The following is a 167,761-nucleotide window of genomic DNA, read 5'->3' on the forward strand; positions in this document are numbered from 1 at the left end:
CACCCTGGTCGGTGCGCTGGCTGACGCCGGGCCAGGCGGTGGATTCCTCGGCAATCACCAGGGCGCCCGGCGCTTCCAGGGCCACCACGTCATTGAGGTGGCGCAAGAAGTCGATGGCTTCGAGGTTTTCCCGGCCACCGTGGCGGTTCGGCACCCACTCTCCGGCCTTGCGCGAATAGTCGCGGTAGAGCATCGAGGCCACGGCATCCACCCGCAGGCCGTCGACATGGAAATGCTTGAGCCAGTGCAGCGCCGACGCCAGCATGAAACCGTGCACCTCGGTGCGTCCGAGGTTGTAGATCAGCGTGTCCCAGTCCTGGTGGAAGCCTTCCAGCGGGTTGCCGTATTCATACAGCGCGGTGCCGTCGAACTGTGCCAGGCCGTGGCTGTCGGTGGGAAAGTGCGCCGGCACCCAGTCGAGGATCACCCCGAGGTCCGCCTGGTGGCAGGCGTTGACGAAGGCCGCGAACTCCTGCGGGCTGCCGTAGCGGGCGCTGGGGGCGAACTGCGACAGTGGCTGGTAGCCCCAGGAGCCGCCAAACGGGTGCTCCATGATCGGCATCAACTCGATATGGGTGAAGCCCAGGTCCTTGACGTAGGGAATCAGCCGCTCGGCCAGTTCGGCCCAGCAGTACTGGCGGGCCACCTCTCCCAGGTCATCCACTTCACACTGCCAGGAACCGGCGTGCAGCTCATAGATCGACAGCGGCGCACTCACCTGCTGGCGCTCGCCCCGGGCCAGCATCCACGCCTGGTCCTGCCAGTCGATGCATAGCGGCGCGGCCACCTTGGACGCGGTATCCGGCGGCAACTGGGTGGCCAGGGCCATGGGGTCGGCCTTGAGCGGCAGGGTCCCTTCGGGCCCGAGGATCTCGTACTTGTAGGCTTCGCCGGCCTGCAGGCGCGGAATGAACAGTTCCCAGACCCCGGACGGATGGCGCAGGCGCATCGGATGCCGGCGCCCGTCCCAGATATTGAAGTCGCCCACCACCGAGACCCGCCGGGCATTGGGCGCCCAGACCGCAAAGCGCACGCCGTCGATGCCGTCCACCGTGCTCAGCTGTGCCCCCAGGCAGGCGCTGAGATCGCGATGGTTACCCTCGGCAAACAGGTACAGGTCCAGCTCCCCGAGCAATGGACCGAAGCTGTAGGGGTCTTCGCTGACCTGCTCGCCGCCGGCCCATTGAATGCGCAACAGATAGGGCCGGGCCTCGGCAAAGTGCCCGGCAAACAACCCCGGCACCGCGCTGGCCTGCAGGCTGCCGAGCACCTGCTGCGAGCCGCGCTCCAGCACCTGCACGCTCAGGGCCCCGGGCAGGAAGGCACGGATGAACTGGCCGCCGGCGCCATCGCCGTGGGGGCCAAGCACCGCGAACGGATCCGGGTGTTCGGCCCTGACCAGGGCTTCGCTGGCGGTTGCCGAAGGGAGCAATGCCGGTGGGTTCTTTCCCTGTTCCTTGTTCGAGAAACTCATGACTGCTCTCCACCACTCTCAATGTCGGAAAAGGGTTTCAATTCACGTAACAGCCCCGCCAGACCGTGCAGCGGCACATGCAACCAGGCGGGGCGATTCTCCACTTCATAGGCCAGCTCGTAGGCAGCCTTCTCCAGGCTGAACAGCGCCAGGGCAGCCTCCGCTGCCGCCGGATCCTGCCAGCCATGGGCAAGATTAGCCGTCGCCAGCCGATACGCCTCGACAAACGCCTGCCGGGCCTCGGCCAGATAGCGCGCGACCACTTTGCGACGCCCCGCCGCTGCCGCCGCCCCATCCACCGCAGGCGCCTCCAGGGCCATGGCCGCCGCGTAATCGAAAGAGCGCATCACCCCGCTGACATCCTTGTAGGGGCTGTGCTTGCCTCGCCGTTCGGCCAGCGGCCGGGCCGGCTCGCCCTCGAAGTCGATCAGGTAGGCGTCGCCCTTGATCACCAGCACCTGCCCCAGGTGCAGGTCGCCGTGAACGCGGATGCGCACGCCCCCCAGCAACTGCCTGGCCAACTGCTGGATGTGACCGAGGATCAGCGCTTTGTGCTGCAACAATTTGCCCAGCAATTTCTGCTCGCCAGCCGCCAGCTCGGCCTGATGCTGCTGCAACCGTTGCAACCCCCGTTCCAGCTGGCCGGCCACCTGGCGATTCCAGGCCTCGGTGTCCTCGACGGTGGCGCGCTCGGGGGCGAAATCCGGGTTGTCGCTGGGGGCCGCCAGCAGCAGGTGCATTTGCCCCAGGCGCTGGCCCAGCAGGCCAGCAAAGTCATGCAATTCGCCCAGGGCGTTGTAGTGCTGTTCCTGCTCGGACATGGCCTCGGCCAGCTCGTCGCGGATCGCCCGTTCGAGGTTGTTCCGGGTCCACTCCCAGGCGTCGCCCTGATTGCTCAGGTAGCCCTGCGCGATCATCAGCAGGTGATCTTGCCCTGCGGCATCGCGGCGGACCACCGAGCCCAGCAGCGGCGAGATATGGGCAAAGCCTGCGGCGGTGAGGAAGGCGCCCATTTCCAGCTCCGGATGAATGCCCCCCGCGACCTTGCGGATCAGCTTGAGCACCAGGCTGCCGCCCACCACCACCGAGCTGTTGGATTGCTCCGCCGACAGGTAGCGCACCTCGGCGTCGGCGCCCAGGTCGAGCGCCGCCAGCTGGCGGCTGGCGCTAAACAGGATCTGCCCCTGCGCGCAGTCCAGGCGGGCCGCTCCCTGCAATGCCAGCAGCACGCTGCGCACGAAGCTGTCAAGGGCAAAGGCATCGGTGATCAGCCCGACCTGGCGCCCGCGGCGCACCCGGGCCATGGCCAGTTGCTGGGGCAAGGCACTGTTGATCTGCTCTTCGGCCAGCAGGCCGAACGGCAACTGGTAGCGCTCGCTGCGCCCGCCACTGGTGACTTCGACCTCGCTGAGCAGCACCGGTTGCTGCGGGTCGCCAAAGCGCACGCCGTAGGCGATTCGCACTTGCTCGATGGCGCAGCCCTTGGCGGCGAACCAGCGCCGCTTGGGCAACCAGCTGGGCAGCACTTCGTGCTCCAGGGTGGTGCGCGACGGGGCTTCGAGCAACTCTTCGAGGCGCTTTTTCAGCACCAGGGTGGTGAAGTCCGGCAGGCTCTGGGCCGGCGCCACGTGCCAGCTGGGCATCTGGTTTTCCGCCGCCAGGACGAACCAGTAGAAACCGTAGGGCGCCAGGGTCAGGAGGAAATTCAACTGGCCAATGGGCGGGAAGGCATTACCGCCGAGCATCTCCACCGGCACCATTCCGGCGAACGCCGACAGGTCCAGCTCCGCCGCCTGGGCGCTGCGTGAAACGTTGGCCACGCAGAGAATGATCTCGTGCTTGCCGTCGGGCCCGGTGTACTCGCGGGTGTAGGCCAGGATCCGCCGGTTGCTCGGCGACAGCATCTTCAGCGTGCCGCGCCCGAAGGCCTTGGACTGCTGGCGGGTGGCGAGCATGCGCCGGGTCCAGTTAAGCAGCGAATGCGGGTCGCCGGCCTGGGTCTCGACGTTGACCGAGGGGTAGCCGTAGAGCGGGTCCATGATCGGCGGCAGCACCAGGCTGGCCGGGTCGGCCCGGGAAAAACCGCCGTTGCGGTCGATGGACCACTGCATCGGCGTGCGCACGCCGTCGCGGTCCCCCAGGTAGATGTTGTCGCCCATGCCGATTTCGTCGCCGTAATACAGGGTCGGGGTGCCGGGCATCGACAGCAGCAGGCTGTTGAGCAGCTCGATGCGTCGCCGGTCGCGCTCCATCAGCGGCGCCAGGCGCCGGCGGATGCCCAGGTTGATCCGCGCCCGACGGTCGGCGGCGTAGTAGTTCCACAGGTAGTCGCGCTCCTTGTCGGTGACCATCTCCAGGGTCAGCTCATCGTGGTTGCGCAGGAAGATCGCCCACTGGCAGTTGGCGGGGATTTCCGGGGTCTGGCGCAGGATGTCGGTGATCGGAAAACGGTCTTCCTGGGCCAGGGCCATGTACATGCGCGGCATCAGCGGGAAGTGAAAGGCCATGTGGCACTCGTCGCCGTTGTCGCCCTTCTGGTCGCCGAAATACAGCTGGGTGTCTTCCGGCCACTGGTTGGCTTCGGCCAGGAGCATGCGGTCCGGGTAATGGGCGTCGATCTCGGCACGGATCCGCTTGAGCACATCGTGGGTTTGCGGGAGGTTCTCGTTGTGGGTGCCGTCGCGCTCGATCAGGTAGGGAATGGCGTCCAGGCGCAGGCCGTCGATGCCCATGTCCAGCCAGTAGCGCATCACCGAGAGCACGGCCTTCATGACCTGGGGGTTGTCGAAGTTGAGGTCCGGCTGGTGCGAATAGAAGCGGTGCCAGAAGTATTGGCCGGCGACTGGGTCCCAGGTCCAGTTGGACTTCTCGGTGTCGAGGAAGATGATCCGCGTGCCGGCGTATTTCTGGTCGTCATCGGACCACACGTAGAAGTCCCGCGCCGCCGAGCCGGGCTTGGCCTTGCGCGCCCGCTGGAACCAGGGGTGCTGGTCGGAAGTGTGGTTGATCACCAGCTCGGTGATGACCCGCAAGCCACGCTTGTGGGCCTCGGCGATAAAGCGCCGGGCATCGGCCAGGGTCCCGTAGTCGCTGTGCACGCCACGGTATTCGGCAATGTCATAGCCGTCGTCGCGGCGTGGCGAGGGGTAGAACGGCAGCAGCCAGAGGGTGTTGACCCCCAGGTCCTTGATGTAGTCGAGCTTGGCGATCAGCCCGGGAAAGTCGCCGATTCCGTCGTTGTTGGAGTCGAAAAACGACTTCACATGCACCTGATAGATCACCGCGTCCTTGTACCAGAGCGGGTCCTTGATGAAGGTCGCCGAGCGAGGTTTCTTGGCCATGTCTGACTCCTGAAAAAGTGGATTCGCCGCTGCCGCAACGCGCGCTCCCCGGTCGTCGCCGGCCTACCAGCGAAGGCGTCGGTCGCACTTGCGCAAGGCTCGGGGCCCATTCGCCGCGGCGGCCGGCTCCTACGGGGCGCTGATGCGCCAGATGCCAAAGGGCTGCGCCGGTTCGATACGCATGAACTGGGTCTTGCCGTGCCAGGTCCAGCGGTGGCCGTTCATCAGGTCTTCACCCAGGGTCTGGGCGTCATCGCCCAGGCCCATTTCCCACAGCGGCAATTCGAAATGCGCTTCCTGGGCATTGACCGGATCAAGGCTGACCGCCACCAGCACGAAGTTGTCGCCGCGGCGCTTGCCGAAATACAGGATCTGATCGTTCCAGGCGTTGTACAGCTTGAGCCCCAGGTGGCTGTGCAGCGCCGGGTTCTGCCGGCGGATGCGGTTGAGCTGGGCGATCTCGGCAATGATGTTGCCCGGCGCCGTAAAGTCCCGCGGGCGGATCTGGTATTTCTCCGAATCGAGGTATTCCTCCTTGCCCGGCACCGGCGCCGACTCGCACAGTTCGAACCCGCTATACATGCCCCACAGCCCCGAGCCCATGGTCGCCAGCACGGCGCGGATGAGGAACCCGGGGCGCCCCGAGTCATGCAGGAACTGCGGGTTGATGTCCGGGGTGTTGACGAAGAAGTTGGGCCGGAAGCATTCGCGCCACGGCGACTGGTTGAGCTCGCTGAAATAGCTGGCCAGCTCGCTCTTGGTGTTGCGCCAGGTGAAGTAGGTGTAGCTCTGGGTGTAACCGACCTTGCCCAGGCGCGCCATCATCGCCGGGGTGGTGAAAGCTTCGGCGAGGAAGATCACCTCCGGGTACTGGCCGCGCACATCGCCGATCAGCCATTGCCAGAACGGCAGCGGCTTGGTGTGCGGGTTGTCCACGCGAAAGGTCTTGACCCCCTCCTCGACCCAGCCGATGACGATGTCCCGCAGCTCCAGCCACAGGCTGGGAATGGCTTCGGCGGCATAGAAGTCGACATTGACGATGTCCTGGTACTTCTTCGGCGGGTTCTCGGCGTATTTGATGGTGCCGTCCGGGCGCCAGTTGAACCAGCCCGGGTGCTGCTTGAGCCAGGGGTGGTCCTGGGAGCACTGGATGGCGAAATCCAGGGCAATCTCCAGGCCGTGGTCGGCGGCGGCCGCGACCAGTCGGCGAAAATCCTCCAGGCTGCCCAGCTGCGGGTGAATGGCCTCGTGGCCACCCTCCTCGCTGCCGATTGCATAGGGGCTGCCGGGGTCGTCCGGGCCCGCCGTCAAGGCGTTGTTGCGGCCCTTGCGGTGGCGGCGGCCGATGGGATGGATCGGCGGGAAATACAGCACGTCAAAGCCCATGTCATGGATCATCGACAGTCGCGAGTGGACGTCGTTGAAGGTGCCGTGGCGGGCCGGATCTTCGGTGATCGAGCGCGGAAACAGCTCGTACCAGCTGGCGAACTGCGCCTGGACCCGCTCCACATCCAGCGGGTATTCGGGGCTCAGGCTCAAATAGGGCCGATGATCGGCCTCGGCCATCAACTGCGTGCTGGCCTGGCTGAGAAACAGCGCCACCTGCTCGGCCTCCAGCAACCCGCACAGCTGGCCGTGCAAGGCCAGCAGTTGCTCGCGCAGCGGCCCTTCGCCGCGCTCGGCGGCCTGCTGTACATGGTTGCGCCCCTCCTGCAGCTCCAGGCTGACCGGCACCCCGGCCAGGTGCTTTTTCTCCAGTTCGTGGCAGAAGCTGGCGAATTGATCGATCCAGGCTTCGATGCAGAAACGGTAATGGCCGACCTCGGGCACCGTGAAATGCCCCTGCCAGCTGTCGTTGCCCTGGTCTTCCAGGGCCTGGCTGGCCCACGTGTCCTGCTGCTCGTTGCGCCAACGCACGCGCACCGCCAGCTTGTCGTGGCCGTCGGCAAACACCTTGCACGCCACTGCCACCTCCTGGCCGGCCACCGCCTTGACCGCGAACTGCCCGCCGTCGAGCACCGGGCGGATGTTCTCGATGGCAATGCGCGGCAGCAGCAGCGCCTGGGACAACGGCAGGTGCGCCTGGTATTGCTGTTCGGTCGGTTTTTCTACAGTCATCGAGCCTCACCCCTTGCACACGTCTTCGACGCTCTGGTGGCAGGGCCGCGGCCCCGGTGAATCAATGCACTTAGGTTCCGAGCCACAGCCTGCGGCGAAAGTTCACCGCGATTGGTCGGCCAATCGATAGGAATCAAAGCCGCGTGGTGGCGGTCCACCGAAGGAGCCCTTGCATCTGCAAGCACAAAGGAGGCCAGCACCATGAATATCCCGATCCCGGCAGCCCCCCCCGACCCCAACATCGACCAACCGACCCTGCCGCCCAGCGAACCGCCGCCCGTTCCGGAGCAGGAGCCGCCGGAAAGTACCCCGCCGCCCAAGGGCGACCCGCCCAGCACCCAGCCTCCCGTGGTGGTCAAGCATAGATAACCTGCTCCGCTGACACCCGCCGGCGAAAGCGCCCGACAGATCGCCCCTCATGCCGGCGTGTTCGCTGGCAGGCCTGCAACGACTGCCGTTGATCGCCGCCGCCGAACCCTGGCCGGCCCCTGCCCCCTAACCTGTATGCCCATTGCCAAGAGGTACGCACCATGAGCCTGCGCATCGACAACCGGATCTGTTATTTCGACACCCAGACCCTGCACCAACGCCTGCCCGCCAACGCCCTGACCATCGTTACCGACAGCGCCAAGTCGATGTCGGCGGTGGATCTGGACGGTCAGCGGGTGTACATCACCGAAGCAGAAGCCGACGCATTGACCGTAGCAGGCGCCACCGACGGCCGGCGCCATCTGAAGGCCAGCGAAGGTGATTCGGTCATTTGACTGATCTGGATCAGGGCCCGCCCTACGGCCCTGTGCCAGCACGGCTTGCAGCCCTCCCTGGTGGCGCCGGAGGGGGTACGGCAAGTTGTCGCAGGGCAGCCGTAAAGAGCCATCTGATCCGGTTTTTTATCAAATACCTGAGTCTGTTATGCAAACAGATCCGTGGTCATAGTTGCCCGGCCTGATGGAGGCTGATGAGCGAACGACCATGAGCGAAAGAATCCCCGTCCGATTAGTAGAAACCTTCGAACCTTCACGCCCTACACAGATGAAGACGAAGAGCACCGACAAACACGTCTACACCCGCAGTTTCACCGGCCTGTTCCGCACCCTGCGCATGAGCGGCGCAGGTTTCCTGTTCCTGCTGTTCTTCGGCACCGTATGGCTCAACTGGGGGGGCCGCCAGGCCGTGCTCTGGGACCTGGCCGAGAGCAAGTTCCACATCTTCGGCGCGACCTTCTGGCCCCAGGACTTCATCCTCCTGTCGGCCCTGCTGATCATCTGCGCCTTCGGCCTGTTTGCCATCACCGTGTTCGCCGGCCGGGTCTGGTGCGGCTACACCTGCCCGCAAAGCTCGTGGACCTGGTTGTTCATGTGGTGCGAAAAAGTCACCGAGGGCGAGCGCAACCAGCGGATCAAGCTGCAAGCCGCGCCCTGGGGCCTGAACAAGCTGGCGCGCCGGGCGATGAAGCACACCCTGTGGCTGGGCATCAGCCTGCTCACCGGCCTGACCTTCGTCGGCTACTTCACCCCGATCCGCCCCCTGGCCCACGAACTGCTGACCCTGCAGATCGGCGGCCTGAGCCTGTTCTGGGTGCTGTTCTTCGCCGCGGCCACCTACATCAACGCCGGCTGGCTGCGCGAAGCGGTGTGCATGCACATGTGCCCGTATGCACGCTTCCAGAGCGTGATGTTCGACAAGGACACCCTGACCATTTCCTACAACCCGGTGCGTGGCGAAAGCCGTGGCCCGCGCAAGCGCGATGTGAAGCCCGCCGATGTCGGCCTGGGCGATTGCATCGACTGCCAGGTGTGCGTGCAGGTCTGCCCGACCGGCATCGACATCCGCGATGGCCTGCAGATGGAATGCATCGGCTGCGCCGCCTGCATCGACGCCTGCGACTCGATCATGGACAAGATGGGCTACCCTCGCGGCCTGATCGCCTACACCTCCGAACATGAGCTGCAAGGCGGCAAGACCCACCTGCTGCGGCCACGCCTGGTGGGCTACAGCCTGGTGCTGCTGGTGATGATCGGCGCCCTGGCGCTGGCCCTGGTGCAACGGCCGATGGTGTCGCTGGACGTGAGCAAGGACCGTGGCCTGTTCCGCGAAAACGCCCTGGGCCAGATCGAAAACATCTACAGCCTGAAAATCATCAACAAGACCCAGGAACGTCAGCAGTACCAGTTGGCGCTGGTGGATGGCGATGGCTTCGAGCTGCAAGGCAAGACCGAACTGAGCCTGGCTCCGGGTGAAATCACCGACCTGCCCGTGTCGGTGGCAATGACCCAGGATCGTGCGCAAAGCAGCTCCCAGGCCATCAGTTTCAAGGTCAGCGACAGCGATGACCCGAGCGTCTACGCCGTGGCCAAGAGTCGTTTTGTCGCGCCGATGAACCGCTGAGCCTCTAGAATGCCGTGGCGAGGGGGCCGACTGCCGCTCCCAGTGCCACCCACACCGGGCAACCGTGACCGCCATGGCCAGCGCCATGGCGGTCGCCGCCACTCCCTCGCCACCGCAGATATGTCGACCCGATGACCAGACTGGATCCTCAACCGCAGATGAAACGCTACGAAAAATTCGCCGACGACATCGCCGAACTGATCCGTTCCGGGGTCCTGGGCCCGGGCCAGCGTGTGCCTTCGGTGCGCTACGCCAGCCAGACCTACGGGGTCAGCCCGTCGACGGTGTTCCAGGCCTATTACCTGCTGGAGCGCCGCGGCCTGATCCGCGCCCGCCCGCGTTCCGGCTACTTCGTCAATGCCCACGCGCCGAGCCCGTTCTCTGAGCCGGTGATCAGCAGCGAAGTCAATGAATCCACCGAAGTCGATGTCAGTGAGCTGGTGTTCTCGGTGCTCGACTCGATCAAGGACCCGAGCACCGTGCCCTTCGGCTCGGCGTTCCCCAGCCCGACCCTGTTCCCCCTGCAACGCCTGTCGCGCTCGCTGGCCAGCGCCAGCCGGGAAATGGACCCGCGCGTGGTGGTCACCGACATGTCGCCGGGCAACCCGCAACTGCGCCGGCAGATCGCCCTGCGCTACATGGTGGCCGGGCTGATGCTGCCGATGGAGGAGCTGCTGATCACCAACGGCGCCCTGGAGGCGCTGAACCTGTGCCTGCAAGCGGTGACCGAACCCGGCGACCTGGTGGCCATCGAGGCCCCGGCCTTCTACGCCAGCCTGCAGGTGCTGGAGCGGCTCAAGCTCAAGGCGGTGGAAATCCCCGTGCACCCGCGTGACGGCATCGACCTCGGGGTGCTGGCGCAGACCCTGGAGCGCCACCCGATCAAGGCCTGCTGGTGCATGACCAACTTCCAGAACCCGATGGGCGCGAGCATGCCCGAGGCGAAGAAACAGGAGCTGGTGGAGCTGCTGCGCCAGCACCAGGTGCCGCTGATCGAAGACGACGTCTACGCCGAGCTGTACTACGGCCAGCAAGCGCCGAAACCGGCCAAGGCCTTCGACACCGAAGGCCTGGTGATGCACTGCGGCTCCTTCGCCAAGAGCCTGGCTCCGGGCTACCGCATCGGCTGGGTGGCGGCCGGGCGTTATGCGCAGAAGATCGAACGGCTGAAACTGATGACCTCGCTGTGCGCCTCGATGCCGGCCCAGGCGGCGATTGCCGACTACCTGCAGCACGGCGGCTACGACCGCCACCTGCGCAAACTGCGCTACGCCCTGGAAGAACAGCAGAGCGCCATGCTGGCGGCGATCGCCCGCTACTTCCCGGCGCAGACCCGGGTCAGCCAGCCGGCGGGCGGCTACTTCCTGTGGCTGGAACTGCCACCGCAGATGGACTCGCTGAAACTGTTCCAGATGGCCCTGGCCCAGGGCATCAGCATCGCCCCGGGGCCGATCTTTTCCCCGACCCAGCGCTTTCGCAACTGCATCCGCCTGAACTACGGCAGCCCGTGGAACGAAGCCGCGGAACAGGCCATGGAAACCCTGGGGCGGATCATTCGCTCCTTCTGAACACAACCGCCCCCGCATTTGTAGGAGCTTGCCGGCGAAAAGGCCCGTAAGACACGCGAACGCTTACGCTGGCAAGCCAGCTCCTGCGGTGCGGTGCGGTGCGGTCCATCCCGCACCAGCTCCAGGCCGGCCGACAGGCCGCCGTCAGATGTTGATCTTGCTCTGGCTTTTGATCTTCCTGCCCCCTTAGACACGATGGCCGAACGCAGGCATTGAGCCGTGGGTAACCCGGCATGGATGCCGGGTTAGCCGCCATCCGGCCAGGGACGGCCGGTGGCGGCGGCCCACGGATCAATGCCGGAGAGAGGGCATGCCGAACCTAGGCGAGGCACCGAGTGAAGGGGCAGGAGCCCTTTGCTTACTTTGGGCTGGGCCGGCATTCCGGCTTTTCCAAAGTGAGTCGCCGTAAGGGCGAAACCGTAAGTGGCCGTTACCGCAACAACGGATATGTACCCCGTCCCACTCACCCCCCTGAAAGAACCAAAACTCCCTTGCCCCACCCCCTCATTTCCTTCAGCATCCGCACTCCAATTTTCCAGGGAAAGGAACACGTCATGGTCGAAGACCTGTATTACGACGACTACCCAGAGGCCAAGGCCGAACTGCTCAAGGCCATCGAACGCCACCGCCTGCCCCTGCTGACCCAGGAACTCAACGCCTACGACTGCATCCAGGCGATCTTCGAACTGGACGCGATCAACAACCCCAAGGACGAGGAAGACGCCTTCTTCGACCTGGCCCTGGCCCTGATCGGCTGGATCCCCGGCCCGGGACAAGGCCTGAAGACCCTTCTGCGCCTGATCAACCGCGCCCCCCAGCGCCACGCCGAAAAGCTCTTCGACATGATCCGCTACGCCCTGATGGCCTGCCGCCTGAAAACCAGCCCCGAACAGCTGCTGGAAAAGTGCCTGGACCCCGTGCGCCTGGCCGCAGAACTGCCCGAGATCATCCGCGGCGTGAGTGCCTCCAGCACCTTCAACGGCCTGACGCCCCAGCAGCAGCGCCTGGTGCTGCACAACCTCAACGAAGCCTGCGAACACACCGAATTCCTCATGGCCTCGGTGCAAGAGCGCATCGCCCCGTGGATCGCCGAGCAGCGCAACAACTCGGCCGCCGCCCACAGCCGCGGCCCGGCCCTGGTGCCCAAGCCGCAGTCTTCCCTGGAGCCGCGCGCAACCACCCTCACCCCCGCGCCGCAGCCGGCAAGCCAGGACGCCGCGAGCCTTGCCCAGGACATCAACCAGGGCCTGGAACACCTCACCGGCGAAGGTCACTGGCTGGAGCTGAACCTGCACTACCCCAACCTGGAACCAGTGTCCGGCGCCGCCTACCGAGCGGTGTTCAGTGACGGCTCGCAAGCCGAGGGCAGCCTCGACAAAGAGGGTTTTGCCCGCCTGGAAGGCATCCCCGAGGGCCCGGTGAAGATCTACTACGGCGAAGACCCGCGGCCCTACCTGCGCCTGCCGATCGTTGCCCTGCCCGCCGATGCGCAGCAACTGGAAGACGAGCTGGAGCAGCTTGACCTGGAGCCCGCCGAAGTGGACCTGGCGACCCTGCTGCTGGAAGCCTCGCAGCGCAAGGCGCCCTTCACCCTGATTCCCGTGTACTGAGACAAGGCACCGACATGAACCGCAGACAAGTGTTTCTCAGCCACAAGCAGTACCACAGCTACCTGGAAAGCCTGGCCGGCGAAGAGACCCACTGGCAGACCCACTCGATGATGGCCGACAGCCCCGAGCAGGAAGCCTCCCTCAAGGCCTCCACGGTGCGAAGCGCGCGCCTGCACCATTTGATCCTGGGCTACACCGGCGGTGCTCCCATGGAGCAACTGGCCCGGGAACTGGACGGGGTGATCGAAGGCTACGAAGACTACCAGCGCAAGATGGGGGTTTATGAGGAACGGCCGGATATCGCGCCGCTGAACATCGAAGACTACCCCGACGAGTACGAGGAATATGTCCAGGTCATCAGCCTGTGCATCCTGCTGCAGCGCAGCGACCTGCTGCCCCGCATGGCACTGCTGCAGGATCGCGCCGGCTTTAACGGCCAGGACACCCTGATCGAGGATCTGCTCAAGGCCTACCTGCCGAACCGTGAAAACGTTGATGAGTGGTTCCACCCCGTCTACACGCCCCTGATCTGGGCGATCTACAGCGAAGACCCGGACGAGCCTCGGGAGCTGCTGGTGGAGTACTGCAACCAGTGGTACGAAGCGTTCGAACAGGCCCCCTGGCACGACTCCCACCAGAACGGTGACGAAGGTTCCTACTTCGGCTACTGGGCCTTTGAAGCCGCGGCGGCGGCCTACCTGTATGGCCTGGACGACAGCGCGGTCAAGCACATGATCTTCCCCCGGGACCTGCTCGACTACGCCCGGCGCTTCACCCCGCCGCCGATACCCGAGCTGGCCGCGCAGGACTGATGCGCACGCTTTGCCTCCCCCTCACTCGAACGATGAAGTCGCCATGAAATCCTGGATCAAGACTCTACTGGTCACGCTGCTCGCGACCGCCTTGTGCCTGCTGTTTGCCCGCGTTGTCCTGCCCCCGTTGCTGATGTACCTGATACCGCCCAGCTGGGAAAGCGGCCCCTGGTACTGGGTCAATCTGCTGCTGGCCGGCTTCCTCGCCGGGCTGCTGGTGGCGCCCCTGCTGCGCACCCGGCGTTACTACCCGGTGCCTCTACTGCTGTTGTTGACCACCCTGGTGGTGGTCGGCAGTTGGGCGCAGAACCGCTGCAACGACGCCCAGCTGCAGGCCATCGAACAGCTGGAAAGGCGCAGCGCGAGCCATTCGAACCTGGGGTTCTCCGATGAGCAACCCGCGCCTTCGGCGCCAGTGGACCTGAGCGCCACACCAGGCGTCTGGGCGCATGAACAAGGCTACGGATATGGCTACAGCTGCACCCGCCCGGGGGAAACCCTGGGGTACCTGGTGCCGTTGTTGATGAGCTTTTGGGTGAGCGTGCTGGGGCTGTTGCTGGCGTTGCTGATCGGCCCCGGCCGCCGCGCCAGCTGAAGGAAACCGCAGGAGCGGGCGTGCCAGCGACGGCCTCTGCAAGGTCGGCACAAGGCTCAAGGGCCTCTTCGCCGGCCAGCTGGCTCCTGCGGGGAAGCGCGCTCGGGGCTCAGCGGCCGCCGCCCAGGTCGACGAAGGTGCCGGTGGCGTAGGAAGCCTTGTCCGAGAGCAGCCAGACTATCGCTTCGGCCACTTCGTCGGGGCGTCCACCTCGGCCCATGGGGATCGCCGATTCCAGTTTGCTGACGCGATCAGCATCGCCGCTCAGGGCGTGGAAGTCGGTGTAGATGTAGCCCGGACGCACCGCGTTGACGCGGATGCCCTCGCCCGCCACTTCCTTGGACAGGCCGATGGTGAAGGTGTCCAGGGCGCCCTTGGAGGCGGCGTAGTCGACGTATTCGCCCGGAGAACCCAGGCGCGCGGCCACCGACGAGACGTTGACGATGCTGCCGCCCTGCCCGCCATGGCGCGGCGACATGCGCAGCACCGCGTGCTTGGCGCAGAGGATCGGCCCCATGACATTGGTCTTCATGATTTTCTGGATACGGAATTCGGACATTTCATCGAGCCGCGACTTGTGCCCCACGGTCCCGGCGTTGTTGACCAGGGCCGTGACCCGCCCCAGCTCGTTGTCGACCCGGTGGAACAGGCCGATGACTTCATCTTCGATGCTGACGTCGGCGCGCACCGCAATGGCCTGCACGCCGAAGGCGCGGACCTGCTCCAGCACCTGCAGGGCGGACTGTTCGTCGGCCTGGTAGTTGATGCACACCTTGAACCCCTGCTGCGCGGCCAACAACGCCGTGGCTGCGCCAATACCTCGCCCGCCACCGGTGATGACGATGACTTTATCCATGCTGCCGACTCCCTCACTGAACATTTCAACGCGAGCCATTAAACACCGCGCGGGCAGCGATGAAAACCGCAGCCATGCCTGTCGTGAGGCGCCTTCGGTGGCGAGTGCGGCGCGGCAACGGCCGGCAGCGCGATGCTGGCGACAACATCGCCGCGAACTGCCGCCAGATCGCGACAGTCGCGCTCAGGGCGGCAGGCTCAGGTGTTTTCTTCGGCCCGCAGGATGTCCTGCATGAAGCGCTCGGGAGGCAGTGGCTGGCCGAGGAAATAGCCCTGCAACGAATCACAGCCCAGCTGGGTCAGGAAGCTCTGTTGCACCCCGGTTTCCACGCCCTCGGCGACGATCCGCAAGCCCAGGGCCTGGCCCAGGGCGACGATCGCGGAAACGATGGCCGCATCGTCGCTGTCGTGTTCCAGGTCACGGACGAAACCACGGTCGATCTTCAGTTCGTTGGCCGGCAGGCGCTTGAGGTACATCAGGCTGGAATAGCCGGTGCCGAAATCGTCGATGGACAGGTCCACCCCCATGTCCGCCAGCTGCTGCAGGACGATCATGCTGACATCGGCATCGCTCATCGCCGTGGTCTCGGTGATCTCCAGGGTCAGGTTGTTGGCCGGCAACTGGTAGCGCTCCAGCGCGTTGGCCACGCTCTTGACCAGCCCGACATGGCAGAACTGCAGGGCCGAGAGGTTCACCGCGATACGCCAGCCGGTGTAGCCCTGGACGTACCACTCGCGCATCTGCCGGCAGGCTTCGTGCAGCACCCAGTCGCCGATGGCGATGATCAGCCCGCTCTTCTCCGCCAGCTCGATGAACTTGTCCGGCAGCAGCAGGCCGTGCTGCGGGTGTTCCCAGCGCAACAGCGCCTCGGCGCCCACCGGGCGGCCATTGCTGGCGTCGAACTTGGGCTGGTAGTGCAGGCGGAATTGATGATGCTCCAGGGCATTGCGCAGGTCCTGAAGCAACTGCAACTGGCGCCGCGCGTTGCTGTTCATCGAGGCGTCGAAAAAGCTGTAGCCGTTCTTGCCGGTGGCCTTGGCGTGGTACATCGCCGCGTCGGCGTTCATCAGCAGTTCCTGGGCGGTCAGGCCATTGCCGGGGTACACCGCGATGCCGATGCTGGCGGAAATCTGCAGGTCATGTTCGGCCACCCGGAACGAACGGGACACCAGGCCCACCTGGCGTGCGGCCAGGCGCAGGGCATCGTCCGGCTCGCCGAGCTGCACCAGCAGCACGAACTCGTCGCCACCGATCCGCGCCAGGGTGTCCTCGCTGCGCAAGTCCTCGCGCAGGCGCTGGGCCACTTCGCGCAGCAACTGGTCGCCCATGTGGTGGCCAAACGCATCGTTGACCGGCTTGAAGCCATCCAGGTCGATGAACATCAAGGCAAAACAGCCCCCGTGCGCAGTCACCCGGTGCATCGCCTGATCGATGCGATCGGCCAGCAGAATGCGGTTCGGCAGCCCGGTCAGGGTGTCGTGCAGGGCCAGCTGGGTCAGCTCCCGGTTGGCCTCGGTCAAGGATTGCGCGAGCACCGCGGTACGGGCTTCCAGCCGTGCGTCCAGCACCGAGGTGAGCAAGGCGATGATCAGCACCGCCAGGGTGGTGATCAGCACCAGGTTGTCCAGGCCCTTGCCGCTCAGGCCGTTGCCCAGGGCGCCACAGAAACTGCCATCGGCGAAACGCGCGGCGGCCATGCCGGTGTAGTGCATGCCGACGATGGCAAAGCCCATGACAATCGCCGCGCCGGTACGCGCCAGGCGCACGTAGGGGGTGTTCTGGCGCAGGCGGAAAGCGATCCACAGCGCCGCCAGGGACGCGCCGAAGGCAATCAGCAGCGAGGCGCCGAACAGGCTCGGGTCGTAGTTGATGCCCGGCTGCATGCGCATCGCGGCCATGCCGGTGTAGTGCATGCCGCTGATGCCCGAGCCCATGATCAGGGCGCCGAACAGCAGCTGCCACCAAGGCAGGCGTGGCTGGCTCACCAGCCACAGGGCGAAGCCGCAGGACAGGATCGAGATCAGCAGCGACAAGGCGGTGAGCGGTATGTCGTAGCCCAGGTCGATGGGCAAGCTGAAGGCCAGCATGCCGATAAAGTGCATGGACCAGACACCGACGCCCATGGCCAGGGCTCCGCCGATCATCCACAGGTACGCCGCACGGCCCTGGGTGGTGGCAATGCGCCCGGTCAGATCAAGGGCGGTATAGGAAGCGAGGATCGCCACGAAAATGGAGATCAGGACCAATGCGGAGGAATAACTACCGATGAGCATGAGGCGTCTCTTGGCCGTTGCGCCGACCGACCTGCGCGGCGAGCGAAAGCGCAGATTGTACTGATTGCGTGAAAGAACGCATCTACAAAGTGAGCAAAAAGCCATTAGCCAGACAGAACGTCCTATGCGGCTGTCCCATGCCCCTACAAGCCTTGTGGGCATGGGCTTTGCGGGCCTTGCGGGGCACCCGCCAAAGGCCCCCGATGGGCGCCGATTCCCCCCTTTTGAGACGCCCTTGCCGCCACGCGACAGCCGGGCGCCCAGGGGCCTATTTTGGCTCGCTGGCCTGCAGCTGGCCGTCCCAGCCACCGCCCATGGCGGCGATCAGTTGCACGCTGGCGATCAACCGGCTCTGCAGCAGGCTGAGCACACTGCGTTCGTTGCTCAGGGCCGTGGTCTGGCTGGTGACCACATCCAGGTAGCCGATCAGCCCGGCCTTGTACTGGTTCTCGGTCAGGCGCAGGGCTTCACGGGCCGAGTCCAGGGCTTGCTGACGAACCCCCGCCTCGTCCTCCAGGACCTTGAGCTGGACCATGTAGTTTTCCACTTCGCGAAAACCGTCGAGCACGGTCTGCCGGTACTTGGCCACGGTCTGGTCATACACCGCCTCGGTGCGATCCACTTCCGCCGAACGCTGGCCGCCGTCGAACAGGGTCATGGCCAGCTTGGGCCCCACCGACCAGAAGCGGTTCGGCAGGCTGATCCAGTCGGCGTAGGTGCTGCTGCTGTAGCCGCCGGCCAGGCTCAGGGTCAGGTCCGGGTAGTAGGCCGCCTTGGCCACGCCGATCTTGGCGTTGGCGGCCATGACCGAGCGCTCCGCCGAGGCGATGTCCGGGCGCCGCTCCAGCAGCTGCGACGGCACGCCCAGGGGCACGGGGGGCAGCACCGGGATGCTCTCGCTTTGGGCCAGGTTGAACTCTGCCGGTGGCACGCCGATCAGCACCGCGATGGCGTTTTCGAACTGCGCCCGCTGCCAGATCAGGTCGATCAGGTCGGCCTGGGTGCTTTTCAGCTGGGTCTGCGCCTGGGCCACCGCGTCCTTGCCGGACACCCCGGCCTGATACTGGTTCTGGGTCATGGTCAGCGAGCGCTGGTAGGCCGCCACCGTGGCTTCCAGCAGGCGCTTCTGCTCGTCGATCACCCGCAGTTGCAGGTAGTTCTGCACCAGCTCCGACTGCTGGCTCAGGCGCATGGCCGCCAGGTCGGCGAAGCTCGCCTCGGCGCTGGCGGTATTGGCCTCCAGGTCACGCCGCAGCTTGCCCCACACGTCCGCTTCCCAGCTCACCCCCAACTGCGTGTTGTAGGTGTCGCGAATGCCACTGCTGGAGCTGCTCAGCCCCGAACTGCTGCTGCCGGTGCCCTGGCTGGCGCGGGTCTTGCCGGCGCTGAGGTCGACGCTGGGAAAGAACGAACCGCGGGAGCTGCGCACCAGGGCCCGGGCCTGACGGAACTGTGCCTCGGCCTGGGCCACGCTCTGGTTGGAACTGTTGAGTTTCTCGATCAGGCCGTTGAGCTGGGCATCGCCATACAGCTCCCACCAGGCGCCACGGGCGAGAGCGTCGCTGGGGTTGGCCTGGCGCCAGCCTTCGGCCTCCTTGTACTGCACCGGCTCGGCCACCGGCGGGCGCTGGTAGTCGGGACCGATGGCGCAGGCACTGAGCAGCGCCACGCACAGGCCCAGGCTCAAGGCCCGCGAGCCCCGGGCCATGGCCAGGCGCTGGGCGGACAGCAGAGTAACGGGACGGGACGATTGGTCGGTCATAGCGGCGTTTCCAGAGCAGCATCGGTACGGACCCCACGCCAGTGGTTGAACGTGTGGCGCAGGCGATCGAGATAGAGGTAGACCACCGGGGTGGTGTAAAGGGTCAGCACCTGGCTGAAAACCAGGCCGCCAATGATGGTCAGGCCCAGCGGCTGGCGCATTTCCGAACCTTCGGCGCCCCCCAGCAGCAACGGCACGGCGCCGAGGATCGCCGCCAGGGTGGTCATGAGGATTGGCCGCAGGCGCTGCAGGCAGGCACTGCGGATCGACTGCAACGGGTCCAGGCCCTGCTGGCGCTCCAGTTGCAGCGCCAGGTCGATCATCAGGATCGCGTTCTTCTTCACCACGCCGATCAGCAGGAACAGCCCCAGCAGCGAGATCAGGCTGAACTCGCCGCCCAGCGCATAGATCGAGAGCAAGGCGCCGACCCCGGCCGAGGGCAGGGTCGAGAGAATGGTCAGCGGGTGAATGTAGCTTTCATAAAGCACCCCGAGCACCAGGTACACCGCCAGCAGCGCGCCGAGAATCATGAACGGCTGGCTCTTCTGGGTGGCGGCGAAGGCGTCGGCGGTGCCGGCCATCTTGACGATCACGTCCTCGGGCATGCCCAGCTTGGCAATCGCCCGCTCGATGGCGGCGGTGCCCTGCTCCACGGTCACGCCTTCGGCCATGTCGAAGGAAATGCTTTCCGAGGCGAACTGCCCCTCGTGGCTGACCCGGTCGTCTTCCAGGCTATTTTCATAATGGGCGATGGTCGACAGCGGAATCCGCGCCCCGGTGCTGGTGATCACCTGCACCTGATTCAGGGTGATCGGGTCCTGGGCGTATTTCGGGTTGACCTCCATCACCACCTGGTACTGGTTGAGGCTGTCGTAGATGGTGGAGATCTGCCGCTGGCTGTAGGCGTTGTTGAGCACCGCGGTGACCATGTCCATGTCCACCCCCAGGCGCTTGGCCTGGTCGCGGTCGACCACCAGGGTCACCTGCTGGGCGCCGCGGCCTTCGCGGGCGTCGATGGCGGTCAGCTCGGGCAAGGCGCGCAGCGCGGTGACCACTTTCGGGTACCACTGGCGCAACTCGCCCAGATCGCCGCTTTGCAGGATGTAGGAATACTGCGAAGTGGTCTGCTCGCGGCCGCCGCCGAACTGCAGGTCCTGGTCGGCCATCAGCATCAGTTGCGCACCGGGCACCTTGGGCATTTCCTTGCGCAGGCGCTCGATCACTTTCTGCGCCGATATATCGCGTTCCTTGATCGGTTTGAGGCGCACCAGCATGAAGGCGTTGTTGGTGCCGTTGTTGCCACCGATGAAGCCGGCCACGCTTTCCACCGCGGCGTCCTTGAGCACGGCGCGGCGGAAGATCTCCATCTTCGGCTGCATCACGCTGAAGGACAGGCCGTCGTCGCCCCGGACAAAACCGATCAGTTGGCCGGTGTCCTGCTGCGGCAGGAAGGTCTTGGGCACCACCACGTACAAGGCCACGTTGACACCGATGGTCAGCAGCAGGCTGAACAGGGTCAGGCGCTTGTGCCGCAGCACCCAGTCCAGGCTGGTGGCGTACTTGCCCATCATCCAGTCGTTGCTGCGCTGGCTGAAACGTTGCAGGGCATTTTCCCGGCCCGGGACGTGCGGCTTGAGCCAGCGCGCGCAGAGCATCGGGGTCAGGGTCAGGGACACCACCAGGGACACCACGATGGCCACCGCCAGGGTGATGGAAAATTCGCGGAACAGGCTTTCGATGATCCCGCCCATGAACAGGATCGACAGAAACACCGCCACCAGCGAGACGTTCATCGACAGCAGGGTGAAGCCCACTTCCTTGGCCCCCAGGTACGCCGCTTTCATTGGCGCGATGCCTTCGTCGATGTGCCGGGAAATGTTTTCCAGGACCACGATGGCGTCGTCCACCACCAGCCCAGTGGCGAGGATCAGCGCCATCAGCGACAGGTTGTTCAGGGAGAAGCCATAGAGGTACATGATGGCGAAGGTGCCCACCAGCGACACCGGCACCGCCAGGGTCGGGATCAGCGAGGCGCGGAAGTTGCCGAGGAACAGGTACACCACCAGGATCACCAGGGCCACGGCGATCAGCAGGGTCATCTCGGCCTCGTGCAGGGTGGCCTTGATCACCGGCGAGCGGTCCATGGCCAGGTTGAGCTTGACGCTGGCCGGCAGCACCGCCTGCAACGCCGGCAACTGGGCCTTGATCTCGTTCACCGTCTCGATGATGTTGGCCCCGGCCTGGCGGTTGATCACCAGCAGCACCGCCGCATCGTCGTTGAAGAAGCCGCTGTTGTAGCGGTCCTCGACGCCATCGCTGACCTTGGCCACGTCTTTCAGGCGCAAGGCTGCGCCGTCCTTGTAGTGAATGATCAACGGCTCGTAATCACGGGCCTTCTCCAGCTGGTCGTTGGCCTGGATCTGCCACAGCCGCTGGTCATCCTCCACCGAGCCCTTGGGCCGGCGCTGGTTGGCATTGGCAATGGCGTTGCGCACGTCATCCAGGGCCACGCCGTACTGGTTGAGCAACTGCGGCTCCAGCTCGATGCGCACCGCCGGCAAGGAGCTGCCGCCGACCTGCACCTCGCCCACGCCCTGCACCTGGGACAGGCTCTGGGACAGGATGGTCGAGGCCAGGTCGTACAACTGGCCCTTTTCCAGCACATCGGAGGTCAGCGACAGCACCATGATCGGCGCCTGGGACGGGTTGACCTTCTTGTAGGTGGGCATGCTGCGCATGCCGCTGGGCAGCAGGTTGCGCGAGGCGTTGATGGCCGCCTGCACCTCCCGGGCCGCGCCGTTGATGTCGCGGTCCAAGTCGAACTGCAGGATCACCCGGGTCGAGCCCTGGCTGGAGCGGCTGCTCATGGTGTTGACCCCGGCGATCGCGCCGAAGGAGCGCTCCAGCGGCGTGGCCACGGTGGACGCCATGACCTCGGGGCTGGCCCCGGGCAGGCTGGCCTGGACCACGATCACCGGGAAATCCATCTGCGGCAGCGGCGCCACCGGCAGCAGGCCGAAGCTCACGCCGCCCAGCAGCATGATCGCCAACGACAGCAGCATGGTCGCCACCGGGCGTTTGATGAAAGGACCGGACAGGTTCATGGGCGACCGCTCCAAGCTGCAAGCGGCAAGCGGCAAGAGAAAAGCGGGATCGGTGCACGCTCTTGCTTCTGCTTTTGATCGAGCTTGCAGCTTGCGGCTTGCAGCTTGCCGCTGACGCCCCTCACACCACTTCTCCTACGGCGGGCTTGGCAAACCGGCGGCCCAAGCGGTCGAAGTACAAGTAGATAACGGGCGTCGTGAACAGGGTGAGGACCTGGCTCACCAGCAGGCCGCCGACCATCACCAGGCCCAGGGGCTGGCGCAACTCGGCGCCGGAGCCGGTGGCGAGCATCAGCGGCACGGCGCCGAACAGCGCCGCCAGGGTGGTCATCAGGATCGGCCGGAAACGCAACAGCGCCGCCTGGTAGATCGCCTGCTCCGGGGCCATGCCCTGGTGGCGTTCGGCGTCGAGGGCGAAGTCGATCATCATGATCGCGTTCTTCTTGACGATGCCGATCAGCAGGATGATGCCGATGATCGCGATCATGCCCAGGTCGTTGCCGCTGAGGATCAGCGCCAGCAAGGCGCCGACCGCCGCCGAAGGCAAGGTGGAAAGGATGGTGATCGGGTGGATGTAGCTCTCGTAGAGCACGCCGAGCACGATGTACATGGTCACCACCGCCGCCAGGATCAGCAGCAAGGTACTCGACAGCGAGGCCTGGAAGGCTTCGGCCGCGCCCTGGAAGCGGGTCTGCACCCCCACCGGCATGCCGATCTCCTGCTGCACCTGCTCGATCACCTGCACCGCTTCGCCCAGGGCCACGCCGGGCGCCAGGTTGAAGGACATCATCACCGCCGGGAACTGGCCGATATGGGCGATGGCCAACTGCGCCTGACGCTCCTCGACATGGGCCAGGCTCGACAGCCGCACCTGCCCGCCGTCGGTGGTCTTGACGTGGATCTGCTCCAGCGCCTGAGGCCCGATGCGCTCACCGGCCTGGGCCTGGAGCACCACCCGGTACTGGCTGGCCTGGGTATAGATGGTGGAAATCTGCCGCTGGCCGAAGGCGTCGTACAGGGCGTCGGTGATGTTCGACACCGAAACCCCGACCCGGGACGCGGCGTCGCGGTCGATCACCAGGTACACCTGCAAGCCCTTGTCCTGCAGGTCGCTGGCCACGTCGGTGAGCTGCGGGCGCTGGGCCAGGGCTTCCACCAGGCGGTTGCTCCACAGGCTCAGCAGCTCGGCATTCGGCGACGACAGGCTGAACTGGTACTGGGTACGGCTGACCCGGTCTTCGATGGTCAGGTCCTGCACCGGCTGCATGAACAGGCGGATGCCCAGCAGCTTGTCGACCTCGGGCTGGATCCGCGCGATCACCTGGGCCGCGCTCAGGTCACGCTCGCCGTGGGGCTTGAGGTTGATCAGCAGGCGGCCGCTGTTGAGGGTGGCGTTGTCGCCGTCGACACCGATGTAGGACGACAGGCTTTGCACCGCCGGGTCCTGCAGGATGATCTTCGCCAGGTCCTGCTGGCGCTGGCTCATGGCGGCGAAGGACACCGACTGCGGCGCCTCGGAAATGCCCTGGATGACCCCAGTGTCCTGCACCGGGAAGAAGCCCTTGGGCACCACCATGTAGAGGAACACGGTCAGGCCCAGGGTGCCGACGGCCACCATCAGGGTCAGGAACTGGTGCTTGAGCACCCACTGCAACTTGCGCCCGTAGCTTTCGATCAGCCAGTCGATCCAGGCCCCGCTGGCACGATAGAAGCGCCCCTGCTGTTCCGGCTTGGGCTCGGGCTTGAGCAGCCGGGCACACATCATCGGGGTCAGGGTCAGGGACACCACCAGGGAAATCAGTATCGCCACCGCCAGGGTGATGGCGAACTCGCGAAACAGCCGCCCGACCACATCGGCCATGAACAGCAGCGGGATCAGCACCGCGATCAGCGACAGGGTCAGGGAAATCAGGGTGAAGCCGATCTGCTTGGCGCCCTTGAGCGCCGCCTGCAGCGGGCTGTCGCCCTCCTCGATGAAGCGCGAGATGTTCTCCAGCATGACGATGGCGTCGTCCACCACGAAACCGGTGGCGATGGTCAGGGCCATCAGGGTCAGGTTGTTCACCGAAAAACCGGCCAGGTACATCACGCCGAAGGTGCCGATCAGCGACAGAGGCACGGCAATCGACGGAATGATGGTGGCACTGGCGCGGCGCAGAAAGAGAAAGGTCACCATCACCACCAGGGCAATGGCGATCAACAGTTCGTGCTGCACATCCTTGACCGAAGCGCGGATGGTCTGGGTGCGGTCGGTGAGCACCGTGACGTCGAGGCCGGCCGGCAGGTTGTCGGTGATGCTCGGCAGCAGCGCCTTGATCCGGTCCACCACCTCGATCACGTTGGCCCCGGGCTGGCGCTGGATATTCAGCAGCACCGCCTGGTTCTCGTTGGCCCAGGCCGCCAGGCGCTCGTTCTCGGCGCCGTCGACGATCTCGGCGACATCCTTCAGGCGCAGGGGCGCGCCATTCTTATAGGCCAGGATCAGCTCGGCGTAGTCCTTGGGCGAGGTCAGCTGGTCGTTGGCATCGAGCATCGAGACCCGGGTCGGGCCGTCGAAGTTGCCCTTGGGCTGGTTGACGTTGGACGCGCCGATCAGGGCGCGCACGTCCGCCAGGTTCAGGCCGTTGGCCGCCAGGGCCTCGGGGTTGACCTTGATCCGCACCGCCTGGCGCTGGCCGCCGGCAATGCTGACCATGCCGACGCCGCTGATCTGGGCGATCTTCTGCGCCATGCGCGTGTCCACCAGGTCATTGAGCTTGGGCAGCAACATGGTCTTGGAGGTGATGGCCAGGGTCAGCACCGGGGTGTCCGCCGGGTTGACCTTGTTGTACACCGGCGGCGCCGGCAGGTCCTTGGGTAACAGGTTGGTGGCGGCGTTGATCGCCGCCTGCACCTGCTGCTCGGCCACGTCCATATTGATGTCGAGGCTGAAGCGCAGGGTCAGCACCGAGGCGCCGCCGGAGCTGGTGGACGCCATCTGGGTCAGGCCCGGCATCTGCCCGAACTGGCGCTCCAGGGGCGCGGTGACCGCGCTGGTCATCACGTCCGGGCTGGCCCCGGGGTACAGGGTCATGACCCGGATGGTCGGGTAGTCCACCTGGGGCAAGGCCGACACCGGCAACAGGCGATAGGCAATCAGGCCGGCCAGGACAATGGCCAGCATGCTCAGGGTGGTGGCTACCGGACGGAGGATGAACAGCCGCGAGAAATTCATGCGCCGACCTTTTGCGCCTTGCCATCAGCCGGCTTGCCATCCGCGGCCGGCGCACCGGCGGGCTTGCCCTGCAAGTGTTCGGTCGGGGTGACGGGCACGGCCGAGCTGTCGTTGACCACTTCCACCTCGCTGCCGTCCTTGAGGCGGTCGGTGCCCTCCATCACGACGCGGTCGCCGGCCTGCAGGCCGTCCTGGATCACCGTCGACTCGCCGTTGCTGTCGCCCACCTTGAGCGAACGGATCTTCACCTTGTTGTCGCCATCCAGGGCGTAGACGAAGGTGCCGTTGGTGCCGAACTGGATCGCCGCCGAAGGCGCCAGCACCACGTTCTTCAGGGTGTCGGCCAGCAGCCGCACATTGACGAACTGGTTGGGGAACAGGCCCTGGTCGAGGTTATCGAAGCGCGCCTTGAATTTCAGGGTGCCGGTGGTGGTGTCGATCTGGTTGTCCAGGCTTTGCAGCACGCCGCTGGCCTGCAGCTTGACGTCGCCGCGGTCCCAGGCTTCCACCGGCAGCTTGGCGCCGCTGTGGTAACGCTTGAGCACGGTGTCCAGGCTGTTTTCCGGCAGGGTGAAGGCCACGCTGATCGGCTGGGTCTGGGTGATGATCACCAGCGCCGTGGTGTCATTGGCCGACACCAGGTTGCCCACATCCAGCTGGCGCAGGCCCACGCGCCCGGCGATCGGTGCGCGGATATTGGTGAATTCGAGGTTGAGCTTGGCGTCGTTGACCGCCGCCTGATTGGTCTTGACCGTGCCCTGGTACTGGCCCACCAGCGCCGCGGCGGTGTCCAGGGTCTGCTTGGCGATGCTGTCCTGGGCATACAGGCCGCGGTAGCGCTCAAGGTCGACCTGGGCGTTCTTCAGTTGGGCCTGGTTCTGCAGCAAGGTGCCTTCGGCCTGGAGCAAGGCGTTCTGGTAGGGACGCGGATCGATCTGCGCCAGCAGGTCGCCGGCCTTGACCCGCTGCCCTTCCTCGAAGTTGATCTTGACCAGCTCCCCCGCCACCCGGCTGCGCACATTGATGGTGTTCAGCGCGGTGACCGTGCCCAGGGCCTTGAAGTACACCGCGAAATCGCCCTGGGTCACCGGCGCCACGCGCACCGGGATCGGCCCGCTGGCACCGCCGAAACCGGGGCGCATGCTGCCGCTGCGCCCGGTATGCCCGGCCGCGGCCTTCGCCTGGGCGCCCTCCTTGGGGGCGTTGCCGGCGGGCCAGAACTTCCAGCACAGGCCGGCGACCAGCAGCAGGACAAACAGGCCGAACGGCCAGCGACGAGAGTGGCGGGGAGCAGAGGATTGCATGGAGTGATCAACCATTGGGCGCGTGGGAGTCTTCTTTGAGGAAGGCTGAAAGATAAGCACTAGAGCGGTTTTAGCAAAGCGCCTTTACCGGCAATTTACCTTTGACTGACGTTTTAAGGTGCGGCGCTAAGCCACTGAAGCACAAATAAAAACGGCCTGGACAGAGCCAGGCCGTGAATAATTGTAAAACCTGTTACTTGAGCACAGCCAGGGCCGCGTCGTAGTTCGGCTCCTCGGCGATTTCCTTGACCAGCTCGCTGTGCAGCACGGTGTCGTTTTCATCCAGCACCACCACGGCGCGGGCGGTCAGGCCGGCCAGCGGGCCGTCGGCGATGGCCACGCCGTAGTTCTCGATGAACTCGCGGCCGCGCAAGGTCGACAGGTTCTGCACGTTTTCCAGGCCTTCAGCACCGCAGAAGCGCGCCTGGGCGAACGGCAGGTCGGCGGAGATGCACAGCACCACGGTGTTGGCCAGCTCGTTGGCCTGGGCGTTGAACTTGCGCACCGACGTGGCGCAGGTCGGGGTGTCGACGCTTGGGAAGATGTTCAGCACCTTGCGCTTGCCGGCGAGGCTGCTCAGGGAAACGTCGGCCAGGCCGGCGCCCACCAGGGTGAACGCAGGGGCTTTGGAACCGACTTGCGGCAGTTGGCCATTAACTTGGACCGGGTTGCCTTTGAGAGTGACTTGAGCCATGAACGGAGTCCTTATTGAACAGTGATGATGAAACAGCAATGTGAAATTCTTGAGAGGCCGAAGTTAAGCATGAAACGGCGCGAGCACCTATTGCCCCACGGATAAATTGTCCAACAACCACGGCCCATGGCAGGAGCGGGCTGGCCAGCGAAGGCGGTTTCGAAGCGTGCATCCGGCTCGCGGGTCTCTTCGCCGGCAAGATCACCCCAGCAAGCGCAACATGTTGCGATGCCGGGCATCGAAAATCCGCGCCATGTAGGCGTTGACCATCAACCACTCCAAAGGTGCGCCGCCAATGGCCCGATACGTCACACGGTCGGTGTACAGGGTGCCCCCTTCGGCGGCCTCGACCCGGTGTTCATGACGAAAGGCACGCAGTGGCCCCTTGAGCATCTCGTCGACAAAATGCCGATCGCTGACCTCACGTATAACCACCGTCCATTTCGCCGGTATGACACCGAACATCCAGTGCAAGAAGCTGAACTGGCGCCCGACGCTGATGCGCAGGTCATTGATGTCGAGGCCTCCCAGGGGTGTCACGCGTTCGGGAAATATCTTCGGAAAGTTGGCCCCTTCGAGACAGAAATCCAGCACCTGGGCCGGGCTGCGGCCCGGCAGAAAAGTCGTGCGCTCAACGACAGGCATACCTGAAAGCTCCATTTTTAATCAGTCATATCTTTATGATTAACATCACATACCGATCACAAGATATTGTTTTTATTGAGTTTTTATCAATCAATAAACAACATTAACTAATCCATTCAATTTACAAGGAAATAATCACAAATCACTTTAAGCAAAGGTCTCGCCCCACAGCCATTTTCGCCGCCTCCATTGCCACCGTCCCCAGCCGCCACGCCGCTGCCGACTATAGCGCTGTCACCCCGCCAGGCGTTCTTGCCCTGGCACTTTTCAATAGACGGATTCAAGCCGGGGACTTTTATTCGCGAAACCGGTAGGGTGCGCAATTTCATCCGGCCTTGCCTGGAGTTCTACCCCCTAATGAGTTGCTGGACCCTGCTCGGCCTGCCGGCCACCGCTGACACCCGAACCATCAAGCGCCACTACGCCAGGCTGCTGAAGCAGACTCGCCCGGATGAAGATCCGCAGGGTTTCCAGCGTTTGCGCGAGGCCTATGAAGTGGCCTTGGCCCATAAGGAGTGGGAGCAACAGCACGAGCCTGCGCAACCCGTCGCCAGCCAGGCCCCGAGCGACAGCGAGCCGCAGGCGCTGTCGGCGCTGCAGCGGGTCGCCGTCCTGCTCAAGGAACTGCACGTCGACCAGCTCGACCTGCGCTATCAGCAAGCCCAGGAGCAGGCGTGCGCCTACGAGTTCGAGCTGGCCCTGCTGCGCTATTGCGTCGAGCGCCCGGCGCAGGCTGGCGCAGTGCTGCACTGGGGATTCGAGCATCTGCACTGGATGAGCGCCTGGCAGCGCCTGGACCTGCCGGAATACCTGGTGCTGGAACTGCAGCAGCAGCTGTATCAACAGGTTCAGGCACCGCTGGTCGCGGCACTGCAGGCCCGGGATGAAACAGCGTTCCTGCAGGCCTACGCCCAGCGCTCGGCGCACCCCTGGCTGCTGCACCTGCAACATCGCCAATGGTTCAACCATTGGCTGGCGCAATTGCTGGCGGACAGCCCCTATTGGTCGGTGGCGATCTTCCAGGCGCTGTGCGCCGGCCAGGGCTGGCGATCCGCCGCCGACAACAACTGCCCGGAGGTGTTTTGGCCGCGCCTGCTCAAACGCCATCAGGCCCCGCTGTTCCTCGCCCGCCAGCGACAGTTGGCGAGCGAGCCACCCAGCACCCCGGAACACCGCGCCGCGCGCTTGTTGCTGGCGCCCCTGAGCTTCGGCCAGCGCCGTGCCTGGGCCCGGCACCTGGGCAGCCCGGACTGGCAGGCGTGCCACAAGCTGGCGGCGAGCCTGGCCGCGGACTACCCGGGCGTCGCCGCCGAGATGCCGGCCAGCAACCCGTATTTCTGGCGTGACTGGGAGCACGCCATCAACAGTTGGCCGATGCTTCTGGGCGTGCTCCTGGCGTGCCTGGTCGGCGCCGCGGGCCAGTACGGCGGGCCAGACAACAGCCCCTGGGAGGTTGTCGGGGTGGCACTGGTCTGGTCCTTGTGCTTCTGCGCCGCGGGTGAAGGGCTGCAACGGCTCTGGCGGCCCCTGAGCCAGCGCCTGTGGCAATGGGACGAACGCCTCAGCCGGCGCCTGCCGTGGCGCCAGGCGCCCTATCACTCCATGCAGCTGATCCGCGACCTGTTGCCCGCGGCGCTGCTCGGCGGCCTGCTGGGCGGGGTGATCCACCCGCTGGCCACGGTCACTTATCTGGCAACCCTGCTGCTGGTCGCCCTGGGCCGCCAACGCCGGATCGACCCGCTGAGCGCCTGGCAGCGCATCAACCCCTGGCCTCGCCGCCTGCTGCTGGGCACGGCGCTGATACTGCTGGTGGGCGCACTCGCCACCTTCAAATGGTTCGACGAGCGCCACACAGCCGGGCGCTACCAGGGCCTGCAGCCCTGGACCGAGCGCCTGTGCGCGCGCATGCCGGCCGATGTCGCCGAGTGCGCGGCCCCCGCCACCGAGGAACAGTGGTACCCCAAGGAGCCCCGACCATGAGCCAGCGTCCCTTGCTGATTTTTGGTTGCGCGCTGATTTTCGGCCTGTTTGCACTGCTCGGCGCCGGCGCCCCGATTGCCCGCTTCGAACTCTGGCTGGCGGGCCTGGACAGCCGCGCCAGTGCCGAGGCCTCGGCCCGCGCGCCGCTGATCGACTGCGTCAACCAGTACGATGTGCCGTGGCGCCTGGGCTACTACACCTACGGCACTCAATCGGCCTGGCGCCTGGCGTTCGCCGACCTGCTGAACAACGCCAGGGATTTTGCCGACAGCGCGAAAACCGACATGGACACCCTGCCCAGCCGAGAATGCGAACCGCGCATGCTCTATCGCCTGCGCCATCTGCAACCCGATGCCCCGCTGATCGGCCTCGCCGAACGCTACATCGACGCCCTGCATCAGGCCAACCTTGCCCGCCACGCCCACTCCAGCGCGGTGCCCGGCGCCTACATGCCGGCCGAGGAAGACCCGGCCACCGTGGCCTTGCTCAAGCCCAGGTTCGACCGCTACCTGCAAGCCTCCGCCGACCTGCGCAGTGCCCTGGCCAGCGCGGACATCGACGCCCGACGCGAGCAACAGCGGCTGCTTGAGCAGCGCCTGGGCCAGGACAGCCACTGGCATTTGCTGGGCTACATGATCCAGGCACGGCTCACGGTCGAGCAGCTCAGCCAGGGCGTACGCGAAAAAACCCTGACCCCGGAGCAACTGGCCCAGGCCAGCCACGAGCTGCAGCAGGCCTGGGATGCCGGGCAACCCTGGCGCAACCGGCCACAGAACGGTCGCAGCCAGCCGGCCTATTACCTGTGGGGGCAGATCGCGCGGCCGGCGCAGCGCTACCAGCAGGCCCTGCAGGGCTTGCATCAGGACTGGCAGGAACGAGCCGCGCCGGAGCGCCTGAGCGAGGATTATCACGCCGTGGTGCGGGCCTACGACTCGCTGCTCAGCTACTACAACAAGCAGGCCCAAGTGGATTACTGAAAGCGGCGGCAACCCCATGGAGCGCCGCCGGATCAACAGCAGCTAGCGCGCCTTGAGCTTGGCGAACGACTGATGAAAGTCCGCGGCCCAGCCGTCGATGACGTTTTTCACGTCCTCGGCCTTCATCACCTGGCTGTCATTCTCCAGGGGCTTGCCGGTGCCCTTGCGCACCACCTGGGCAATCACCTTGCCGTTGCTGCCATCGAGAAACACCGCCTCGGTGCCGAGGGTGGTCTGCTGATCCCGGATCCCGGTGGCGGTGCTCACCGCCGCCGCCACCAGGGCCACGGGAATCACTTCATAAGGTTTCAGGCCTTCTGTCTTGCTGCTGACCGCGGTGATGGCCGCGCGTACGACCACCACGCCTGGGCCGGGGCCCTGAGCCAGAGGCAGGCTGCGGGCCGCCTCGCGCCTGAGGGCCTGGTCGTAGTACTGGTTGATCGCGTTGAGGGTGCTCTGGGGAATCTTCGCCGTGGCTTGGGGCTGAGGGTAGAACTGGGTGGGTTCGATATAGATCGCCCGGTACCGGCTGACCTCCAGCTTGGGATCGACCCAGCGCATCACCTCCACCCCGGAGGGCGACTTGGCCTCCTTGAGGCGGCTGTAGTCCTGGAGAAACCCGGAATACTCGTCGGGCTGAGTCAGGTTGCTGGAGCAGCCGACCAGTGCCAGGGAGGCCAGGCACGCCGTGCCAATCATCAGTGCAAGCTTCATGGGTAACTCCTGTAGGTGAAGCAGCCAGGAACTGGCCAGGGGGAGTTAATGGTATAGCCAAAGGAAGATCGCCGGGTGGGTGTTTTTTCAGGGCCGCAACGCCCGTGAGACCTGTCGCATCGTCGATCTTTCGCCGCCGTCGCCAACGCCCCCCCCAAAAAAACTGCCCCAGGATTACTGCAGGAGCTGGCTTGCCAGCGAAGGCGATCCTCAGGCCGGTGCAAGGTTCGAGGCCCCCTTCGCCGGCAAAGCCGGCTCCTGCCACGGGGCGGTCAGCGGCGGCGGAACAATGGGCGCGGTTCGATCACCGAGCGGCCATAGAGCACGCTCATGCCCGCCAGGCCCTTGAGGGCATCCAGCGCGCATTTGTCTTCGCGCACGGCAAAGCTGTCGAAGCCACATTGGCGCATGTGGCTGAGCTGGTCGCGCAGCACATCGCCGATGGCGCGCAACTCACCCATCCAGCCCAGCCGAGTGCGCAGCAGGTACGCCTGGCTGTAACCCCGGCCATCACGAAAGCTCGGGAAGTCCACGGCGATCAGCGGGATCAGCTTGAGCCAGGGCTTGAGGCTTTCCACTTCGTCGTCCGGGCCGATCCACACGCCATCCCGGGCCGGGTGATGCTCGATGCGGCGAATCAGCCACAGGGCCAGCGGCAGGATCAGCGGCCCCTCGGGCAGCGCCGCGTCGACTTCGCGCACCAGGCTCCAGGCATCGTCCTCCACCAACCGGGCTTCACCTTCATGCAAACGCAGCAGGTTGTTCATGTCAGCGCCTCCACAGCCTTGGGATAGACCCGCTCCTTGAACGGCTCCAGGCCGATGCGCTGCAAGGTCTCGACAAAGGCTTCGTCGCTTTCGCGGTAGCGCACGAAGGTGGCGATGATGCGCTCGATCACCTCGGGAATTTCCTCGGCGCTGAAGGACGGGCCAATCACCTTGCCCAGCGCGCTGTCACGGCCCTTGGCGCCGCCCAGGGTGACCTGGAACCACTCGCTGCCGTTCTTGTCGACGCCGAGGATGCCGATGTTGCCGATGTGGTGGTGACCGCAGGCATTCATGCAGCCGGAGATGTTCAGGCTGATGTCCCCCAGGTCGTGGAGGTAGTCCAGGTCGTCGAAACGCTGCTGGATGGCCAGGGTAATCGGCAGCGAGCGGGCGTTGGCCAGGGCGCAGAAATCGCCGCCCGGGCAGGCGATGATATCGGTCAACAGGCCGACGTTGGCGGTGCCCAGGCCGTGCTCGCAGGCCCGCTGCCAGAGTTCGAACAGCTGCGACTTGGGCACGTCCGGCAGGACGATGTTCTGCTCATGGGCAATGCGGATCTCACCGAAGCCGTAGTCCTCGGACCAATCGGCCACCGCCTCCATCTGCTGGCCGGTGACGTCACCGGGGGGCGATGCCGGGCCCGGCTTGGTCGACAGCACCACGCAGGTGTAGCCCGGCACCTTGTGCGGATGCACGTTGCGCGCCACCCAGCGGGCGAAAGCCGGAGACTCGGCCAGGCGGCTGCCGTACTCCAGGTCGGTGTCCGCCAGGCGCTCGTAGATCGGCGGCACAAAGGCGCTGGCCACCCGTTGGTATTCGTCGTCGGTGAGCTGCGCCGGGCCGTCCTTGAGGTGCTGCCACTCCTCCTCCACTTCCTGGGCGAAGGCCTCGATGCCCAGGGCCTTGACCAGGATCTTGATCCGCGCCTTGTACTTGTTGTCGCGCCGGCCGTAGCGGTTGTAGACCCGCAGCACCGCCTCGACATAGGACAGCAGGTGCTGCCAGGGCAAGCCATCGCGGATCTGCAGGCCAAGGATCGGCGTACGCCCCAGGCCGCCACCGACGATCACCCGCAGCAGCATCTCGCCACTGCGGGCGCGGTACAGGTACAGACCGATGTCGTGCATCATGATCGCCGCGCGGTCCTGCTTGGCCGAGCAGATGGCGATCTTGAACTTGCGCGGCAGGAACAGGAATTCCGGGTTGATGGTGGACCACTGCCGGAGGATCTCCGCCAGCGGGCGCGGGTCCAGGTATTCATCGGCGGCGACCCCGGCGAAGGCCTCGGTGGTGATGTTGCGCACACAGTTGCCGGAGGTCTGGATGGCGTGCATCTCGACCTCGGCCAGGCGCTGCAGGATGTCCGGCACCTGGGCCAGTTCGATCCAGTTGAACTGCAGGTTCTGCCGGGTGGTGAAGTGGCCGTAGCCGCGATCGAAGTCCCGGGCAATGCTGGCCAGGGTGCGCATCTGCCGCGCACTCAGGGTGCCGTAGGGAATCGCCACCCGCAGCATGTAGGCGTGCTTCTGCATATACAGGCCGTTCTGCAGGCGCAGGGGCAGGAATTCTTCTTCGCTCAGTTGGCCGCCCATGAAGCGCTCGACCTGATCGCGAAACTGCGCTACCCGCTCAAAGACCAGGGCCCGGTCATAGTCGTCGTACTGATACATATCCCTACCTCATCGAAGCTGATCGTGCTCTAACGGCGCGTGTGGTGAGGGGGCGACTATGCGCGTACGGCGCAGAACGTTACAGATTCAGGTAAAAACTAAAAAACCATATCAGCCAACGCTTTGGCGCCGTGGACATGAGGAAAATCTGATCCGTATTAATGCAGTTTTTCTGAGCCTGTTTTGTTTCCCCGCTGATTCCTACAGTGCACCCCGTGCCAGACCGGGTGGCCTGGCAAGACTTTGCAACCGTGGAAGCATTGACCATGAACTCAGCAACAATCGGACAGGCTTACAACTACAAGGTGGTTCGCCAATTCGTCGTCGCAACCGTGGTATGGGGCGTGATCGGCATGGCCATGGGGGTGTGGATCGCCTCGCAACTGGTGTGGCCTGAGATGAACCTCGACCTGCCCTGGAGCACCTTCGGCCGCCTGCGGCCGCTGCACACCAGCCTGGTGATCTTCGGTTTCGCCGGCAGCGCCCAGTTCGCCGCCAGCTACTACGCGGTACAGCGCACCTGCCAGGTACGGCTGTACTCCGACACCCTGGCCGCCTTCACCTTCTGGGGTTGGCAATCGGTGATCGTGATCATGCTGATCACCCTGCCCCTGGGCTACACCACCACCAAGGAATACGCCGAGATCGAATTCGCCGGCGCGGTGTGGATGGCGGTGGTCTGGGTGGCCTACGCGATTGTCTTCTTCACCACCGTGGTGCGGCGCAAGAGCCAACACATCTATGTCGGCAACTGGTTCTTCGGCGCCTTCATCCTGGTGATCGCCATGCTCCACGTGGTCAATCACCTGTCGATCCCGGTGGACTGGTTCAAGTCGTACCCGGTGTATTCCGGGGCCACCGACGCCATGGTCCAGTGGTGGTACGGCCACAACGCCGTAGGCTTTTTCCTCACCACCGGCTTTCTCGGGATGATGTACTACTTCGTGCCCAAGCAAGTCGGACGCCCGGTGTACTCCTATCGCCTGTCCATCGTGCACTTCTGGGCGCTGATCACCCTGTACATCTGGGCCGGCCCGCACCACTTGCACTACACCGCCCTGCCGGACTGGGCGCAGTCGCTGGGCATGGCCATGTCGCTGATCCTCCTGGCCCCGAGCTGGGGCGGCATGATCAACGGCATGATGACCCTCTCGGGCGCCTGGCATAAGTTGCGCACCGACCCGATCCTGCGGTTCCTGGTGCTGTCCCTGGCGTTCTACGGCATGTCGACCTTCGAAGGCCCGATGATGGCGATCAAGACCGTCAACGCCCTGTCCCACTACACCGACTGGACCATCGGCCACGTGCACGCCGGGGCCCTGGGCTGGGTGGCAATGATCACCTTCGGCGCGATCTACCACATGGTGCCCAAGGTCTTTGGCCGCGAGCAGATGTACAGCGTGCCGCTGATCAACCTGCACTTCTGGCTCGCCACCATCGGCACCGTGCTGTACATCGCCTCGATGTGGGTCAACGGCATCACCCAGGGCCTGATGTGGCGCGCGGTGAACGAAGACGGCACCCTCACCTACTCCTTCGTCGAGGCCCTGGTGGCCAGCCATCCGGGGTTCGTGGTGCGTTTCGCCGGCGGCGTGTTCTTCCTCAGCGGCATGCTGCTGATGGCCTACAACACCTGGCGCACCGTGCGCGTGGCCGATGAAAAACTGGCCCTGAACGACGCGCAGATCGCCTGACCCGAGCCTTGCCCGCCGGTCCCAGTGACCGGCGTTTTTTTTCAGGGAGCCGATGGCCGATGGATATTCTGTTCAACCTGCTGGGGGTGGCGTTTCTCTACCTCTGCATCGAGTACTGCCTGCGCCACCAGAGCGCCAAGAGCCTGGACGACGCCAGCCTGATCCCCTTCGCCGACGACCCCGACGTCGCGCGCCGGGTGGAACTGGCCACGGGCAAGAAGGTCAACGCCGTGGCGCCGGAGGAAACCAAGCCGGGCTGGATCAACCTGGACATGTAACCCGTCCCACACCCAGCCCCTCCCGCAGGGGCCGGCTTGCCGGCGAAGCGGCACGTAAGACTTGCGCCATTGCCAAGCGCCAGAAGCCTCGCCTACCAGGGATACGCTGCCCAGCGGCGCTGATCGTACGGGCGCCAGGCTCCGGCGGCGGGTGGGCAGGCGCTGGCTACAGGGCGGAATCCGCGGCGCGCCTGGCAAAGCGCAGCCGGTACTGACGCGGGGTCAGGCCCGTGGCCTTGCGCAAGGCGCTGCCCAAGTGCGACTGGTGGGCAAAACCACAGTCCTGGGCAATCGCCGCCAAGGGCAGGTCCGTGCGCTCCAGCTGGCGCCGGGCGGCTTGCACCCGCACCTCGGTGAGCCAGGCATGGGGCGTGATCCCCACCGCACGGCGAAAATCCCGCAACAGGCGCAGTTCGTTGTGCCCGTAGGTCAGCGCCAGTTGCGCCAGGGACAGCGGCAGCGCGTACTCATCGGCCATCCGTTGCAACACCGGCCCCAGGTCTGCCGTAGAGCACGGTGTGGCGCGCTCGCCTTGAACCAGGCCGAGAAACCCCAGCGCGCAGTGCTCCAGGGCCAGTTCGTCGCAGTCTTGCGCCAGCAGCAGGCGCCGGGCCTCGCGCCCCAGGGCCAGGGCGCCGGCATGCCCCGGGCGTTGCCGGCGCTGCTGGCCGGCAATCAGCGGCGCCGCGCCCTGCCAGCGCAACAACAGGTACTCGCCGCCCAGGGCGGATTCGGAAAACACTTCGATGCCGGCGGGTGTCAGGGCCAGGGTCCCGGGCCAAGTATCGAAATCCTCGCGCCGGTCGGAATCGATGGCATGCACCCCGCGCTGGCGCTCCAGGGTCACCCCCAGGGTCTGCCACTGCACCGGATCACGGGCGCTGTAGGCGGCGGCCGGCAACAGTTGCAGCTGCAGTCGCCCCTCCAGCAGACGATGTTCGAGAACCTCGGGCATGTGAAATTTCCTGATAGATCGCAAGCTTTAGCGAGACCACACTGCGGCTCACTCACCCACACCACAGAGGAGTTGCCCATGCGCACCATCGGCCTGATTGGCGGCATGAGCTGGGAGTCCAGCGCCGAATACTATCGCCTGATCAATCAGCAGGTTCGTGACCGGCTGGGGCCGCTGCGTTCCGCGCGGCTGCTAATGTACAGCGTCGACTTCGGGCCTGTCGAACAGGCCCAGCATGCCGGACGCTGGGACCAGGCGGCCGCCATCCTGGTGGACGCGGCCCTGCGCCTGCAGGACGGCGGCGCCGAGTGCGTGGTGCTCTGTACCAACACCATGCACAAGGTGGCGCAGCAGATTCAGGCGGCCATCAGCGTGCCCTTTCTGCACATCGCCGACCCCACCGCGCAAGCGGCAGTGGACGCCGGCACCCTGCACGTCGGCCTCTTGGGCACCGGCTTCACCATGGAAGAAACCTTCCTGAAGGAGCGCCTGGCACAACGCGGGCTCAGCGTGCTGGTGCCTGATGAACAGCAGCGCCAGGCAGTGCACCGGATCATCTACCAGGAGCTGTGCGTGGGCGTCATCAGCGAGGCTTCGCGTCGGGTGTACCAGCAAGTGATCGACACGCTCCAGGCCCGGGGCGCCCAGGCGATCATCCTCGGCTGCACGGAAATCGGCCTGCTGCTCAAACCCGAGCACAGCCCCCTGCCCCTGCTCGACACCACCGAGCTGCATGCCCGGGCGGCGGTGGCCTTTGCCCTCGCGGACGACAGCCCCCACTCCGGATCGGCACCGGCCCTGTAGCCGCTGTCGAGCCAAGGCGAGGCTGCGGCTACAAGGAAGCGCGGGTTCAGGCGCAGCGGCGCAGCCGTGCCATGCTCAGCACGTCAACGAATTGCCCGCCACGGATGGCGTAGTCGCGCAGTCGGCCTTCGGTTTCGAAGCCGAATTTCTGGTACAGCGCAATCGCGGCCTGGTTGTCGACATACACCGTCAGTTCGACCCGGCGCAGGTTCATCCAGTTGTCGGCAACCTCCAGCACCGCCGCCAGCAGACGGCTGCCGATGCCTTGGCCCTGCCAGCTCGGGGACACGCCCATGGCCACATCCGCACAATGGGCGCGGCGTACCCGTGCCACCTGGTTCAGGCTGCAATTGCCGATCACCAAACCCTGATGCAGAGCAACCAGAGCCACCCGCCCTTCGTTGTCCTGCCCCAGCACTACCCGCTTGCGCCACAGCTCGGGGGACTGGTAAGGCAGTTGCAGGGTCTGGGCAGCCACGCTGGGTTCGCTGTACAGCGCGGTAAGGCCATCGATATGGGCTTCGGTGCAGCGCTCGATGACGATGGAGGGTTGGGCGTTGGGCATGGCGACGTCGTCCTTGAAGTTGAAGTGACCAGGGAGTGTAAGGGCATGAATACGACGCTGGCGAGACACTCAAGCACAGGGCCAGAACAGCGCTCAAACACCGTCGCCCAGCGACCTGTGCGATGGAGCGTGCTGTCGACGCAGATCCTCGGCATAGCGTGCAGGTGACAGCCATTGCAAAACCAGGCGTTGCAAGGCATCTGGCAATGCCAGGTAGCGAAACAACCCCGGGTTCAAGGTTTCTAGCGGGGCCAGATGCAATGCCGACAGATAGAAGCGCACATCACGCAGGCACTCGTAAGGACGCAGGCCGCCAATGCGCATGACCGACTTATCCTTGCCCGTTCCGAACGCTGCATTGATGCAACGCTTGAGGGTCGCTGCCTCGATCTCCCCCTCCGCACTGGCAGCGCTCAAGGCAGCTTGCAGAATCTCGCTCAAGCGTTGCAACGGATTGCACAGGTACTCAAGGGGGTGTTCACAGTGAGCGAGGATGTAGCGGTTGTATTGGTGGATCATGATGAGCGCCGCATCCGTGCCCATCGGGCTCAGGGTACGCGTACAGCGGCCGAATGGGGTTTCATAGGCAATCCGGTGACGGATGTCCCGCTGATTGACACAGTCATCGAGAATCGCCTCCAGCTTGTCCGTGGCATGGGGCTGGAACCCTGGGTCGTACTTGTATTTAAAGGCATAGACGAAGGCAAGGAGCTCCATCGCCAGCCACCCCAGGTGATGCTGGGCGTGATAGGTATCCAACAGCATCTTGAGCGCCTTGATCTGCTGTTGAGCCGCCACTGCAAGCAGTTGCTCACGCTGCTGCCCTTCGGTTTGTGCAGCCTCGACCAGGGGCCTGAGGGCCAACGCGGCCTTTGCGAGCGCCTCCTCACCGAGAAGCCGCTGAATCAGGGTCAAGGAAGAAGAAAAGATCGCGTTGAGCAGGAACAGCGACAACGGCATGTCCTGGAACAGTGCCAGCCAGTGCTCCCGGTCTGCCCCGTATCTCCTAACCAACACCTGGACACTGTTTTCGACCCGTTGCAGCCGGCGCCCGACATCAAGGTCACTCTTGATCTGCTCCAGCAAGACATAGGCATGGAACTGCCCGGCATTGTGCTCGATCAGGCTGCGAGTCGCCTCTGAGCGCCCTACTTGCCTGGCGTGTTGCGACAGAAAGTCACCGGGCTCCACATGCCTGATCCGGGCTTTGAAAAGGCTCACCAGGGTGCCGAACTGCAAGCTCGGCGAGCCTCCGCCAACCCTGGCATCACACCTGGCCTGCCGATAAAGGTTGCGGTGTACTTCATGCAACTCATCCGGCAGCACCGGTCTGGGCTCCGGCAACGACCAGCGACCCGCGGCATGCAGCACCTTGGCACCTTCGAGCAACTGCTCCAGGTGCTGGATGACGGCCTGGGCTTTCTTCAGCGGTCGACCCAATGCCAGCTCCAACGCCTTCAAGGGCGCATCGACCGAGGTTCTAGCGGGAAACGAATCATGACGAATCAGGCGCCCCAAGCATCGCAGGAACTGCAAGACAGCCGCCTGCGCCCTTTGCTGGGGAATTTTCAAGCCCTGCGTGACCTGTAGCAGGGACGCCTCCAGGCTCGCCAGAATGGCCTCCCGGGTCGCCACCGGGTCACCGAACAGCCGGTCCCCATAGCACTCGTGGCAACGTGCCAGATAGCGCAATGGGATCGAACCCTGCTCGTTCTCCAGCGCGTCCTCGAACATCTGCTCAAGCTGTGGCCACACGATCAGCCAGAAATACAAGTGCGCAGCACCTACGTCCTTGTCGGGAAACAGGGCCACAAACCCCAGGTGCTTGTGAATCTCCCGCACATTACCCAGCACCGGGGTCAGCAGCGGATCATCGGCCCCGCCCGTCATTCGCCGTGTCACTACGTCAAGCATTGCCGCCTCACGCTTCTGGCGCTGCTCCAGGCTCTGGCCCTGCCGTGGCAAGGGCTCCTTCGACCTTTTGAACACTGCACGTTCGTAAAACAGCTCGATGACTTCGTGAAACTTGGGAATCCTGTTAATCAAACCGCACCCACCCTCCGTTGTTCTGCGCCCATCCTGAGAGGTTCGTCGTGGCGCTACAAGATTTTCCCGTCATCCCCTCGTTGAATTGCGCAAACCGGGGCGTGGTCACCGATTAACGTGTCGGGCCTCCGAGGTCAGTCACAAACCGCCTCGGTGGACCCCATCCACTGAACAAGCCATGCACAAGGAACCACCCGATGTCCTACAAAGATGACAACGACGCATTTGAGCTGAAACAACGGCAAATCGACGCCATGGAACAAGCATTGCTTGTGGCCCGTGGCATGTCCCGGGCTGAAGCAGCCGAGATCGTGGCAGAGCGCAAGCGCCTGCAAGACGCCTACGCCGGGGACCCAGGCGTTAACCCGGCGCCAGGCGTATGGATCAACCCAGAGGGCGAGGACCTTGAGGGTGACGTGCCGGCAGACCGGCAGGAGGCCATCAAGGCCAACGCCATCGCCAAAGACCTGCTCGGCGACGAGTTCAGCACCGACACCCAGTGGAACATCGCCCACTTCCCCGACAGCAAGAGCAGCACCGCCGAAATACACGACTCCTGGGAGGATTTCATGATCCCTGACACCAAGGCATGAACCTGAGTGCCCGGTCCGGACAGCGCCAGGCGTTCGGACCGGGACACTCCCACGAAGCGGCTCGCCTCAAACAAACCAGTCCTGGCGCTCGCTGAAGGTGTTGAGAATCAGCTCCACCAGTTGCTGCACCTGTTCCTCCTGCTCCACCCGGGCATTCACCGCCAGCCAGGCGCGGCGCTGCATGCTGTCCTTGAACAGCCCCGGCAAGGCGGTCAGGCCGCGGTCGAAGTGGCTCATGTACTGCGGCAGCAGGCCAATGCAGGCGCTGCAGCGGATCATTTCCAGCATCAGTTCATAGGAATGCACCTGCACCACGCCGGCCAGGCGCTGTTCCACCAGGCTGTTCCAGGGCTGGAACGGCTCCACCTGACGGTCGTGCTGCCACTGCACCAGCATGTAGTCCGCCAGGTCAGCCAGGCTGTCGGGCCGTGCGGCGACCCGCGAGTAACGCTTGGCGATGTGCGGCAGGTAATCGATGCGCGCCAGGGGCATAGGTTCGCGAGTGGCGAAGCTGGGGCCCGGCAGCGGTGAGTCCTCGGCCGCCAGCCACAGCACCAGGTCGGCGCTCAGGGCCTGCAGGGACAGGTCGCTGTCGATGGAGATGATCTCCAGGCGCGCGCTGGCGTTGCGCCGCAGCAAGGCGATCAGGTCGCGCCCGAGGATGTCGTGGAGGATGGTTTGCGCCACGGCCAGGCGAATCAGCGGCTGTTCCACCACCGGCAGCCGGCGCTGGTGCGCCAGGGCCAGCAGCTGGCCCTGCAGTTGCAGGCCTTCGCGGCTCAGGCTCAGGACATTGCCCTGATAGCAGAACAACGAACGCCGCAGGTGCTCTTCCAGCAGCGCCAGTTGCTTGCGCAACAGGGTGGCCTTGATGTTCAGGCTGCGCGCCGCCTGCATGAAGCAGCCGCAACGGGCACTGACCAGAAAGTACTGGGCGACCTCCGGATCGATCCCGGCGGCCAGGGCCAGCCAGGCCTCGCGGGGTTCCTGAGGCGCGATGTACGGCGCAAAGCCCTGGAGTGGAGCAGGTTCGAGAAATGACATCGGTGACTCCCTGTCTTGTTGATTGTTGCTTCCTTGACTGGCCAGCCCGCGCCTACAGGGGCGACCCTGCCTAGAGCTTTTCCTCCAGGACCTGATTCAGCACCGCGCCATCGATGCTCAGGGTCGCGGTGTTGAGCATGCCTTCCAGGTAGGCCTTGGCGATCTGTTCCTGGCGCTGGGCACGCAGGGCCTGGGTCAGGCGCTCGCGCAACTCGTCCAGGGTCGCGGTGCGCGCCGGTTGCTGTTCGGTGAGCTTGAGCACATGGAAACCCGCCACGCTCTGCACCACCTCCGAAACGCCACCGACCTTGAGCCGGGCCACCGCGCTGCGCACTTCCGGCAGCAGTTGCTGCAAGGGTTGCAGCCCCGAATCACCACCGCGCTGGGCGCTGTCCCGGTCCTGGGAGTACTGCGCCGCCAGCGCGGCGAACTCTGCCGGCACGGCCTGGGCCTTGCGGCTCAGTTCCTGCGCCTGGCGCCGCACCGGCTCGACGGCCTGCGGGTCGGTGACGCTAAGGAAGATCTGGCTGACCCGGTACAGCGGCGGGGTCATCCAGGCCGCCTTGCCGCTGTCATAGGCCTGCTGCAATTCCGTCGCGCTGGGGTAGTCCGCCGGCACTTGGCTGACTGACTGCAAATAGTCGCGAAAGACGATCTGTTCGGTGGCCGCGCGGGTCTGCTGCTCCACCTCCGGGCGCTGGCGCCAGCCCTGGGCGTCGGCCTGTTCCAGAACGGCCTTTTCCGCCAGCCGCGAGCGAATCCAGGCTTCCAGCGCCGGGCGATTGCCCCGCAATTGCGCGCGGGCGTCCTCGGGCAGGCTGGCGAACAGCGTCTTCAGCTCCTCGGCCGCCACCTGCTGGTTGCCCAGGCGCGCCACCGCAGGGGTGTTCGCCGATTGCTGCAACACGGCCGGCGCCGGCTGCTGCGCCGCCACCGGGTCGTTGCCCGGGCGCAGGGCCAGCCCCAGCGCCAGGCCGAGCAAGGTCAGTGCCCCGGCACCGACCACCAGGGTCGGCTTCTTCACAGGCTGGCCGCCTCTTCCAGGGGCGGCTCCTCAGACAGCGGCTGTTCACCCCGGGCCTGCAACTGCGCCGCCTGCTGGCTGTATTCGCGCAGGTAGACGATGAACTCCTGCAGCAACCGGTCCCACAGCTCCAGCTGGCTGCGCAGGTGGTTCTCGCCGACCCCGGCCACCACCACGTCCATCTCCATCACCAGGAACTCGCCCTGCAGCGACAGCCGGGCAAAGCGCCGCGAGGCGTTCCACAGTTCCGCCAGCCCGGCCGGCAGCTCACCCTGCACCCGCAGGGCGCAGCTGTAGGTGAAGTCCACATAGTGCCCGGCCTCGCTGCCCGGGTTGCCGAAACGCACGGCATAGCCGATGCCCTGGCTGGCGCTGAGCAGTTGCACGATGCCGTTCTGCTCGGTCTGGTTGACCCGGTAGCCGGCGCCTTGCAGCAGGTCGGTGAGGCTTTCGGTGGTGACGCTGGTAATCAAAGTCATGGTCATCTCTTCCCTGGTGATCAGTGGGTGCTCGCCGCCCGTGGGGCGTCGAACTGGGTCTGGTAAAGCGCGTCGCCAAAACCCTGGGCCAGTTCTTCGAACTTGACCCGGGCCTTGCCGGCGAAGGGCTGGCGGATGTTCACCACCTCGGCCACGTCGATCTTTTCGTAAGCCGTCAGAATCTGTTTGGCGATGCCGTACATCTGCTGATTCTTGACCGCGCATTGCTGCACTTGTGTGTCACGCTCGCTCAATTGCGCCTGCAATTTCGCCCGCTCGGCCTCCTTGCCCCGGGCCAGCACCAGCAAGTCTTCGTAGGCTTTCTTGAACTTGCCCAACTGCTCGCTGCTGGCCGCCGCCTGGGCTTGCGCCTGGCTGTGCAGGTTCTGCTGCTGGCCGGCCAGTTGCTCGGCCACGCCGCGGGTCTTGGCCAGCTCGGCGCTCAGTTGCTTGACCTGTGCCTGGGCTTCCTTGGCCGCGTTCTCGGCGGCGATCCGCGCGGCCGCGGCCTGGGCCTGCTCGCTTTGCAGGGCCTGCAACTGCTGGGTGGTGCTGCGCAACTGGGTGCGCAGGCGTTCCTCCATGCCTTCGGCGCTGGCGCCGGCACTGGCCAGCACGCCCCAGGCCAGCAACAGGCTGACCGCCCCTGCCCTCACTCGGCTGTTCATAACCTTCCTCCCGATGCTTAGAAGCGCGTGTTGAGTTCAAGCTGCATGACGTCGACTTCGTAACGCGGCCCGTAGACTTCCGAGGCGCTCATGTAGCGGGCCGTGGCGTAGATGTTCTTGTCGATGCCGTAGTTGCCGCCGACGAAATAGCCCTTGGCGTTGGTGCCCCCCAGGTGGAACGAGGAATCGTTGAAGCCGTCGGGCAAGGCATCGGGCTGGATGTACTTGTAGCCAGCCAGCAGGTTCCAGTCGCCGGACTTCTTCATCTCCAGGGCGTTGCCCAGGGTGAACTGCACCAGCAGCGCGTTGCCGCCGCTTTCGAACTGGCCGTTGCGGTTGATGTTGTTGACGATCTCGCCTTCGCTGCGTTTGAGCATCTCGCCCTTGTCGTAGGCCAGGTTGCGGATGTAGTTGGTCTGGCTGCGCAGGCGCAGGTCGTCCGGCAGCTCGGTGTCCCAGGCTAGGTTCAGGTCGAGCACGTCGAACTTCGAGGCTAGGCCGACGAACTGCGGCTGCGGGGTCAGGCCCGGGGTGGCCGGGTTGGGGGTGATGTCGCGCAGCAGGAACACGCTGTTGCCCTTCTGCATGAAGGCCACGCGCGAGCCGTCGGTGTCGCAGCCCGGGGCCCCGGCCCAGGGCGCGCAGGGGCTGGAGCGCTGGCCTTCGATGTCGTCGAAGCGATAGTAGGCCAAGGCGCCCTTGAGGCTGTTGCTGCGGTTGATCTTCCAGTTGGCGCCGATCTGCCCGCCGAACAGCCACTTGGTGTCGCTCTCGTTCTTGTCGAAGCCGTTGCTGGTGGCGGTGTCGTTGGTGTACTCCACCGGGAACACGCCGAGGGTGCCGAACAGGCCCCAGTCGCTGCTGAGCTTGCGGTTGAACAGCGCCGCCACGCCGTCGAAGTTCAGGTCGTGGGAATACAGCATGTCGGTGGAATAGAACGGGTTGGCGAAACGCCCGCCGGTCAGGGTCAGGTCCTGGCTGGCCTTCCAGGTCAGGTAGCCCTGGTCGAGCCAGATGTCCTTCTTGCCGAAGCCGCCGCCCAGGGTCTGGGTGGTGGACACCGGGTTGTTGTCCGAGCCGGTGCCGATGCGGATGCCGGCGGTCCATTCCGGCGAGATCACCGCCTTCATCCCCAGGCGCGCGCGCAGGCGGAACAGGTTGTCGCGGTCTTCGCGGCTGTTGAGCAGCGGCGGCAGCTTGCTGTTGGTGTCCTTGTTGACGTCGTAGGGGCCGTTGTCGTTGAGCTTGGCGTAGTCGACGATCTCGTTGCTGTTGTTGTCGGCAAAGAACCGCGACTCCTCGCGCAGGCGGATGTCGCCGTCAAAGCTGATGCGCGACACCCAGTCCGGAAAGGTGTTGGGCTGGGCCCAGTTTTCCTGCTTGGCGGTGGCCATGACTTCGGCCTTGACCTGATCGCGGATCTGCTCGCGGACGATCGCCGGCACGTATTGCACCCGCACATCCCCCGGCGCCGCCGCGGGGCCGGGGGCCGCCACGGCGGTGGCGGCGCTGGCCTGACGGGCCTGCTGGGCCTCTTTTTCGGCCTGGGCAATCAGCGCCTCGGCCTTGGCCTGCGGCAGTACCCCCTGCTGCACCAACAGACGGATCAGGTTGATCGTGGCGTTCTCCGAAGGCGCGGCCGCGGCGGCCGAGGCCTGTCCGGCCAGGGTCAGGGCGACCATGCCGAGCGCCAGGGTCAATCGATTCACGGTGGAAATCATCTGCACACAACTCCTGTAGAAACTGCAAATAGGGGTTCGCTCATTCCGGTCGCCGGCCCTTGAGGGACAAGCGCACCGGCAAGGTCAGGGACGCCGGCATACGTTCTTTCAGGCGCGGCGTGGCCCGCAGCGCCGCCAGCACCTGCTGGTCGGTCTCGGGGTTGCCGCTGGAGCCGGCCAGTTCGGCGCGGGTCACTTGGCCGTCGGCGCCGAGCCACAGGTCCACCTGCAGCGCATAGGCCTTCTTGCGCAGCTCCGGGTCCTCGCGCAGCACCCGTTGAAAGGTCGCCGCCAGGTACTGCTTGTAGGTGCCGGTGCCCAGCCCGCCGCCACCGGCGCCGGCCATGCCGCCGCCCTTGCCGGCACCGACGTTGAAGCCGTCGTTGCCAGCCTGGGCGTCGCCATCGATCTGCATCGGGTTGGCCAGGTCGTCCGCCGGCGAGGGCGGTGCCTCTTCCTCCGGCTTGACCTCATCGGGGGTCGGCGTGGGCTCGGGCTCCGGCACCTTCTCTTGCACCGGCTCCGGCTCCTTGGGCTTCTCCGGCGGTGGAGGCGTTTCCGGAGGCGGCGGCAGCGGGATGATGGTCGGCACCTTCGGCGCTTCCCGGCGCACCCCGGCCATGTCATTGGCCCACTGCCACAGCAGCCAGGCGGCCACGGCCCCCAGCAGCAGCCCGGCGCCCCACTTCAGCAGGCGCATGGCGCGCGGCTTGTGCTGCACCGGCGGCAGCTCGATCGGTTGTTGTGCGGTCATGGCTCAGCCCTGGCTCGGTTTGCCGGTGACCAGGCCGACCTGGGACAACTCCAGGCGGCGCAGCAGGTCGAGGACTTCGATGACCTTCTGGTACTGCACCGTGGCATCGCCACGGACGATGATCGGGAAGTCCGGGTTCTGCGCCTTCTCGATACGCAGGCGCTCTTCCAGCTCGCCCAGGGTCACCGGGTAGGCGTCGAGGAACACCTGACCGCCGTCGTTCACCGAGATGGCCTTGGTCTTGGCCTCGGACAGCGACACCGAGGCGCTGGCCTTGGGCAGGTGGATCTGGATGCCCGATACCTGGGCGGTGGCGGTGAGGATGAACATCACCAGCACCACCATCAGCACGTCCACCAGGGGCGTGATGTTGATGCTGTCGACAGCGGCGTCGTCTTCGTCGTCATGGGAGGCGTTCACGGAAGCCATGGCAGTTCTCCTCAGGCCGGAACCGACGCGTTGCTGTGACTGACCCGCCAGTGGGCGTTCTCGCTGTGCTGGCTCTCGCCATGCAGCTCCGCCAGCCGGGTGATGAACTCGTCGACGAACACCCGCATGTCGGCGCCGACTTCCTTGTTGCGGGTGATCAAGCGGTTGTAGCCAAACAGCGCCGGGATCGCGACGAACAGGCCCATGGCGGTGGCCAGCAAGGCCGCGGCCATGCCCGGGGCGATGGCATTGATGTTCACGTCACCGGCCATGGCGGTGCCGAGGAACACCACCATGATCCCCAGCACCGTGCCCAACAGGCCGATGTAGGGGCCGCCGGCAATGGCGTTGGACAGGGTCGAGAGCTTGGCGCTGAGCTGCTGGTTTTCCCGGGTGCGCACCCCGTCCATCGAGCAGCGGATGGCTTCGATGGTGGCCGCCGACACCGAGGAGGTATCGGCGCCCTGCTCGCGGCGGGTGCGGATCTCTTTCACCGCCACCAGGTACAGGCGCCACAGCGAGGAATGCTCCAGGCGGCTGGCCAGGACCTGATCGTCGGCGAACATCTCCAGGCGGGTGCCGACCTTGGTGAACTGCTCGCGAAACAGCGCATTGGCGGCGCTGACCCGGCCGACCATGCGGTTCTTGCGCAGCATGATCACCCAGGACTGGATCATCATCCCCACCAGCACCAGGATGATCACCCAGGCATCCACCGGCACCGCCTTGAGCAGGAAGCCCAGGCTGCCGAAACCAAAACCCGACTGTTCTTCATCAACGCCGTAGGCCACCAGCTTCGACTCCGCGCCCTGGGCGCTGGCATCGGCCAGGATCAACGCCGCCGGACGCGCCACCTTGGACAGGCGCAGCTCGTCCAGGGCCCCGGTGAACGGCAGGAAATGGCTGGCTTCGGCGCCGGCGGCGGGCGGCAGGTCGGCACCGATCGCCAGCACCGAATTGAAGGTCGGAATGGCCTGGGCCAGGCTCGCGGTTTCGCGGCCATTGACGTACAGCGCCAAGCGGCTGCCCTCGCCGCTCAGGGCCAGGTGCTGCCACTGCCCCGGGTTCAGCGGCTGGGTGGAGGCGGCGCGCTGGCCGTCCACTTCAACGAAGGGCATGCCCTGGTTGATGCCGACCAGCAGGCTGCCGGCGCCTTCGCGACGGGCCAGCAGCAGTTGCTCACCGCTGGCCTGATCCAGGCGCACCCAGGCGCTGAAGGTGAAGGCGCCGCCGGCGTTGTGCTGCAGCGACGGGCTGGCCGGCAGCAGCAGCGGCTGGCCGCTGAACTGCAAGGCGCGGCCGATGACCCCGTCAATGCTGGCGCCGGTGGCGTTCTGCGCGGTGTTGCCATAGGCGGTGGTGTCTTTGGTCGGGGTACCGTTGCTGCCGTCGAAGTGGTAGATGGCGGTGTAGCTGGGGTCGAAGGTCAACTGGCCGTTGGCGGTGCTCGGCGCCTTCTGGTTGCCGTAGTACATCCAGATGTCCTGGCGCTGGCCGCCTTCGACCTTGGGCACATCGACCCAGATCAGCGCCATGCCCATCAGCGGGTCGAAGCTTTCGATCTGGTGGTTGAGCACGGTCTTGTCATCGGCGGTGACAAAGCGCAGGTCGGCGCCGTCTTCCTTGACCCCGTCGAAGGTGAAGTTGCCGGTGTGCAGGCGCACCAGCAGCGCGGTGCGGCCCAGGGCCTCGTTGATGGCCGCGCCCTGCGGGGTGGTGTCCACCGAAATCTGCTTGCGGTAATGCCAGTCGTCCTGCCACCAGGCATGGGCCGTGGCCGGGAGCACGAAGCCCAGGCAGATCAACAGGCTCAGGAATAAGCGTTGCATGGGAAGGGTCTCCGTAAAAAGTCAGAACGTCGCTTGCACGCTGAAGTGCAGGCGTGGGTCGTATTTCTGGGTGTTGGGGCCGTCCTTGAGCGGGTAGCCCCAATCGAGGCTGCCGGACAGCCACTTGCTCAAACTGGCGCGGGTGCCGAGGCCAACACTGGCCAGGCTGTATTGGTCTTCCTGCTCCACCATGGGCTCGTGCAGGCGCAAGTGCGCGCCCTCGGCAAAGGCGTAGAAACGCCACTCCTGCACATAGCTGCCGAGGAACTTGGCCAGGGACGGCGTGCGCAGCTCCTGGGAAAGCAGATAGCCCTCGTCCCCGGTACGCTCGGCGGCCAGGTAGCCGCGCACCGAGGTGGCGCCGCCGGCGGAATACTGCTCGTTGGACACCAGGGGCCCGGAGGCCAGCTGGAAGGCGGTCTTGGACGCCGACTGCCAGTCGTTAGCAAAGGTGTAGGTGAAATTCAGGTCGCCCTTGAGCACCGAGAAACTGGCACTGGCCTCGTCGCGCTTGTAGTGGAACTCCTCGGCGTCGCTGCCGTAGCCGAAGAAGCGCCGGGTGCCGACGATCAGGTTCAGGCCCAGACCCAGCTGGGATTTTTCGCTGTAGCGGTAGCCGTTGTAGCCGAAGGTCACGGGGGCGTACTTCAGCGGAATCTGGTCGCTGCTGCGGCCAAAGCGCATCTCTTCGTCGAAGTCCTTGAAATCCACACCCACCGACAGCGAGTTGGCCCAGTTGCCGGCCGCAGGCAAGGTGTAGATCGCCGACACCCCGTAGGAATGGCCCTTGCCCAGCACGTTGCTGCCGCCGATGGTGGCGATGTTGCTGTCGGACTGGTAGCCGGAGAACTGCAGGGCCCAGCGCTCGCTCAGCGGCGCGGTGTAGGAACCGGACCAGACCTTGGCGTTGTCGGTGTCTTGGGGCGCGGTGAAATAAGTCAGGGAAATGCTGTGGCCCAACTGCCAGAGGTTGTCGTAGCCGACGTTGACCACCGTGCGCAGCTTCTCGGTGTCGGCGCTGTAGTCGTTGTTCAGGCCGACGCTGGCGTGCCAGGGGTTCTGGTCTTCCACTTGCAGGTCCACGTCCATGGTCCCCGGGCGCTGGCCCTCGCGCACCAGCGGCATGACCTGGCGCCCGGCGCCGCGGTTGAGCCCGGCCAGCTGGCTTTGCACCGTGGCAAAGTCCGGCACCTGGCCTTCCTTGAGCGCCGGCACCTGGTCGCGGATCTCCACCGGCGAGTAATGCTTGGCGCCCACCACCCGCACCCGGCCGACCTTGGTTTCACTGACCTGCAGGTAGACGATGCCGTCCTCGACCTTCTGCTCCGGCAGCTCGACGAACACCGACTGGTAGCCGCGCTCCTGATAGACCTTCTGCAGCGCATCGCGGGCGCCTTCGATGTCGGTCAGGGCTTTCTGCGGCCCGAGGAACGGGTACACCGCCTCCTCGATGGCCCGCGCATCGAGCACGGTATTGCCGCGCACGAAGTACTCATTGACGTCCACCAACCGCGCCGCGGCCGTGGCTTCGACCGGTGCCGGCTCGCCCTCCTCGGCCTGCACCCCCGGCGCCAGCGCCAGCACCGCCAACCAACCGCACAACGGCCACCAGCGCCCGCCACTGCCGGGTCGCCCTGATTTGCCCAGATGCTCCACACCGCCCCCTAGAAATCTGAAAATTGGCGCGCGCACGCGCATTGCCGTCGCCGTCTGCACAGCGTTTGGCCGCTTCAATTGCTGCTGATCGAGGTGTTTTCGTGGCGAGCCAGCCAGGTGTGCAGCAGCGCGAAGTTCAGCGAGAACTCGGGCATTTGCAGCAAGGCACCGCAGAACACTTCACCGATGATTTTCTGGATCAGGCGCACCGCCCGCGGATCGTTCAACAGCGTGCCGATGTCGCGACTGAGAACCCCGAAGTTCCAGACCTTCTGGTTCAGGTCGAGGCCGACGAACCAGCGGAACAGCAGGTTGTAGCTGAGCTGCTCATAGAGCTGCTGCTCGCTGGGCACCGAATACAGCAACTGCAACAGCAGGATGTGCATCACCGTGCGCGGCGCGATCAGCATCCCCGGCTCGGCGTTGAGGCCCTGGAGCAGGTCGCGGTGCTGATCGAGCAACTCATCGATCTGCGGACGCAGCAGCACCAGCGAATGGCCGGGCGGGATATAGCTCGACACCTCCTTCAAGGCACCCTGCCAGTCATCCTGGGACACGATCCAGACCCACGGCGCCCCGTAGCGATAGACCGACACCGGCTTCTTGCGCGCGGCCTCGACAATCTTCGACAGCCGTTGATCCAGCTCCTGCATGCCCACTTTCGAGTAGCGTTCCATAGTCCCCATAGCCTCACTCCCGGCGTCCCGCCTCGGCTTAAAAAAGTGGCCTGGCGGCCCCCTCAAGCGCGTTACATACCCAAGACGCGCGTGGCCATGTGCTACCGAACTTTTGTCATAAAAGCTTCATTCACAAAGGCCAGTGGACGGTGAAACAACGACCTCAGAGAGGAGAGCGTGCGCACAGCCCATTACCGGATGGGCAGGCCTGGGCTGCTTCGCGAAATATTTGGTAGTGAATTAATTCTCGCCAGCCCCAGCCTGCGTTACAGCCCGGTGCGCAAGCCCTTGCGCAGTGCATTCAGGCTATAAGGCCGGCACTTTTCAGCGTGGCGGACGGCCACGCCAAAACACTGTTACGACAGGAGGAACCATGGATGTTCAACGCCTCGCGCAGGGCAAGGCACAACGCAGGATTGGCCTGCTGGCCCGGGTACTGGTCAGCGCCCTCGCCCTGCAAGGCTGCGCAGGACAAACAGCCGACATAATTGGATTGCCCATCGAGGGTTTCAGCCACACCTCGGCAGCCATCAACCGCTTTTCGGTCAATGGCAATGGCGGCCCGAATATCAGTCCCTATGGGGGTGGGGGAAGTCAAATGTGCTGTGCCGCACTTCCGGTGAAGTGGTATCCAGGCTTGACCGTAGTCGTTGAGTGGGAAAAAGACTCTGACCCTCATGCCTCTGCAAATTGGCCACCACTAGGGACTGATGGCTATAGGGCTGCCTACAAGATTCACGCAGCCAAGTACACCCGTCATCGCGCGGTGGTGGCTGTTGCACCGTATGACCGACCGGGCGCGGTCAACGTACATTTCTTACCTTGCAATCAAGTCAAGGTTTCAGCGGGGCTTATGTTGCCTGGCACTCCCACCTATCCCTATCGCTTTCCTCAAAAAATGCAGGAGCCCAAGACATGTCCGCCGCCCTGATTGTGCTTACCACCCGATCGGCCGCTAGCGAAAAAGTAGCTGACGACGACAGGTAAGGATTCAACCTCCGCTTCCCCGGAAGCTCGTTCACGATAAGGCTGCCCATGACTCGTTTTTTGCTCTTTGTGTTGATCAGTTGCATCACTCTGCCAGGCTGCGCAGGACAAACATCCGACATGATTGGCTTGCCCATCGAGGGCTTCAGCCACACCTCGGCGGCCATCAACCGCTTTTCGGTCAATGGCAATGGAGGCCCGAATATCAGCCCTTATGGGGGTGGAGGGAAACAGAATTGTTGCGCCCCACTTCCAGTCAAGTGGTATCCGGGGTTGACCGTGGTCGTTGAGTGGGAAAAAGACTCTGACCCTCATGCCTCTGCAAATTGGCCACCACTAGGGACTGATGGCTACAGGGCGGCCTACAAGATTCATGGAGCCAAGTACACCCGTCATCACGCGGTGGTTGCTGTTGCGCCGTATGAACGACCCGGAGCTATCGACGTTCATTTTCTGCCCTGCAATCAAGTCGCGGTATCCGCCGTGGCGGAGTTGCCGGGCCAACCTGGATATCCCTTCAACTTCCCTCAAAAAATGGAGGAACCCAAGACATGTCCGAAGCCCTAACTCCACCTCACTCCCGGCCAGCACCACAATGGCTCACCCCTACACCCGAATTCAGAGACGGTGGACTGCTACCTGAGACACCCAAGCAAGTGGCACACAACTACCGAGAACAACGCAGTGCTTTTGCCCCCTTTGAGCTCGCGGCGCAACGCACGGCCAAAGCCTTAGGGAATGTTTACAGTGGCCCGCCCTGCATGAAAATTCTAACCATCACTCTATGTTTCGACGGCACCAATAACCATGAGCCCAGCGATAGCATCGCCCGACCTTCTACCACCACCAATGTAGCCCGCCTATACCATGCCAGCCTGGGAGGAAGCGGTACCGAAAGAGAACAGAGCGAAGGCTTTTATCGTTACTACATGCAAGGTGTCGGCACCGAGTTCAAGGAAATAGGTGAGTTCAAGCCCGATGCTGACGGTCTGAAAATGTCGGTGGGCGGTGAAAAGCGGATTAACTGGGGCCTGACACGCCTGATCGATGCACTCAGAAGGGCGTGTGGCAACGAGTACCTTGACCCCAAAGACGCCTACAAACTCGTCGAAAAAATGGGCACCAGCCTCACCGAAGATCTACTCGGCGCATCCCTGTTCAAAGACAGCCACACCCGCCGTCAGGAAGCGCTAAAAGAGCCACTGGCAACCCTGAAAAGCGAAATCGATGCCGCCCACGCCGCCAAGTCCATTGCCAGGATCAAGGCGGTGCGCCTGTTCATATACGGTTTCTCCCGCGGCGCCGCCGAAGCCCGGGCCTTCGCCACCTGGCTCGAAGCCTTGACCAGGGTCGAGGTGAACGGTGAAATCTGCTACCTTTTCGCTGGGCTGCCCATCAAGATCGTGTTCATGGGCCTGTTCGATACCGTGGCCTCGGTGGGCATTCCCTACCTAGTGCCCTTCGCTGCCGGGCACATGGGCTGGGCCGATGGCTCGCTGCGCCTGCCGGACTCCGAAGCCTTTCTCGAACACTGTGTGCACCTGGTCGCCGCCCACGAACAACGGGGCTGCTTCCCCCTGGATTCGATCCGGCGCAAAGCCAACCCGGACGACCCCGACTGCCCTTCCACCTATCGCAATGGCACCGCTGAATACCTCTACCCCGGCATGCACTCCGATGTCGGCGGTGGTTACCCGCCAGGCGACCAAGGCAAAGCAGCGTCCGGAAGCCATGAGGTGCTATCGCAGATTGCCTTGCACCATATGTACGCCGAAGCATTCAAGGTTGGTGCGCCGTTGCAGGTACCGTCCCGGGCACTCGGTGTCTGGAAGAAGGAGTGGCCCTGGTTGGAAATGGATGTTGAAACAGAAAACGAATTCGACATCGGCCCCACCCTGATCAAGCGCTTCAACACCTGGCTCAAATCCGTCGAAAATGGCCCCCTGGAAGACGTCATGGAACGCCAGGCCGGCCTGATCACCGGCTGGCGCATCAACCGCTATGCCAACTACCGCCTCAGACACACTCCCTCCTATGGCGAAGTGATGAAGAGCGGCCACCCCCGCGGTAGCGACATGACCGCCAGGGAAATCGAATCCTTCGAGGCCCTGCACCGGATGCAGCTCGAAGAAGACGCCGCCTCCCGGGCCAACCAACCGCTGCCCGAATGGTCGGAGCGCCAGCAGCAAACCCGGCAAGAACATGAACGGGTGAAACAGGCGTACGAATGCCGCACCGGAGCCGCCGCACCGGTCGAGCTCAACACCAGCAAAGTGTTCGAACCGAGCCTGGACCATCGGCAATTGGAAAACGCCATGACCGACTTTCGCCGCGACTACATCCCCGAATGGGGCTTGAGCGAAGGCGATGGCTTCAGCCTCGGCAGCCTGCCCAATATTCTCCTGGGCGGCATCGTCTACATGACCAACGACCAGGACGAAGCCGAGGACTACGCCAAGCTGCGCCGCGCCGGCAACCATTACTACGCAATATTGTTCGACTCAAATGACCAGCCTCAGGACGAACAGGCCAAGGCCATCATCTGCCTGTTCGACGAGCACGTGCACGACTCCCGTGCCTGGTTCATGAACTCCAACCTCAACGAACGCGAACTCTTCAGCGACTACTTCCGTTACCGCTGCGTCTTTTTCGACAACGAATCGAACAAGCAACTTTCCCTGCTGGCGACCACCACCCGAGTTATCGGCGTCGCAGTGGCCGTGGGCAGCATTGGCCTGAGCATCAAACGCCGCGATCCACGCTTGCTGGTAGGGCTGATTATTCCGTCCCTGGGCATCCCGGTCCTTCGCGGCAAAGCCGGCTTACCAGAGATCAGCGCCTTCGACAGCGTTACCGGCCTCGCCCTGCCGATGCTTGAAGGCATGGAAGCCCTGCGTGTCTTCACTCAAGAGCCTGGCAGCGTACTGAAACAAGCACAGGCACTGCCAATGCCTGCGATGCTTAACGAACAGACCGCCACCACCGACGACTTGAAAACCATCCTCAAAGCCACCCAAGCCCTGGCAGCACAAGCCAACGCACCAAACGCTGCGCCAGAAGACCTCTTGAATCCACTTGTTGCAACACAAGAAGCAACAGCCCCGGGCTGGCTGGACCAAGCAAAGAGCGCAGCCAGGCGCCTCAATACATGACCAAAATTATTCTGGCTTTTGCTTCTGCTGTTGATTTGGCTTTTGATCTGGCAGGCCGAGTGCGGGTGTTCATCAGGGGATTGGCGCGCAGCGGCCCTTACCGCAGCAACGGATATATCCCCCAGCGTCGAGAAAAACTGGTCGGCTCTCAGGCCGCCAAGTCCACCCCGCAATCCTACAAAACTTACAGACGCGTCTGACTTGTTCCCCCAAGACCCAACGTCCATAGTCCCCATTCGCCCCAATGGCGACCGGGTTTGGCGACCTGGAAATCAACCAACAGGCAGTCACGCTTGCAGCGCTAGCCGTCGAACATTTATGGTCACGGCTGCTTTTCTATGGTGGCTGTACGCGGGAGACCTTCAAGGTCTGCCGGTTTTCTGTTGGTTAATCCGGTTCGCCAACCTGCGTACAGCTGCCACCCTTTCGTTTGGCGACGATCTGAGCAGCTCCCTTAACCAACAGCGGAGTGATCCTCATGAACCAACGATTTATTCCCATCACTGGCATCGACTGCCTGATTTCCTGCCTCTTTATCGACAAGAACGCCCCCCTCGACGTTTTGCATGCCAACGGCGCCGCACGTTTACTGGCAGTAACTCAACTGCTGGAAAGCCTCTCCCGTGCAGAACTGAAGAATGCCGACGATACCGATCTGCAACATATCTCCAACGTAGCGGCCATTCTGCTGCGTGACAGTTGCGATCTGTTGGGAGTGATGGGCTGGCGCCTTCAAGCCTGACGCCTGGGCGCTCCGCGCTGCTTGGTAGCGCGGAGCGTTTCAAATGGGGTCTTGGATTTTTTTAGGGGGGAAAAGTCTTTTAAAAGTGGCTGCAATCGGCCAGAGACTGTCATTTAATGCTCTACAAATCAGGGGCGACTCACCTTGAGTATGATCACGCCGTCATTCTTGATGCCGAATCGCTTGATGCGAAGGAATTGTACGTCGCGATGACCCGAGGAGCGAAATCTCTCACCATCATCGGGACAGCCCGGCATCTACCTGCTTGAATGCCTATTCAGTTTTGAACATTTCGGATCGGTCACTAATATCAATCGTTCAATACCTGCACAGGAGCAATATTCAAAATGGAAGGCGAGATGAATGAATTGGGACTGAGGCCTCGGGTGTTCGTCTCCGACCTAATCCAGCTCGGCGATATTGTACTTACAACCACGCCCGACCCCATGAGCAAAAAGATCCGTAAGACCATCGGCGCGGACATCTCTCACGCTATGATTTGTGTGGGGAAGTCGAGTGTGATCGATTCTACTGGTGACGGTGTTCATGCGCGCAATCTCGAGCGGCTGATGCTTGAGCCAGGCTGCGCTGGGCACGTTCTTCGGCCCGTTGTGCCCTTGACTACTGACCAACTGCACTCTGTTATCACCTTCGCCAGAGCTGCGGTTGGTACTCGATACACCAAGATCGGTGCCGCCAAGAGCGTGTTGGCTGGTTTTGTGGCCGGTCGGAGGCAGTTCTGCTCGCGATTGGTCGCACAGGCTTATCAAAGGGCCGGAGCAAACCTAGTGCCTGATGCTGACTTTTGCCATCCAGGGGAGTTACTGAATAGCGCCGCGCTTTTTGAGGTTCCTAATGTGCTTAGAGATCTCAATGCGGAAGAAGAGGCTCGCTGGCGTGAAGATATTGACCACGTTCAGGCAATGCGGGATTCAACCAATGCCTTGCTTCGGGAAGCCCGAAAGCTGTCCTCTGAGATTGAATCACTCAACGACATTGATGCATACCTAATAGACCATCAGGAGGCAGATGATCACCTAGTGCAAGCTCTGAGAACTTCAAGGTATCTGGAACTGTGGAAGGATGAGTTTGAAAGGAATGCTTGGCAGTATCACGCCGCCCTCATGGAGGGATCCGGAAGCTCGGCGGAGCACAAGCAGAGATACTGTGAAGAGCTGCTGGCAAGCGAGAAGTTGGGGCAAAACCGCTTTGTCCTGAACCATGCGGGCTACGTGACCGTGAACGCATTGCATCCACGCCAATATTTCGCTCTGAAGATAGAGCTGTACGAGCTTCTGACACAGCAACATGCTCGTCGCATTAGGGCGGCAACTACTTGGCTTGAGCGTAAGGGGCTGCTTGAGCCGGAGCCTCGCACGCTGCTTCGTCCGCACACGCCGGAATGGTTCGCTTCGCTGCGCGAGTGGAACCCAAAGCAGGCTGCGATGACGGAAGCGGCTATCCGGGAAGCCGGAAGTTTGGATGTGTGCACTGTCTGTGCAGACGAACCAGTCTGCGATTATGTCCTCTTGAGTCTTCCACCGGCTGGACCTGGGACGTGTCGACTTTGCGATGACTGCTTTCATATCCGCTCCATTAACGAACCAATGAGGACTTTCTAGCCGTGGGGTAGTTTCATGTCAGCACGTGGGTCACGTTTTCAATCAGCGCCAACAGAAGAAGATACTCAAACAAGCTCAAGAGCGGGAATATGGAAATATTTAGCGTGATCGCCGGTACTTTTGGTCGAATTTTCGGAAAAATAGCTACACCTTACATAAAGAGCATTTGGTACCGGATCAGAGGTGAAAAATTTTGTAAGCGAGGTAAGCCTAAATACGAAGGTGTTATATCCTCCATTGCGGACTACAAAAAGTTATCAAATTTCATAGCTGGCAACGATGAAGGCATCGTGTTTCTTGACCTCACGATGGATGACAACAGCTTTCGAGGCGACACTGAAAGTACGGCCCCTTACTTTGTAGCTTTTGAAGATTGCTTTGAAGAACTTGAGAAAGGAGAAAAACCTTCAATTTTCAAATGTACCGGAACACAGTTTAACGTCCACATATCCCACGTAGAAGGAAGCTGTTTTTTTTACTCGCAGCGAGGGTTTATAAGGCTGAGGGGTTACTTCGTGATAACAGGCTATTCCGGCCCCTATCAAGGCCTAATGGATTGCAACCTTAGAGGCGTAAGACACGAAGACGTAAAATTATAGTTCTAGTAAGCGGTCAATACCAACTATCAGCTGTCGCCGGTAGAGTTTGAAAAGCGTTACGCGATGAGCTTGCAGGGTGTCTAAAAAACCCGGGGCGATTCACTTTGCCGTTATTTTTGAAGGCAATAGCTTCGCACCCTGAACATGTAGCAAAGGGCTATCTAGCACATCCGTCCTATGCCTTTGACGAAAACAGCGGTTGCAAGCCCCCATGGAGCAAGCCAGCAGAACCCTCGCTGCGCCGCCAGGTGGGCCATGGCGTTGGCCCTGATGGCCGAGGAACGTCCGCAAGTGACCGATAGCTGTCCTCAACCAAAGTTCGCCTTGGGTTGAGGATTCAATCGGTCGACGCAACAGATTGGCTAAATGGCCCTGCAGGCGCTTCGTATTTCAGTTTTTTGCGAGCTCATTACGGATCAAAACTGAGTCGATGAGCACGAGCATTTTCACAGACAAAAACAAGCGAAGTGCAATCTGCCAGACCGTCTTACTTTTTAAACCCCACCCTATATATGTTCCAAATATTCCAAGGAAACCTCGCCACCGAGGTAAGGGCCGTCATCACTGCAATCCATTGCCGGCTCGTCAAAATCAATCCATACACTGGTCATAATCCTGTCTTTTCCAGCCATAGTTCGTTGAGTGCTAGATAACTCCACTTCACCACCTAAGGCTTCCTTTACATATTCTGGAGGTAACGAAACCACTCCAACCCCGCCATTCGGCCACCACACGTGGGGCTTAACTTTTACCCTGTCACCGTCATTGAATTTCATTTATTTACTGACCCGTTCTCAAACCGCCAAGCCCCATATTGCAATCCTACAAAACTTACAGACGCGTCTGACTTGTCCCCTCCGGGACCCAACGCCCATAGTCTCTCTCGGTTCGCCAACCCGCGTTTCGAGCGCATCTCGCGCACCGAAAAAATGCTGTCAACACCAACCGGCAGCACATCACCAAGGTCGCTGAAATGACTCTGCGCGACGGTCGCAACTTGCTGGAGGAATAGCCCAAATGCCCCCCTCGCAAGCTGGAACCATTAAGTCTCAAGCTGTCGACAAACCGCAGTTGTGAAAAAACACAACCAGAGTAGCATTGGCTCGAAGACAGGGAAGCCTATGGACATTCTCACGCCATCACGTTTTACCGATGCTGCGATTTTGTATCCGAACGACAAGGCCGGGCTTGATCGTTGCCTGCGGATTTTGAGGATGGCACGCCCAAAAGGATTCGCAGACCTGCAAAAGCTTTTCGGTACGCAAGGGATCGACTTGTTCAAACCGAGAGCCGCAGCGAACTGGGTCGTGATCGACGTAGGCGGCAACAATCTCAGGGTGATCGGCGGCGTCAACTACACCCGACAGAAGTTTTACGTCAAACACATCTACACACATGCCGACTACGACCTTGCCAACGCCTGGTATGCAAGAAACCAAGGGGTAAAACGATGAGCGAAGCCCGAAACGAACTTCAAACCGTGATCGCAACGCTTGGCGAACTGCATGCGGTGCTGGAGCGCCTGCGCGGTGAATTTGTGCACGGCATCAAGACCCCCGCTGACTACGAGCGTGCGACCGACCTGCTTGATGAACTCACTGATGGGCGCGAGCTGAGCAAGGTCGAAGAGAAAGTTCTTGTCGAGCTCGAAAATGAAATTCTGGCCTACCAGCGCCACTCCGAGCAGTTTCGCGAATCGAACGCCGCTTTTGAGGCGGCCTGCACCCCTGTGCAGTTGATCAAGGATCTGATGGAAACGCGGGGGCTCACGGGTTCTGATCTCCCTGAAATCGGCGATAAAACAGCTGTGTCCAAGGTGCTCAGTGGGAGCCGGCCCATCAGTCACAAGATGGCCTACGCGCTGGCAGAGCGGTTTTCGATGGAGCCCAGTGCTTTCGTGTCGGCAGCTTCGGTAAAGGCCGCTCCTCTCGAAGGCGTTCGTCCCAAGGCTAAACAGACTTCAGCTTATTACCGCACTAGCAACATCTCCCGGAACTTACTCCCAGTGAAAGGTGCCGACGCTGGTGAATCCAAACGGGTAGCGTCCAAGAGCCGACACTTGGGTAAAGCTCCGACCAAGGGATAGCCCATTTCCATCCTGCCGTTCTGAGTTCCGTACGCTAACGCCGTATCGCCCTACCCCAACTGCAAAAAGAACCGACCAATCCCCGCGCCTGTCCTCTCTGAAAAGTCCTCATCCAGAAACAGATACCCCATGCCATCCGAAAGCACGCCTTTATGCTCAGGCAGCGCTACATCCAGATCGCCCCCATAAATGGAGACCCTTCTGCGCCCTGCCCCCGCCAGAACAGGCGACTGCAACCAAGCGTCCACGCCATCCAATTTGGACGCCAGGTTTTCATCATCGTCCGCGTCGCCGTTCACCCCCAGCCGCACCGTTCCGCGATCTGAAATCGGCTGAGCGGCCTCATGCCGCTCGGAACCGGCTCGCACATAGCCCATGACAACTGCTTCCGAGTGTCCCTGGACAGCACGCAACTTTCGATAGTGGCCGACCTCGCCCGGCCAGTACGGCACAAAAACCGACACCCAATACCCCCCATCAATCAAGGCCTCTGAAAACCAACGTCCAGGAAAGGCCATGAGGTGGGTCAGCGCCACTCCATCAGGCGAACGGGGCCAAGCCAGATCAGTCGGCAGACAGGCTCCACCACCGACATAGGCATCATCTTTTGCAGGCGTTTCACTGGTAAATATCAGCTCGTCAAACATGCGTATCTTTGCACTCAGTCATGGGTTGCAGCCTTCGTTAACAGCCCCAGGCCAATACCGGCCTCAAGGCTTCAGGCCATACACCTTGCCTCGACAATCCACCCTCAATTCCTCCAGAAAGGGGCGCAACTGCACCTCCTCCATCAACGCCAGCAACTGTCCAGCCGCCTCCCGCAGCAACTGCCACTGCTCATGTTCAAAGATCCCCCGGTCGCCACAATGAAAGGCCGCCTCGGACAATCCATTGCATTGCCCCCAGAGGTTTTGCAGCCCAGCCCGGACTTCATCCGGCAATGCACTGGCGCACGTTGCTAGCAGCGCCTCCAACGGCAACATCGCCATGGACCAGGCCTCACAGGCGGCGCAATCAGGGATGGTGGCCTGCTGAGCCTGCGCATCCAGTGCCAGAAACCCCAGGGCATCGATTGCCTCGCCCACCGCCAGCACCCGCTTGTACTCATCCTGCCCGTACCATTCCCAGACAGTGGTGGAGAACCCCATGTTTTCAGCTCCAAAATTCGTCCGGGCGAATATATCGGTATCACGGTCCTTTTGCGCATCCAGCAGCCTCGCCGCTTGTGTCGCGCTGCAAACTCTGGAATTGTCTGCCCCTTTGACCACGCCCCCATCCCCATGAACCCACGCCTCGCCCAGCTTGTGTGCGACTACCAGGCCAGCGTCCGCTGCGCCGTCGAGTTGATGCAGCAATGCGCCATCCCCCTCCCCGCCAGCAACAGCGACTGGGCGGGGCTCGATATTCCGGAGCAAGGGCAGCTGACTGGCGGCATCCGTTACTTCAAGCACGGCTATGGCTGCGCCGTTCACCTGCCAACGGCAATAGTGAGCTTTGACTTTGGCGAGTAGGGAGAGATCGACGGCGTCACCCTGTCCAGGCTCGCCGGCTTTGCCGAGAACCGGCTCGCGCAGTACGGTTTTACCGATGAGGATGAGCTCAAGCAGTGCTTCGAGCATGAAGTGGCAGCCGGGGCTTTGGTGTATTCGGGCTACATCCTTTACTACGTCGCGGCGGCGGAGTCCCGGCCGTGCAACCGGGTCGATGGCCACACACCTTCGGCCTGAAGCGCTCCACGCACTGTCGCTTCAGGCGTCGGGCGCTGGCCGTTGGGCGATCACCTCGAAGCGGTGCCAATGCTTGGTGCCACGCAGGCTGGGGCCATCGTATTCATGTGCCTCGAAGCGGATCAGATCGAGCCCCTGGAACAATCCACGGGCCTGTGACTCGGAATGAAAGGTTCTCGACGGGTCGCCCGCCCAATCATCCCGGTTGCCGAACAGTTGCCCAACGAACAGGCCTCCCGGCAGCAGTGCAGCCCTGACCTGGGCCCAGAATTTTTCGAAATGCTGCGGGTGACAAAAAGGTATCGACATGCCGGCGTGAATCAACGAGGCAGCCGGCAATGTCGCGAGGCTTTCAAACTGTTGCGTGCGGGTTTCCAAGCAGACGCCCGGGAAGTCGGCGCGGATGGCGTTGACCATTTCAATTGCCGCGCGCTCCTGGTCAATCGCCAGCACATCCCAGCCCGCCGCCAGCAGGCCGCGGGTTTCATTACCGCTGCCACAGCCCAGATCAATGGCCTGTCGCCAGTTCGCCTGAGGGCTCAGCCTCTCGAGCGCCGCACCCAGAAGCGATGATAACGGCCGCTCTTTGTGGTGCGCGTAGTAAGCTCCCCAACCGGATGGCCGGCCTGGATCTCGCGATTGCATTCCTTGAACCTTCGTTGATGACCATGGACTTATTGAACGCCACGGATACTGACAGAGTTCTGATCCGGTTTCATGGACCAGAGCCCCCTATTTCATCACCCGCGACCCCCGGAACAGCAGCATGAAATTCACCTCGGCCGGCCAACTCATCGACCCGCGAACCGTCGGCTATCGCAGCCTGGGCTTCGGCGAGGCGCTGTCGATCCCGGCAACGCCCTATGAGTTGTGCGTCAACCACAGCGACCTGCCACCACGCTTTGTGGAGCGCGCAGACACTTTTATTGCCGAATGCAAAACCGACGACATCGCCCAAGGCTATTACGACATTCCGGAGCTTGCGGCGCTGGGCTACCCCAGTTTCAGGACGCTCTTGCAAGACCATCCCGACCTCGCGGCGAGCTTGGTCCAGGACTACCTGTATTTCGAGCTGTTCTTTTCGCTGTTCCCACATTCAAGCGCTCTTGAAGTGGTGATAAACAGCATCACCAGCGTCTGCTCAAAAGAGGCGGCTATCAGGATCACGGGCGAGACATTCGCCGCCCGTAACATCTGCCCATGACGGGCATTCAGCTGCAACACAGGCAACCGCTGATCAGCGGTTGATCGGGGTCGTTTTCAAGAAAGGCGACCCTGACCTCCACGCCGGGGCGCAAGGGCGTCCGTTCACAACGCCAATTGGCCGCGCCCTCCAGCCAGCAGCTGCTCTTGTCGTCAAACCGACCTTCGCGATCCCAGGGAAACTTGACCTTGACCCTTTCGAGGCGCCGATCACACGGGCTCGCCTGGTCTTCCAGTGCAATCACCAGCGCCGTCTGGTTGCCGGGCGCCCGAGGCTTCTGGTGAACCCGAGGCGGGTGCTCGCAAGGGTCCAGCGCCAGCGCCGGGAAACGGTTGCGATAAGCCGCCCGGTCATCGCTAAAGACCAGTACGTGGCCTTGAGCGCTGTGCTGGAAGTGGAAGTGAATCCCCTCCTCTTCGCACAAGCGCTGAACAAAGTGCAGATCGGTTTCATCGTACTGGGTGCAGTAGTCACGCTCGGGGTAGGTCGAGCCCAGTTCGAATCGGCAGGCGTCGCCCAGAATCCCATGTTCTTCGAGAATCAAGGCGACGATGTTCGGCACCGAGAAGCGTTGATAGATCCGCTGATTGATGCGGTGGCGCAAGTAGGACAAGTGCGGCACCAGGGCCAGGTTGTAGTGGGTCAAGCCCTGCGCGTTACGGACTGGAACAATGTGATAGATGCGTCCATGAATGCCATTGCCCTGTGCATCGAAAGCCAGGAATGCCTGCGCATCGAAGAGGCGTTGCAGATCCAGGTCCGGTCGTTGGTCCACAAGCTCCACGTTGAAGAAGTAAGGCTTGCTGATCGACTCTTCTCCGGTGAAGGCGAGCACTTGAAAGTCATGCTCGAAACCGTCGATGGTCAAACTGAAGTGGGTCTGATTGGCTGGGCTTAACATCCACTGTTCTCTTCTTGCATAACCTGTTGAACGGACGCTGTCGCATACCGCCTTGCGGAAAAGTTCATCTTCCGCAAAGCGAGTACATTTCACCGAGTGTTTTAAACAATGAATTCACACACACTAAAAAGTGCATGAAACAGCAAGCGAAGAGTCAAGCCAGATCAGATACTGCTCTTCACCTTAGTCCAGACCCGCGTGCGTATTCTTTCCAGTTTCAATGGTAGCGGCTCAAGCGGAACCAAGGTCGCGACCGTTTCCTTGTCTGGGTAGATCCAGGGGTTATCACGCAACTTCTGCTCAACGAACGCGGTGGCATCTTTATTCGCATTGGGATAAAGCGTGTGATTTGAGGTCTTGGCGATAACTTCCGGTCGCAACATGTAGTTGATGAACGCCATCCCTGCTTTGGGATGGGGAGCGTCTTTTAGCAGCACCAGGTTTTCCGACCAGACCAGTGCACCTTCGCGAGGCAGGCTGTAGCTGATCCTGCGTCCGGTGTTGGCACTCTCGTTGGCCGCCTGAGCAGCCAGGGCACCGTTGGCCCAACCCACCACGACACAGATATTACCGCCCGCCAAGTCGACGTCGATTTTGGAAGAGTCGAAATAAAGGATGTAGGGACGAATCTTCAACAGCAGGGCTTGAGCTTTAAGGTAGTCATCCGGGTTCTTGCTGTTGCTCGGGAGCCCAAGGTAGTTCAAGGCAATCGAGATGATCTCGCTGGGAGAATCGAGCATGGCCACGCCACAGGACTGGAGCTTGCTGATGTTCTCCTCTTTGAAGATCAGGTCCCAACTGTTGACCGGCGCATTGTCACCCAATGCGGCTTTGACTTTATCCACGTCGTAGCCAATGCCGGTGGTGCCCCACAAGTAGGGCACGGCGTAGCGATTACCGGGGTCATTGACCGCGAGCTGGGCCAGGATGTCGGGGTCGATATGGGACAGATTGCTCAGCTGGGCCGGGTCCAGCGGCTGCAGTACCCCCGCCTGGATCAGGCTGGGCAGCACATTGGAGGTTGCCACCACCACGTCGTAGCCGGTGCGCCCGGCCATGACCTTGCTCTGCATGATATCGGCGCTGTCGAACGCATCCATGTGAATCCGAGTGCCCGTGTCCCGTTCGAACGCCTTCGGGGTCTCCGGTGCGAGCAGTCCGAACCAGTTATACAAGTACATTCCGGGCTCTGCCGCTGCCGCAGATGTACTGATTGCGGCAGCGAGAAACGCGGCCGAAAAAAGGGTTCGCAAAGGTGACTTTCTCATGCAACATCCTTGTCAAGACGACGTGCCCTCATGGCTGTCGTAAATCCTGCAAGCGAATATACCGAGCCTTAGCCAATAGTAAATACCTACGATTACTTACCCTTGACCTACGAATCCCTAACCCTAAAGGGGTAGAAAATGCCACTCGACCTTCATAACCTGGCTTGGCACCGATCGATTGGAAAGCTGATCATGCAGTTGAACCGTCCAGAGTTCTGGAGTTCACTTATCCGCACGCTCAATGAATATGTACAAATCGATAACTGGGTCGTATTAGTCTTCAACAATCAGCAGGTGCAAGTTGTCAGCCTTCCCGAAAGAGCCGATGCAGAAGAGGTCGATGCGTTCATTCATCTGTATGTAAAAGGGCTTTATCTACTGGACCCGTTCTACATAGCCAACCGGGAGAACCCACAGAGCGGCTTCTTTCACTTGCTGGATATTGCACCAGAGTACTTTCTTGAAACCGAGTACTATCACAAGTACTTTGCGCAGTATATTTGCGCAGATGAAGTGCAATACAACGTTCAACTCGATGCAGACCGGACCCTGTGCATTTCCATTGGCAGCAACGTCCATTTCAATCAGGCACAGATCACCATGCTGGACATGATCAAGCCATGGGTCACCGCCTTGATGCACCAGCGCATGTGCTTCGAGACGGATGTGGAGAAACACCTGGCCGAGCCCCCTCAATGGCCTGAAACCATTACCCAGCTTGGCGCGCAAATAACCACCCGCGAAAGTGATGTACTCAGGCTGTTGCTCAGTGGCTTTTCCAACAAAGAGATTGCTGGAAAGCTATCCCTCTCCACGGAAACCATAAAAGTCCACCGCCGCAACATTTACGCCAAGTTGAACATCAAGTCGCAGTCCGAGCTCTTTGCGCGCTTCTTCATGCCAAGGCAGGATGTCCTGTCTCCCAGTTGAAGCGCCCCCCACATCACTTCGCCTCCTTGGCTATCCAGCGCCGGTATTGACGCGTGCGGCACACGCTGGCGAGTTGTTGCACGATCAGCGCGCGCAGTGGTGAAATACCGGGCTCGGTTTTTTTCGCCCGGCTGAGTCTACGCAGTTGAAACTTGACCACCGCCATGTTGGCCAACGACGCCATGGCCTTGTTCTTCCAGGTAATGGGGGGCAATTGCGGCGCGTTGTCCTGGCCCTGCAGCCAATCACGCGGCAGCGAGGGGGCGATGGCCAAGGCCGTGCCGATACCCACCATGTCCACGCCGCTCTGCACGACCATCTCGGCAATCGGCCGGCGACGCACGCCGCCGGTGACCATCACCGGCATCCGGGCAACGGTTTGAATGTCGCGGGCGAACTCGACAAAGTAAGCCTCGCGCGCCAGGGTCCGGCCATCACGTGCCTCGCCCTGCATGGCCGGGACTTCATAGCTGCCACCCGACAACTCGACCAGATCCACGCCCAGTGGGTTGAGCAACGCGACCACTTGCCGGGCCTCATCGGCGGTGAAGCCGCCGCGCTGAAAGTCGGCGGAATTGAGCTTGACCGCCACGGCAAACCCTGGGGAAACCACGGCTCGCACTGCCTTGACGATCTCCAGCAGCAGGCGCGCGCGGTTTTCCAGCGAGCCGCCCCACTCGTCCGTTCTCTGGTTGCTCAGCGGCGAAAGAAACTGGCTCAGCAGGTAACCATGGGCGGCGTGGATTTCCACGCCAGTGAAACCGGCTTGCTCACCCAGGCGCGCGGTCCGGGCAAACCGCTGGATGACCTCCTGAATCACGCTCGGGGTCATGGCGTGAGGGGTCGCGAAGTGCTTGGACATCTTGCCCAGGTTCAGCGGTATGGCTGAAGGGGCCCAGGCTTTCTGCCCAAGGTTGGCCTGCATCTGACGCCCGGGGTGATTGATCTGCAGCCAGAACTGCGCGCCGCCGGATCGACCGATCCGCGCCCAACGCTTGAACTTGTCCAGTTGCTGCTCATCCTGCAGCACCACCCCGCCCGGACCGGTCATGGCCCGGCCATCGACCATCACGTTGCCGGTGATGATCAGGCCCGCCCCACCGTCGGCCCAGGCTTGGTACAGGTGCATCAGTTCTTCGGAAGGCGCCTGGTCGGCGTCTGCCATGTTTTCTTCCATGGCGGCTTTGGCGATGCGGTTCTTGATGGTCGAACCGTTGGGGAGCATCAGGGTATCGAAGACATTCATGGGGTAGCCCTCATTGGAGACGGGGCCACCTTAAGATTGAAGTGAACTTTAAGGTCAATGGTTTTTTTCAACGTCACTCAAAACAATCGACTCAATGTTCAAGGCGCCCGCGCAACCCCGGTGGGCGAGCACTGATCCAGCGGACGGGGAAAGGCCTTTGAACCTGCCAGACCTGTGCAGCCTGGCAGCTCGGCTCTCACTTGGGAGCGCGCGCCTTGCGGCGGCCCGATGCCGCCGTCGCGCCCTCTTCGCGCAGACGGTTCAACAACTGTTGCGCATTGTCGGCACAACCCATGCCCTCGGGCTTGCTCTGGATACCCTCGATAACGCGCAGCAACTGGGCCTTGTTCTGCGCCAACCGCTGTTGCAGAAGTTCGATTTCCTCGACCTTGCGCTTGAGCCCGCCGAGCATTTCCTCATGCTGCCAGCCGTTGGCATTCATCGGCAGCAGTTGGCGGATCTCCTCCAATGAAAAACCGGCCGACTGGGCCCCGGTGATGATTTCCAGAATCCATTCGGTGTCCGGCGCATAGTCCCGATAACCGTTGGCCTTGCGCTCGACAGCGTTGATCAGGCCGCTCGCTTCGTAGAAACGGATGCGTGAAGGCGCCAATCCGCTGATTTTCGCCAGTTCGCCTATTCGCATGTTCCCCACCTGAAACCATTGAGCTTGAAGCCGACTTTAAACCCAAAGCCATTTTGCGGCCAAGCGACCAGCGAGGTCCTGCAATGCCCCACTAGACGCTAGCGCTAGGCGCCCTGCTGCAGTATCCGGCCGTCATATCCGCAACTGATCCAGCGACCGAAACCGATGGGCAGCACATCGGTTGCAAAGTTGTGGTGCGAGCCGATGACCGCCCCCTGCCGTGTTGGCAGGTGCCACCTCTTGACGAGCCCATCCTCGCCGCAGGTCAGCAGCACCTGTCGCGCTTCAAAGCGCACGCGCCGGACCGCCCCGTCATGAGCGGCAAAGTAATCCAGGCGCGCCAGTGTCGGAGCGCTCGCCAGCAGGTACACCCTGCCGTCAAGGTCACCCGCGGCCAAGGTCACGCGGCCATCGGCGTCGGCCCAGCTCGTCAGCGTCCTCAGGGGGCGCCCCAGGTCGATCTCGCACAGGCAGTCCCGCTCCTCGGGCTGCCACAGCCTGACCCTTCCGTCCTCCGAGGCCGTGGCGAAACCGCCGTCGGCCAAAGGCGCGATCGCCCAGACCCAGCAGGCGTGGGCCTGGCGCTTGTCCGCCGCGCCGGATGTCAGGCTCCAGAGCGTCACGCAACCGTCGGCGGCCCCGGTGACGAGACGGCCACCCTCAAGCCGTGCGCAGGACAGTACGGCCGAATCCGCTGTGCCGACCAGCGTTGACGTTCCGCTCGCCAGGGACCAGCGCCGAATCGTGCGGTCCCGCGAGTGCGACACCAGCTCGCCAGGCGCGGTTTCCAACAGGCCGAGGATGGATTGTGTGTGCCCGTCGAGCTGGCCCAAGCACTCGCCCTCAGGGCCCCAGAGCCGGATGCTGGCGTCGCGCCCGGCGCTTGCAAAGCCCTGGTCGCCAAGGCGGGCAAGCGCCCAGACGTACCCTCTGTGGCCGGGCTGGAAAGCCCCCTCGACCTGCGTGGGATGCTGCGGCTCGTACATCAGATCGCTGCGCATGACGTACTTTTGGCCAGCGCCCACCCGCGCCCCCGCGTGCCAGAGCCCGTGGTCGAACACGATCAGGCTGCCCTGGCGCGGCCGCAGGCAAAGCGTGGCATCCCGGCCCGACATGGCCGCGGCCCGTCCTGCAAAGAACAGCGTCTCGCCGCCGCTGAAGGCATCGTCGTTCAGGTAGACCATGAAGGTCAGGCGCGACTGTGTGGACTGGCGATGGTGCACACCATCCTGATGGGCGCGGAACTGGGTGCCGGGCTGGTAGCGGCAAAAGCGCAGCCGCTCATTGACGCCGACCATGCGCCAGCCCTCTTCGTGCAACATCGCGCCGAGCCCCGGTGCCTGTGAGGCGCAGTGTGTCAGGCGCAGGAAAAGCCGCCCGGCCAGCACCGGGTCGTCCGCCACGATCCGCTCGTTGTCGCGGTAGGAGGACGGATAGTCGGCCGCCGCGCTGGCAAACCCACGCCTCTGCGTGGCTTCCACCAAGGCTTCGCACTCGCTTGCCGAGAGAAACCCGTGTACGAGGATGCACCGCGCGGCGTCACCCAGAGGCCGTTCGACCGTGACCGAGGGAGCGCTGGCTCGCGCCTCTAGCATTTCAGCAAAGGAATTCATCGTGCTCTCCAAAGTTGGTCCGTTGACCAACATTTTCAACGCTAGGGTGCAGCGAGGCCGATGTCAATGCTAAGCTGGTCGTGCGACCAATATTGGAGAATCACATGGCACGCCCCTCGAACACCGATGAAAGGCGCGGCCAGATCGTGGCGGCACTCCAGGCCGTCATGGCAAGGGCCGGCTACGCCGGGGCCACCATCGCCGCCATCGCCCGGCAAGCGGAACTCGCGCCCGGCCTCGTGCACTACCACTTCAAGGACAAGCGCGAGATCCTCGTGGCACTGGTCGAGTCACTGGCCGGCTACGCCCAGCAGCGCTATGAGTCCCGCGCCGCTGCGGCCCAAACGGCCGAACAACGGCTTCAGGCCTACATCGCAGCGCACCTTGCCTACGGCTCGGACGCACAGCCCGATGCCGTCGCGGCGTGGGTAATGGTCGGCGAGCAGTCGGCGCACGACCCCGACGTGCGCGAGGTCTATCAGGCCGTGCTGGCGGCGCAGATGAAACTCCTCAAAGGCCTGCTCCGGCAGTGCTTCGCCGAACGCGGACGCCGCGTCCGGCAGCTCGACGCACTCGTGACAGGCATTACCTGCTTTATCCAAGGGGCGTTCACGCTGTCCACCACGGCGCGGCCGCTGCTGCCGACGGCGTTCGCTGCACCGACGCTGAGCGCCTGGGTGGAGCACTACATCGATGCGCAGGAGGAACGATGACAGAAGCGCCAGAGGGCGGCCGCCTGTTCCCGACCCACGCGCCCGCCACCCCCGACGAGCCTGATGCCATGGGTTTCCCCGCCTGGGCTCGGGTCTGGGCCGAACTGGGAGTCGAATGCCCGTCGCAAGCGATCTACCAGGCACTGGTTCGACGCTACGGCGAACCGCACCGTGCCTACCACAACTGTCAGCATGTGCAGGAGTGCCTCCAGGTGCGCCGGCTCATCAACGCGGCCTGCGATGCCCCCGCTGAAGTCGATCTCGCGCTGTGGTTTCATGACGCCCTATACGACCCCCTTCGCCACGACAACGAGCTACGCAGTGCGCAATGGCTGGACGAGGTAGCGCGCGACAGCGGCCTGGGCGACGCAACGCGACGCAGGCTTTACGAGCTGATCATGGTGACCCGACACGACGGCGCTCCGGCGTCGGCCGACCAGGCGGTCCTGGTCGACACGGACCTCGCGATCCTTGGGGCATCGGCCGAACGCTTCGAGGAGTACGACCTCCAAGTGCGCCGCGAGTACCGCTATGTGCCTCTGTTCGTGTACCGCCGAAAGCGGCGCCAGGTCCTGGAGGGCTTCCTGGCCCGCGGGCGCATCTATACCTGCGCGCCGTACTTCGATGCGTTCGAACAGCAAGCACGCGCCAACCTGGCACGCGCCATCGACCGCCTCGGCTGAGCAGCGCCCCCTGCCGGTCGGCAGAGAACAGCCGTTCGTAGCCCTCGCCACTCCACCCAACACTGGAACGAAGAGGATCTGGACGGCTGCAGTGCGCTCATGGAATCCTCAGCCCAGGCAACCCATTCCCTTGCACAGAGCCCCTTCATGCTTATACAGCTTCTGACCAGCCTGCTGCCGTCACTCACCATGCAGAACACCAAGGTTCATCTGGCCCAACACAACGGCATTGACCACCCGATGGACGTTTACCTCGCCGGCGAGTTCGACGACTGGCAATCGTGGCAGTCGCGAAGGAATTTCGAATGCGAATACGTGATCGGCCTGGTCGAACTGCCCGGCACCAAGAAATGGCTGCTGGCCGGGGTTTACGACTCACTCAAACTCAACGAGGCGAAGGGCGATAAAGACAAGCATGACTTCGTGTACGACTACCGCCGCGTGCCTGAATTCGCCGAGCTGGAAGGTCGCTTGATACTCGACTACACCAAGCCGCGGGGAAACTACCTCTGGCTGGAAACCTGCCTGAAAAGCATGGTGGTGTCTTCGATCCTGGAAAGGCCCATGACGGTCGGCAAGTTCCCCGGTTTCAAGGAAGTCGATGTCTCTCATCGGGAGCTGAACATCATCGTCAAGCAAGGCCTGGAGTCATGGCAGACCGCGCTTTCCAGCGTGGCGGGCGTGTACCTCATCTCCGACCGGACTGAAGGCGAGCATCAGCTATACGTAGGCTCCGCGACCGGCACTGGCGGTGTATGGGACCGCTGGGTCACCTACGCCCATAACGGACATGGCGGAAACATCCGCCTACGCGACCTGCACACCCGGCGTGGCGAGAATTTCGCGGAAAATTTCAGGTTCAGCATCCTTGAAATTGCCGACAAACACACCGGAAAGGACGAAATGATGCAGAAGGAAATTCACTGGAAGCGCCGCCTCCTGACCCGCGACAGCGGGCTGAACGGCAACTGAAGGGTCTGCCCACGTGATAACGGATGCGCGGCGCCCGTACAGACGCCGCACAAACCCGATGCCTAGTTGCCGCGCCCTCCTCCAAATGACCACGCATCACTGGCCGTCGTGGAAATCACCACCATGACACCCTCCGCGTTGAGCCCCGTCGCCCGCCACAACTTGTCGACCAGATCGCGGTAAAAACGCTGTTTGGTCGCCACGCTTCGCGGGCGGCCCGCGGTTATCACGATGAGCACAAAGTCATGGCTGCGCGGCCCTCCAGGCGCTGGATGCTGCGCACCTACCCTGGCGGATGGCCCCCAGACGCTCCATCACCTAACCCCCGAAGAATCCTTTCCAGCTCCGGCCGCGTCCACTTCTCCCAGGGCATGACATCCTGCGCGTCACCGCGGTGCCAATACTCCCCGGCATCAAACGCAAGGTAGATGGAAAAGGCCGGCTCAGGCATATCCGCGCTCAAGGACACATCGATAATGGCGCTAAACAAGGTGTTCATGATTGCATCGCAGTCATGAAAGTCGCGGCGAGCGCTGGTAAAGAGCCGGGCCACGGCAATTGCCACCTGGTTCAAAAGCTCGCACCGATCGATCTGCAATCCCTCATAGAGCAGATTCAGCTCCTGGCTGGAGCCGTTTTCGATGGTTTCCAACACCCGCTGAAGATCAGCCTCACTCAACACGGTGGTCATTGCCCCACATACCTTTTATCCGAATGGCCGACCTTGGCACCTGCCAAACGCCCTGTTCACGGGGTTCCGGCCACCGCTCAAGACCGCTCCGCCCCCCATTGCCAAAAACCGCCCCACTGCCGCGCAAAATCCCGGATAATGCCCGCCATTTTTTGCCTCGTCACGCCGGTGCCCCCCATGGAAATCAAGGTCAACTTTCTCGACAACCTTCGACTTGAAGCCAAGTTCGACGACTTCACGGTGGTGGCCGACCAACCGATCCGCTACAAGGGCGATGGCTCGGCGCCGGGTCCGTTCGACTATTTCCTGGCTTCCTCGGCGCTGTGCGCGGCGTACTTCGTCAAGCTGTACTGCCAGACCCGCAACATCCCCACCGAGAATATCCGCCTGTCGCAGAACAACATTGTCGACCCGGAAAACCGCTACAACCAGATCTTCAAGATCCAGGTCGAGCTGCCGGCGGACATCTCCGACAAGGACCGCCAGGGCATCCTGCGCTCCATCGACCGCTGCACGGTGAAGAAGGTGGTGCAGACCGGCCCCGAGTTCATCATCGAGGAAGTGGAAAACCTCGACGCCGACGCCCAGGCGTTGCTGATGCCGCCATCGAGCGCGACCCAGAGCACCTACATCGCCGGCAAGGACCTGCCCCTGGAGCAGACCATCGCCAACATGTCCGGGATCCTCGCGGGCCTGGGGATGAAGATCGAAATCGCCTCGTGGCGCAACATCGTGCCCAACGTCTGGTCGCTGCATATCCGCGATGCGCAGTCGCCGATGTGCTTCACCAACGGCAAGGGCTCGACCAAGGAAAGCGCCCTGGCCTCGGCCCTGGGCGAGTTCATCGAGCGCCTGAACTGCAACTTCTTCTATAACGATCAGTTCTGGGGCGAGGAAATCGCCAACGCCGAGTTCGTGCATTACCCGGACGAGCGCTGGTTCCAGCCAGGGCGCAAGGACGAGTTGCCCAAGGAGATCCTCGACGAGCACTGCCTGGCCATCTACAACCCCGATGGCGAGCTGCGCGGCTCCCACCTGTACGACACCAACTCGGGCAACATCGAGCGCGGCATCTGCTCCCTGCCCTACGTGCGCCAGTCCGACGGCGAGGTGGTGTACTTCCCCTCCAACCTGATCGAGAACCTGTTCCTCAGTAACGGCATGAGCGCCGGCAACACCCTGGCCGAAGCCCAGGTGCAGTGCCTGTCGGAAATCTTCGAGCGCGCGGTCAAGCGCGAGATTCTCGAAGGCGAGATGGCCCTGCCGGACGTGCCCCAGGAAGTGCTGGCCAAGTACCCCGGCATTCTGGCCGGCATCCAGGGCCTGGAGGAGCAAGGCTTCCCGGTGCTGGTCAAGGATGCCTCCCTGGGCGGGCAGTTCCCGGTGATGTGCGTGACCCTGATGAACCCGCGCACCGGTGGCGTGTTCGCCTCCTTCGGCGCCCACCCGAGCTTCGAGGTGGCGCTGGAGCGCAGCCTCACCGAACTGCTCCAGGGCCGCAGCTTCGAAGGCTTGAACGACCTGCCGCAGCCGACCTTTGAAAGCCAGGCGCTGATGGAGCCGAACAACTTCGTCGAGCACTTCATCGACTCCAGCGGCGTGGTGTCGTGGCGCTTCTTCAGCGCCAAGGCGGACTTCGAGTTTGTCGAGTGGGACTTCACCAGCCAGGTCGACACCAGTGAAAGAGCGGCGGCCAACGCCGAGGAAGCCGCGACGCTGTTCGGCATCCTCGAAGGCCTCGGCAAGGAGGTCTACATGGCGGTGTACGAGCACCTGGGCGCCACCGCCTGCCGCATCCTGGTGCCGGACTACTCGGAAATCTACCCGGTGGACGACCTGATCTGGGACAACACCAACAAGGCGCTGTTCTTCCGCGAAGACATCCTCAACCTGCACAGCCTGGATGAAGACGGCCTGCGGGACCTGGTGGAGCGCCTGGAACAGAGCGAGCTGGACGACTACACCGACATCACCACCCTGATCGGCATCGAGTTCGACGACAACACCGCCTGGGGCCAGTTGACCATTCTCGAACTCAAGCTGCTGCTCCACGTGGCCCTGGGGCAGTTCGACCCGGCCAAGGAGCTGGTGGAGATGTTCCTGCAATACAACGACAACACCGTGGAACGCGGGCTGTTCTACCAGGCCTTGAACGCGGTGCTGGAAGTGGAGCTGGACGACGAACTGGAGCTGGGCGACTACGAGGCCAACCTGCGACGCATGTTTGGCAACGAGCGGATGGACGCGGTGATCGGCTCGGTGGACGGCAGCGTGCGCTTCCACGGCCTGACCCCGACCAACCTGCAGCTCGACGGCCTGGACCGCCACCTGCGCTTGATCGACAGCTACAAGAAGCTGCACGCGGCGCGGGCCAAGTGGACGGCAGCCAACCGCTGACACCCCGCCCTCCCCGGCACCTGTGGGAGCGAGCTGGCTCGCGAAGCCTTCAAGAACGCCGCGTTCCCCAGGGAACGCGGCGTTTTCGTTGACGACCATTGCGAATAAGCTCGCTCCTACAATCAGACGGCCAATAGCTGGGCGATTCTTTCGCGCAATGCCCCATGCTCGGCCTCGACATAAGGCGGCGCGGCCTTCCAGTCGTAGAACCACACCGGCATCCGGCGCTTGCCTTCCGGCTCCGAGGCGTAGCGGGGAAAGATATGGCAATGCAGCTCCGGTTCGGAGTTGCCGAGGATTTCATAGTTGATGCGCAGCGCCCCGGTGGCCTGGAGCAGTGCATCGCCAATACGGGCCATGTCCAGCAGGTAGGTGGCCCGGGCCTCGGCGTCCAGGTCATTGAGGCTGGCGACCACCGGGTCCGGCAGCAACAGGCAATAGCCTTCAAGAAACTGCACATCGCCCATCACCGCCCAGCCCGAAGCCATGCGGCAAATCACTTTATCGTTGGCACCCTGGCGGGCCAGTTCTACACGTTGCGAAATCAGCGACATTCATAATCCTTGATGAGGGTGTTCGTCGTTTCGAAACCACACGGCCCGACGTTTGTATCGAGCCTTCGAGAAACCTAGGCCACACCGAGTGGCCAGGGCTTGCTGTCCTCTCTATCCGGTGGGCCATACAGCTCCTGCTCCCACTCCTCGAACGCCGGCACTGCGCTGTAACCCGGGTCGCAATACTGACGGATGTATTGGGCGGCACGGTACTCGGCGTACTTGGCATTCACCGGTACGCCCTGCTCGTCCAGCTCCAGCACATTGGCGAAGATCGCGTAGGCCATCTCCAGCATGCTCGGCTCTTCGCCAAGGCAACTGCGGTAGTCGATGCCTTCCAGCAACGGGTAGCCGAGGGTGCCGTTGGCGACCCAGAAACTGAAAGTCCGCAGCGCCCCGGACAATTCCGCGCTGAGCTTCTTCGGGTAAATCATGGCGATCGCCTCTCGTTGATGTCGGACCGGGGCGGATTCTCAATGAGCCGTCGGTTTAAAGGCAAGGCAGACCGAGCGAGCGCAAACACCCGCACTTAGCTGACCGCCAGCGAGCGCCCTTCGGCCACCACGCAATTGCGCCCGTTCTGCTTGGCCTGATACAACAGCCGATCGGCCTTCTCCAGCGCGGCCGCAACCGAAACGCCACCCGGCAGCCACAAGCTGACGCCCAGGGAAACGGTAATGTGGCCGACGGTGTCGATGTTCGCCGCGGCGATCGAGGCGCGCAGACGCTCCGCGACATCGGTGGCCGAGCGCAGTGAACTGTTGGGCAGCAGCAAGACGAACTCCTCGCCACCGACCCGGCACGGCAAGTCATCCGCGCGCGAGTTTTGCTTCATCAGGCCGGCAATCGCCCTCAGGGTTTCATCCCCCACACCGTGGCCGAAGGTGTCATTCACCCGTTTGAAGTGGTCGATATCCATGGAAACGATGGCGAACGGCTGCCCGGCCTGTTGCCAGAGCGTCAGGGTGTCCTGCATCGCGCGCCGGTTGGCCAGCCCGGTCAACGCATCACTTTGCGCCTGCTGGTTGAGCCGGCCGATCTTTTCCTGGAGCAGGCTGGTGCCCAGCAACAGCGCCCGACGAATCTGCCAGCTTTCAAAATACTGCGCCGGGATGGCGCTGATACGCTCATAGCTGTCCGGGCTGTCCAGGCGCTTGGCACTGTCGGCCAGCCGGGACAACGGCGCCGAAATCTTGGCCCCCAGCCACCAGATCAGCACCATCCCGAACAGCGCCAGCGGAACAATGTCCCTGGCGACCTTGGACATGGTCTCCTGCAGCAACGCCTGGATGTTGCCCAGCGGTTGCTGCGAGATCACCCCCCAGCCGCTGCTGGGCACCTGGGCGAAGCCCGCGAGCATTTCCACGCCATGGGCATCCAGCGCCTGCAACGCGCCACTGCCCTGATCAAGAACCGCATCGACAATCGGATCTTCGGCGACGATCTCGCCGATCCGCTCCGGATACGGGTGATAGAGCACGCGCCGAGTGCTGTCGACCAGGTAGACATAGGCGCCATCCTCCCGCACCTGCCGGTCCATCAGGTCTTGAAGGGCGTTTTTCTGTTCCAGGCGAATGCTGCCACCGACCAGCCCGAGGTACTGCCCCTTGTCGTCGAACACCGGCTGGGAGATGAAAACCAGCAGGTTGCCGGCGATGGACTTGAAAGCCTTGCTGATGATCGGTTGCCGCAGCCTGAGCGGCGCCTGGTCTTGCAGGGACTGGCCATCGAGGCGCAGGTGCTCGGGCGCCGACGCAATGACGGTGCCGGCCGCATTGGTGATCAGTACCGAGTTGAAGCTGTTGTCCTGCCCCAGCAAGCGCTCGGCTTCGCCGGCCAATAGTCGCGAGTCGCCAAAGCCCTTGCCCAGCAGAGTGGCGGCGTACTTCAAGCGCTCCTGATCGGAGCTGAGCACCTGCTCCACACCCGAGGCGATGCGAGCGGCATAGGCCCGATTGGCTTGCAAGGCGTTATCAATCAGCTCCTGCTTCTGGATCTTGAACATGACCCAGAAGCTGTTGGCCAGGGTGGCCAGTGCTGCGAACAGTACGAAGACCAGAATCAGAACACGAAGATTGAGCTTGGGCTTGGGCCGGGTGGGCATTTAACGAAGTCCGGATGAGCAGGCAGGCAAAAAATTCCGATGTTGCGGCAAGTGCCTGCCGGTTAAGGATCATTCGCATCCGTGCGCAATCGACACATCAATAATCATGTATCGAACATCGTCGAAACGCCTGCACCGCTTAGCTATAAAAACGTCTGGCGTTAGAGCCGCGCAGTCTACCCGGGTTGCTCCAATTGGCAACCGGGAATATGCCCAGGCCACCCGTTGCGCATGGCGTCGTGGTTTTCACATCCGGTGCAACCCGTCACAATGCCCCGCTCCTGCCAGGGTTAGCCCCTGGCGCCCGTATCACTGATCGCAAGGACCGCCCATGAGCTTCTTCAGCCAGTTGTTCGACCGCCTCAAGAAACCGGCCCCTTCGGCCATTGGCACACGGCAGGCGCCCAATGAGGCGAGCGCAGCGGTCGACGCCGTCGAGCCCATAGGGAACGTCGAATCGGCCAACCTGGCCCTGCTCGAAGCCGGCGCCGCCTGCCTCGACCGCCATTGGCAAGCGGTCGGCCAATGCGAGCAGGATGTCCTCGGCTTTGCCATCAGCCCCAGCTTCATGGGCGGCCCGCACTGGCCTTCCACCCGCCAGGCGTACCGCATTGTGCGCCGCGACAACGGCATCATCCTCGCTACCGAAGGCCTGTCAGACCCCTTCGATGGCGTCGAGGGCGACGACCTGGGCAACGGCTTCGAGATGGAGCTGTTCGTCGAAACTCCGGACATCCCCGATCACGCCCAGGGCACGCCCGGCGACGTCTACCCCTTCGCCGACAGCTGGACCTTTGAACTGCTGCGCTGCGTGGCCGGCACCGTGGCCGATGCCGGCGGCTACCGCTCGCGCCTGGAACGCTACGGCGTGCTGTCCCTGGAGCTGCCCGGGGTCAGCCAGTCTCGCGCCATGAGCGAGCAACTGCCGGCACACTTTGTCAGCGCCGACGACTGCGTCGGGGTGCTGATCGGCGGCCCGGCCGCCGACTTCCCGACCCGCCTGGAAGACATGCCGCTGTCACCGGTGACCCTGGTGCCGGTGGTGCTGATCACCGCCTCGGAGCTGGAATACCTGCGCAACGACGGCGCCCAGGCCCGGGAAGACCTGGTGGCACGCCTGAGTGCCGCCGGCCTGGGCCATGTCAGCTACCTGCAACGCGCCAGCGTGATCTGAACAAGGGAGCCATTGAGCCAATGCCAGCCGCCGATGCCTACTTTGCCTTTCACCTGTTTGCCGCGCGCTTTGCGAACCAGGCCGAGGCCGAACTGTTCGCCTTCGAACAGTGGGAAGCCGAACCTGCGGCGGATGCCAGCGCCGCCGAGTTCAGCGCCTGGGAAGCCCGCAACCCCAGCTGGCGCCTCAAGCAGGAGCTGGGCTACTCCATGGACGCCGACTTCGTCGAACTGATCGACCGTGAAGACGGCCCACCCTACCTGGAATCGATGATCCGCAGCGACGCTGAAAAACAGCAACTGCGCACGCGTATCGATCCCGGCTACAGCCATTACATCGTCGTCGGCAGTGAGTCGATCCATGGCGACCGGCAATCGGACGCCCCCGGCCCCAACCAGCGCAAACCCACAAACACGGCAACGCTTGTTTACCTGGGCGAGTTCAACCGCTCCAAAGAGTAAAAAAGTTGTGTACTTTACTGCTGAGTCTCTAGTTATCACTACCAAAGCATCGACACCGATAGCGAAGAGGCTGAGCAGTAAAGGCATGAACCCGAAATAAAACAATTAATAAAGTTTAGAAATACAACCTATATAAAGCCACAACTCCAGCGATCTCACCCTTATACCTTCAATGCAAAATCGCAATCATACAAAACAGACCAGGACATTTAAAACCTCAAAGCTTTTCACTCACAGTAAAGAGCACCGATTTAATCATTGAAGCCTTCTTAGTTACCGACTTCCCATTCAAATCAAACCAAGACAACAAAAGATAATCACCTTCTACATTTACCGGCACCACCCCCAAAGCATCTTGCTGCCATCTCTCCAACTTCGGCCTAACAACCTCAACCCTTCTACCTTTTATCTCATTCAACGCTACATCATTATTATTTTCATCCTTTATTACCGAACTTTCGCCCAGAAGCAGTTCGAATTTCAAACAACTAACACTCTTCTCACCCTTTACAATAGGCCTCATTGACTCCATATAACCAACAAGCTTCCTCATGGAAATATTGCTTGCATACTGAAACAGTGGACCAATAAAATCTCCATCATAAACATTGCCACGCAACGATACCGACACTGCATCACTCAAACCAAACAACTGACTTCCACCAGAGCATGATAGATCCTCAACACGTACACCTGCATCGATAGCCGAAGACATTAATGGCACCACCAATTCTTCAACCATCTTCTTACGAGCCTCAAATTTATCTGAAGCAATCAGAAATTCATCATCAAGCCTCGACTCATATATGGCCACCGCCACCTCGACATTTTTTATCTTCTGGTTATTATTTTTTTCCGCAAGAAGTCCATATAGAACAAAATCCCTAAGCTTTTGACTAGCAGGTTGCAGCGTCGCCAGGGCCAACATTGACTCATACTTTAGTAACTTGCTGTCCGTTGAATCTGCAACAGCAGTGATGGCCTTGACGGCCGGACGGTGATTTTCATTCCTGAGCCTTTTGAGTATCCCCAGCATGATTTTTTCTGAAGGATTGCTGGGCAACAACCTCGTTGCTGCGACATCAATCTCAACAGAGGACGGATAACTTAGAAGAATGAGTGCCTTTTGCTCTTCAGGCCCGACCCATCCGTAGTTTTTATGTTCATCCGCAGCCAACAACAGAGCCAACTCTTGAGCAACATGTGTTCTAGACTCGTCCGAACCAGCTAAGTAGCTCAATCCGGATATCGCCTGATCAAACGTTTCGACGCTTGACGTCGGATCCTTGACAATCCTAAGCAACCTCTTGATTTCCTGCTGCCTATCAGGTCTCTGGGGGTGGCGATCAGAATCTCTTGCTTGCGCAGCTTTCGACTCAATATAAGCCGAAGCCACCAACGCCTGATCCATAAATCGACTCAGGCTAACTGAAATACCAGAACTGGGATCATCTAACTTATACTGTTCCTCCAGACGCTGCTTAAAATAAGCCTCCAGACTTTTCATAACGTCATCCGCCTTGGTAAAACCAAAGGCCGTTAATATAGCCAGGATAATAACCCCACACCACTGACCAACTTTAAGATAAAGCTGTATCCGCTCTTGCAACACCTCTGTTTCTCGCTTGAACAGCGTTGCAATTTCATTGCGCATTTCCTGGCGAATTTTCTCCCGCTCCTCGGACAGCAAACCCTTCAACTCCGACTCATCCATGTCTATCACCTTTCAGAGTAGCGCCATGCATTTTTATGTCGTTTTACAGCACTAGTTAGACCACTCATCCCAAACGAGTCGGACCATTTAGACTCTAGTCGCCCTTTGAAAAAAAGCTCGCAATTTGAGAGTGGCGCACGGCATCTTGGAGCTAGAGAGAGTGCTCCATTCCAGAACACAGGCGTTTGTACTCGCCTCCCCCTAAGATCAAGTGTTGAATACCACCTACCACAATAGTGTGTTGCTCCACTCAAGGGTTGGAGACAAGAAATCTCATCGCAACACAGCCCCTTTTTCTGTATCGCACCCTCAACTCGGAGTCGTCATTGCTCCACGTGAGCTCGACCAATAATCCATCAAGTCGATTCCTCTACCCCGCGCTAAATGCTAAAAAGGCCCCCTGCGTTCCATGCCACCCCTGTCGTGCCGAGCCGTACCACGAGAACCACCATGCACAGTCATTACCCGAACACCCGCGCCCCGTTGCGCCCTCTATACCTCATTCCCCATCAGCCAGCGGCGGTAGCAGCATGATCGAAGTCACTGAAGTGTCCATTGCCGACCTGCGCGCCGCCCTGGAATCAGGCCGGACCACCTCCGTGGAGCTGGTCCAGGCCTACCTGGCGCGGATCGACGCCTACGATGGCCTGGAGACCTCCACCGCGCTGAACGCCGTGGTGGTGCGCAACCCCGAGGCCCTGAAGGAAGCCGCAGCGTCCGACGCGCGTCGCGCCAAGGGCCAGCCCCTGGGTCCCTTGGACGGCATTCCCTACACCGCCAAGGACAGCTACCTGGTCAAGGGGTTGACCGCCGCCTCGGGCAGCCCGGCCTTCGCCGAGCTGGTGGCCTACCGGGACGCCTTCACCATCGAGCGCCTGCGGGCTGCCGGGGCCATCTGCCTGGGCAAGACCAACATGCCGCCCATGGCCAACGGCGGCATGCAGCGCGGTGTGTATGGCCGCGCGGAAAGCCCCTATAACGCCAACTACCTGACCGCGCCCTTCGCCTCCGGCTCGTCCAACGGTGCCGGCACCGCCACCGCCGCCAGCTTCGCCGCCTTCGGCCTGGCCGAGGAAACCTGGTCCAGCGGTCGTGGCCCGGCCTCCAACAACGGCCTGTGCGCCTACACGCCGTCACGCGGGGTGATCTCGGTGCGCGGCAACTGGCCGCTGACCCCGACCATGGACGTGGTGGTGCCCTTCGCCCGGACCATGGCCGACCTGCTGCAAGTGCTGGACGTGGTGGTGGCCGAAGACCCGGACACCCGCGGCGACCTGTGGCGCCTGCAGCCCTGGGTGCCGATCCCCAGCGTGAGCTCGGTGCGCCCGGCGTCCTACCCGCAACTGGCGGCCGACGCCACGGCGCTCAAGGGCAAGCGTTTTGGCGTGCCGCGCCTGTACATCAACGCCGACCCCGAAGCCGGCACCAGCGACAAACCCGGCATCGGCGGCCCCACCGGCCAGCGCATCCATACCCGGCCCTCGGTGATCAGCCTCTGGGAACAGGCGCGTCAAGCCCTGGAAGCCGCCGGCGCCGAAGTACTGGAAGTGGACTTCCCGCTGGTGTCCAACTGCGAAGGCGACCGCCCCGGCGCACCGACCGTGTACAACCGCGGTCTGGTCAGCCAGGAATTCCTCCATGACGAGTTGTGGGAACTTTCGGGCTGGGCCTTCGACGACTTCCTGCGGGCCAACGACGATCCCAAGCTCAACCGCCTGGCGGATGTCGACGGGCCGAACATATTCCCCCATGACCCCGGCACCCTGCCCAACCGCGAAGACGACTTGGCCGCCGGCATGGACCAGTACGTGACCATGGCCAAGCGCGGACTCAAGAGCTGGGACCAGATCGCCTCCCTGGCCGACGGCCTGCGCGGCCTGGAACAGACCCGGCGCATCGACCTGGAAGAGTGGATGGATCGCCAGGGGCTGGACGCGGTGCTGTTCCCCACCGTGGCCGACGTAGGCCCGGCGGATGCCGACATCAATCCCGAGTCGGCGGACATTGCCTGGAGCAACGGCGTGTGGGTGGCCAACGGCAACCTCGCGATCCGCCACCTGGGCGTGCCCACGGTGACCGTTCCAATGGGCGTGATGGCGGACATCGGCATGCCGGTCGGCCTGACCTTCGCCGGCCGCGCCTATGACGATTCGAGCCTGCTGCGCCTGGCGTCGGCCTTCGAATCCACCGGCAGCAAGCGGCTGATTCCGCCACGGACGCCGGCCTTGCACCGCGCCAACTGAGCCACTGGGGTCGGGGCCGCAATGGCCCCGACTCGCAAGAGCAACCGAGCAGAAGCAGCGCTGACGGTAAAAGGCTAGCGCTGTGACTCCCCAGCGGATCGACTATAATTCGCCCACTTCCACCATTGAGGTCCTGCCCCATGGGAACCACCAGCCTTGAGGCCAAGAAGGCCTACGCGGCGAAGACCCGCAAGTCCAATTACACAGCCAGCCTGCGCCTGGAAGGTTTCAAGGTGTCCCAGGCAGACACTGAACGAACCCTGCCTTCCCGTGAAGAACTGTTGAAGGCCTTCGCCAAGACCACAGCCTGATGTCCGGCAAATATGGAGCGGGCCAGGATCCCTACTGCTACCCCCATTCGGCGGTCCTGCGTAACAAACTCGGCATTCGCAACGACCTGAGCTTGAGCGCTGCGGAACAACTGTTCTCCACGCTGGCGGCGCAAAGCCTCGAGTTCAACCCTCCCCCCTATGACCTGAACTACCTCAAGAACATCCACCTGACGCTGTTCGCTGACCTGTATGACTGGGCCGGAGCACTTCGAACAGTGGGCATATCCAAGCAAGGCACGCGCTTCTGCCAACCGGCCTACATGGAGAAAGAAGCGGGCAAGGTCTTCCAGATCATGGCTGCGGCCAACTGGTTCGACGGCATGTCACGCACGGAACTGATAAGCGCCGTTGCGCTGACCTACTCCGAACTCAACGTCGTGCATCCATTTCGCGACGGTAATGGCCGAGCACAACGCATCCTGTTTGAACACCTGATCATGAATGCCGGGTTTGAAATCAGCTGGTGGGGCGTCGAAGGCAATGAGTGGCTGCAGGCCAACATCGCTGCCTACAACGGCCACCTGGAACCTATGGAACGCGTCTTTGAACACTGCATTGGCCAGCCGCTTCAAGCCTGATCACGCCGTGTCAGGAACGCCCTCACTGCTCATCCTCAGGCTGCAACGGCGAGTGCTGCCAGTCGAAGTGCTCGAGCAACTGCCGGCACAGGTCATCCAGTTGCGCATGATAGTGATGGTAATGAGGCACCGGCAGTTGCGGCTCGCCATGGCCGAACCCCAGCGCGCGCAGGGTCCTGACGTAGTCCTCGAGAGGCCCGTAGGCGTAGATCAGATTGTGCCGGTCCCAGACCACCGTGGCCTGCTGCTCGGGCGAGTGGACCCACAGATCGAAACGGCTGTCGCCACAGAGCAGCGGCTTGAAGTCATGAATGAAGTCTTCAACCGCTTCCCGCGACAACGGCGGGCTCCGGTAGCGTCCTCTCTGCGAACCCTCCCGAGGCGTGTGCAGGACAAACAGCAGGACCAGGGGCTCGGCCAGGCAGCGCAGCAGGCTGAGCATCACCTGAGGGTCCGAGCCTGGCGCCCCGGCCACCACGCGTTGCCCTTCACCAATGGGGCCAACCACGAATACAGGCGGATAACTGTGTTCCACCCACTGGTTGTCTATCATGTGCCCAAGTCTGTACATACCAGCCTGATCCTCCTGATCAATTCTTCGGTTTAGCCAAACGGCCGCGCATTATGCAGGCAAATGCACGGCTTGCGGCAGCGTCGTCGCGCCTGCAATTCAGGCACTGTTTCACCCGGCGGCTGGCGTACAATCCCAGCCTTCAGGGACAGCCAGCACCAGGACAACGATGACCACACACCGCATTACCCTCGCCAATGGCTGGATCGCCGAATTTGCCGAACAAGGTGAATTCCGCATGGGCGCCATCAGCTGGAACCTGCAACTGCGTGGCCCCGAGCAACAAGCCATCCGCTATTTCGAAACCCAGATCGTGCTGGTCAACGATGAAGATGGCGAGCAGGCACGAAACTGCATCAGCCTGTCCGAGGACGGGGTCTACGGCTACCTGGGCAGCGACATGAGTCACGGCTGGGTGATCGACTTTTCCCGCGGCATGATCGCGCCCCACCGGGTCACGATTAGCCACTACCACTACGCCTATGACGAGTACATTTCGCTGCTGGAGCAACCGGCGTACAAGCGAGTGCGGGAGTACATCAGTGTGATCGGCCGCACCGTCTACCTGACCTTTCCCTTCACCCGGGACGAGGATTTCCCCAAGGTCTGGGACGAGTACCTGGTGATCCGCCGACGGCAGCTGGACGAGTTGTATTTCCGCAACTGAGAGGCCCACCGAGTGTCCGGTGCAGCGGCAGCCCCGTGGCTGCGCCGCGCCCGGCTGGCAGCCTTGCGCCGCCAAGCTTTTGCCTAGAACGATATGCCGATCAGAATATGTTCGGCATCGATGTCGATCTGTACGTGACTGCCCTCAAGCAGACCGCCAGCGGGAAGCTCGCCGGTGGCGACGATCGACGAGATGCCGATTTCGTCAGCCAGGCGCAATTTCAAGCGACTCTTGCTTCGGCCTTTCTGCAACGCGACGACCCTGGCCTGCAGGCGATTGACCCCATGAGCCGGCGCAGGCGTAGCGGCCAAGGTGATGCTCGGGGCCTTGATCAGCAGCGATACCTGAACACCGGGGCGTAACCCCAGTTCCGCCGTGCTTTCCTTGGTAACGGTGACGTTGAGCGTATCGGTGTCGGAAATCCTGACGCTCAAGGTATCGACAATATCGTCCTCATCATCGATCTGGCCGATCACGCCCTGTAGCTGATTGCGCGCGCTGGTTTTCAGCATCATCCGGTTGTAGGCGTACAAGATGCTCTGATGATCGCCCAACTGGCTGGCCAGCTCCGTCTGGAATTTTTCGATCAGGCGATACGCCTCGATCAGTTTGCGCCCCTCGGCAGTCAACTCGGCGCCACCGCCATGCTTGCCCCCCACGGTCTTGATCACCAACTGGCAGCCGCTGAGTTCCTCAAGACTTTCAATGGAGGTCAAGGCCGAGCGATAGCTCATTCCGGAGAACTCCGCCGCACTGGTGATCGAGCCGCTGTGCTCGATGCCTTCGAGCAAACGCACCCGATTGGAAGCGATAGGTTTATTGCTGTCATGCCCCAGGGCCAGCACAACGGGAATGGTCGCCATAAGAAAATCTTTTGCTGTCAACACGATAGGGGAAGGCAAGTTAGCACGCCGCTGATTGAGCGTCGAACGCCCTGCCCCGGCATCGCCCACGACCAACCCGAGGCGCCCTGCCGTTGCCGCGCCACGAGCCGGCAAAGAGCCAAAGCCATCAGCCCGAAGCTCCAAGCTCCCCGCGGAAAAAAACAGCGATTGGCGACTTGAAGGTACAGCATACGTTATGTAATTTGTTGCATATCGCCTGCCGAAGTGCTGCTAGGAGATGCACCTGAGGTTGAACCCTGCCCACCGATATGCAAATGAATGCATATCGAAATCACCATGGAGTTGGTTGATGAATGCACTGAGTGAGAAAGCTGTGCCCGCCGCTTGCGGCGCCCCGGACTCATGGAAGGAGTCCTACAGAGCGGAATTCGAGGCGCTGGCCTGTGCCGAGGATTTTCCCTGTATCTACGTGAAACAGGCTTACGAAAAAGGCTACATAGACTTCCACTTCATGGAGGACTGCCAGTCCGAGGTTGAAAGACTCAAGGCTTTCGAAGCCTTCAAGCACTACGTTGGCAACGTCCTGGCCACCCCGGATGAGCGGGTCGCGGCCATGAAGATCCTGCTGATTGTCGTCAACACCGACGGCGTCGCCGGGGACCATGAGCAGATCTCCTGGGACTTGCTCAATGACTTTGTCCGGCGCGACGAGATTCCCTGGCCCGAGCATCTGACTCGCAATCCGGATGACGAGGATTGGGCCTACTGCTTCCAGGGGCAGCGTCTGTTCGTCAACATCTCCAGCCCCGAGCACCTGCTGCGTCGCAGCCGCAACCTCGGCAGCCGCCTGGTACTGGTCATGCAATTACGCGACGGCATCGATTGCATCGCGCCCCCCAATGCCAAGGGAGACGTGATCAGGCAGTTCATCCGCCAGCGGATCAACACCTACGACCAGGTGCCGGTTTCGGCCGACCTGGCCACCCACGGCCAGGGCCAGAACCGGGACTGGAAGCAGTTCTGGCTGGGGGATCGCGAGGCTGTCCTGGAGGGCACATGCCCCTTTCACATGCCGGATAACACGGCCAAGGCCTGAAGGGAGCAATTTCGTCATGGAGCAGACGATGACTTTCAGGAACTACCGCTTTTCCCGCGAACTCACCCAGAAACTCAATCACCTGGCGGTGACCGATAACTGGCACGCGCTGCTCGGGCTGAGCACCGACTTCACCCTCGTTGCGCTGTGCGCCTGGGCGACCGGTCATTGCTACTACCTGTATCCACTGGCCTTGCTGACCATTGGTGCCCGGCAGCGTGGCCTGGCCACGGTGATGCACGACGCTGCTCATGGACGAGCGGCGAAATCCAGGCACTTGAACAACCTGATTGGCAGGTACTTGACGGCTTTTCTGATTTTCCAGTCATTCAACGCCTACAAGCAGTCCCACGTGCATGAACATCACCCCTACCTCGGCGATCCGCAGAAGGACCCGGACTTTCTGTTCTATCAGGATGCCGGGCTCTATGCCGTCAAGGACCGCAAGGCGTTCGGCCTGGAGCATGTCCTGGCCACGCTGCTGCTGTTCAACATGCCGCAGTACATCGGCTATCTGTTCAAGCATCGATTCGGCTCCCTGGTTCGCTACAAGGGCGAAGCCCTGGGCATGTTCGTGCTCTGGTCGGGCCTCCTGAGCGCCGCCGCCTGGCTCGGTCTGCTGCAGCAACTGCTGCTGTTCTGGGTCTTGCCTTACCTGACCGCCTTCATGGTCATTGGCCGCTTTATCGAGATCGCGGAGCACTACCCGTTGCTGGGCCAGAGCCAGGACGGGCTGCTGCTGACACGCAACCGCTTCAGCCACCCGCTGGAAGGCTTTTTCCTCAGCGTGCATCAGGAAAATTTCCATCTGGTGCACCACCTGCGTCCCAGCATCCCCTACTGGAACATGCAAAAAGCCCACCGGCTGATGCTCAACGATCAGCAATACCGGCAAGTCAATGCCGGTTTCGGGGGCGTGTTCCTCTCGGCCAACGAGGTGAAACCCCTGATCCCCGCGCTGATGGACGGTGACATAGCGCTGCCGCCGCTCACCACGCCCACCTATAAAAAAGAAGAGGCTGTATGAAAGACTCTACCCGTCTGATGAACCTTGAAGTGGTGGGGCACGAACATGAACCTCTTGTTCAGCCGATCTACCAGACCAGCCTGTTTCGCATGCCCAGCTACCAGACCGCTGTGTCCACCGAGCATCAGGTCCACCCCACGAGCTACTACACACGCTGGGGCAACCCCACGGTCAGCTATCTCGAAAACCAGATATCCCTGCTGATGCACAAGGACAAGTCACTGATTTTTCCTTCCGGCATGTCGGCCATCACCACCACCCTGCTGGCACTGGCCAGGCCCGGCGATGTGGTCGCGATTGCCAGCAGCCTCTATGGCGATACAACGCGGTTTTTCCTAGAGGACTTCACTCAATGGGGAGGCGTGGTCAAGGTCTTCGATCCGGCCGACGCCCAGAGCCTGGAGGCGATTGCCCGCTCCTGCCGCTTGACGCTGGTGTACTACGAAGCCCTGAGTAATCCGGACCTGAAAGCGATCGACCTGCCGGGGCTGTCACGCGTGTGCAAAGAGCATCGATTGATCTCGATCTGCGACAGTACCTTCGTACCGCCGTACATGCGTCAGTCCCAGGCGCAGCTGGCAGACATTGTCATCATGAGCCTGACCAAGTACGCCGGTGGTCACTACTCGGTGTTCGGCGGCTCCCTGTCCTGCTCCAGCGAACTTCAGGAAAAAATCTGGCATACCCAGTCGTTGCTCGGCGCCGCCATCGACCCCAATGCCGCCTGGAACATCTCCCAGGGCCTGAAAACCCTGGAGTTGCGCCTGGAGCGCCAGTCGCGCTCCGCCCTGCAAATTGCCCGGAGCCTGCAGCGCCACGCCAAGGTCGAAAGCGTCATCTATCCGCTGCTTGAAGGCTACGCCCATGCCCACCTGACGGCGGCCTACCTGAACCACGGCGGCGCGGTCGTCTCGTTCCTTATCAAGGGCGGCACGGCAGATGTCGCCACCTTTCTGGAAAGCACCCGCGTTGCCGGGCTGTCGGTCAGCCTGGGGGGCATCCACAGCTGCATCGAACACGCCGAGGCCATGTCGCACTCAATGCTCAAGGCCATGGATGATCAGGTGCTGCTCGGCTCACGGGCCGAACAACCTGACAAGGCACTGATTCGATTGTCGGTCGGCATCGAAGACGTGCACGACCTGGAAAACGATCTGCTCAATGCCCTGGACACTCTTTGAAGGACTCAAACCATGCACGTAAAAGACCTTGCGGGAACAACCCTCTGTTTTGCCGGCTCCGGCGGCCTGGACAGCATGACCATTGTCAGCTGGCTGAAAGAACACGACGTGGCGGTGGAGTGCATCACCGCCGATTTCGGGCAGCCCGATGAAGTCGATCTGCAGGCGGTCAAAGAGCGGATGCTGGCGGCCGGCGCGCAGTCGGTGCACATCCTCGACCTCAGGCACAGCCTGGCCAGGGCCGGCATCGAAGTCATCAAGTCCCGGGCCTTCCATGCCGGGCGCTACTGGAACACCACGGGCATCGCGCGCCACGTACTGCTCAAGGGCATGCTGGAAAAGATGCAGGCACTCAAGATCGAGGTGCTCTCCCACGGCTGCACCGGGCGCGGCAACGATCAGGTCCGGTTCCAGCACATCACCAACCTGCTGCAACCCTCGTTCAGCGTCTATGCGCCCTGGCGGGACCCGGCCTTTCTGGAACGCTTCAAGGGTCGCAAGGCCATGATCGAGTACTGCCAGGGGCTTGGGCTGCCGTTGAAAGCCGGCGCCGAGGTCATCTATTCCACCGATGCCAACCTGTTGGGCCTGACCCATGAAGCCGGCATTCTGGAAAGCCTGGGCACGGCGGCCGCAGTCGTGGCCCCGACCATGGGGGTGGCGGTCGAAGACGGCTGCGACACACCTGAAGTGGTGACCATCAGCTTTGCCCTGGGCCGCCCGGTGGCGATTAACGGCAACCCCCTGGACGAACTGGCGCTCATCGAACAGGCCAACATCCTGGCCGGTCGGCACGCCATCGGCATGCACGTGCACCTGGTCGAGGATCGGATCATCGGCATCAAATCGCGGGGGGTGTACGAAGCGCCAGGGATGGAACTCTTGGGGACCTGCCACGAATGGCTGACGCAGATCGTCTTTGATGAAGGCTCGCGCAAGCTATTCGACCACCTCAGCCAATTGCTCGCCGATCACATCTACCGCGGGACCTGGTTCGACAAGACCAGCGCTGCGGCCATGGCCGCGATTGACGAGCTGTCCAGCGTGGTCAACGGCGATATCTCGGTGAAGCTCTACAAGGGCACGATGGGTTTTGTCCAGGCGCAGGGGGTGCCGGCGGCCCTCTATAACCAGGACAACGCCTCAATGGAAGCGGTGGGCAGTTTCAGCCATGCGGATTCGGAAGGCTACCTTCAGGCGACCGGCCAAAGCATCAAGATGGCCGGGCTGACCGGCGCCATCAACCAGGGCCTTTGGCACACACTATAAAAAGCGCGGCGAGGTGTCGCCTGACGCCTCGCCGCTATACGGACGGAGTGAAGATGGAACTTAACCCACAGCTCAGAACTGGCATTATCTGCGCCCTGTTGGCGGCTTTTTTCAACAGTACCTCGGGCATTTTTGCCAAATTGCTGATCGGCACCTACACGCCGGGCGATATTGCCTTCTGCAAATGTGTGGTCGCCTTTGCCTGTCTCGGGGTCTGGGTCGCGCTCAGTGGTCGCTGGCGCCAGCTGGACCTGAGGGCCAAGTCGCTGCTGGCGGTGGCGGTGTGCGCGCTGTTCGGCATCTTCGGTCTGTTCACCTTCGAAACCATCGCCTATCAGGGGCTGGCGGCCCCCCTGGTGGTGCTGACGCTGATTGGTTCATCCACCGTCACCACGCTGATCGCCGGGCATTGCTTCTTCGGTGAGCGGATCACCCGCAATACCCTGTTCTGCCTGCTGATGATCATGGTCGGTCTGCTGATGATGCTGCCCCAGGGCGCCCACGCCGATCCCCGCTATCTGTTTCTGGCCCTGTGCTCAGGGGCCTGTTACGGCGCCTTCCTGCTCCTGGCCAAGTACCTCAGGCTGGTGGAAGGAATTGAGGGCACCTGGCTGCTGATCGGCGTGGGCAGCCTGTATCTGTTGCCGCTGACATCGGCTCCCAGCGAGCTTCTGCTGAATTCAGACGCCTGGCGCTTCTTGCTGCCGCTGGCGATTTTCCCGACCATCCTCGGTTACTTCTTCACGGTCAAAGCCTTGCGCAACGCCCCCGCCTCCACCGTGCAACTGTTCGAGATTTCCGAGCCGGTGTTCTCCGCCATTCTGGCGTTTGTGGTCCTGCGCGAGTTTGTCACGCTGGATGAAGGCATCGGCTCGCTGATCGTGGTCGCGGCGCTGCTGGTCTATCAGTTCAACTTGCTCGAACGCCTGCTGCAGAGAAGCGCCCAGGTGTTCAAGTAGCCACCGCCGGCGCCGCCAGGAGCCGCGCTGGTGACCTGTGTGTTGATGCCCCCGCGGTCAACGCAAGCTCCAGGACAGCCCCAGGTACACCCCCAGCCCTTCCCCCGGCGTCGAGCGCGCCGCGTCCAGCCCCTTGTCGTCGTAGCCTGGGGTCACGGTGGCGGCGTAGCGCTTGTCGGTGAGGTTGCGCAGATCGATCCAGGTCTGCCAGTCGTTCTTCGGCGCGTTGTAGCCCAGGGTGGCGCCGAACAGTGCGTAAGGGTCGGCGTAGTAGCTGTTGGCGTAGTCCACCGCGGCCTTGGACACCAGCTGGGTGTTGAGCGCGGCAAAGAAGCCCAGGGGCCAGTCGTAACGCAGCTCGCCCTGGTAGTAGTGCATGGGCAGGCCCGGCAGGCGGTTGTCGCCGAAACGCGCGTCATCGCGGTAGTGGAAATCGCTGAAGGTGTAGGCCTGGCGCAGGCTCAAGCGGCCCACGCCCGGGCTCGACCACAGTTCGCTGTGCAGGCTGGCTTCCACGCCCTGGTGCACCGTGGGGCTGGCGTTGAGTTCGTAGGGCATGGTGGCGTTGGCGTCCGGCCATACCGAGAGCAGTTCGTGGCGCACCTGGGCGTAGTACCAGGCCAGGCTCCACTGCCCCATGCCGCTGTCGCCACGGCTGCCCAGCTCCAGGGTGGTGGCGGTCTGGTTGCGCAGCTTGATCGGATCGCGCTGGGCGCCGCTGGCCACTCCGCTACCGGCCGGGAAACGCAGGTTCGAGCTATAGATCAGCGACCAGGGGTGCGGTGCTTCCACCGAACGGCTGAGGTTGCCGAACAGCTGCACATCCGGCGTCAACTGGTAGCGCAGGCCCAGGCGCGGCGCGTAGTCCCAGTCGCCAAGGCTGGTCTTGCCACCGCCCTCGGGGTAGGTCACCGCGCTTTCGCGACGGGTGTAGATGGCCGCCAGCCCGGTGGTCAGCCACAGGTCGTCGGCGATCTCCAGGTCATTGCCAAAGTGCAGGACGGTGTCCGAGCCCTGGTAGGTGAAGTTGCGAATCCGCGTGCCCGGGGCATAGCCGGCGGTGTTGCCGCCAGGAATCCGCACGAATTCACTGGCACCGTCATTGGGCAGGTGCTTGGTCACCCGCAGGCCCAGGGTGCTGCGGCTTTCCCGGCCCCAGAGGCTGTCGCGGCGCTTGTAGTCCAAGGTGCCGCTGACGTCGCTGTAGGCCACCTTCAGGCGGTTGGGGCCTTCGCGCAGGTCCATCGGGTAATCGTGGTAGACCAGGCCGGTCTGGATGCTTGAATCATCGTCGATGTAGTAGGTGGTCTTGTTGCCGACAAAGGTGCTGCCCGGCTGCTTGCGCCGGTCGTCGCGGCTGACATACAGCGGGTTGGCCGCACGCGGGTCGTGCTCGATGGAGCGCTTGCTGACCCGCCCGGCCAGATCGTTGTCGGTCTCGCGGTAGCGCAGGTAGAAACGGGTTTCCAGGTTCGGGTTGAAGCGGTAGCCGAAGTTGCCGATCACCCCACGGCTCTGGCTGCGAGTGTGCTCCTGGTAACCGTCGGCGTTGGCATCGGTCAGCGAGACGTAATAGTCGAAATCCCCCAGCACTTGCCCGGAGCTGACCTGACGCTGCTGGTAACCGTGGCTGCCGGTGGCGTAGCGCACCTGCAACAGCGGCGCGTCGTAGCCGGTATGGCTGACGTAATCGATGGCCCCGCCCAGGGCCAGGGCGCCACGGTCAAAGCCGTTGGCGCCGCGCAGCACCTGCACATGGTCGACCCACAACGGCTCCAGCAACTCATAGGGCGTACCGCCGGGGCCGGTCAACGGCAGGCCGTCGAGCATCGTGTACAGCCCCGAGGCATGGGCGCCCGGCGCGCGGTTGATGCCCGAGCCGCGGATCGAGATCTTCACCCCTTCGTTGCCCGCCGACTGGGCGTACACCCCGGGCTGATAGGCCAGCACATCCTGGTTGCTGGCCACCCGGCCCTGCAGCGGCTGGCGCATGTCCACCCGATTGCTCCCACCCGGCACCTCGGCCAGTCGTGCCGCGGCCTCCTCCACGCCCTGCCCCTCGCCAACCGGCTCCTGCCCCAGCACCTGCGCCGGCGCCAGCTCCACAGCGCGGGTTTCGGCAAGCGCCGGGCAGGCAAGGGCCAGGCCCAGCAGGACCGTGGGCAAGGATTTTGGGCAAGACATCGAGAAAACTCCGACCGGCAGAAAGGGACAATGCAAGTTGCGACGCAGGAAAGAACCCACAGAGCACAGGACAATGTGGCCCATATCATTCAGGCCGCGGGAAATCGCTGTTCAAACAGAAAAAACGCCGCTGCCCGACAAGGGGCAGCGGCGCTTTGCAACGCTGACAGGGCGGGCGGCCCCATCGAGGCTGGGCCCGCCGTCAGCAGGCTGATCAGACCGCCGACTTCTTGTACACCGCTATGGTCCCCGCCTTGCCCACGAACACCAGCCCATAGTGTTCAAGATTGGCTCGCACATGCTTGCCAAAGCGATGGCGGGTCGTGCGCTGCAAAGGCTCCCACAGCGTTTCCCCAACAATCTGGCGAACCTTGCCTTGGTACCCAGCGGGCAACTTGGCCACATTCTGTTTGAGGGCGATGGCGGCCTGGTCCCAGGCGGACGTTTGCATAGGGTTCATCTTCAACTCTCCTTGATGGTTAATGGCGCCAGCCGCAGGCCCGGAAGCACGCGGCCTGTGGCTCAGCGAATCAGAATTTCCAGACGGTGGCCGTCAGCGCCGGCCTCCATCCTGACCAGGGTGCATTCCAGCGAATCGGGGAACCCCAGCTGCGCCTGCAAGGCACGCTCAATGGCCGCCTCCAGCTGCGCCGGGCTACAGGCGCGCAGGCTCTGCGTCACGCTGGCAGCAGGTGCCGTGGCGGCCGGATGCGGCAAGAGGGATTCGCCCAGCAGTTGCTGGCAGTAGGCGATGAGTTTTTCACAGTGCTTCTTGCTGCCGTAGCCGTTGTTGCGCCAGCGATCGAGGCCGGCCACCGAAACATCGGCGATTTCGGCAATCTTGCGCAGCGACAGGCCCTTGTCTTTCTTCAGGACCTCGACCAGCTCGCCCATGCCCAGCACCACCTCCCCCAGCGTGTGCTTCTGCGGAAAACGACGATTGAACTCATCCTGGGTGAGGACTTCGAGCGCCTTGAAGGCGTTGGTGAGACTGTTCATCGGAAGGCACCTCTTGTGTATGTGCTGCGAAGAATATTCAACCTATTAGTAGGTGTCAACACCCACTTGTAATTAAATACACCTACACACAACACAAACACCTAGTGACCTCCAGCGGGGTGAGCGTAGCGCCTTGCAATCGAAGGACAGCACGACGCCGGCCCTTTGACCCGGCGGCCGTTGCTCGCGGTGTCGTCGCTCACGCTTCACCCTGTGCTTTTCTGCTGCCCTTGATGTTCTCGATCAAATCGACCACGTAGTTCTGGTTGAAGCCCGCGACAAAGGACCAGAACAGCAACTTGCCGTAGGCGGCATAGCCGTCGGCGTGCTGGCAGAAAATCACATAGAAACTGTTGTCCGGGTACCTGCAGCTCTTGTCACTGACGATCTGGGGAAACAGTTCGCCTTGCACCACGCCGGAGATAAACAGGATGTACAGCAGGCCCGCCAGGATGCCGCCGATGAACGACGGCAGCAGCACATTGAACCAGGACCTGCACAGGCTGACGATCTCCTCCTCGCCGAGGTGGGACAGTTGTCGGTGAAAGCCTACGTAGCCGCCGATATTGCCGACGATGAACACCACCGAGGGAATGGTGTAGCCGTCGGCCATGGCGACCGCCCCCAGGGACGCCGCCAACAGCAGCACAAAGATGATGAACAGGCGCTTCCAGAGGATGTTCAACGCGTCCTGGCGGTTCATGTTCGGCTCACCGGTTCAGGTTGTCGTAGGGTTCCGTCCACCTGGGTGACGATAGTTGAGCCGTGCCGCACAAGTGTGTTTTTTCGACCGGGAACCCTTGCCCCTCCTGCCCGCGCCCTCAGGCCGGGTAGCCGGTGATCTCGCGAATGCTCTGGTACAGCGGTTTGAGCTGGCGGTACATGCGCAGGTAGACCTCGCTGTACAGCCGCTGGTACATCTGCTGCGCCTGCGGCTGGGGCTGGAACACCGCGCCGCCCCGGGTCATGGCGCTGATGGCCGTGGGAAAGTCCGGGTACAGCCCCAGGCCCACCGCGCAGGCGATCACCGCCCCCAGCCCCGAGGCTTCATAGACATGCGGGCGCTCCACCGGCAGGCCAAAGATGTCCGCGGTCAGTTGCATGGCCGCATCGCTCTGCGAGCCGCCACCGGCCACCCGCAGGCGGGTGATCTTCAGCTTCGAGCGTTTTTCGATGCGCTCCATGCCCTGGCGCAGGGCATAGGCCAGGCCTTCGAGGATCGCCCGGTAGATGTGCGCTCGGGTGTGCACGTCGCCAAAGCCGATCATTGCGCCCTTGGCTTCCATGCCTGGTTCGCGGATGCCCGGCGACCAATAGGGTTGCAGGGTCAGGCCCATGGACCCGGGCGGCACCGCCTGGACCAGGGCGTCGAACAGTTGCTCAGGCTCCAGCCCCTGCTCAGCCGCCTGCTGCACTTCGCGCAGGCCGAACTGCTGCTTGAACCAGCTGACCATCCAGTAGCCGCGAAAGATCATCACCTCGCAGTTGTAGTGATCCGGCACCGCCGCCGGGTACGGCGGGATCAGCGGCACCACTTCCAGGTAACGCGAACGGGTGGTGGTGATCGTCGCCGTGGTGCCGTAGGACAGGCAGGCGGTGGTCGAGTCCTGGACGCCTGAGCCGAGCACTTCACAGGCCTTGTCGGCACCGGCGGCAATCAGTGGCAGCCCCTCGGGAATGCCCGTGTGGCGGCTGGCTTCGGCACTGATCCGGCCCAGGGTTTCGCCAGGCTTGAGCAAGGTCGGCAGTTGTTCCTGACGTACTGCCAGGGCCTGCCACTTCCAGTCACTGGGGGCCGCCCAGCGCAGGCGCTTGTAGTCGAACGGCAAGTAGGCCACGCAGCAGCCCACCGAGTCGACGAAGCGGCCGGTCAGGCGATGGGTCAGAAAGCCCGAGAGCAGCAGGAACTTGTCGGTGGCGGCCCAGACCTCGGGCTGCTGCTGGGCCACCCAGTTGGCTTCGGCCTGCGCACGAAAATACTCCACCGTGGCCTCGGCGCCGATCAACTTGAACAGCCAGCCCCAGGGGCCCTTGATCTGCCCTTCGACCTCGGCCTGGCGCTGGTCGAGCCAGAGGATGGCCGGGCGCAGCGCGCGGCCCTGGGCATCGACATTGATCAGGGTGCCGCGCTGGGTGGTCAGGGACACGCCGCGGATCTGCGAGCGGTCGATGCCGGTCTGCTGCCAGAGCAATTGGCAGGCCTCGCCGAGCTTGGCCCAGTAGTAGTCCGGGTGCTGTTCGGCCCAGCCGGGTTGGCTCGAAAAGTAGGCCTCCAGTTCCACCTTGCCCTTGCCCAGCAGGTTGCCTTGGAGGTCGAACAGCAGTGCGCGAACACTCTGGGTGCCATTGTCGATGGCCAGCAGGTAGTCCTGCTTCTTGTTGTTGTGGTTATCCATGGGGCTCTCTTGGTTGAGCATCGTTAGGCATTGGCGGGCAGGCTGTGATGGCGTTGCCACAAGGCCCGGTAGCGCTGTTCCTCGGCCTGCCAGCGGTCATCGTCCCAACCCAGCAGCGGCTGGCACAGGCGGCGGATGGCCGGCAGGTAATGGGCGGCGCCTTCGGCCAGCAGCAGGCCAATGCGGGTCCGGCGCAGCAGCAGGTCGTCCAGGTGCAGGACCATTTCCGTCTCGGCGGCAAACGCCAGCTCGGCCCACAGGGTGTCGCTGGCGCCGACGCAATCGCTGCCCAGCGCCGCCAGCCGTTGCGCCAGCCGCGGCAGGTCGCGACCGTAGCGCCCGGCCAGGCGTCGTGCCTGGGTGCCACTCAGGCCGGGGATGTCCAGCGCTGCCACGGGCGCGAACACCGGGGCACCGTCATCCACCACGTCGCGCCCGAGCATCGCCCCGCAGGCTTGCAGCACTTCGATGGCCTGGGGGCGGAAGGTGGTGAGCTTGCCACCGGCCAGGGTCACGCAGCCGGGCTCCTGCCACAGCACGTGTTCACGGGTTTCATTGGACGGCTTGCCCTGCTGCCCCTCGCTACCCGCCACCACCGGACGCACTCCGGCCCAGGTCGACAGCACGTCGGCGGGCGTGATCATGGCCTGGGGAAACGGCTGGGCGCAGGCGGCCAGCAGATAGCGCAGCTCTTCCTGGCTGATGCTGGCGCTCTGGTCCAGATCGTCGCGGTGATCGAGGTCGGTGGTGCCCACCACGGTGGCGCCCTCCCAGGGGAAGACAAACACCGGCCGGCCATCCTCGGCATGCATGAAGCTGAAGGCCTGGGCCACCGGCAGGCGCCACCCCGGCAGCAACAGATGACTGCCGCGCAACGGGCGTAGCTGCCGACGGCTGCTCGCCGGGCGCAGGCGCTCGGCCCAGGCCCCGGTGGCCACCGCCAGGGCCGCGCAGCCAAGGGTGTGCACGGCGCCCGTTTCACTGTCTTCGATCGCCACCCCGCACACCCGCCCGTTCTCCCGCAGCAGGCGGGTCACCCGCAGGCCATTGATGGCCACGGCGCCGTCGGCCCGGGCCTCGGCCAACACCCGCAGCACCAGCCGCGCATCGTCGGTCAGGGCATCGAGAAAGCTGGTGCCGCCAAGCAACCCCGGCTCCTTGACCCCGGGGGCCAGGTACTGCAGCTGCCGGGCATCGTGAAAGCGATGATTGCACCGCCCGGCAAGGGCGTCATACAGGCTCAGCAGGCCGCCAAACAGCTTGGGCCCGGGAAACTGGCCGCGGTAATGCGGCATCAGGAAACTCATGGGCTCCACCAGCCCCGGGGCCTCCTGCAACAGGCGCTGGCGCTCGCGCACCGAGTCGCGGGTCAGGCGCCATTGGCCCTTGGCGATGTAGCGCAAGCCGCCGTGGACCATCTTCGAAGAGCGGCTGGAAGTGCCCCAGGCAAAATCCCGCTGCTCCAGCAGCAGGCAGCGCCAACCGCGCCGCGCCGCCTCGCGCAGAATGCCGGCGCCGCTGATGCCGCCGCCGATCACGATCAGGTCCCAGGGTTGCGCCGCCAGCCCGGGCAACGCCTGTTGGCGCCACTGGGCGTTCCAGTCCTGGCTCATGGCTCACTGCTCCAGCAAGGTGCCGGGGTTGAGGCGCCCGGCCGGGTCGAAGTGGCGGCTCAAGGCCTGCAGCGCGTCGATCGCCAGCGGGCCCTTTTCCCGCAGCAGGTAGGGCGCATGGTCCTTGCCCACGCCGTGCTGGTGGCTGATGGTGCCACGGTGATTGACGATGGTCTGGCTGGCGGCGTGCTTGAGCGCCTGCCAGCGCGCCAGCGTCGCCGGGTACTGGGCGTCCGGGCGGAACACGTAGGTGGTGTAGATGCTCGAGCCTTCGCCATAGACATGGGACAGGTGCGTGAACACATGCACCTGTTCGCCCTCGGCGGCCAGGCCGTCGCGCAGGCTGCCCTCGATGCGCTGCAACAGGCGGTCGACATTGCTCCAGTCGGTGGCGGTTTCCAGGGTGTCCACCAGGTAACCGGCGTTCCACAGGCTTTCGCGCAGGTAGGGAAAACGAAAGCGGTTCTGCGCCCATTTCTTGCCCAGCAAGGTGCCGGTGAACACCCCGCCGAAGGCCTTGAGCTGGCGCCGGGCATGACGCAGCGACAAGGCATTCTGCTGGCGGTTGCCGGTCACGCCGAAGGTCAGCAGGCACTTGCCCGCCCCGGCGCCGCGCAGCGCCAGGTATTTTTCCAGCCAGGCGATCTGCGTCGGGTGGCCGGCCAGGGCCAGTTGGGTCTCGGTCTCCAGGGCATTGGACAGGCGCAGCATCGACAGCGGCACCCGAGCCTGGGCCAGGGCGCGCACCGCTTGCAGGGCCTGCGGCCAGTCGGGCAGGAACACCCCATAGAAACGCTCGTCGTCGGGCAGGCGGCTGACCCGCACCTTGACCTCGGAAATGATCCCGAAGCGCCCTTCACTGCCCAGCACCACCTCGCGCATATCCGGCCCGGCGGCAGATGCCGGAAAGCTGGCGATGGGCATCGTCCCGGCAAAGGTTTCCAGGGTGCCACCGGCGAACAGCTGCTCGATGCGCCCGTAGCGCAGCGACTGCTGGCCACTGGAACGGCTGGCGACCCAGCCGCCCAGGGTCGACAGCTCCCAAGACTGGGGAAAGTGCCCCAGGGTATAGCCCCGGGCGCGCAGCTGGCTTTCCACCTGCGGGCCGCTGGCGCCGGGACCGAAGGTCGCCAGCAGGCTGTCTTCGTCCAGGTCCAGCAGGCGGCTCATGCGCGCCAGCGAAACCGTCAGTACCGGGCGTTCGGACCAGGGCGGATTGATGTGCCCGGCCACCGACGTGCCACCGCCGTAGGGAATCAGGCACAGGTCGCGGTCCTCGGCCAGGGCCAGCAACTGGCGGATCTGCTCCGCGGTTTCCGGAAAGGCCACGGCGTCGGGGTAGACCCCCAGCTCGCCTTCGCGCAGCGCCAGCCAGTCCGCCAGGCTCTGGCCGCGTGCATGCAACAGCCGGTCCTCGGCGCCGATGCTGTACAGCGCATGCGCCTCCAGGCGCGACGCCGGCACCCGGGCCAACGCCTGCTCCAGGGTCGCCTCCGGCAACCTGCGTCCCGGCCCCAGGCGCTCGGCGAGAAACCCCGCGCCCTGGGCCGGCAATTCGACCACCGTGGATGCATCCCCCCAGCCATTCCAGCGTCGCATGCGTGTGTCCTTCTGCCGTTCTTGCCGTTTTTATAGGTATCGAGGCTCCCTATACTAGTGCGCGGCTGCCGGCTGTCACGGTCACATTGAGCCAGTGGGTGTAGCCAATGGCGTCAGCAACAGGTGACATCCGTCGCCCTTTGTCGAAGAATCCTCTCCCCTTGCCCCTACCAGACTCACAGCCCATGCCGACACCCCCAAGAACCTGCGCTCCGCTGTTCTGGTCCACCGACCTGGGCATCGACTACGGCGCGCCGACCCTGCGCCTGAGCGAGCTGTTGCCCGTGGTGGGCGCGCAAAGCTCGGCCTTCTTCGAGCAGCAGGAGCGCATCCTGATTGGCGACACCCTGCAACTGATCTGGTCCCCGCCGGTTGCCGACCTCAATGGCTGGAACGAGCAGCCTTCGGAAATCGCCCTGAGCCAGCTGCTGCGGGTGCGGATTACCGGCCCGGCGCCCGAGCCGCCGACACCGCGCAACGCCCTCTACCATGGCCGGCACCGGTATCGCTTCCTGGTCCTGTCCTGCCAGCCGCTGCCGGCGGCCCTGCGCGCCCAACCGCTGGCACCGCATGCCTGGCACATGCCGCTGATCGAGAATGGACAGGGCAGTTGCCTGACCTGGGAGGCCATCGACAACTGCAGTCGCGCCGAGGTCCAGGGGCTGATCTACCTCAGCGCCTACCGCCGCCACGAAACCTATATGGAAATGTTCATCGAAGACGTGGGCGGGCAACTGTTCGGGCTGCTGTCGGTGCACCTGGGCCCGGGGGGCGACGACTATGATTTTGGCCGGCGCCTCCTGGAAGGCGCCGAGTTGCGGGCCATCCGCCGCGCCCTGGACATGGCCCGGCCCCTGAAGGATTCACAGCCCGGCTACCTGGTCCCCTGAACCCCGGGGCGGATAAAAGTGCTCAGGAAAAGACTAAGCAGCTGTTTTCAAACTCATTTTTTTGCATTGGGGGCTTCACAACCCGCCTGTAAGTTGGTAAATTTGCGCCCGTTCTTGCAGCGGACCTCCCCGGACCGGCAATCAAGCAAGTAACGTCGCAACAACTACAGGGGCGTCGCCAAGCGGTAAGGCAGCAGGTTTTGATCCTGCCATGCGTTGGTTCGAATCCAGCCGCCCCTGCCATTTTTCCTCATTTTCATCCCCGCAGATTCCGCTCCAGCATCTCCAGCAGTGCACTGACCTTGGGCAACCCTTGCCGGCTTTTCAGCCACAGCAAATGGATCGCCTGCCCTTCGCTCGCCCATTGCGGCAGGACTTCCACCAGGGTGCCTTGCGCCAGCTGGCGCTTGACCAGCCACGAAGGCAGTTGCGCGATGCCGTAGCCTTCCAGCACCGCCTTCAACAGCCCCTCTCCGTCGCCCACCACGCAACTGGCGGACATCACCCGGCGCTCGCTTTCACCCGGGCGGCCCGTCGCGAAGTTCCAGGGGCTGACCCGCCCGTCCACCCAGCCATAGGCCAGGCACTGATGCCTTTCCAGGTCCTGGTCGGTCAGCGGCGTGCCATGGCTGCGCAGGTAGTCGGGCGAGGCGCAGAACAGGTGCCATTCGCGGCCCAGGCAGCGATGCCCCAGTGCCGCCGGCCACAGGCCCGAACCACCAAGGCGCACGGCAATGTCCGCGCCGGCTTCGAGCGGGTCGACAGCGGAATCGGCAAAGGTGATGTGCGGCTGCAAACCGGGATGCTCCCGGGCAAAGCGCAGGATCGCGGCCAGCACCTGGGAACGGCCAAAGGTCCCCGGCAGGTCGATGCGTACCCGGCCGCGCAGCTCGGTGTTTTCCGCGTTCAGCGCCAACTCGGCCTCTTCCAGGTCGGCCAGCACACCGCTGCAGGTGCGGTAGAAGGCGGTGCCCGCGTCGGTCAGCGCCAGGCTGCGGGTGGTGCGCTGGAACAGGCGCGCCTGCAACCGCCCCTCCAGCCGGGCAATGGCCTTGCTGACGGCCGAAGCCGTGAGGTTGAGCCGTTCGGCGGCGGCCTTGAAGCTGCCGCAGTCGGCCACACAGACAAATACATCGATCCCCTTCAAGCGTTCGGAAGAAAACATCAGCGCCTCGCATTCATGAATCTGATTCCATTCACTGGGTAAAAAACATCATAAAACAGAATCAAATTCCCCAGTAAGCTGGCAGTCACCCCCTTCACCGCCGTTACACATCGACGAGGCACGGATGCTGCGCACCCTGAGACGCTACCCGAAGGCGATCAACCTGCTACTCGCCGGCACCCTGGTGCTGACCCTGGCCAGGGCCATCACCCTGCCCTATCTGGTGATCTACCTGAGCGGCGCTTTCAACCTGCAGGTCGGCGACATCGGCCTGGTGATCGGCAGCAGCCTGATCCTGGGTTCGCTGTTGAGCCTCTATGGCGGCTTCCTGGTGGACCGGACCGCCAGCCACCGCCTGATCCTCGGCTGCTGCGCGCTGTTCACCCTGGGCTTTGTCGGAGCCTTCACGGCGCGCCAGTTGTGGCTGTTCTACCTGTGCCTGGTGCTGGTCAACCTCGCCTATGCGGTGCTCGACATCGCGATCAAGGCCGGCTTTGCCCAGCGCCTGCCAGTGGAGCAGCGCAGCGAAGCCTTCTCGATCAAATACACCCTGACCAATATCGGCTACGCCGTCGGCCCGTTTCTCGGTGCCGGGCTGGCACGCCTGGACATCAGCCTGCCGTTCCTGGTGTCCGCCGCCCTGGGCGCCGGGTTCCTGGCGGTCCATCTGTGCTGGGGCGAACGGCAGTGCAACGGTGCCGGTTCGACCCAGCCGCCGCTGGCCTTTCGGACGCTGGGCAGGCAGCTGCTACGGGACTACCGCTTGGTGTGCTTCACCCTGGGCGGCCTGCTCAGCGCGGTGGTCTTTGGCCAGTTCTCGGCCTATCTCTCGCAGTACCTGGTGGTCACCCTGTCGGCCGAGGCCACTTACCGCATCATCAGTACCCTGGTGGCGACCAATGCGCTGCTGGTGATCGGCCTGCAGTACGCGATTGGCCGGCGGATTTCCCAGCGTCACCTGAGCCGCTGGCTGGCACTGGGGCTGGGCCTTTTCCTGCTGGGTGTCGCCGGGTTCGGCCTGGCCACCAGCCTGCCGCTGTGGGTGCTGTCGATGGTGGTATTCACCCTGGGGGAAATCATCGTGTTTCCCGCCGAATACATGTTCATCGACCTGATTGCCCCCGAGCACCTACGAGGCCTGTATTACGGCGCGCAAAACCTTTCCAACCTCGGCGGGGCCCTGGGCCCGATACTCTGCGGCTTGCTCCTGGCGAGCCAGCCGGCGCACTGGATGTTCTACATGCTGGCGGCGTTCATTGTCGCCGGCGGGCTGTTCTACTGGCTGGGCGCGGCCAATCTGGAGCCTGCGAAGAACACGGCCAGGAGCGGCGCGTGATCATCGCCCAAGGGGCATGCCCAGGCGTGCGGCAATCCGCGCCAGGGCTGCCCGGCAAGCTGGCGAAACCGCCAGTGGCGGTTCATCGATCATGTACAGCAGATGCTCGAAGGCGATACCGGCCTCGTGGTGCGCGAGGTAATCCAGCACGATTTCCCGCCCGTGCTCCAGCCCCGCCTGGGCCAGCACATGATCGTCCGCCACCGGGCCGAGTTGCTGATAGGCACAGGCCATTAGCCTGGAAACCTCCTCCAGCGCCTCGATGAAATCGGCGTGCAGTTCAGTCAGCTGATCCAGCATGCGACAACACTCCATGATTGATGACCTTACCGGGCACGCCGGCCTGAACGCGTACCAGGTGCCGAGCAACGCTGAGCGAGCGTCCCCAGCACCTGGCGCCTGACCTGCTTGGCAATGGCGGCAAACCCCTGCCCGGTCCCCCGGTTGCGGGTCGAATGGTTCAGGGTGTCGCTGACATCCTGCCAGCACTCCAGCGACTCGACCCGCTGATGGGCTGGGTCGGTATCGATCTCGAATTCGATGAAGCGCTCATCCTGGGTCAGCAGCAGGCCAAACAGGCTGGGCATCCCGGGGAAGTCGACCTGCAATTGCAGCACCACGGTTGCCGCCCAATCAACGCCCTGGGCCTGGGCGTAATCCATCAAGGCCACAGGAACGCCCTCATTGCGCCAGGCCCGCGCCTCACGCTCGAGTCTGTAGGCGTCGAGGGCATTCTGCTCTTGAACATTGAGCTGACGTTTTTTCAGAAGACGCTGTATATCCATGCCTGCTCTGTTTCCACCAACCGCCGGTAAGGGGCGGTGATTATGCCATTGCGCCAGCAGCGTTTGTGGCTCAGCCAGGTGCCCTGCTGGCGCCAGCGTTGCCCCCAGGCCGCGAGCAGCAGGGGCTGGCTTGCGCTGTTGCCGCTTTCAACGTAAGAACCTCAGCCCAAACCCGGTGTTTTTCTCGACCATGAACGCAGGAAATTTCTGAATTTCTTGCAACTCGGGACCTACGCCTTGTATTTCCGGGTAGCTGCTCCACCCTTCCCCTCCGCGCCTGGCCCAGCGCCGGTTACCGGCAAACAGGCACCCGCTATCCGGACGAGGAACAAGGATGTGTTCAACAGCGCCAATCAACCCCACTTCAGCCTGGACATCCAAGGCGTCCAGCACGACTTTCAGGTGCTCTCGTTCCAGGGCACCGAAGCCATCAGCCAGCCGTTTCGCTTCGACCTGGAACTGGTCAGCGAAAGGCCCTGGATCGACATTGAGCCCCTGCTCCACCAACCGGCCTTTCTCGCCTTCGATCCCCAGGGCCGGGGCATCCACGGGCTGATCCAGCGCATCGCCCAGGGCGACGCCGGCAAGCGCCTGAGCCGCTACAGCCTGTCGCTGATGCCGCAGCTGGATTATCTGCGCCACCGCAGCAACCAGCGGATCTTCCAGCAGCTCTCGGCGCCGCAGATCATCGCCCTGATCCTCGAAGAGCACGGCATTCTCGGCGATGCCTACCAGTTCCAGATCCAGCACCCATGCCCGGACCGCGACTACTGCGTGCAGTACGACGAAAGCGACCTGCATTTCATCCAGCGCCTGTGTGAAGAGGAAGGCCTGCACTACCACTTCCAGCACAGCCGCGAGGCGCACTTGCTGGTGTTCAGCGACAACCAGAGCGTGTTCCGCAGGCTCGGGCGCCCCACCGCTTATGTGCAAGGCAGCGGGCTGGTGGCGGACGAGCCGGTGATCAAGGCTTTCGAGGTCCGGGTCGAGGCGCGCACCGATCGTGTCACCCGGCGTGACTACAACTTCGAAAAGCCGCGCCTGCAAATGGAGGCCGCCTACAAGCCCGAAGCCAAGATCCAGGAACCGGAACTGGAGGATTACGACTATCCCGGGCGCTTCACCGACCGTGCCCGGGGCAAACTCCTCAGCCAGCACGCTCTGGAACGCCATCGCGCCGACTACCTGCAAGCCGAAGGCTGGGGCGATGAACCGCGACTGGTCAGCGGGCATTTTCTTGAACTGTCCGATCACCCGCGCCAGGAATGGAACGACCTCTGGCTGCTGACCCAGGTCAGCCACAAAGGCAAACAGCCCCAAGTGCTGGAGGAATCGATCAGCAGCGACAGCGATTCGAGCGACGGCTTCCAACAGGGCTACCGCAACCGCTTTCTCGCCACCCCCTGGGAAGTGTTCTTCCGCCCCGCCCTGAAACACCCCAAGCCTCGGACGCTGGGCAGCCAGACCGCGGTGGTCACCGGCCCTGCCGGAGAAGAAATCCACACCGACCAGTACGGCCGGGTCAAGGTGCAGTTCCATTGGGACCGCGAAGGCCAGGGTGACGACCAGACCAGCTGCTGGCTGCGGGTCGCCTCCCGCTGGGCCGGCGACCGCTACGGTGCCATCGCCATCCCGCGCATCGGCATGGAAGTGCTGGTGGACTTTCTCGAAGGCGACCCCGACCAGCCATTGATCAGCGGTTGCCTGTACCACAAGGAACACCCGGCACCTTACAAACTGCCGGCCAACAAGACCCGCAGCACCTTCAAGACCCTGAGTTCGCCGGGCGGCGCCGGCTTCAACGAAGTGCGCATCGAAGACAAGCAAGGCGCCGAACAGATCTTCGTCCACGCCCAGCGCGACTGGGATGAACACATCCAGAACGACCAGAAGATTCGCGTTGGCCACGAGCGTCACGACAGGGTTGAAGCCAACAGCTACAGCGAATTCAAGGCTGAAGAACACCGCACCATCCACGCCGAACGTAAAACCGAGATCAAGGCCGACGATCACCTGAGCGTGGCGCAAGACCAGCACATCAAGCTGGGCACCGCGCAGTTGCTGCACGCCGGGCGTGAGATTCATCTGCAAGCGGGACAGAAGCTGGTGATTGAAGCCGCCAGTGAACTGACGGTGCAGGCCGGGGGCAGTTTTATCCGGCTGGATGCCGGGGGCATCAGCGTGAGTGGGGCGTTGTTCAAGGTGAATGCGGGAGGTGCGGCGGGGGCTGGCTCTGGCATTGGAGTCTTGCCTGCGGTGCTACCCGGTGTGGCGGATAAGGATAAGGCGGGAAGCTTGATGGACAAGGCTTTAGTGAACCCTGAACAGCCAAGCAAACCCGAAGAAGATTATCCGTTCTCGTTGTAACGCTCGTTTTTATGGATAGCAGATTGCTGAATAGGGAGCCCGAATATGTTGATCAGTCCACCTTTTCTCCCGCTAGCCGAGCCTGATGAAAGCGATGAGGACTTTATCAATCGGGCGATGAACAGTACTGAAGGAGCCTTTCCTCTCGGTCAGGACATGATTTGGCACGGTGGTATCCACCTCACCGCACCGAGGGAAGGAAACGCTCACCTGCCAGTACGCGCCATCGCCGATGGAACCGTGGCTTATTTTCGTCAGCCCAAGGCAGCCAGCATCAATACCACCCATCCTTTGAATTATCGAAACGGCTGGACCGATGATGGTTGCCTGATCCTGAAACACGAAACGGATATAGGTGAAGGTACCAACGCCAACATTATTTTTTATTCAATCTACATGCACTTATCCGCTATTACATTTGTCGACATCAAAGTTGATATGCCTGTTTGTCGGAAGGATAAGCTGGGTACGGCGGGAAGAATTTATGGTGCTCCACATAAAATTCACTTTGAAATCATCTGCTCCCAGGATCAACTTGGTCATTTTCTAGGCAGGAGTACCGGACGCCTGGCCACCACCAGGAATGGGCGAGCAGATAGTTGTTGGGGTGATGTTCATTTTTATGTCCCCCCGGAAGTACTGTTCTACGCTAAGCGGCCGGCAAATCCGAGAAGCCTGGTTAATGATTCGGCTATTGTCCATAGGCACATCGATGCTTACTTTGTTTCAATGAAATATGGAGCAGGACAGTGCACATTAACCACGTTCGATGAAGTCGGCACTCGACTGGGAGAACGGCAGGAAACGCAAGATTATGAATACAACCTCTATACGACAGCCAATACGCTGTACCCCAACTCACCGAGTGCGGGTTATGAGTTATTGAGATTTGGCCGGATATTGGGTCCAGATCTACTACAGCCCCACGATGCTGCGCACTGGCGACAAGTAGCTTATCCGGCTAGCGGCGCCCATCCGGCAGGCGTCGGCTGGGTCAACCTGAAAAGTCCTACAGTAACCGTCTATAGCGACGCCGACTTTCCCCATTGGCAGGGTTGGAAGTTGATTGACGATGACACCGATGGCGATGGTCGTTGCCAGTCTGCGCAGGTTATGGAATTACTGGGCATTTCCGATATTCCAGTAACGCCACAACAGCGTACGGCCTATAGTGCGATGATCAAAACACCTGAAAACCAGAAGAAACTTAAACGACTGATTTGCAAATTTCCCAGCGAATGGGAACGAGCCAATTTCTTCAACAGGTACAACTGGTTGAGTGGAGGTGATGAGCCTGTTATCTCCGCGCAGGCTCAAGAAAAATTGAGGTTGCACTATGAGGCGCTGGCCTTTTGGGAAGATACGGATCTGAAAGATATTAATTCAGAGCACTGGCATTTCCCACCGAAGGAGTTTATTCGGGCTTTCAGAAAGTGCGGGTGGTTCAGTAGCAATGAGTTAATAAGAGCTTTGGAAAAAGCTCCTGAGCTTGGGAGGCAAAGGGCAGAAGAGTTGAGAGTACCAATGAATAAAATGTTCTCTAAATACATGATCAACACCTCAACTATTCGAACATCTCATTTTCTCGCACAGGTAGGTATAGAAACCGGGTGGTGGGAGTACAGGCAGGAAATTGGTGGACCACGGTATTTTCGAACAATGTATGAGGTCATCACGCCAACTGAAGCCGGTGAAGATTACGATACAGCAATCGTTAGAGAGCGAAACTTGCCAACGGGTCGTCGCCCGATTGAACTGCCCAATCCCGGCCCTAACCCTAGACCAACAATTACTCGCGAAAACTATATGGCGAGCCGCCCAAATCAGATAGCAGCAAAGGCTGCTGGCATGGACAACGGCGTTGCCAACGCATTGGCCGGAGGGATGGTAGGAGATGGCGATCGATTTCACGGTCGAGGTTTTCTACAAATTACTGGGCGACGAAACTATAAAAATTATGAACAGTATAGAGCTCGAAATTTTACACTAGATCCTAATCCGAACCTGCTTGCTACAGATGACTATAATGCTTGCGATGCATCTGGATTCTATTGGACCAGGGAGAGAATCAATAGACGTGCAGATGAAGGCTCGACCCAAACAACCTCTAGAGTTGTGGGAGCGATAATTAACAGAGGAAATCCAAATGGTATACCCAGCCATAACAATGAGAGACGACAGGCGTTCGAAGCCATCTGGAGTGCATTAAATGATGAGGCATAAGTTTTCTCTTAGGTTGCTGGTACTGTTTTGTTCTGCTTTTTGTTCATTGCCGGCTTTCTCTAACGAGCAGCAATGCTTACCCAACATGCCGAAGACCAAGCTTGAAGTTTTCGGCTGCTTTCAGGAGGGTGGTGTAACCATACTCAAACTGGCTCCCAGGGACCAACCGACCTATGACACAAACCTGGAAAACTTGCCGACATTTATTGTAATGGGAAAAGCATTTGACGAGGTTCTGCGCGTGCTCGGCAAAGGAGTGCATCAGCCTTATAACAACCTGATAAAACTCCCTTATCCTAGTGCAATCATTCGTATTGCTGAGGCATCCAAAGCCGCAAGACTAAAATTAGCTAAAGAAGGGTGGAGGTTATTGGATATGAAAAATTTCACATACGGAAAAGCAGACGGGACGGAAGGAGCAGATGTGACTTGTAGTACTTTCATAAGTGATTCAAGTGACGTATTTATAGCCGTTTCACAGTGCAGTTCTTTATATGAAGAAGACATATCGAAACTAAAAAACATTCTAGGGTCAGTAGGTCATTAACGTAATCCTCTAGCCCGTTCCCTATCAGCGGTGTATGTGATCAAGCCGCAGAAAGCGTGCTACTTCCAGTTGCCTGCGAAAAAAAGCCTAGCGTTACTTCCTGCGCGCAGGAGTTCAAGAAAGTTCAGATGCAATTTTAAAAACAGCTAGCTTTTAAAAAATCGCAAAACAACAAACCACGCTCACTCCTCTATTATCAGCGTGCAGCGTCCTTGGGAAACTCCACCAGCTTCAATAAGCTGATCTATGCGCTTTATTCAAGCTTATCCAAACAACTTGATGCCCCCCCAAACTACGCTTCCCAAACCTAATGAAAGATCACCCCGCCCCCTTCCCATCAGCCAAAAAAAGGGGGCGATCAACGATCGCCCCCCAAGCTTGCTACCACGAGAGAACCTACAGTGTCAGTTGCCCACGCTCCTCATCGGTCAAACGCGCTCGCGCCTGGTCGCTCAGGGGCCCAGCGCCCAGGACCTGCACCGGGCTGTCGGGGTTGTAGCCCGGGGCGCGGCTGGCTTCTTCGCGCTGGCGTTGCACCGGCTCGGAGCCAAAGCCCAGCACTTCCACGGTGACGATCGAGGCCCGGCCCTGTTTGGCCGCCGCCTGCTGGTTGCGGGCGGCATCTTCCGCGGCCTGGGACGCGGCGGAGCCGGCGGCGCTGGCCGAGGTCATGGCGCCGGTGTTGACGGTGGCGCTCACCGGTACTCCGGAGGACTTGCCCTGGGTCTGGATGTTCGCCGCGTTGACCACCCGCAGCGCGGCGATGTTGACGTTGCCCGAGACCCGGATCCCCGCCTCGCCAGCGTCGATGGTGCCCAAAGGCGCGATCAGGTCGATATCGCCGGCCGGCACCTCGGGAATCGGGTTGAGGGTGGCGATCCCCGCCCCGGTGCTCGGCACCGAAGGCGCCAGGCTGACATTGCCCCAGTGGTCATAGACCCGTTTGGGCGGGGTGTAGATCACGGTGGTCTTGGAACCGCGGCCGGCGTTGATATCGCCCGCCGCCGACCAGCCCATGATCGAACCGCCGAAGGTGGTCATGATCCGGCTCTGGCCCAGGAGGATGCTGCCCAGGGAGTACAGCTGGATGTCCCCGGCGCCCTGGGTGATGACCCCCGCCGACGCCGGTGGCGCGGTGCCTTCGATGCCGAAGGTCTGGTTGCCACCGGGGGTCAGCATCTGGATATTGCCGCCGAAGTTGGTGTGCACCCCGGCGCCGCCGAACAGGGTGATATCGCCCTTGTAGCTGATCGGATTGCCGGCCACATCGGTGCTCGGGAACAGCGCCGCGATCGCCGCCCGGCCCCGGGCGTAGCTGCCCTGGCGCACGCCGCCTTCCTGGTTGTACTCGCGGCCGGCGGCCTTGAGCTCGGCGAAATACACCTCGCGGGCGAACACCCGCTGCTGCTCGGCCGGCAGCGCCGCGTAATAGGCCCGGGCCTGCGCACTATCGCCGACGAAACCAAAGCGCTCGGCCAGCCACTTCGCCAGTTCGCCGTCATAGAGCTTGTAGACCTTGCCGCCGGCAAGGCTGGCCGGGTCCAGGTAGGCGTCGACAAAGTGCCGGTAGTCCGGGCCATTCGGGCCAACCCCGGCCTGCATCACGATGCTCGCCCCGGGCCGGCTGTCCCCCGGCGCCACGGCGCCGATGCTGGTGACGCTGACCTTGTCCTCCATCAGGATATTACGTCCCGCCGTCAGCTCCAGGGTGCCGGGGCCGGCGACATTGAAGTTGCTGTAGAGAATGTCGCGCCCGGCGCTGACGATGGAGATGTCGCTGGGGTTGTTGTGCACGAACAGGTTGCCGGTGAAATCATACTTGCCATACAGATCGCTGCCACTGGCGGATGCGCCCATGGGAATACCACTGCTGACGATATCTCGGCCAGCCATCATCCATACCGCACCGCTACCCTCATAGCGGGTCTGGCCCAAGCGCGGATCACTGGAATTGAAGGTCAGAGCGCGACCACTGCTGACGGCCAGCAAGTCGCCTTCAAGCGCATAGAACCGCGCCGGCTCGGAGTTGCGCCCCCAAGCATCGCTGGCCGTGGGCGAGCCGAAGGCGAACAGCGGGTAGACGCCTGGCGTGGAAACCAGATTGGCGTCGCTGGAGAGATTGCTGGCCCCTGCAATCAGGGTACCGCCCCAGCCGGTCCAGGCCGCAAAGGCCGGTTTGAACGGTGTCGCCAAGCTGCCCGGGGCAGCCGCGGACGGTGTGATGGCCAGGTTACCGCCGTAGATCGAATCCCCCGCCAGCAACTGCAATTGGCCGCTGTGCGAAGGCGCCAGCACCAGGGTCGAGCGGTTATTGTTCAAGGAACCGACAGTTTTCGCACTGCCGTAGTACAAACTGCCGCTGGCGGCAGTGACGCGCAGGATCGACGGATAGACGACGGCCAGGTCGGTTTCCTGCAACGACATCATCGGTGTGATATTTCCACCTGCGGAAAACAGGTCGATAGCGGTGCGCTCCGTCCATAAGGTGAACCAACTTTGCCCAACCCCTGATACGCCATTGAGTGCATAACCGTTCATCAAGGCGGAGCGGCCTGGGTCCACGACTCCTTGCAACACCAGGTCGCCACGGGTTGAAAGACTGAAGGTCGCATCGCCGGGAATCAGGGTAATGCCCCCTGCGGCCCGGGCCAGGGTGGCCCGCAGCGGATCGAAGGCGCGACTCTCGCCGCTGCTGTGATCATCTCGCAGGCTGCCATAGTGCAGGTCGATACTGCCCGCCGCCCCGCCCAGCAGCTGTGCATGGCCGCGCAGGTTCACCAGCACGCCATCGACCTGGCTCTGCCGGGTAAGGTTGCTGGCCCCGTTCAAGCGACCACCGACCTGCAAGCGCAGATCGCCACCGCCGGTCAGTTGCAGGCTGCCGTCGGCGGCTACCCGTCCAGTGCTGCCCACCGCCAGCACCAGGCCCTGGGTCCGTCGGTTGACCGCCGGATCCGCGTCACCGCCCAAGGTATTGAGTACCCCGGCATCGCCGGCCACGGCGATGTCGAGATTGCCGCCACCCAGGGTGCCAAAGCCGGTGAAACCCACCATCTGATCGGCTTGCTTGGTGGCGGTGTAACTGCCGAAGTTGATCCACCAGGCCGTTGGCAGCGACTGCCCGCCACCCTGGCGCCACAGCCAGTTGCCGACCTGGGTCGAATCGTGGCCGCTGTCCAGCGGGTTGGGCCGGCCAATGGCCGAGATCGAGGTGTCGACCACATTGCCGCTCAGGTTACCGCCGACTCGCAGGCTCAGGTTGCCACCGCCGTCGGGATACCAGGCGCGATACAGGCTTTCGCTACCGCCATTGACGAACTTCTCGAAGTAGCTGTTCACGTCGTTGAGCACCGTGGTGCCGTTACCGGGTGCCTTGGCCTGGTTATAAGGGGTGCCCGCCGCACTGGCCAGCGATGAACTGCCGGCGGTATAGACCCCGTACAGCGAATCCATGCTCAGGTTGCCGGCGCTCAGCAACTCAAGGTCGCCGGTGCCGGTGCGAATCACACTGAAACGGGTGCTCGAAGGGGTTGCCGCGTACTCCTTGTTGGCCATGGCCTTGCAATAGCTGGCGTTGTCCTTGCAGAAGGAATCGACCGAAGGCTGCCCCAGATCGGCCAGCATCTTCTCATCGATGGGGTCCCCCGCCTTGACCACTATCCCGGCCCCGGCCAGGTCGTCCACAGCCTGCTGGGTCCAGGCATAGCTGGCCTTGACCGCGCAGTAACTCGGGTTGTCCGAGCAGAATTGGTCGATGGAGGTTTGCCCCAGATCGATCAGAAACTGCTCATCGATCGGATCCCCGGCCTTGACCACGATGTCCGACGCGGCCAGTTCGTCCACCGCTTGCTGAGTCCAGATCCGCACGCTCTTGGAGGGCAGTTCCTTGGCGAACATACCGTAGTGATTGTCCGCCAGATGCAGGTCGCCGGTGCGCGAATTGGCCTGCAGGATACGGCTGTCCGCAGCGTCGGTATCGGCCCCGGCCACCAGGCGCAGCGACCAGGACTGCGAACCCTCGGCCAGCATCGGCGCAATGGCCCAGAGCTTGTTGGCGCGCCCGGCCACCTCCGGCCGCAGCTGCACCGACTCGACGCCCGCCGGCAGCTTGACATGGGTACCGGCAGGAATCAGCGCGCCCTTGGGCAGTGGCTTGATGCCGTCAAGCAGCAACAGTTCCTTGTCAGCAAGCTTGGGCAGTTCCACGCCCTTGGGCCAGGTCAGGGATTTGACCCGAGTCTCCTGGCCCAACAGGCTACCGGCTTCCAGCTGGGTCCCGGCAATCAGGGTCTGGGCCTCGCTAAGCAGGGTCCCGGCGGCGAACAGCAGGTTGCCTGCGGCATCGCGCACCGCGGCTGCCAGCACAGTACCCGCCGGCAGGGTCAGGCTCTGGTCGAGTTGTACAGTCACCGGCAGGCGGGTGCCCGCCGCCAGGGTCAAGCCCTTGATCGGCAAGTCGTAGTTGAGGGTGGTACCGCTGGGGAAGCTGGTGCCATCGGCCAGGGTCACCCCGGTGCCCGGCACTATGATGTTGCCGCCGCTGAAGTCCACGCCCGGCAACAGCACCCAGCCCTTGTCGTCTGCGGTCGGCGGTGGCGGTGCGAAACCATCGTTGATACTGCCGTAGATATTCAGGTCGCCACCGGCGCGCAGGGTCAGGCTACCGACCTCGCCGGAGCCATACACCGAAGTCACCTTGCTATGAGGGTTGAGGCTGGCATAGCGATACTCGGACAGGTCCAGGTCGCCCTGCACCACCAGGTCGCCATCCGCGGTCTTGCTGACGATCTCGACCCCGGGCCGCAGGTGCAAGGCATCGGCGTAGGTGGCGTTGTTCAGACCGGCCAGCTTGTTCTGCAGCAGGTCGTTGTTCTGCAGGGCGGCGTCAATGAACGCGGTGCTCAGGTCATGCTTCTTCTTCAGGTAGTCCTGGGTGATTTCCTGGTAAGGGCGACCGCTGACGGCATCGTTCTTCTCCGGCGCATCGTTGTAGCTGACCATGCCGTTGACCGCGATCGAACGCGCGCCCTGGATATCCAGTCGACCACGAGCATCGATGTCGATGTCGTTGCTGCTACCGTCCGGCTTGAACAGCCGAGGCGCATTCAGCTCCAGGGTGCCGCGGCTGCGACCGTCGTTCTGCCCGGCGGCGCTACCCACTGCCACATCGGTGCCATGGCGCAGGTCGATACGCACGCCATCGGCCAAGGTCAACTGGCCCTTGCCGGAACCCAGGACCACAGTGGCGCGGTTCGGCGAATCGATGATCTTGCCGTAGCTGTCCACCCGCAGTTGGCTGCCATGGGCATCGAGCACCGCGCCGCGATCCAGGGCCAGGCCGTTCTGCGCCGCCAGATTGATGCTGCCGACCCGCTCGCCACTGGCGTCCACCAGGCCAGTGACCCGCAGGCGGCCGTTATCCAGCGAGACATTGATGCTGTTGGCCTTGACCCCGTTGCCGATGGTCAAATCGCCCTGCTTGAGCTGGAAGCTGCGCGCGCCATATACCTGGCCCTGGTTGAGGCGCTGGTTGAGGGCGGCGAACTGCTCGTCCAGGGTGCCGCTGGCACCCAGGCGCTGGGCCTGGATTTCCACCGCGCCGCCCAGGTACGGCACCCGGGTGCCGCCGGCATCGTAATAGCCACTGCTGGCACCGAGGATCTTGCCCGCCAGCTCCACCAGCCCGGCGTTGCCGTCCACGGCCACCGCCCGCAGCTTGCCGGCCTGATTGTGGCTGGCCGACAGGTCGATGCTCGACCCCGCCGCCTGCAGCACATTGCCGGCGCGGCTCTGCAACAGCACCTCGCCACCGGCGCCGTAGCGGGTCAGGTCGTTGAAGGCGATGGCGCGGCCCGCCACATCGATCAGCGCGGCATCGGTCAGTTGCACATCGCCGCGGGCATCCAGGGTCACCTTGCCGCTGGGCAGCACTACGGCGCTGGCCAAACGAATGCTGTCGCCCTGCAGGGACAGTTCCGCGCCATAGCCCTTGGCCTCGCCACGAGGGCCGGCGGTGGCGCTGATATCGATGGCGCCACCGGCGCTGATGCGATTCACCGAGCCGGCCTCGCCGGTCAGCAGCGGGCTGCGGATATTCAGGTTGCCGCCGCTGTAGGCAAAGCCCTTGAGCGGGTCATAGGCGCCCTGGCTCTGGTACACCGAGAGGCTGCCCTTGTGATTGGCGGTGATGCGCTGGCTGGCATTCAGGTTGACGTTGGCAAAGCCCAGGGCCAGGCGATCGAAACTCTTGGTGGTGCTGGGCTGGGCGAAAGCGCCATAGCCGAACTCGATGCGCTCGGCATTGATCTCCAAACGTCCGCTGCCGGTACCGGCACCACCGGCCACCACCGCCCCGGCCGGGGTTGTGGCGCCCTGCCAGATCAGGTTGGCGGTGTGGATGCTGGCCACATCATTGGCGCCACCCGCGCCGTAGATCGCCGGAGTGGAGAGCATCAGGTTGTTCAGCAGCGACTTGCCGGTGACCGGATCATAGGTGTCCAGGCTGGCGCTGCCATAGAAGTTGAAGCCGTCCCGGGCCGAGAGCTGCAGGGTTTCCAGGGCCGGGGCGCCGAACTGGGTATCGCCGCGCAGCAGGCGCTCCAGCAACTGCTGGTTCAGGGTCATGCCGCCAGGCAGGCGATTGGCCGCAGCCGCGGCCGCCAGGGCCTCAGGGCTACCGACGTTGATGTTCTTCAGCCCCAGATTCAAGTGGCGGGTACCGTAGCGCACCTGGTCACCCAGTTCGAAGGCGCCTCCGGTCAAGGCGACGATGCTGCCCTCGGAGTACAGCGCGCTCTGCCCGCTGCACGGGGCGCTGCTGCACCCGCCTATGATGATGCCATCAGTGGTCTTCGATCCCGATAGCGGGGTACTGATCACATTCAGCAAACCGTTGGATACCGCGAGCATATTTGCAGCTTTGTAGATAAAACCATCAGCAGCGTCATAGCTGGCCTTGCCCTTGCCGATGGTGTTGATCGAAGCCCCCTGCTCCACAAGGATTGCCCCGCCTCCTGTCACCAGGAATACCTCAGGCGCCGCCAGGCTCGCCCCAGCGCGCAAGGTGATGGAGCCCCGTGTCAAGTAAGCGCCCTCATCAAATGAGATGTAGTTGCCACCCTGCCCATAAGTGAGAGAGCCCAAGCCGCCGATGACCAGGCTTGTGGCACCTAGGGCATTGAGGCTGTCCGCCCTCAGGGTCACACCCTTGAACCCATCGCTGGCCGACTTGCCGGCTGCCACCACCTCGATGCTTGTGGAACCGGGGCTCAGCACTGCGACTGTGCCTCCGTAACCTCCGGCTGCGGCCTTGAAGCGACCGATGCCCGCAAAGGAAAATGCATCGGCTCCAGCGCCCTCTCGTAGCGCCAGCTCAAGGGTCTTGGCGTCCACCTCGAGCATCGGCCGTGGTACGCCAAGCCTGGCCGCATCGGCCCTCGCAAACTGCGCATAAGTGGTTTCGTTGTACTGCGAGTAGCGACGCAAGGTGTCGGCCGACGTCAGGATCAGCTGGCTGGCGACGTTGTTGCTGATCCCGGTATGGGCGATCGACAGACGCCCGGCGGTGGACCAGGAACCATTGCGCAACTGCTGGGTGCTGCCTTCGCTACCCAGCCCGGCCAGGCCGTTGATCTCCACGCGGAAGGCCCCCGGCATCAGCGCATAGGTGGATGGCATCAGGGTATAGGTGCCCGCCGCCAGCCCCGGTACCCCGGCGCCGATAGTGATCTGCTGGCCGATCAGCGGGTCCACTGCACCGCCCTCCGGCGCCACCGGCGCATAGCCCGGCTGCACCCCGGGGACGATGGCGTAGATCGGGTTGGTGCCCAGGCCCGGCAGGATCAGGCCGCCATTGGCGCCGATCTGCACCAGCGGGTTGTAGCGAGCATCCGTGGAACCGCCGCGCCCGGAGATAAACCCGGCCCCCAGCAGCTCGCCGCCGCCGGAAAGATCCACCGTGGCCTCGGGGAGCACCGCCACCGACTTGCCCCCCAAAATCACCCCGATGCTCAAATCGCTGTTGGCGTCGGCATGTGCCCCCTGGCCAATGAGTTTCACGGTCTTGCCGTTGTACTTGTAGACCTGGCCATCGACGGTGCCGCCATAGGGCAGCACCAGGCCCTTGCCACTGACCGAAGTCAGGCTGCCGGGCAACAGCTCCACCTTGCTGGCGCCCAGGTTGCCGATCTCGATCAGGCCCAGGGGCGCACGCAGCACCCCACCCTGGTTGATGGTGGCCGCGCCCAATTGCAGGCGGCCGAACGCCGAGTAAGGCACGGCCGAATCGGTGCTGCCGGTGCGGCCAATGGTCAGGGTCCGCGCCGGGTTGAAATCCATGGTGGTGCCGACAGGTTCGCTCAGGTAACCGGCGATCACCCGCGCCCCGACCTCGGTGCCCGGATACAACTGCGCCGCCCGCAGGGTCATATCACCCTGGGTCAGCAACTGGGTGCTGATGCCCTTGGCGATCACATCGGCGCCGGCCCCGGCGAGGAAGCGCAGGTCGCCCTGGCTGCTCAGTTGTACATGATCGAAACCACGACGCTCCACATCCACCAGACTGATATCGGCCTGGCGCAGGCTGCCCTTGCTGCCGAATACCACATTGCCGCGCACATCGATCAGGTTGCCGCTGGCATGGAACTGCGCCTGGGTAGCGCGCGGCGACGGCGTGCCGGTAGACACCGGGCGCACGTACTGGTCCTTGGCCTCCAGCGGCGCGAGCATCCCCGCCAGCAGCAGATACGGCGCCGAGAGATTGACCCGGGTATTGGCCGCGGCGCTGTCGCTCAGGTTCAGCGCGCCACTGTACAGGCGCAGGCTCTGGCCCATATTCAGCGAGACATCGCCATCGAAGCTCAGCAGGCCGTTGCTCAGCAGCGCCAGGTTGTCGAAACCACCGGCAGTGACCTGATCCACCCCCAGGCGGCCATGGCCATATTCCAGACTGGTGGCCGCGGCCTCGGGGCTGCCCGCCAGACTGTTGCCCTGGTGGATCTGGCTGAGTACCAGCTCCCGGGCCTTGAGCACCCGATCGTTGACGGCGTTCTTGATGTAGTACGGGCTTTCCAGGGCCAGGGACAAGGTCCCCCCCGCCGCGCCCGCACCACCGGCCCGGGCGACGAAGCTGCCGTCCAGGTACAGGCCGTTATTGGAAGCGAAGCTGATGCTGCCGCCATTGCTGGCCACCTGCAGCCGCCCCTGGCCGGGAATATCCAGTGCCGCCTGGGCGCCGGAAGCGTCCAGGCGGGCACCGTCGCGCACCACCACAAACAGGTCGCTGGCCTTGGCGATACCGGTGGCCAGGTCGATCTCGCCGCCGATGCTGATCTTGCCGCCATCGCGCACCTGGCCATAGCTGCGGCCACGATTGTCCACCGCGCTGACGGCGCGGGCCGCGACATCGATCAGTGCCTGCTCGCCGACCCAGATCGAACGCCCGTGGCCGGCGGCATTGGCCGCCTCGGAGCTGGCCACCGTCAGGCCACCCAGGCTGACGCTGCCACCCCAGGCATTGAGGGTGCCGTTCATGGTCAACTGGCCAACGCTGCGCAGATTGATGGCCTGCCCCGGATCGACATTGATCACCGCGCCCTGGCCCACCGTCAGCGCAGTGCTGGCCAGTTGCGCGGCCGTGGAGTACTGGTTGCCGGCAGTCAGGGTCAGCCCGGCGCCGCGACGCTGGGTCAGCACGCCCTTGGCCGCGTCCTGCTGATACAGCTCCGGCTGCCAGGTTTCCAGCACGCTGTCCGCAGCACTGCCACTGGCGGCATTGCCGGCCTGGGCGCCAATACGATAGACCGGCATCGTCACATCGACCCGGGCACCATCGGCCACCTTCAGCCCTTCATTGCCGGTGATGTCGTAGGCAGCAAAGCCCTTGTTGAAGAAGTCCCCAGCCAATTGCAGGGTACCGGCCTCGGGCGCGGTAGAGCTGGCGCCGATCAGCACCTTGTGCGCCTGCAGGGCCAGGGTGCCACCGCCATTGACCCCGTAGCCGCGCAACTGGCCATTGAGGTCGAGCTTGCCATCGGCCGCCAGGGTCGCGTCGCCGCCCTTGCCGCCGCTGAGCTTGCCGTCGTAGCCGATGCTGGCCCCGGAACCCACATCCACCAGGCTGCCGCTGGCCAGGTTGAGATCGCCGCTGCTGCGCAGCGACACCTTGCCGCCATTGATAAAGGCCAGGCCACTGTTGTCCTGAGGGTTTAATGCCAGGTTGCTCCAGCGCCCGGAAGCGTCCAGGCGCACCCCACTGGCCACATCGACCCGGGCCGACACACCGCCGGGCGCGAAAATCACGTCGCCGACCGCAAAGTTGCGGTTCACGTCCACCTGCTTGAGCACGTTGCCGGCGTTGATGCTGCCGCCATGGGCCGTGAGGTTGGCGTTGATCTTGACCTGGGGCCCGAACAGGGTGATATCGCCGCCGTCGGCCACCTGCAGCGCGCCGTTGACCTGGATCTGCTGCCGGGCGCCAACCTTGATCGCCCCCAGCTGGAAGCCGTTGAGCTGGTCGCTGTCGAGCACCAGCTGGCCCTGGCGGTTGGCCGGCAGGGCTGTGGCGAGGTCCAGGCCGTCGGCGATCTTCTGCTGGTTGCCTTCGATCAACACCTGATCGGTGACCGGGTTCAGGGCATAACCCAAGGTGCCGCTGCTCTTGTTGTAGATCGGCGTGTAGCTGCCGATGATCAGCTGTGCGCGCTGGGCCGCGGCCTTGTGCGACTGCTGGTAGCCGTCGAGCTTGACGTTGGGCGCCTGGGTCTGGCGATCACCCTTGAACACCTCGCTGATCAACTGCCCTTCGAGCACCGCGTTGCCGGTGCCGATTACCAGCTTGCCGGCGTCGCGGCCGACGGTATAGCCGGCCTCGTAGCGCTGCTGCTGGGCGATCAGCGGGTTGTAGTAGTAGTCGGTGCGGCCCCAGCGCGGGCTGCTGTCCACATAACCCTTGTAGATGCCGGTATAGAGCAGGTCCCCCGGCGCGCGGGAGAGTTCGTACAGGCGCCCGTCGGCGCCCTTGAGCCAGGTCTGGCGGATATAACCGGCCTGCACATCGACAGTACCGCCGGAGAGGTTCAACTGCGCACCGGACTGGGTCACCACATCCTTGCCGGTAAAGGTCAGGGTGCCGCCCTGGGCCATCCACTCGCCGATATTGTGGCCCTGGGTGCCCAGGTAGCCGCCCACTTCCAGCAGGCCGCCGGCGGTGTACCAGCGGTCGGTGGCGTAGCCGTTGGTGCCGGCCGGGACGAAGATCAATTCGCGCAGGTCGACCCACACATCGTTGTTGATCAGCTTGCCGCTGTCGCGGTTGCCCGCCGAATCGCGCTGCTCGTTGCCCTGGACATTGATCTTGATGTTGTTGGCTTCCATCGCCACCTTGACCCCGACGGCGCCGGACACATCGATTACCGCGCCGTCGCGCACCAGGCTGCGCTGCCCGGCGCTGACCGCCACCTGGCCGCCCGTGGCCAGGGTGATGGAGCCTTTCTGGAAGTCCACGGTGCCGCCGCTGACGATCTCCACCCGCGACTGGTCAGTGCGATCGGCCACGCTGCTCAGGTTGTTGAACTGGCCGGTGATCAGGTTGGTCGGGGTGCCGTCGAGGTTGTTCAGGCCATTGTTGCGTTGGCTGTCCAGGGCGGTGCTGCCGCTGCTGTCGAGCAGGATCGCGGTGGTACTGCCCTGCCCCAGGGTCACGCTGCCCGTGCTGTCGCTGGCGGAATTGAGCAGGTGGATGGTGCCGCGGGTGTCCACCGAGGTGCTGGCCAGGGCCACGCCGTTCTGCGCCACCTGGTGCCCGGTCAGGGTGATATCGCCGCTTGCGGCCATGATCAGGCCGCTGTTGCTGACCGTACCGGCGCTGCTGCCGGCCTTCAGCGAAGTGGCCACTTCATTGCCGCGGGTGGTGGAACGCTGGTTGCCGTCGGTGCCGACACCGCGGCGGATATAGAAACTGTCGCCGGCGGCCAGGGTGGTCTGGCCCCTGGCGGTGACGATGGTGCCGGCGTTCTCCACCTCCGCCCCCAGCAGCAAGGCATAGCCGCCAGAGTCGGTGGACTTGGCCGGGGCATGGGTCTGGATCAGCGCCCCGCGCTGCACCTGGACCTTGCCCAGCGCATCGGTGAAGGTCGGCTGGGTGCCGTTGGCGTCCACATAGAGCCCGCGCTGGGTGAACTGCTGGTCGCTGATGGTGGCCGCGGCCGCCACCAGGTTGCGCACATTGACCTGGCTGGTGCCGCTGAAGATCACCCCGTTGCGGTTCATGATCATCACGGTGCCGGCGCCCTTGATCTGGCCCTGGATCTCGCTCGGCCGGCCATTGGGGTCGTTGACCTTGTTCAGCAGTGCCCAGTTGGACTGCTGCTGGAAGTCCACCGTGGTGTTGCGCCCGACGTTGAAGGTTTCCCAGTTGAGAATGGCCTTGTCGGCAGTCTGCTCGATGGTCACCGTGGTCTTGCCGCCGGACTGGCTCTGCACCGGCCCCTTGGCGTTGATCCAGCCCTGGGTCAGGCTGTTGTCGACCTTGAGCCCGCCCTGGCCAAGGCCGTCGGGGATGTTGCTGACGCTGCCGAACGCGGCCTGGCGCGCGGCGGCCTGGGCCGCCTGCTGAGCAGCAATGGCGGCGACCGTGGAGTTGAGGTTGCTCAAGGAACGCTGCAACTGCTGATTGGCCCGGGTCTGCTGCGACAGCGGTGGAATCCCCGGCACCTGGCCGCCGGTGCGCGCGGCCGTGGCGGCCTGGGACGCGCCCTTGTCGGCGAACCAGCCGGAGCTGAAGGCCGTGGCGCCATGGGCGCTGCCCGCCATCATCAGCAGGGCAATGGCATGGGCCAGGGGCTTGAGCCGCAGGATCGGCGCCTGAGTGTCCAGGCCAGGGGTTTTAACCGGGGGTTTGCAGCGAACCATTACTACTCATCCTTTGTGATGACGCCCAGGGGTGCGCGACGCTGTACGACCCAGGGCGCGCGTCACTGCTTCAGGGGTTAGGCCGTTGGCGCGGGTCGCGACCGAACGGATGTCACGGAAAATTCATCTACGCGGTGTAGTGGCCGCGGCAATCGGCAATAGCGACTGACCGATTCCGCGACCGTGCCGGGGTGGCCTTACAACGGACGCCCAATAGCGTTGCAGACTGCGCTGTGGCCAATGCTCAGGCCGCTGGTGACGGTCAGGAAACTCTGCCGCACTGCGGTTTTCCAGGCCGCGGGCAGCGGTACTAGACGGTTCTGGCGAATGGCGTTGTCGTTGTTCGCCAAGGCACCGTAATGCCGGGTAAAGAACCCACGTACCTGCGCCGTCTGCTCGGCATCGGCATAGCATTGGCTGAAGATCAGATTGGTGTAGCCAAGGATCGGATAGCCCGAGTTGGGGTAGTAGAACTGGCTCGGATCGTTAACGTCCGGCTGGGTGGTGAAGACCGGAACCCAGGCATTGGTGTCGGCCCTGCGAGACACGCTGGGCACCGGAATCGACGCGACCGCCGCGGCAATGTTATCCGGAGTGGGCGCCAGACCGCCGACCCTGGCCACCCGGGTCGCGTCGCTCAGCCCTTCCAGGGTGCTCGCGGCATAGGTCGGTGCCATGAAGGTAATGGTGCCGTCCCGGGCATTCAGCACCTGCATGATATCGGCGCTGGAGTTCGCCGCTACGGCGCCTTCAGGCAGCCCGCCGCTATAGCTCTGAGCAAAAACGGTGGTCACCGAGAACGTGCCGGTCTCACTGCACTTGCCGTGCAGAAAACGCGTGAGCAACTCGGTCATCGCACTGCTCCCTGTCGGGTACACCAGAGTAATGGGCCCGACTTGCCCGGAGCCGACAATCTGCCCCCAGTTGACGATGCGCCCCGAGAAGATCCCGCACAACTGGCTGATATTCAGATCGATTGCGCCGGCACCCGCCTTGTTAAAGGGAATGGCCACCGTAGTGGCCGCGGACGGCACCTGAATCAGCGGCCCCCAGGCGCTGCCATGCTCGTACTGGTACTGCGCCAGCTGGCTGTTGCTCAGCTTCGACTCAGTGGCCGCCCAGTGCACGTTCTTGCTGGTGTTGCCATACACCAGCCGGCTGTAGTCGTTATTCAGAAAGGCGGCCTTGTCAGCCCCCTGGTCGACACCGATATAAGGGGCAAAACCCGCCGTCAGCACACCCGCCGTCTGGTACAGCGGCAGTACTGCGGTCGAGCCGCCACCGTTGACCTGCGCCTGTGCCTGCGACACGCACAGGGCGCCGCATAACATTGAAGCCATCCACCAACGAATATTGAGCATGACAAGACTCCTTTCCGATCAGGTTCGGGTAGGGCCTTCCGGCTAGCGCATGCACTGTCGGAGCAGGCCCTGAATGCAAAAATCAGCAACGGTCGAAACCGTTGCTGATCCGGGTGTTGCAGGTATCGGACGCGAGAATTACAGCGGACGGCCGATGGCGTTGCAGACGCTGGTGTTACCGATGCTCAGGCCGCTGGAAGCAGTAACGAACGAGTCACGTACTGCGGTTTTCCAGGCAGCTGGCAGCGGCACGAAGCGGTTGTTGTTGATGGCGGTGTCGTTGTTCGCCAGAGCACCGTAGTGACGGCTGAAGAAAGCCCGTACTTGCGAAGTCTGGGTGGCATCGGCGTAGCACTGGCTGAAGATCAGGTTGGTGAAGCCGAGGATCGGGTAACCGCTGGTTGGGTACAGGCGCAGGCTCTTGTCACCTGGGTTGGCGTCGATGTTGGCCTGGGAAGTGAAGACTGGAACCCACAGGTTCTGGTCGGCACGCACAGCGGCATCAGGCACGGCAACGGAGCCGATAGCCGAGGAAACGTTGGCCGGAGCTGGCGAAACACCAGCAACCTTGGCCACCTTGGTCGCGTCATCCAGGCCGGCCAGGGTTGGTGCAGCGTAGTCCGGGCTCATGTAGGTGATGCGACCGTCGCCAGCGTTCAGCGCGTCCATCACGCCTTGGCTGGTCACAGCGGCCACGGCACCGGCAGGCAGACCGCCTTGGTAGCTGGAGGCGAAGTTGGTGGTGACGGCGAAGGTACCCTTAGGCTCAGTGGTGCACTTGGCGTTCAGGAAGCGGGTGAACAGCTCGGTGGTGCCGCTGCTTTCGTTGCGGTAAACCACGGTGATGGTGCCGGTACGGCCCGAACCTGCAATCTGGCTCCAGTCGTTCACACGGCCCGAGAACACGCCGCACAGGTCGTTGACGCTCAGGTCAACGGCAGCGGTGCCAGCCTTGTTGAACGGAACGGCAACCGAAGTGGCCACCGAAGGCACCTGGATCAGTGGACCCCAGGTAGCGTTGCGAGCAGTGGCGTAGTTGCTCAGCTCGGTGGTGCTGAGCTTGGAGTCGCTACCGGCCCAGTGCACGTTCTTGCCGGTGGTGCCGGCCACGAACTTGGTGTAGTCGTTGTTCAGGAAGGCCGCCTTGCCGTTGCCGCTGCCTACGCCGATGTAGGGAGCGAAGCCGGCGGTGAGTACGCCGGAAGTCTGGTACAGCGGTTGTGGCAGGGTGGCGCCACCGCCGTTGATATCAGCCATTGCCGCCTGTGCCACGCACAGGGCAGCCAGGGTCAGGGATGCCGCGAGAACATTGCGCTTAAACATGAAGAATCTCCTTTCGTCGTGTTCGTACGTTGGGTGAATAGCTCTTGCATGACGCCATGGCACTCGGGCCAGAAGCCTTGATCCAGAGGGCTTGATGGGTGAGGCCATGGGGAGAGAAGTTCGCAGCTTCCGGTGACAGATAAAGGAAAAAACCTCGGGAGAAACCCACTGTTTTTTGCAAAAGATTCTCGGGTGTTTGCACAGGCTTTCCGGCCCTTTGCGCGCCAGGTGACAGCGAGGTTGCCAAGGTTTGGCGCGGCTCCGGGCTGCAGCCGTTGCCAGCTCTGGAGGCCACTGCGCCACATGACAGAACGAGGAACCCGAGGACGTTGGCCTACCGGGTCGGGAGCACGGCCTGCCGCGCGGACGGTGGCGAAAGCAAAAATCGGCTGGCGTGGTGTGTCTGAAAGAATTCAGGGTCCGCCGATACGATAGGGGCCTTATGGGCTCAAGGAGTACGCAGCAGCAATCGGGCTCACTGCCTTCAATCCCACAGCAGGCTGGCTCAATTTGTGGCGAGGGAGCTTGCTCCCGTTCGATTGCGCAGCAATCGCAAAAACCTGCCGGCACGGGATGCCTGAAAGATCACGGTCGCGGCTCAGGTCACCAGCTGGTTGATCTCGATGATCGGCAGCAGCACCGCCATGACGATCACCAGCACCACCGCGCCCATGACCACGATCATCAAGGGCTCGAGCAAGGCGGTCATGCCCATGGCCCGGCGTTCGATATCCCGCGACAGGGTCTGCGCCGCCCGTTCCAGCATCGGCGGCAAGGCACCGGTCTTTTCGCCGCTGGCGATCAGGTGGATCAGCACCGGCGGGAAGACTTTCTCCACCCGCAGCGCCGCCGCCAGGTTGGCGCCCTCGCGCACCTTGGCCGTGGCCTCGCTGACGCTCAGGCTCAGGCGGTCGTTGGACAGGGTCTGGCGCGCTGCCTCCAGGGCCCGCAGCAGTGGCACCCCGGCGCTGCCGAGAATCGCCAGGGTCGAGGCGAAACGCGCAGTGTTCAACCCCAGGACAAAACGCCCGATCAGCGGCAGGCGCAGGATCCGGCTGTGCCAGTTCAGCCGCGCCCGGGGGTTGCGCAGGTACAGCCGCCAGCCCCAGAACCCGGCCACCATGGCGGCAAAGCACAGGCCGCCCCAGGCGCGGACGAAGTCACTGGCATTGAGCATCGCCAGGGTCAGCCCCGGCAGGTCCTGGCGCGCCTGGGAAAAGGCGCTGACCACCTGGGGCACCACGTAGCTGAGCAGGAAGATCACGATGCCGATGGACACCAGCCCCACCACACCGGGGTAGATGAAGGCGGTGAGGATCTTGCCGCGCAGGCCGTTGCGCTCTTCGATGTAGTCCGCCAGCCGCTCCATGACCTGGGCCAGATCGCCGGACTCCTCGCCCGCGGCGATCAGCGCCCGGTAGATCTCCGGAAAATCCCGCGGTCGCGCCGCCAGCGCTTCGGCCAGGCGCATGCCGCTGCGCACATCGCTGCGCACCGCGCTCAGGGTCTGGGCGATGTGCTTGCGCTCGGCCTGCTCCACCGTGGCGCTGAGCGCCGCCTCCAGCGGCAGGCTGGCGCCCAGCAGGCTGGCCAACTGGCGGGTGGCCCAGGCCAGGTCGTTGTCCGAGAGCCTGGCGCTGAACAGCCCCCCTGCTCCACTGGCGGCGCCGTTGCTGTCCAGTTGCACCTGCAAGGCGGTCAGGCCGCGGCTGCGCAGGCTGGCGAAGGCCGCGCCCTGGCTGTCGGCTTCCAGGTGCCCGGATTCGATCTTGCCGAGGGCGTCGGCGGCTTCATAGCGATAGCGATTCATCAGGCGTCCCGTGTCACTCGTAGGATTTCTTCCGGCGCCGTGGCGCCGCTGCGTACCCAGCGCTCACCGTCCTCGCGCATGCTGAACATCCCGGCCCTGCGCGCGGCGGCGCGCAGGGCCTGCTCCCCGGCGCCCTGGTGGATCAGGCTGCGCACGTCGTCATCGATGCAGAACAGCTCATGGATCCCGGTCCGCCCGCTGTAGCCGATGTGGTTGCAGGCCGGGCAACCCACCGGGCGCCAGGTGCCGGGGTTGGCCGGATCCGGCTCCTTGCACTGGTTGCACAGGCGCCGCACCAGGCGCTGGGCCAGTACCCCGAGCATCGACGAAGCCAGCAGGAACGGCTCCACGCCCATGTCGATCAGGCGGTTGACCGCCGACACCGCGTCGTTGGTGTGCAGGGTCGCCAGCACCAGGTGCCCGGTGAGCGAGGCCTGGACCGCGATCCGCGCAGTCTCCAGATCGCGGATCTCGCCGATCATGATGATGTCCGGGTCCTGGCGCAGAATGGCCCGCAGGGCCAGGGCGAAGGTCATGTCGATCTTGGCGTTGACCTGGATCTGGCTGATGCCCGGCAAGTCGTATTCCACCGGGTCCTCGACGGTGAGGATATTGCTGGTGCTGGCATCCAGCCGGGCCAGCGCCGCGTAGAGGCTGGTGGTCTTGCCGCTGCCGGTGGGCCCGGTGACCAGGACGATGCCGTGGGGCTGGCGGATCAGGGTATCCAGGCGCGCCAGCAGGTCCGGGTCCATGCCCAGGGTTTCCAGCTGCAGGCGCCCGGCCTGCTTGTCCAGCAGGCGCATCACCACCCGTTCGCCATGCCCGGTGGGCACCGTGGACACCCGAATATCGATGGGCCGCCCGGCCACTCGCAGGGCGATGCGGCCGTCCTGGGGCAGGCGTTTTTCGGCGATATCCAGCTGGGCCATGATCTTGATCCGCGACACCAGCGCGCCGTGCAGCGCCTTGCGGGGCGAGACCACGTCGCGCAGGGTGCCGTCGACCCGGTAGCGCACCACCGAGTGAGTCTCGAACGGTTCGATATGGATATCGCTGGCCTCGTCCCGCGCGGCCTGGGTGAGCAAGGCGTTGATCATGCGGATCACCGGGGCGCCGTCCTGGGTGTCCAGCAGGTCGGTGATTTCCGGCATGTCCTGCATCAGGCGGTCCAGGTCCACCTCGTTCTCCGCAGCGCCGACCACCGCCGCGGCGCTGCCGGTGTCGGCGTAGGCGGTGGCCAAGAGCCCGTCGAGTTCCTCGTCGCGGATGCGTTCCAGGCGGGCGGGACCGAACTGGCGGCGGGCTTCGCCGATGGACCAGCCGGGGGTCGAGGGGCAGACCAGCAAGGTGGCGCCCTCCTCGCTGTGGCGCAGGAGAATGCGGTGGGATTTGGCCCAGGCGTAGGGGAGTTGGGGGGACTGGGGGGGCATTGTTTGGGGCTCCTGATTGGGGGTACATATCCGTTGCTGCGGTTACGGCGGCTGGCGGTTTCGCCTTTACGGCGAGTGGGACGGGGTACATATCCGTTGCTGCGGTTACGGCCACTTAGGGTTTCGCTCTTACAGCGACTCACTTTGGAAAAGCCGGAATGCCGGCCCAGCCCAAAGTAAGCAAAAGGCTCCTGCCCCTCCACTCGGTGCCTCGCCTAGGCTCGGCATGCCCTCACTCCGGCATTGATCCGTGGGCCGCCGCCACCGGCCGTCCCTGGCCGGATGGCGGCTAACCCGGCGTCCTGCCGGGTTACCCACGGCTCAATGCCTGCGTTCGGCCATCGTGTCTAAGGGGGCAGGAAGATCAAAAGCCAGATCAAGATCAACATCTGACGGCGGCCTGCCGGCCGGCCTTGTTCTTTTCCTGTTGCCCCTTTTTCACTGCCCTCTTCACGATGAATGAGGCCCCTGTAGCCGCTGCCGCAGGCTGCGAACGCTCTGGGCGGCACTCCGTCGCAGGAGACGCTAAACCTGCCTCCCCAATGTTCCTGACACTCCGCGCCGCCTGGTTTTGCGAGCGCTAGCGCTCGTTCGCAGCCTGCGGCAGCGGCTACAAGGTACCGGCCTGCACACTTTGGCTTTGGCTTTGGCTTTGGCTCTGGCTTTGCTTTGGCTTTTGATCTTGATCTTGATCTTGATCTACCTGCCCCTTCCCAGCAGGCCGAGCGCAGGCGTTGCGTAGGGGGCAGCTCGGCATGGATGCCGAGCTAGCCGCCATCAGGCCAGGGATGGCCTGTGGCGGCGGGCCCCCGGAGCAATGCCGAAGCTCGGGCACCCCGAGCCCCAGCGAGGGGCCGTATGGAGGGGCAAGACTTTTTGGTTCCTTTTGTGTCGTTTGACAAAAGGGACTCGCTGTAAGAGCGAAACCATAAGCCGCCGTTACCGCAGCAACGGATATGTACACCGTCAACCTCGCCACACCTGCAATGAAGAATCAGCCCCCCGTTCATTGCACCGGTACCGCCCGAATCGACGCCCGCGGCGCCTGCGGCCCCCCCTGCAACGACACCGGCACCGCCTCCGGAATCGCCTTGCTCGCCGCCGGCAACTGCGGCGCCTGCATATCCGGCATCGCCCAACTACGCTCCGGCTGCAACGCCCCCTGCGCCCGGCGCATGAAGTCATAGCGATTGAGGGTAATGCTGCGCCCCGCGCCACTGTCACGAATGATGTAAGGCCGCAGGAACACCATCAGGTTGGTCTTGGTCGCACTGCGCTTTTCATTGCGAAACAACGCCCCGACCCCGGGAATGCTCGACAGCCACGGCACCGCGTCATTGCTCTGGCTGTAGCCGTCCTGCAGCAAACCGCCCAGGACCATGATCTGCCCGTCATCCAGCAGGATGCTGGTGTCGATCGCCCGCTTGTTGGTCACGGTCCCGGCATCCACCGAGGCTCGGGGGTCAACACTGCTGACCTCCTGGTAGATGTCCAGCTTCACCGTGCCACCCTCGGAAATCTGCGGCCGCACGTTGAGCTTCAACCCCACCTCTTCACGCTGCACGGTCTGGAACGGGTTGTTGCTGGTGCCGCCGCCACCGGTCACGTAGCTGCCGGTGACGAAGGGAATGGTCTGGCCGACAAAGATGCTCGCCGCCTCGTTGTCCAGGGTCAAAAGGTTCGGCGTCGACAGCACGTTGGTCCCGCCCTTGCTCTTCAAGGCACGGGCCAGGACCTTGAGGTCCAGCACCTTGCCGATCCCCGGGATGTCCACCGTGCCGTTGACCACGCCGATGTTCAGGCCCTTGGGCAAGGCGTCGATGCTGGTCTTGCTGGCCGGGCTGCCCACCAGCCCGCTGCCGCCGAGGTTGACCCCGCCAAAACCACCACGGCCACCGAGGTTGCCGGCCTGCCATTGCACGCCGAACTCGCTGGCGTCGTCTTCGCTGACTTCGACGATCAGGCTTTCGATCACCACCTGGGCACGACGCTGGTCGAGCTGGTCGATGACTTCCCGCAGGTTGCGGTACAGCGGGTCCGGCGCGGAAATCAGCAAGGTGTTGGTGGTGGCGTCGGCCTGGATGGTCACGCCGCCGGCGCTGAACGCGGTGTTCTGGTCGTTCTGCTGACCGCTGCCACTCAGGCTGCTGGTGCTGCCGCCCTGGCCATAGGCGCCGCTGCCACTGCTGCTGTTGAGGTTGCCGCTGGCGGTGGGCGTGCCGCTGCTGTTCTGGCTGCTGCCCTGGCTGCCCTGGGTGCTGGCGCCCATGCCGCTGAGCATGGCCCGGGCACCGTCGCTGCTGGCGCTGTCGCTTTCGCCGGTGAGCAGCCCGCGCAGGGCCTGGGCCAGCTTGCCGGCCTGGGCGTTGCGCAGGTAGACCACGTGCAGGTTGCTCGGGTTGCTCTGGGCGTTGTCCAGTTTGTAGATCAGGTTGCGCGCCAGCTCGGTGCGTTCCGGGCTGCCGGCGCGGATGATGATGGAGTTGGAGCGCGGGTCGCCGATCACGCTGATCTTCTGGGTCTGGTCCGCGCCTTGGGTCTCCAGCAGCTCGGCCACCATGGTCGCAATGTCCACGGCAATGCCGTTCTGCACCGCCACCACATCGGTGTCGATGGCGCTCGGGGTGTCGATGCCGCTGATGAGCTGCGCCACCCGCTGCAGGTTCTCGGCGTAATCGGTGACCACGATGGTGTTGTTGCCCGGGTAGGCGTTGATCGGGTTGTTCGGCGACACAATGGGCCGCAGCACCGGAATCAGGTTGACCGCGTTTTCATATTGCAGGCGGAAGGTACGGGTCAGCATGCCATTGCCCGCCGGTTTGTCGGCGCTGTAGATCGGCCCGCCCAGCAGCTTGGCGTCGGCTTCCGGCACCACCTGCGCCACCCCGCCCACGTCCACCACGGCAAAGCCCTGCATGCGCAGGGCCGCCAGCAGCATCTCGTAGGCCTGGTGCGCCGGCACCTGGCCTTCGCTGACCAAGGTCAGGTTGCCCTTGACCCGAGGGTCGACCAGGAACTGCTGGCCGGTGGAGCGGGACAAGGCGCGCACCACCGCCTGGATATCGGCCTCGACGAAGTTCAATTGCACGGGCTGGTCGCCCAGCGGGTTGCGCGGCACACCGGTGCTGCGCGAGGTGCCCTGGCCGCGGCTGCTGTTGGTCACCGGGTGCAGGACTTTCGGCCGCTGGGCCTGCTGCGTCTGCAGGCGCTCGCGGTCCGCCAGGGCATCGCCGCTGCGTCGGGTATCGCCCAGCGGCTGGCCCAGCTCACTGTCCACCAGCAAGGGCGGCGGCGTGGTGGAGGTGGTGTTGCTGCAGGCCCCCAGCGCCAGCAGCAGAAAAGGTGCGGCCTTGCGACACTGGCGCGCGTAGTTGGAACCTGACCACTTCATGAAGCTTCCTTAGCGCCCTGCGCCTGATCCATGCGAACGGTCCCGGACAGTGTGCCTGCCGAGTCTTGGGCGGCGGCCGTGCCTGCGCGTTGCAGACGAGCCTCCACCACCTGCAGTGAAAACTGCCGGGGAGCCCCCAGCAGCCAGCCGACCACGGCATCCGCCGGGGCCTGCTCAAAGGTCAACCGCCAGCTCTCGGGGCCGGCTTGATCCGCGTGTTGCAGTTGGTAGCGGTCCTTGAGCCCGGCATCGTCCAGGGCCTGGCGCAGGGACTGTTCCAGGCTCTCGCCCGGGGTCTGGCGGTGGCCCGCCGCGACGTCGTGCAGCAGCACTTCCAGGGCCTCGGCCTGGGAGCGCAGCTTGGGGGTCTCGGCTTGCCAATACGCGATCTGCTTCAGTGGCGGCTGAATCAACAGCAACCACAGCAACAACCCCAGCAGGCCCAGGGCGGCGCCCCCCAGCAGGCGTCTTTCGCGCAGGGCCAGGCCGTTCCAGTGGCCCCGGGCCTGGGCCAGCAGGCGCGAGCAGCGCGCCTGATACTGCGCCAGCAGGGCCTTATTCATGTTCGTCTCCCGTTGCCTCGTCCGCGTTCTCGACGGTTGCCGCCGCCCCCGGGCTCAGGGCCCAGCCATTGCCTTGGGCCTGGGCGCTGTAGCCGGCCTGGGCCAAGGCCCCCTGCCAGGCGCTGTCGGTGGTTTTCACCGCGTCGGGCAACAATTCGAGCTGCAAGCGCTCGTCGGCAAAACTCAGGCTTTGCACGCTGCCCACCATGAATGGCATGGCCAGGCCGGCCTGGCTCAGCAGGTGGGCGAAACCCTGGGCCGAGCCCGCCGCCGCGCCGCTCTGGCGCGCCGCCAGTTGCTGACGCGCCTGTTGCAACGGGTTGAGCACCACCGGCAATTCGGGGAACACCTGCTTCACCCGCTGGCTCATCTGCGTCTTCAGGCGCTGGCCCTGCTCGGCTTCGCGGGCGGCGTAGAGGTTCAGCCCCAGCACCCAGACCGCCACCGCCAGGGCACAACAACCCAGGGCCCGACCCCAGCCCCGGGGCGCGCTATGGCCAGCCAGCGCCGCGCCGTGCAGGCCCCAGGCGGGCGGCGTGCCGCTGAAACGCTGGGGCACCGGCCCTTGCGGCGGCGGTTGAGGTCCTGCCAGCGCTGGCGCATCGCCGACCCAGCACAGCGGGCTACCGCTGGCGTGCAACTGCTCCAGGGTCTCGGCCATCAACGGTTGCACGCTGCCCTGGGTGGCGCTGTGGCGCACCAGCAACTGCTCGTCCAGCAGGCACACACTGAGCTGCCCGGGCGGCGGCACCGGCAAGGCGTAAGGCGCCGGGTACAGGCCCGAGAGCACCAGCCCGGCCCGCTCCAGCACGCGCCCCAGGGCTTGCAGGCGCTCCCGCGGCAGCCAGCTCAAGGCCACCTGCCCCTGCGCATCGCGCGGGCCGTGGGCCACGTGCATCGCCTCGCTGGGGCCGAGGATCAGCGCCTGGGCCGCGCAGGCCACGGCGGCCTTGATCCGGGCAGCGGGCAGTTGCGGCAGTTCGATACAGGTCAAGAGGCTGTCCTGCGGATGCAGGAAGCACTCCAGCATCGGCGGCTTGCCCCCCTGGCCCGCGCGCCCCAGTTGCTGCAGGGCGCAGCGCCCGGTGGCCGTGGTACGCCCGCCGCGGTCGAGCCGGGCGAAGTCCACCAGGCACTGTTCCGGCGTCTCGCTGCCCAGCAGCGAATCCAAGGGCGGCAGCCCGATGCGCAAGCGGCTCATGCGCCCACCCGTGACCAGATCACCTGGGGCATGCGGTCCTCGGGGCGGTGCAGCAGCGCCTGCAGGCTGACCCGGCGCTGATCGCGGCGGGCCTGGCCCTGGAGCAGGAACCATTCGCTGGTGATGCCGACCTTGATCTGCTCGACCTGCAATGCCGGTAGGCGCAGGCGGTTGACGAAATCGCCACGGTTGATGAACCAGCGCCCGGCATCACGCTCTGCCACCAACGCCCTGGCCCGCGACAGGTCCAGCCCCGGCACCACCGCCGCCAGCACCTCGGCGCTGGCGGTGTTGCCGTTGACCCAGGTATTGCCCGGCAGAATGCTCACGTACGCCTCCAGCCGCGCCAGCACGTCCGGGGTCAGCCCCGGCAGGCCCTGCAAATCGTCGAGGCTGCGCAGCATCGGCTGCCTGGGCGCCAGGCTCGGTGCCGGCGCGCCCGCCGAAGTCTGGCGGCCACTGTTGAAACTGCCATGGCTGCTGCTCGGCGCCGGCGTGTGCAGGCGCTGGGGATAGGAAGCGATCACCCGCTGGCTGATGCGCCGGCTCAGCGCGGCGTCGATGCCAATCAGCTGGCACAACCGTTGGAAACTCTGCAGTTGCACCGCGTCCACTTCCTGGTTGGACACCAGGTTGCGCAGGTTGAAGGTGCCTTGCAGGTCGTGCAGGCGGCCCTGGAACGCTGCGTTGAAGCCGCCCAGGGCCTGGTCGTCGATGGGCCGCGCCCAGGCCTGGTCGAGGCGCGTCAGCACGTCACGCTGGCGCGCCTCCCAGAGCAACTGCCGGCTGTATTCCAGGCCACCCTGGAGCACCCCGGCGCCGACGACCCGCGCCTGCTCGGCTTCCACCGCGCGGGTAAAGGAGGTTTGCCGGGTGAGCATGCCGCCAGCAATCACCGCCACCACCGCGGCAATCAGCAACGCGCTGATGATGGCCATGCCCCGCTGCTTCGCCGCACTGGGCGAATGGGCTTTCACGGGCGGCCCTATAGCTGCCAGGAGCCGATATCGGCATTCACGCCGTCGCCGTCGGGCTGGCCGTCGGCACCGAGGGAGAACACGTCCACTTCGCCATTGGCGCCCGGGTTTAGGTAGTGATAGGGGCGCCCCCAAGGGTCGTTGGGCAGGCGTTCCAGGTAAGAGCGCCAGTTGCTGTCCTTGGCGTTGGCCGGGCGCTCCACCAGCACCTTCAGGCCCTGGTTCATGCTCGGGTAGCTGCCGTGGTCCAGGCGATAGAGCTTCAAGGCCTGCATCAGCCCGGCGATGTCCTGCCTGGCCGCCGTGGCCCGCGCCTGGTCCGGGCGATCCAGGACCTTGGGCACCACCATGGCCGCCAGGATCCCGAGGATCACCACCACGACCATGATCTCGATCAGGGTGAAGCCACGCTGGCGGCGCGGGCCTCGGGGCGGGGATGTTACAGGCGCGATATCCATCTCGACATTCCTTGGCGTCAGTTCGATTCGTCGCGCAGTGTTGCAAGAAGATATGTCAGTGGTATTGAAAAACCTCGGGAGTTTCGGTCGCCATTCGGTCAAGCCGGCAGGCTAGTCTGCGAGGCTGTTTCCCGGTTTCGAGCGGCCCATGCAAGCCCTGCGCAAACACGCTGGTTTCACCCTGATCGAAGTGCTGGTGGCGCTGGCCATCATTGCCGTGGCCATGGCCGCGGCCGTGCGCGTGGCCGGCCTGATGACCCAGAGCAACGGCCTGCTGCGGGACAAGTCCCTGGCCCTGCTGGCGGCCCAGAGCCGAATCGCCGAGGTGCGCCTGGAAGGCCGCCTGAACAGCGGCGTGAAGCACCTCGATTGCGACCAGGGGCGGCTCAAGCTGCGCTGCGAAACCCGCATCACCGCGGGCCATGCGCCGGGGCTGGTGCGGGTCAGCGTGCAGGTCCACGACCGCAGCCGCGAGGCGCCGCCCCTGGCACGCCTGGAGACCCTGGTCAGCCGGCCCCCGGTGCCACGCCAGTGAGGCTTAGCGAATCAGCCGTGGCAGGCTTGGCGAGTCCGGCAGCTTGCTGACCTTGATCCGCGAGGGCTCGCCCGCGCGCTCGATCAGCACCCCGTCGGCTTCGATGGCCACCAGGCGCACGCCCTGGGTCAGGGTTTCCCCGGCCAGGAAGCTGCGCGGCGGGCCGTCGTTCAGGCGCAGCACCGCCACCGCGCCGCGGGCGCCGGCCATGACCCCGGAAACCGTGATCTCGACCGCCGCCGGCCGGTCGGCAAACCATTGCAGGGCCGGGTTGTCGGAACGCGCGGCGAGCACCTGGGGCGCCACCGCCGGGGTCTGCGATTCGGCTGGGGTCAGCAGCAGCGACGACCAGGTGGCGACGCCGCCCAGGGCCGCCAGCAAGGCCACGTATTGCAGCAACCGGGGGGCGTCAAGGCGTGGCGAAAATGACATGGCACGTAGCATCGGTGGGACCTCCTGTTTGTCCGTTCCCGCAGCCTACAGGTCAATTCTCACGGTTTTATTTCATCGGACGATCATCTGCCCAAGGCAAGCTGGTCGAGTCGCCAAGGAGTGCCATCGGATGCCGTCACGCACGCAACAAGGTTTCACCCTGATCGAACTGATGGTGGTGCTGGTGATCATCGGCATCGCCAGCGCGGCCGTGGGCCTGAGCATCAAGCCCGACCCGCTGCAAGCGCTGCGCAAGGACGCCGAGCGCCTGGCGCAACTGCTGCAAGTGGCCCAGGCCGAGGCGCGCACCGACGGTCGGCCGATCACCTGGCGGGCCACGGCCAAGGGCTATGCCTTCAGCCGCCAGGCGCTATCCGGGAGCGGCCTCGATGACTTGCATGACGACGCCCAACTGCGCCCCCGGTCCTGGGAAACCCCGGCCCTGCAAGTGCGCATCGAGCCCAAGCAGCGCCTGGTGCTCAACGCCGAGTGGATCAACCCTGCGCTGCGGCTGGTGTTGTCCGACGGCCTGCACAGCCTCAGCCTGGAGCGCAGCGCCAGCGGCCAGCTGCGGGTGGTGACCCAGCCATGAAACGCCGCCAGCAGGGCTTCACCCTGATCGAAGTCATGGTTGCAATCATGCTCATGGCGGTGGTCAGCCTGATCGCCTGGCGCGGGCTGGACAGCGTCACCCGGGCCGACACTCACCTGAAAGCCAGCACCGAACAGACCGAGGAACTGCTGCGCAGCCTCAACCAGCTGGAACGCGACGTGGCCCTGCGCGCCGCCACCCAACTGCGCGAGCCGACCCTGGGCGACAGCGAAGAGGCCGTGCCCGAAAGCCCGCCGCCGCTGAGCGTGCGCAGCTCCGACAGCCAGGGCTTTGCCCTGGAAGTGATCCGCAGCGCCGCCACCCCGGGGGCAGGCCTGCAACGGGTGCGCTGGTGGCTCAAGGGCGACACCCTGTACCGCGCCGTGGCCGAGGCACGCGATCGCTACCCCTTGCCCGCGCCCCGGGACGCGGTGGCGGTGTTGAGCCGGGTCAGTGATCTGCAGGTTCGGGTCTGGGACCCCGACAAGGGCTGGCGCCAGCTCAGCGGCAACCGCCGGGACAACCCCCAGGGCCTGGAGATCCGCCTGACCCGGCAAACGCCCCAGGGCCAGGAGCATTACCGGCAAGTGCTGGGCCCCCTGCTCTAACCGGCTTCGTGTAGCCGCTGCCGCAGGCTGCGAGCGGCTTGGGCGGCGCAGGCGACGCGGCGGTCTTGAAGGCGCTGGAGGTTCGGCGGGAGACCGCCAGGCAAGGTCCTGCGGACCTTCGCGCAGCCTCGCCAGAGGCTCGGCAGCGGCTACATTGGGGCGATGCGGTCGGCCGCTCAGCTGAGCAGCACCACGCCGCCTGGCAGTTCGGTGCATTTGGCGCCGTAGGCGTCGCGGATCAGCAAGGCCACGCCCGCCAGCTGGTTGAGGTTGAAACGCGCCTGGACCTTGCGCTTGCCCAGTTCGGCGTTGAGCAACACCAGCATCCCCGGGCGGTAACGGTTGATCTCGCTGATCACCGTGTTGAGGCTGGCGTTGTCGAACACCAGGACCTGTTCGCGCCAGGCGATCACGCTGTGCGGGTCGACCGCCTGGGGTTCGCCCACGCCGTGCGGGTCGTAGGTCAGCTGGCGGCCGCTGTCGAGGCGGACGCTGCGCCCGCCCACGTCCACCTGCACACTGCCTTCGATGCAGGTGACGCACACTTGATGGTCGGTGTTGCGCAGGTTGAAGCGCGCCTGGCGCGCACTGAGCCAGCCCTCGCCAGCCTGGACCTTGAGCGGTTGCAGGCGCTGGCTGAAGACTTCGACCTCACCTTCCAGCAGCTCGATGCCCTGCTCGCCCGCCCCCAGGTCGCGACGGCTGACGCGGGTCTGGGTGTTGAGCTCCAGGCTGACGCCTTCGGCCAGGTCCACCCGGCGCTGCTCGCCGACGTCGGTGCTGAAGTCGGCGGTCAATCCGGCAAACCCGCCCGGCACCGTGAAGCGCACCATGAACAGTGCCGCCGAGGCCGCCAGCGCGCCGCCGAGAAAGGCCCGGCGCGCGAAATGCCGCGGCCGTGATTGCTGCTCCAGCTGTTGCGCAGCCGGTTGCAGGCCATGCCACAGGGCCTTGGTCTGTTCGAAGGCGGCCGCGTGCCGCGGGCTTTGCGCGCACCATTGGCGCAGCGCCCGGGCATCGGCGGCGGTGGCCTGCCCTGACGTCAGGAGGACCAGCCAGTCCCGGGCTTCGCTCAGCAGTTGCTGGTCCGCCGAGACCTGGGGAGTGGGGAGGCTAAAAATGTTCAAGCGCGCAGGTTCTCACGGATTGATCAGGGGCTCTTTTGTCTAGGACGGTTTTCCGGCCCCGGGACCGAACCGCTGAATGACTTTTCTTTCCAGGCGCAAGGCGCAGTGGCCAAGGGCGGCCTTGAGTTCCTTCTCCACCATCCGTGTGGAAATGCCAAAACGCTGGGAGATCTCCAGGTGCGGCGCCTCTTCCAGGCGTGCGGCGATAAAGATCTTGCGCCGCCGCGCCGGCAGTTCGTAGAGGGCCTTGAGCAGGGTCTGGATTTCTTTCTGGCCGCCCACCACCCGCGAAGGGTCCTGGGCCTCGTCGGCGATCTGCAACAGCTCCTCGACCTCATCGCCGGTGAGCAGGCGGGCATCGGACTGGCGCCGGTCGGCGGCGATGTTCAACGCCATGCGATACAGGTAGGCGTTGGGTTGCACAAGGTTCGGCGGCTCTTCCATGCGGTCGACCCGCAGGTAGGTTTCGTGCAGGACGTCGTTGGCCAGGTCCTCGGAACCCAGGCGCCTGCGCAAGCGCACCCGAAAGTCCTCGTAGGACGTCAGGAACAGCCTGACCATCGTACTGTGTCCGGTATTTTTCATACCCCGGAAGCTCCTTCCCATTCCTTGCAGTCCATGCGTGTCCCTGTTGTGTCCGGTATCAAGAGTAAGGTCAGCGGCTGGCGCAGCGAGCTCGGCGCCGGACGCTCGACCCGGGCCTGGGCCAGGCGCTGCACCAGCGCCTCATCGCGTTGCCGGTCGCCGGTGGAACTCACCAGGCGGCTGTGCTGCACCGCGCCGTCGGCACTGACCCACAGTTGCAGCACGGCGCGAAAGCTCCCCGGCCGGGTCAGGGCCGAGCGGCACAGGCTGCGCTCCACCGCCCGTTGCAGGGCGCTGGCGTAACTGCTGTTGAGCCGCGCCGCGCGGCTGGCCCCGGCCCCCTGTTGCGCGGCCGCTGGCGTGACCTGCGGCACCTGCAGGGTGAACGCATCGCTGCGCGCATAGCGGGCCATCAGGCCGGTCCCCACCAGCAGGCGACTCAAGCCCTCGCGGGCGCTGTAGTGGCCGTTGATTCCCACCGAGCGCCGGCCCCGGGCCAGCTCCCGGTCCACCAACACCGCCATCCCGGTGGCGCGGCTGAACACCTCCAGGGCTTGGGCCAGGTCCTGCGCCGGTATCTGCAGTGCCAGCAAACGCTGCGAATCGACTCGCGGCGGCTCTGCGGCCGGGCTCTGGGCCCAGCCCACGGGCATCGACAGCATCAGCGCGAGCCCCAGCACACAGGTCGCCAAGCCCCCGTGCAATGAAGTCCATCGCCCGACCCGCGCTCTGCGTCGCTGCACTGCGGTCCAATCCCTGAAAAGCGTCATCCTGAGGCCAATTTATGAATCTGGTGTTACGGCCACGGCAAAAAAACCATCACGTTTCAGGCCCGGGCTTTGCACTACACTCCGCCGGCATCGAGGCCCGATTCCGCGGGCCCGCCAGGAGGCCAGGATGAAACGTTTAAGCTGCTACACCGCTGCCCTGTTACTGCTCGGCGCCCTGCCCTGGACGCTGCACGCCGAAGACGCCAGCGAGGGCTGCGTGGAAGTCAGCGTCGGCGGCTACAAGGCCCCCGACTACAACTGCCTGAGCAAACAGATGGGCAACAACCCGGACGCGGTGAAGGCCGCCCAGGCCAACCAGCAGGCCATGGACAAGCCGGTGAACAAGCGCCCGCCGAATCAACTGGGGTTGTCGACACCGGCGGCCACCAGCGTGCGCATGGGCAATACCTTCGGCACCTCGGTCAAGCCGCAACGGCCCTGAGTGATGCCCCCGGGCCGCTGACCGCCACCGGGCCCGTTGCAGGGCCTGGCGGCGAGCCTGGGCAACGGCAAACGCCGCGGGCGACGACCGCCCTGCGACCCTTCACGCACCGCGCCGCCCCCCCTTGATCGGGCCCTCCCCGTATACCGGGCGTTAACCTCGATCGCGCTAGATTGCCGCGCCTTGAAACCCGGTGCCGACAACGGCCCCGAACACCGCGCGTGGATGGCATTCGATTGCCGGCCACCGTATCATTGGCGTTTTTTTTTGCATGTTGGAAGCATGGAAAGCTATAAAAAACTGATCTTGCAACGCCCCTGCCAAAGCATTTTCCTGATGGCCCTCGCGCTGTTCATGGGGCTGCAGTACAAACCGGCGGTCCTCAACTACACCACGCGCTTCGTCGACTTTGCCGACTACATGCTGCAGCACGGCATGACGCTGTTCCCCATCGCCGACGACCTGCAGCCCTACCCCGACTACACCATCGTCAACACGGTGCTGGTCTATCTGGCCTCGCTGCCGTTCGGCCAGCTGTCCGTGCTATCGATGGGCCTGCCCTTCTGCATCGCCGCGTCGCTGATGCTGGTGTTCATCTACAAGCTGGGGGCCCTGCATGAGCAGAAATGGGGCGTCTGCGGCGTGCTCTTTGCGTTGTTCACCTGGGCCTTCCTCGACAGCGTCAACTCCCTGGCCCTGGACATCTACCCCGCGCTGATCACCGCGGGCTGCTTCTACCTGGCCTACTCCGCCGACTTCAAGCAGCAGCGGGGACGCCTGGCGCTGGTGTTCCTCGGCCTGATCCTGGGCTTTGCCCTGCGCGGCCCCATCGGCATGATCGGCCCGGCACTGGTGGTCGGCACCTATTACCTGCTGAGCCGGCAGTGGCGGACCCTGGTCGGGTTCTCGCTGGTCAGCGGCCTGCTGTTCGCCGCCGGGGTCGCCCTGCTGGCCTGGGCCGCCCACGTGCAGGGCGGCGATGCCTTCATGCAGGAAGTACTGGAGATGCAGGGCCTGGGCCGGATCGCCAGCGATCACTCGCCGCGCTATTACTTCTACTTCAGCGCCGGGCTGATCACCTACAGCTTCACCGCGTTCTACGCCCTCTGCGTCATGGCCAAAAGCGGCCGCCAGTGGCTCGGCGCCCCGTCGCTGTCGGCGCCGCGCCTGCTGCTTCACCTGGGTGCCTGGTTCGTGGTGCTGATTGTGTTCTTCACCATTCCCAACTCGAAGAAAGCGCGCTACGTGCTGTCCATCACCCCGGCCATTTCCCTGCTGGCGGCCTACCTCTTCATCGACCCCACCGGCGTGTTCCGCGCCACCCGCAGACGCCTGCTGCGCCTGTGCCTGAACCTGCCGGCCATCAGTGCGGTCCTGGCGCTGCTGGTGCTGGGCTACAACAGCTTTGCCGCGCGGCCCCTGCAGCCCAACTTCGCCGGGGTGTTCGCAAGCTTTGCCCTGCTCAGCGGCGTGCGCTACTGGATCACCCGGAAGTACGCCGGACACCGGCATTACGAGGTCATCGTCCTGGCATTCGGCGTGGCGGCCTTTCTCTTGCTGGATGGGTTCTTCTTCAATTCCATCACCTATCACCTGGAACTGGCCAACGAGCCCACCCCCAAGTTCCTGCCTTACTGGTTCTGGTAAGGCGGGCATCCCCCCGGTTCAGCGCCGCACCCTGGGTGCGGCCACCTCCAGGCCCGCTGAGCCCGGCCGCAAGCGCGCAACGCGGTCCACCGGCATCGTGCAAGATTTGGTAACACTCCCGGGCACCCCCGGCCATGCAACGGAACTGGCACCGTGCTGTCACATCGCAATCGGTAACGGCAGAGGTCGTGCGGCGCACGCCTGATCGACTGCCACAGGTTACCGGCCTGGGCCCGCCCCCCAAGTGGCCGGCCATACTCCATCAAGGCTGAAAGAGCGAACCATGAAGCAAAATATCCTCCTCGTATCCGTCTGTGCCGCCCTGCTGCAGGCCTGCACCCCGGTTTCCACTGCCCCTGAAGGATCTTCTTCCATGCCCGCCAGCACGGCTTCCCTCAACAGCCAACCGGCGCTGCCGGCCTATTACTGGCAACTGGTCAAGGCCAGCGACGCCGCGGGCAAGCCCGTGGCGGCCCTGGACAAGGGCATCGAGCGCCAGCTGCGCCTGACCTTCGCCGGGCAGAACCTGAGCATCAGCGGCGGCTGCAACCGCCAGTTCGGCGGCTTCCAGCATGAAAAAGGCCTGCTCAAGGTGCAGCCGCTGGCTTCGACCCTGATGGCCTGCGAACCAGGCCTGATGGCCCTGGACGCGGAAATCGGCCGCCTGCTCAAGGGCGATCTGCGCACCACCTTCGGCGGCGACGAGTCGACTCCGACCCTGCAACTGGCCACCCAGGACGGCACCCTGCTCACGTTCGAAGGCCAGCCCACCCCGGAAACCCGCTACGGCAGCCAGGGCCAGACCCGCTTCCTGGAAGTGGCGGCCCAGACCGTCAAGTGCAGCCATCCACTCATTCCCAACTTCCAGTGCCTGCAAGTGCGTGAGCGGCGTTACGACGCCGCCGGCCTGCAACTGCCGACCCAGGACAGCTGGCACCCGCTGTACCAGTCCATCGAGGGTTACGAGCACCAGGACGGCGTGCGCAACGTGCTGCGGGTGAAGCAATACGAATGGAAGAATGCCCCCGCCGACGCCCCGTCCAGCGTCTATGTGCTGGACATGGTGGTCGAGCAGGACGCCTCGGCCAAGGCCCGCTAAGCGTCACCCCCCCGCTTGCCGGCACCGACGGCAGGCAATAAAAAAGCCCCGTATCTTGCGATACGGGGCTTTTTTGCTCTGGGCGGGGTCAGGCCGTTACAGCACCGACTGACCGCTCATGGCCAGGTCCAGCAACTCGCGGTTGGCCACCGCGTACATGGCGTAGTCGGTGCCGCTGGCGGCACGGATCTCCACCATCATGGCGCGCCAGCGATCGGCCATGCTCGCGTTCTGCTCCAGCCACAGGGCCACGCGGGCCTCCATGTCTTCAGGCGCATCGGCCAGTTGCAGCACCTTGATGGTGATCGCCCGCTGCTGCCAGTCCACGTCATCACGGAAGGCTTCGCGCGCCGCCGCCTGCCAGTTGTTGGCCACCGGCAGGTCGCTGATCTGCTGCAGGTACCACGGCAGGTCGAGGGCACTGCCGACGGCGAAGTAGGCCTTGGCCACTTCGGCGGCATCGTGGCCAGTGACATCAGCGGCCTCGATGATCGGCAACAGGGTGTACAGGTGGGTGGTGCCTGCAACCATGCGCGCCAGCAGTTCCGGAACACCGGCTTCGACATAGGCGGTGTAACGGGCTTGCCAACCTTCGCGGGTCGGGCCTTCGAGCAGCTCGTCGAGCTTCAGGCCCAGCGCCGCCAGGTGCGGACCGAAGTGCGCGACGTCGCGCGCGGCATCCTGCTCGTTGCGCCGGCTGCGCAGGAACCAGCGAGTGGCCCGACGGCCAAGGCGCATCAGCTCGTCCATCAGCTCCAGTTGCACCTGGGCCGAAACCTGGTGATCCAGGGCTTCGATCTGACGGAACCAGTGCGGCAGGTGGAAGATGTCCCGCACGATCACGTAGGCACCGGCGACGTTCGCCGGGCTCATGCCGGTGGACTCCTTCAGGCGCTGCACGAAGGTGATGCCCATGTGGTTGACCAGGTCGTTGGCGATCTGGGTGCTGACGATCTCGCGCTTCAGGCGGTGGCGACGCATGGCCTCGGAGAACTTGGCCACCAGGCTTGGCGGGAACGCGGTCTCCATGTCACGGGTCAGGTAGTCGTCATCCGGCACCAGGGACTTGAGCAGCGCTTCCTTGAGGTCGATCTTGCTGTAGGAAATCAGCACCGACAGCTCGGGACGGGTCAGGCCCTTGCCGGTCGCGGCGCGCTCGGTGAGCTGCTCCTCGGTCGGCAGGTACTCGATGGCGCGGTCCAGCTTGCCGCGGCCTTCCAGGTCGTTCATCAGGCGCTTGTACTCGGCCGCACGCTCGTAGGCACGGCGCGCCGCCAGGGACAAGGCCTGGGTCTGCTTGTAGTTGTTGCCCAGCACCAGGTTGCCGACTTCGTCGGTCATGCTCGCCAGCAGTTGGTTGCGCTGCTTGTCGGTCATGTCACCGGCCTGCACCACTTCGTTGAGCAGGATCTTGATGTTCACTTCGTGGTCGGAGCAGTCCACGCCACCGGCGTTGTCGATGAAGTCGGTGTTGGAACCGCCGCCATTGAGGCCGAACTCCACACGCCCCAGCTGGGTCATGCCGAGGTTGCCGCCCTCGCCCACCACCTTGCAGCGCAGCTCGTTGCCGTTGACGCGCAGGGCGTCGTTGGCCTTGTCGCCGACGTCGGCGTGGCTTTCGCTGCTGGCCTTGACGTAGGTGCCGATACCGCCGTTCCACAACAGGTCCACCGGCGCCTTGAGCAAGGCGTTGAGCAGCTCGGTCGGGGTCAGCTTGTCGGCCTGGATGTCGAAGCGTTCTTTCATCTGCGGCGAGATGGCAATGCTTTTGGCGCTGCGCGAGAAGATCCCGCCACCCTCGGACATGATGCTGGTGTCGTAGTCGCTCCAGGCCGAACGCGGCAGCTCGAACATGCGCTGGCGCTCGACGAAGCTGGTGGCCGGGTTCGGGTTCGGGTCGATGAAGATGTGCAGGTGGTTGAACGCGGCCACCAGCTGCAGCTTGTCGGACATCAGCAGGCCGTTGCCGAACACGTCGCCGGCCATGTCGCCGATACCGACCACGGTGATGCTGTCTTCCTGGACATTGATCCCGCGTTCGCGGAAGTGGCGCTGCACGCCGACCCACGCACCCTTGGCGGTGATGCCCATTTTCTTGTGGTCGTAACCGGCGGAGCCGCCGGAGGCGAAGGCGTCGCCCAGCCAGAAGCCGTAGTCGATGGCGATGCCGTTGGCGATGTCGGAGAAGGTCGCGGTGCCCTTGTCCGCCGCCACCACCAGGTACGGGTCATCGTTGTCGTGACGCACCACGTTGGCCGGCGGCACCAGGGCGCCGTCCTTCAGGTTGTCGGTGATGTCCAGCAGGCCGGAAATGAAGATGCGGTAGCAGGCGATGCCCTCGGCCGCGATCTCGTCCCGGCTGCCGCCCAGTGGCAGGCGACGCGGCAGGAAGCCGCCCTTGGCGCCCACCGGCACGATCACCGAGTTCTTCACTTGCTGGGCTTTTACCAGGCCCAGGACTTCGGTGCGGAAGTCTTCCTCACGGTCGGACCAGCGCAGGCCGCCGCGGGCCACGTTGCCAAAGCGCAGGTGCACGCCTTCGACCCGTGGCGAGTAGACGAAGATCTCGAACTTGGGCACCGGCTTGGGCAGCTCGGGGATCAGGTGCGGGTTGAACTTGAAGCTGAAGTAGGACTTGTTCTGGCCGTTGGCGTCGGTCTGGTAGAAGTTGGTCCGCAGGGTGGCCTTGATCAGGTCCAGGTAGCGCCGCAGGATGCGGTCCTCGTTGAGCACCTGGACATCGTCCAGGGCGCTGAGGATGGCTTGCTCCAGGCGCTGCTGCTTGTCTTCCAGGTCGTCGCTGGTGAGCTTGCGCGCCAGGTAGAAGCGGGTCTTGAACAACCGGGTCAACTCGCGGGCGATGTCGGTGTGGTTGTTCAGGGTGCTGGCGATGTAACCCAGGTCGAAGCCCAGGCGGATCTGCTTCAGGTAGCGGGCGTAGGCGCGCAGCAGCGCCACGTCGCGCCATGGCAGGCCGGCGGTCAGCACCAGGCGGTTGAAGGCATCGTTCTCGGCATCGCCACGCACGATGTGGACGAAGGCGTCCTGCAGCGTGTCGTTGAGCTGCTGGATGTCCAGGTCCAGGCCTTCGGCGGCGGTGAAGGCGAAGTCGTGGATCCAGAACTCGCGGCCGTTGTTATGGCGCAGGCGGTACGGGAACTCGCCGAGCACGCGCAGGCCGAGGTTTTCCAGGATCGGCAGCACGTCGGACAGCGCCAGCGGGGTGTCGGCGTGGTACAGCTTGCAGTGCAGCTCGCGCTGACCGGACACCTGGCCCAGCGGCTGGTAGAAGCTCATCACCAGCGGGTTGGTGTCGCTCAGGCTCAGCAGGTGCTGCATGTCCACCACCGCCGAATGGGCGGCGAAACGCTCGCGGTAGCCGGCCGGGAAGCCTTTCGGGAAGTCCGCCAGCACGTTGGTGCCGTGGGCTTCGCCGAAGCTTTCCACCACCAGGCTGGCGTAGTCGTCCTGCCAGCTGCGGCAGGCCTGTACCACTTCTTTTTCCAGCAGCAGCGGGTCGATGTCGATGCGCTGTTTCGGGTCCACTCGCAGGATCAACTGCACGCGGGCCAGCACCGACTCGGAGAAGAAGGTCCAGAACTCGCAGTCGGTGGCCTGCAGGCGATCCATCAGCACTTGCTGGATCTTCTGCCGCACTTCGGTGGAATAGATGTCGCGCGGCACATAGGCCAGGCAGTAGCAGAAGCGGCCGTACGGGTCCTTGCGCAGGAACACGCGGATCTTGTTGCGTTCCTGGATCTGCACGATCGACATCACGGTGCTGAACAGCTCGTCCACCGGGGTCTGGAACAGGTCATCGCGGGGCAGCACTTCCAGGACCTGGGCCAGTTCCTTGCCCAGGTGCGCCTTGGCCTGGAAGCCCGAGCGCTGCTCGATGACTTCGACCTTGCGGCGGATGTAGGGAATCACTCGCACGCTCTCGCCATACACCGAGGAGGTGTAGAGGCCCATGAAGCGGCATTCCTTGAGCACCTTGCCGTCGGCGTCGATCTGACGGATCGAGACGAAGTCCGGGTAGGCCGGACGGTGCACGCGGCTTGGGTGCGCGGCCTTGGCGAACGACAGCGGCGTCGGTTCGCGCAGGTAGTTGACGGCGTAGTCTTCGATGCGCAGGTCTTCGGCGGTCAGGCCGGCGCGCAGCAGTTTGGCCAGGCCGAGGAAGGAGCTCGGGTCATAGTCGATATGCCCGCCATCCTGGTCGGCGCCAACCACGAATTCTTCATAACCGAGGAAGGTGAAGTGGTTGCCCACCAGCCATTCGAGGAAGCTCTTGATCTCGGTCTTTTCTTCGGCGGCGATCGGGAACTGGCTGTTGTCGATGCTTTCGATCAGCTCCTGGACCTTGGCCTTCATCGGTTCGAAGTCGGCCACGGCGACCCGCACCTCACCCAGCACCTGCTCCAGTTCCTTGCCCAGCACGCTGAGTTCGGCGGTGTTGGCGCAGCGGTCGATCTCCAGGTACATCAGCGATTCTTGCTGGATGCCTTCGCCCTGGGTGCCCTTGGGCAGGATTTCCAGCAGCTCGCCCTTGCTGCCACGGCGTACGCTGAGCACGGTGGTCTGCAGGGTATGGATGCTGTAGCCGCGACGGTTGAGCTCGGTGCGCACCGAGTCCACCAGGAACGGCAGGTCGTGGTGCAGCACTTCCACTGCGGTGTGGGTCGACTGCCAGCCATGGCGTTCGTAATCGGGGTTGTAGACGCGAACCTGCGGTTGCCCGTGGTCGAAGCGCTCAAGCAGGCGCCAGGCAGAAAGGGTGCAGCCCGCCAGGTCGGACATGCGACGCTGGGTGAGTTCGTCCAGGGAAATGATGCCGAAGAATTGTTCAGCGAACAGCGCCACTTGTGGCAGTGCCTGTTCACTGATGTGCTGCGCCAGTGCCGCTTGCAGTTGGTGCTGGAAGTCGGCTTTGCTGGCTGCGGTGAAGAACGCCATCTGTGGTACTCCGCTTGGGCTTGTTATTGATGGAAGCGTCGCGTGCAAACCCCTTGCGGGGCGGTGTTGCATCCTGCTCCTGGTCTCGGGCAGAGGTAGCAGGATGACAGGTGGGTGAAGCTGGACGAGACGCACAGGTCACATTCACCTTCCGGGGATGGGCATCTGCAAAAACGACTGACGCTGGCATGCCGCGCAATGCCTTTACAGGTGACCATCGCAAATCAGATACAACCTATTGCACTTGAGAACAAAATGTCCGCTGCGCAGCTTAACGAGTGAAACGCGACAGCTGCTTGCGATGCTGCGACATATTCGGTCAACGGCACGCAACCGGGCGGTCATGCCCTGAACAACACTAGCAGGCAGCGGGGAAAAACCAGGGGTTTTCCCCGGTTTCAGGGTACTTGCGTACCAAAAACGACTGCCGGACCCGATGCGTTCACGACCTGTTCTCAGACAGACAGGCCAGCAGAAATTCCCCCGGGCTGGCAGAATTGCTTCTTTTTTTGCACCGCCCGGCCGCTGCCGGCCCCAGCCCCAGGAATGCCCCCATGCTGATGACCACCGCCCACCTGATCGCCAACCCCTGCGACGACGAAGAAGACAACATGGCCATGCTCTGCTGCCACAGCAGCCAGGGCGAGATGTTCCTGATGAGCCGCTACCCGGACGAGGACGAGCTGGAAATCACCCTCGACGGCGAGCCCTCGACCCTCGATGGCGTCAAGGTCACCCTGAGCCCCACCACCCTGCTGATCGAAATCGCCGCGGCCGACGCCGACGCCCTGAACGGCTCCGACCACCTGGAAATCCGCCACAGCACCACGGCCTCGGACCTGGCCGAAGTGGAACTGACCCTGCAGAACATCCTCAAGGGCACCGGCACCTACATCAGCCAACTGGCCTGACCCGCCGTCGAACCTGCGGCGCCCTCCAGATCCCCGCGCCTCCTGCAGAGCCGTTCGCAGCCTGCAGCAGCGACTACACACCCCCGATCGGCATTGGCCTGTAGCCGCTGCTGAGCCACGGCGAAGCTGCGCAAAGGTCCGCAGGACCTTGCCTGACGATCGCCCGCCGATCTTGGGCGGCCTCCAGATCCCCGCGTCTCCTGCGGAGCCGTGCGCAGCCTGCGGCAGCGGCTACACCCCCCGATCGGCATTGGCCTGTAGCCGCTGCTGAGCCACGGCGAAGCTGCGCAAAGGTCCGCAGGACCTTGCCTGACGATCGCCCGCCGATCTTGGACGGCCTCCAGATCCCCGCGTCTCCTGCGGAGCCGTGCGCAGCCTGCGGCAGCGGCTACACCCCCCGATCGGCATTGGCCTGTAGCCGCTGCTGAGCCACGGCGAAGCTGCGCAAAGGTCCGCAGGACCTTGCCTGACGATCGCCCGCCGATCCTGGGCGGCCTCCAGATCCCCGCGCCTCCTGCGCCGGCATGCCACCCGTGCCGTGCGCAGCCTGCGGCAGCGGCTACAGGACCCGCCCGCGGGAATCGGTGGGCGGCGGTGTTTTTTTTCGACTAATTCGCTAAATCAGCGGTTCCCCGTTAGTCGCCGACCCCCGCTATGGATTAAAGTATCGCCCCCAGCCTCGACGTTATTTCTACGCCCGCGGCGCACCCTCTCCAGGAACAGTCACCGATGGAACATCGTGAAGCGCTTTTGGCGCTGCGAACCTTTCTTTCAACGCAGATTCTCGGCCAGGAAAAACTCATCGAGCGCTTGCTCATCGCCCTGCTCGCCGACGGCCACATGCTGGTCGAGGGCGCTCCGGGGCTGGCCAAGACCAAGGCCATCAAAGAGTTGGCCGAAGGCATTGAAGCGCAATTCCATCGGATTCAGTTCACCCCCGACCTACTGCCCGCCGACATCACCGGCACCGAGATCTATCGCCCGGAAACCGGCAGTTTCGTGTTCCAGCAAGGGCCGATCTTCCACAACCTGGTGCTGGCCGACGAAATCAACCGCGCCCCGGCCAAGGTCCAGTCGGCGCTGCTGGAGGCCATGGCCGAGCGTCAGGTCAGCGTCGGGCGCAGCACCTATGAACTGTCGCCGCTGTTCCTGGTGATGGCGACCCAGAACCCCATCGAGCAGGAAGGCACCTACCCGCTGCCCGAAGCCCAGCTCGACCGTTTCCTGATGCACGTCAAGATCGGTTTCCCGGATGCCGCGGTCGAGCGGCGGATCCTCCAGCAAGCCCGCGGCGAAGCGCTGAACGGCGAAACCAAGCCCGAGCGCCGGGTCAGCCAGCAGGCGATCTTCGCCGCGCGCAAGGAAATCCTCGGCCTGTACATGGCCGACGCGGTGGAGGAATACCTGGTGCAACTGGTGATGGCCACCCGCACCCCGGCCAAGTTCGACCCGGAAATGGCCGAGTGGATCGCCTACGGCGCCAGCCCTCGCGGCTCGATTGCCCTGGACCGCTGCGCCCGGGCCCACGCCTGGCTCGCCGGCCGCGACTTCGTCAGCCCGGAAGACATCCAGGCGGTGCTGTTCGACGTGCTGCGCCACCGCATCATTCTGTCCTTCGAGGCTGAAGCGGCAGGCATCGACCAGGACCGTGTGGTACAGCGCATCCTCGACGTCGTTGCCGTCGCCTGACCCTCATGACCCAGCCCGTTGCCGAACCCGGCATTCGCATCACCCTCGGCGAGCTGATCGAGATGCGCCATCGCGTGCGCGAGGTGCAGCTGTTCTCCACTCCCAGCCAGCGCAGCCCGCTGATCGGCCTGCACCACTCCAAGCTGCGCGGGCGCGGCGTGGACTTCGATCAGGTGCGGGTCTACCAGGCCGGCGACGACGTGCGCACCATCGACTGGCGGGTCACCGCGCGCACCCAGGAACCGCACACCAAGCTGTTCCACGAGGAGCGCGAGCGGCCGATCTTCATCATGGTAGAGCAAAGCCGCCAGCTGTTCTTCGGCTCCGGGCTGATGTTCAAGTCGGTGCTCGCCGCCCAGGCCGCAAGCCTGATCGGCTGGGCCGCCCTGGGCCATAACGACCGGGTCGGCGGGCTGGTCTACGGCGACGACGAGCACTACGAGATCAAGCCGCGGCGCAGCAAGCAGAGCCTGTTGCAACTGCTCAACCGCCTGGTGCGGGTCAACCAGTCGCTGCACAGCGACGCCCAACCCCAGCGCGATGCCCTGGGCACCGCGCTGCTGCGCGGGCGCGAGGTGCTGCGCCCTGGCAGCCTGGTGATCGTGATTTGCGACGAGCGCGCCCTGAGCGACGCCGCCGAACAGCAACTGAGCCTGCTCTCCAAGCACTGCGACCTGCTGCTGATGCCGCTGTCCGACCCCCTCGACCACGCCCTGCCCGCCGCCGGCCTGCTGCGTTTTGCCGAGCGCGGCGCACAGCTGGAACTGGACACCCTGAACTACGAACTGCGCCAGGCGTACCGGACCATGAGCGAAGCACGCATCGCCCGCTGGGAGCGCCTGGCGCAAAAGCTGCGGGTGCTGCTGATGCCCCTGAGCACCCAGAGCGAGATGGTCGAGCAACTGCGCGAGTACCTCAACCCGCAGCGCCCCGGAGCCGGCCGATGAGCAGCTTGGAACAACTGCAACCGCTGCTACCGCCCCCCGCGGTCAGCCTGTGGCCGCCGGCCCCGGGCTGGTGGCTGCTGGCCGTGCTGCTGCCGCTGTTGGGGTTCGCCCTCTGGCACTGGCGCCACCTGTGGCCACGCAAGGCGGTACAGGCACGCGGCGAACAACCCCTGGACCCGGTGCGCCTGGCCGCCCTGGCGGAACTGGCGCTGCTGCCCAAGCCCTATGACGGCGCCCCGGCCGGCGCCTGGCTGCAGGCCCTGAATGCCTTGCTCAAGCGCCTGTGCCGCAACCACTACCCCTACAGCCAGAGCCACACCCTGAACGGTCGCAAATGGCTGGCGTTCCTCGATAACCGTTGCCCGGCCGCCGGGCTGACGCGCTGGATGGTGCTGGTGGAAGGCGCCTACAAGCCCGAGTGCAAGCTCGACGACAAAGCCATCGCCGGCCTGACCCAGGCGGTGGACACCTGGATTCGCAAGCATGTTTGAGTTCGCCTGGCCGTGGATCTTCGCCCTGCTGCCGCTGCCCTGGCTGCTGCGCCTGGTGCTGCCGGCGGCCGACAGCGGCGAGCCGGCGCTGAACGTGAGTTTTCTCAACGACCTGGAAAACCTGTCCAAGCGCCGCGCCCGCGCGCACCTGCCGGCCTGGCGCCAGCAAGTGCGCTTCATCCTGCTCTGGGTCCTGCTGCTGTTGGCCGCAGCGCGCCCGCAATGGCTGGGGGAACCGCTGCCGGTGGCCGCCAGTGGCCGCGATCTGCTGGTGGCGGTGGACGTGTCCGGCTCGATGGATTTCCCCGACATGCAGTGGCAGGACGAAGACGTCAGCCGCCTGAGCCTGGTCAAGCACCTGCTGGGGGACTTTCTCGAACACCGCGAGGGCGACCGGGTCGGCCTGATCCTGTTCGGCAGCAAAGCCTATCTACAGGCGCCCCTGACCTTCGACCGGCGCACCGTGCGCATCTGGCTGGATGAAGCGAAGATCGGCATCGCCGGCAAGAACACCGCCATCGGCGACGCCATCGGCCTGGCCCTGAAGCGCCTGCGCCAGCGTCCGGCGCAGAGCCGGGTGCTGATCCTGGTCACCGACGGCGCCAACAACGGCGGCGAAATCGCGCCCATTACCGCCGCCCGGCTGGCCGCCGAGGAAGGGGTGAAGATCTACCCCATCGGCATCGGCGCCGACCCGGAACAGAGCGCCACCCTGGGCGTACTGGGCATCAACCCGAGCCTGGACCTGGACGAACCGGCGCTCAAGGAACTGGCCCAGGTCACCGGCGGCCGCTATTTCCGCGCCCGTGACGGCCAGGAGTTGCAGGCGATCAAGGAAACCCTCGACCAGCTGGAACCGGTGGCCCAGCAGCCGACCCAGGCGCGCCCGGCCCAGGCCCTGTACCACTGGCCGCTGGCCACGGCGCTGCTGCTCAGCGTGCTGCTGGTGCTGCGCGAGCGCTGGCCGCACAACCCGCTGCAGCGCTTCTTCACCGAATCGAACTTCCTGCTGCCCGCCCATGACTGGCGCCAGCGGCTCAAGCGCCTGCGCTTGCGGAGGCGTCGATGATCAGCCTCTGGCCCCATTGGTTCCGCCCCGAGTGGTTGCTGGTATTGCCACTGCTGGCGCTGCTGCTGTGGAAACTCTGGCACCGGCAGAAACGCGCCGGGCGCTGGCAGATGATCCTGCCCCCGGCCTTTCACGCCGCCCTGCTCAGCGGCGGCAACGGCCGCGAAAGCAAGCTGCCGTGGGTGGCTCTGGGGCTGGCCTGGCTGCTGGCGGTGCTGGCCCTGCTCGGCCCCAGCTGGCAGCGCGTGGAGCAGACCAGCCAGAAGCCCGCCGACCCGCTGGTGGTGCTGCTGGAACTGACCCCGCAAATGCTCGCCGACGATGTGCCGCCCAACCGCCTGGAACAGGCCCGGCACAAGTTGCTGGACCTGTTGCAACTGCGCAGCGACGCACAGACCGCGATCGTGGTCTACGCCGGCAGCGCCCACACCCTGGTGCCGCTGTCCGACGACCTGGCCACCAGCCGCAACCTGCTGGACGCGCTCAAGCCGTCGATCATGCCCCAGGCCGGCCAGCGCGCCGACCTGGCCCTGCTCAAGGCCCTCAAGCTGCTGGACCAGGGCGCGCTGGGCCAGGGCCGGGTGCTGCTGATGGCCGCGTCCCTCAGCGAGCAGGAACGCCAGGGCATCCGCCAAGCGCTCAAGGGCGACGCACCGCAGTTGCTGATGCTCGGCTTTGGCAGCCGCGACGGCGCCCCGGTGGCCCTGGAAGACGGCAGCTACCTCAAGGACGACCAGGGCGCGATCCTGGTGTCGCACCTGGACAGCCCGGGCCTCAAGCAATTCATCGGTGAAATGGGCGGCCGCTACCGCCAGGCGCGCCTCGACGACAGCGACCTCAAGGGCCTGGGCCTGCTCGGTGGCCCCCAGGGCGTGCGCAACGACGGCCAGACCCTGCGCCTGGATACCTGGGCCGACCAGGGCTACTGGCTGCTGCTGCCACTGTTGCTGCTGGCCGCCTGCGCCGGGCGCCGCGGCTGGCTGTTCTGCCTGCCGCTGCTGCTGTTCGCCGTGCCACAACCAAGCTACGCCCTGGACTTCAACGACCTGTGGCTGCGCCCCGACCAGCAAGGCCAGCGGCTGCTGGAGCAACAGCGCCCGGCCGAAGCCGCGCGGCATTTCCAGGACCCGCAATGGCAAGGCGTGGCCTTGTACGAGGCCGGCAACTACAATGCCGCCGCCGAGCGCTTTGCCGAGGGCAACGATGCCCGTGCCCACTACAATCGCGGCAATGCCCTGGCCCGCAGCGGCGAGCTGGAAGCCGCCATCGACGCCTACGAACAGGCTCTGGAACGCCAGCCGGACCTGCAACCGGCGCTGCAGAACAAGGCCCTGGTGGAAAGCCTGCTGCAACAGCAACAGGCCCAGGCCGAGGAACCGCCACCGGCGAAGAAACCGGACAACCCCGAAGGCGACGACGACACTCGCCCGGGGCCCAACGGCGCCGCCACCCAGCCACCGCCCGGCAGCGACACCGCGCAGGAACCGGGCCAGACGCCCCCCAGCGACGGCCAGACGCCGCCGTCGGACCCACAGGCCGCCGGCCACAGCGACGTGCCCGGCAGCGAACTGGATGACCAGCACACCACCACCCCGCTGCGCCCGGTGGAGGACAGCCTGGACGCTGAACACCAGCAAGCGCTGGAACAATGGCTGCGCAAGATCCCCGACGACCCGGGTGAACTGCTCAGGCGTAAATTCTGGTACGAACAGCAACAACATCAGGATCAGGGAAAAACTCGATGACCCGCTGCACCACCCTACTGCTTGCCCTCGCGCTCTGCACTGGCCAGTCCCAGGCTGCCGGCCTGCTCGCCAGCCTGGACCGCAGCCAGGTGAATTCCGGGGAAACCGTCGAGCTGACCCTGGAATCCACCGACGTCACCCAGTTCGGCAAGCCTGACCTGGCGCCCCTGGAAGCGCAGTTCGAAGTGCGCGGCACGCGCCAGGTCAACCAGCTCAACGGCCTGGGGGACAACCGTGCCAACACCCGCTGGATCGTCACCCTGCTGCCGCGCCACACCGGCACCCTGGAAATTGCCCCGCTGCAACTGGGCAACCTGCAGAGCCAGGCCCTGAGCCTGCAAGTCAACGCCAGCGCGGCGCAGGACCAACACACGCGCCTGGAGCCGGTGTTCATCGAAGCCGAGCTCGACCAGCCCAGCGTCTATGTCCAGGCCCAGGCCCTGCTGACCCTGCACATCTACCATTCGGTGCCGCTGTTCGACGACAGCAGCCTGAGCCCGCTGCAGCTCAACGATGCCCGGGTGGAGCAGCTGGGCGAGCCGCGCACCTACGAAAAACTCATCAACGGCGTGCGCCACGGGGTGATCGAGATGCGCTACGCGCTCTATCCCCAGCGCAGCGGTCCGTTGCCGATTCCGTCGCTGACCTTCAGCGCCACGCTGGCCAACCCCGACCAGGGCCAGGAAACCACCGCCCAGGCGCCCCGCGCCGGCAAGCAGATCCACGTCAGCTCCAGCGAGCTGAGCCTGCAGGTCAAGGCCAAGCCTGCCGCCTACCCGGCCGACGCGCCCTGGCTGCCGGCCCGCAGCCTGAGCCTGAGTGAAAGCTGGAGCCCGGAGCCCGATCACCCGCAGGTCGGCGACTCGCTGACCCGCAGCCTGAGCCTGCGCGCCGAAGGCCTCTCCAGCACCCAACTGCCACCGCTGCCACTGCCCGAGGTCAACGGCCTGCGCAGCTACCCGGACCAGCCGCAGCTGAGCAACCAGCACGTCGAACAGGGCCTGCTGGGCATTCGCGAAGAACGCCAGGCGCTGGTCCCCAGCCGCCCCGGCAACATCGAGCTGCCGGCGCTGCAAGTGACCTGGTGGAACACCGGCGCAGACCGCCTGGAAAGCAGCAGCCTGCCGGCGCGCACCCTGCAAGTGGCGAACAACCCGAGCCTGGTGGTGGACACCCCGGCAGGCAACGCACCGATCAGCGTCGACAGCGGCAACCTGTGGCTGTGGCAACTGAGCACCCTGCTGCTGGCCTGCACCACCCTGCTGGGCTTCGGCCTGTGGTGGCGCGCCCGCTGGCAACCGGCGGTGCTGCGCGCGACCCAGACCGGGCCCAGCCCGCGCTCGCTGCTGGACGACCTCAAGCGTGCCTGCCAGGCCAACGACCCGCAGGCCACCCGCCAGGCCCTGGACGCCTGGGCCCGGCAACAGCCGGAAACCCTGGCCGAAATGGCCGCGCGCTTCATACCGCTGTCCGACGCCCTGGACGGCCTCAACGGCGCCCTCTACAGCGAGACCGGCCAGTACTGGCAGGGCGAAGAGTTGTGGCGCGCGATCCGCGCCATCCCGATCGACGAACGGGTCCAGGCCCCGCTGGCGGACACCACCAGCCTGCCGCCGCTCTACCCCAAATAGGGGCAGCTGCAAGCTGCAAGCTGCAAGCTGCAAGCTGCAAGGGATCATGCGCCGACAGTCTTGCCGCTTGCCACTGGCCGCTGCTCTCCAGTTCCCTTATGCACAAAAAACGGTGCTCCCAACGACAAGCCAGGCGTGCCTGCCTGCGCGTAGCTTAAGGCCGTGGGCGCAACCGCTGTTGCGCCCCACCCCGAGAACAACAAGAACTCAGGTGAGCCATGAGCACAGTAGATCCGATCACCCTCGCCGTGGTGCGAGGGGCGCTGGAAACCGCCCAGCGTGAAATGACCCTGACCCTGGAGAAAACCGGCCGCTCCAGCGTCTTCAACCTGGCCCACGACTATTCCAATGCGTTGTTCGACCACCTCCCGGAAATGGTCCTCCAGGGCCAGGACATCCCGATCCACCTCGGTTCGCTGATTCCGGCGATGAAATGCGTGGCCGGGTTCTTCGGCGACGACATCCACGAAGGCGACGTGATCTACCACAACGACCCGGCCTACCAGGGCAGCCATATCCTCGATTGCTGCATGTACAAGCCGGTGTTCTATCAGGGCGAGCTGGTGTTCTGGGCGGTGTGCAAGGGCCACCTCACCGACATCGGCGGCCCGGTGCCCGCCGGCTACAACCCGGACGCCAAGGAGATCTACGCCGAGGGCCTGCGGATTCCGCCGGTCAAGCTCTGGTCCCAGGGCCAGCGCCGGGAAGACGTGATCAACCTGCTGCTGACCAACATGCGCGCCCGGGCCTACCAGGAAGGCGACCTGAATGCACAATACGGCGCCTGCAGCGTGGGCGAGCGGCACCTGCTGGAGCTGCTGGAACGCTACGGCGTGGAACAGGTTCGGGCCTGCATCAGCGAACTCAAGGACATGGCCGACCGGCACATGCGCGCGCTGCTGCGCGAAGTACCGGACGGCCTCTACCACGGCAGCGCGGTGCTGGAAGATTCGGGCCACGGCCTGGGCCAGCTGACCATCAGCGCCCAGGTGCGCATCACCGGCGACCAGGCCCATGTGCGCATCGACAGCCCGCCCCAGGTGCCCTACTTCATCAACTCCTACGCCGGCAACTCGGTGTCCGGGGTGTACCTGGGGCTGATGATGTTCGCCCAGGTGCCACCGCCCTATAACGAGGGCCTGTACCGCTGCATCAGCGTCGATCTGGGCGAGCCCGGCACCCTGTGCAACGCCCGCGAGCCCGCGCCCCACGTCAACAGCACCACCACGCCCATGGAAACCCTCGCCGACGCGGTGCGCCAGGCCCTGGAACAAGCGGCGCCGGAGCGGGTCACCGCATCCTGGGGGCACGCCAGCGGGATCAACATCGCCGGCCACGACCCGCGCCACGACAACGCCGAGTACGTGACCATGGTCCTGGCCTCGATCATCTCCGGGGCCGGGGCCAACCAGGCCATGGACGGCTGGCCGGCCTGCGGCCCGCTGTGCTGCTTCGGCGCGCTGATGTCCGGCGATATCGAGCTGCTGGAGTACGCCTACCCGATCCTCATCCACCGCTACAGCCTGATCACCGACAGCGGCGGCGCCGGGCAGTTTCGCGGGGGCTCGGGCACCTGCATCGAGATCGAACCCCTGCAGCACCCGATGACCGTGGTGGGCTTCGGCGAAGGCCGGCAACTGCCCACCGCCGGTGCCGCGGGCGCGCGCAACGGCCTGCTGGCGCCCAAGCTCGGGCGCCTGACCCATCGCCGCGCCGACGGCCAGGAACAGAGCTACCAGCACAATGCGCAGCTGACCGCGCAACCGGGCGAACGGGTGATCAACCTCAACCCCGGCGGCGGTGGCTATGGCGATCCGTTCCTGCGGCCCCTGGAGCGCGTGGCCGAAGACCTGCGCAATGGCCTGATTTCCCTGGAAGGCGCACGCCTGGACTACGGCGTGGTGTTCGACGCCGAGCAGCGCCTGGACCACGACGCCACCCGCGCCCTGCGCACCCGCCCCTGAACCCGAGCCCACGGAGCATCCCCGCATGAGCAAGCAACACTATCGCCTGGGCATCGACGCCGGCGGCACCTTCACCGATTTCATCCTCGCCGACTCGCTCGGCAACGTGCAGCTGTTCAAGGCCCCCTCGACCCCGCACGACGGCACCCTGGCCATCCGCAACGGCCTGGCGCAAATGGCCGACGCCACAGGCCGCAGCCCGGCGCAGATCATTGCTGACTGCGACCTGTGCATCAACGGCACCACCGTGGCCCTCAACGCGCTGATCGAGAAGACCGGGGTCAAGGTCGGCCTGCTGTGCACCGACGGCCACGAAGACAGCCTGGAGATCCGCCTGGGGCACAAGGAAGACGGCCACCGCTACGACGCCAGCTATCCCCAGGCACACATGCTGGTGCCGCGCCACCTGCGCCGGCCGATCGGCGGGCGCATGCGCAGCGACGGCCAGGAGCACGCGCCCCTGGATGAAGCGGCGATCCTGCGGGCCATCGAGTATTTCCGCGAGCAGGAAGTCGAGGCGGTAGCCATCTCCTTTGTCTGGTCGGTGCGCAACCCGGCCCACGAGCGGCGCGCGGCGCAGTTGGTACGCGACGCCCTGCCCGGGGTCTTCGTCTGCACCGGTAATGAAGTGTTCCCGCAGATCCGCGAATACACCCGCACCTCCAGCACCGTGGTCAATGCCTACCTGAGCCCGGTGATGCAACGCTATGTGGAACGCATCGACAGCCTGTTCGAGGAACTGGGGGCCCAGCAGCCGACCCGCTACTTCCAGTCCAACGGCGGCCTGGCCCCCGGCGCGATCATGAGCACCCGGGCGGTCAACGCGATCAACTCCGGCCCGGCCTCGGCGCCCCAGGCCGGGCTGTGCGTGGCCCGGCCGTTCGGCATCGACAACGTGATCACCGTGGACATGGGCGGCACCTCCTTCGACATCACCCTGAGCCAGGGCGGACGCACCAACTTCAGCAAGGACAGCGACTTTCTGCGCTACCGCATCGGCGTGCCGATGATCCAGGTGGAAACCCTGGGCGCCGGCGGCGGTTCCATCGCCCACCTGGACCCCTTCGGCATGCTCCAGGTCGGCCCGCGCAGTGCCGGCGCCAACCCGGGGCCGGTGTGCTACGGCAAGGGCGGCAGCGAGCCGACGGTGACCGACGCCAACCTGGTGCTGGGCTACCTGGCGGACGGCGCCGTGCTCGGCGGCAGCATCCGCCTGTCACGCCAAGCGGCGCTGGAGGCCATCGCCAGCCGGATCGCCAAGCCCCTGGGCATCAGCGTCGAGCGCGCGGCGCTGGGGATCATCACCCTGGTCAACCTGAACATGGTCAGCGGCATCCGCCGGGTCTCGGTGGAACGCGGCTACGACCCGCGCCAGTTCGCCCTGATCGGCGCCGGCGGCGCGGCGGGCATGCACGTGATCCGCCTGGCCGAGGAGATCGGCAGCCAGGTGGTGCTGATTCCCAAGGTGGCCTCGGGGCTGTGCGCCTTCGGGCAGATACTCTCGGACATCCGCTACGACCAGCTGACCACCCTGCCCATGCGCCTGGACGACACGCACGTGGACCTGGCGCTGCTCAACCAGACCCTGGCCCGGCTGCGCGAACAGGGCCTGGAAAACCTGCGCCAGGACGGCTTCAGCAACGGCAACCGGGTCGACACCCAGTACCACCTGGAAATCCGCTACCTGGGGCAGATCCACGAATGCAGCGTCGAACTGGCCAGCAACACGCTGGACCCGGCCGGCCTCAGTGCCTTGCGCGAAGCCTTCCACCGCCGGCACAAGGCGCTGTTTTCCTACAGCGAACCACACAGCCCGATCGAGCTGGTGAACCTGGAATGCTCGGTGATCGCCCGGCTGCAGCACCCACCGCTGCCGGAACTGCCGATCCCCGAGCACCCGCTGCCAGCCGCGCCCCGGGAACAGCGTTCGATGCTGTTCGACGAAGCCGGCGGCTGGCAGGCGACGCCGGTCTACCACGGCGAGCAGGTGCAGGCCGGGCAAACCCTCACCGGCCCCTGCGTGATCGAGGAAGCCACCACCAACATCGTGGTGCCACCGGGCTGGCAAGCGACGCTCGCGCCCTCGGCCTGCTACCGGCTGACGCCTGCTGATTGACCCACCCGGGCTTTTGCCCAAAGATCACCGGCACCGTGGCTGACCACCCGGTGCTGTCCTGACTAAAAAACACAAAAAAGCAGGAGTGATGATGGTTCAGCAGCTTTCCACCCGTTACTGGCCCGCGCACCAATGCCAGCCCCGCTGGGCCGAGGCCATTGGCAACGCGTACTTTCCCCTGTCCCTGGAATTCAGCAGCGACGGCCCGTTCCAGGGCAACCTGCGGATCTGGGAAACCCCCAGCAGTGCCCTCGCCCTGTCACGCCTGCGCTCCAGCCGGCTGGGCTATTCGCGGAGCAAGGCGCAGGTCAGCAATGACCCCCAGGCCTGCTACCTGGTGACCATTCCCCGACGCCACGAGGTGCTGTTCGAACAGGACGGCCGCGAACTGCAGTGCCGCCCCGGCAGCTTCATCTTCGAACGGGGCGACGCGCCCTACCGCTTTCGCTACGCCAGCGACAACGACCTGTGGGTGTTCAAGCTGCCAGAACAGGCCCTGCACGGCCAGCTGCGCGGCGCCGAGCGCTACACGCGTTTCTGCTTCGATGCCCGGCGCGGGCTGGGGCGGATCTTCGCCGACCAGTTGGCCATGTGCGCCGCACGCTTCGACGAATGCGCCCCGGCGGCGCGGCATATGTTGCTGGAGCAGGCACTGGCGACCCTGCTGCTGACCCTGCGCCAGGACGAACGGGTGCTCAGCAGCGAAAGCTCCAGCCTGGCCGCCCTGCACCTGCAACGCATCGAAGGCTATGTGGAGCAGCACCTGGGCTCGGCGGAGCTCAACCCCAGGCAGATCGCCAGCGCCTGCGGCATTTCCCTGCGTTACCTGCACAAGCTCTTTGCCGACGGCCCCTGCAGCCTCGGCGAGTGGATTCGCCAGCAGCGCCTGACGGCGGTGCACCGCCAACTGCGCGACGCCCATTGCCGCCTGTCGATCGGCGAACTGGCCGCGCGCTGGGGGTTTGCCGACCAGGCCCAGCTCGCCCGGCACTTTCGCCAGCACTTCGGCTGCACCGCCAGCGCAGTGCGCGCCGGCCAGGGCGCCACCGCGCCACGCCACTGAAATGCCCCGCACCCGCCTACCGGCGCCGGGGCTTTTGCCACGGCGCCGGGCATGAAGACGTATTTGCCAGTAAACTCTCTGCCCTTTCGCCGCGGTCATCTTCTGTGCGGCCAAGCCATTTGCATGCGGAGCCTGCCTTGCGTCTGTTTCACACCTCCGACTGGCACCTGGGCCAGAACCTCCACGGCCAGGAACGCGACTTCGAACACGCCTGCTTCCTGGAGTGGCTGCTGCGCCAGCTCAAGCATGAACAGCCCGATGTGCTGCTGATCGCCGGCGATATCTTCGACACCGTCAACCCGCCGGTCAGCGCCCAGGAGCGGCTCTACGACTTCATCGTCAGCGCCCACGAGCAGCAACCGGGCCTGACCGTCGTGATGATCGCCGGCAACCACGACTCCGGCTCGCGCATCGAACTGCCGGCGCCGCTGATGCGCCGCCTGCGCACCCACGCACTGGGCCGGGTGCTGTGGCTGGACGACGGCCAGCTGGACGCCGAGCGCCTGCTGCTGCCGCTGCCCGATGCCAGCGGGCAGATCGCCGGCTGGTGCCTGGCGCTGCCGTTCCTGCGGCCGGCGGAAGTCACCGGCCGGCAATTGGGCGACGACTACCTCAAGGGCATCGCCCAGGTCCATGAATGGCTGATCGCCGCGGCCAACGCCAAGCGCCAGCCGGGCCAGGCCCTGGTGGCGGTGAGCCACGCGCACATGGCCGGCGGCTCAATTTCGGAAGACTCCGAGCGCAGCCTGATCATCGGCAACGCCGAGGCCCTGCCCGCCAGCCTGTTCGGCCCGGACATCAGCTACGTGGCCCTGGGGCACCTGCACAAGCCGCAGAAGGTCAACGGCGAGGAGCGCATCCGCTACAGCGGCTCGCCGATCCCGCTGTCGTTTTCCGAGATCGGCTATCAACACCAGATCCTCGACGTGCGCCTGGACGGCGAGACCCTGGTCAGCGTCGAACCGCGGCTGATTCCCCGCGCGGTGAACCTGCAACGCCTGGGCCCGGCGCCCCTGGGGGAAATCCTCGGCCAGCTCGGCGAGCTGCCGGACATCGACCTGCTGGCCGAAGAACAGCGCCAGCCCTGGCTGGAAGTGCGGGTGCGCCTCGATGAACCGCAGCCGGACCTGCGCCAGCAAGTGGAAAGCGCCCTGCAAGGCAAGGCCGTGCGCCTGGTGCGGATCGCCGCCGAATACGCCGGCAAGGGCGCAGGCGATGGCGAAGACGCCGCTGCCCAGCTGATCGAACTGGACCAGCTCAACCCCGAAGAACTGTTCCGCCGCGCCTGGCGCGACGCCTACGCCAACGAGGTGGACGACGCCACCCTCAAGGATTTCGCCCTGCTGTTGCAGGACGTTCAGCAAGAAGGTGAACAGCCATGAAAATCCTGGCCATCCGCCTGAAGAACCTGGCCTCCCTGGCCGGCCCGTTCGAGATCGACTTCACCGCCGAACCCCTGGCCAGCGCCGGGCTGTTCGCCATCACCGGCCCCACCGGCGCCGGCAAGAGCACCCTGCTCGACGCCCTGTGCCTGGCGCTGTTCGGCGCGGTGCCGCGGCTGAACAATATCGGCCGCGAAACCAAGGTGCCGGAAGTCGACAGCGAGATCCTCACCAGCGACCCGCGCACCCTGCTGCGCCGCGGCACCGGCAGCGGCTACGCCGAGGTGGACTTCGTCGGCATCGACGGCCGCCGCTACCGCGCCCGCTGGGAAACCAACCGCGCCCGCGACAAGGCCACCGGCAAGCTGCAAGGCAGCCGGCAGAACCTCAGCGACCTGGACAGCGAACAGCTGCTGAGCAACCAGAGCAAGAGCGAATACAAGCAGCTGATCGAAGCCCGCCTGGGGCTCAACTTCGAGCAGTTCACCCGTGCGGTGATGCTGGCCCAGAGCGAATTCAGCGCCTTTCTCAAGGCCGATGACAAGGAACGCAGCGAGCTGCTGGAAAAGCTCACCAACACCGCGGTCTACAGCCAGCTGGGGCGCCGCGCCTACAGCAAGAGCAAGGAAGCCGAAGACGCCCACAAGGAGCTCAAGGCCCAGGCCAGCGGCATCGTGGCGCTGGAACCCGAGGCCCGGGCCGAGCTGGAACAGCAGCTGGGCGATGCGCAGCAACAACTCAAGGAGCAACAGGCCCGGTTCAAGCAGCTGGAAGCCCAGCACAGCTGGCTCAAGGAGCTGCGCCAGTGGCAGGAAGCCCGGCAAAGCGCCGCCGAGCAACTGCAAGCGGCCGAGCAGCAGGCCCTGGCCCTGGCGCCCGAGCGCCTGCGCCTGCAACGCCTGGAACAGCTGGCGCCGCAGCGTCATCAGTTCCTGCGCCAGGCCGAGCTGGGGACCACCGTGCCGCCGTTACGCCAGCAGATCCAGCAGCAGCTGGGACAGCAAGGCCAGCTGCAACAGCAACAGGAGCACCTGCAACAGCAACTGCTGGACGCCGGCCATGCCCTGTCCCAGGCCCAGGAGCAGCACAGCGCCAGCGCACCGCGGCTGCGCGAAGCCTTTGCCGAGCAGGCCAACCTGGAGCGCCTGGGGCAAAGCCTGAGCCAGGCCCAAGAGCAACGGGCGCTCGCCGAACAGGCCAGTACCGAAGGCCAGCACGCTATCCAGCAACTGCTGGAACAGCAGCGCCTAGTCGCTGAACGCCTGGAGCGGATCGCCGGGCAACTGGCCCACAGCGTCGCCCTCGGCCCCTTGAGCGAGGCCTGGAACGCCTACCGCGAACGCCTGCAACAACTGATGCTGATCGGCAACCGCCTGCACCAGGGGCAGGCCGAACTGCCGGCCCTGGAACAGCGCGCCGCCAGCGCCGCCGCCCAACTGAGCGAGCAGCGCGCGCAGCTCGAATTGCTCTACAGCGAAGCCGGGGCCGAGCCCCAGGCGGTGGCCGAGCAGATCCAGTTGCTCGGCACCCTGCTCCAGGACAACCGCAAGCAGCAGCGCGCCGTCGAGGAGCTGGCGCGGCTCTGGGCCCAGCAGCGCGAGCTGGACCAGCGCGGCCAGACCCTGCAGGACAAACAGCAGGCCGTGGCCAGCCAGCGCGATGAACTGAACAAGGCCGGCCTGCAAGCCAAGGCCGAGCTGCTGGTGGCCGAGCAGACCCTGAGCGTCACCCAGGCCCTGCTGGAGCGTCAGCGGCTGGCCCGCAGCGCCAGCGTCGAAGAGCTGCGCGGGCAATTGCAGACGGATCAGCCGTGCCCGGTGTGCGGCAGCGTCGAGCACCCTTACCACCAGCCCGAAGCCCTGCTGCAAAGCCTCGGGCGCCACGATGAAAGCGAGGAAGCCGGTGCCCGCAAGGCGGTGGACAGCCTCAAGGAACAGCTCAACGAACTGCGAGCCCAGGTCCAGGGGCTGATTGCCCAGCAGAAGGAATTCCTCCAGCAGCAGGAGCAACTGGCGACCCAGCAACAGGCCCTGGCCCCAAGCCTGCAAGCCCACCCGCTGAGCGCCAGCCTGCTCGACCAGACGCCGGTCAAGCGCGACGCCTGGCTGCAACAGCAGCTGGAGCAACTGCAGCAAAGCATCACCCAGGATGAACATCGCCAGGGCGCCCTGCTGACCCTGCAAAAGGACGCCGCGCGCCTGCAAAACCAGCTGCAAGCGACCATCGACGCCAGCCAGCAGGCGGCCCAGCACCTGGACAAGCAACAACAGCAACTGGGCGCCGACCGCCAGCGCCTGGACGAAGAACTGGCCAGCTTCAGCAATCTGCTGCCGGGCGAGGTGCTCGACGGCCTGCGTCGCGACCCGGCCAGCACCTTCATGCAGCTCGACCAGCAAGTGCTGCAACGCATCGAGCAACTGCGCGAGCAGCAAGAAGAAGCCGAGGAACAGCAACAGCGCCAGCTGGCCCTGGAAAAGCAACAGGACCGCCAACTGACCCGCCAGCAGCAACTGGCCGACGCCCAGCAGCAGTTCGCAACCCAGCACCAGCAGCAACAGGCCTGCCAGCACACACTGGCCGACCTGCTGGGCCAGCAGCCCAGCGCCGAGCAGTGGCAACAGCACCTGGAGCAGGCCGTGGAACAGGCGCGCAGCGCCCAGGCCCTGGCCCAGCAACAGCAGCAGGCACTGCACCAGCAAGCGATCCAGCTGGGGGCCGAACTCAAGGCCCGGGAAGAACGCCTGCAAGCCCTGGAAAGCGAACAGCAACACCTGGCCGCCAGCATCGAGCAATGGCGCGCCGGGCACCCGGAACTGGACGACGCCGGCCTGCAACAACTGCTGGAACTGGACGAAGAACAGCTCCAGCAGTTACGCCAGCGCCTGCAAGACAACGACAAGGCCATCGAACAGGCCAAGGTCCTGCTGCAAGAGCGTCAGCAGCGCCTGGAACAGCATCAGGCCCAGCACAACGGCGACCTGGAGGCCGAGCAACTGACCCAGGCCCTGGAAGACGTCCAGCAACAGGCCCAGGCCAGCGAACAGCACGTGGCGGACCTGCGCGCCCGACAAAGCGAAGACCAGCGCCGCCAGGCCGCCAACCAGGCGCTGAACCAGCGCCTTGAACAGGCCTACGCCGAGTGGCAGCGCTGGGCCCGGCTCAGCGCCCTGATCGGCTCGGCCGAAGGCGACAAATTCCGCAAGATCGCCCAGGCCTACAACCTCGACCTGCTGGTGCACCACGCCAACGCCCAACTGCGCCAGCTGGTGCGCCGCTACCGCCTCAAGCGCGGTGGCAGCATGCTCGGCCTGCTGGTGCTGGACACCGAGATGGGCGACGAACTGCGCTCGGTGCACTCGCTGTCCGGCGGCGAAACCTTCCTGGTGTCCCTGGCCCTGGCCCTGGGGCTGGCCTCCATGGCCTCCAGCACCCTGAAGATCGAATCGCTGTTCATCGACGAAGGCTTCGGCAGCCTCGACCCCGAGTCGCTGCAACTGGCCATGGACGCCCTCGACGGCCTGCAGGCCCAGGGGCGCAAAGTGGCGGTGATTTCCCACGTACAGGAAATGCACGAACGGATTCCGGTACAGATCAAGGTCAGCCGCCAGGGCAACGGCCTGAGCACCCTGGAGGTGCAATGAGCACGCTGCCCACGCCCGAGGCGACCCTCTACTCCTTCCGCCGCTGCCCCTACGCCATGCGCGCGCGACTGGCCCTGCGCTATGCCGGGGTGGCAGTGCAGATTGTCGAGGTCAGCCTCAAGGCCAAGCCGGCCGAGATGCTCGCGCTGTCGGCCAAGGGCACGGTGCCGGTGCTGGCGTTGAAGGATCGGGTGATCGATGAAAGCCTGGAGATCATGCACTGGGCGCTGGAGCAGCACGACCCCGAGGATTGGCGACTGACCGCAGACCCGGCGGCCCAGGCGCAGATGGCGGCGCTGATTGCCGAGAATGACCAGGTGTTCAAGGTGCACCTCAATCGCTACAAGTACGCCGAGCGCTATCCCGAGGCGCCCATGGAGCACTACCGGGCCCAGGGCGAGGTGTTTCTGGCGCGGCTGGATGGCTTGTTGCAGCAGCGCCGGTATCTGCTGGCCGGGCATCCGAGCCTGGCGGACATGGCGCTGCTGCCGTTTGTTCGGCAGTTTGCGCATGTGGATCGGGAGTGGTTTGCGCAGACGCCCTATGGCGCTTTGCAGGGGTGGTTGCAGGGGGGGCTGGAGTCGGAGTTGTTTGGGGGGATTATGGTTAGGGCTGTGGGGTGAGGGATGAGGGGGTACATATCCGTTGCTGCGGTCACGGCGGCTGGCGGTTTCGCTCTTACAGCGACTCACTTTGGAAAAGCCCCAAAGTAAGCAAAAGGCTCCTGCCCCTCCACTCGGTGCCTCGCCTAGGCTC

The 167,761-nt window shown here is 64.0% G+C and carries 131 protein-coding genes, 1 tRNA gene and 2 pseudogenes (1 of these 134 only partly in view); 65 read left to right on the plus strand and 69 right to left on the minus strand.

All coding sequences use genetic code 11. From position 1 onward, the window contains the following. The 3 genes from glgB to LXM55_RS03925 form a co-directional block, all read right to left on the minus strand. Positions 1 to 1,474: the 5' portion of a 1,4-alpha-glucan branching protein GlgB gene (gene glgB, locus LXM55_RS03915; RefSeq protein WP_233318760.1), read on the minus strand. Its footprint begins 758 nt before the window's first position; 1,474 of the gene's 2,232 nt are visible here — the first part of the coding sequence; the start codon lies at positions 1,472 to 1,474; its stop codon lies off the left edge, out of view. Next, positions 1,471 to 4,815, minus strand: a complete 3,345-nt coding sequence (gene treS, locus LXM55_RS03920) for a maltose alpha-D-glucosyltransferase (RefSeq protein ID WP_233318762.1) — start codon at positions 4,813 to 4,815, stop codon at positions 1,471 to 1,473. Before treS ends, glgB begins: the two co-directional genes overlap by 4 nt. Positions 4,816 to 4,944: 129 nt before the next feature. Then, complete coding sequence (locus LXM55_RS03925) at positions 4,945 to 6,933, minus strand: alpha-1,4-glucan--maltose-1-phosphate maltosyltransferase (RefSeq protein ID WP_233318763.1); 1,989 nt, start codon at positions 6,931 to 6,933, stop codon at positions 4,945 to 4,947. 201 nt (positions 6,934 to 7,134) lie between these two features. Here LXM55_RS03925 and LXM55_RS03930 point away from each other — a divergent pair, with 201 nt between their 5' ends. The 7 genes from LXM55_RS03930 (at position 7,135) to LXM55_RS03960 (ending at position 13,906) form a co-directional block, all read left to right on the plus strand. Then, on the plus strand, positions 7,135 to 7,302 hold the full coding sequence (locus LXM55_RS03930) for a hypothetical protein (protein ID WP_233318765.1): 168 nt from the start codon (positions 7,135 to 7,137) through the stop codon (positions 7,300 to 7,302). A 161-nt stretch (positions 7,303 to 7,463) separates the two neighbouring features. Next, entirely contained in the window at positions 7,464 to 7,697 is a 234-nt protein-coding gene (locus tag LXM55_RS03935; RefSeq protein WP_233318767.1) for a DUF3203 family protein, read from the plus strand. A 208-nt stretch (positions 7,698 to 7,905) separates the two neighbouring features. After that, positions 7,906 to 9,321, plus strand: coding sequence for a cytochrome c oxidase accessory protein CcoG (ccoG, locus tag LXM55_RS03940; RefSeq protein WP_233318768.1), 1,416 nt, complete (start codon positions 7,906 to 7,908; stop codon positions 9,319 to 9,321). Positions 9,322 to 9,479: 158 nt separating this feature from the next. Beyond that, positions 9,480 to 10,889: a GntR family transcriptional regulator MpaR gene (mapR, locus tag LXM55_RS03945; protein ID WP_053151441.1), complete on the plus strand. Its 1,410-nt coding sequence runs from the start codon at positions 9,480 to 9,482 to the stop codon at positions 10,887 to 10,889. A 554-nt stretch (positions 10,890 to 11,443) separates the two neighbouring features. Then, entirely contained in the window at positions 11,444 to 12,499 is a 1,056-nt protein-coding gene (locus tag LXM55_RS03950) for a hypothetical protein (protein ID WP_233318770.1), read from the plus strand. A gap of 14 nt (positions 12,500 to 12,513) precedes the next feature. Then, positions 12,514 to 13,311 (plus strand): PoNe immunity protein domain-containing protein, encoded by a 798-nt coding sequence (locus LXM55_RS03955; RefSeq protein WP_233318772.1) that lies wholly within the window; start codon positions 12,514 to 12,516, stop codon positions 13,309 to 13,311. A 43-nt stretch (positions 13,312 to 13,354) separates the two neighbouring features. Then, positions 13,355 to 13,906, plus strand: a complete 552-nt coding sequence (locus LXM55_RS03960) for a hypothetical protein (RefSeq protein WP_233318774.1) — start codon at positions 13,355 to 13,357, stop codon at positions 13,904 to 13,906. Positions 13,907 to 14,015: 109 nt separating this feature from the next. Here LXM55_RS03960 and LXM55_RS03965 read toward each other — a convergent pair whose 3' ends face one another. The 8 genes from LXM55_RS03965 to LXM55_RS04000 form a co-directional block, all read right to left on the minus strand. Continuing rightward, positions 14,016 to 14,762 carry an SDR family oxidoreductase gene (locus tag LXM55_RS03965; protein ID WP_233318776.1) on the minus strand — a complete coding sequence of 249 codons (747 nt, stop codon included), beginning with the start codon at positions 14,760 to 14,762 and terminating at the stop codon, positions 14,016 to 14,018. A 197-nt stretch (positions 14,763 to 14,959) separates the two neighbouring features. Beyond that, a complete protein-coding gene (locus tag LXM55_RS03970; protein WP_233318778.1) occupies positions 14,960 to 17,035 on the minus strand; it encodes a putative bifunctional diguanylate cyclase/phosphodiesterase in 2,076 nt (691 codons plus the stop codon). Positions 17,036 to 17,303: 268 nt separating this feature from the next. Next, entirely contained in the window at positions 17,304 to 18,797 is a 1,494-nt protein-coding gene (locus LXM55_RS03975; RefSeq protein WP_325169829.1) for an efflux transporter outer membrane subunit, read from the minus strand. Then, positions 18,794 to 21,901: an efflux RND transporter permease subunit gene (locus LXM55_RS03980; protein WP_233318780.1), complete on the minus strand. Its 3,108-nt coding sequence runs from the start codon at positions 21,899 to 21,901 to the stop codon at positions 18,794 to 18,796. Before LXM55_RS03980 ends, LXM55_RS03975 begins: the two co-directional genes overlap by 4 nt. A gap of 121 nt (positions 21,902 to 22,022) precedes the next feature. Then, positions 22,023 to 25,115, minus strand: a complete 3,093-nt coding sequence (locus tag LXM55_RS03985; protein ID WP_233318782.1) for an MdtB/MuxB family multidrug efflux RND transporter permease subunit — start codon at positions 25,113 to 25,115, stop codon at positions 22,023 to 22,025. Continuing rightward, the gene (locus LXM55_RS03990; protein WP_233318784.1) at positions 25,112 to 26,434 is read right to left on the minus strand and encodes an MdtA/MuxA family multidrug efflux RND transporter periplasmic adaptor subunit; all 1,323 of its coding nucleotides are present in this window, start codon (positions 26,432 to 26,434) and stop codon (positions 25,112 to 25,114) included. The genes LXM55_RS03985 and LXM55_RS03990 overlap by 4 nt, the downstream gene beginning before the upstream one ends. 178 nt (positions 26,435 to 26,612) lie before the next feature. Beyond that, on the minus strand, positions 26,613 to 27,113 hold the full coding sequence (gene tpx / locus LXM55_RS03995; protein WP_016963124.1) for a thiol peroxidase: 501 nt from the start codon (positions 27,111 to 27,113) through the stop codon (positions 26,613 to 26,615). Positions 27,114 to 27,314: 201 nt separating this feature from the next. Then, entirely contained in the window at positions 27,315 to 27,758 is a 444-nt protein-coding gene (locus tag LXM55_RS04000) for an SRPBCC family protein (RefSeq protein ID WP_233318787.1), read from the minus strand. Positions 27,759 to 28,115: 357 nt separating this feature from the next. Here LXM55_RS04000 and LXM55_RS04005 point away from each other — a divergent pair, with 357 nt between their 5' ends. Then, positions 28,116 to 29,738, plus strand: a complete 1,623-nt coding sequence (locus tag LXM55_RS04005; RefSeq protein ID WP_233318789.1) for a J domain-containing protein — start codon at positions 28,116 to 28,118, stop codon at positions 29,736 to 29,738. Then, entirely contained in the window at positions 29,735 to 30,715 is a 981-nt protein-coding gene (locus LXM55_RS04010) for a DUF3829 domain-containing protein (protein WP_233318791.1), read from the plus strand. Before LXM55_RS04005 ends, LXM55_RS04010 begins: the two co-directional genes overlap by 4 nt. Before the next feature lie 42 nt (positions 30,716 to 30,757). On the opposite strand, the gene LXM55_RS04015 is transcribed toward LXM55_RS04010, so the two are convergent. From LXM55_RS04015 to LXM55_RS04025, 3 genes are all read right to left on the minus strand, one after another. Then, positions 30,758 to 31,429: a DUF3313 domain-containing protein gene (locus LXM55_RS04015; protein ID WP_233318793.1), complete on the minus strand. Its 672-nt coding sequence runs from the start codon at positions 31,427 to 31,429 to the stop codon at positions 30,758 to 30,760. Between the two features lie 272 nt (positions 31,430 to 31,701). Next, complete coding sequence (locus tag LXM55_RS04020; RefSeq protein ID WP_233318795.1) at positions 31,702 to 32,196, minus strand: DUF934 domain-containing protein; 495 nt, start codon at positions 32,194 to 32,196, stop codon at positions 31,702 to 31,704. Next, positions 32,193 to 33,866, minus strand: a complete 1,674-nt coding sequence (locus LXM55_RS04025; RefSeq protein WP_233318796.1) for a nitrite/sulfite reductase — start codon at positions 33,864 to 33,866, stop codon at positions 32,193 to 32,195. Before LXM55_RS04025 ends, LXM55_RS04020 begins: the two co-directional genes overlap by 4 nt. A gap of 266 nt (positions 33,867 to 34,132) precedes the next feature. Between LXM55_RS04025 and ccoN the strand changes: the two genes are divergently transcribed. After that, positions 34,133 to 35,560: a cytochrome-c oxidase, cbb3-type subunit I gene (ccoN, locus tag LXM55_RS04030; protein ID WP_233318799.1), complete on the plus strand. Its 1,428-nt coding sequence runs from the start codon at positions 34,133 to 34,135 to the stop codon at positions 35,558 to 35,560. 59 nt (positions 35,561 to 35,619) lie between these two features. Next, a complete protein-coding gene (locus tag LXM55_RS04035) occupies positions 35,620 to 35,838 on the plus strand; it encodes a cbb3-type cytochrome c oxidase subunit 3 (protein WP_233318801.1) in 219 nt (72 codons plus the stop codon). A gap of 166 nt (positions 35,839 to 36,004) precedes the next feature. On the opposite strand, the gene LXM55_RS04040 is transcribed toward LXM55_RS04035, so the two are convergent. Next, positions 36,005 to 36,793, minus strand: a complete 789-nt coding sequence (locus LXM55_RS04040) for a helix-turn-helix domain-containing protein (RefSeq protein ID WP_233318803.1) — start codon at positions 36,791 to 36,793, stop codon at positions 36,005 to 36,007. A 78-nt stretch (positions 36,794 to 36,871) separates the two neighbouring features. Between LXM55_RS04040 and LXM55_RS04045 the strand changes: the two genes are divergently transcribed. Next, positions 36,872 to 37,597 (plus strand): aspartate/glutamate racemase family protein, encoded by a 726-nt coding sequence (locus LXM55_RS04045; RefSeq protein WP_233318804.1) that lies wholly within the window; start codon positions 36,872 to 36,874, stop codon positions 37,595 to 37,597. 46 nt (positions 37,598 to 37,643) lie between these two features. Here the strand turns inward: LXM55_RS04045 and LXM55_RS04050 are convergent, their stop codons facing one another. Together LXM55_RS04050 and LXM55_RS04055 are read right to left on the minus strand one after the other, a co-directional pair. Next, positions 37,644 to 38,162 carry a GNAT family N-acetyltransferase gene (locus LXM55_RS04050; protein ID WP_233318807.1) on the minus strand — a complete coding sequence of 173 codons (519 nt, stop codon included), beginning with the start codon at positions 38,160 to 38,162 and terminating at the stop codon, positions 37,644 to 37,646. Positions 38,163 to 38,255: 93 nt separating this feature from the next. Further along, positions 38,256 to 39,935, minus strand: coding sequence for a hypothetical protein (locus tag LXM55_RS04055; protein ID WP_233318808.1), 1,680 nt, complete (start codon positions 39,933 to 39,935; stop codon positions 38,256 to 38,258). Between the two features lie 470 nt (positions 39,936 to 40,405). Between LXM55_RS04055 and LXM55_RS04060 the strand changes: the two genes are divergently transcribed. Further along, entirely contained in the window at positions 40,406 to 40,801 is a 396-nt protein-coding gene (locus LXM55_RS04060) for a hypothetical protein (RefSeq protein WP_233318810.1), read from the plus strand. 66 nt (positions 40,802 to 40,867) lie between these two features. Here LXM55_RS04060 and LXM55_RS04065 read toward each other — a convergent pair whose 3' ends face one another. The 10 genes from LXM55_RS04065 to LXM55_RS04110 form a co-directional block, all read right to left on the minus strand. Further along, positions 40,868 to 41,845, minus strand: coding sequence for a LysR family transcriptional regulator (locus tag LXM55_RS04065; RefSeq protein ID WP_233318812.1), 978 nt, complete (start codon positions 41,843 to 41,845; stop codon positions 40,868 to 40,870). Between the two features lie 70 nt (positions 41,846 to 41,915). Continuing rightward, positions 41,916 to 42,869: a peptidylprolyl isomerase gene (locus LXM55_RS04070; protein WP_233318814.1), complete on the minus strand. Its 954-nt coding sequence runs from the start codon at positions 42,867 to 42,869 to the stop codon at positions 41,916 to 41,918. Beyond that, complete coding sequence (locus LXM55_RS04075) at positions 42,866 to 43,348, minus strand: YbjN domain-containing protein (RefSeq protein ID WP_233318816.1); 483 nt, start codon at positions 43,346 to 43,348, stop codon at positions 42,866 to 42,868. The genes LXM55_RS04070 and LXM55_RS04075 overlap by 4 nt, the downstream gene beginning before the upstream one ends. A 20-nt stretch (positions 43,349 to 43,368) precedes the next feature. Next, positions 43,369 to 44,016, minus strand: a complete 648-nt coding sequence (locus tag LXM55_RS04080; RefSeq protein WP_233318818.1) for a DNA repair protein — start codon at positions 44,014 to 44,016, stop codon at positions 43,369 to 43,371. Between the two features lie 17 nt (positions 44,017 to 44,033). After that, positions 44,034 to 45,737, minus strand: a complete 1,704-nt coding sequence (locus tag LXM55_RS04085; RefSeq protein WP_233318820.1) for a putative porin — start codon at positions 45,735 to 45,737, stop codon at positions 44,034 to 44,036. Positions 45,738 to 45,777: 40 nt separating this feature from the next. After that, positions 45,778 to 46,491 (minus strand): energy transducer TonB family protein, encoded by a 714-nt coding sequence (locus tag LXM55_RS04090; RefSeq protein WP_233318821.1) that lies wholly within the window; start codon positions 46,489 to 46,491, stop codon positions 45,778 to 45,780. A 3-nt stretch (positions 46,492 to 46,494) separates the two neighbouring features. After that, positions 46,495 to 46,920 (minus strand): ExbD/TolR family protein, encoded by a 426-nt coding sequence (locus tag LXM55_RS04095; RefSeq protein WP_011061113.1) that lies wholly within the window; start codon positions 46,918 to 46,920, stop codon positions 46,495 to 46,497. An 11-nt stretch (positions 46,921 to 46,931) separates the two neighbouring features. Then, positions 46,932 to 48,749: a DUF2341 domain-containing protein gene (locus LXM55_RS04100; RefSeq protein WP_233318823.1), complete on the minus strand. Its 1,818-nt coding sequence runs from the start codon at positions 48,747 to 48,749 to the stop codon at positions 46,932 to 46,934. Between the two features lie 21 nt (positions 48,750 to 48,770). Then, positions 48,771 to 50,447 carry a ShlB/FhaC/HecB family hemolysin secretion/activation protein gene (locus tag LXM55_RS04105; RefSeq protein WP_442799726.1) on the minus strand — a complete coding sequence of 559 codons (1,677 nt, stop codon included), beginning with the start codon at positions 50,445 to 50,447 and terminating at the stop codon, positions 48,771 to 48,773. Between the two features lie 32 nt (positions 50,448 to 50,479). Next, entirely contained in the window at positions 50,480 to 51,082 is a 603-nt protein-coding gene (locus LXM55_RS04110) for a transposase (protein ID WP_233319054.1), read from the minus strand. Between the two features lie 373 nt (positions 51,083 to 51,455). Between LXM55_RS04110 and LXM55_RS04115 the strand changes: the two genes are divergently transcribed. From LXM55_RS04115 to LXM55_RS04145, 7 genes are all read left to right on the plus strand, one after another. Then, positions 51,456 to 52,013 carry a DUF3304 domain-containing protein gene (locus LXM55_RS04115; RefSeq protein ID WP_233318828.1) on the plus strand — a complete coding sequence of 186 codons (558 nt, stop codon included), beginning with the start codon at positions 51,456 to 51,458 and terminating at the stop codon, positions 52,011 to 52,013. A 104-nt stretch (positions 52,014 to 52,117) separates the two neighbouring features. Next, positions 52,118 to 52,636, plus strand: a complete 519-nt coding sequence (locus LXM55_RS04120; RefSeq protein ID WP_233318830.1) for a DUF3304 domain-containing protein — start codon at positions 52,118 to 52,120, stop codon at positions 52,634 to 52,636. A 194-nt stretch (positions 52,637 to 52,830) separates the two neighbouring features. Next, positions 52,831 to 55,221, plus strand: a complete 2,391-nt coding sequence (locus LXM55_RS04125) for a T6SS phospholipase effector Tle1-like catalytic domain-containing protein (RefSeq protein ID WP_233318831.1) — start codon at positions 52,831 to 52,833, stop codon at positions 55,219 to 55,221. Beyond that, on the plus strand, positions 55,218 to 55,421 hold the full coding sequence (locus LXM55_RS04130) for a hypothetical protein (protein WP_233318833.1): 204 nt from the start codon (positions 55,218 to 55,220) through the stop codon (positions 55,419 to 55,421). The genes LXM55_RS04125 and LXM55_RS04130 overlap by 4 nt, the downstream gene beginning before the upstream one ends. A 278-nt stretch (positions 55,422 to 55,699) precedes the next feature. Beyond that, complete coding sequence (locus tag LXM55_RS04135; RefSeq protein WP_233318835.1) at positions 55,700 to 55,963, plus strand: short-chain dehydrogenase; 264 nt, start codon at positions 55,700 to 55,702, stop codon at positions 55,961 to 55,963. Positions 55,964 to 56,322: 359 nt separating this feature from the next. Continuing rightward, on the plus strand, positions 56,323 to 57,585 hold the full coding sequence (locus LXM55_RS04140) for a YiiX/YebB-like N1pC/P60 family cysteine hydrolase (protein ID WP_233318837.1): 1,263 nt from the start codon (positions 56,323 to 56,325) through the stop codon (positions 57,583 to 57,585). 89 nt (positions 57,586 to 57,674) lie between these two features. Next, positions 57,675 to 58,184 (plus strand): hypothetical protein, encoded by a 510-nt coding sequence (locus tag LXM55_RS04145; protein WP_233318839.1) that lies wholly within the window; start codon positions 57,675 to 57,677, stop codon positions 58,182 to 58,184. A gap of 506 nt (positions 58,185 to 58,690) precedes the next feature. On the opposite strand, the gene LXM55_RS04150 is transcribed toward LXM55_RS04145, so the two are convergent. After that, on the minus strand, positions 58,691 to 58,960 hold the full coding sequence (locus LXM55_RS04150; protein ID WP_233318840.1) for a hypothetical protein: 270 nt from the start codon (positions 58,958 to 58,960) through the stop codon (positions 58,691 to 58,693). Between the two features lie 345 nt (positions 58,961 to 59,305). On the opposite strand from LXM55_RS04150, the gene LXM55_RS04155 reads away from it, so the two are divergent. Together LXM55_RS04155 and LXM55_RS04160 are read left to right on the plus strand one after the other, a co-directional pair. Continuing rightward, positions 59,306 to 59,638, plus strand: a complete 333-nt coding sequence (locus tag LXM55_RS04155) for a type II toxin-antitoxin system HigB family toxin (protein WP_233318842.1) — start codon at positions 59,306 to 59,308, stop codon at positions 59,636 to 59,638. Next, positions 59,635 to 60,270, plus strand: a complete 636-nt coding sequence (locus LXM55_RS04160) for a helix-turn-helix domain-containing protein (RefSeq protein WP_233318844.1) — start codon at positions 59,635 to 59,637, stop codon at positions 60,268 to 60,270. Before LXM55_RS04155 ends, LXM55_RS04160 begins: the two co-directional genes overlap by 4 nt. 50 nt (positions 60,271 to 60,320) lie before the next feature. On the opposite strand, the gene LXM55_RS04165 is transcribed toward LXM55_RS04160, so the two are convergent. Together LXM55_RS04165 and LXM55_RS32605 are read right to left on the minus strand one after the other, a co-directional pair. Further along, complete coding sequence (locus tag LXM55_RS04165) at positions 60,321 to 60,917, minus strand: hypothetical protein (RefSeq protein ID WP_233318847.1); 597 nt, start codon at positions 60,915 to 60,917, stop codon at positions 60,321 to 60,323. A 63-nt stretch (positions 60,918 to 60,980) separates the two neighbouring features. Next, positions 60,981 to 61,538 (minus strand): hypothetical protein, encoded by a 558-nt coding sequence (locus LXM55_RS32605; RefSeq protein ID WP_442799727.1) that lies wholly within the window; start codon positions 61,536 to 61,538, stop codon positions 60,981 to 60,983. A 78-nt stretch (positions 61,539 to 61,616) separates the two neighbouring features. On the opposite strand from LXM55_RS32605, the pseudogene LXM55_RS32610 reads away from it, so the two are divergent. Continuing rightward, positions 61,617 to 61,997 (plus strand): annotated as a pseudogene (locus LXM55_RS32610) (DUF6896 domain-containing protein). A 21-nt stretch (positions 61,998 to 62,018) separates the two neighbouring features. Here LXM55_RS32610 and LXM55_RS04175 read toward each other — a convergent pair. Further along, complete coding sequence (locus tag LXM55_RS04175) at positions 62,019 to 62,642, minus strand: class I SAM-dependent methyltransferase (RefSeq protein WP_233318850.1); 624 nt, start codon at positions 62,640 to 62,642, stop codon at positions 62,019 to 62,021. 121 nt (positions 62,643 to 62,763) lie between these two features. Here LXM55_RS04175 and LXM55_RS04180 point away from each other — a divergent pair, with 121 nt between their 5' ends. Next, complete coding sequence (locus LXM55_RS04180) at positions 62,764 to 63,201, plus strand: hypothetical protein (protein ID WP_233318851.1); 438 nt, start codon at positions 62,764 to 62,766, stop codon at positions 63,199 to 63,201. Between the two features lie 7 nt (positions 63,202 to 63,208). Here LXM55_RS04180 and LXM55_RS04185 read toward each other — a convergent pair whose 3' ends face one another. Both LXM55_RS04185 and LXM55_RS04190 read right to left on the minus strand, forming a co-directional pair. Beyond that, positions 63,209 to 64,102: a contractile injection system protein, VgrG/Pvc8 family gene (locus LXM55_RS04185; RefSeq protein WP_233318853.1), complete on the minus strand. Its 894-nt coding sequence runs from the start codon at positions 64,100 to 64,102 to the stop codon at positions 63,209 to 63,211. A 164-nt stretch (positions 64,103 to 64,266) separates the two neighbouring features. Further along, positions 64,267 to 65,370: an extracellular solute-binding protein gene (locus LXM55_RS04190; protein ID WP_233318855.1), complete on the minus strand. Its 1,104-nt coding sequence runs from the start codon at positions 65,368 to 65,370 to the stop codon at positions 64,267 to 64,269. Between the two features lie 138 nt (positions 65,371 to 65,508). On the opposite strand from LXM55_RS04190, the gene LXM55_RS04195 reads away from it, so the two are divergent. Continuing rightward, a complete protein-coding gene (locus LXM55_RS04195) occupies positions 65,509 to 66,300 on the plus strand; it encodes a helix-turn-helix domain-containing protein (protein ID WP_233318857.1) in 792 nt (263 codons plus the stop codon). A 13-nt stretch (positions 66,301 to 66,313) separates the two neighbouring features. Here the strand turns inward: LXM55_RS04195 and LXM55_RS04200 are convergent, their stop codons facing one another. The 3 genes from LXM55_RS04200 to LXM55_RS04210 all read right to left on the minus strand — a co-directional run bounded on the left by LXM55_RS04200 (position 66,314) and on the right by LXM55_RS04210 (position 69,805). Continuing rightward, positions 66,314 to 67,546, minus strand: coding sequence for an NADH:flavin oxidoreductase/NADH oxidase family protein (locus LXM55_RS04200; protein ID WP_233318858.1), 1,233 nt, complete (start codon positions 67,544 to 67,546; stop codon positions 66,314 to 66,316). Positions 67,547 to 67,742: 196 nt separating this feature from the next. Then, positions 67,743 to 68,192: a MerR family transcriptional regulator gene (locus tag LXM55_RS04205; protein WP_233318860.1), complete on the minus strand. Its 450-nt coding sequence runs from the start codon at positions 68,190 to 68,192 to the stop codon at positions 67,743 to 67,745. A 104-nt stretch (positions 68,193 to 68,296) separates the two neighbouring features. Continuing rightward, entirely contained in the window at positions 68,297 to 69,805 is a 1,509-nt protein-coding gene (locus tag LXM55_RS04210) for a 2OG-Fe(II) oxygenase (RefSeq protein WP_233318862.1), read from the minus strand. A gap of 104 nt (positions 69,806 to 69,909) precedes the next feature. Here LXM55_RS04210 and LXM55_RS04215 point away from each other — a divergent pair, with 104 nt between their 5' ends. The 3 genes from LXM55_RS04215 (at position 69,910) to LXM55_RS04225 (ending at position 72,173) form a co-directional block, all read left to right on the plus strand. Then, the gene (locus tag LXM55_RS04215) at positions 69,910 to 70,518 is read left to right on the plus strand and encodes a TetR family transcriptional regulator (RefSeq protein WP_233318864.1); all 609 of its coding nucleotides are present in this window, start codon (positions 69,910 to 69,912) and stop codon (positions 70,516 to 70,518) included. Continuing rightward, on the plus strand, positions 70,515 to 71,201 hold the full coding sequence (locus LXM55_RS04220; RefSeq protein WP_233318866.1) for an HD domain-containing protein: 687 nt from the start codon (positions 70,515 to 70,517) through the stop codon (positions 71,199 to 71,201). Before LXM55_RS04215 ends, LXM55_RS04220 begins: the two co-directional genes overlap by 4 nt. Before the next feature lie 99 nt (positions 71,202 to 71,300). Further along, on the plus strand, positions 71,301 to 72,173 hold the full coding sequence (locus LXM55_RS04225) for a GIY-YIG nuclease family protein (protein WP_233318868.1): 873 nt from the start codon (positions 71,301 to 71,303) through the stop codon (positions 72,171 to 72,173). Between the two features lie 62 nt (positions 72,174 to 72,235). Here LXM55_RS04225 and LXM55_RS04230 read toward each other — a convergent pair. Together LXM55_RS04230 and LXM55_RS04235 are read right to left on the minus strand one after the other, a co-directional pair. Then, a pseudogene (locus LXM55_RS04230) lies at positions 72,236 to 72,436 on the minus strand (tautomerase family protein); the annotation flags it as partial. A 20-nt stretch (positions 72,437 to 72,456) separates the two neighbouring features. Then, a complete protein-coding gene (locus LXM55_RS04235) occupies positions 72,457 to 72,864 on the minus strand; it encodes a hypothetical protein (RefSeq protein WP_233318871.1) in 408 nt (135 codons plus the stop codon). A 177-nt stretch (positions 72,865 to 73,041) separates the two neighbouring features. Here LXM55_RS04235 and LXM55_RS04240 point away from each other — a divergent pair, with 177 nt between their 5' ends. After that, complete coding sequence (locus tag LXM55_RS04240) at positions 73,042 to 75,261, plus strand: OsmC domain/YcaO domain-containing protein (RefSeq protein WP_233318872.1); 2,220 nt, start codon at positions 73,042 to 73,044, stop codon at positions 75,259 to 75,261. 122 nt (positions 75,262 to 75,383) lie between these two features. Here LXM55_RS04240 and LXM55_RS04245 read toward each other — a convergent pair whose 3' ends face one another. The 3 genes from LXM55_RS04245 to LXM55_RS04255 form a co-directional block, all read right to left on the minus strand. After that, entirely contained in the window at positions 75,384 to 75,815 is a 432-nt protein-coding gene (locus LXM55_RS04245; RefSeq protein ID WP_233318875.1) for an HIT family protein, read from the minus strand. 74 nt (positions 75,816 to 75,889) lie between these two features. Then, the gene (locus LXM55_RS04250; RefSeq protein ID WP_233318876.1) at positions 75,890 to 76,249 is read right to left on the minus strand and encodes a DUF7677 family protein; all 360 of its coding nucleotides are present in this window, start codon (positions 76,247 to 76,249) and stop codon (positions 75,890 to 75,892) included. A 95-nt stretch (positions 76,250 to 76,344) separates the two neighbouring features. Continuing rightward, entirely contained in the window at positions 76,345 to 77,919 is a 1,575-nt protein-coding gene (locus tag LXM55_RS04255; RefSeq protein WP_233318878.1) for a sensor domain-containing diguanylate cyclase, read from the minus strand. A 331-nt stretch (positions 77,920 to 78,250) separates the two neighbouring features. On the opposite strand from LXM55_RS04255, the gene LXM55_RS04260 reads away from it, so the two are divergent. Beyond that, a complete protein-coding gene (locus tag LXM55_RS04260) occupies positions 78,251 to 79,093 on the plus strand; it encodes a suppressor of fused domain protein (RefSeq protein WP_233318879.1) in 843 nt (280 codons plus the stop codon). A gap of 20 nt (positions 79,094 to 79,113) precedes the next feature. Then, on the plus strand, positions 79,114 to 79,554 hold the full coding sequence (locus tag LXM55_RS04265; RefSeq protein ID WP_233318881.1) for a hypothetical protein: 441 nt from the start codon (positions 79,114 to 79,116) through the stop codon (positions 79,552 to 79,554). 217 nt (positions 79,555 to 79,771) lie between these two features. Here LXM55_RS04265 and LXM55_RS04270 read toward each other — a convergent pair whose 3' ends face one another. Next, positions 79,772 to 81,268 (minus strand): hypothetical protein, encoded by a 1,497-nt coding sequence (locus LXM55_RS04270; RefSeq protein ID WP_233318883.1) that lies wholly within the window; start codon positions 81,266 to 81,268, stop codon positions 79,772 to 79,774. Positions 81,269 to 81,798: 530 nt separating this feature from the next. Here LXM55_RS04270 and LXM55_RS04275 point away from each other — a divergent pair. The 3 genes from LXM55_RS04275 (at position 81,799) to LXM55_RS04285 (ending at position 84,421) form a co-directional block, all read left to right on the plus strand. Further along, positions 81,799 to 83,511, plus strand: coding sequence for an amidase (locus LXM55_RS04275; RefSeq protein WP_233318885.1), 1,713 nt, complete (start codon positions 81,799 to 81,801; stop codon positions 83,509 to 83,511). A 140-nt stretch (positions 83,512 to 83,651) separates the two neighbouring features. Next, entirely contained in the window at positions 83,652 to 83,822 is a 171-nt protein-coding gene (locus tag LXM55_RS04280; RefSeq protein ID WP_233318888.1) for a YhfG family protein, read from the plus strand. Beyond that, positions 83,822 to 84,421 (plus strand): putative adenosine monophosphate-protein transferase Fic, encoded by a 600-nt coding sequence (locus LXM55_RS04285; RefSeq protein WP_233318891.1) that lies wholly within the window; start codon positions 83,822 to 83,824, stop codon positions 84,419 to 84,421. Before LXM55_RS04280 ends, LXM55_RS04285 begins: the two co-directional genes overlap by 1 nt. A gap of 22 nt (positions 84,422 to 84,443) precedes the next feature. Here LXM55_RS04285 and LXM55_RS04290 read toward each other — a convergent pair whose 3' ends face one another. Next, positions 84,444 to 84,992, minus strand: coding sequence for a hypothetical protein (locus LXM55_RS04290; protein ID WP_233318893.1), 549 nt, complete (start codon positions 84,990 to 84,992; stop codon positions 84,444 to 84,446). Between the two features lie 169 nt (positions 84,993 to 85,161). On the opposite strand from LXM55_RS04290, the gene LXM55_RS04295 reads away from it, so the two are divergent. Beyond that, the gene (locus LXM55_RS04295; protein ID WP_233318894.1) at positions 85,162 to 85,659 is read left to right on the plus strand and encodes a hypothetical protein; all 498 of its coding nucleotides are present in this window, start codon (positions 85,162 to 85,164) and stop codon (positions 85,657 to 85,659) included. An 83-nt stretch (positions 85,660 to 85,742) separates the two neighbouring features. On the opposite strand, the gene LXM55_RS04300 is transcribed toward LXM55_RS04295, so the two are convergent. After that, positions 85,743 to 86,612, minus strand: coding sequence for a TOBE domain-containing protein (locus LXM55_RS04300; protein WP_233319057.1), 870 nt, complete (start codon positions 86,610 to 86,612; stop codon positions 85,743 to 85,745). A gap of 241 nt (positions 86,613 to 86,853) precedes the next feature. Between LXM55_RS04300 and LXM55_RS04305 the strand changes: the two genes are divergently transcribed. Genes LXM55_RS04305 through LXM55_RS04325 form a run of 5 tightly spaced genes read left to right on the plus strand, consistent with a single transcriptional unit; the run spans position 86,854 to position 92,036 of the window. Further along, complete coding sequence (locus LXM55_RS04305) at positions 86,854 to 87,600, plus strand: YqcI/YcgG family protein (protein ID WP_233318896.1); 747 nt, start codon at positions 86,854 to 86,856, stop codon at positions 87,598 to 87,600. Positions 87,601 to 87,628: 28 nt separating this feature from the next. Continuing rightward, a complete protein-coding gene (locus LXM55_RS04310) occupies positions 87,629 to 88,627 on the plus strand; it encodes a fatty acid desaturase family protein (protein ID WP_233318898.1) in 999 nt (332 codons plus the stop codon). Beyond that, a complete protein-coding gene (locus LXM55_RS04315) occupies positions 88,624 to 89,808 on the plus strand; it encodes a trans-sulfuration enzyme family protein (protein ID WP_233318900.1) in 1,185 nt (394 codons plus the stop codon). The genes LXM55_RS04310 and LXM55_RS04315 overlap by 4 nt, the downstream gene beginning before the upstream one ends. A gap of 12 nt (positions 89,809 to 89,820) precedes the next feature. Beyond that, the gene (gene argG / locus LXM55_RS04320; protein ID WP_233318902.1) at positions 89,821 to 91,077 is read left to right on the plus strand and encodes an argininosuccinate synthase; all 1,257 of its coding nucleotides are present in this window, start codon (positions 89,821 to 89,823) and stop codon (positions 91,075 to 91,077) included. 53 nt (positions 91,078 to 91,130) lie between these two features. Then, positions 91,131 to 92,036, plus strand: coding sequence for a DMT family transporter (locus LXM55_RS04325; protein ID WP_233318904.1), 906 nt, complete (start codon positions 91,131 to 91,133; stop codon positions 92,034 to 92,036). Positions 92,037 to 92,093: 57 nt separating this feature from the next. Here the strand turns inward: LXM55_RS04325 and LXM55_RS04330 are convergent, their stop codons facing one another. The 7 genes from LXM55_RS04330 to LXM55_RS04360 form a co-directional block, all read right to left on the minus strand. Next, positions 92,094 to 94,220 carry a TonB-dependent receptor family protein gene (locus LXM55_RS04330; RefSeq protein WP_233318905.1) on the minus strand — a complete coding sequence of 709 codons (2,127 nt, stop codon included), beginning with the start codon at positions 94,218 to 94,220 and terminating at the stop codon, positions 92,094 to 92,096. Positions 94,221 to 94,434: 214 nt separating this feature from the next. After that, positions 94,435 to 94,680 (minus strand): hypothetical protein, encoded by a 246-nt coding sequence (locus LXM55_RS04335; protein ID WP_233318907.1) that lies wholly within the window; start codon positions 94,678 to 94,680, stop codon positions 94,435 to 94,437. Positions 94,681 to 94,742: 62 nt separating this feature from the next. Continuing rightward, positions 94,743 to 95,219: a hypothetical protein gene (locus tag LXM55_RS04340; RefSeq protein ID WP_233318909.1), complete on the minus strand. Its 477-nt coding sequence runs from the start codon at positions 95,217 to 95,219 to the stop codon at positions 94,743 to 94,745. A 199-nt stretch (positions 95,220 to 95,418) separates the two neighbouring features. Then, on the minus strand, positions 95,419 to 95,922 hold the full coding sequence (locus LXM55_RS04345) for a hypothetical protein (protein WP_233318911.1): 504 nt from the start codon (positions 95,920 to 95,922) through the stop codon (positions 95,419 to 95,421). Positions 95,923 to 96,040: 118 nt separating this feature from the next. After that, complete coding sequence (locus tag LXM55_RS04350) at positions 96,041 to 97,615, minus strand: FGGY-family carbohydrate kinase (RefSeq protein WP_233318913.1); 1,575 nt, start codon at positions 97,613 to 97,615, stop codon at positions 96,041 to 96,043. Between the two features lie 23 nt (positions 97,616 to 97,638). Then, positions 97,639 to 99,228 carry a glycerol-3-phosphate dehydrogenase/oxidase gene (locus LXM55_RS04355; protein ID WP_233318915.1) on the minus strand — a complete coding sequence of 530 codons (1,590 nt, stop codon included), beginning with the start codon at positions 99,226 to 99,228 and terminating at the stop codon, positions 97,639 to 97,641. 3 nt (positions 99,229 to 99,231) lie between these two features. Beyond that, entirely contained in the window at positions 99,232 to 100,827 is a 1,596-nt protein-coding gene (locus LXM55_RS04360; protein WP_233318916.1) for an FAD-binding oxidoreductase, read from the minus strand. A 185-nt stretch (positions 100,828 to 101,012) separates the two neighbouring features. On the opposite strand from LXM55_RS04360, the gene LXM55_RS04365 reads away from it, so the two are divergent. Further along, a complete protein-coding gene (locus tag LXM55_RS04365) occupies positions 101,013 to 101,717 on the plus strand; it encodes a hypothetical protein (protein ID WP_233318918.1) in 705 nt (234 codons plus the stop codon). Positions 101,718 to 101,885: 168 nt separating this feature from the next. Beyond that, positions 101,886 to 101,960: transfer RNA gene (locus LXM55_RS04370), tRNA-Gln, on the plus strand. A gap of 13 nt (positions 101,961 to 101,973) precedes the next feature. Here LXM55_RS04370 and LXM55_RS04375 read toward each other — a convergent pair. After that, the gene (locus LXM55_RS04375) at positions 101,974 to 102,882 is read right to left on the minus strand and encodes a LysR family transcriptional regulator (RefSeq protein WP_233318920.1); all 909 of its coding nucleotides are present in this window, start codon (positions 102,880 to 102,882) and stop codon (positions 101,974 to 101,976) included. 124 nt (positions 102,883 to 103,006) lie between these two features. On the opposite strand from LXM55_RS04375, the gene LXM55_RS04380 reads away from it, so the two are divergent. After that, positions 103,007 to 104,218 (plus strand): MFS transporter, encoded by a 1,212-nt coding sequence (locus tag LXM55_RS04380; RefSeq protein ID WP_233318922.1) that lies wholly within the window; start codon positions 103,007 to 103,009, stop codon positions 104,216 to 104,218. Here LXM55_RS04380 and LXM55_RS04385 read toward each other — a convergent pair whose 3' ends face one another. Then, positions 104,219 to 104,518, minus strand: coding sequence for a hypothetical protein (locus tag LXM55_RS04385; RefSeq protein ID WP_233318925.1), 300 nt, complete (start codon positions 104,516 to 104,518; stop codon positions 104,219 to 104,221). It lies immediately after the preceding gene. 26 nt (positions 104,519 to 104,544) lie between these two features. After that, positions 104,545 to 105,003: a hypothetical protein gene (locus LXM55_RS04390; protein ID WP_233318927.1), complete on the minus strand. Its 459-nt coding sequence runs from the start codon at positions 105,001 to 105,003 to the stop codon at positions 104,545 to 104,547. Positions 105,004 to 105,339: 336 nt separating this feature from the next. Here LXM55_RS04390 and tssI point away from each other — a divergent pair, with 336 nt between their 5' ends. The 3 genes from tssI to LXM55_RS04405 are packed head-to-tail and all read left to right on the plus strand — an operon-like array spanning position 105,340 to position 110,140. Continuing rightward, on the plus strand, positions 105,340 to 107,370 hold the full coding sequence (gene tssI / locus LXM55_RS04395; RefSeq protein ID WP_233318929.1) for a type VI secretion system Vgr family protein: 2,031 nt from the start codon (positions 105,340 to 105,342) through the stop codon (positions 107,368 to 107,370). A 45-nt stretch (positions 107,371 to 107,415) separates the two neighbouring features. Further along, entirely contained in the window at positions 107,416 to 109,593 is a 2,178-nt protein-coding gene (locus tag LXM55_RS04400) for a M23 family metallopeptidase (RefSeq protein WP_233318932.1), read from the plus strand. Continuing rightward, positions 109,580 to 110,140 (plus strand): hypothetical protein, encoded by a 561-nt coding sequence (locus LXM55_RS04405; RefSeq protein ID WP_233318934.1) that lies wholly within the window; start codon positions 109,580 to 109,582, stop codon positions 110,138 to 110,140. The genes LXM55_RS04400 and LXM55_RS04405 overlap by 14 nt, the downstream gene beginning before the upstream one ends. Before the next feature lie 396 nt (positions 110,141 to 110,536). On the opposite strand, the gene LXM55_RS04410 is transcribed toward LXM55_RS04405, so the two are convergent. From LXM55_RS04410 to gspG, 10 genes are all read right to left on the minus strand, one after another. After that, positions 110,537 to 123,049, minus strand: coding sequence for a filamentous haemagglutinin family protein (locus tag LXM55_RS04410; RefSeq protein ID WP_233318936.1), 12,513 nt, complete (start codon positions 123,047 to 123,049; stop codon positions 110,537 to 110,539). A 197-nt stretch (positions 123,050 to 123,246) separates the two neighbouring features. Then, positions 123,247 to 124,410 (minus strand): substrate-binding domain-containing protein, encoded by a 1,164-nt coding sequence (locus tag LXM55_RS04415; protein WP_233318938.1) that lies wholly within the window; start codon positions 124,408 to 124,410, stop codon positions 123,247 to 123,249. Between the two features lie 138 nt (positions 124,411 to 124,548). Then, positions 124,549 to 125,733: a substrate-binding domain-containing protein gene (locus LXM55_RS04420; RefSeq protein WP_233318940.1), complete on the minus strand. Its 1,185-nt coding sequence runs from the start codon at positions 125,731 to 125,733 to the stop codon at positions 124,549 to 124,551. A 598-nt stretch (positions 125,734 to 126,331) separates the two neighbouring features. Beyond that, positions 126,332 to 127,543 carry a type II secretion system inner membrane protein GspF gene (gene gspF / locus LXM55_RS04425; RefSeq protein WP_233318942.1) on the minus strand — a complete coding sequence of 404 codons (1,212 nt, stop codon included), beginning with the start codon at positions 127,541 to 127,543 and terminating at the stop codon, positions 126,332 to 126,334. Further along, a complete protein-coding gene (gspE, locus tag LXM55_RS04430) occupies positions 127,543 to 128,973 on the minus strand; it encodes a type II secretion system ATPase GspE (RefSeq protein WP_233318943.1) in 1,431 nt (476 codons plus the stop codon). The genes gspF and gspE overlap by 1 nt, the downstream gene beginning before the upstream one ends. Before the next feature lie 1,006 nt (positions 128,974 to 129,979). Continuing rightward, entirely contained in the window at positions 129,980 to 132,364 is a 2,385-nt protein-coding gene (gspD, locus tag LXM55_RS04435) for a type II secretion system secretin GspD (protein ID WP_233318947.1), read from the minus strand. After that, positions 132,361 to 132,927 carry a type II secretion system protein GspM gene (gene gspM, locus LXM55_RS04440; protein ID WP_233318950.1) on the minus strand — a complete coding sequence of 189 codons (567 nt, stop codon included), beginning with the start codon at positions 132,925 to 132,927 and terminating at the stop codon, positions 132,361 to 132,363. Before gspM ends, gspD begins: the two co-directional genes overlap by 4 nt. After that, positions 132,920 to 134,128, minus strand: coding sequence for a type II secretion system protein GspL (gspL, locus tag LXM55_RS04445; RefSeq protein ID WP_233318952.1), 1,209 nt, complete (start codon positions 134,126 to 134,128; stop codon positions 132,920 to 132,922). The genes gspM and gspL overlap by 8 nt, the downstream gene beginning before the upstream one ends. After that, entirely contained in the window at positions 134,125 to 135,105 is a 981-nt protein-coding gene (gspK, locus tag LXM55_RS04450; protein ID WP_233318954.1) for a type II secretion system minor pseudopilin GspK, read from the minus strand. Before gspK ends, gspL begins: the two co-directional genes overlap by 4 nt. Positions 135,106 to 135,113: 8 nt before the next feature. Next, positions 135,114 to 135,563, minus strand: a complete 450-nt coding sequence (gspG, locus tag LXM55_RS04455; protein ID WP_233318956.1) for a type II secretion system major pseudopilin GspG — start codon at positions 135,561 to 135,563, stop codon at positions 135,114 to 135,116. Positions 135,564 to 135,711: 148 nt separating this feature from the next. On the opposite strand from gspG, the gene gspI reads away from it, so the two are divergent. Continuing rightward, the gene (gspI, locus tag LXM55_RS04460; RefSeq protein WP_233318957.1) at positions 135,712 to 136,098 is read left to right on the plus strand and encodes a type II secretion system minor pseudopilin GspI; all 387 of its coding nucleotides are present in this window, start codon (positions 135,712 to 135,714) and stop codon (positions 136,096 to 136,098) included. A 3-nt stretch (positions 136,099 to 136,101) separates the two neighbouring features. On the opposite strand, the gene LXM55_RS04465 is transcribed toward gspI, so the two are convergent. Beyond that, on the minus strand, positions 136,102 to 136,530 hold the full coding sequence (locus tag LXM55_RS04465) for a type II secretion system protein N (protein WP_233319058.1): 429 nt from the start codon (positions 136,528 to 136,530) through the stop codon (positions 136,102 to 136,104). Positions 136,531 to 136,660: 130 nt separating this feature from the next. Here LXM55_RS04465 and gspH point away from each other — a divergent pair, with 130 nt between their 5' ends. After that, positions 136,661 to 137,122, plus strand: a complete 462-nt coding sequence (gene gspH / locus LXM55_RS04470) for a type II secretion system minor pseudopilin GspH (protein WP_233318959.1) — start codon at positions 136,661 to 136,663, stop codon at positions 137,120 to 137,122. Continuing rightward, positions 137,119 to 137,730 carry a type II secretion system minor pseudopilin GspJ gene (gspJ, locus tag LXM55_RS04475; RefSeq protein ID WP_233318961.1) on the plus strand — a complete coding sequence of 204 codons (612 nt, stop codon included), beginning with the start codon at positions 137,119 to 137,121 and terminating at the stop codon, positions 137,728 to 137,730. Before gspH ends, gspJ begins: the two co-directional genes overlap by 4 nt. Before the next feature lie 176 nt (positions 137,731 to 137,906). Here the strand turns inward: gspJ and LXM55_RS04480 are convergent, their stop codons facing one another. From LXM55_RS04480 to LXM55_RS04490, 3 genes are read right to left on the minus strand one after another with little or no spacing between them, the layout of a single operon-like run. Further along, positions 137,907 to 138,857, minus strand: coding sequence for a FecR family protein (locus LXM55_RS04480; protein ID WP_233318963.1), 951 nt, complete (start codon positions 138,855 to 138,857; stop codon positions 137,907 to 137,909). Positions 138,858 to 138,896: 39 nt separating this feature from the next. Continuing rightward, positions 138,897 to 139,442, minus strand: coding sequence for an RNA polymerase sigma factor (locus LXM55_RS04485; protein ID WP_233318964.1), 546 nt, complete (start codon positions 139,440 to 139,442; stop codon positions 138,897 to 138,899). Next, positions 139,439 to 140,095 (minus strand): secretin and TonB N-terminal domain-containing protein, encoded by a 657-nt coding sequence (locus tag LXM55_RS04490; protein ID WP_233319060.1) that lies wholly within the window; start codon positions 140,093 to 140,095, stop codon positions 139,439 to 139,441. Before LXM55_RS04490 ends, LXM55_RS04485 begins: the two co-directional genes overlap by 4 nt. Before the next feature lie 244 nt (positions 140,096 to 140,339). On the opposite strand from LXM55_RS04490, the gene LXM55_RS04495 reads away from it, so the two are divergent. The 3 genes from LXM55_RS04495 to LXM55_RS04505 all read left to right on the plus strand — a co-directional run bounded on the left by LXM55_RS04495 (position 140,340) and on the right by LXM55_RS04505 (position 143,400). After that, on the plus strand, positions 140,340 to 140,654 hold the full coding sequence (locus LXM55_RS04495; protein ID WP_233318966.1) for a hypothetical protein: 315 nt from the start codon (positions 140,340 to 140,342) through the stop codon (positions 140,652 to 140,654). A 282-nt stretch (positions 140,655 to 140,936) separates the two neighbouring features. After that, on the plus strand, positions 140,937 to 142,301 hold the full coding sequence (locus LXM55_RS04500; RefSeq protein ID WP_233318969.1) for an ArnT family glycosyltransferase: 1,365 nt from the start codon (positions 140,937 to 140,939) through the stop codon (positions 142,299 to 142,301). A 373-nt stretch (positions 142,302 to 142,674) separates the two neighbouring features. Beyond that, positions 142,675 to 143,400 (plus strand): META and DUF4377 domain-containing protein, encoded by a 726-nt coding sequence (locus LXM55_RS04505; protein WP_233318971.1) that lies wholly within the window; start codon positions 142,675 to 142,677, stop codon positions 143,398 to 143,400. 96 nt (positions 143,401 to 143,496) lie between these two features. Here the strand turns inward: LXM55_RS04505 and LXM55_RS04510 are convergent, their stop codons facing one another. Continuing rightward, positions 143,497 to 148,356, minus strand: coding sequence for an NAD-glutamate dehydrogenase (locus tag LXM55_RS04510; protein WP_233318973.1), 4,860 nt, complete (start codon positions 148,354 to 148,356; stop codon positions 143,497 to 143,499). Between the two features lie 554 nt (positions 148,357 to 148,910). Between LXM55_RS04510 and LXM55_RS04515 the strand changes: the two genes are divergently transcribed. The 13 genes from LXM55_RS04515 (at position 148,911) to LXM55_RS04575 (ending at position 167,628) form a co-directional block, all read left to right on the plus strand. Next, positions 148,911 to 149,267 carry a hypothetical protein gene (locus LXM55_RS04515; RefSeq protein WP_233318975.1) on the plus strand — a complete coding sequence of 119 codons (357 nt, stop codon included), beginning with the start codon at positions 148,911 to 148,913 and terminating at the stop codon, positions 149,265 to 149,267. Between the two features lie 729 nt (positions 149,268 to 149,996). Beyond that, positions 149,997 to 150,956, plus strand: a complete 960-nt coding sequence (locus tag LXM55_RS04520) for an AAA family ATPase (protein ID WP_003218556.1) — start codon at positions 149,997 to 149,999, stop codon at positions 150,954 to 150,956. Between the two features lie 5 nt (positions 150,957 to 150,961). Beyond that, entirely contained in the window at positions 150,962 to 151,903 is a 942-nt protein-coding gene (locus LXM55_RS04525; protein ID WP_233318977.1) for a DUF58 domain-containing protein, read from the plus strand. Continuing rightward, positions 151,900 to 152,394 carry a DUF4381 domain-containing protein gene (locus tag LXM55_RS04530; RefSeq protein WP_233318979.1) on the plus strand — a complete coding sequence of 165 codons (495 nt, stop codon included), beginning with the start codon at positions 151,900 to 151,902 and terminating at the stop codon, positions 152,392 to 152,394. The genes LXM55_RS04525 and LXM55_RS04530 overlap by 4 nt, the downstream gene beginning before the upstream one ends. After that, on the plus strand, positions 152,387 to 153,463 hold the full coding sequence (locus LXM55_RS04535) for a vWA domain-containing protein (RefSeq protein WP_233318982.1): 1,077 nt from the start codon (positions 152,387 to 152,389) through the stop codon (positions 153,461 to 153,463). The genes LXM55_RS04530 and LXM55_RS04535 overlap by 8 nt, the downstream gene beginning before the upstream one ends. Then, positions 153,460 to 155,208 carry a vWA domain-containing protein gene (locus LXM55_RS04540; RefSeq protein WP_233318984.1) on the plus strand — a complete coding sequence of 583 codons (1,749 nt, stop codon included), beginning with the start codon at positions 153,460 to 153,462 and terminating at the stop codon, positions 155,206 to 155,208. The genes LXM55_RS04535 and LXM55_RS04540 overlap by 4 nt, the downstream gene beginning before the upstream one ends. After that, positions 155,205 to 156,839, plus strand: coding sequence for a BatD family protein (locus tag LXM55_RS04545; protein ID WP_233318986.1), 1,635 nt, complete (start codon positions 155,205 to 155,207; stop codon positions 156,837 to 156,839). Before LXM55_RS04540 ends, LXM55_RS04545 begins: the two co-directional genes overlap by 4 nt. Before the next feature lie 218 nt (positions 156,840 to 157,057). Further along, positions 157,058 to 158,803 carry a caprolactamase subunit beta gene (capB, locus tag LXM55_RS04550; RefSeq protein WP_267924100.1) on the plus strand — a complete coding sequence of 582 codons (1,746 nt, stop codon included), beginning with the start codon at positions 157,058 to 157,060 and terminating at the stop codon, positions 158,801 to 158,803. Between the two features lie 25 nt (positions 158,804 to 158,828). Next, entirely contained in the window at positions 158,829 to 160,919 is a 2,091-nt protein-coding gene (gene capA / locus LXM55_RS04555; protein WP_233318988.1) for a caprolactamase subunit alpha, read from the plus strand. Positions 160,920 to 161,010: 91 nt separating this feature from the next. Next, positions 161,011 to 161,982, plus strand: coding sequence for an AraC family transcriptional regulator (locus LXM55_RS04560; protein WP_233318990.1), 972 nt, complete (start codon positions 161,011 to 161,013; stop codon positions 161,980 to 161,982). 137 nt (positions 161,983 to 162,119) lie between these two features. Beyond that, entirely contained in the window at positions 162,120 to 163,364 is a 1,245-nt protein-coding gene (locus LXM55_RS04565) for an exonuclease SbcCD subunit D C-terminal domain-containing protein (protein WP_233318992.1), read from the plus strand. Beyond that, positions 163,361 to 167,005, plus strand: a complete 3,645-nt coding sequence (locus LXM55_RS04570; protein WP_233318993.1) for an AAA family ATPase — start codon at positions 163,361 to 163,363, stop codon at positions 167,003 to 167,005. The genes LXM55_RS04565 and LXM55_RS04570 overlap by 4 nt, the downstream gene beginning before the upstream one ends. After that, positions 167,002 to 167,628, plus strand: coding sequence for a glutathione S-transferase (locus LXM55_RS04575; RefSeq protein WP_233318995.1), 627 nt, complete (start codon positions 167,002 to 167,004; stop codon positions 167,626 to 167,628). Before LXM55_RS04570 ends, LXM55_RS04575 begins: the two co-directional genes overlap by 4 nt. Positions 167,629 to 167,761 lie beyond the last annotated feature (133 nt).

Source organism: Pseudomonas sp. Au-Pse12 (assembly GCF_021341665.1).
In the GTDB taxonomy this organism is placed as follows: Bacteria; Pseudomonadota; Gammaproteobacteria; order Pseudomonadales; family Pseudomonadaceae; genus Aquipseudomonas.

Excerpts from the sequence above, each read along its gene's own strand:
- LXM55_RS04385 (WP_233318925.1), bottom strand. The coding sequence starts at position 104,518 with ATGCTGGATCAGCTGACTGAACTGCACGCCGATTTCATCGAGGCGCTG.
- LXM55_RS04380 (WP_233318922.1), top strand. The coding sequence starts at position 103,007 with ATGCTGCGCACCCTGAGACGCTACCCGAAGGCGATCAACCTGCTACTC.
- LXM55_RS04195 (WP_233318857.1), top strand. The coding sequence starts at position 65,509 with ATGCCACTCGACCTTCATAACCTGGCTTGGCACCGATCGATTGGAAAG.
- LXM55_RS04360 (WP_233318916.1), bottom strand. The coding sequence starts at position 100,827 with ATGCGACGCTGGAATGGCTGGGGGGATGCATCCACGGTGGTCGAATTG.
- LXM55_RS04000 (WP_233318787.1), bottom strand. The coding sequence starts at position 27,758 with ATGCCTGTCGTTGAGCGCACGACTTTTCTGCCGGGCCGCAGCCCGGCC.
- LXM55_RS04515 (WP_233318975.1), top strand. The coding sequence starts at position 148,911 with ATGCTGATGACCACCGCCCACCTGATCGCCAACCCCTGCGACGACGAA.
- capB (WP_267924100.1), top strand. The coding sequence starts at position 157,058 with ATGAGCACAGTAGATCCGATCACCCTCGCCGTGGTGCGAGGGGCGCTG.
- LXM55_RS04160 (WP_233318844.1), top strand. The coding sequence starts at position 59,635 with ATGAGCGAAGCCCGAAACGAACTTCAAACCGTGATCGCAACGCTTGGC.
- LXM55_RS04490 (WP_233319060.1), bottom strand. The coding sequence starts at position 140,095 with ATGCCCGTGGGCTGGGCCCAGAGCCCGGCCGCAGAGCCGCCGCGAGTC.
- LXM55_RS04115 (WP_233318828.1), top strand. The coding sequence starts at position 51,456 with ATGGATGTTCAACGCCTCGCGCAGGGCAAGGCACAACGCAGGATTGGC.
- LXM55_RS03990 (WP_233318784.1), bottom strand. The coding sequence starts at position 26,434 with ATGGTTGATCACTCCATGCAATCCTCTGCTCCCCGCCACTCTCGTCGC.
- LXM55_RS04035 (WP_233318801.1), top strand. The coding sequence starts at position 35,620 with ATGGATATTCTGTTCAACCTGCTGGGGGTGGCGTTTCTCTACCTCTGC.
- LXM55_RS04090 (WP_233318821.1), bottom strand. The coding sequence starts at position 46,491 with ATGACCGCACAACAACCGATCGAGCTGCCGCCGGTGCAGCACAAGCCG.
- LXM55_RS03965 (WP_233318776.1), bottom strand. The coding sequence starts at position 14,762 with ATGGATAAAGTCATCGTCATCACCGGTGGCGGGCGAGGTATTGGCGCA.
- LXM55_RS04140 (WP_233318837.1), top strand. The coding sequence starts at position 56,323 with ATGAATGAATTGGGACTGAGGCCTCGGGTGTTCGTCTCCGACCTAATC.
- LXM55_RS04465 (WP_233319058.1), bottom strand. The coding sequence starts at position 136,530 with ATGTCATTTTCGCCACGCCTTGACGCCCCCCGGTTGCTGCAATACGTG.
- LXM55_RS03985 (WP_233318782.1), bottom strand. The coding sequence starts at position 25,115 with ATGAATTTCTCGCGGCTGTTCATCCTCCGTCCGGTAGCCACCACCCTG.
- LXM55_RS04175 (WP_233318850.1), bottom strand. The coding sequence starts at position 62,642 with ATGCAATCGCGAGATCCAGGCCGGCCATCCGGTTGGGGAGCTTACTAC.
- gspJ (WP_233318961.1), top strand. The coding sequence starts at position 137,119 with ATGAAACGCCGCCAGCAGGGCTTCACCCTGATCGAAGTCATGGTTGCA.
- LXM55_RS04100 (WP_233318823.1), bottom strand. The coding sequence starts at position 48,749 with ATGCAACGCTTATTCCTGAGCCTGTTGATCTGCCTGGGCTTCGTGCTC.
- LXM55_RS04315 (WP_233318900.1), top strand. The coding sequence starts at position 88,624 with ATGAAAGACTCTACCCGTCTGATGAACCTTGAAGTGGTGGGGCACGAA.
- LXM55_RS04275 (WP_233318885.1), top strand. The coding sequence starts at position 81,799 with ATGATCGAAGTCACTGAAGTGTCCATTGCCGACCTGCGCGCCGCCCTG.
- LXM55_RS03975 (WP_325169829.1), bottom strand. The coding sequence starts at position 18,797 with ATGACCGACCAATCGTCCCGTCCCGTTACTCTGCTGTCCGCCCAGCGC.
- LXM55_RS04120 (WP_233318830.1), top strand. The coding sequence starts at position 52,118 with ATGACTCGTTTTTTGCTCTTTGTGTTGATCAGTTGCATCACTCTGCCA.
- LXM55_RS04085 (WP_233318820.1), bottom strand. The coding sequence starts at position 45,737 with ATGATTTCCACCGTGAATCGATTGACCCTGGCGCTCGGCATGGTCGCC.
- LXM55_RS04060 (WP_233318810.1), top strand. The coding sequence starts at position 40,406 with ATGTCCTACAAAGATGACAACGACGCATTTGAGCTGAAACAACGGCAA.
- LXM55_RS04125 (WP_233318831.1), top strand. The coding sequence starts at position 52,831 with ATGAAAATTCTAACCATCACTCTATGTTTCGACGGCACCAATAACCAT.
- LXM55_RS04205 (WP_233318860.1), bottom strand. The coding sequence starts at position 68,192 with ATGCGAATAGGCGAACTGGCGAAAATCAGCGGATTGGCGCCTTCACGC.
- LXM55_RS03955 (WP_233318772.1), top strand. The coding sequence starts at position 12,514 with ATGAACCGCAGACAAGTGTTTCTCAGCCACAAGCAGTACCACAGCTAC.
- LXM55_RS04045 (WP_233318804.1), top strand. The coding sequence starts at position 36,872 with ATGCGCACCATCGGCCTGATTGGCGGCATGAGCTGGGAGTCCAGCGCC.
- LXM55_RS04340 (WP_233318909.1), bottom strand. The coding sequence starts at position 95,219 with ATGAACAGTCTCACCAACGCCTTCAAGGCGCTCGAAGTCCTCACCCAG.
- LXM55_RS04255 (WP_233318878.1), bottom strand. The coding sequence starts at position 77,919 with ATGCCCACCCGGCCCAAGCCCAAGCTCAATCTTCGTGTTCTGATTCTG.
- ccoN (WP_233318799.1), top strand. The coding sequence starts at position 34,133 with ATGAACTCAGCAACAATCGGACAGGCTTACAACTACAAGGTGGTTCGC.
- LXM55_RS04535 (WP_233318982.1), top strand. The coding sequence starts at position 152,387 with ATGTTTGAGTTCGCCTGGCCGTGGATCTTCGCCCTGCTGCCGCTGCCC.
- ccoG (WP_233318768.1), top strand. The coding sequence starts at position 7,906 with ATGAGCGAAAGAATCCCCGTCCGATTAGTAGAAACCTTCGAACCTTCA.
- LXM55_RS04400 (WP_233318932.1), top strand. The coding sequence starts at position 107,416 with ATGTTGATCAGTCCACCTTTTCTCCCGCTAGCCGAGCCTGATGAAAGC.
- LXM55_RS04295 (WP_233318894.1), top strand. The coding sequence starts at position 85,162 with ATGACCACACACCGCATTACCCTCGCCAATGGCTGGATCGCCGAATTT.
- LXM55_RS03960 (WP_233318774.1), top strand. The coding sequence starts at position 13,355 with ATGAAATCCTGGATCAAGACTCTACTGGTCACGCTGCTCGCGACCGCC.
- LXM55_RS04005 (WP_233318789.1), top strand. The coding sequence starts at position 28,116 with ATGAGTTGCTGGACCCTGCTCGGCCTGCCGGCCACCGCTGACACCCGA.
- LXM55_RS04265 (WP_233318881.1), top strand. The coding sequence starts at position 79,114 with ATGCCAGCCGCCGATGCCTACTTTGCCTTTCACCTGTTTGCCGCGCGC.
- gspL (WP_233318952.1), bottom strand. The coding sequence starts at position 134,128 with ATGAGCCGCTTGCGCATCGGGCTGCCGCCCTTGGATTCGCTGCTGGGC.
- LXM55_RS04260 (WP_233318879.1), top strand. The coding sequence starts at position 78,251 with ATGAGCTTCTTCAGCCAGTTGTTCGACCGCCTCAAGAAACCGGCCCCT.
- LXM55_RS04185 (WP_233318853.1), bottom strand. The coding sequence starts at position 64,102 with ATGTTAAGCCCAGCCAATCAGACCCACTTCAGTTTGACCATCGACGGT.
- LXM55_RS04150 (WP_233318840.1), bottom strand. The coding sequence starts at position 58,960 with ATGAAATTCAATGACGGTGACAGGGTAAAAGTTAAGCCCCACGTGTGG.
- LXM55_RS04545 (WP_233318986.1), top strand. The coding sequence starts at position 155,205 with ATGACCCGCTGCACCACCCTACTGCTTGCCCTCGCGCTCTGCACTGGC.
- LXM55_RS03950 (WP_233318770.1), top strand. The coding sequence starts at position 11,444 with ATGGTCGAAGACCTGTATTACGACGACTACCCAGAGGCCAAGGCCGAA.
- LXM55_RS04335 (WP_233318907.1), bottom strand. The coding sequence starts at position 94,680 with ATGAACCCTATGCAAACGTCCGCCTGGGACCAGGCCGCCATCGCCCTC.
- LXM55_RS04415 (WP_233318938.1), bottom strand. The coding sequence starts at position 124,410 with ATGCTCAATATTCGTTGGTGGATGGCTTCAATGTTATGCGGCGCCCTG.
- argG (WP_233318902.1), top strand. The coding sequence starts at position 89,821 with ATGCACGTAAAAGACCTTGCGGGAACAACCCTCTGTTTTGCCGGCTCC.
- LXM55_RS04240 (WP_233318872.1), top strand. The coding sequence starts at position 73,042 with ATGGAAATCAAGGTCAACTTTCTCGACAACCTTCGACTTGAAGCCAAG.
- LXM55_RS04575 (WP_233318995.1), top strand. The coding sequence starts at position 167,002 with ATGAGCACGCTGCCCACGCCCGAGGCGACCCTCTACTCCTTCCGCCGC.
- gspE (WP_233318943.1), bottom strand. The coding sequence starts at position 128,973 with ATGCCCCCCCAGTCCCCCCAACTCCCCTACGCCTGGGCCAAATCCCAC.
- gspM (WP_233318950.1), bottom strand. The coding sequence starts at position 132,927 with ATGAATAAGGCCCTGCTGGCGCAGTATCAGGCGCGCTGCTCGCGCCTG.
- LXM55_RS04485 (WP_233318964.1), bottom strand. The coding sequence starts at position 139,442 with ATGAAAAATACCGGACACAGTACGATGGTCAGGCTGTTCCTGACGTCC.
- LXM55_RS04285 (WP_233318891.1), top strand. The coding sequence starts at position 83,822 with ATGTCCGGCAAATATGGAGCGGGCCAGGATCCCTACTGCTACCCCCAT.
- LXM55_RS04330 (WP_233318905.1), bottom strand. The coding sequence starts at position 94,220 with ATGTCTTGCCCAAAATCCTTGCCCACGGTCCTGCTGGGCCTGGCCCTT.
- LXM55_RS04050 (WP_233318807.1), bottom strand. The coding sequence starts at position 38,162 with ATGCCCAACGCCCAACCCTCCATCGTCATCGAGCGCTGCACCGAAGCC.
- LXM55_RS04215 (WP_233318864.1), top strand. The coding sequence starts at position 69,910 with ATGGCACGCCCCTCGAACACCGATGAAAGGCGCGGCCAGATCGTGGCG.
- LXM55_RS04345 (WP_233318911.1), bottom strand. The coding sequence starts at position 95,922 with ATGAACCGCCAGGACGCGTTGAACATCCTCTGGAAGCGCCTGTTCATC.
- LXM55_RS04560 (WP_233318990.1), top strand. The coding sequence starts at position 161,011 with ATGGTTCAGCAGCTTTCCACCCGTTACTGGCCCGCGCACCAATGCCAG.
- LXM55_RS04325 (WP_233318904.1), top strand. The coding sequence starts at position 91,131 with ATGGAACTTAACCCACAGCTCAGAACTGGCATTATCTGCGCCCTGTTG.
- LXM55_RS04015 (WP_233318793.1), bottom strand. The coding sequence starts at position 31,429 with ATGAAGCTTGCACTGATGATTGGCACGGCGTGCCTGGCCTCCCTGGCA.
- treS (WP_233318762.1), bottom strand. The coding sequence starts at position 4,815 with ATGGCCAAGAAACCTCGCTCGGCGACCTTCATCAAGGACCCGCTCTGG.
- LXM55_RS04080 (WP_233318818.1), bottom strand. The coding sequence starts at position 44,016 with ATGAACAGCCGAGTGAGGGCAGGGGCGGTCAGCCTGTTGCTGGCCTGG.
- LXM55_RS04570 (WP_233318993.1), top strand. The coding sequence starts at position 163,361 with ATGAAAATCCTGGCCATCCGCCTGAAGAACCTGGCCTCCCTGGCCGGC.
- LXM55_RS04220 (WP_233318866.1), top strand. The coding sequence starts at position 70,515 with ATGACAGAAGCGCCAGAGGGCGGCCGCCTGTTCCCGACCCACGCGCCC.
- LXM55_RS04245 (WP_233318875.1), bottom strand. The coding sequence starts at position 75,815 with ATGTCGCTGATTTCGCAACGTGTAGAACTGGCCCGCCAGGGTGCCAAC.
- LXM55_RS04095 (WP_011061113.1), bottom strand. The coding sequence starts at position 46,920 with ATGGCTTCCGTGAACGCCTCCCATGACGACGAAGACGACGCCGCTGTC.
- LXM55_RS04365 (WP_233318918.1), top strand. The coding sequence starts at position 101,013 with ATGCCGACACCCCCAAGAACCTGCGCTCCGCTGTTCTGGTCCACCGAC.
- LXM55_RS04520 (WP_003218556.1), top strand. The coding sequence starts at position 149,997 with ATGGAACATCGTGAAGCGCTTTTGGCGCTGCGAACCTTTCTTTCAACG.
- LXM55_RS04225 (WP_233318868.1), top strand. The coding sequence starts at position 71,301 with ATGGAATCCTCAGCCCAGGCAACCCATTCCCTTGCACAGAGCCCCTTC.
- LXM55_RS04105 (WP_442799726.1), bottom strand. The coding sequence starts at position 50,447 with ATGCGCGTGCGCGCGCCAATTTTCAGATTTCTAGGGGGCGGTGTGGAG.
- LXM55_RS04355 (WP_233318915.1), bottom strand. The coding sequence starts at position 99,228 with ATGAGCCAGGACTGGAACGCCCAGTGGCGCCAACAGGCGTTGCCCGGG.
- LXM55_RS04495 (WP_233318966.1), top strand. The coding sequence starts at position 140,340 with ATGAAACGTTTAAGCTGCTACACCGCTGCCCTGTTACTGCTCGGCGCC.
- LXM55_RS04505 (WP_233318971.1), top strand. The coding sequence starts at position 142,675 with ATGCCCGCCAGCACGGCTTCCCTCAACAGCCAACCGGCGCTGCCGGCC.
- LXM55_RS04210 (WP_233318862.1), bottom strand. The coding sequence starts at position 69,805 with ATGAATTCCTTTGCTGAAATGCTAGAGGCGCGAGCCAGCGCTCCCTCG.
- LXM55_RS04270 (WP_233318883.1), bottom strand. The coding sequence starts at position 81,268 with ATGGATGAGTCGGAGTTGAAGGGTTTGCTGTCCGAGGAGCGGGAGAAA.
- LXM55_RS04145 (WP_233318839.1), top strand. The coding sequence starts at position 57,675 with ATGGAAATATTTAGCGTGATCGCCGGTACTTTTGGTCGAATTTTCGGA.
- LXM55_RS04010 (WP_233318791.1), top strand. The coding sequence starts at position 29,735 with ATGAGCCAGCGTCCCTTGCTGATTTTTGGTTGCGCGCTGATTTTCGGC.
- gspI (WP_233318957.1), top strand. The coding sequence starts at position 135,712 with ATGCAAGCCCTGCGCAAACACGCTGGTTTCACCCTGATCGAAGTGCTG.
- LXM55_RS04540 (WP_233318984.1), top strand. The coding sequence starts at position 153,460 with ATGATCAGCCTCTGGCCCCATTGGTTCCGCCCCGAGTGGTTGCTGGTA.
- LXM55_RS04190 (WP_233318855.1), bottom strand. The coding sequence starts at position 65,370 with ATGAGAAAGTCACCTTTGCGAACCCTTTTTTCGGCCGCGTTTCTCGCT.
- LXM55_RS04235 (WP_233318871.1), bottom strand. The coding sequence starts at position 72,864 with ATGACCACCGTGTTGAGTGAGGCTGATCTTCAGCGGGTGTTGGAAACC.
- LXM55_RS04200 (WP_233318858.1), bottom strand. The coding sequence starts at position 67,546 with ATGAATGTCTTCGATACCCTGATGCTCCCCAACGGTTCGACCATCAAG.
- LXM55_RS04405 (WP_233318934.1), top strand. The coding sequence starts at position 109,580 with ATGATGAGGCATAAGTTTTCTCTTAGGTTGCTGGTACTGTTTTGTTCT.
- LXM55_RS03970 (WP_233318778.1), bottom strand. The coding sequence starts at position 17,035 with ATGCTCATCGGTAGTTATTCCTCCGCATTGGTCCTGATCTCCATTTTC.
- LXM55_RS04025 (WP_233318796.1), bottom strand. The coding sequence starts at position 33,866 with ATGTATCAGTACGACGACTATGACCGGGCCCTGGTCTTTGAGCGGGTA.
- LXM55_RS04305 (WP_233318896.1), top strand. The coding sequence starts at position 86,854 with ATGAATGCACTGAGTGAGAAAGCTGTGCCCGCCGCTTGCGGCGCCCCG.
- LXM55_RS04375 (WP_233318920.1), bottom strand. The coding sequence starts at position 102,882 with ATGTTTTCTTCCGAACGCTTGAAGGGGATCGATGTATTTGTCTGTGTG.
- LXM55_RS04110 (WP_233319054.1), bottom strand. The coding sequence starts at position 51,082 with ATGGAACGCTACTCGAAAGTGGGCATGCAGGAGCTGGATCAACGGCTG.
- LXM55_RS03980 (WP_233318780.1), bottom strand. The coding sequence starts at position 21,901 with ATGAACCTGTCCGGTCCTTTCATCAAACGCCCGGTGGCGACCATGCTG.
- LXM55_RS03930 (WP_233318765.1), top strand. The coding sequence starts at position 7,135 with ATGAATATCCCGATCCCGGCAGCCCCCCCCGACCCCAACATCGACCAA.
- LXM55_RS04280 (WP_233318888.1), top strand. The coding sequence starts at position 83,652 with ATGGGAACCACCAGCCTTGAGGCCAAGAAGGCCTACGCGGCGAAGACC.
- gspF (WP_233318942.1), bottom strand. The coding sequence starts at position 127,543 with ATGAATCGCTATCGCTATGAAGCCGCCGACGCCCTCGGCAAGATCGAA.
- LXM55_RS04065 (WP_233318812.1), bottom strand. The coding sequence starts at position 41,845 with ATGTCATTTCTCGAACCTGCTCCACTCCAGGGCTTTGCGCCGTACATC.
- gspD (WP_233318947.1), bottom strand. The coding sequence starts at position 132,364 with ATGAAGTGGTCAGGTTCCAACTACGCGCGCCAGTGTCGCAAGGCCGCA.
- LXM55_RS04075 (WP_233318816.1), bottom strand. The coding sequence starts at position 43,348 with ATGACTTTGATTACCAGCGTCACCACCGAAAGCCTCACCGACCTGCTG.
- LXM55_RS04180 (WP_233318851.1), top strand. The coding sequence starts at position 62,764 with ATGAAATTCACCTCGGCCGGCCAACTCATCGACCCGCGAACCGTCGGC.
- LXM55_RS04350 (WP_233318913.1), bottom strand. The coding sequence starts at position 97,615 with ATGGATAACCACAACAACAAGAAGCAGGACTACCTGCTGGCCATCGAC.
- tpx (WP_016963124.1), bottom strand. The coding sequence starts at position 27,113 with ATGGCTCAAGTCACTCTCAAAGGCAACCCGGTCCAAGTTAATGGCCAA.
- gspG (WP_233318956.1), bottom strand. The coding sequence starts at position 135,563 with ATGGATATCGCGCCTGTAACATCCCCGCCCCGAGGCCCGCGCCGCCAG.
- LXM55_RS04390 (WP_233318927.1), bottom strand. The coding sequence starts at position 105,003 with ATGGATATACAGCGTCTTCTGAAAAAACGTCAGCTCAATGTTCAAGAG.
- LXM55_RS04165 (WP_233318847.1), bottom strand. The coding sequence starts at position 60,917 with ATGTTTGACGAGCTGATATTTACCAGTGAAACGCCTGCAAAAGATGAT.
- LXM55_RS04155 (WP_233318842.1), top strand. The coding sequence starts at position 59,306 with ATGGACATTCTCACGCCATCACGTTTTACCGATGCTGCGATTTTGTAT.
- LXM55_RS04420 (WP_233318940.1), bottom strand. The coding sequence starts at position 125,733 with ATGTTTAAGCGCAATGTTCTCGCGGCATCCCTGACCCTGGCTGCCCTG.
- LXM55_RS04525 (WP_233318977.1), top strand. The coding sequence starts at position 150,962 with ATGACCCAGCCCGTTGCCGAACCCGGCATTCGCATCACCCTCGGCGAG.
- mapR (WP_053151441.1), top strand. The coding sequence starts at position 9,480 with ATGAAACGCTACGAAAAATTCGCCGACGACATCGCCGAACTGATCCGT.
- LXM55_RS04250 (WP_233318876.1), bottom strand. The coding sequence starts at position 76,249 with ATGATTTACCCGAAGAAGCTCAGCGCGGAATTGTCCGGGGCGCTGCGG.
- LXM55_RS04135 (WP_233318835.1), top strand. The coding sequence starts at position 55,700 with ATGAACCAACGATTTATTCCCATCACTGGCATCGACTGCCTGATTTCC.
- LXM55_RS04530 (WP_233318979.1), top strand. The coding sequence starts at position 151,900 with ATGAGCAGCTTGGAACAACTGCAACCGCTGCTACCGCCCCCCGCGGTC.
- capA (WP_233318988.1), top strand. The coding sequence starts at position 158,829 with ATGAGCAAGCAACACTATCGCCTGGGCATCGACGCCGGCGGCACCTTC.
- LXM55_RS04020 (WP_233318795.1), bottom strand. The coding sequence starts at position 32,196 with ATGAACAACCTGCTGCGTTTGCATGAAGGTGAAGCCCGGTTGGTGGAG.
- LXM55_RS04130 (WP_233318833.1), top strand. The coding sequence starts at position 55,218 with ATGACCAAAATTATTCTGGCTTTTGCTTCTGCTGTTGATTTGGCTTTT.
- LXM55_RS03935 (WP_233318767.1), top strand. The coding sequence starts at position 7,464 with ATGAGCCTGCGCATCGACAACCGGATCTGTTATTTCGACACCCAGACC.
- LXM55_RS04290 (WP_233318893.1), bottom strand. The coding sequence starts at position 84,992 with ATGTACAGACTTGGGCACATGATAGACAACCAGTGGGTGGAACACAGT.
- LXM55_RS03925 (WP_233318763.1), bottom strand. The coding sequence starts at position 6,933 with ATGACTGTAGAAAAACCGACCGAACAGCAATACCAGGCGCACCTGCCG.
- LXM55_RS04500 (WP_233318969.1), top strand. The coding sequence starts at position 140,937 with ATGGAAAGCTATAAAAAACTGATCTTGCAACGCCCCTGCCAAAGCATT.
- LXM55_RS04510 (WP_233318973.1), bottom strand. The coding sequence starts at position 148,356 with ATGGCGTTCTTCACCGCAGCCAGCAAAGCCGACTTCCAGCACCAACTG.
- LXM55_RS04040 (WP_233318803.1), bottom strand. The coding sequence starts at position 36,793 with ATGCCCGAGGTTCTCGAACATCGTCTGCTGGAGGGGCGACTGCAGCTG.
- gspH (WP_233318959.1), top strand. The coding sequence starts at position 136,661 with ATGCCGTCACGCACGCAACAAGGTTTCACCCTGATCGAACTGATGGTG.
- LXM55_RS04410 (WP_233318936.1), bottom strand. The coding sequence starts at position 123,049 with ATGGTTCGCTGCAAACCCCCGGTTAAAACCCCTGGCCTGGACACTCAG.
- LXM55_RS04310 (WP_233318898.1), top strand. The coding sequence starts at position 87,629 with ATGACTTTCAGGAACTACCGCTTTTCCCGCGAACTCACCCAGAAACTC.